The organism is Paenibacillus rhizosphaerae (assembly GCF_014192015.1).
Classification (GTDB): domain Bacteria; phylum Bacillota; class Bacilli; order Paenibacillales; family Paenibacillaceae; genus Paenibacillus_AQ; species Paenibacillus_AQ rhizosphaerae.
In genome coordinates this window covers 977,467-1,208,152 of record NZ_JACHXJ010000002.1, presented here as the reverse complement: position 1 = coordinate 1,208,152, position 230,686 = coordinate 977,467, and the positions used below count along the sequence as shown (strand labels likewise).

Annotated in this window: 206 protein-coding genes and 3 pseudogenes (2 of these 209 running past the window's edge); 66 read left to right on the top strand and 143 right to left on the bottom strand. The window is 51.5% G+C overall.

The window, feature by feature from the left end; all coding sequences use genetic code 11:
- The 4 genes from FHS19_RS14120 to FHS19_RS14110 all read left to right on the top strand — a co-directional run.
- Positions 1 to 1,168 carry the 3' portion of an MFS transporter gene (locus FHS19_RS14120; protein WP_183582414.1) on the top strand. 59 nt of this gene lie to the left of the window's left edge, so only the last 1,168 of its 1,227 coding nucleotides appear in the window; the start codon falls outside the window, past its left edge; it ends in the stop codon at positions 1,166 to 1,168.
- Between the two features lie 203 nt (positions 1,169 to 1,371).
- A complete protein-coding gene (locus tag FHS19_RS35630; RefSeq protein WP_376771903.1) occupies positions 1,372 to 1,878 on the top strand; it encodes a CBO0543 family protein in 507 nt (168 codons plus the stop codon).
- Positions 1,879 to 1,900: 22 nt separating this feature from the next.
- Complete coding sequence (locus FHS19_RS14115; protein ID WP_183582413.1) at positions 1,901 to 2,692, top strand: hypothetical protein; 792 nt, start codon at positions 1,901 to 1,903, stop codon at positions 2,690 to 2,692.
- 4 nt (positions 2,693 to 2,696) lie between these two features.
- Complete coding sequence (locus tag FHS19_RS14110; protein ID WP_312887223.1) at positions 2,697 to 3,158, top strand: hypothetical protein; 462 nt, start codon at positions 2,697 to 2,699, stop codon at positions 3,156 to 3,158.
- 83 nt (positions 3,159 to 3,241) lie between these two features.
- Here FHS19_RS14110 and FHS19_RS14105 read toward each other — a convergent pair whose 3' ends face one another.
- Positions 3,242 to 4,633, bottom strand: coding sequence for a family 4 glycosyl hydrolase (locus FHS19_RS14105; RefSeq protein WP_183582411.1), 1,392 nt, complete (start codon positions 4,631 to 4,633; stop codon positions 3,242 to 3,244).
- A gap of 173 nt (positions 4,634 to 4,806) precedes the next feature.
- On the opposite strand from FHS19_RS14105, the gene FHS19_RS14100 reads away from it, so the two are divergent.
- On the top strand, positions 4,807 to 5,649 hold the full coding sequence (locus FHS19_RS14100; protein WP_183582410.1) for an AraC family transcriptional regulator: 843 nt from the start codon (positions 4,807 to 4,809) through the stop codon (positions 5,647 to 5,649).
- Between the two features lie 155 nt (positions 5,650 to 5,804).
- On the opposite strand, the gene FHS19_RS14095 is transcribed toward FHS19_RS14100, so the two are convergent.
- The 4 genes from FHS19_RS14095 to FHS19_RS14080 form a co-directional block, all read right to left on the bottom strand.
- Positions 5,805 to 6,242, bottom strand: coding sequence for a VOC family protein (locus FHS19_RS14095; protein WP_183582409.1), 438 nt, complete (start codon positions 6,240 to 6,242; stop codon positions 5,805 to 5,807).
- Between the two features lie 141 nt (positions 6,243 to 6,383).
- Complete coding sequence (locus FHS19_RS14090; protein ID WP_183582408.1) at positions 6,384 to 6,989, bottom strand: TetR/AcrR family transcriptional regulator; 606 nt, start codon at positions 6,987 to 6,989, stop codon at positions 6,384 to 6,386.
- A gap of 521 nt (positions 6,990 to 7,510) precedes the next feature.
- A complete protein-coding gene (locus FHS19_RS14085; RefSeq protein ID WP_183582407.1) occupies positions 7,511 to 7,951 on the bottom strand; it encodes an AAA family ATPase in 441 nt (146 codons plus the stop codon).
- A 94-nt stretch (positions 7,952 to 8,045) separates the two neighbouring features.
- On the bottom strand, positions 8,046 to 8,414 hold the full coding sequence (locus tag FHS19_RS14080; protein WP_376771875.1) for an NAD(P)H-dependent oxidoreductase: 369 nt from the start codon (positions 8,412 to 8,414) through the stop codon (positions 8,046 to 8,048).
- 157 nt (positions 8,415 to 8,571) lie between these two features.
- Here FHS19_RS14080 and FHS19_RS14075 point away from each other — a divergent pair, with 157 nt between their 5' ends.
- On the top strand, positions 8,572 to 9,081 hold the full coding sequence (locus FHS19_RS14075; RefSeq protein WP_183582405.1) for an RrF2 family transcriptional regulator: 510 nt from the start codon (positions 8,572 to 8,574) through the stop codon (positions 9,079 to 9,081).
- Between the two features lie 123 nt (positions 9,082 to 9,204).
- Here FHS19_RS14075 and FHS19_RS14070 read toward each other — a convergent pair whose 3' ends face one another.
- From FHS19_RS14070 to FHS19_RS14060, 3 genes are all read right to left on the bottom strand, one after another.
- The gene (locus tag FHS19_RS14070; RefSeq protein WP_183582404.1) at positions 9,205 to 9,576 is read right to left on the bottom strand and encodes an iron chaperone; all 372 of its coding nucleotides are present in this window, start codon (positions 9,574 to 9,576) and stop codon (positions 9,205 to 9,207) included.
- 198 nt (positions 9,577 to 9,774) lie between these two features.
- Positions 9,775 to 10,083: a hypothetical protein gene (locus FHS19_RS14065; RefSeq protein ID WP_183582403.1), complete on the bottom strand. Its 309-nt coding sequence runs from the start codon at positions 10,081 to 10,083 to the stop codon at positions 9,775 to 9,777.
- A 687-nt stretch (positions 10,084 to 10,770) separates the two neighbouring features.
- A complete protein-coding gene (locus FHS19_RS14060) occupies positions 10,771 to 11,802 on the bottom strand; it encodes an aldo/keto reductase (RefSeq protein WP_183582402.1) in 1,032 nt (343 codons plus the stop codon).
- A gap of 176 nt (positions 11,803 to 11,978) precedes the next feature.
- Between FHS19_RS14060 and FHS19_RS14055 the strand changes: the two genes are divergently transcribed.
- Together FHS19_RS14055 and FHS19_RS14050 are read left to right on the top strand one after the other, a co-directional pair.
- The gene (locus FHS19_RS14055) at positions 11,979 to 12,572 is read left to right on the top strand and encodes a TetR/AcrR family transcriptional regulator (protein ID WP_246426569.1); all 594 of its coding nucleotides are present in this window, start codon (positions 11,979 to 11,981) and stop codon (positions 12,570 to 12,572) included.
- Positions 12,573 to 12,691: 119 nt separating this feature from the next.
- A complete protein-coding gene (locus FHS19_RS14050) occupies positions 12,692 to 13,165 on the top strand; it encodes a DinB family protein (protein WP_183582401.1) in 474 nt (157 codons plus the stop codon).
- Positions 13,166 to 13,382: 217 nt separating this feature from the next.
- Here the strand turns inward: FHS19_RS14050 and FHS19_RS14045 are convergent, their stop codons facing one another.
- Both FHS19_RS14045 and FHS19_RS14040 read right to left on the bottom strand, forming a co-directional pair.
- A complete protein-coding gene (locus tag FHS19_RS14045) occupies positions 13,383 to 13,847 on the bottom strand; it encodes a DUF8821 family protein (protein WP_183582400.1) in 465 nt (154 codons plus the stop codon).
- A gap of 79 nt (positions 13,848 to 13,926) precedes the next feature.
- Positions 13,927 to 14,406 (bottom strand): GyrI-like domain-containing protein, encoded by a 480-nt coding sequence (locus tag FHS19_RS14040; RefSeq protein WP_183582399.1) that lies wholly within the window; start codon positions 14,404 to 14,406, stop codon positions 13,927 to 13,929.
- Positions 14,407 to 14,517: 111 nt separating this feature from the next.
- On the opposite strand from FHS19_RS14040, the gene FHS19_RS14035 reads away from it, so the two are divergent.
- Positions 14,518 to 15,480, top strand: coding sequence for a helix-turn-helix transcriptional regulator (locus FHS19_RS14035; RefSeq protein ID WP_183582398.1), 963 nt, complete (start codon positions 14,518 to 14,520; stop codon positions 15,478 to 15,480).
- Between the two features lie 44 nt (positions 15,481 to 15,524).
- Here FHS19_RS14035 and FHS19_RS14030 read toward each other — a convergent pair whose 3' ends face one another.
- Positions 15,525 to 15,974, bottom strand: coding sequence for a MarR family winged helix-turn-helix transcriptional regulator (locus FHS19_RS14030; RefSeq protein ID WP_246426568.1), 450 nt, complete (start codon positions 15,972 to 15,974; stop codon positions 15,525 to 15,527).
- Between the two features lie 109 nt (positions 15,975 to 16,083).
- Here FHS19_RS14030 and FHS19_RS14025 point away from each other — a divergent pair, with 109 nt between their 5' ends.
- Positions 16,084 to 17,352 (top strand): FAD-dependent oxidoreductase, encoded by a 1,269-nt coding sequence (locus FHS19_RS14025; protein ID WP_183582396.1) that lies wholly within the window; start codon positions 16,084 to 16,086, stop codon positions 17,350 to 17,352.
- Between the two features lie 14 nt (positions 17,353 to 17,366).
- On the opposite strand, the gene ppsA is transcribed toward FHS19_RS14025, so the two are convergent.
- Together ppsA and FHS19_RS14015 are read right to left on the bottom strand one after the other, a co-directional pair.
- A complete protein-coding gene (gene ppsA / locus FHS19_RS14020) occupies positions 17,367 to 19,964 on the bottom strand; it encodes a phosphoenolpyruvate synthase (RefSeq protein ID WP_183582395.1) in 2,598 nt (865 codons plus the stop codon).
- 288 nt (positions 19,965 to 20,252) lie between these two features.
- Positions 20,253 to 20,735, bottom strand: a complete 483-nt coding sequence (locus tag FHS19_RS14015; protein WP_221223979.1) for a DinB family protein — start codon at positions 20,733 to 20,735, stop codon at positions 20,253 to 20,255.
- Positions 20,736 to 20,966: 231 nt separating this feature from the next.
- Between FHS19_RS14015 and FHS19_RS14010 the strand changes: the two genes are divergently transcribed.
- Positions 20,967 to 21,707, top strand: a complete 741-nt coding sequence (locus FHS19_RS14010) for an EcsC family protein (RefSeq protein WP_183582393.1) — start codon at positions 20,967 to 20,969, stop codon at positions 21,705 to 21,707.
- A 38-nt stretch (positions 21,708 to 21,745) separates the two neighbouring features.
- On the opposite strand, the gene FHS19_RS14005 is transcribed toward FHS19_RS14010, so the two are convergent.
- The 6 genes from FHS19_RS14005 to FHS19_RS13980 all read right to left on the bottom strand — a co-directional run bounded on the left by FHS19_RS14005 (position 21,746) and on the right by FHS19_RS13980 (position 28,472).
- Positions 21,746 to 23,266, bottom strand: a complete 1,521-nt coding sequence (locus FHS19_RS14005; RefSeq protein ID WP_183582392.1) for an ABC transporter substrate-binding protein — start codon at positions 23,264 to 23,266, stop codon at positions 21,746 to 21,748.
- 112 nt (positions 23,267 to 23,378) lie between these two features.
- Positions 23,379 to 24,596 carry an MFS transporter gene (locus FHS19_RS14000; RefSeq protein ID WP_183582391.1) on the bottom strand — a complete coding sequence of 406 codons (1,218 nt, stop codon included), beginning with the start codon at positions 24,594 to 24,596 and terminating at the stop codon, positions 23,379 to 23,381.
- Positions 24,596 to 25,726 carry a Gfo/Idh/MocA family protein gene (locus FHS19_RS13995; RefSeq protein WP_183582390.1) on the bottom strand — a complete coding sequence of 377 codons (1,131 nt, stop codon included), beginning with the start codon at positions 25,724 to 25,726 and terminating at the stop codon, positions 24,596 to 24,598. The genes FHS19_RS14000 and FHS19_RS13995 overlap by 1 nt, the downstream gene beginning before the upstream one ends.
- A gap of 22 nt (positions 25,727 to 25,748) precedes the next feature.
- Complete coding sequence (locus FHS19_RS13990; RefSeq protein WP_183582389.1) at positions 25,749 to 26,540, bottom strand: sugar phosphate isomerase/epimerase family protein; 792 nt, start codon at positions 26,538 to 26,540, stop codon at positions 25,749 to 25,751.
- A 101-nt stretch (positions 26,541 to 26,641) separates the two neighbouring features.
- Positions 26,642 to 27,523, bottom strand: a complete 882-nt coding sequence (locus FHS19_RS13985) for a carbohydrate ABC transporter permease (protein WP_183582388.1) — start codon at positions 27,521 to 27,523, stop codon at positions 26,642 to 26,644.
- A 16-nt stretch (positions 27,524 to 27,539) separates the two neighbouring features.
- On the bottom strand, positions 27,540 to 28,472 hold the full coding sequence (locus tag FHS19_RS13980; protein ID WP_246426567.1) for an ABC transporter permease: 933 nt from the start codon (positions 28,470 to 28,472) through the stop codon (positions 27,540 to 27,542).
- 393 nt (positions 28,473 to 28,865) lie between these two features.
- Here FHS19_RS13980 and FHS19_RS13975 point away from each other — a divergent pair, with 393 nt between their 5' ends.
- A complete protein-coding gene (locus FHS19_RS13975) occupies positions 28,866 to 29,993 on the top strand; it encodes an ROK family transcriptional regulator (RefSeq protein WP_183582387.1) in 1,128 nt (375 codons plus the stop codon).
- 151 nt (positions 29,994 to 30,144) lie between these two features.
- Here FHS19_RS13975 and FHS19_RS13970 read toward each other — a convergent pair whose 3' ends face one another.
- The 3 genes from FHS19_RS13970 to FHS19_RS13960 all read right to left on the bottom strand — a co-directional run bounded on the left by FHS19_RS13970 (position 30,145) and on the right by FHS19_RS13960 (position 33,177).
- On the bottom strand, positions 30,145 to 31,326 hold the full coding sequence (locus tag FHS19_RS13970; protein WP_183582386.1) for a Gfo/Idh/MocA family protein: 1,182 nt from the start codon (positions 31,324 to 31,326) through the stop codon (positions 30,145 to 30,147).
- A gap of 30 nt (positions 31,327 to 31,356) precedes the next feature.
- The gene (locus FHS19_RS13965) at positions 31,357 to 32,178 is read right to left on the bottom strand and encodes a sugar phosphate isomerase/epimerase family protein (protein WP_183582385.1); all 822 of its coding nucleotides are present in this window, start codon (positions 32,176 to 32,178) and stop codon (positions 31,357 to 31,359) included.
- A gap of 120 nt (positions 32,179 to 32,298) precedes the next feature.
- Positions 32,299 to 33,177, bottom strand: coding sequence for a helix-turn-helix transcriptional regulator (locus FHS19_RS13960; RefSeq protein ID WP_183582384.1), 879 nt, complete (start codon positions 33,175 to 33,177; stop codon positions 32,299 to 32,301).
- A gap of 676 nt (positions 33,178 to 33,853) precedes the next feature.
- Here FHS19_RS13960 and FHS19_RS13955 point away from each other — a divergent pair.
- Together FHS19_RS13955 and nspC are read left to right on the top strand one after the other, a co-directional pair.
- The gene (locus tag FHS19_RS13955) at positions 33,854 to 35,092 is read left to right on the top strand and encodes a saccharopine dehydrogenase family protein (protein ID WP_116230109.1); all 1,239 of its coding nucleotides are present in this window, start codon (positions 33,854 to 33,856) and stop codon (positions 35,090 to 35,092) included.
- A 1-nt stretch (position 35,093) separates the two neighbouring features.
- Complete coding sequence (gene nspC / locus FHS19_RS13950; RefSeq protein WP_183582961.1) at positions 35,094 to 36,221, top strand: carboxynorspermidine decarboxylase; 1,128 nt, start codon at positions 35,094 to 35,096, stop codon at positions 36,219 to 36,221.
- 100 nt (positions 36,222 to 36,321) lie between these two features.
- Here nspC and FHS19_RS13945 read toward each other — a convergent pair whose 3' ends face one another.
- The gene (locus FHS19_RS13945; RefSeq protein WP_183582383.1) at positions 36,322 to 38,919 is read right to left on the bottom strand and encodes a glycoside hydrolase family 38 N-terminal domain-containing protein; all 2,598 of its coding nucleotides are present in this window, start codon (positions 38,917 to 38,919) and stop codon (positions 36,322 to 36,324) included.
- A gap of 170 nt (positions 38,920 to 39,089) precedes the next feature.
- On the opposite strand from FHS19_RS13945, the gene FHS19_RS13940 reads away from it, so the two are divergent.
- Complete coding sequence (locus FHS19_RS13940; protein WP_183582382.1) at positions 39,090 to 39,989, top strand: helix-turn-helix transcriptional regulator; 900 nt, start codon at positions 39,090 to 39,092, stop codon at positions 39,987 to 39,989.
- Positions 39,990 to 40,214: 225 nt separating this feature from the next.
- On the top strand, positions 40,215 to 41,363 hold the full coding sequence (gene dgoD / locus FHS19_RS13935; RefSeq protein WP_183582381.1) for a galactonate dehydratase: 1,149 nt from the start codon (positions 40,215 to 40,217) through the stop codon (positions 41,361 to 41,363).
- Between the two features lie 197 nt (positions 41,364 to 41,560).
- Here the strand turns inward: dgoD and FHS19_RS13930 are convergent, their stop codons facing one another.
- A complete protein-coding gene (locus FHS19_RS13930; RefSeq protein ID WP_183582380.1) occupies positions 41,561 to 41,701 on the bottom strand; it encodes a hypothetical protein in 141 nt (46 codons plus the stop codon).
- A gap of 199 nt (positions 41,702 to 41,900) precedes the next feature.
- On the opposite strand from FHS19_RS13930, the gene FHS19_RS13925 reads away from it, so the two are divergent.
- On the top strand, positions 41,901 to 43,076 hold the full coding sequence (locus FHS19_RS13925) for a serine hydrolase domain-containing protein (protein ID WP_183582379.1): 1,176 nt from the start codon (positions 41,901 to 41,903) through the stop codon (positions 43,074 to 43,076).
- 87 nt (positions 43,077 to 43,163) lie between these two features.
- Here the strand turns inward: FHS19_RS13925 and FHS19_RS13920 are convergent, their stop codons facing one another.
- A complete protein-coding gene (locus tag FHS19_RS13920; protein WP_183582378.1) occupies positions 43,164 to 44,150 on the bottom strand; it encodes a hypothetical protein in 987 nt (328 codons plus the stop codon).
- 412 nt (positions 44,151 to 44,562) lie between these two features.
- On the opposite strand from FHS19_RS13920, the gene FHS19_RS13915 reads away from it, so the two are divergent.
- A complete protein-coding gene (locus FHS19_RS13915; protein WP_183582377.1) occupies positions 44,563 to 46,143 on the top strand; it encodes an MFS transporter in 1,581 nt (526 codons plus the stop codon).
- Between the two features lie 135 nt (positions 46,144 to 46,278).
- Here the strand turns inward: FHS19_RS13915 and FHS19_RS13910 are convergent.
- A pseudogene (locus FHS19_RS13910) lies at positions 46,279 to 46,521 on the bottom strand (GNAT family N-acetyltransferase); the annotation flags it as partial.
- 13 nt (positions 46,522 to 46,534) lie between these two features.
- On the bottom strand, positions 46,535 to 47,113 hold the full coding sequence (locus FHS19_RS13905) for a TetR/AcrR family transcriptional regulator (protein WP_183582375.1): 579 nt from the start codon (positions 47,111 to 47,113) through the stop codon (positions 46,535 to 46,537).
- Positions 47,114 to 47,273: 160 nt separating this feature from the next.
- Here FHS19_RS13905 and FHS19_RS13900 point away from each other — a divergent pair, with 160 nt between their 5' ends.
- On the top strand, positions 47,274 to 48,167 hold the full coding sequence (locus FHS19_RS13900; protein WP_183582374.1) for a ketopantoate reductase family protein: 894 nt from the start codon (positions 47,274 to 47,276) through the stop codon (positions 48,165 to 48,167).
- Positions 48,168 to 48,305: 138 nt separating this feature from the next.
- On the opposite strand, the gene FHS19_RS13895 is transcribed toward FHS19_RS13900, so the two are convergent.
- The 13 genes from FHS19_RS13895 to FHS19_RS13835 all read right to left on the bottom strand — a co-directional run bounded on the left by FHS19_RS13895 (position 48,306) and on the right by FHS19_RS13835 (position 63,665).
- A complete protein-coding gene (locus FHS19_RS13895) occupies positions 48,306 to 49,031 on the bottom strand; it encodes a YwiC-like family protein (protein WP_183582373.1) in 726 nt (241 codons plus the stop codon).
- 57 nt (positions 49,032 to 49,088) lie between these two features.
- Positions 49,089 to 50,105 carry a GTP 3',8-cyclase MoaA gene (gene moaA, locus FHS19_RS13890; protein ID WP_183582372.1) on the bottom strand — a complete coding sequence of 339 codons (1,017 nt, stop codon included), beginning with the start codon at positions 50,103 to 50,105 and terminating at the stop codon, positions 49,089 to 49,091.
- Positions 50,106 to 50,158: 53 nt separating this feature from the next.
- On the bottom strand, positions 50,159 to 51,712 hold the full coding sequence (locus FHS19_RS13885) for a nitrate/nitrite transporter (RefSeq protein WP_183582371.1): 1,554 nt from the start codon (positions 51,710 to 51,712) through the stop codon (positions 50,159 to 50,161).
- Positions 51,713 to 51,873: 161 nt separating this feature from the next.
- Positions 51,874 to 52,521 carry a response regulator transcription factor gene (locus FHS19_RS13880; protein ID WP_183582370.1) on the bottom strand — a complete coding sequence of 216 codons (648 nt, stop codon included), beginning with the start codon at positions 52,519 to 52,521 and terminating at the stop codon, positions 51,874 to 51,876.
- Positions 52,518 to 53,597 carry a sensor histidine kinase gene (locus FHS19_RS13875; protein WP_183582369.1) on the bottom strand — a complete coding sequence of 360 codons (1,080 nt, stop codon included), beginning with the start codon at positions 53,595 to 53,597 and terminating at the stop codon, positions 52,518 to 52,520. Before FHS19_RS13875 ends, FHS19_RS13880 begins: the two co-directional genes overlap by 4 nt.
- The gene (locus FHS19_RS13870) at positions 53,594 to 54,058 is read right to left on the bottom strand and encodes a GAF domain-containing protein (RefSeq protein ID WP_183582960.1); all 465 of its coding nucleotides are present in this window, start codon (positions 54,056 to 54,058) and stop codon (positions 53,594 to 53,596) included. The genes FHS19_RS13875 and FHS19_RS13870 overlap by 4 nt, the downstream gene beginning before the upstream one ends.
- A gap of 49 nt (positions 54,059 to 54,107) precedes the next feature.
- Positions 54,108 to 54,794 (bottom strand): respiratory nitrate reductase subunit gamma, encoded by a 687-nt coding sequence (gene narI / locus FHS19_RS13865; RefSeq protein ID WP_183582959.1) that lies wholly within the window; start codon positions 54,792 to 54,794, stop codon positions 54,108 to 54,110.
- The gene (narJ, locus tag FHS19_RS13860; protein ID WP_183582368.1) at positions 54,787 to 55,365 is read right to left on the bottom strand and encodes a nitrate reductase molybdenum cofactor assembly chaperone; all 579 of its coding nucleotides are present in this window, start codon (positions 55,363 to 55,365) and stop codon (positions 54,787 to 54,789) included. The genes narI and narJ overlap by 8 nt, the downstream gene beginning before the upstream one ends.
- On the bottom strand, positions 55,358 to 56,893 hold the full coding sequence (gene narH, locus FHS19_RS13855; RefSeq protein ID WP_183582367.1) for a nitrate reductase subunit beta: 1,536 nt from the start codon (positions 56,891 to 56,893) through the stop codon (positions 55,358 to 55,360). Before narH ends, narJ begins: the two co-directional genes overlap by 8 nt.
- Positions 56,883 to 60,557, bottom strand: a complete 3,675-nt coding sequence (locus FHS19_RS13850) for a nitrate reductase subunit alpha (protein WP_183582366.1) — start codon at positions 60,555 to 60,557, stop codon at positions 56,883 to 56,885. Before FHS19_RS13850 ends, narH begins: the two co-directional genes overlap by 11 nt.
- Positions 60,558 to 61,178: 621 nt before the next feature.
- Positions 61,179 to 61,880 (bottom strand): iron-sulfur cluster repair di-iron protein, encoded by a 702-nt coding sequence (ric, locus tag FHS19_RS13845; protein ID WP_183582365.1) that lies wholly within the window; start codon positions 61,878 to 61,880, stop codon positions 61,179 to 61,181.
- A gap of 219 nt (positions 61,881 to 62,099) precedes the next feature.
- Complete coding sequence (locus FHS19_RS13840; RefSeq protein WP_183582364.1) at positions 62,100 to 62,753, bottom strand: glycosyltransferase; 654 nt, start codon at positions 62,751 to 62,753, stop codon at positions 62,100 to 62,102.
- A 117-nt stretch (positions 62,754 to 62,870) separates the two neighbouring features.
- Entirely contained in the window at positions 62,871 to 63,665 is a 795-nt protein-coding gene (locus FHS19_RS13835; protein WP_183582363.1) for an SDR family oxidoreductase, read from the bottom strand.
- 173 nt (positions 63,666 to 63,838) lie between these two features.
- On the opposite strand from FHS19_RS13835, the gene FHS19_RS13830 reads away from it, so the two are divergent.
- Positions 63,839 to 64,714 carry a LysR family transcriptional regulator gene (locus tag FHS19_RS13830; protein WP_183582362.1) on the top strand — a complete coding sequence of 292 codons (876 nt, stop codon included), beginning with the start codon at positions 63,839 to 63,841 and terminating at the stop codon, positions 64,712 to 64,714.
- A 69-nt stretch (positions 64,715 to 64,783) separates the two neighbouring features.
- Here FHS19_RS13830 and FHS19_RS13825 read toward each other — a convergent pair whose 3' ends face one another.
- The 4 genes from FHS19_RS13825 to FHS19_RS13810 all read right to left on the bottom strand — a co-directional run bounded on the left by FHS19_RS13825 (position 64,784) and on the right by FHS19_RS13810 (position 68,133).
- Entirely contained in the window at positions 64,784 to 65,113 is a 330-nt protein-coding gene (locus FHS19_RS13825; protein ID WP_183582361.1) for an antibiotic biosynthesis monooxygenase family protein, read from the bottom strand.
- A 39-nt stretch (positions 65,114 to 65,152) separates the two neighbouring features.
- Complete coding sequence (locus tag FHS19_RS13820; protein WP_183582360.1) at positions 65,153 to 66,034, bottom strand: oxidoreductase; 882 nt, start codon at positions 66,032 to 66,034, stop codon at positions 65,153 to 65,155.
- 469 nt (positions 66,035 to 66,503) lie between these two features.
- The gene (locus FHS19_RS13815) at positions 66,504 to 67,067 is read right to left on the bottom strand and encodes a TetR/AcrR family transcriptional regulator (protein WP_183582359.1); all 564 of its coding nucleotides are present in this window, start codon (positions 67,065 to 67,067) and stop codon (positions 66,504 to 66,506) included.
- A 154-nt stretch (positions 67,068 to 67,221) separates the two neighbouring features.
- Complete coding sequence (locus FHS19_RS13810; protein ID WP_183582358.1) at positions 67,222 to 68,133, bottom strand: SDR family oxidoreductase; 912 nt, start codon at positions 68,131 to 68,133, stop codon at positions 67,222 to 67,224.
- Positions 68,134 to 68,396: 263 nt separating this feature from the next.
- On the opposite strand from FHS19_RS13810, the gene FHS19_RS13805 reads away from it, so the two are divergent.
- From FHS19_RS13805 to FHS19_RS13795, 3 genes are all read left to right on the top strand, one after another.
- Positions 68,397 to 68,927 carry a PadR family transcriptional regulator gene (locus FHS19_RS13805; RefSeq protein WP_183582357.1) on the top strand — a complete coding sequence of 177 codons (531 nt, stop codon included), beginning with the start codon at positions 68,397 to 68,399 and terminating at the stop codon, positions 68,925 to 68,927.
- Positions 68,924 to 69,712, top strand: coding sequence for a CPBP family intramembrane glutamic endopeptidase (locus FHS19_RS13800; RefSeq protein ID WP_183582356.1), 789 nt, complete (start codon positions 68,924 to 68,926; stop codon positions 69,710 to 69,712). Before FHS19_RS13805 ends, FHS19_RS13800 begins: the two co-directional genes overlap by 4 nt.
- Before the next feature lie 277 nt (positions 69,713 to 69,989).
- Positions 69,990 to 70,493, top strand: coding sequence for a DinB family protein (locus tag FHS19_RS13795; protein ID WP_183582355.1), 504 nt, complete (start codon positions 69,990 to 69,992; stop codon positions 70,491 to 70,493).
- Between the two features lie 98 nt (positions 70,494 to 70,591).
- Here FHS19_RS13795 and FHS19_RS13790 read toward each other — a convergent pair whose 3' ends face one another.
- From FHS19_RS13790 to comA, 8 genes are all read right to left on the bottom strand, one after another.
- Positions 70,592 to 70,918, bottom strand: coding sequence for a branched-chain amino acid transport AzlD family protein (locus tag FHS19_RS13790; protein WP_183582354.1), 327 nt, complete (start codon positions 70,916 to 70,918; stop codon positions 70,592 to 70,594).
- Complete coding sequence (locus tag FHS19_RS13785; protein WP_183582353.1) at positions 70,909 to 71,640, bottom strand: AzlC family ABC transporter permease; 732 nt, start codon at positions 71,638 to 71,640, stop codon at positions 70,909 to 70,911. The genes FHS19_RS13790 and FHS19_RS13785 overlap by 10 nt, the downstream gene beginning before the upstream one ends.
- Before the next feature lie 268 nt (positions 71,641 to 71,908).
- Positions 71,909 to 72,325: a RidA family protein gene (locus FHS19_RS13780; protein WP_183582352.1), complete on the bottom strand. Its 417-nt coding sequence runs from the start codon at positions 72,323 to 72,325 to the stop codon at positions 71,909 to 71,911.
- 74 nt (positions 72,326 to 72,399) lie between these two features.
- Positions 72,400 to 73,371 carry a helix-turn-helix transcriptional regulator gene (locus FHS19_RS13775; RefSeq protein ID WP_183582351.1) on the bottom strand — a complete coding sequence of 324 codons (972 nt, stop codon included), beginning with the start codon at positions 73,369 to 73,371 and terminating at the stop codon, positions 72,400 to 72,402.
- Positions 73,372 to 73,534: 163 nt separating this feature from the next.
- Positions 73,535 to 73,831, bottom strand: coding sequence for a putative quinol monooxygenase (locus tag FHS19_RS13770; RefSeq protein ID WP_183582350.1), 297 nt, complete (start codon positions 73,829 to 73,831; stop codon positions 73,535 to 73,537).
- 388 nt (positions 73,832 to 74,219) lie between these two features.
- Positions 74,220 to 76,475, bottom strand: coding sequence for an ATP-binding cassette domain-containing protein (locus tag FHS19_RS13765; RefSeq protein ID WP_183582349.1), 2,256 nt, complete (start codon positions 76,473 to 76,475; stop codon positions 74,220 to 74,222).
- A gap of 167 nt (positions 76,476 to 76,642) precedes the next feature.
- Entirely contained in the window at positions 76,643 to 77,623 is a 981-nt protein-coding gene (locus tag FHS19_RS13760; RefSeq protein WP_183582348.1) for an aldo/keto reductase, read from the bottom strand.
- Between the two features lie 254 nt (positions 77,624 to 77,877).
- Positions 77,878 to 78,744 (bottom strand): phosphosulfolactate synthase, encoded by an 867-nt coding sequence (gene comA, locus FHS19_RS13755; RefSeq protein ID WP_183582347.1) that lies wholly within the window; start codon positions 78,742 to 78,744, stop codon positions 77,878 to 77,880.
- 880 nt (positions 78,745 to 79,624) lie between these two features.
- Here comA and FHS19_RS13750 point away from each other — a divergent pair.
- The 8 genes from FHS19_RS13750 (at position 79,625) to FHS19_RS13715 (ending at position 86,865) form a co-directional block, all read left to right on the top strand.
- Positions 79,625 to 80,629 (top strand): LacI family DNA-binding transcriptional regulator, encoded by a 1,005-nt coding sequence (locus FHS19_RS13750; protein ID WP_183582346.1) that lies wholly within the window; start codon positions 79,625 to 79,627, stop codon positions 80,627 to 80,629.
- Positions 80,630 to 80,663: 34 nt separating this feature from the next.
- The gene (locus FHS19_RS13745; protein ID WP_183582345.1) at positions 80,664 to 81,488 is read left to right on the top strand and encodes an ABC transporter permease; all 825 of its coding nucleotides are present in this window, start codon (positions 80,664 to 80,666) and stop codon (positions 81,486 to 81,488) included.
- 33 nt (positions 81,489 to 81,521) lie between these two features.
- Positions 81,522 to 82,547: an ABC transporter ATP-binding protein gene (locus tag FHS19_RS13740; RefSeq protein WP_183582344.1), complete on the top strand. Its 1,026-nt coding sequence runs from the start codon at positions 81,522 to 81,524 to the stop codon at positions 82,545 to 82,547.
- A gap of 54 nt (positions 82,548 to 82,601) precedes the next feature.
- The gene (locus FHS19_RS13735; RefSeq protein WP_183582343.1) at positions 82,602 to 83,765 is read left to right on the top strand and encodes an extracellular solute-binding protein; all 1,164 of its coding nucleotides are present in this window, start codon (positions 82,602 to 82,604) and stop codon (positions 83,763 to 83,765) included.
- Positions 83,762 to 84,607, top strand: a complete 846-nt coding sequence (locus FHS19_RS13730) for an ABC transporter permease (protein WP_183582342.1) — start codon at positions 83,762 to 83,764, stop codon at positions 84,605 to 84,607. Before FHS19_RS13735 ends, FHS19_RS13730 begins: the two co-directional genes overlap by 4 nt.
- 95 nt (positions 84,608 to 84,702) lie before the next feature.
- Positions 84,703 to 85,074, top strand: a complete 372-nt coding sequence (locus FHS19_RS13725) for a hypothetical protein (RefSeq protein ID WP_246426566.1) — start codon at positions 84,703 to 84,705, stop codon at positions 85,072 to 85,074.
- Positions 85,071 to 86,144, top strand: a complete 1,074-nt coding sequence (locus FHS19_RS13720; protein WP_183582340.1) for a CehA/McbA family metallohydrolase — start codon at positions 85,071 to 85,073, stop codon at positions 86,142 to 86,144. Before FHS19_RS13725 ends, FHS19_RS13720 begins: the two co-directional genes overlap by 4 nt.
- Positions 86,086 to 86,865 carry a glycerophosphodiester phosphodiesterase gene (locus FHS19_RS13715; protein ID WP_183582339.1) on the top strand — a complete coding sequence of 260 codons (780 nt, stop codon included), beginning with the start codon at positions 86,086 to 86,088 and terminating at the stop codon, positions 86,863 to 86,865. The genes FHS19_RS13720 and FHS19_RS13715 overlap by 59 nt, the downstream gene beginning before the upstream one ends.
- A 67-nt stretch (positions 86,866 to 86,932) precedes the next feature.
- Here the strand turns inward: FHS19_RS13715 and FHS19_RS13710 are convergent, their stop codons facing one another.
- The 13 genes from FHS19_RS13710 to FHS19_RS13660 form a co-directional block, all read right to left on the bottom strand.
- On the bottom strand, positions 86,933 to 87,832 hold the full coding sequence (locus FHS19_RS13710) for an SDR family oxidoreductase (protein WP_183582338.1): 900 nt from the start codon (positions 87,830 to 87,832) through the stop codon (positions 86,933 to 86,935).
- Between the two features lie 184 nt (positions 87,833 to 88,016).
- On the bottom strand, positions 88,017 to 89,219 hold the full coding sequence (locus FHS19_RS13705) for a macrolide family glycosyltransferase (RefSeq protein ID WP_183582337.1): 1,203 nt from the start codon (positions 89,217 to 89,219) through the stop codon (positions 88,017 to 88,019).
- Between the two features lie 176 nt (positions 89,220 to 89,395).
- Positions 89,396 to 90,568: a cation:proton antiporter gene (locus FHS19_RS13700; RefSeq protein ID WP_183582958.1), complete on the bottom strand. Its 1,173-nt coding sequence runs from the start codon at positions 90,566 to 90,568 to the stop codon at positions 89,396 to 89,398.
- 247 nt (positions 90,569 to 90,815) lie between these two features.
- On the bottom strand, positions 90,816 to 91,298 hold the full coding sequence (locus tag FHS19_RS13695) for an anthrone oxygenase family protein (RefSeq protein WP_183582336.1): 483 nt from the start codon (positions 91,296 to 91,298) through the stop codon (positions 90,816 to 90,818).
- Between the two features lie 48 nt (positions 91,299 to 91,346).
- Positions 91,347 to 92,168, bottom strand: a complete 822-nt coding sequence (locus FHS19_RS13690) for an NAD(P)H-binding protein (protein WP_183582335.1) — start codon at positions 92,166 to 92,168, stop codon at positions 91,347 to 91,349.
- Between the two features lie 66 nt (positions 92,169 to 92,234).
- Positions 92,235 to 92,591, bottom strand: coding sequence for a MarR family winged helix-turn-helix transcriptional regulator (locus FHS19_RS13685; protein ID WP_246426565.1), 357 nt, complete (start codon positions 92,589 to 92,591; stop codon positions 92,235 to 92,237).
- Between the two features lie 252 nt (positions 92,592 to 92,843).
- On the bottom strand, positions 92,844 to 92,972 hold the full coding sequence (locus tag FHS19_RS34565; protein WP_219845392.1) for a DUF6254 family protein: 129 nt from the start codon (positions 92,970 to 92,972) through the stop codon (positions 92,844 to 92,846).
- 132 nt (positions 92,973 to 93,104) lie between these two features.
- On the bottom strand, positions 93,105 to 93,455 hold the full coding sequence (locus tag FHS19_RS13680; protein WP_183582333.1) for an MmcQ/YjbR family DNA-binding protein: 351 nt from the start codon (positions 93,453 to 93,455) through the stop codon (positions 93,105 to 93,107).
- 234 nt (positions 93,456 to 93,689) lie between these two features.
- Positions 93,690 to 93,890, bottom strand: coding sequence for a hypothetical protein (locus FHS19_RS34865; protein WP_246426564.1), 201 nt, complete (start codon positions 93,888 to 93,890; stop codon positions 93,690 to 93,692).
- 22 nt (positions 93,891 to 93,912) lie between these two features.
- A complete protein-coding gene (locus FHS19_RS34860) occupies positions 93,913 to 94,182 on the bottom strand; it encodes a serine hydrolase (protein WP_246426563.1) in 270 nt (89 codons plus the stop codon).
- 34 nt (positions 94,183 to 94,216) lie between these two features.
- Entirely contained in the window at positions 94,217 to 95,185 is a 969-nt protein-coding gene (locus tag FHS19_RS13670; protein WP_183582332.1) for a DUF418 domain-containing protein, read from the bottom strand.
- Positions 95,186 to 95,463: 278 nt separating this feature from the next.
- Positions 95,464 to 95,646, bottom strand: a complete 183-nt coding sequence (locus FHS19_RS13665; protein WP_183582331.1) for a DUF2524 domain-containing protein — start codon at positions 95,644 to 95,646, stop codon at positions 95,464 to 95,466.
- Positions 95,647 to 95,761: 115 nt separating this feature from the next.
- A complete protein-coding gene (locus tag FHS19_RS13660) occupies positions 95,762 to 97,780 on the bottom strand; it encodes a beta-galactosidase (RefSeq protein WP_183582330.1) in 2,019 nt (672 codons plus the stop codon).
- A gap of 136 nt (positions 97,781 to 97,916) precedes the next feature.
- On the opposite strand from FHS19_RS13660, the gene FHS19_RS13655 reads away from it, so the two are divergent.
- Entirely contained in the window at positions 97,917 to 98,756 is an 840-nt protein-coding gene (locus FHS19_RS13655) for a helix-turn-helix transcriptional regulator (protein ID WP_183582329.1), read from the top strand.
- 188 nt (positions 98,757 to 98,944) lie between these two features.
- On the opposite strand, the gene FHS19_RS13650 is transcribed toward FHS19_RS13655, so the two are convergent.
- The 12 genes from FHS19_RS13650 to FHS19_RS13595 all read right to left on the bottom strand — a co-directional run bounded on the left by FHS19_RS13650 (position 98,945) and on the right by FHS19_RS13595 (position 114,795).
- Positions 98,945 to 99,913 carry an NAD(P)-dependent alcohol dehydrogenase gene (locus FHS19_RS13650; RefSeq protein WP_183582328.1) on the bottom strand — a complete coding sequence of 323 codons (969 nt, stop codon included), beginning with the start codon at positions 99,911 to 99,913 and terminating at the stop codon, positions 98,945 to 98,947.
- Positions 99,910 to 100,587, bottom strand: a complete 678-nt coding sequence (locus FHS19_RS13645) for a hypothetical protein (RefSeq protein ID WP_183582327.1) — start codon at positions 100,585 to 100,587, stop codon at positions 99,910 to 99,912. Before FHS19_RS13645 ends, FHS19_RS13650 begins: the two co-directional genes overlap by 4 nt.
- A 363-nt stretch (positions 100,588 to 100,950) precedes the next feature.
- Positions 100,951 to 103,668, bottom strand: coding sequence for a winged helix-turn-helix domain-containing protein (locus FHS19_RS13640; protein WP_183582326.1), 2,718 nt, complete (start codon positions 103,666 to 103,668; stop codon positions 100,951 to 100,953).
- Positions 103,669 to 103,885: 217 nt separating this feature from the next.
- Positions 103,886 to 104,413 carry a YEATS-associated helix-containing protein gene (locus FHS19_RS13635; protein WP_183582325.1) on the bottom strand — a complete coding sequence of 176 codons (528 nt, stop codon included), beginning with the start codon at positions 104,411 to 104,413 and terminating at the stop codon, positions 103,886 to 103,888.
- A gap of 58 nt (positions 104,414 to 104,471) precedes the next feature.
- On the bottom strand, positions 104,472 to 105,917 hold the full coding sequence (locus tag FHS19_RS13630) for a hypothetical protein (RefSeq protein ID WP_183582324.1): 1,446 nt from the start codon (positions 105,915 to 105,917) through the stop codon (positions 104,472 to 104,474).
- A gap of 6 nt (positions 105,918 to 105,923) precedes the next feature.
- Positions 105,924 to 107,366, bottom strand: a complete 1,443-nt coding sequence (locus FHS19_RS13625) for a hypothetical protein (RefSeq protein WP_183582323.1) — start codon at positions 107,364 to 107,366, stop codon at positions 105,924 to 105,926.
- Positions 107,367 to 107,580: 214 nt separating this feature from the next.
- Positions 107,581 to 108,231 (bottom strand): response regulator transcription factor, encoded by a 651-nt coding sequence (locus FHS19_RS13620; RefSeq protein WP_183582957.1) that lies wholly within the window; start codon positions 108,229 to 108,231, stop codon positions 107,581 to 107,583.
- On the bottom strand, positions 108,231 to 111,347 hold the full coding sequence (locus FHS19_RS13615; RefSeq protein ID WP_246426641.1) for an ATP-binding protein: 3,117 nt from the start codon (positions 111,345 to 111,347) through the stop codon (positions 108,231 to 108,233). The genes FHS19_RS13620 and FHS19_RS13615 overlap by 1 nt, the downstream gene beginning before the upstream one ends.
- Before the next feature lie 38 nt (positions 111,348 to 111,385).
- The gene (locus FHS19_RS13610; RefSeq protein WP_183582322.1) at positions 111,386 to 112,015 is read right to left on the bottom strand and encodes a hypothetical protein; all 630 of its coding nucleotides are present in this window, start codon (positions 112,013 to 112,015) and stop codon (positions 111,386 to 111,388) included.
- Positions 112,016 to 112,206: 191 nt separating this feature from the next.
- Positions 112,207 to 112,662: an NUDIX hydrolase gene (locus FHS19_RS13605; protein WP_183582321.1), complete on the bottom strand. Its 456-nt coding sequence runs from the start codon at positions 112,660 to 112,662 to the stop codon at positions 112,207 to 112,209.
- A 210-nt stretch (positions 112,663 to 112,872) separates the two neighbouring features.
- Positions 112,873 to 114,267, bottom strand: a complete 1,395-nt coding sequence (locus FHS19_RS13600; protein ID WP_183582320.1) for a protoporphyrinogen oxidase — start codon at positions 114,265 to 114,267, stop codon at positions 112,873 to 112,875.
- Positions 114,268 to 114,414: 147 nt separating this feature from the next.
- The gene (locus FHS19_RS13595) at positions 114,415 to 114,795 is read right to left on the bottom strand and encodes a potassium channel family protein (RefSeq protein WP_183582319.1); all 381 of its coding nucleotides are present in this window, start codon (positions 114,793 to 114,795) and stop codon (positions 114,415 to 114,417) included.
- A 233-nt stretch (positions 114,796 to 115,028) separates the two neighbouring features.
- Between FHS19_RS13595 and FHS19_RS13590 the strand changes: the two genes are divergently transcribed.
- Positions 115,029 to 115,598 carry an LOG family protein gene (locus FHS19_RS13590; RefSeq protein ID WP_183582318.1) on the top strand — a complete coding sequence of 190 codons (570 nt, stop codon included), beginning with the start codon at positions 115,029 to 115,031 and terminating at the stop codon, positions 115,596 to 115,598.
- Positions 115,599 to 115,699: 101 nt separating this feature from the next.
- Here FHS19_RS13590 and FHS19_RS13585 read toward each other — a convergent pair whose 3' ends face one another.
- Entirely contained in the window at positions 115,700 to 118,096 is a 2,397-nt protein-coding gene (locus FHS19_RS13585) for a YcdB/YcdC domain-containing protein (RefSeq protein ID WP_183582317.1), read from the bottom strand.
- 228 nt (positions 118,097 to 118,324) lie between these two features.
- Here FHS19_RS13585 and FHS19_RS13580 point away from each other — a divergent pair, with 228 nt between their 5' ends.
- Positions 118,325 to 118,525, top strand: coding sequence for a hypothetical protein (locus FHS19_RS13580; protein ID WP_183582316.1), 201 nt, complete (start codon positions 118,325 to 118,327; stop codon positions 118,523 to 118,525).
- Positions 118,526 to 118,558: 33 nt separating this feature from the next.
- Here the strand turns inward: FHS19_RS13580 and FHS19_RS13575 are convergent, their stop codons facing one another.
- On the bottom strand, positions 118,559 to 119,323 hold the full coding sequence (locus FHS19_RS13575; protein WP_183582315.1) for an SDR family oxidoreductase: 765 nt from the start codon (positions 119,321 to 119,323) through the stop codon (positions 118,559 to 118,561).
- 145 nt (positions 119,324 to 119,468) lie between these two features.
- Between FHS19_RS13575 and FHS19_RS13570 the strand changes: the two genes are divergently transcribed.
- Together FHS19_RS13570 and FHS19_RS13565 are read left to right on the top strand one after the other, a co-directional pair.
- Positions 119,469 to 120,017: a TetR/AcrR family transcriptional regulator gene (locus FHS19_RS13570; RefSeq protein WP_183582314.1), complete on the top strand. Its 549-nt coding sequence runs from the start codon at positions 119,469 to 119,471 to the stop codon at positions 120,015 to 120,017.
- 366 nt (positions 120,018 to 120,383) lie between these two features.
- The gene (locus tag FHS19_RS13565) at positions 120,384 to 121,565 is read left to right on the top strand and encodes an MGDG synthase family glycosyltransferase (protein WP_183582313.1); all 1,182 of its coding nucleotides are present in this window, start codon (positions 120,384 to 120,386) and stop codon (positions 121,563 to 121,565) included.
- Between the two features lie 222 nt (positions 121,566 to 121,787).
- Here the strand turns inward: FHS19_RS13565 and mnmH are convergent, their stop codons facing one another.
- The 5 genes from mnmH to FHS19_RS13540 form a co-directional block, all read right to left on the bottom strand.
- Positions 121,788 to 122,882 (bottom strand): tRNA 2-selenouridine(34) synthase MnmH, encoded by a 1,095-nt coding sequence (gene mnmH, locus FHS19_RS13560; RefSeq protein ID WP_183582312.1) that lies wholly within the window; start codon positions 122,880 to 122,882, stop codon positions 121,788 to 121,790.
- An 11-nt stretch (positions 122,883 to 122,893) separates the two neighbouring features.
- The gene (selD, locus tag FHS19_RS13555) at positions 122,894 to 123,943 is read right to left on the bottom strand and encodes a selenide, water dikinase SelD (RefSeq protein WP_376771902.1); all 1,050 of its coding nucleotides are present in this window, start codon (positions 123,941 to 123,943) and stop codon (positions 122,894 to 122,896) included.
- 224 nt (positions 123,944 to 124,167) lie between these two features.
- Positions 124,168 to 125,193, bottom strand: coding sequence for a M15 family metallopeptidase (locus FHS19_RS13550; protein ID WP_183582310.1), 1,026 nt, complete (start codon positions 125,191 to 125,193; stop codon positions 124,168 to 124,170).
- A 180-nt stretch (positions 125,194 to 125,373) separates the two neighbouring features.
- Entirely contained in the window at positions 125,374 to 125,916 is a 543-nt protein-coding gene (locus FHS19_RS13545; protein WP_183582309.1) for an NADPH-dependent FMN reductase, read from the bottom strand.
- Positions 125,917 to 125,943: 27 nt separating this feature from the next.
- Positions 125,944 to 126,309 carry a globin domain-containing protein gene (locus tag FHS19_RS13540; RefSeq protein ID WP_376771901.1) on the bottom strand — a complete coding sequence of 122 codons (366 nt, stop codon included), beginning with the start codon at positions 126,307 to 126,309 and terminating at the stop codon, positions 125,944 to 125,946.
- A 454-nt stretch (positions 126,310 to 126,763) separates the two neighbouring features.
- On the opposite strand from FHS19_RS13540, the gene FHS19_RS13535 reads away from it, so the two are divergent.
- The 5 genes from FHS19_RS13535 to FHS19_RS13515 all read left to right on the top strand — a co-directional run bounded on the left by FHS19_RS13535 (position 126,764) and on the right by FHS19_RS13515 (position 137,448).
- A complete protein-coding gene (locus tag FHS19_RS13535) occupies positions 126,764 to 127,834 on the top strand; it encodes an Mrp/NBP35 family ATP-binding protein (protein WP_183582308.1) in 1,071 nt (356 codons plus the stop codon).
- Positions 127,835 to 127,856: 22 nt separating this feature from the next.
- On the top strand, positions 127,857 to 128,096 hold the full coding sequence (locus FHS19_RS13530; protein WP_076171713.1) for a ferredoxin family protein: 240 nt from the start codon (positions 127,857 to 127,859) through the stop codon (positions 128,094 to 128,096).
- Between the two features lie 115 nt (positions 128,097 to 128,211).
- Positions 128,212 to 128,847, top strand: a complete 636-nt coding sequence (locus tag FHS19_RS13525) for a helix-turn-helix transcriptional regulator (RefSeq protein ID WP_183582307.1) — start codon at positions 128,212 to 128,214, stop codon at positions 128,845 to 128,847.
- Between the two features lie 457 nt (positions 128,848 to 129,304).
- On the top strand, positions 129,305 to 135,775 hold the full coding sequence (locus FHS19_RS13520) for a CLIPPER-2 domain-containing protein (protein WP_246426562.1): 6,471 nt from the start codon (positions 129,305 to 129,307) through the stop codon (positions 135,773 to 135,775).
- Complete coding sequence (locus tag FHS19_RS13515; RefSeq protein ID WP_183582306.1) at positions 135,772 to 137,448, top strand: DUF11 domain-containing protein; 1,677 nt, start codon at positions 135,772 to 135,774, stop codon at positions 137,446 to 137,448. Before FHS19_RS13520 ends, FHS19_RS13515 begins: the two co-directional genes overlap by 4 nt.
- Before the next feature lie 155 nt (positions 137,449 to 137,603).
- Here the strand turns inward: FHS19_RS13515 and FHS19_RS13510 are convergent, their stop codons facing one another.
- From FHS19_RS13510 to FHS19_RS13500, 3 genes are all read right to left on the bottom strand, one after another.
- Positions 137,604 to 138,476 carry a sugar phosphate isomerase/epimerase family protein gene (locus FHS19_RS13510; RefSeq protein ID WP_183582305.1) on the bottom strand — a complete coding sequence of 291 codons (873 nt, stop codon included), beginning with the start codon at positions 138,474 to 138,476 and terminating at the stop codon, positions 137,604 to 137,606.
- Between the two features lie 63 nt (positions 138,477 to 138,539).
- On the bottom strand, positions 138,540 to 139,397 hold the full coding sequence (locus tag FHS19_RS13505) for a sugar phosphate isomerase/epimerase family protein (RefSeq protein ID WP_076171703.1): 858 nt from the start codon (positions 139,395 to 139,397) through the stop codon (positions 138,540 to 138,542).
- Entirely contained in the window at positions 139,394 to 140,452 is a 1,059-nt protein-coding gene (locus FHS19_RS13500) for a Gfo/Idh/MocA family protein (protein WP_183582304.1), read from the bottom strand. The genes FHS19_RS13505 and FHS19_RS13500 overlap by 4 nt, the downstream gene beginning before the upstream one ends.
- Before the next feature lie 224 nt (positions 140,453 to 140,676).
- On the opposite strand from FHS19_RS13500, the gene FHS19_RS13495 reads away from it, so the two are divergent.
- Both FHS19_RS13495 and FHS19_RS13490 read left to right on the top strand, forming a co-directional pair.
- The gene (locus FHS19_RS13495) at positions 140,677 to 141,552 is read left to right on the top strand and encodes an AraC family transcriptional regulator (RefSeq protein ID WP_076171697.1); all 876 of its coding nucleotides are present in this window, start codon (positions 140,677 to 140,679) and stop codon (positions 141,550 to 141,552) included.
- Positions 141,553 to 141,782: 230 nt separating this feature from the next.
- Positions 141,783 to 142,103 carry a DUF4190 domain-containing protein gene (locus tag FHS19_RS13490; protein ID WP_076171824.1) on the top strand — a complete coding sequence of 107 codons (321 nt, stop codon included), beginning with the start codon at positions 141,783 to 141,785 and terminating at the stop codon, positions 142,101 to 142,103.
- Positions 142,104 to 142,235: 132 nt separating this feature from the next.
- On the opposite strand, the gene FHS19_RS13485 is transcribed toward FHS19_RS13490, so the two are convergent.
- The 7 genes from FHS19_RS13485 to deoR form a co-directional block, all read right to left on the bottom strand.
- Positions 142,236 to 142,676, bottom strand: coding sequence for a MarR family winged helix-turn-helix transcriptional regulator (locus FHS19_RS13485; protein ID WP_183582303.1), 441 nt, complete (start codon positions 142,674 to 142,676; stop codon positions 142,236 to 142,238).
- A 143-nt stretch (positions 142,677 to 142,819) separates the two neighbouring features.
- Positions 142,820 to 144,121 (bottom strand): pyrimidine-nucleoside phosphorylase, encoded by a 1,302-nt coding sequence (locus FHS19_RS13480; RefSeq protein WP_183582302.1) that lies wholly within the window; start codon positions 144,119 to 144,121, stop codon positions 142,820 to 142,822.
- Between the two features lie 63 nt (positions 144,122 to 144,184).
- Positions 144,185 to 144,892 (bottom strand): purine-nucleoside phosphorylase, encoded by a 708-nt coding sequence (gene deoD / locus FHS19_RS13475; RefSeq protein WP_183582301.1) that lies wholly within the window; start codon positions 144,890 to 144,892, stop codon positions 144,185 to 144,187.
- Between the two features lie 49 nt (positions 144,893 to 144,941).
- A complete protein-coding gene (gene deoB / locus FHS19_RS13470) occupies positions 144,942 to 146,123 on the bottom strand; it encodes a phosphopentomutase (protein WP_183582300.1) in 1,182 nt (393 codons plus the stop codon).
- A 47-nt stretch (positions 146,124 to 146,170) separates the two neighbouring features.
- Entirely contained in the window at positions 146,171 to 147,349 is a 1,179-nt protein-coding gene (locus tag FHS19_RS13465) for a NupC/NupG family nucleoside CNT transporter (protein ID WP_183582299.1), read from the bottom strand.
- Positions 147,350 to 147,513: 164 nt separating this feature from the next.
- The gene (gene deoC / locus FHS19_RS13460) at positions 147,514 to 148,182 is read right to left on the bottom strand and encodes a deoxyribose-phosphate aldolase (RefSeq protein ID WP_183582298.1); all 669 of its coding nucleotides are present in this window, start codon (positions 148,180 to 148,182) and stop codon (positions 147,514 to 147,516) included.
- Positions 148,183 to 148,419: 237 nt separating this feature from the next.
- On the bottom strand, positions 148,420 to 149,355 hold the full coding sequence (gene deoR / locus FHS19_RS13455) for a DNA-binding transcriptional repressor DeoR (RefSeq protein WP_183582953.1): 936 nt from the start codon (positions 149,353 to 149,355) through the stop codon (positions 148,420 to 148,422).
- Between the two features lie 283 nt (positions 149,356 to 149,638).
- On the opposite strand from deoR, the gene coaA reads away from it, so the two are divergent.
- Positions 149,639 to 150,559: a type I pantothenate kinase gene (gene coaA, locus FHS19_RS13450; protein ID WP_183582297.1), complete on the top strand. Its 921-nt coding sequence runs from the start codon at positions 149,639 to 149,641 to the stop codon at positions 150,557 to 150,559.
- Here coaA and FHS19_RS13445 read toward each other — a convergent pair.
- From FHS19_RS13445 to FHS19_RS13425, 5 genes are all read right to left on the bottom strand, one after another.
- On the bottom strand, positions 150,545 to 152,725 hold the full coding sequence (locus FHS19_RS13445; RefSeq protein ID WP_221223915.1) for an MMPL family transporter: 2,181 nt from the start codon (positions 152,723 to 152,725) through the stop codon (positions 150,545 to 150,547). The genes coaA and FHS19_RS13445 overlap by 15 nt on opposite strands.
- 40 nt (positions 152,726 to 152,765) lie before the next feature.
- Positions 152,766 to 153,908: an NAD(P)/FAD-dependent oxidoreductase gene (locus FHS19_RS13440; RefSeq protein WP_246426561.1), complete on the bottom strand. Its 1,143-nt coding sequence runs from the start codon at positions 153,906 to 153,908 to the stop codon at positions 152,766 to 152,768.
- A gap of 142 nt (positions 153,909 to 154,050) precedes the next feature.
- Positions 154,051 to 154,785, bottom strand: a complete 735-nt coding sequence (locus tag FHS19_RS13435) for an SAM-dependent methyltransferase (protein WP_183582950.1) — start codon at positions 154,783 to 154,785, stop codon at positions 154,051 to 154,053.
- The gene (locus FHS19_RS13430; RefSeq protein ID WP_183582949.1) at positions 154,772 to 155,932 is read right to left on the bottom strand and encodes a type III polyketide synthase; all 1,161 of its coding nucleotides are present in this window, start codon (positions 155,930 to 155,932) and stop codon (positions 154,772 to 154,774) included. The genes FHS19_RS13435 and FHS19_RS13430 overlap by 14 nt, the downstream gene beginning before the upstream one ends.
- A 317-nt stretch (positions 155,933 to 156,249) precedes the next feature.
- The gene (locus FHS19_RS13425) at positions 156,250 to 157,944 is read right to left on the bottom strand and encodes a M3 family oligoendopeptidase (RefSeq protein WP_183582296.1); all 1,695 of its coding nucleotides are present in this window, start codon (positions 157,942 to 157,944) and stop codon (positions 156,250 to 156,252) included.
- Positions 157,945 to 158,279: 335 nt separating this feature from the next.
- On the opposite strand from FHS19_RS13425, the gene FHS19_RS13420 reads away from it, so the two are divergent.
- Complete coding sequence (locus FHS19_RS13420; protein WP_183582295.1) at positions 158,280 to 158,519, top strand: helix-turn-helix domain-containing protein; 240 nt, start codon at positions 158,280 to 158,282, stop codon at positions 158,517 to 158,519.
- Positions 158,520 to 158,547: 28 nt separating this feature from the next.
- Positions 158,548 to 159,063, top strand: a complete 516-nt coding sequence (gene def / locus FHS19_RS13415; protein WP_183582294.1) for a peptide deformylase — start codon at positions 158,548 to 158,550, stop codon at positions 159,061 to 159,063.
- 138 nt (positions 159,064 to 159,201) lie between these two features.
- Here the strand turns inward: def and FHS19_RS13410 are convergent, their stop codons facing one another.
- The 5 genes from FHS19_RS13410 to FHS19_RS13390 form a co-directional block, all read right to left on the bottom strand.
- A complete protein-coding gene (locus FHS19_RS13410; protein WP_183582293.1) occupies positions 159,202 to 160,110 on the bottom strand; it encodes an aldo/keto reductase in 909 nt (302 codons plus the stop codon).
- Between the two features lie 26 nt (positions 160,111 to 160,136).
- Positions 160,137 to 161,390, bottom strand: a complete 1,254-nt coding sequence (locus FHS19_RS13405; RefSeq protein WP_183582292.1) for a DUF445 domain-containing protein — start codon at positions 161,388 to 161,390, stop codon at positions 160,137 to 160,139.
- Between the two features lie 204 nt (positions 161,391 to 161,594).
- Positions 161,595 to 162,047 carry a signal peptidase II gene (lspA, locus tag FHS19_RS13400; protein ID WP_221223914.1) on the bottom strand — a complete coding sequence of 151 codons (453 nt, stop codon included), beginning with the start codon at positions 162,045 to 162,047 and terminating at the stop codon, positions 161,595 to 161,597.
- A gap of 202 nt (positions 162,048 to 162,249) precedes the next feature.
- Positions 162,250 to 162,918, bottom strand: coding sequence for a sporulation-specific diadenylate cyclase CdaS (cdaS, locus tag FHS19_RS13395; RefSeq protein WP_183582291.1), 669 nt, complete (start codon positions 162,916 to 162,918; stop codon positions 162,250 to 162,252).
- Positions 162,919 to 162,974: 56 nt separating this feature from the next.
- Positions 162,975 to 163,247 carry a hypothetical protein gene (locus FHS19_RS13390; RefSeq protein ID WP_183582290.1) on the bottom strand — a complete coding sequence of 91 codons (273 nt, stop codon included), beginning with the start codon at positions 163,245 to 163,247 and terminating at the stop codon, positions 162,975 to 162,977.
- A 159-nt stretch (positions 163,248 to 163,406) separates the two neighbouring features.
- Here FHS19_RS13390 and FHS19_RS13385 point away from each other — a divergent pair, with 159 nt between their 5' ends.
- The 3 genes from FHS19_RS13385 (at position 163,407) to FHS19_RS13375 (ending at position 167,055) form a co-directional block, all read left to right on the top strand.
- Positions 163,407 to 164,639 (top strand): aminopeptidase, encoded by a 1,233-nt coding sequence (locus tag FHS19_RS13385; RefSeq protein ID WP_183582289.1) that lies wholly within the window; start codon positions 163,407 to 163,409, stop codon positions 164,637 to 164,639.
- A gap of 182 nt (positions 164,640 to 164,821) precedes the next feature.
- On the top strand, positions 164,822 to 166,051 hold the full coding sequence (locus FHS19_RS13380; RefSeq protein ID WP_183582288.1) for an aminopeptidase: 1,230 nt from the start codon (positions 164,822 to 164,824) through the stop codon (positions 166,049 to 166,051).
- A gap of 239 nt (positions 166,052 to 166,290) precedes the next feature.
- A complete protein-coding gene (locus tag FHS19_RS13375; RefSeq protein WP_221223913.1) occupies positions 166,291 to 167,055 on the top strand; it encodes an SDR family NAD(P)-dependent oxidoreductase in 765 nt (254 codons plus the stop codon).
- 242 nt (positions 167,056 to 167,297) lie between these two features.
- Here FHS19_RS13375 and FHS19_RS13370 read toward each other — a convergent pair whose 3' ends face one another.
- Genes FHS19_RS13370 through FHS19_RS13360 form a run of 3 tightly spaced genes read right to left on the bottom strand, consistent with a single transcriptional unit; the run spans position 167,298 to position 169,881 of the window.
- Complete coding sequence (locus FHS19_RS13370) at positions 167,298 to 168,197, bottom strand: hypothetical protein (RefSeq protein ID WP_183582287.1); 900 nt, start codon at positions 168,195 to 168,197, stop codon at positions 167,298 to 167,300.
- Positions 168,198 to 168,222: 25 nt separating this feature from the next.
- A complete protein-coding gene (locus FHS19_RS13365) occupies positions 168,223 to 168,921 on the bottom strand; it encodes an AlkZ-related protein (RefSeq protein WP_183582286.1) in 699 nt (232 codons plus the stop codon).
- A 21-nt stretch (positions 168,922 to 168,942) separates the two neighbouring features.
- A complete protein-coding gene (locus FHS19_RS13360; protein WP_183582285.1) occupies positions 168,943 to 169,881 on the bottom strand; it encodes a helix-turn-helix transcriptional regulator in 939 nt (312 codons plus the stop codon).
- Between the two features lie 291 nt (positions 169,882 to 170,172).
- Here FHS19_RS13360 and FHS19_RS13355 point away from each other — a divergent pair, with 291 nt between their 5' ends.
- Complete coding sequence (locus FHS19_RS13355) at positions 170,173 to 170,661, top strand: zinc ribbon domain-containing protein (RefSeq protein ID WP_183582284.1); 489 nt, start codon at positions 170,173 to 170,175, stop codon at positions 170,659 to 170,661.
- Positions 170,662 to 170,759: 98 nt separating this feature from the next.
- Here FHS19_RS13355 and FHS19_RS13350 read toward each other — a convergent pair whose 3' ends face one another.
- Both FHS19_RS13350 and FHS19_RS13345 read right to left on the bottom strand, forming a co-directional pair.
- On the bottom strand, positions 170,760 to 171,764 hold the full coding sequence (locus tag FHS19_RS13350) for an aldose 1-epimerase (RefSeq protein ID WP_183582283.1): 1,005 nt from the start codon (positions 171,762 to 171,764) through the stop codon (positions 170,760 to 170,762).
- Positions 171,765 to 171,823: 59 nt separating this feature from the next.
- Positions 171,824 to 174,106: a histidine kinase gene (locus FHS19_RS13345; protein WP_183582282.1), complete on the bottom strand. Its 2,283-nt coding sequence runs from the start codon at positions 174,104 to 174,106 to the stop codon at positions 171,824 to 171,826.
- 281 nt (positions 174,107 to 174,387) lie between these two features.
- On the opposite strand from FHS19_RS13345, the gene FHS19_RS13340 reads away from it, so the two are divergent.
- The gene (locus FHS19_RS13340; RefSeq protein WP_145024472.1) at positions 174,388 to 174,975 is read left to right on the top strand and encodes an RNA polymerase sigma factor; all 588 of its coding nucleotides are present in this window, start codon (positions 174,388 to 174,390) and stop codon (positions 174,973 to 174,975) included.
- Positions 174,956 to 175,762, top strand: a complete 807-nt coding sequence (locus FHS19_RS13335) for a DUF4367 domain-containing protein (RefSeq protein WP_183582281.1) — start codon at positions 174,956 to 174,958, stop codon at positions 175,760 to 175,762. Before FHS19_RS13340 ends, FHS19_RS13335 begins: the two co-directional genes overlap by 20 nt.
- Before the next feature lie 80 nt (positions 175,763 to 175,842).
- On the opposite strand, the gene FHS19_RS13330 is transcribed toward FHS19_RS13335, so the two are convergent.
- The 6 genes from FHS19_RS13330 to FHS19_RS13305 all read right to left on the bottom strand — a co-directional run bounded on the left by FHS19_RS13330 (position 175,843) and on the right by FHS19_RS13305 (position 182,231).
- Entirely contained in the window at positions 175,843 to 176,358 is a 516-nt protein-coding gene (locus tag FHS19_RS13330) for a hypothetical protein (RefSeq protein ID WP_183582280.1), read from the bottom strand.
- A gap of 179 nt (positions 176,359 to 176,537) precedes the next feature.
- On the bottom strand, positions 176,538 to 177,503 hold the full coding sequence (locus FHS19_RS13325) for an ABC transporter ATP-binding protein (protein ID WP_183582279.1): 966 nt from the start codon (positions 177,501 to 177,503) through the stop codon (positions 176,538 to 176,540).
- Positions 177,496 to 178,479, bottom strand: a complete 984-nt coding sequence (locus FHS19_RS13320; protein WP_183582278.1) for an ABC transporter ATP-binding protein — start codon at positions 178,477 to 178,479, stop codon at positions 177,496 to 177,498. The genes FHS19_RS13325 and FHS19_RS13320 overlap by 8 nt, the downstream gene beginning before the upstream one ends.
- Before the next feature lie 14 nt (positions 178,480 to 178,493).
- Complete coding sequence (opp4C, locus tag FHS19_RS13315) at positions 178,494 to 179,423, bottom strand: oligopeptide ABC transporter permease (RefSeq protein WP_183582277.1); 930 nt, start codon at positions 179,421 to 179,423, stop codon at positions 178,494 to 178,496.
- Between the two features lie 15 nt (positions 179,424 to 179,438).
- A complete protein-coding gene (locus FHS19_RS13310) occupies positions 179,439 to 180,395 on the bottom strand; it encodes an ABC transporter permease (RefSeq protein ID WP_183582946.1) in 957 nt (318 codons plus the stop codon).
- 81 nt (positions 180,396 to 180,476) lie between these two features.
- Entirely contained in the window at positions 180,477 to 182,231 is a 1,755-nt protein-coding gene (locus FHS19_RS13305) for an ABC transporter substrate-binding protein (protein WP_183582945.1), read from the bottom strand.
- A 287-nt stretch (positions 182,232 to 182,518) separates the two neighbouring features.
- Between FHS19_RS13305 and FHS19_RS13300 the strand changes: the two genes are divergently transcribed.
- On the top strand, positions 182,519 to 182,971 hold the full coding sequence (locus tag FHS19_RS13300; RefSeq protein WP_183582276.1) for an SRPBCC family protein: 453 nt from the start codon (positions 182,519 to 182,521) through the stop codon (positions 182,969 to 182,971).
- 156 nt (positions 182,972 to 183,127) lie between these two features.
- Here the strand turns inward: FHS19_RS13300 and FHS19_RS13295 are convergent, their stop codons facing one another.
- The 4 genes from FHS19_RS13295 to FHS19_RS13280 all read right to left on the bottom strand — a co-directional run bounded on the left by FHS19_RS13295 (position 183,128) and on the right by FHS19_RS13280 (position 187,003).
- Complete coding sequence (locus FHS19_RS13295; protein ID WP_246426560.1) at positions 183,128 to 184,045, bottom strand: ArsR/SmtB family transcription factor; 918 nt, start codon at positions 184,043 to 184,045, stop codon at positions 183,128 to 183,130.
- A gap of 286 nt (positions 184,046 to 184,331) precedes the next feature.
- A complete protein-coding gene (locus FHS19_RS13290) occupies positions 184,332 to 185,639 on the bottom strand; it encodes a hemolysin family protein (RefSeq protein ID WP_183582275.1) in 1,308 nt (435 codons plus the stop codon).
- A 347-nt stretch (positions 185,640 to 185,986) separates the two neighbouring features.
- Positions 185,987 to 186,511: a spore coat protein GerQ gene (gene gerQ / locus FHS19_RS13285; RefSeq protein WP_183582274.1), complete on the bottom strand. Its 525-nt coding sequence runs from the start codon at positions 186,509 to 186,511 to the stop codon at positions 185,987 to 185,989.
- Positions 186,512 to 186,577: 66 nt separating this feature from the next.
- Positions 186,578 to 187,003, bottom strand: a complete 426-nt coding sequence (locus tag FHS19_RS13280; RefSeq protein WP_204797523.1) for a cell wall hydrolase — start codon at positions 187,001 to 187,003, stop codon at positions 186,578 to 186,580.
- A 244-nt stretch (positions 187,004 to 187,247) separates the two neighbouring features.
- Here FHS19_RS13280 and FHS19_RS13275 point away from each other — a divergent pair, with 244 nt between their 5' ends.
- The 3 genes from FHS19_RS13275 to FHS19_RS13265 all read left to right on the top strand — a co-directional run bounded on the left by FHS19_RS13275 (position 187,248) and on the right by FHS19_RS13265 (position 190,529).
- The gene (locus FHS19_RS13275; protein ID WP_246426559.1) at positions 187,248 to 188,189 is read left to right on the top strand and encodes a carbohydrate ABC transporter permease; all 942 of its coding nucleotides are present in this window, start codon (positions 187,248 to 187,250) and stop codon (positions 188,187 to 188,189) included.
- On the top strand, positions 188,186 to 189,010 hold the full coding sequence (locus FHS19_RS13270; protein WP_183582271.1) for a carbohydrate ABC transporter permease: 825 nt from the start codon (positions 188,186 to 188,188) through the stop codon (positions 189,008 to 189,010). Before FHS19_RS13275 ends, FHS19_RS13270 begins: the two co-directional genes overlap by 4 nt.
- Before the next feature lie 139 nt (positions 189,011 to 189,149).
- Entirely contained in the window at positions 189,150 to 190,529 is a 1,380-nt protein-coding gene (locus tag FHS19_RS13265; RefSeq protein WP_183582270.1) for an ABC transporter substrate-binding protein, read from the top strand.
- A gap of 154 nt (positions 190,530 to 190,683) precedes the next feature.
- Here FHS19_RS13265 and FHS19_RS13260 read toward each other — a convergent pair whose 3' ends face one another.
- From FHS19_RS13260 to FHS19_RS13220, 9 genes are all read right to left on the bottom strand, one after another.
- Positions 190,684 to 191,139: an SRPBCC family protein gene (locus tag FHS19_RS13260; RefSeq protein WP_183582269.1), complete on the bottom strand. Its 456-nt coding sequence runs from the start codon at positions 191,137 to 191,139 to the stop codon at positions 190,684 to 190,686.
- A gap of 169 nt (positions 191,140 to 191,308) precedes the next feature.
- Complete coding sequence (locus FHS19_RS13255) at positions 191,309 to 192,412, bottom strand: hypothetical protein (RefSeq protein ID WP_183582268.1); 1,104 nt, start codon at positions 192,410 to 192,412, stop codon at positions 191,309 to 191,311.
- An 89-nt stretch (positions 192,413 to 192,501) separates the two neighbouring features.
- Positions 192,502 to 194,310, bottom strand: a complete 1,809-nt coding sequence (locus FHS19_RS13250; RefSeq protein ID WP_183582267.1) for a glycoside hydrolase family protein — start codon at positions 194,308 to 194,310, stop codon at positions 192,502 to 192,504.
- A gap of 219 nt (positions 194,311 to 194,529) precedes the next feature.
- The gene (locus tag FHS19_RS13245; protein ID WP_183582266.1) at positions 194,530 to 195,279 is read right to left on the bottom strand and encodes an SDR family NAD(P)-dependent oxidoreductase; all 750 of its coding nucleotides are present in this window, start codon (positions 195,277 to 195,279) and stop codon (positions 194,530 to 194,532) included.
- A 174-nt stretch (positions 195,280 to 195,453) separates the two neighbouring features.
- On the bottom strand, positions 195,454 to 195,885 hold the full coding sequence (locus tag FHS19_RS13240; RefSeq protein WP_152398039.1) for a DUF2500 domain-containing protein: 432 nt from the start codon (positions 195,883 to 195,885) through the stop codon (positions 195,454 to 195,456).
- 108 nt (positions 195,886 to 195,993) lie between these two features.
- A complete protein-coding gene (locus FHS19_RS13235; RefSeq protein WP_183582265.1) occupies positions 195,994 to 197,265 on the bottom strand; it encodes a WD40/YVTN/BNR-like repeat-containing protein in 1,272 nt (423 codons plus the stop codon).
- Between the two features lie 175 nt (positions 197,266 to 197,440).
- Entirely contained in the window at positions 197,441 to 198,043 is a 603-nt protein-coding gene (locus FHS19_RS13230) for a nitroreductase family protein (RefSeq protein ID WP_183582264.1), read from the bottom strand.
- A gap of 504 nt (positions 198,044 to 198,547) precedes the next feature.
- On the bottom strand, positions 198,548 to 199,222 hold the full coding sequence (locus tag FHS19_RS13225; RefSeq protein WP_183582263.1) for an SOS response-associated peptidase: 675 nt from the start codon (positions 199,220 to 199,222) through the stop codon (positions 198,548 to 198,550).
- 233 nt (positions 199,223 to 199,455) lie between these two features.
- Entirely contained in the window at positions 199,456 to 200,742 is a 1,287-nt protein-coding gene (locus FHS19_RS13220; RefSeq protein WP_183582262.1) for an adenylosuccinate synthase, read from the bottom strand.
- A gap of 107 nt (positions 200,743 to 200,849) precedes the next feature.
- Here FHS19_RS13220 and FHS19_RS13215 point away from each other — a divergent pair, with 107 nt between their 5' ends.
- Complete coding sequence (locus FHS19_RS13215; RefSeq protein ID WP_183582261.1) at positions 200,850 to 201,755, top strand: LysR family transcriptional regulator; 906 nt, start codon at positions 200,850 to 200,852, stop codon at positions 201,753 to 201,755.
- A 38-nt stretch (positions 201,756 to 201,793) separates the two neighbouring features.
- Here FHS19_RS13215 and FHS19_RS13210 read toward each other — a convergent pair whose 3' ends face one another.
- The gene (locus FHS19_RS13210; RefSeq protein WP_246426558.1) at positions 201,794 to 202,408 is read right to left on the bottom strand and encodes an NADPH-dependent F420 reductase; all 615 of its coding nucleotides are present in this window, start codon (positions 202,406 to 202,408) and stop codon (positions 201,794 to 201,796) included.
- Between the two features lie 164 nt (positions 202,409 to 202,572).
- On the opposite strand from FHS19_RS13210, the gene FHS19_RS13205 reads away from it, so the two are divergent.
- Positions 202,573 to 203,514 carry a copper amine oxidase N-terminal domain-containing protein gene (locus tag FHS19_RS13205; protein WP_183582259.1) on the top strand — a complete coding sequence of 314 codons (942 nt, stop codon included), beginning with the start codon at positions 202,573 to 202,575 and terminating at the stop codon, positions 203,512 to 203,514.
- Positions 203,515 to 203,784: 270 nt separating this feature from the next.
- Here the strand turns inward: FHS19_RS13205 and FHS19_RS13200 are convergent, their stop codons facing one another.
- Positions 203,785 to 204,360 carry a TetR/AcrR family transcriptional regulator gene (locus FHS19_RS13200; RefSeq protein WP_183582258.1) on the bottom strand — a complete coding sequence of 192 codons (576 nt, stop codon included), beginning with the start codon at positions 204,358 to 204,360 and terminating at the stop codon, positions 203,785 to 203,787.
- A 284-nt stretch (positions 204,361 to 204,644) separates the two neighbouring features.
- Here FHS19_RS13200 and FHS19_RS13195 point away from each other — a divergent pair, with 284 nt between their 5' ends.
- A complete protein-coding gene (locus FHS19_RS13195; protein WP_183582257.1) occupies positions 204,645 to 205,649 on the top strand; it encodes a tetratricopeptide repeat protein in 1,005 nt (334 codons plus the stop codon).
- Between the two features lie 68 nt (positions 205,650 to 205,717).
- Complete coding sequence (locus FHS19_RS13190; protein ID WP_183582256.1) at positions 205,718 to 206,254, top strand: DUF1697 domain-containing protein; 537 nt, start codon at positions 205,718 to 205,720, stop codon at positions 206,252 to 206,254.
- Between the two features lie 164 nt (positions 206,255 to 206,418).
- Here the strand turns inward: FHS19_RS13190 and FHS19_RS13185 are convergent, their stop codons facing one another.
- From FHS19_RS13185 to FHS19_RS13175, 3 genes are all read right to left on the bottom strand, one after another.
- Positions 206,419 to 207,252, bottom strand: a complete 834-nt coding sequence (locus FHS19_RS13185; protein ID WP_183582255.1) for a carbohydrate ABC transporter permease — start codon at positions 207,250 to 207,252, stop codon at positions 206,419 to 206,421.
- A 15-nt stretch (positions 207,253 to 207,267) separates the two neighbouring features.
- Complete coding sequence (locus FHS19_RS13180) at positions 207,268 to 208,161, bottom strand: carbohydrate ABC transporter permease (protein ID WP_183582254.1); 894 nt, start codon at positions 208,159 to 208,161, stop codon at positions 207,268 to 207,270.
- A 94-nt stretch (positions 208,162 to 208,255) separates the two neighbouring features.
- A complete protein-coding gene (locus tag FHS19_RS13175; RefSeq protein WP_183582253.1) occupies positions 208,256 to 209,695 on the bottom strand; it encodes an ABC transporter substrate-binding protein in 1,440 nt (479 codons plus the stop codon).
- A gap of 387 nt (positions 209,696 to 210,082) precedes the next feature.
- Between FHS19_RS13175 and FHS19_RS13170 the strand changes: the two genes are divergently transcribed.
- Complete coding sequence (locus FHS19_RS13170; RefSeq protein ID WP_183582252.1) at positions 210,083 to 213,346, top strand: FIMAH domain-containing protein; 3,264 nt, start codon at positions 210,083 to 210,085, stop codon at positions 213,344 to 213,346.
- A gap of 153 nt (positions 213,347 to 213,499) precedes the next feature.
- Here the strand turns inward: FHS19_RS13170 and FHS19_RS13165 are convergent, their stop codons facing one another.
- Positions 213,500 to 213,847, bottom strand: a complete 348-nt coding sequence (locus tag FHS19_RS13165) for a hypothetical protein (RefSeq protein ID WP_183582251.1) — start codon at positions 213,845 to 213,847, stop codon at positions 213,500 to 213,502.
- Between the two features lie 168 nt (positions 213,848 to 214,015).
- Between FHS19_RS13165 and FHS19_RS13160 the strand changes: the two genes are divergently transcribed.
- The 3 genes from FHS19_RS13160 to FHS19_RS13150 all read left to right on the top strand — a co-directional run bounded on the left by FHS19_RS13160 (position 214,016) and on the right by FHS19_RS13150 (position 219,895).
- Positions 214,016 to 214,990, top strand: a complete 975-nt coding sequence (locus FHS19_RS13160) for a helix-turn-helix transcriptional regulator (RefSeq protein ID WP_183582250.1) — start codon at positions 214,016 to 214,018, stop codon at positions 214,988 to 214,990.
- 313 nt (positions 214,991 to 215,303) lie between these two features.
- Positions 215,304 to 215,690 (top strand): GyrI-like domain-containing protein, encoded by a 387-nt coding sequence (locus FHS19_RS35495; protein WP_312887215.1) that lies wholly within the window; start codon positions 215,304 to 215,306, stop codon positions 215,688 to 215,690.
- 389 nt (positions 215,691 to 216,079) lie between these two features.
- Positions 216,080 to 219,895: a S8 family serine peptidase gene (locus tag FHS19_RS13150; RefSeq protein ID WP_183582249.1), complete on the top strand. Its 3,816-nt coding sequence runs from the start codon at positions 216,080 to 216,082 to the stop codon at positions 219,893 to 219,895.
- A gap of 96 nt (positions 219,896 to 219,991) precedes the next feature.
- Here the strand turns inward: FHS19_RS13150 and FHS19_RS13145 are convergent, their stop codons facing one another.
- The 7 genes from FHS19_RS13145 to aroC all read right to left on the bottom strand — a co-directional run bounded on the left by FHS19_RS13145 (position 219,992) and on the right by aroC (position 228,185).
- Positions 219,992 to 220,975 (bottom strand): phosphotransferase family protein, encoded by a 984-nt coding sequence (locus tag FHS19_RS13145; protein WP_183582248.1) that lies wholly within the window; start codon positions 220,973 to 220,975, stop codon positions 219,992 to 219,994.
- 400 nt (positions 220,976 to 221,375) lie between these two features.
- Positions 221,376 to 222,968, bottom strand: coding sequence for an amidohydrolase (locus FHS19_RS13140; protein WP_183582247.1), 1,593 nt, complete (start codon positions 222,966 to 222,968; stop codon positions 221,376 to 221,378).
- Positions 222,969 to 223,089: 121 nt separating this feature from the next.
- On the bottom strand, positions 223,090 to 224,043 hold the full coding sequence (gene mraY, locus FHS19_RS13135; protein WP_183582246.1) for a phospho-N-acetylmuramoyl-pentapeptide-transferase: 954 nt from the start codon (positions 224,041 to 224,043) through the stop codon (positions 223,090 to 223,092).
- A gap of 164 nt (positions 224,044 to 224,207) precedes the next feature.
- Entirely contained in the window at positions 224,208 to 225,476 is a 1,269-nt protein-coding gene (locus tag FHS19_RS13130; protein ID WP_183582245.1) for an ATP-binding protein, read from the bottom strand.
- A 99-nt stretch (positions 225,477 to 225,575) separates the two neighbouring features.
- The gene (locus FHS19_RS35490; RefSeq protein ID WP_312887214.1) at positions 225,576 to 226,274 is read right to left on the bottom strand and encodes a CD3324 family protein; all 699 of its coding nucleotides are present in this window, start codon (positions 226,272 to 226,274) and stop codon (positions 225,576 to 225,578) included.
- Between the two features lie 11 nt (positions 226,275 to 226,285).
- Positions 226,286 to 226,990 (bottom strand): hypothetical protein, encoded by a 705-nt coding sequence (locus FHS19_RS13120; RefSeq protein WP_183582244.1) that lies wholly within the window; start codon positions 226,988 to 226,990, stop codon positions 226,286 to 226,288.
- Positions 226,991 to 227,129: 139 nt separating this feature from the next.
- On the bottom strand, positions 227,130 to 228,185 hold the full coding sequence (gene aroC, locus FHS19_RS13115) for a chorismate synthase (protein ID WP_183582243.1): 1,056 nt from the start codon (positions 228,183 to 228,185) through the stop codon (positions 227,130 to 227,132).
- A gap of 198 nt (positions 228,186 to 228,383) precedes the next feature.
- Here aroC and FHS19_RS13110 point away from each other — a divergent pair, with 198 nt between their 5' ends.
- Positions 228,384 to 229,271, top strand: a complete 888-nt coding sequence (locus FHS19_RS13110; protein WP_246426636.1) for a LysR family transcriptional regulator — start codon at positions 228,384 to 228,386, stop codon at positions 229,269 to 229,271.
- A 37-nt stretch (positions 229,272 to 229,308) separates the two neighbouring features.
- Here the strand turns inward: FHS19_RS13110 and FHS19_RS13105 are convergent.
- Positions 229,309 to 229,561, bottom strand: a pseudogene (locus FHS19_RS13105) (helix-turn-helix domain-containing protein); the annotation flags it as partial.
- Between FHS19_RS13105 and FHS19_RS13100 the strand changes: the two are divergent.
- A pseudogene (locus tag FHS19_RS13100) lies at positions 229,562 to 230,295 on the top strand (EamA family transporter); the annotation flags it as partial.
- A gap of 110 nt (positions 230,296 to 230,405) precedes the next feature.
- Here the strand turns inward: FHS19_RS13100 and FHS19_RS13095 are convergent.
- Positions 230,406 to 230,686: the final stretch of a carbohydrate ABC transporter permease gene (locus FHS19_RS13095; RefSeq protein ID WP_183582241.1), read on the bottom strand. It continues 553 nt past the right edge of the window; only the last 281 of its 834 coding nucleotides appear in the window; the start codon falls outside the window, past its right edge — the gene reads right to left on this strand; it ends in the stop codon at positions 230,406 to 230,408.

Here is a 230,686-nt window from a genome sequence, read left to right as displayed (position 1 = left end):
ACGGATTTTCTCGGCCAGCGCGTTTCAAATTCTGTCCGTCGTCATTGGCTGGCAGATGTACGCACTGACGGACAGCGCCTTTCAGCTCGGCTTTGTCGGCCTGGCCCAGTTCGTGCCTATGCTGCTGCTGACGCTGCCGGCCGGGCAGACGGCGGATCGCTATGATCGCCGTACCATCGTCTATCTTTGCCAACTCATGGAGTGCGCTGTCGTCGTCTTACTCGTCATCAGCAGCTTGGAGGGCTGGATCACCTCCATCCATTTGTTGATCGCCGCTGCCATTCTCGGCGCCTGTCGTACCTTCGAAGGCCCGGCTTCCGCCGCCCTTGTGCCGGATATCGTTGACCGTGAGCAGCTGCCGCAGGCAGCCGCCTGGTCCGCCTCGGGGATGCAAACGGCGATGATCGTCGGGCCTTCGCTCGGGGGCCTACTCGTGATCTGGGGCATCTCTACCGCCTACATAACAACGCTGGTCGCGCTCCTTATATCCGTCGTACTGATTTTCTTCGTTAAGACCGTTCATTTCGTGAAAAAGCTGGATTCCGTCGGCATCGAAACCTTCTTCAGCGGTCTCCGGTTCGTATTCGCCCGTAAAATCATCCTGGGCACCATCTCGCTCGATCTGTTCGCCGTTCTGCTCGGCGGCGCGACGGCATTGCTGCCGATCTTTGCCGACGAAATCCTGAAGACCGGTTCGACCGGACTCGGCCTGCTTCGCTCCGCACCAGCCGTCGGGGCGATCGTCGTTTCGCTGATTCTTACGCGTATTTCGATTGAGAAAGCCATTGGCAAAACGCTGTTTGCCTCACTCGTGGTGTTTGCCTTGGCGACCATCCTGTTTGGTATCTCCCGCAACATCTGGCTTTCGCTCTTTGCGTTGTTTCTCACTGGCGCTGCCGACGTCGTCAGCGTCGTGATCCGTTCGACGCTTGTACAGGTGAACACGCCGCAAGACATGCAGGGCCGGGTCAATGCCGTGAACTCACTGTTCATCGGCACTTCCAATCAGCTCGGCGAATTTGAATCCGGTACGATGGCCGGGTTAGTCGGAGCCGTGCCGGCGACCATCATCGGCGGCGTTGGCACCCTAGCCGTTGCCGTAATCTGGATGTATTGGCTTTTCCCTGTTCTTCGGAACCTGAAGACGTACTCGACGGAAGAAGGGTAGGAACTGGAGTTCTTTGGGGAGCGAACGTTATTCATGCTTGCTTCATCCCATCTCACTAGATCTAACCCCCCATTCGTTTGTCTAACAGAAATGGATCCCAATGGTTTCACCGTTGATAAATCGGATAAGTCCTTGGCACCATCGCCAAGGGCTTTTTTATCTCTTCAGTGAATGGGGTTTATTATCGTCTTAATCATCCCATAATGCTAATCAGGCACATAACGGCGCCGCATCAAAATGGGAAGTGGTCAATAAACATGGTCTATGTATTTGTATTTTTTTTAATCCTGGACATTGTATCTTTTTTCGTCCCAAAAAACTTAAGCAGGATCGAGATTTACGCTACTTCCTTTTTTGCCTACGCATTCGGTCTTACAACGGATGTGGTATTCGACCTGCATTATAATCTCTATGGTTATCTTTCTCCTGGCTTCCAGTGGCCGTCAATGCTGGCGATTATCATGTATTTCCCATCCGTCAGCTTTCTGTTCTTGAATTTTTTCCCTTTTCATAAGAGAATGCGGTTCAAAATGATATACATTTTTGTATGGTCAGTATTTTCTGTCAGCTTTGAATGGCTAACCTTGCAGACTGACTTTTTTTATTACAACGGTTGGAAGCTGTGGTATTCAGCTGTGTTATATCCCTTTATATTCTTAATTCTTGTTTGTAATCTGAAACTCGTGAGGAAGCAATCAGCAAATCGTTAAGTGTGTTTATGGAGGATCGTTCGTGGATAATTACAGAAATGTCGAAAACGGCTTCCGCCGCTACAAAGCCCATATTTCCATTGCCGGCACCACCCAGTTTCATATCCGCAATCCGTATGTCATTGCTTGGTGGTCTGCGGCTTTTCCGGGTTTTGGGCACCTCCTGTTAAGCAAATATTTACGTGGGCTCTCCTTGTTTATCTGGGAAGTGATTGTCAATTCCAACGCAAAAATCAACCTGGCCATGGTACATTCGTTTTGCGGAAATATTGAGGCAGCAAAAGAGGTACTCGAACCCAGGTGGATGCTCATGTATATTCCGGTCTATCTGTTCGGCATTTGGGACAGCTACCGGACATCGGTCGATATGAACAAAGTTTATTTGCTCGCCGAAAAAGAAGGTGCGCCTTTTAACTCGTTTGCTATCGGAGCGATGGAGATCAATTATTTGGACAAACGACAACCCGCCATGTCGGTCATCTGGTCCTTATTTATGCCAGGACTTGGGCAGCTGCACATCCATCGCCTGCTCACTGCGTTTTTCGCACTTACTTGGACGATCCTATTTATATATTTCTCCAAGCTTCTTTTGTCTGTCCATTACCTGTTTCTCGGTCAAATCACCGAATCAACGGCCGTGCTTGACATCCAATGGCTGCTGTTTATGCCCTCCATGTGGGGATTTGCAGCGTATGATTCGTATATCAATACCGTGGAAAACAACAAGCTTTTTAACAACGAGCAAAAGGAATTCCTAATCAATCATTACCAAGACCGCTCTTTTCATGTCAAAAAGGGAAAAGTGGAGGTGTAAGCCGGTGGTACAGATCTTTTCGACGTTTGAGCATTCCACCAATTTAGAGTTAGCGCTAACGGTCTTGGAAAAAAACGGAATACATAAAGAGAACATCTTCGCTGTACCGTTAACGAACCGCAAAACGGAGCGGCGATTGTTTGACAGCATTCACAACGCGGACGGCATTTCATTGATCAGCACAGGAGCAGCGCTTGGAACGGCGTTTGCCGTCGTTGGAGCCAGTGTCGGTTTTAAGCTGGCTTGGGGGCCGATATTCTGCGGCTTGATCGGCACGTCAGTTGGTTTTATCCTTGGGGTGTGCATCGACTTGTTCTATTACAAAGTCATTAAAAAGCAGCAGCGTCTGTTACGGGGGAAAAATTCGGAAGTCATCCTCTTAATTGAGTGCGAGGAAGAGCAAGCTGATACGGTGGAAGATATTTTATGGCATCATTATGCGTTCGGAACAGCACGGATCGTTTAAGAAAATACAAAAAAGCCGCAACGATGCGGCTTTTTTCGCTTATATACCGACGCTTCATGACTCCGAATCTGGTCAAGACTCGTTTAATCTTGGTACCAAGCATCAGGGATCATCTCTCGCTCAAGTGCCAGCAGTTCTTTGATGATCCGGTCTGCATCGCTGATCGAGTTCACGAGCGGATCCGTCAGCATCGCTCTTCTCAGCTTCTCATAGCTCTGCTCCACGACGGCTTCCGCCGTGAGCTCATGCGTATCCAGCACAAGCTCCTGCATGCCCCGAATTCCCCGCGGCATCTCGCCTACATGGACCGGCTTCGCCCCGTCCATGCTCACGTCGCACAGCAGCTCCAGGAAGGAGTCGTCGCTCATATTCGTGACCGCGCCGCCATTAAGCGTATTGATGAAGAACCGTTTCCCCAAGTTGCCCACCATATTTTCGATAATATCCGTCGCGTGATCCGGGCCGAAGGTACTCATGTAATCGGCAATCGGAACATTCCCTGCAAGGAAGTCGTCTACCTGCCGCCACATCTCGTCATGACGCTGATACCGATCCTCCGTCTCCCAAATAGATAACGGCGGAATGGCATCCGGCGTCTTGCCGTGACCTTGCCAATAACGGACGTATTCCTTGGTATGGGCTGTGCAGGTAGGAATATATCCGAAAATATCGTACAGCTCATACGTAATAGCGTCGTTATGTAGCGCCTTTGCCCCACGGTCTCCGCCGTTGTTCTCCTCGCCAGCCGCTTTGCGCATCGCCTCCGCGATCGTGGGCATGACATTTTTCCCTTCGAATTCCGCTTTCAGCAGCCACGTGAAATGATTGACGCCGGCAACGCGGAAGTCGAATTTCCGGTCGATCTCCTCGCTGTACTCGCTTCTGCCCCCGATAATTCCCGCCCGTACTGCATAATAGGCCTTTTTATGCGGCATATGGTGGCTGTCGCACAGCGCGAACGATTTGAGATTCGGCGCATAGCGGTGTAACGCGATACCATGCACGGTAGACGGGTTGATATAGTTGATCACCCAAGCGTCGGGGCACAGCTCTTCAATGTCTCTGGCACATTCCATAATAACCGGCAGCTCCCGCATCGCCCGAAATATCCCGCCGGGTCCGATCGTATCCCCAGAGCACATGCGAATGCCGTATTTTAATGATACTTGGCAGTCGATGCCCCGATATTTGACCGATTGCTCTGCAAAGCTGAGTACGACAAAGTCAGCCCCCGGAAGCACCTGTCTTCGGTCCGTCGAGCCCTCCACCTTCAAAGATACGTTGTTCTCCTGGGCCACCATCTCCGCAAGTTTTACCATTTTCGAGAGTCGTTCCTCGTCCGTATCCACCAAAGCAAGCGTTCCCTGATTCAAGTATGGGGAATGGACCATCTGCCAAATCGACTGGCGACCGAAAAATAGACTGCCGGCCCCGATGACGACAACCTTAGGCTGCTGCATATTCACACCGTTCACAAATAACCCTCCTCCTATGATATAAGTCCATTATAGGAGGATGGCCGGAAAACGGAATGTGAGATAGTTTCAAGTGCATGTCATAAAGTATTATTATTAACAACTCTTTAATCCTTTGATATACTAAGTTATATCCCAGGAATGTCATACGGTAAAGGAGTCCGAGCCACCTGATGAATGCAAACATGAGTATACTCAATGAACTTTCGGAGTATGTCACGCTGGGCATAAGCTCCTATTTAGAACAAGCTCACGATAAGGATTGGACCGAACACAAGTCTCATCCCGATTACGATCTGTGGTTCATTCAATCGGGCTCCGTCAAGGTGACGATCGGCGGTTCCGAACATACGGCAGGTCCGGGAGATGCGGTATTTTTTTATCCCGATATGCCCTATATCGCTTCGACGACCGGGGACGGCTGCCGATTCATCTATGTACACTTCAATTTCGGGATCCGTGAACAACAGCGAATACTAGGCGAGTTCCAACTCCCAGGTATCGTTCCAAGCGGACTGATCCGGGAGGAAGCGGCGTTGTTCACCCATGCCTATCGACGGTTGAAACAGGGCAACGGCACACCGGGGAACCAGCTTTACTTAAAAGCCTGCCTCCTCGCCGTCATCGCCAAGATCCTTGAGCTTCACGGGCAAGGCGTCTATGCCGGCACGTTCCTGAACGGCGGGAAACCGGGAAAGACCGAAGGAAGCCTAAATGTACTGCAGGACGTGTTCCAGTATGTGGATGCAAATCTGCACCGTTCTATTCGGATGACTGAGCTCGCTGCGCTTGTTGGCGTCTCCGAAAAGTACTTTATCTCCTATTTCAAGAAAACTGTAGGCATCACGCCGGGACAGTACATTTCCCAAATCAAAATGAACCGGGCAAGAGATTATCTCTACGCCAAAAAATACACGATCCAACAGATCGCAGGCTTCCTCGGGTATCCGGATCCGTTTACCTTTTCAAAGGCCTTCAAAAAATATTACAATGTGCCTCCTTCAAAATTCGAGTAACCCTGGTTCTCTGCGCGTTCAACCTTCCATACGCCTGAGACGCGATTTCCCTCCTTGGTTCGTTGGTGCCTGATTCATTCGATTAGATGGATTCATGTATCGATCCCATACAAAAAGCCGCTTCGTTGCGGCTTTAAGATCTGTTCCCCATATATTCATTTAACCTTCTCTGCCAACTCCAAAATGATTCCTTCCGGCCCACGAACATAGCACAACTTGTAACTTTGTTCATATTGCTGAATCTCACTAAAGGTTTCCATGCCCTTCTGCTTCAATTTGGCTACGATGGCTTCAATGTCTTCAACCTCAATGGCGATATGCCGGATACCGGGCGTGTTGGCATGAGTCTGCTGAATTTCATTTTCATCTGACGGATGATCATATTTGACCAGCTCGATCCAGGCTTGGCTGTCTGACGCTCCCAAAGCTATGCAGGCTGTTTTTGCGCCACGAAGCCCGACAACCCGATCCAACAGCTCGCCTTCCATCTCCCATTCGGCCCGCACCTCAAAGCCTATATCGAGAAAAAACGCTTTGGCAGCAGAGAGATCATTTACGTTTATACCCACATGATCTATCTTTTGGACTTTCATTCCACACCACTCCTTATTCCCATGAATAATGCTGCGGATCGCACTTGAAAGACTCTAATCAGCTCAACCTATATTACCATATAGAACACACTGCAATTTCTTTTCCTTTGCTATGTTGAGTTTGATGAACTATCTTGTTGTTCATTTATTGATATCGTGTGCGCACAGCTCCTGAAGATGGCGGACGATGATTCGTTCAACGGTTTCCGGGGCGTAGATCTCCGGCCGAAGCAATGCGAGGATTGTTAAGCCTTCGATGACCGAGGCCAATCTAAAGGTTTCGAGCTCCATGTCCATCGATGAGGGAAGAAGTTCTGCCTTAGCCAGAAGATCGAGAACGGTTTTCGCCAGGTGGTGTAGCCCGTCCGTGAGCTCGTCCTTTTTATTTTGTAACGCCGGGCTCGTGAGGGAACGGATGGCGAATACCCACCAGACGCTGGCTGCCGTTCGTTTGTCCGAATCCATAGGGAGGAGTTCTAAAAGCACTTCCAGTGCAGCTTTCATCGGAATACGGCTTATCTCTATCCCTTTTGCTCTGTCGGCTCCTCTCGTCAAATAATAATCCACGATAAATAGAAGCAGCTCATCCTGCGTTGAAAAATAATGCCGCAAGGCCCCAGGCGACACCCCTGCCGCAGCGGCGACGGCGCGGATTGACGCATGCTCGATCCCTTCTGTTTCAATAATTCTCCATGCCGATTCGGCAATCCGTTTTCTTTTTTGGTCATGGTCCACAATTTTCGGCACGGATCAACGCCCCTTGATTTATTTTAACACACTGTATTATTATAAAAAGCACAGTGTGTTATTTAGTTTTTTTAGTTATACCGCGTTCGTAGTTACCAAGTCAAGGAAGCTGGACATTTGCGGGAGGGGATTTCGATGCAAGACCAACCTAATGGATTTCGTTTTCAATTGATCTGTTATAGCTGCAAAAGGGCATTTAATGTCTTCGAGGGCACTCCAGCTTATGACCGCGCGAAACGAAACCGAAATGGAATGGATTACTGCGAGGATTGCAAAAGCCGGATCGAGCTCGAAGCGAGGCTGCAGCTCGGAAGACGACTGTTGACCGGAAAGGATTAGAAACCACAGCACAGCACCACAAAAGTGCTTACTGCGTTCACTCCCCGCCATCAAGCCGCATGGTTATCGGCTAGTAAAATCAGCCTGGATACAACCTGCCGGTGAGGGCTTAGCCGATACCTTTCAAAACAGTTTTTCACAAATAAAAAACCGTGCTGCTAACGGCGCACGGTAAGGTTGTCTCACAAAGATAATTTTCGGATCTCAAACCGATCGTTCCGTGACTTGACTATATACAGCTCATTAAACCCCTCATGATAAGACGGCACCTGCAGTTTCTTCAAAGTACTTTTTATTCCGATCTCAGGCACCTTTTGTTTCCCTTCCCTCTTGTTGTTACGCTCATGGGACAACTCGTAATCGGGTTCGAAATAGTAACCAATGACCTGATAATGATGTCTTTTCACGAAATCGATGTATTTTTTTCGATCCTCCACTGTAGGATTCGTATTGTCTACTACAAAAGATTGCATGGTTCGGACGGATGCTTCTAGAAAAACGTTCTCCCGGTGTCTTGTTCTTAACATATCAAGGTTGATTCTCATATGAGTTGCAAAGAACTTTTCCTTGTAAAATGTCGATTTTCCGGAAGCCTGGATCCCAATAAAAATGACGCATTCCATGACGTTTTCCTTCCTGGCTAATGATGGTTAGTCGTAGGTCAGATCCAACTTGATCTATATCGTATCCCTTTTCACGAACCTTAATACGAGTCCCTTATCGAGTCATGCGGTCAGGTATACGGCGTACGAAACGTTCGGCCGCCTGAACGGCTTCCTGTCGGGCCTGCTCCAGAACTGTCTCTTTCGGTAAAACAGCGTTCCCCTGCGCCCGAATGATCTCGTAGCTGTCAAATCCCATAAAAGTAAACATCGACCGAAGATATTGATGGGAATACTCCACTTCCGTGTACCAGTTGTTATTGGTGTATTTCGATCCGCTTCCCTGAATAACGAGGACGTTCCGCCCGTCCTTGAGCAAGCCTACGGATCCCGAATGGGTATACGTGTCGAGCACCTTCAAGGTCACCGAGGAGGTGGATTCCACATCCGGATGGGCATTCAGAACCAGCATTTTATTCATCATGATGTATCCTCTCCTACTCATTTATAATTGTCGATAACAATAATCATCGATTAATCATGTCGACATTATACCGTTGTCAATCGCCTAGCGTTTGACATCAAAAATATTTGCTTTTAACATAGTGGTTAGTGAAATTTTCGGGAGGCAGGTGGCTTGTATGCAGTATAGTATCGGGGTCGAATATGCTTTGCATTGCCTCGTATATTTGATTGATCTCCCCGTCGACAGTCCGATCGGGATCAAGGAACTTTCCGCCTACCAGGGGCTGTCGGAGACGTATCTGTCCAAAATTTTCGGAAAGCTGTCCAAGGCGGGCATTGTGGACTCGGTACCAGGAGTCAAGGGCGGCTACAAATTGGCCAAAACCCCGGATGCAATAACTTTCTGGGACGTCGTGTCGGCCGTCGAAGGAGATCAGCCCATTTTTCAATGCCAGAACATTAAGGATAAAAATTATTTTTACCGGAGCAAGAAAGATAACGATACATGCGCTTCCTGTATCCCTTCGGATTGCTTGATCAATAACGTCATGCTGGATGCGGAGGAGAAAATGCGGGATTCTTTGCGAAGCCGGACACTGCAGTGGATGAACGAGGAACTGGAGCGAACCTTGCCCAAGGAAACCCGGGAAGATGCCCGTGCCTATTTTAAGAAAAATAAAGATTAAGTAGGCAGCGAATGAATCAGCCCGGTTTCTGCAGATGGATTAAAAATAAAAAAGCCGCATTGCTGCGGCTTTTTTAACTAAAGTATGTTCTTGTAATCTTGCGGTTTGCACCTTATGAATAGGCTATGCCCGCCAAAACGTTGTGCAGTCTGCCTTATCCAAAATGTTAAATTTGATCATTTTCTCAAGTAAGGAATAATCAACAGGACGATCCCACCGGATCCGTACCAACTCCTTGGTGTGATCATAGCCAGCTTGTCCAATTTCATTTGAAAAATGGAGAATCCCCGCCCTTTCAGGTGCAACAGCCAAATGATGTTTGGCAACACTGAAGCCAATAATAAATGTGCCGTGATCGGTAAACATGGGCTGATTCCACGCAATCTTTGGCATTAAATTTGGGAACGTCTTCGTGATCCAATCCAGTATTTCTTCCAATCGGGCACGATGCTCGGGGGTATCCATCCGAGTTAAATATTCCCTGAAAACTTCCATACAGTCCCCTCCTATATTTACGGTGTAGATACCGTTGAGCTGTCTACGTTCACGAGTAGTCCTTCACTGCAAATTTCCGCCTAGACGCAAACGCCTCGCTGGAAATCTGGAACGGGTTCGTGTTTGATCATCTTCTGTACGAACGGAAAAAGCCGCGGCATGCGGCTTTAAGTTTGTATATTTTCCTTCAGCTGTCCATTAGCCTTCCACAATATCCGCCCGCAAATCACCTGCAATTTCGATCATAAGGGGCACGACGTCTTGATGAGAGACGGCTACATACAATTCCCCCATATAGTGCCTAAAAGGAATGAGGGCATCTCCATGTTCCCACATAAAAAAATCCCCTTCGATCGACATGTTGCTCTCCTCGCCTTTGACAGTCAGCACCGTCTGATAAGTAAAATCAGCCTTGGATGCAAAGTATGCCCGGCACTCTTCCACTGAAATGTCTTGATCACTGGAATCCGGCTGCATCGATCTCGTAATTCGAAAGCGTTGATTCATAAATATCCTCCAAAAGTAAATGACCTTCTTGTATCCTCCCCTACCTTAATGGTTAAGCGGATCACTGTCAATGGAGGTTCGAAGGCTATCCGCCTTCTATTGAACCGCGGAGAACCTGCGGGAGATGTTCCTGTATTTCGTAGGTGAGATGCCTTTTTTAGCCGTAAATTGCTTGATCAAGTAAGTGTCATACTCAAATCCCGCTCATCCTCCCTGACGTCATGAGAATTAGAGTATAGTAGGAAACGTGGGATGGGAGCGAGGTAAAGGGCCTGACCCTCTGCCCATCATTCTTACTCTCGGTTGGCCCGACAGTTACCTTCGTTACGAAAAGATCATTCCTCTGCTTACGGATCCAGCCAGCCGCGACGGTAACCCTGAGGACTCATTTGATGTGAACGGATCAGGCAAAGCTGTCCGAGGAAGAACTGAAATATAAGAACAACGCGTTGGAATGGATCGCTCACGAGGCAGACATCTTGTCACCCCCCCAAGAGTGGGCTGCCGCAACTTAAATATAACCCGCTGGACTTCGCTGCCCCGTGGCGGACATTTTACCGCATTGGAAGAGCCCGAGCTCTTGGCACAGGATATTCGTGCCTTCTACAATCCTTTTAGAGTAAAAACGAATCATTAATATTCATTTAGACCCAATACGTGCATACAATCTTCTTCTCCAATGACTCTTCAGGGCATGTGTCGTCTGCGCCGTTCGGCACTCATCCACTCTGGAGTCCAGGTTTGCTCTTTGTCATCGATCCGTTTGCCCGGCGGAACAATGGCATCAATCGCATCCAGCACATCCGGACCGAGCCTCAACTCTGCACCGGAAATATAGGCTTTTAATTGCTCTGAAGTGCGTGGTCCCCATAGAGTTGATGTGACGGATGGATGACTTTGGGTAAAAGCTATTGCCATATCCGCTAGCAAAATCCCCGCTTCATTTGCCAGCTGCTGCAGCTTTTCAATAATCATAAACTTATATTCATTTTCAGCTAGCTCAGGATCTAGCGTATCTGCATATCCTTTTAATGCGGCGGCGCGCGAATCGTTTTGTGCAGCTTGACCAGCCTTGTATTTTCCAGTTAGTAAGCCACCAGATAAGGGACTGTACACAAATAGAGAAAGGTCATATTGTTGTGCGACTTCAGCAAGTTCAAATTCCATTCGCCGATTGATCAGAGAATATGGGGTTTGCTCACTTACAAATCGCTGAATATGATATCGATCACTAATGGCTTGGGCCTGAACCATTTGCCAACCCAAGTGGTTTGAAGTGCCGATATGATGAATTTTCCCTTCTTTAACTAAATCGTTCAACGTTAATAGAATCTCCTCATAAGCAACAAATTCAAAAGGAAGATGAAGTTGATAAAGGTCTATGTATTCGGTCTGCAAACGTAATAGACTTTGTTCAACAGCAGTTCGTATCCAACGACGAGATGCACCACTATGATTTAATTCTTGAGCAGCCTCCGCACCAAATTTAGAAGCTAATATGACATTATGCCGCCTGTTCTGAAGTGCTTTTCCGATAATGCGTTCTGATTCCCCATTTCCGTATCTGTTAGATGTATCAATCAGATTGATGCCAAAGTCCAAGGCTTCATCAATCATTTTTATGCTCTCTTCTTCGCTTGCCCTTGCTCCAAAACTGGATCCGCCTAATGCAAACGCGCTGACTTTTGTACCCGTCTTTCCAAGATATCTATATTCCATGGTTTTCCTCCTTTAATGTAAAGCCCAAAGCTAATGAACACGTGTTGATTAAGGCTATGGAAGCAATTATAATCAAGCATAACGAGGGGATCAATGCACATAAAAGGCCAAGTGTTGATTAATAGATACAACGTCAAAAGTGTTGATAAACATTTCATAATAGGTGGGGGATACCATTGATCGCAAATAGTACGGATTTGAGAGTGACCCGCAGTCGCATGTTAATGGAGGATGCATTGTTGTATATTTTAGAGAACAAAGGTATTAAAGCGCTGACCGTTAAAAGCCTTTGTGAAACAGCAGGAATTAATCGAGGCACTTTTTATTTGCACTATAAAGATATTTTTCATCTGATTGAGGAAACAGCGTTTATTCAAGAATTATTGAGTGTATTCGAACCTCTCAACCTTCAGGAGTTGAGGCACTTTCCTGATCATGAAGAAGCTTATCCGCCTATTACCAAAGCCTTTCAATACATGCATAAGCATGCCAGCTTTTTTAAAGCACTATTCCATTCGGCAGCTCCAGCAGAATTAAAAGAACGGCTTCAGTATTTAGTAGGCACACGTTTGTATGAAAATCTGAAACGAGATCAAGCTGATAATTCCGAAAGCCTATTTACTGATTATGCCATTGCTTATTTGGGAAATGCACAATTTGGAATGATACAACATTGGTTTACGACGGATCGTTCCATTCCTCCCGAAGATATAGCGAGAATGTTGACCAGATATATACGAAATATACCATGTCTTGATAACAACGGTTGAAATTGTAAGTTATACAATGTTCTTAATCGTTCCAATGGTATTTACCTAAAACCAAGAACATCTTAACCTATTAGTTGTTTATAATATATGAAGTTTACTTAAAGATTGGAGGAATTCAATTGGAGGACATCATTAAGGAATATGCCTCAGGATACGAAATGCTGCGTGAGGCCATCGAAGGATTAACGGAGGAGGGGCTTCGTTACAAGCCTGCACCGGACAAATGGAGCATTCATCAAATTCTCATACACGTGGCAGATTCAGAGATGTCTTCTACATCTCGACTTAAAAAAGTGTTGGCGGAGGATGAGCCGACCCTGATTTCATTTGACCAGGACGCATGGGCGAATAACTTAGGTTATGATTTATTGGACCGCGAGCAGTATCTGCTACTGTTCAAGCTGCTGCGCCTCAGTATGCAGACCATTCTAGACAATCTGACCAGTGAACAAACCGAGCGAGTTGGAGTATATGTCGACCAGGCGCGATTCAACTTTAAGCAATTATTGGTATTTCGAGTCGAACATGTCCGTGGTCACCTTGCTCAAATTGAAAGGGTAAAGAAGGCCTATCGCGAGAGCCAAGGATCTTGATTAACCAGGTGGCTTTTCTTGATGTGGCATTCATTTATAACGATTCTGGCGCCCTGGACTTTTCGGAAGATTGGCTGGAGGGCTTTATTCAAAAATTTCGTTCATACCATGTTATGTAAATCGCCTCCGCTTGACCAATCCGGTATCTATTTCATCCGATGTTCATGTAAATTAAAATACAAAAAAGCCGCAGCTTTGCGGCTTTTTCATAAGTAGTTTAATACTCCTTCTTTATGACAAAAAACGAGCCCCGGATCGTTCCGGCCAATTTAGACTTCTGCCGGGCAAACTTAAATTTCCCTTCCAGCTCCTTCGGTTCCTCCATCCCGTCCGAAAGCTTAAAACCAACGGCCCGCTTCTTCGGGTCATCCACCGTATACATCACATTGAGCCCCAGACCATCTTCATAAAAGACGTAGGTGAATTGAATGTTTTCGACTTGAAAACGTGATGTTTCCAAAGGCTTGGCTGCAAACTCGAGATCACGTTCTTCTTTCAAAATCCGGTTCACATAATCAAGGGTCTCCTGACTTTCGCTGGCAGGTACGACCGTAAATTCGTGCTTATACTTGTTCATGAAGTAACGGGCCTCATTCGCACGCAGCCCAGCAAGCGCCTCCGCTACGGGAGAAGACTCAACACCAACGGTAGACACGTCTTTAAAATCAACGATATACGACATTTCCATCCCTCCAAAAAGTTTTGCGAGGCGTTACACCTAAGCTACGGGCAAAACTCGCCTCGGTTACGTCACGATCTACTTACTTCTTAACAACAGGAATCCACATTTCGCCGAATACGACGCCGTCTCGCTGCCCCATCTCAACCGATGCATTCGGTCCTCCAACATAAGCAAAATCTTTCGCAGCCGGCAGCACTTGACCAAAGGCAACGCCAGCAAGCTGATTGCTCAGTTCATCGGACGTCGCCGCTTCCCCTTTAACTACGAGGTATTCCCCCTGAGGGAATTGAATCATTCTTGTCGCCTCTGGCAGCGATGCATCCGTCATAACGCCGGCATAGTACATCATCTTGTTGTTCACCGCTTCGTTCACGGCAAAAATGTAATCATTTGCGGCGATGGATTTTAACGTGTCCAGCCTTCCGTCTTCTTCGACGGCCGACCAGAAGTCCGCCTTTTCCTTGTTGATGCCGGCGAAGTCTGTGTAATCGCTCTTCAGTTCCGTTCCAATCCCCAAAACGATAAAGCTGTCCTTTTCTTCCAACGTAAATTGTGTCATATTGGATTACCTTCCTTTTTTAAAATTTGTTCAAATGATTTGTGTTTTCACTTGATGGGTTTATAATAACTTTAAATCATGTCAAAAAGTGATACTGTTTAGGAGACTCCGATGAAAAAAGTTGAACGGATTAATATCATCATGCGGTACATCAACAACCGCGCCCACTTTACCATTTCTGAAATCATGCAGGAATTTAACATCTCCCGATCGACGGCGATCCGGGATATCCGGGAAATTGAAGCCATGGGGATGCCGCTTGTTGCTGAAGTAGGCAGGGACGGAGGGTATTTCGTCATGAACAACTCGATCCTGCCCACGGTCCGCTTTACCGATACCGAAATTAAAGCCTTGTTCATCGCCTTCATGGCCACCAGAAATCAGCAACTCCCTTATTTGAAGAGCCGCCAGTCGCTGGCCGAAAAATTGCTTGGTCTGATTTCGACAAACCAGCAGGATGACCTTGTCCTTTTGAATCAAATCTTACTGTTTGAAGGGACCAACCCCAACAACCCCGACCTGCTCGACCTGTCGGACCTCCCCCATCCGATGCTGGAAAAGCTCATCCAAATCCTTCTCATGAACAGCTATTTATTGGTCAGCTTCCAAGAAGGGAAGGAAAACAAATCCTGTCCCATTTATCTCCTGCACCTCTATCGGGAGAAAAGCGTGTGGCTGATCGAAGGATTTGATTTGAAGGCAGAAAAGAGGAGGATTATTCCTGTTGATGATCTGACCAATGTAGAGCCATACCCTTTGAAAAAAAGAATAAGTAAAAAAAAGATCCAGGAACAGCTGCGTAAGCAAGATGAGGTCATCAACCTGGTGCTAGAACTGGGGCCAAAAGCAATTGCGCAGTTCAGGAAATACCATCCTATCAAAGTGTCCCTTTCCTATACGAATCCTTACCAAACGACAGCTATATTAAGGACCTATATTCATGTTGATAAATCCGAAGAAATAACCGAATTAACCAATTGGCTGTTGTTCCTGGGGGGAGATGTCAAGGTCAGGGAGATGCCAAGAGAAGTCTTGGAGGTGATCCAGGAAAGAATGGGCTTGTACCTTCCGTAAACTGACCTGGTAAAACCCAAATCTTTTCAGTCTGGCATGAAGAATTATCGTTTTTCAGTAAATTTCTTTAACACACGATTGCACTGTCTAATAAACTCAATGATGAACTCAAGTTCCTTATCATCATAATTAGATAGCAGTTGATTCATTTCCGCTGCAAATGAACTGAAGAGCGGGATGATGTTCTTTTCCGCATTTTCTTGGTTCATGCAAATGTTGACCCTTCTCTTGTCTTCCGGATCTTGTTCACGAAAAATGTAGCCTACCTTTTCCAGCCTGTCCAAAACGCCCGTAACCGCCCCCGTTGTCAATCCAGTCAATGTAGCAAGCTGACCGGCCGTAAGGGGTTGGTTCTTCATAATGACATCCAAGCATTTGTGATCCGTGGAATTGATTCCTAACTTTGCAGCAATGGCTTGGTGAAACAGGATCGTTGCCGTACTGTTATTCCTTAATTCTTCAGTAAGAATATTGATGTTTTTGCTTGTTGACATAAAAATCATCCTCTTTTATATTTATCTTATCTCGTGAGATAAAATGTTTTTGCTGCTTACATTGTATCAATAAAATTGCTGATAAGCAAATGAAAAGAGGCTGATGAATATGTCCCGAATTTCAGTAGCGATTGCTGGCGCCGGGTTAAGCGGATTGTGTTTGGCCCATTCGTTACTTCGCGCCGGGTTCGATGTCTATGTGTACGAAAGTGATCCGGAACCGTTTGCCCGCCGCCAAGGATATCGGGTCACGCTAGACGAGTACGGGATAACAGGTCTTCAAAAGTGTCTTCCGCCGCGTTTATTCGATTTGTTTTTGGCCACCACATCGCCCACTGATGAAGATTCTTACTTTCGAGTTACAAATCAGGACCTTGGAGAGGTCTTCAAGCTCACATTCAAAGGGGATCGGAGCGGTACCGATTTACGAACGCCGCGTCAAACCGATCGCCAAACCCTGCGTACGATTATGCTCGAAGGGCTGCAGGATCGGATTCATTATGGAAAAAAGGCCGTTCGAGCCGATGCGGCGGCGGATGGCGCCACCCTTCACTTTTCTGACGGTAGTTATACACAGGCTTCACTCGTCATTGGTGCCGATGGTGTAAATTCGGCATTACGGAAACAGCTGCTGCCCGACTGTGACCCGGAGGATGCGAACAGCTGGGGAATTTATGGCCGCACGCCTCTTCTCCATAACGGGCAGTCCATCGTTCCTGCTCCACTGAAAACGAGCGGCGTATACGCCATTGGAAAAGCGGGTAACGGCTTTTTCTTTACGACGATGAACTTCCGTGAAGCCCCGCAAGCGGCTTTTTCTCGATTTGGAGCAGAGCAATTACCTCCTATTTCTGACGATTATGTCATGTGGGCTCTTCTCCTGCCAAAAGAACGGTTTCCGGTATCTCAAGAGAAACTTGATACCGAGATACTGCATCGCTTTGCGCTAGAGTCTGCCCTGGACTTTCATCCCTTGCTGCGGCGGTTCGTGAACCAAGCCGACGCAGATTACACCATGCTGGTCAAATTAAAAGCGGCCAGGAAGCCGTCTTCCTGGCCGGTATCCCCAATCACTTTAATGGGCGATGCGGTACATGCCATGCCACCCACTGGATCTCATGGAGGCAACACAGCCCTACGAGATGCAGCTCTTCTCGCTGAAAAACTTAAAGCGGCAGTATCCCGAGGTGAATCTTTAGAGGAAGCCATTGCATCTTATCAAGCGGAGATGAGCCAGTATGCATTTCGTGAGGTTGAAGCCGCCAAGGGGATGCTGAAGCGCTTCTCCATTCATAATTCATTCATGAGCTGGGCCATGTTACGTGCAGTGCCCTGGATTCGTTCCTTTAAAAACAAGCCGTTAACAGCAACAGAATAACTCGACAACGCCAGCTATTCCAATATTTCCATGTACCCTTCAGTTCCATTCACACGAATTCGCTGTCCGTCTTTGATGAGTTTGGTCGCATGATCTACCCCGACAACGGCCGGCAGGCCATATTCACGCGCGATCACGGCTCCATGAGTCATCAGGCCGCCTACTTCCGTGACCAAACCTTTGATGGATACAAACAAAGGTGTCCAGCTTGGATCCGTAAAAGCGGTGACCAAGATATCTCCTTCTTCCAGAGCAGCATCTTCCATGTTTAAAATGACACGGGCACGTCCCTCGATCACACCGGAAGAAACCGGCAGACCTAAAATCGCATCGGCCGGGAGATTTCCCCGTTTGTACGAACCTGTAAACATTTCACCATCAGACGTGATGACACGCGGCGGGGTCAGTTTTTCATATAATTTGTACTCGCCTTTTCGTTTGCTGATGGTCCGATCATCCCGTATATTGGTGCGAACGGCTTCGTGAAGCTCTTCAAAAGTAAGGTAGTATATATCTTCGATATCATGGATCACGCCGGCTTGCACGAGTCGTTTTGCTTCTTTCAGTAAAGCCTGCTTATATACGAAATATCGACTGACCCAGCCATATTTAGGGTACTCCCGATACCCGATGAAATTCCGGACGAGATCGATCATCCGTTTCGTTTCTTTGGCTTTTTGATCGCCATCCGGCAACTGTCTTAACCGATTTAACAATTCTTGTTCTTTGGCCAAAGCTTCCTGGCGACCTTGCTCGAATTTCCGACGGCTTTCATGAAGCTCAAAGTTTTTGATATTGCTCAGGATCAATGGGACCAGCGTAATCGGTTTTTCGCTCCAACGGGTACGCGTGATGTCAATTTCTCCAGCACACCGCATGCCGTATTTGCTGAGGTAATCAGTGATAGCTGCTTTGGCTTCCCTTCCACCATCAAATTCTAACAGTTCATCCAGAAAGTTATCTTCTGTTACATGCTGCAAATAATCAATCACTTCCGGATAAGGGCGAATCACATCCGCGACATCCAGCAGCGCCAAGCCCATTTCCGAAGTAATATTGTTTGGCACGGATTGAGAAAGCGTGTCGGCTGCATTTTTTTCGCCTAACCACTTGTTCATATGTTCATTGATCCAAAATGTAGCATTTATAGCAGACATAAACACAGCCGTACTTTGCGGATCAAATAAAATCTTCCTTAATTCCTGGATGTCTTCGAGGATGAAATCAAACAATTCTGCCCCGGATTTGGTTTGGATCTTTTGTTTTAAAGCTGTTATGGAGGCTTGATTCCGCTGGATCAAATCAGAAACGATAGCCGGATCGTTCTCGAACGGTGTCGGCTTATCCGAGTTACTTTTGACAGGGACGGGTGCTGTTTGATCATTTGGCAACAATTTTATAAAATCTCGCTCTATGATGGTCTTGATTGCACCTATGAAGAGCGGATCGGATTCCAGGGTTTTTAATAAAGCTTCCCGGCCGGCAGTGGTAGTCAGCCTAGGTGCAATATCAACGAACAACCTCCCGCCGGCGGTACGCATTGGTGCAGGAGTAATTAACAAGTAAAAAGACAATCCCAACGGTTTTATAGGGTCTGTCATCATTTGTTGATGTCCAACAGATAGATAGATGTGATTATCTTGATCATTCGCTTCAGGGATCGGATATAGCGTCGTGATTGGCCGGCTCTGTACAATATAAAACGTATTGTCAGCCAAGCACCATTCAATGTCTTGCGGCTGGCCGAAATAAGCTTCGATCTGTCTTCCGATACGTGCCAGCTGTACAATGTGTTTATCGGTAAGGGTTTGAGCCTTTTGCTGTCCCGGATTGATTTGGCGTGTTTCGGTTCCGCCTTCTTTTCGTCCATAGATTGCCAATGTTTTGGCTGCTATCCTTTTTTCAATAATTTCCTCGTCCTGCACTTTATAATGATCGGCGGATACCAAGCCGGAGACCAGCGCTTCCCCAAGCCCGAAACTGGCATCGATGGACAGCTGCTTCCGGTTCCCGCTCAGTGGATCAGCGGTAAACAAAATTCCGGAAGCCTGCGGGAATACCATTTTTTGTACGATAACGGATAAATATACTTGACGGTGATCAAATCCGTTTTGCATACGGTAAATGACAGCACGATCCGTAAATAAGGAGGCCCAGCATTTGCGGATATGCTCCAAAATGGCTTCTGTTCCGACGATATTTAAATAAGTATCCTGCTGACCCGCAAAAGAGGCGTGCGGCAAATCTTCAGCAGTTGCACTGGAACGAACAGCATAAGCGTGTTCTTCACCAAATAAGGAGAGATAATGAGTCACTGCCTCCACGATATCGGATGGTATGTCTGCATCCGTAATGGTTTGCCGAATCTTCCTGCTGATCTCACCGATTTGATCTCGATCATCTGCGCTTAGCAAGGACAGCTGATGGAGCAATGCATCGTATGTTTCATTTTGGGCGATCGCTTGTTGATATCCCGCTGTTGTAACGCAAAATCCTTCCGGTACTTGTATGCCTGCAATCTTTGATAATTCTCCTAAATGGAGCCCTTTTCCGCCAACGAGAAAAAGCTGCGATTTTTCGATTTCCTGAAACCCGAGAATCAATGAACTCATTCGACCATCTCCCTACCCATCAGATTGATAAAAAAACCTTTGACAAGAGCTCAACTGGCATGTTATATTTAAAATGCAAGATAAGATACTTATGACTTTATAACATAAGTCAGTCGTGATCTGATTATATCATCACGTCTTTTTTTGTGCAATAAGAAAGAACCTGGGAATCTGTCCAGGTTCTTTTTTTGATTTCAACATTCCAATCTGAGGGTTGATATCGTCATTCAAGGCGTTCCACCGCGTTCCATTGCCTTTCGTTCACTCGGACTCGTCTCTGAATTTCCGTTATTGTTCGTCCGCGCTGGGTCCGTACATCCCAGGAACGGATATTTCGAGCAGTCGCAGATAGACCGTCAACTGTCCCCGATGATGATACACATGATTGAACATCAGCGTGCGGGCCATGTCGATCCGTGGCGCTTCCAAGATGGTTTCTCCTTTGCTGACGAGCTTCCAGGTATTCCTTAGCCCGACTTCTCCCCATTCCCGAAGCTTGCTCTCGGCAAGAGACACGCTCCATTCCAGTACTTCGAGCAATTCTTGCCGGGTGGTCGGCTCCGGCAGCGGAACGACCGGAACTTCGCTGACCGCCTCGTTCAGCAATAGAGCCAGCCCCCCTTGAACTCCCGCAGCATGCAGAGCGAGCTGTCCTAGAGACATCGACCTGGGGTGCGGCCGCCAAGAAAGTTTGTCCTCAGGCAACCTTTCAAGAAGCAAGCGTGTCGATTCGGCTTCCCTTTTTAATTCTCGGATCCAATCTTCAATCATGTTCACGGTGATCTCCTCCTCTGGCCAACGCCATTTATCACCTTCATCCTATAACGCCATGCGTGGGAAGGTTTCTTCAGGATTGCGGAAATCGTGACTGTCGGGGGCCTGACGAACCTCTTTGCGATGCTGGACTTTAGTCGAGGTCAGATACGTGCTGCGGTCGGGTCCGAATCACAGCGTTATCCGTTACAATATAATAAAGCAAGTACTTGGAAGGAGCGATGGATCATGAATTACGAGCATAAAGTACAAAGGGAAGTGGCCGATTGGGAACATAAAATGTTCAAACCGCCGGGATGGATGGAAAAAACATCGAAAACCATCAGCAATCGTATCAACCATTTCATTCCCGCGAAGGTGCAAAGTGTCATAACGACCACCATACGATCGATCGTGCGCACGGCTTTGTTCGGTGCGGAATATACGCCTAGCCGTCCGGTGCAAAGCACTCTAACTCTGGAATCTGCCGATCAAGAGGCAAAAGAATTGTTTGCCCTGTACCAAAAAATTGCGGTTGCCGAAGGTGCTGGAACGGGAGCTGGCGGCATCATCCTTGGCATGGTAGATTTTCCGGCTCTTATTGCGATCAAGATGAAATTTTTGTTCGAGCTGGCGCATGTTTACGGTTATGACACGAAGCACTTCTCCGAGCGGGTATTTATTCTCAAGATATTTCAAATGACATTTTCAGGGGTGGATAACCGCGCCAGGCTGCTCGAATCCGTCAAACATTGGCATATGGAAAAGGAACAATGGCTATCCGACGCCGAGCACTCCCGTAATATGGACTGGGAGACTTTTCAGATCGAGTATCGCGATGCGATCGATTTCCGGAAAATGCTGCAAATGATGCCAGGGATCGGCGCGATCGCAGGGGCCTGGGCGAATTACACCATTCTTGAGGAGCTGCGCGAATCCGCCATGAACGCTTACCGTCTGCGCAGACTGCACGATGATTTCGAGGTTTGATCGTATTGACTTCTATTTTCTTGGTACAGAGAGGTCCTTCACTTGTTGCTTGCAGCCCATGCGTCCAGCTGCCTTTGTTTTTCAGCGATCACTTTATCGATTCCGGCTGATTTTAATGCTGCATTGAATTTCGGCAAGTTGACATCCGGATCCAGAGTCCCTGTCTCAAGCGCCTTGGAATATTGCTGAACGACATTCTGGATCGCGGCCAATTCGGTTTTGACCGGCTCCGAGTTATAGGTGAATCCGAGCGCTGCAGACTTCTCCGCGCTTTGGTTAAACGCCTCCATTTGCTTCCATATATCGGGACTGTCCGTCGACCACGGATAAGACAGCAGCTGATTTCCGAACATCCAGCCTTGTCTCATGTTGTAGCCGCTGTTCGTTGCATCCACACCTTCCGGAAAGTCAATCGTCCCGTCTTCCTTCACCTGATAATGTTTGCCTTCGATCCCCCAATCCAGCAAATTGATGATTTGTTTGTCCGAGTAGAGCAAATTCAGAAACATCATCGACCGCTCGGGATTTTTGGATTTGGCCGCAATGGCAAGCATCGCGTTCATAATCGTCAGCGTATTCATTTTGGGCGGCGCGAGTGCGACTTCCGTCAGCTCTTTGCCAGCCCATGCTCCCGTTTGCGTCGTAATCCCCGGTTTGCCCTTATTCGGTGTCGCGAACCCGATGTTTGCCTTGATATAATCCCGGCCGGTTTGCGAGGTCGTTGCTATGTCCTTGGGGATGTATCCAGCTAGAAACCATTTGTGAATCAACCCGATGAACTTCGCATATTCCTCGCTCTCATACAAATTGACGACCTTCAGCTGATTCGGATCTGTAAGCACACCGATCATGTCACCCAATGGATCAATCGTCGTTTGCAGCAGTGGATAGGCAATGGAACCTCCGCCCGACGCTTTACCCAGCATATTGGCTTCCGGATGCTTCTTTTTAACGCTTGCAAAAATCGGCTCCAAATCCTCTACCGTCTTCACTTGGCTGACGTCAATATTGCTTTCTTTTAACCAATCCGTTCGCATCAGAATAGTCGGATAAGCTGCAAAATCCCGGATCGTTGGAACGCCATATATTTTGCCGTCAATTTTTGCCGCAGCCAGTACGTCCGGATCGAAGGCTGCCAGAATATCCTGGCCGTGGGACTGAAGCAGGTCGTCGATGGGCAGCAGCTTCTTTTGCGCGACTTCCGAAATATACTGGTCCTCCCCTGTAAACACCAGATCGATTTTCTCATTGCCGGAGAACATCAACACTTTTTGCTGCGTCCACGCAGCTGCCTCGATGCGTTTCAGCTTGACGGTTGCATTGATTTTTTCTTTCGTGATCTTGCTGATTTCCTGCTCTACAAGACCAAGATCACGCTGATCCGGTCCCCAAAAAGCGATGGTGATCTCGTAAGGGGCAAGCTTACCGTCACCAGACCCTTCCTGCGTTGACGCCGACGGCTCCTTGTCACCGTTTGAAGAGGAGCTTGAACATCCGCTTAAAACGACGGTAACAGCCAGCACGAAGAACAACAAGGAATGAACCGACTTTCTCCACATACGCACCAGACCTCCCAGGATCTTCAATATGGAATCTCGACGCTTGTAGCTGAAGTGCAGCAGAAAGGGTAACGAATGCCGCTGTACAGCGGCATTCGTCCGATCCCGATCTTCATGATGCCGCCAACTCGGACTGCTTGCGGTATTTCATCCACATGAACGTAAAACCGACGACCCCTGCCACAGATATGATCGCGCAAATCGAATACATCGTTTGGGGACCCAAATAATCGAACATCCAGCCGCCGAACAGACCTGCGATAATGCCGGAAATGCCACCCCACGTTAGGGCATAAATGGCCTGCCCGGTCGCTCTGTACTCAGCGGGTATTAAAAGTGCGGTCAGACTGGTTCCGATATAATAGTAGCCACCGAACGTAATACAGTGCAGCACTTGGATAAAGATGACCTGGAGCGGGCCGCCGGCAACCGACATCAACAACCAGCGGATGACGAACAGGAAACTTACGATGACAAGCCCTCCCAGCATCATCCTTGCCGACTTTTTCAGGAATCGGTCAAACAGCAGAAACACTGGAATTTCAAAGATTGCCGACAGAAACACCGACCAGCCGATCAATTCGTTGGAGCCTCCCAGGTTGGAAATGTACAGCGTGACGAACGTTTGGTTGATCGAGTTGGGAACCGAAATGAGGATGCCCAGGATAACGAATACAAAGAACAGCTTGCTCGACAGCATGACTTTCCAATAGCTTTGTCTTTCGGTCTTCGGCTTGGAAGTCACTCTGCCCTGAGGTAATCCAATGGTAAATGCGAGTGAGATCAGCATCATGATCCCGTACAACATCCAAAGATTCACCAGCCCCATCCAGCTGAGAACCGGACCGGCCAACGCGGCGATGATCGCCCATCCCAGCGATCCCCATAGGCGAAATGCGCCAAACTTGTAGTTCGTGTTCTCAATGGCATTCAGAATCAGACTGTTGCTCTGTGAGAACGTGGGACTGTTGAAGAAAAAGAAGATCAGCATGAAGGCGAAAATGATGGCATATTCACGTAGCTGAAACACCACGATCGTCGATAGCAAATTCCCGGTCAGAAGAAAAATGAGAATGCGTTTCACATTCTGCAGCCGGTCGCTCCAATAACCCCAGAATGGATTGGCGAAGATGGAAATGAAGGGTCCACCGGCCATCACCATGCCTATTTCCACTTTGCTGAGTCCAATGTTTTGAAAATACAAGGGAAAGAATGAAGTCAAAATCGCAATCGTGCCATACAGGAAAAAGTTGAAACGTTTCAGTGCCGACAACGAACCGGAGGAATGGCCGGCCGCCGGATGGACCTCCCTCTTCTTTAAGGGCAGCATTAGAGCTGGATCGCTTTCGACAGGGATTGTTCGATGATCTCGTCGCTACTTACTTCCCGCCCAAGCCGGTCGGATAAATAAATGCCTTCGCTAATCAGCATCGTCTGCGAAGCGATGTGAGCCGTTGGAAGCAGCTCCACTCTTCCCTGCAGCGCGGCGACCCAGTGATGCTGTGAGGATTGGTATGCGTCATAATTCGGCTTCAAATGATTCCAGCGGCCGTCCATCTCATCCAGGTTGACGCTGCCGTTAACGTCCATATCGCAAATCGTCGTGTGAAAACTGAACGGAGCCAAAATTTGCTGATCTGAATAGGCCGGCAGCTTGATGCCCCCTTTATCCCCAACCACAGAGCAGCCTTCGATGCTTCCAAGGTGAATGCTCCACGCTTCAATAATATCGAGCGTAGCGCCGCCTTCGAATTTAATGAAACCCAGCCCCAGCTCCTCCACGTCAAAAACCGCCTGCCCGGAACGCCCGGCATCCACATCCATTTCCCGGTAGCCTTTGCCCGAAATCCGCTCCACTTTCGGTGTGCCAAGCAGGTACAGCATTTGCGCGATATGGTAGACCCCCATGTCAATCAGGGCTCCGCCGGCAGCGATTTGTTTGTTCAGAAAAGCCGGTGTGCCGTATCCGTCGATGTAAGGGCGTCCTCTCCGACGATGGCCGGTAGCCCTGGCATGATACAGCTTGCCGAGCATGCCCCCGTCGATCAGCGCTTTTGCAGCCTTGGTTTCTTTTCGATACAAGGTGCCCAGCTGAATATGCAGTTTCTTGCCGTAATCTTCTGACGCTTCGAGCATGGACACTCCGTCCCGGTAAGTCCCGGCGATCGGTTTCTCGCAGTATACGTCCTTGCCTGCCTCAAAAGCGGCAATCGTCACGGGGGCATGCAAATTGTTGTGCAGGCAGACATCAACGGCTTCGATGTCGTCGCGCTTCAGCATTTCTCTGAAATCGGTATATACGTGAGGAATCTGGAACTCATGCGCGACCTTGAGGGCTTCCTGTTCATTAATGTCGCAAATGGACACGATCTGCACATCCTCCATATTCGCGTAATTTCTCAGGTGAGCTTTGCCGATCAAACCTGCTCCAATTAAGCCAATGCGGACGGTTCTTCCCATTTGGATCATCCCTTCGGTTTTTTTAATTTAAACGGCTCAACATCCGCTTCACGGAAGCGATCGCCCATTCCATCTCTGCGTATTGATTGTCCGGCGCGTTGTACTCGATGCCCCAGTATCCGTCATATCCGGCATCCATCAGTGCCTTCACCATTTGTTCGCCCTTTGGTGATCCTGTCGTTTTGCCGTCAAAATGCGTATGATAAACCCACGGCGCCACCAACGTGTCGCCAATGTCTTCATCCGTATCCCAGCGGCCCATATGGAGCAATATGCCAAAGTTCGGGTGATTGACCGCCTCGGCCACTCTTTTTAAGTACTTTGGATCTTTGGAGGTTCCCATATGATTTTCAGGTCCGACGATGAGTCCAAGGTCAGCCGCTCTCCGGCTCAACGCTTCAAACTTGTTCACAACATATTCGAACTGCTCTTCCGACCCGGGCGCCGAGCTTTGATCTCCAGCATCGATGCGAATGGTCCGCGCGCCAAGCTTCTCCGCAATGGATAGATAGGCGACAGCGTTTTCATAAAGCCTGTTGCGCTTGTCGCGATCCTCATCCCATAAATGCGCCCCATCCACCGCGATGTTGATAACCGTCATTTCTTTCTCCCGTATCGCTTCGGCCAGACGTTGAATGTAAGCTTCATCAGGCAAGGAAAAAATGTCGTCCTTAACCCCTTCAAAGGTTCCGTTCCACAAATCAACGGTATCGAGATGGTATCTGTACTTGGAAGATTCCAGGTATCCGAACGTATCCATCTTCCCTTCCCGGATCATATTGAAGAAAGAAAAACCGCCAATACTGATTTTCAATGGATTAGCCTCCCTGATTTGGTTTCTTGTTTATTTATTACCACGCCCTGCAACCTCTGGCAGCCCTTCATTCATCACCTCCTTAACATGCTGCAGGGACATCATCCTTTGACCGCCCCGACGGTCAGCCCTTTAACGAAAAATCTCTGAAAGAACGGATACGTTAACACAATCGGCAGCGCGCCGATGACGGCAATAGCCAGGCGGACGCCCTGGGTCGGGATGGAACTGCCGTCCACCCTTGAAGAATAGTCTACGTTATCAAGCAAATATTGTACGTTCAGCAAAATGGTATTCAGAAGCACCTGTATGCTGTACAGCCTGGAGTCCGAAATGTAAATGAGTCCGTTAAACCAATCGTTCCAGTAGTTAATCACCTGAAATAATCCGACCGTTGCCAGCACGGGAAGAGACAGCGGCAGTGCCATCTGCACAAATATTCGAAATTCACCCGCTCCATCCATGTTCGCCGACTCGAGTACCGCTTCCGGAACCGATACGGTAAAAAACGTCCGCAGCAAAATTACATAGAAGGCACTGACCAGAAGCCCCGGAACGATCAGCGCAAGCAGGGTATTGGTGATATGGAAAACATTCGAGTAAATTAAATAGGTCGGAACAAGTCCCCCGTTGAAGAGCATCGTGAAGAAGACGATAAATGATAAGAAATTGCGCAGCGGTAAATCCCTCTTCGATAGCGGATAAGCGAGCAATGTCATCAGGACCAGACTGGCCAGTGTCCCTAAAATAGTCACAGCGATGGAAATGCCATAAGAATTAAGGATCTCCCCCGATTTTTGAAAAATGAACAGATAGCTATCCAGACTCCATTCACTAGGAAAAAACGAGTAACCTTCCCGGATGATCGCATCCTCATCGGTGAACGAGGCCAGGATCAGCAGCAGAAACGGAACCAGGCAAAACGCGACAATCAACCAAAAAATAAAATGGATGATGACTTGTTCAATCCGTGTTCTTCTCAAGGACTCCGCCTCCTTATTAGAACAATGAGTTGTCGGGGTTGATCTTCTTTACAACAAAATTGGAAATGAGGATCAGCGCGAAGCCAATCACGGATTGGTAGAAACCTGCGGCGGAAGCCATTCCGATGTCCCCGCTTTTGAGCAGCGCCCGATATACGTATGTATCCAGCACATTGGTTGTTGGAAGCAGCGGCCCGGAGTCAAGCGTCACTTGGTAGAACAGACCGAAGTCTGCGTAGAATATCCGCCCGATCTGCATCAGGGTCATGATGGTGATGACGGGAGTAAGAGACGGCAGGGTGATGTGAAAAATTTGCTTGAACTTCCCTGCCCCATCCAATGTGGCGGCTTCGTAATACTCTTGGTCGATGCCGACAATGGCGGCAAAGTAAATGATGCACAAATAGCCGATGCTGTGCCACAGCTTGACGATGGTGAGGATGACCGGCCAATATTTCGGTTCCGTATACCACATGACGGGATCCAGGCCGAGAAGAGGCAGGACCGATTTGTTCATGAAGCCCGTTTCCATGCTCAATAATGAAAAAACCAGGTAACCGACAATGACCGTAGAGATGAGATAGGGCAGCAGAATTGCACTTTGGTAAAAGCGCTTTAAAAAACGATGTTTGACTTCAGCCAGCAAAATGGCCAGCGCAACGGCGAAGACAAGATTGAGGATGATGAATACAACGTTGTAGAGGATGGTATTCCGGGTGATGATGTAGGCCTCGGACGTCTTGAAGAGATACTCGAAGTTTCGAAGACCAATCCAATCCCCGCCGAAGACCCCTTTGGAGAAGTCGATTTCCTTAAAGGCGATGACGATGCCAAACATGGGAATGTAGTTGTTGATGAGCAAGTAGACGATGCCGGGGAGAATCATCAGGTACAGGATTTTATATTTTTTGGCCTTTTTGAGTGCTGCTCGGTCCAACCAGGATGTCATAGTAATTCCCCTCCTCGGAATAAATGACTGCTGCATGCCTAGCGGGATTCCTCAAAGATCGAACTCCATCATCTCCCTTTTCGATTAATTTTTCCACCGGACAAATTAATTAACGAAAAAAATTCTGGTCCCTTAGGGGCACGTTTGTGATCATTATAGGGACGCTTTTACGGCCCTGTCAATGTGTATTTTTAATTTATTTTCTATTCCTTCCGCCGCCCTGCTTTGACTGGGACTCGTTGACAGCACCATGGGCATTTTCTATAATCGCATTGACACAAGAATAGGCTACACTCCCGTTCCTATGCCTCTTTCAGCCCAACCGCCAGGGATCAGCACGCCTGTCCCGACGAGGACTCGGCCAATCATAACTTCCGAAAGTAGGAGAATGCGATGACGAATAAAGTAGGAAACCAGCAAATGCTGCGGGAGATCAACGTTTCGACACTGCTGCATATGATTTTTGAGCATGGACCGATATCCCGTGTCGAATTATCGCGCAAAACTAAGCTGAGCCCGACGACCGTATCCGTGTTGATCGAGGAGCTCATCCGTGAACAGCTCGTGCACGAGACCGGTATGGCCGGTAAAGGGGTCGGGCGAAAAATGACCCTGCTGAATATTCGCGCTGACGGCGGGTATGTCATTGGCGTCGATATTTCGAGTTCGCCGGCGCATGGCGTGCTGCTCGACTTAAACGGTCAGCTGGTTGCCAGCCAAAGCCTGGAATCGGTGCGCGGCCAGGACCAAATTCGAACTTCGCTGGTTAAACAGCTGCAGCAATTCATCCATGAGCAGCGGATTCCCCACGAGCTCATCAGACGCATCGGCATCTCCCTGCCAGGGAGACTCGATGAGACGCAAAGCATCGTCATTTCATCTAAATATTTGCAGCTGGAACAGTTCCCTATGCGTCAAGTGTTGGAGCAAGAACTCTCGATTCCGGTACTGCTGACGAATGATTTGGACGCCGCCGGATTTGCCGAACGATTTAGCGGAGCCGCCAAAAATGATCATACCATTATTTTTCTGTTGATCGGTCAAGGTACAGGAGCTGGGCTTGTCCTGAACGGGGAGATTTATCACGGCTCCAGCGGAGCGGCCGGACGAACCACTCACCTCTCTCCGTATTGCACGCCCATCCTTGCGGAGAGACTTCGCAGGAACCATCCGGAAGAGTTCGGATCCATGTCGCCGGAAGCAACGGTTCAAGCCTTTATGGACCTGGTTCTCGCCGGCGTGCAGCCTTTCAGTGACCAAGGGGAGCTCATTATCCGTGATATTGCCGATTATTGCGGAAAAATGCTGGAAATGCTCAACCCGCAAAAAATGATCCTGGGCGGCTGGATTACCGACAATTCCGCATTTTTCAACCGTCTCGTAGATGCGATTCACGAAGCCGATCACTCCCCCTATGGGGACACACCGATCGTCGTATTCCACTGGAAAAAGTACGGGTCTGCCTTGGGGGCGGCGATGCTTGGACTGCATGAAATCTTCAAGAAGAAAACGGTACAATAACTTTATGCTGGCGCTCCTTTACAGCAATATATGTTCATGCCCAGCGCTACCGGACATGAACATATATTTGTCGATGGATCTATCATGAACTCTGCCCCGCCGACTGCAGCTGCTTATAACGCGTATCAGGTTCGCCCTGCAAAAGGTTTGCTTATTGGGAAAATGACTGCGTCATATCCGTATCCAAATCTTTGGACACGGACTTTTGAAACTTGGAGGTCGAGATGAGCTCCCGAAGCAGCTCCTCGTATTGATCCGCGTCAAATGGAACGGCTACCATTTGCTTGGAGAACGATGAGAGCATGATTCCGTTGGCGATGGTAACCGACCGGATCCCTTCCGTTCCTTCCGCAATCAGCTCGCCCTCCCCTGTGCTTATTTTTTGGATGAATTTTTCTGTGACCACCTTATGCCCTGTTGCCACATTTGTATTGACTTCGATTTCCTCCTCCTCCCACTCCACGTTCCCGAACCCGTCCTGCGTTTCGCGCAGATGCTTCAGCATGGATATGCGATTGCGGTAGATCCGAAGCTTATTGTTTTCGTAGAGAAGTTTTCCGTTCTCCCCAACGATCTCCAGACGATTCACGCCCGGTGACTCGGCAGTCGTCACGATAAAATGCCCGATCATGCCGTTATCATGTTCGAAATAGGCGGTGACTTCGTCTTCCACTTCAATATGGTGATACTTGCCGATATGAGCATGACCGCTGATTCTTGCCGGAATTCCGAAAACCCATTGATAGAAATCGAGATTGTGCGGGCATTGATTGGTCAGGATGCCGCCTCCCTCCCCCGCCCAGGTCGCCCGCCAATCACCGCTGTCATAATAAGACTGTGACCGGAACCAGGCGGTATTGATCCAAGTGGCTCTCGTTAGCTGCCCTAGTTCACCGCTGCCAACCATTTCCTTGATTTTTTTGTAATAGGGAAGCGTCCGTTCCTGGAACATCATGCCGAACACCAGATCCGGAAACTTCTTCTTGGCCTCGGTATAAGCATCGATGGTGAGCTTGGCGTCATTGACGTGAACGGCCAAAGGTTTCTCGCAGAGCACATGGATTCCGCGCTCGAACGCATCGTTCGCAATAGCCGGATGGCTGTAATGCGGTACCGCTATAATGACGGCCTCAAGCCCGGATTGCTCGAACAGCTCCAAATGGCTGTAATAGGCCTTTGTGCCGCATTCGGCAGCAAACCTGTCCGCCCGCTCTTGGATCACATCACACACGCCAACCAACTCAACTTGCTCCATCGACTTTATATTATGGATATGAGTCCTTCCGATGTTTCCCAAACCGATCAATCCGAGCTTCACCTTCTGCACGCTCATGCGTATTTCCCCTCTCGTTTGTGTATTCGATTACGACCAGGCCAGGCCTTCCTTTAACAGCAGCCTTTTTAAGGCTTGTGCCGCAATTTTAAACCGCTCGGGTCCTTCTTGTTCCGGGAATGCACGGTGCAGATGGGGCTCGATGGATAAAAATCCGGAAAAGCTTCTCTCCTTCAGTGCTTTCACAAACGCTGGAAACTCGCCGTCTCCTTCTCCTGCCGGGACAAACATGCGCGACTGTTGGTCCGCATCCTTGATATGTACATATTCGAGGTAAGTCGACAGCTGCGGGTATGCCTCTCTCATCGGCATAACTCGGTTCATGACAAAATTGCCAGGATCAAAGGCAAGTCTCAGGCATGGAGAGTCGCAATGCTGCAGAATGTTCAAGCAGCGTTCAACGGTATCTCCGTATACACCGCTTTCATTTTCCATCAGCAGTGTAAGATGTTCCTCCTCAGCTTTTCCGGTCAGCATCTTCATCCGGGAGAGCACTTCGCCTCGGTAATTCTCCGGCTCTTCATTTTCGGGGATGTAATAAGAAAATACACGGATATAGCGGGCATCCAATTGTTTGGCGATATCCGATGCACGCTTTAATTTCTCAAGCTCAGGGGTAAAAGGGTCCTGAATCGGGTATTTGCCTATCGGCGAGCCAATGGACGACACACGAACGCCTTTTTTATACAATGCAGATTTCAATCGGACCAATTCATCATCGGTCAATTCCAATACATTTTTACCATACACGCTCCGGAGCTCCAAATACGAAATGCCTTCGGATACGAGCACGTCGAGCTGTTCCTCCAAACGATCGGAGATTTCATCGGCAAATCCGGTCAGTACCAGCATTGTGCATCACCTCTCCTTAAATTCGCGGCGATCAGGATTACCTGTCGATATGGAATAGTTTAGCAGGCGGCGAGAAGCTGAAGGTACTTTCCAGTTGACCAGGTTGGTATCCTAAATGTTCTAAAATTGACTCTTTATTAAGCGTCTGTACTGCGTCGGTGTTTTGCCCTCCCACTGCTTGAACACCTTGCTGAAATGGGAATGATTTTTAAAGCCCGTTTCGTAACAAATATCCGTCACCGATTTCTCAGGGTCGAGCAAAAACAGGATTTTGGCCTGGTTGATCCGTCTTTTGTAAATGTAATGAAATATCGTCATCCCTGTAATTTCTTGAAAAATGCGCACCAAATAATACTTGTTGATATGCAGCTTCTCTTGCAACTGATCGAGACGAACATCGGTCATATAATGTTGTTCGATATAGGACAACGCGTTCTGAACGTGCTGCTCTTTTTCGGACGGGAAACCGGCTTCTTCTTTCACCGGCTTCATCAGCACTTGGCATATGAAAAAAAGCACGTCCAGACATAAGACCCGAAACCGCTCATGGGAGACGGCATCCGGCGCGGAATACAAGCGGTCCAATTTACGCAGCATTTCTTCGAATTCATTCTGCTCCTCGATGCTGAGCTGAACTTTGTAGTTCCGAAGTCTTTCGAAAGGCTGCAGGGGATTGATCGAGAATACATGTTCAGTTGCAGCGCGGAAGTATCCGGGATCAAAATTCAGAAGCGTCCGCACATAGGGATGCCCTTCAAAGCTCTTAGGCATATGCAGAGTCAAACCATGCATCACGATGAGCGTACCTGGTTTGAGAACATGAATTCTGTCGCCGATCAAATAATGTCCTTTGCCCTCGTGGAAATAAAAGATTTCATAGTGATCATGGGATTGAAAATTTCCTGCCGTTACCGGAACGCTTTTTAAATACTCGTATTTCAGCAGATAAGCCGGCTCCACATCGCTGCCTCCGATCCAAGGAACGTCATTTGATGCCACAGGATTTCTCCATCTGTACACCTTATAAATTTTGCATTGGCACCACCATAATAACACTTATTAAGCGTAAGAGATGGTTCTGATTTGCTCAGGATAAACACTCATACACATCGTTCAGAGCTTGTCCAGCTGAAAACGATCTGATTTGTTTTAAATTTCCTCTTGCTCAATAATGCCTATCCTGCTATTATGGAGAAGCGTAAATTTTGGAAAGCGAAATATTCGGATATATTAGGATCTTTCCAAGCAGATAAACTTTGACCACTTCCTCTCGGAAGTTAAGGCCATACGGACAGCCGGGTCAAATGCCGACTGGCAACTTTCGTTGCCTTATTGATTGAGTTAAAAGCTCAAATTTTATAAGTTGGTAACTTTATAACCAGTGCTGACGCACACAACTTGTGAAACGGTCAATAAGAGTGGTAAAAGTAATTATTTGCTATATAGACTCTGATCCTAACAAAGTATATTTGAATATTAAGAGCCCTTCCATGAAACGTTGCGTTTTATGGCTGACTGATAAGCACACTAGGGGTTTGTCCGGTCATGCTTATTGGAATTTCTTATTATTTGACTATATCAAGCAAGTGTGATGCGCATAAGGCGTGTTTAACTTGCTTTTTTTGTTGCCGTTTTTACAGAAAAAATTGAATTGGATGAGGAGATTGATTGAAAAATGGGAAAAGCACTAATCATCGGCGCCGGTGGCGTAGCATCTGTAGCAGTTCATAAATGCGTTCAAAACAGCGATGTCTTCGAAGAAATCTGCATTGCCAGCCGTACCAAGTCCAAATGCGATGAACTGAAAGCAAAACTTGATGGCGGCAAAACCAAAATTACGACCGCACAGGTCGATGCCAACAACGTGGATGAGCTGATCGCTCTGATCAACGAAGTGAAGCCGGATATCGTTATGAACCTGGCCCTTCCTTACCAGGATTTGACGATCATGGATGCCTGCCTGGCAACCAAAACACACTACATGGATACGGCAAACTATGAGCCGGAAGATACGGCGAAATTTGAATATAAATGGCAGTGGGAGTACCGTGAACGCTTCGAAAAAGCAGGAATCACAGCTCTGCTCGGCAGCGGATTCGACCCAGGCGTCACCGGCGTATTCTCGGCATATGCGCTGAAGCACTATTTCGACGAAATTGAATACATCGATATTCTGGATTGCAACGGCGGAGATCACGGCTATCCTTTCGCCACCAACTTCAACCCTGAGATCAACATCCGTGAAGTTTCCGCCAACGGCCGCTATTGGGAAAACGGGGAATGGATCGAAACGAAACCGATGGAAATCAAACGCGAGTATAACTTCGCTGAAGTCGGCCAAAAGGATATGTATCTGCTGTACCATGAAGAGCTTGAATCCCTTGCGCAGAACATCCCTGGACTGAAGCGCATCCGCTTCTTCATGACGTTCGGCCAAAGCTACCTGATGCACCTGAAGGCGCTTGAAAACGTAGGAATGACCTCCATCGAACCGATCGAATTCGAAGGAAAACAAATCATTCCGCTTCAATTCCTTAAAGCTGTGCTTCCGGACCCGGCTTCCCTCGGACCTCGTACGGTGGGCAAGACCAATATCGGCTGTATCTTCAAAGGGAAAAAAGACGGCCAAGACAAAACGTACTATGTTTACAACGTTTGCGACCACCAAGAGTGCTATAAAGAAGTGGGCTCCCAAGCCATCTCCTATACAACCGGCGTTCCTGCCATGATCGGCGCAGCGATGGTCCTCACCGGCAAATGGAACAAACCGGGCGTGTACAATGTGGAAGAGTTCGATCCGGATCCATTCATGGAAGAGCTGAACAAGTGGGGACTCCCATGGGTAGAAGACTTTAATCCGGTACTGGTTGATGCCCTGCCTGAAGAAGCAAGAGAGCCGGAGCTTGTTCGTTAAGATGCGGTTCGAGGAGTTACCTACACCCTGTTTTGTAGTCAGTGAAGAACTCATTGAGAAAAACCTGAACATATTGAACGGTGTCATGCAGCGTACGGGAGCCAAGATCGTGCTCGCGCAAAAGGCTTTTTCCATGACCAAGATGTACCCGCTCATTGGAAAATACTTAAGCGGTACGACCGCCAGCGGTTTATTCGAGGCACGGCTGGGCCATGAGGAAATGGGCAAAGAAAATCATGTCTTTGCCCCTGCTTACCGTGAAGATGAGATCGACGAAATTGTTTCCATTTGCGACCATATCATTTTCAACTCCTTCTCCCAGCTGGAAAAGTATAAGGATAAAGCTCTTGCAGCCGGCAGAAAAATCGGCCTTCGTATCAATCCGGAATGTTCGACGCAAGTGGGACATGAAATCTACGATCCTTGTTCCCCAGGATCAAGGTTCGGCGTGAAGCGGGAGGATTTTCAGCCGGAACTGCTTGAAGGCGTTACGGGACTGCATTTCCACACCCTGTGCCAACAGAACTCGGACGATCTGGAAACCACGCTGAATGCGGTTGAGGAGAAATTTGGAACATGGCTGCCGCAAATGGAATGGATCAATTTTGGCGGCGGCCACCATATCACGAGAGACGACTACGATATTCCGAGACTTGAGGCTTGTATTACACGAATGCAAAATAAATACGGCTTGGAAGTCTACCTCGAACCCGGAGAAGCCATCGCACTGAATGCGGGCTATATGGTCACCTCCGTGCTGGATATCCATCGTAACGGCATCGAGATCGCGATCGTAGACACCTCGGCCACCTGTCATATGCCGGATGTGCTGGAAATGCCTTACCGTCCACCGCTGATCGGTTCGGGCGAAGCCGGTGAGAAGCCGTACACCTATCGGCTCGGCGGTCCGACCTGCCTTACTGGCGACGTCATTGGAGACTATTCCTTCGATCAGCCACTTAAGAGCGGCGACAGACTGGTATTCGAAGACATGGCGATCTATTCCATGGTCAAAACGAATACCTTCAACGGCATGCCGCTGCCGGCCATCGCCGTGCAGGAGAAAGACGGCAACTGCCGTATCGTGCGCGAGTTCGGCTATCAGGATTTCAAAATGAGACTCGCTTGATGAATAAGCAAAGCCTTAACCCTGAAACAAGGGTTAAGGCTTTTTGGTTTAAGTGTCTTTTTTGTTTGAGGATGATATACCTTCATGCCTTACTACTGTCTTACTTAAGAATAACCTTCAAAAAAGCTAATTCCCCTGGCTGCATCATCAATTGTACGTCCTTCCCACTGATAGGAACCGATCGAACCACTTCCTCCAGCGGATTGACCAAGCAGGCTGCCTCAACTTCTTTATCCATTACACTAAAGGTATACTCGGACGGCTCGGGTCCGGCGTTTCGCAGAGTCAGAATCAATCCATCTCCATCCATAGCCGGTTTCACGTATTGCAGGACGACCGTCCCGATTGACTGGCTAAACCACTGCCCTTCTTCCTCCCTCTCACACATCACCGCCGCGTTAATGGCTATAGGATCCGCTGCAGCAATGCCCGCACGATACGCCTCAACAGGATCAAACTGTCCAAACGGACTTAATTCATAATGTAACACGATATTACCAGGTTGACTGGCCCAGAAGTTGGTGTCCCAATAATTGTTCATAGCCCATGCAAGCAGCAGCGGATTTTCCTGACGGTCGATCTGCTTACTCTCTTGGCCGAAATGAAAATCGCCGATTTGAACGAGCGGCGCATCGGGACAAGCTAAGGTGACCCCCTTCTGCTGATCATAGATGGATACCGTTTGGTCGACGGTCACCCAATCCCGGCAAGCGTTGCCAAGCTGTTCCCGATCAAGTTCGACCAGCAAACCGGCTGTATCATAATGGGCGCGCCAGCCTTGATCCATCCACAGCGGGAAGGCAAAATAGATGGACTCGGGCGTTCTGATATCCTCTTTATTCATGGACGCAGAAAGGCGGATCCGGGGATGGATGGCAGAAAGAGTAATCCGTTGTTCCAGGCGGGAAACGCCCGGCGCCTCAAGCTGCATGACGAATGTAACCGAATCATTGGCCTGTTCGACTGAATAAGCTTGCATCCGGTTGGCGCCGGCACGCTTTGATTTCCATTCATGATTCCAGACGGAAATGCTGCGATTCCCTTTGTCAACATCACGCGGGAACAAGGTGCTTCGATGCTCAGGGTTGTGACGCCCGTCAATCGTCTCCTGTACAAACTCGAATAACGTCCATGGACTATTTTCGTCGAGCATTGGCCAATGGTGAGTCTTATCGAATAACTGTATGATTCGTCCGGTAACCGGGTTGTATGCCATGCGGTAAAATGGCGTTTCGATCAAGCCATCCGTGACCGAAATGCTGGTTGACGAGGGGGCCTGCCGAGCTTCTAACTGTGCAAACGGGATCTTCTTCCACGAAAATGGCGCCATCTCTACCGTTCCATACGATTTATAGCTCTGAACCTCCTGTGTGTACGGCAAGAAGTCCATCACGCGCGAAGCGGCTAAATGACGGCCGCTGCCGAGGTAGTATTCAGGCACTTTGACCTCCGCATGCTGCGTCTCACTTGATGTGTTGACCAGCATCACGCCGCCTGGCTCATGGGATTGTAAGGGGTTCCCTGCAATCGCTTCCATTTGTTTGGCATACACATAGGCAGACAGGTCTGCCGATTTGTACGCCGTCCCCCTCTTGTGCTGCTGCATCGAAATCGAAAGCGGATGGTCAGGGAGGTTGACTGAGCCCCAAGAACCCCATGTGTGCTCATCATATAGCATCGCCTGCTCCAATGCCTCGGTTTTCGCTTTCGTATATTGCAGGTTTGGTGCTCCTTGGATCGCTTCAAGAAAATCAGCCTTCTTCAAGCTTTGCTTCGTATGGCGAACGATCTTGGTTTCTTTTGCTGAACTTCCCGCACCGAAATTCCAGTAGTCCGTCCAATCGCCCGAATGAGACTGGATTTGTTCCTCCGGCATCCGGCGAACCCGTTCAAGGAGCATTTCCGGAGTCGCGAAAATCACCTTCTGGTCATGTCCTTCTGCATTATATCTGCGGATAAGCGACAGCAGGTTCGGATCCGGGCAGTTATTGTCGTAAAGCGGCGGATTGGTCGCCGTTAAGTATACGAATTCGTATGGATAGCCCTCTCCCTCCAGACGATCGATATATTCCCTAATCCCTTGCGCCATCAGCTGGGTATCATCCTGACTCGTGTGGAAAAATTGGCTGAACAGAGAATAATGCTCGCCCAGGAACGTCAGCAGCTGCCGGTTGTCAGGGGTTCTCCAGTTAAATACGGCCGGTCGAGGCAGCGGTATCCCCCCGAAATGCACGTTAATCCCTGTGATATAAAATTCGATTCCCGCATCGAGCAAAACCTGGCTGAGCGGCCATGGCTGCCCGTTGACATCATGATTTATCGCCGTTTTGATGGAAATGCCAAATCGCTCTCTCAGCTCGCGAACCGGCTTAAGCATTCGTACAAGCTGATCCGTATGTACAAGCGGCGTCGTATGCATGGGAAGTGCAGCGATACTGATCTGTCCATTTTGCAGCAATCTGAGGAAATCGGAAATTTGATCGGAAGCGGCTGTCTCCAGCCATTGCATTACCGGATAGGTGGCCTCGCAGGTCCAACGGAATTTTGAATCCTCGGGCTCATGTTCCGATTGAAGACACAGCTTGATTGCTTCATCAATATAGTCTTTCTGCAGCTCCAGCAGCAACGGCTGGGGGTGCGTGTAGCCAATATCCAGGTGACTATGGTGCAAACACAATATTTCTTTGATTTTTGCCATTCCTGTCACGCTCCTATGACTTTTATGCATTCGTCAACCTTCATCTTTAGGTCTAAAATGATGGAATCTTTTAAAAATTGTATCAAGTTCTTTGGGCTGCGTATTTACAGAAACGTATATCTTTTATACAATCGTCATGCCTATTTACGGAGAAAAGGAGATCGTCTGTAATGGATTTTGCCAATCTTCATCCTTACGTCTACCATGCCTGCGTATATCCATTTTCCAAAGGCCAGAACAGCCTATCGCGTATTTGCTACGCTTCATCGCTTTATCTGATCAGCGAAGGCAAGGGCATGATTCGCTTTCGGGGAGCAGACCACCCGGTCGTTCCCGGTTCGCTTGTTTATATGCCGCCTGGCCTGCTTCATGACTGGTATGCAGATCTGGAAGAGCCGATGGTTCATTATTGCTGTTATTTCGATTGGAGGCTCATCGATCGCCGAGAAGCCTTTTTGACACCGAACATGATTTGTTTCGACACCTCTCAATTACAGCCATCGTTAATTGGGCCATCATTTCCTGTGCCGATTCCCGAATTGATGACGGTGGGTAAGCTGCAAATTTGGATGGATGGGTTTGAGACTTTTTTTATAAACAATGAATACACAAACGAGCGAACATATTATCGCGGGCTGAAGATTCAGTCCCATTTCCAGCAGTTCATGGAGTACTTTCTCACCTTCGCCCTTCAGGAGCACCATATCCCCGATCCACGAATGCTTCATCTTTTAGAACGGCTGGATCATGATTTGATGACCGGTAACGTCAAGCCGCTGGAGGTGTATATTCGGGAACTCCACATCAGCCGGGGCTATTTTTTTGAAAAATTTCATCAGGCTACCGGCCTATCCCCGATACAATATATGAATCATTTCCGGGTTAACCGCGCCAAGGATGATCTGCGGTTCTCCCATCTAAGTATCACGGAAATTTCCGAGAAATACGGCTTCTCGTCGGTTCATTATTTCTCTAAGCTATTCAAGCAGTTAACGGGAACTCCGCCAAAAGAGTACCGTGCAGCACATATCAGCGAGGGCTTTAAGCAGGCGGAAGTTTTTGCACCCTAGTCAGACGAATCATCGTACCACTCCCTTTTTTTCAAATTGTTAGATTAAAAAAAGACCGCTTTTGCGGACTTTTTAGTATACTCTTTTTATACAACGAAGTTCATCGCAGCGTAAAAAGTAAGTTGAGGCCCATACAGGAAAGACATAATGCGAGGTGAGATGATCTGATCAAGAAAAGCAAAGCGTTTCTGCGGCTCATAAAAATATGAATAAGGTGGGTTAAGAATGAAAATCACAGGTTACGAATTATTCCTAGTTCCCCCACGCTGGTTATTTTTAAAAGTCGAAACGGATGAGGGCATTGCAGGTTGGGGAGAGCCTGTTATTGAAGGGAAAGCGGCAACGGTAAAAACGGCGGTCGAGGAGTTAATGACTTATTTAATCGGTAAGGACCCTTTACGGATTGAAGATCATTGGAATGTGATGTACCGTGCTGGATTTTACCGAGGCGGCCCGATCCTGATGAGTGCGATTGCTGGCATAGACCAGGCCCTTTGGGATATTAAAGGAAAGTTTTACAATGCACCTGTCTATCAGTTGATCGGCGGCGCTTGCCGAGACTCGATGAAAGTGTATTCTTGGATTGGCGGGGATCGCCCGAGTGAAACGGCACAAATGGCGTTGGAATGTGTCAAAAAAGGTTTTCAAGCGGTAAAAATGAATGCAACCGAAGAGTTACAATACATCGACACCTTTGACAAGGTTGAGAAAGTGCTGGAAAACGTAGCGGCGATTCGAACCGCCGTTGGTAACAGCATCGGAATCGGCATCGATTTTCACGGCCGTGTACATAAACCAATGGCAAAAGTACTGGCCAAAGAGCTTGAAGTGTTTCGACCCATGTTTTTAGAGGAACCTGTGTTACCGGAAAATAACGAGGCATTAAAAGAGATCGCATCGTTAACCTCCACTCCTATTGCGACGGGAGAGCGGATGTTCTCAAGATGGGATTTCAAGCATCTGCTATCCGGCGGATACGTGGACATTATTCAGCCTGATTTATCCCACGCCGGCGGCATCACGGAATGCAAGAAAATCATCAGCATGGCGGAAGCCTACGATATCGCGGCTGCCCCGCATTGTCCGCTGGGTCCGATTGCACTGGCCGCCTGCTTACAGGTCGATGCCACCGCCCACAATGCCTTCATCCAGGAGCAGAGCTTAGGCATCCACTACAATCAAGGAAATGATCTGCTTGATTATTTGATGGATCCTACTGTTTTCCATTATGAAAACGGTTACGTTAACATTCCGAACGGTCCGGGATTAGGGATCGAGATCAATGAAGACAAGGTGCGCGAAATGGCGAAAATCGGCCATCAATGGCAAAATCCGTTATGGCGCCACAAGGACGGAAGCGTAGCCGAATGGTAGTTATGCACGATTTAGCGAATCTAGATGCATAAGAAAAACGTATATCGACGTACCTTCAAAGAAGACAGACCGCGTCTAAAGGAGGGTTTTCTTGCGAGATCAGGAAGCAGAAGCTCTGAAACTTATACTTTCTGATCTCTTAAAGAAAAAAAACGGCTCCGGTTAACGGTAGCCGTTTTTTTACGGTGCTGCTTCAATCAGCGGTTCTTTCCATTCTTCTTCCCTGGGTTCATCGGTTTATTTCCCCCGGTTTCAGCCAGTTTCTCTCCGAATTGATCCAGCCGTTCTGGCGAAGATGCAGGGCCGTCGTTTTTCGGCTTGTTGTTTCTTCCAGTCATGACGCTCACCTCCATCCATAACATGAGCGCCTGACCTTGTTTTCATACCCTGGGGGTATTATTTCTCTTTGATCACTATTTTAGACGGATGCTTTCGGCACTATACAACCGCTCCAAAAGCGCTTAATATTTTCAATAGCGCATTGTTTAAATCCGCAACCGGTGCAGTGAACTTATTCGAGAAGGAGTCATAAGAAGCATGCTGGAGCCAAACATCACGAACCTATTGAAAAATACGCTGAGAGCAAGTATTGCCAACCAGGAGATCGCCGGCGCGAACTTCATGGTGCTCAAGGACGGGAACGAAGTTTTTTACCATGAAGACGGATTAGCTGACCTCGAGTCGGGACGTCTTATGACAAGGGATTCGATTTTTCGGTTATATTCAATGACGAAGCCGGTGACTTCCACCTCCATCATGATCCTGTTGGAACGTGGGGCTATCGATTTGTTCGATCCTGTGAGCCGTTACATCACCGGTTTCAAAGACCAACGGGTTGAGAAAAACGGCGAACTGGTTCCGGCCGGCCGGGAAGTCACCATTCACGATTTACTGAACATGACCTCCGGATTGGTATACGGTGGAACCAACCAAGGCGGACAGCAAACGGATGCATTGTTCCAGGAGCTCGGCAGCCGGTTAAACGGTGAACACCCCATGAGCACACTGGAGTTCGCGAACCGCCTGGGACAGATCCCGCTATCGTTCGAGCCGGGCTCGTACTGGCAGTACGGAACGTCTGCCGACGTTCTTGGCGCAGTTGTAGAAGCGGTGAGCGGCATGCGGTACGGGCAATTTTTGAAAAAGGAAATATTCGAGCCGCTGGGCATGAAGGATACCGGATTCTGGCTGCCTGAAGAAAAAAGGGACCGCCTTGTAAAAACTTATCAGGAAGATGGCGAAGGCGGCTTAAAGCTGTATACGCACAGTCACCTTGGCATCGCTCATCAGATGGACCGTGATCCGGCATTCGAGTCCGGTGGAGCCGGCCTTTCATCCACGATTGACGATGCTGCCAAGTTCACGACGATGCTGATGAATCAAGGCAGCTTCAACGGAGTTCAACTGTTAAAGCCCAGAACGGTTCAATATATGACCTCGGCGGCTTTAACCGAGTGGCAGCAAAAAGGCTTCGATACGTGGCATACAATGCGCGGCCACAGCTACGGCAACCAAATGCGCATCATGACCGACCCCGGAAAAGCCGGATTTATCGGCAGCTCGGGCGAATACGGCTGGGACGGCTGGCTTGGGGCTCACTTCAGCAACAGCCCACGGGACGGACTGACGATCCTGTTTATGATCCAGAAAAAAGATGCCGGCACGATGGCGATTACGCGCAAGCTGCGTAATATCGTGTTCAGCACCTTGTAATGGACAAACCAAAAGAACCGCACGGGAGGAGTGCTCCGCGTGCGGTTCTTTTGGTTATACGAAGAATAGTTATAAGTTCAGTTCCTTTCAGAAAGCGCTGAAATCATTAAAATAGTGCACGCCGTCATGAGCCGTATCGCCTGATTCGGTTCTTCGGTTCGTGCTGAACCATAGTTTATCTCCGTTCGCCACTCCGACCCCCTCGATCTCAAACAGATCAGGAAATGCTGAAGACGTCACACGGAACGACAGATTAGGATCTGCTTGGATGGTACCCGAAGCTGAAGAAACATTACGATAAACGAGCACAATGCTGACGTTTTTATATGTCATTGGAACATATATGGTGTTGTTATAATAACCGAAGCCTTGGAAAGCATACGAAGTTATATTGGATATCGTGCTGCCGTTGACCTTGGCATCTTCAATATTCAAAGAGAAGCTATTCGTTACATTGATCGTTCCACTGGTTGCGTTTAGCGGCAGCGAACCTCTGTACAAAGTTCGTCCGGATTTAAATAAAAAGTTTATATTGCTCGCGTCTTTGCTCGTAATTTTCACACCTGACATGGCCTTGTCTGCACCATCGTATTTAATGGTGTAATTACCTACTTTGTAGTAAGTCGTTCCTACATATTTCAGTTTCACGAGACTCATGCTGCCCGCGTTCATGGTAACGACAAACATATAATAATTGCCGTCGTTGGAGCTGAGAACGACATCGTTGGCATGACCGAGATAGGTGGCGTAAGTCGATCCGTTATCCCCGTTGGTCATGAGCGTTGTGGTACCGTCACTCATTTTGGTGCGATAAATGACCGCCTTATTGTTGTCGCTGTTGACTTTTACAGAATAGACGTAGGTTGATCCCACGGCAAATCCCTGAGCAGCGTAACAATCATTGGCATTGCCCAGCGTGGTGACAGTGGAATACGTGTTGTAATATGCTGCACTGGCTGCAACGGGCATCAACATGGATGCACAGAGCAGAATAGCGATAAATAAGGTATAACGCCTACTGCCTCTCCAGGTCTGGATCATCGCCTCCATCCTTTCAGTAAACCTACTCTCCATACATGGACACCTCCATACATTTTTTATGCTGTCTAAATATGAAAGGAATAAGTTTCTTAACTGCCAACCTCCACATGATTGGAATTACGATAACGGCAAGGAATGGTTCGTTCTATTGTAGTTTAACCTGAATCCCTACTTAATCAAGTCATTATAGACCTAAATTAGGTTGGTCTAGGGCCTAATCCTTCTGTCCCCCGTATGTAGTGATGCCCGTAACATGAACGATATCTCGGATCCGTCTCATTGCCGGCTGTCAGATGAAATTTCCCCTTGAACCTTACGCGGCGTCATGTCCTAAGATTCAATTGCCGGCAAAAAGATAAAAAAGGAGATCGAAGATGATGAAACGGAACAACATCAACACAGCACATCATTTATTAAGTATGCATGGGCGAGGAGCTGGATTAACATGAGAAGCGCATCGTACAGCAATGAGCTGACAGCCGGTCTAAAGGAATGGATCGGACTTGCCGTACTGGCTCTGCCCGCCCTGCTGGTCTCGATTGATCTCTCTGTGATGATTCTCGCGCTGCCGCATATCAGCGCCGACCTTGGCGCAGACAGCGCTCAGCAATTATGGATTATCGACATCTACGGGTTTATGCTCTCCGGATTTCTAATCACGATGGGCTCGCTGGGGGACCAGATCGGCCGCAGGAAGCTGCTGATGATCGGCGGAATATCTTTTGCGGCAGCTTCCTTATTAGCCGCCTTTGCTCCAAACGCCTGGACTCTGATTGCAGCGCGTGCGCTGCTCGGAATCGCCGGGGCAACGGTCGCGCCATCTACCTTAGCTTTAATCAGCAGCATGTTCCGCAATCCCAAGCAGCGCTCTCTCGCCATTGGCATATGGATGATGTGCTCCATGGGCGGCATGGCCCTTGGGCCGGTCTTTGGCGGTATGCTGTTAACCCACTTTTGGTGGGGCTCGGTATTCCTGCTTTCCTTGCCAATCATGCTGATCTTAGTCCTCACCGGACCGGCTCTGCTGCCGGAATATCGTCATCCCCAAACCGGCCCGCTTGATTTAACAAGTGTTTTGTTGTCGCTGCTTGCTATTTTGCCGGTAATCTACGGACTTAAACAAATAGCCAAGCATGGACTGCAAACGATACCCATACTGCTTGTCATCGCCGGTGCCGCCTTTGGCGCGGTTTTTGTTGCGAGGCAGAAGAGGTTGACTAACCCATTACTGGATCTGCGTCTATTTGCGAACCGGGGGTTCAGCTCTGCGCTGGGAGGCATGTTCGGCGTTACATTTACGGGAGCAACGATGCTCTATATCGGGCAGTATCTGCAGTTTGTAAAGGAGTTGCCGCCGCTGGAAGCAGGATTATTTATGCTCCCCGGAGCTGTTGCCTCCATGACCGGGATGTTACTGTCGCCGCTTGCCGCACGCCTGGTTCGTCCGGCTCACCTGATCAGTGGAGGACTATTGATCTCCGCGACTGGGTGTCTATTCCTCACCCAGGTGGGCAGTGAATCCGGACTTCCTTATCTTGTCATCGGGTATATGCTGTTCAACTTGGGTGCTGCTCCATTACCCAGCCTGTCCAGTGATCTGGTGATCGGCTCGGTCTCGCCGGCCAAGGCAGGATCGGCAGCCGCCTTGCTGCAAACTAGCGGAGAATTTGCGTTCGCGCTGGGTATTGCCGTTTTGGGCAGCATCGGCACGGTCGTATACCGCAGCCAGGTGACAAGCTCGATCCCTGCGCACCTCCCGGAATCCTCCGCACAACTCTCCCGCGACAGTTTGACCGGGGCGATCGAGACAGCGAAAAGTCTCGCTGCGGAAGCCGGTACATCGCTCGTCGATAGGGCTAGCCAAGCTTTTATGAGCGGGTTTCACGCTATTGCAGCAGCAAGTGGAGTCATCATGCTTGGTATCATCGTTTTGGTCGCAATCCAGTTCCGTCACTTGCGGCCGATTGGGGAAAAGCAGCCGGACCAAGCAGAACGTATTCCAGAAACAGAGCATTCCCTGCTCTAATGAATAATGATCTAGAATAGCCTTGGCCATTAGGCCAAGGTTATTGCATACGTGTGGGAGGATAAAAAATCAATGATATTGGCCGCCGTTTTGGGCGGTTATAACAGGAAGTTCAAAGCAAAACTATAGCTCAATTTATATAGCCAGCGTTTTAACCATAATAAAATCCGTTTGTTCTTCGTCACCCATATAAAAAGGGTGCGAACCGGTTGGAACGAAACCTAATTTTTTGTAAAAATGAAGGGCGTTCTCGTTCTTTTCCCAGACTCCGAGCCACACCCTCGTTTTGTTGTGAATTTTGGCGATTTCCATCGCGTTATGAATTAAATATTGGCCAAGCCCTTTTCTTTGAAATGGGCTGCGAATATAAATCCGCATTGTTTTTATTGTATTAAGGCACTTTCGGCAGACCCAGACCGTTCATGACATAAGGACGTACAATTTCCACAAGTAAATCGGTCTGGTCCTTCTCCCCCACCGTTAACCAGGAATGTGCAGCGCCATAGATTGCAGAGCCAGTCATCGCAGAGATGATTTTCGTATAGCGGTCTTCCACGGGATGAATATTTCCTTTCAGTAAGATGTTTTCAATGGTTTGCTGCAGCATCTTCTTGATTTTTTCATCGACGAGCGTGGCAATCGGTTTGGAATCCATTCTGCATATCCGATAAAAATCCACAATGTAGTTGTAAGTCATCACGATCAGCTCGTCACAGATCTCCTCCGTAAACTCGCGTGCATTCAGCACCTGATCAGAAATTCTCTCGCGAAAGGCCTGTTCTGTGAATTCATCCAGCAAAGCATATTTGTCTTCATAATGCGCATAGAACGTCGCGCGGTTTATCGTTGCTCGCTGTGCGATATCGTTAATCGTAATGGAATCAAAATCTTTCTTTTGCAACAGCTCCCTGAATGCTTCCTTTATGAACTGACGTGTTCGCAATACCCTCGGATCCTGCTGATTTACCATATCAAGCCTCCTATGTAAACATCAATGTTCCCAATGTGTTGCTTATGCAACTTTCCGCTTCATCTGCCGATTGAAACCATAAGCTTACCATACTATTATTCTACCCAACAGATGTTGCTTAAGCAATCTGCGACTAATTTACAGAAGGGATAGATCATTGTTGAATACTACACAAAAAAGACTTTTAATATTTGGCGCAGGTGTGGTTGGCAGCGTATACGCACTCCGATTTGCCCAATCGGGATTTGATGTCACACTGTTAGCTCGGGGAAAAAGGCTGGACGCCCTTCAAAAGAACGGGCTGCGTTATAACGATCAAGGCATGATACAACAAATGTCGATCAAGACGATCGGGAAGCTTGAGAACGACGATATTTACGATTTTATCTTTGTTCCGGTACGGTATGATCAAGCCGAAACCGCCCTATCTGCGATCAAAAATAACAAAAGCCAAACGATCGTCACTTTGACCAACACCATCGACTATGAATCCTGGGTTGAAATCGTGGGTGACCGGCTGCTACCCGGATTTCCCGGAGCAGGCGGAGACATGAAGGAGGATGTTTTATACGCCCAATTTGGTTCAGAAAAACATCAAGGGACCATTTTTGGTGAAATGAATGGACAGACGAGCGAAAGAGTCAAAGAGCTGGCCGAAGTTCTGGAATCGGCGGGTTTGCATTACGAGATCCAACGTGACATATATGCATTCCATGTTTCGCATGCCGCGGTGGCCGTGGGCAACAAGCATTTCTATACGGACGACGGCGTGGTCGATCTGGAGACGGCAAGAAGCGTAAGCACGCTCAGCAAAATCGCAGCTGAAATTAAACAAAATCTTCGTTTGGTCGAGCGAGCCGGAATCCCTGTCGTTCCGACCGAAACGAAGTCCATGGGGGAATTGTCGGAACAAGAACTTATCGCGATGTACCGCCAGATGCTGAGCAATGATTTTATCATTGATGTCATGCTCGGGGATCATACCGTCAGTCAGAGAGCGGAAATCATGTTACTGGATAAGATGTTTCATGAAAAGCTGTCTTTGGGGCAATAACATCAGGCCGGCTAGCCTGGCTACAGCCAGCAGCATGTAAAAAACAGCGGCAGTCCAGGACTTTCGAGTCCTGGGCTGCCACTGTTAATACCCCATAGGCGTGTTTGATGTATTACGTTTTCGGATGCCTTTTTTTGCTTACAGCAGCATCAGCGTTAGGAACACGAATTGCACGGAACCGACAATTTCCATGATCCCTACTCTCATTGGCTTTAACGGTTTGCCGGAGTAAATCCATGTCTTGACCAGCGGATAAACAAAAGGCACGCACATCCAGGGGCTGAGCGTAAACAGCGGCAGGACCAGTGCGATAATATGATAAACTTTGGCGTACAGGGTCCACCTTTTATTTTTCCGCTCACGAAATACGGATTTAACGAAAAAAACGGTTCCCATAAAGTACAGGAAGTTGAACAGCAGAACCTCCGCCAGTTCCCTGCCCCATGTTCCGCCGCCCAGCAGATAAGCCGCCGCGCCGGCGGTGCAGAACAGAAGGATCGCGCATACATCGTTCAGCATCGCCCGCTCGGACTTTCGCCGTACATGCCAGATGTTTACGGTGATTAGCAGGATAAGTACCGGAGCAAACCAGAAGAGCCATAACTCCTGAAGCAGCACCGGAATGAGGCACAGGAGGGCCGCCGCGGCATAACCGGCCCCCCATTGGAGCCACCAGGTTCGCTTGGTCGTTTTTTTCAAAGCCTGCAGCAGCGGATAGGATGACAGATACAGGAACAGCCAGGCCAGGAACAAGGGGAGATGCAGAAGAACGGGTTTAGCCGCCATCATGCCGATGATAAAAGGAATGCTGACCATCGCCCAGCCCCCGTGCTCCCGTGGAATGACCATGCTTATTTTTTTCATACACCTTCGGCTCCTTTTTCCATGGCTGGCTGTTCACGACTTTTTAGTCCAGGACGATCAGCCGCCGATATAAGACATACCCATCTTTTTCCGGCTCATCGCCGTTTGTTCCGTTCGTTCTTCCGAATACCGGTCTTCCCTCTTCTCCCACACGGCGCAGATGGCTGCAAGCAGCTGTTCATCCGATGCACCGGAACGCAGCATGCTTCGCAGATCGAACCCTTGGGAGGCAAACAGGCAGGAGTACATTTTACCGTCCGAAGATAATCGGACCCGTGTGCAGGAAGAACAGAAAGCTTCCGACACGGATGAGATAAAGCAGACCTCGCTGTCCCCGTCTCTGTAGCGGTACCGTTTGGACACTTCCCCAGGATATCGCGGAGAGATCGGCGCTAGTACGGCATCTCCCCCCAGCTGCTCGAAAATGTCCCGCTTCGTCATGACCTGCTGCATGCGCCAGCCATTGTCGTTTCCCACGTCCATGAATTCGATGAAGCAGAGCGTGATGCCGAGTTGTTTGAAAAAATCCGCCATCGGGACAATCTCCTGATCGTTGAGGCCTTTCTGCACGACCATATTCACCCTAACCTCGATTCCGATGCTGCGAGCCCGTTCCATGTTCGCGATAATGGCAGACGGCCGAATGCCCCTTCCGTTGATACGGCCGAAGCGTTCGGGATCGAGCGCATCCAGGCTTACATTCACCCGGCGAAGTCCGGCCTGATAGAGGCTCTCTGCCTGCCCCCCAAGCAGAAGCCCGTTCGTCGTCAGGCCGATATCATCAATCCCCGGAATCGCACCAAGCATACGAATGAGTTCAGGAAGTCCACGCCGCAGCAGGGGCTCGCCGCCGGTCAGGCGGATCTTTCGCACGCCAAGCGATGCGTATAACTCGGCTACCCGTGTGATTTCATCAAATGACAGCAGCTGCTCCTTGGGCATGAATGCATAATCATCCCCGAAGATCTCCTTCGGCATACAGTACGTGCAGCGGAAATTGCATCGGTCCGTCACAGAAATCCGCAGGTCGCGCATCGGTCTGCCCAACTGATCCAGCTGCGGGTTCAACGCCATGTTCCCTTCCTCCTTCGTATAGCCGTCGTGCCGTGCGTGCTGCTTGCTCGCCATTACCCCTGCAGCTGAGGACTGGTCTTTAGCTTGGGGCTCCCTCCGCCGTGACGGTTGTCTGCAGTCTTGTTCGTAATATCGCTGAACGTTCCGACATAATGGATGACATCACCGGCGTCATCTTTAATGGCATTAATGGTTAACAGCTCTAAATATTCCTCGCCGTTCTTCCGGCGGTTCCAGATCTCCCCCTGCCAGCTTCCCTGCTCCTTGATTTCCGCCCACATCCTGCTGTAGAATTCTCCGGATTGGCGGCCGGACTTCAGGATACTCGGATTTTTGCCGATCACTTCCTCCTCCGTGTAGCCCGTCAGCCTCGTGAATGCCGGGTTCACGGCATGGATCTTTCCGCTCAGGTCTGTAACGAGAATGCCTTGCCCTGTGGAATTGAACACCTCCGAGGAAACGCCCAGTTTATCCTGATAATACATCCATACGACGATGACAAGGCTGGCGAGCGCAACCTGGGAGAGCGCCATGAAACCGATCGAATACTGCCCGGTCACCGAATGAATGAAGGAAAGCATCAGCGGCGGGAAGAATCCGCCAAGGCCGCCCATCATCGACACGATTCCGTTCACGATTCCCGCCTGCTTGTTGAAATACAGCGGCACCAGTTTAAAAATAATCCCGTTTCCAAGTCCTGCGCCTACTGCGATCGTTAGACATCCTACGGTATAGAGGCCGATCGAAGGAGAGAACGCCAAGATGATGGCTGCAATCGTAAGACCGACGAATACGCCCATCAACAGGAACAACGGCTTAAAACGGTCCGCCAGCCACCCGCCCACCGGGCGAAGGAAGGTCGCCACCACGATGAAGCCGGCCGTCCGCATCCCTGCATCCACCTTCGCCAGGTCAAAATTCGAAACCAGGAAGTTGGGAAGGTATACCGTAAACGCAACGAACGAACCGAATGTAATGAAATAGAACAGCGAAAAATACCACAGCTTGTCGTTTTTATACACGCCTTTGATCTGTTCCATGAGCGGTGTTTTGACCTTCGTCTCTTTACGGTCACCCAGGAATACGTTCAGCACCGCGAACGCGAGCAGCAGAATTAAATACAACTGGACGGTACGTGCCCACCCCATTTGCGTGGCAATGACAGGTGCGGCAAAGGTGGTAATGGCTGTACCGACATTGCCCATTCCGTAAATACCATTGACCAAGCCCAGCTTTTCTTTCGAATAATATTTAGGGAGCGAGGTGACACCGACCGAGAACACGGCTCCGCCAACACCCAGGAACAGGCCCCCGATCACGAGATGCGTAAAGGATGTAGCCGTACTGATAAAATAGACCGGGAACAGCAGCAGAATAAAGCTTGCGATAAAAACGATCCGTGCACCCAGGATGTTGGCGTAGTATCCCAGCGGCAAACGGAGCACCGAGCCCAGCACCACCGGGATCGCGGTCAGGATCGCCAGCCGGTCCGCCGGTATGGATATGTCCTCCCGAATGAACGGCAGCAATGCGGAAATGATGACCCATACCATAAATCCAAGCACCAAATTCATCGTTTGCAGCGGCAGCTGCGCTTTTTTGATCATTTCAACCACCTTTTCTGAACGTGATGAATGGCTGACTTCATTGATCCCCATGCCTTATTCTACGTGATGATATTCACAAAGATAATAGGGAAGTTCCCTGAATTCGTCAGGGGAACTTCCCTATATCCTGTGGCTGGAATACCCGATATTCTTTTGAGATGCTAGAAGTCCAGCAGTTTTTTCTTTAGCGCATACTCCACCAGCTCCGGGCGGCTTTTCAGGTTCAGCTTCTCCATAATTTTGGCCTTATGAGCCTCCACCGTTTTGACGGAGACATACAGCTTCTCCGCAATCTCTTTGTTGCCGTAGCCTTTGGCGATGAGCGGCAAAATCTCGATTTCCCGTTGGGACAGGCTGTTAAACGGATCGTTGTCCGCGCTTTCGCTGTCCTTTTTAATATACTCCCGAACCAGGGAGGTGGCCATTTGAGGATGGATGTAGGTTCCTCCCTTATGTACCATCCGGATGGCCGAGACCAGCTCTTCATCAGGCGCGTTTTTGAGCACGTAGCCGGAAGCGCCGTTCTTCAGCACATGGAACAAATAGTCGTCGTCATCGTACATGGTGAGGATCAATATTTTCGTATTCGGAAAATCTTTGCTGATCTTGCCCGTAGCAATCAGGCCGCTCTCGCCCGGAGGCATGCTGAGGTCCATCAGAAGCACGTCCGGTTGATGCTTGGCCACCATGGCGTAAGCCTCCATGCCGTCAGCGGCCGTCGCGACGACTTCCATATCCTCCTGGTAGTTGAGTATCATGGAAAAGCCGCTCCGGACCACCGCGTGATCATCCGCTATGACAATTTTCATCGTGTATCGTTCTCCCTCTCGTTATCCTCTGAACACGGAATGCGCAGCTCAACTGTCGTCCCTCCGCCGATAGCCGAATACAGCATGAACTGGCCGCCGACAAGCTCGGCGCGCTCACGCATCCCGTATAAGCCTAGACCCGTGCCCTTGGCTTCATTATCATTCATATTGAACCCGATCCCATCGTCCTTGACGGTCAGCTGCAGAACCCCCTCCTCTTCGCATATCCGGACATGCACCTCGTCGGTGCCGGCGTATTTCAGCGCGTTCAGGACGGCTTCCTGGCATACGCGGTAGACGACAGTCTCGATCTCGCTGCCGTAACGGGCGGCGGACAGTTCCGCCGAGAAATCGACGAGCAGGCCGTAGTTTTTCTCGATCCATTTGAAATGCGAGCGGAATGCCGCTTCCAGCCCCAGATCATCGAGCGAGGCCGGCCGCAGCTCCACCGACAAATGGCGGATGTCGTCCAGCAGCCGCGTTAGGGACACTTCGGTCTGCTGCAGCTTCTTCAGCACATCTTCGCCAACCTCCATATATTTGACCACGCGCAGGTCCACCAGCGAGCTGAGCAGCTCCTGGGCGACGCTGTCGTGCAGTTCACGCGATATCCGCTTTCGCTCGTCTTCCTGCGCTTTGATGACGTATTTCAGCAGATTCGAGCGCTGGAGCATCTCCTGCGTCTTCTGCTGTTTGGTCAGGTCCAACAGCATGAGCACGCGGATTCCCCGCTCCTCGTCGATCGTATGATAGCTGGCTGCATAAGGGACGACGCCTTCGCCCCTGGTTTGGAGATATACTTGGAACGAGGAAAAATCCCCTTTTGGATAGTCTAAATAGCATTTGGAGCACGAAATCTGGTCCTTCTCGTCCGTGTAGCCCTTGCAGGCCTGGCAGAAGGAATCGTCGACGCCGGACTGCATCCGTTCAATCACGTCGATGTCCAGAATGTTCTCTGCGGCCGGGTTCATGGCGACGACGCTGCCTTTTTCATCGATAAAAAAGATTGCCTCCATACTGTTCGCATACATCTTCTTCAACAGATCATTTAAATGTTCATCCGTCATCCGAATCAAGGCTGCCCCACCTCCCCCGCATGAAAAGCGCCAAATTCCTTGCCCAGCCCTTCCTTGAACCGATCGAAGGCTGCTTGGGTCAGGCGGTTCTCCTCACGGTAGCCCACCAGCAAGACGCCATGAACGCGCGCTGCTTCCCACAGCGGGATCGCTCCCAGGCTCTTCAGCTGCTCCGCCACGATGATCGGATAATTAAACAAATCGCGGGACTCGATATCGGTGTTTACGTTTTGGATCAGCATCGGCTTGCCGGTTTTGAATACGATGCCCGCAATGCCTTTCCCTGAATGCAGGACAATCCGCTTATAGCGATCGTTCATGTTGCCGGCGGCATATTGCCAGGTCAATACGAATCGGTCCTCAGCCGGCTGAACCAGAGCCAGGGACACGAAATCGAATTGAAACCGGTCCCGGAGCGTTTCGATTTCCGCTTGGTAATAATAGTTCGGCTGATTCTTCATGGCCATAGCTCCCTTGATGTAGAAAAGAAGGCTGTTCGCCTTCTTTCGTCTACGATTCATAATTGCGGTGCTTCCTATAAAGGATATATCTTCTGCCCACATAATTCAACGGAACGCTCCATACGTGCACGAGCCGGGTAAACGGCCATAACGCGAAAATCCCGAATCCGGCCAGAATATGAATCTTGAACGACAGCGGCACATTTACCATCAGCGCCGCATCCGGCCGCAGTATAAACAAATCCCGGAACCAGATCGAGATGCTCTCCCGGTAGTTGAACTCCCGCTGGACGGCGTTTGTCACCAGCGTGCTGTACATGCCCATGAACACGATGAACAGCAGCAGCACATTGACAATCATGTCCGACGCGGAGCTGAGCCGGCGGACATGACGGATCGTGAACCGGCGCGAGGTCAGCAGGATCATGCCGCCCAAGGTCAACAGGCCAAAAGCGCTCCCGATATATACCGCGCCGATATGGTACATATGGTCGTTGACTCCCGCCGCTTCCATCCACGATTGGGGAATGGCCAGGCCGACGACATGGCCCCCGATCACGGGGAGGATGCCCAGATGGAACATCAGGCTGCCCAGCTTCAGCTTCTTTTTCTCGATGAACTCGCTGGACTTGGCCGTCCAGTTGAACTGGTCGGTACGGTACCGGTAAATATGTCCGACGACAAACACCGCCAGGCACACATAGGGGAAGATGACCCATAGAAACTGATTAATCATGCTCAAGCGCCTCCGTCTCCTGCTGAATGCATGCTTTAAACGTTTCGCGCAGGCCTCGGATCAGGTGAGCGTACGGGCTGCCGGACTTCTCCAGCGCCTTCAGCAGATGGTAGGTGCCGTCCTCCATGACCGCGAGCATGAGATCCAGGCTCTCCGCCGCTTCCTTTTCATGCCCCTGCCAGTTGGCGGCGTAGACGAATTCGCACATGAGCGGCAGGTAATCGGACAGCTCGGAGCCGGCGATATCGAGGCCGTAGAGCTGATACGTTTCCTTGAGCTTGGCCAGCATTTGGCCCCTGTCCCGGCTGTCCTCAAATTTATGAAAAGTCATGTACAAGGTCGTTTTTTTCTGAAAATCGAACGTCTGAACGTACATCTCCTCGATCTGCTCCATGCTGTATTCATGCATCAGGTCCCAAAAGGTTCGGACTGAAGTATAGGCCGGGTGTTTGGAGTCCAGCGACTCCTCCAGCACGGACGGGTGGAAATCCAGCTTCTCCGGGTAGGTCAGCATCTGCGCGAAAAATCCAAATACGGTTTGATCGTTCTGCAGCTTTTCAAGATTAATCACGCCAGATCCCCCCATAGAAGTTTTCTTCGTACAGTTCCTTACCGGTCTTGCCCTGCGGGCTTGCCGGTCCGCAGCCGCTGCAGCCCAGGCTGAAGCCTTCGAGGCCTTGGGAGCGGTACACGTCCATGTGGCTTTCTTTGTGGGATGTCGGCACCACGAACCGGTCATCGTATTTGGCAATGGCAAGCAGCCGGTACATCTGTTTCATTTGACCTGCCGTCAGGCCGACCCGCGCCAGCCGCGCTTCGTCGAATTCGGCGCCGGACGACTGCGCCCGCATGTAGGAGCGCATCATCGCCATCTTCTGCAGAGCTTCCTTCACCGTTGTCGTATCCCCCGCCGTCAGCAGGTTGGCGAGATACTGGATCGGCGTGCGCATCTCCTCGATCGCCGGGAAGATCATATCCGGATTTTCGATCGAATCCCTGCCTTCGAAGTAGTTCATGATCGGGCTGAGCGGCGGCACGTACCATACCATCGGCAGCGTCCGGTACTCCGGATGAAGCGGGAAAGCCAGCTTGTATTCGATCGCGAGCTTATAGACCGGCGAGTTTTGAGCCGCCTCGATCCATTCCTCGGACACCCCGTCTTTACGCGCCTGCTCGATCACCGCCGGATCATGCGGATCAAGGAACAGGCCGCATTGCGCCCGGTACAGGTCCTTTTCATCCGGTGTGGAGGCCGCTTCCTGCACACGGTCGGCGTCATACAGCATTACACCCAAGTATCGGATGCGGCCGGTGCAGGTCTCCGAGCATACCGTCGGCAGACCTGCTTCGATTCTCGGAAAACAAAAGGTGCATTTCTCGGCTTTGTTTGTTTTCCAGTTAAAATACACCTTTTTGTAAGGACAGCCGGTCATGCAGTAGCGCCAGCCGCGGCACGCTTCCTGGTCCACGAGCACGATGCCGTCCTCGTCCCGCTTGTACATTGCGCCCGAAGGGCAGGAGGCCACACAGCTCGGATTGAGGCAGTGCTCGCACAGGCGGGGCAAATACATCATGAACGTCTGTTCGAAGTTGAACTTGATCTCTTCCTCGATCTTTTCGATATTCGGATCCTTCGGGCCCGTCACATGGGCGCCCGCAAGGTCGTCTTCCCAGTTCGGGCCCCATTCCAGGTTCATCGTTTCGCCGGTCACCGCTGATTTCGGGCGGGCCACCGGCTGATGCTTCTTCTCCCTGCTATGGGTCAGATGTTCATAGTTGTAGGTCCAGGGCTCATAGTAATCTTTCATTTCCGGCATATCGGGATTGTAAAATATTTTGCCGAGGGCGATTTTGGACAGCTTGCTGCCGGATTTCAGCTGCAGCTTGCCCTTTTTCAGCGTCCACCCTCCCTTGTATTTCTCCTGGTCCTCCCAGCGGATCGGATAGCCGACGCCCGGCTTCGTTTCCACGTTATTGAACCACATATATTCCGCGCCCGGACGATTCGTCCAGGTGCTCTTGCAGGTGACGCTGCACGTATGGCAGCCGATGCATTTATCCAAATTCATGACCATGGCGACTTGCGCTTTAATCTTCAAGCCAATCCACCTCTTTCATTTTGCGGACAGCCACGTACACATCCCGCTGGTTGCCGATCGGTCCGTAGTAGTTAAATCCATAGCTGAGCTGGGCGTAGCCTCCAACCATCTGCGTCGGCTTCACGTGGATTCTCGTCGGTGCGTTGTGACTGCCGCCGCGGTCCTTCGTGATTTCCGAGCCCGGCACATTGATGTGTTTATCCTGTGCGTGGTACATGTACATTGTGCCTTTCGGCATCCGATGGCTGACGACGGCGCGGGCGGTAACGACGCCGTTGCGGTTGTAGACTTCCAGCCAATCGTTATCCTGGATGTCGTTCGCCGCCGCATCGTCATTGTTGATCCATACCGTCGGCCCTCCGCGGAACAGCGTCAGCATGTGCAGATTATCCTGGTATGTGCTGTGGATGTTCCATTTGCCGTGCGGTGTCAGATAGCGGAGCACGAGTGTATCTTTGCCTCCGGTAATCTGCTTGTCGCGCGGTCCGAACACCATCGGCGGCAGCGTCGGCTTATACACCGGCAGCGCTTCGCCGAATTGCAGAAAGATTTCGTGATCGATATAGAAATGCTGTCTGCCGGTCAGCGTCCGGAAAGGCACATGCCGCTCGATGTTCGTCGTGAACGGCGAGTATCTTCTTCCCATTTTGTTCGAGCCGCTGAACACCGGCGTCGGGATGACTTCCCGCGGCTGGGCCGTAATGCTCTGGAACGTGATGCGCTCCGCCGCGCGGTCCGCGGATATGTCTTTCAGGCTTACGCCGGTGTCATTCTCCGCCGACTCCCAGGCGCGCTGCGACACTTTGCCGTTCGTCGCTGAAGAGATATGGAGGATGGCGTCCGCTGCATTTCTGGCGGTATGAAGCTTCGGCATGCCGTTTTTGATCGTATCGTCGTCATAGCTTCCGTTCATGCGCTTCAGCTCTTCATACTCCTCGGCCACCGAAAAGCTGACGCCGTGCGCCCCGACTTTGCCTGTTGCCAGGCTCGGGCCGAGCGTCACGAATTTATCGTAAATTTTCGTATAATCGCGTTCCACCACCGTCAGAATCGGCATCGTTTTGCCTGGAACTGCTTCGATCTCACCCTTGCGCCAATCGAGCACTTTGCCGTAAGGCTGGGCGATCTCGCTGATCGAGTCATGCCCCAGCGGGCTGGTTACAAGATCCTTGTATACGCCGGGCAGATGCGTCTTCGCCATCTCCGAAAAGACTCCAGCGATCGTCCGATAAATATCCCAGTCCGAGCGCGATTCCCACAGCGGATCCACCGCCGGATTAAACGGATGGACGAAAGGATGCATGTCGGTGGAGGACAAGTCGGTTTTCTCGTACCAGGTTGCTGCCGGCAGCACCACGTCGGCATACATCGGCGTCGAGGTCATCCGGAAGTCGAGCGCGACCAGCAGGTCCAGCTTGCCTTCCACGTCTTCGCGCCACACCATTTCCTCCGGCTTCTCCTCTTCGTTCGGCGTCGAGAGCAGGCTGTCCGAAGCACCAAGCAAATGCTTCATGAAGTACTCCTGCCCTTTGGCAGAGCTTGAAATGAGGTTCGAGCGCCATACGAACAGCGATCTCGGGAAGTTCTCCGGCGCGTCGGGATCTTCGGCCGCAAACTGGGTATCACCGGAAACAATTTGCGTTAGGGCATGCTTCACAATTTCCTCGTTGCTCGTTTTGCCTTGGCTGGCCGCTTCTTCCGCGAACGCCAGGCTGTTCTTGTTGAACTGCGGGTAGGACGGCAGCCAGCCGAGTCTGGCGGCAAGGACGTTATAATCCGCCGGATGCTGATATCGGATATCCCCGCCCGTAGGCGATTTCAGGGAATCGGCACCCATTTCTTCGTATTTCCACTGGTCAGTCGCAAAATAAAAGAACGACGTCGCATTTTGCTGCCGCGGCGGCCCCTGCCAGTCTTTGGCGAACGCAATCGTAGACCAGCCCTCGATCGGGCGGCATTTTTCCTGGCCGACGTAATGCGCCCAGCCGCCGCCGTTCACGCCTTGGGATGCCGTCAAAATAACCAGGTTCAGAATCGAGCGGTAGATCGTATCGCTGTTGAACCAGTGGTTGATCCCCGCGCCCATGATGATCATGGAACGGCCGCCGGTGTCCAGCGCGTTTTGCGTGAATTCTCTGGCAATCTGCACGACGATCGACGCCTTCACGCCGGTAATTTTCTCCTGCCAGGCCGGGGTGTAGAAGGAATCCGCATCGTCGTATCCGCCTGCATGCTTCTCACTATCCGCTCGTTCGATGCCGTATTGGCTTAACATCAGGTCGTATACCGTTGCCACGAGGCGTTCGGTTCCGTCGGCGAGCTGAATCTTTTTCGCAGAAATTTGGCGTTCGAACGTACCGTTCGCATTATTGTCGAAGAACGGGAAGCAAATCGTCTGCCGCCCCGCTCCCAGGGATTCTACGGAAAGCGCCGGCGCAATGACCGATCCGTCCTCGCGTTCCAGGATCAGGTTCCATTTCTTGCCCTGCTCCCAGCGCTGTCCCATCGTGCCGTTCGGGACCGTGATTTCATTTCGGTTTTCATCGAAAATCACCGGCTTCCACTCGGCATGCGGTGTCGTATCGCCCAGATCGCTCGCACGCAGGAATCGTCCGGCCTTATATCCGCCCTCATGCTCATCCAATAGAAGAAGAAACGGCATGTCTGTATATTGCTTGGCGTAATTCAGGAACATCGGCTCCTGACGATCTTGGTAGAATTCTTTCAAAATGACATGTGTCATCGCCTGGGCGACCGCCGCATCCGTCCCCGGATTCGGAGCCAGCCAGTTGTCCGCGAACTTGACGTTTTCCGCATAATCCGGCGCTACCGATACGACCTTCGTGCCTTTGTAGCGTACTTCCGTCATGAAGTGGGCATCCGGCGTCCGCGTTAAGGGGACGTTCGAGCCCCACATGATCAGGTAGCCGGCATTGTACCAATCGCTGGATTCCGGCACGTCGGTTTGCTCGCCCCAAATTTGCGGGGAAGCCGGCGGCAAATCGGCGTACCAGTCGTAAAAGCTCAGCATTTCGCCTCCGAGCAGGGAAATGAATCTCGCCCCTGACGCGTAGCTGATCATCGACATTGCGGGAATCGGGGTGAAGCCGGCAATGCGGTCCGGACCGTATTTGCGGATCGTATAGATCAGCTGCGCGGAGATCAGCTTGGTCGCATCCGCCCAGGATACCCGTACATGACCGCCCTTGCCGCGCGTTTTTTTATAAGCTCTCGATTTTTCGGGATCTTCCACGATGCTGGCCCAGGCTGCGATCGGGTCACCATGCTGGCTAAGGGCTTCATTCCACATATGCCACAGCTTGCCGCGCATATATGGATATTTCACGCGGAGCGGGCTGTATTCGTACCAGGAGAACGAAGCTCCGCGCGGACAGCCGCGCGGTTCGAATTCCGGCATATCGGGTCCGCAGGACGGATAATCGATCTGCTGATTTTCCCAGGTGATGATGCCGTTTTTCACAAACACCTTCCAGCTGCAGGAGCCGGTGCAGTTTACGCCGTGTGTCGTCCGCACGACTTTGTCATGGGACCAGCGCTTGCGGTACATGTCCTCCCAATCCCGGCTTTTCTCTTCAAGAACGGACCAGTTGTCCGAGTAGCTTTCCAATCGTTTGAAGAACTTCAGTCCCTTCTTCCGTTTCATAGGACGGTTCAACTCCTTTACGTGAATGACCATGATCGGGGAATCAATGTGTCGTCCATTCGATGCTTTAATTATGAGAGCCTGCTGCTGCGGTTGCTATCAGGGAAACTCCTATATCGTGGCGAAAAATCCCTTGGTTGGTGGGTGGAGGGGGGCTGGAACTTGCTTTTTGCGGAGAACTAAGGCTATTAAAAACTCAGGAGGTACCTTCTACTATTGCACATGGGGTGGGGATGGATTCCGGGTTCCAGCCGCTGTTGAATCCGTGTTCCCTGGATTAGATAAGGATGTAGGAACACGGATTCAAAGGCGGCACGTCAACTTTCCACCCCGAATCCATTCCCTTTTTGGTGATACAGTTACGAAAGCGAAAACCTTTCCACGCCATTCAGACCCATCTACGGCTACTTCGTGCAGTTCTTTAATCGAGCGTCTGCCTGTTGTTTTCCGCCTTCGATCCCCCTCAACCATGAGTCTTCTGCCCTACCCTTATTTCCGTTATTCTGAGAAAGCTTGAGTCCCGGTCTTTCATACGAATTTCCGCAATACTCCCTTTCCTCCCTACACGAAAAAGCCCCCTCTTCACCTCGTGAAGAAAGGGGCCTCGAAACCACCGTTATCCTAGCTGCACCGCTCGCGAATCCGCTCGAACAGCACGTTATTTTCCAAGTGGATGTGCTCGAAGGTGTCCTTTTCCAGCAGTCCAAGCCGCTGGTAGACGAGCCTATACGTGCCGCAGGCATCTGCCGGGAGGGCGAAATCGCTGGTCACTTCCCGCAGCTCTTTCAACAGATTTCCAGCCTGCACATGTTCCTGCTCCAGCCCGGACAGCTGCGGCCGAAGTTCCTCTGAATTCTGCGAATTCGGATTCGCCATGAATTTCAGGATCTGCGGGAATACGTTGTGATCCTCGTCCTCCGTATGCTCCTGCAGTTCACTTTTCAAATCCGTGAATAATTGCTGCACCCGCAGCAGCTCCGGATGACGTTCTCCATGGACGCGGGCCAGCTTTGTGACGTATGGCGTTAACGCGGGAAGTTCTTCGCGCAAAAAAGCGTGATGCTTGTTCTGAATGTATTCGATCAGCTCCGGTTCCGCCAGATCTCCAGGCCGGCTGTCCTGATACTCCGCCATTTTCGTTTCCAGATTCCGTATCTGATCCAAAACCGTACTTGAATCAAGCTTCCGTTTGGCTGCCGCTTCCTCCAGCGGAATCCTGCCTCCGCAGCAAAAATCGATGCGTAATGCGCGGAACAGATCAGCCGACTGCGGTACGGCCGTGACGATGTCGGCAACGTGCGTTTGAAGGGTTAATTGACTCATTGAAAGGACCTCCTGTAGTGGATTCATTCCCATAGCTTGAAGCAGATCTCCATTTACAAACCCAGTATAAGGAATTTGCGAATCCAACCATGTGATTCCAGTCATACCAAAAGCAAACGAAATGTGAAAACATTCACGGTAGAAAAAAAGCTTTTCACCCCTCTTCTCCTTCGGGAGGGATGAAAAGCTAATCTGCTTCGCGTTGTCTAACGCGTTTGTTCAAAATTTATTTGAAAACTGTTTGACAATGCCTTCTGTCAGGATATCCGCTAAACGAATCATATGGATCTCGTTTTTGTCGGTTGCCGCGATATCCGCTTTCCAGTCTCCCTTGAGACAATTAAGGACAATTTCCGTGATCAACTGAAGGTGCGTATACAACATATCTTGCAGCACTTTAAACTGCCAATTCGGATTCGCTGAGCTTAAAAATTTGGCGATATCGTCGGCGTTTCGATGCCAATCCGCCTCTAACTTTTGCACATCCGCCTGATTACCTGCTATGGCCGCCGCTACAATTTTCCCTGCAATCAGAATATGTTCTCTCAGAATCTCAGCCAGCTTATTGCCGGCGGCTTCCCCGTAATAAGGTTTGATCACATTGCCGATGTCCTGCTGGTTCCGCAGGAGCCGGTCCAATACGTCCTGCTGATCCGGACGGTTCGAAATGGCGCTGACAATATAACTTCTTGTCCAGATGGTATGGTCGATCCACACTTTTTGCATATCGGTTTTCAGCTGCACCATTTTGGGGCTAATACAAATCGTATTCTTCTTCCCGTCCACCATGGCTTGCGCAGGTGCTGCGATCTGAATCATGCTGAATATAAGCATCAACGTTATAAGCAAAGCCTTAAGCCGTTTGTTTTTCACTTTCATCTGCTCCTATATACGTTTGGAATACGTCAGGCTGTCTTAATATGGATAAAAAATACCTGATTTTATACAGAGGAGCAGCTCATTTCTAATTACTTCATTTCTTCCTTCAAACTAGACAGTAGGGACGGTTCCTCCGTCAATGACATATTCAGCGCCCGTAATTGAGGCGGCACGTTCTGACGCCAGAAAAGCGACAAGTTCGCCAACCTCTTCCGGCAGTCCTGGTCGCCCAAGGGGAATTCCTCCCAAGGCATCCATGACCGATTGGAGCGCACTTTCGAAGCTGCCTGTTACCTGTGCGATATTCTCCATCATTGCGTCTGCTGCAGCCGTTTGAATAAAGCCGGGAGCAACACGGTTTACACGGATGCCTTGTGGAGAACATTGTTTGGAAAGGCTCTTGCTGTAATTGCTTAACGCGGCCTTGGCAGCTGCGTAAGGAATCGTAGATTCAACCAGGGGCAATACCCGCTGGATGGATGAGATATGGATGATGACCCCCTTCCTTTGTTCGAGCATCAACGGGAGCAGTCCCCGGTCCAGGCGTACAGCAGCTAGAAGGTTCAAGTTTAAAGCTTCGAGCCAATGCTCGTCACTTGCCGCAAGAAAACCTCCCGGAGGTGTGCTGCTCCCCCCAACGTTATTGACGACGATATCGATCGTACCAAACCGCTTTTTTACGGCTTCGATGACCTTCATCGTTCCTTCATTTGAGGATAAATCGGCTTCCACGAACAGTTCCGGATCAGCCAGGTCCACCGGTACGGATCGCGCCGTTGTCATCACCGCTGCGCCGGCCGATGCAAATCTTTTTGCGATAGCTTCCCCCATCCCTTTTGTACCGCCGGTTACCAGCACCTTTTTGCCTTGATATTCTGTCATTGGGTTTGCGTAAGTTACAGCCATTATGTTTCCTCCTGAGCATGAATAATGTAGTTCGTTAGAAATCAAGAACGCCGCTTGTTACAAAGAACGTTCCCATGTGAACAACCTTATTGTAAGCTTGACGGACCCTAGCGTCTAATTTATAGTTTTCATTAAATTTATGAATATAATTTATATAAGGTAGGGGTGCCCGCATGGAGCTTACACAACTCGAATACTTTTTAACCGTTGCCCGGCTGCAGCATATGACGATGGCTTCGAAGGCATTAAACATTACGCAACCGGCGTTAAGCCACGCGATTTCCAAGCTGGAAACCGAATTGGGAGTTCCCCTTTTCGAGCGAAATGGCCGCAATGTTGAATTAAACCGCTATGGAAAAATGTTCGGCAGATGGGTTGAATCAGCCTTGAACAACATCCAAAACGGCATACAGGAAATTGAGGAGTGGTCTAACCCCGAAACCGGTATCATTCATATCTCCTATTTGAATATTTTGGGTGTGGATTTGATTCCTTCTTTGGTTCGGGATTACCAGGTTCGTCATCCCCGGGTCCGTTTTGAACTGTACCAAGGCGATCATGGAGACATCGAAGAATATTTGGATAAGGGTGCGGCCGACATCATGATTACTTCGAGGGAAACGACGCTCGACAAGCATGAGTGGATGGTGATTCGAAAATTACCGCTGTTCATCGTTGTCTCCGCAAAACATCCTTTGGCAAGCCGTTCCAGCTTAAGCTTGTTTGAATTATCCGGTGAGCCTTTTGTGGGACTCAAACGAAATTGTGGTCTTAAAGCGACCATCACCTCCCGATTTCAGCATACGAATTTTGAACTGGCCTCCACATATGACGCCGAAGATTTGATTACCGTCGCCGGATTTATTAAGGCGGGTCTGGGCGTGTCGGTGCTTCCGCAAACATTAGGACTGATGTTAGACGGGCTGGTATGGATCCCCATAAAGGAGGAAGGCTGGGAATGGGAAGTCGGGCTAAAATGGAGAAAAGACCGGTACTTATCGCCCGCGGCCAAGAGGTTTATTGAGTATATTGATACGGCATCCAAGTGAAGGACGGCCTTAACTGGATCCAAAAAAAAAGATACCGCGATTTACACACGGTATCTTTCCGATCCTCTCTTATTCGCTCGCCGCTTCAAATGCTTTGACGATTTCATACATCCCCGGCTCAAACTTCGCGATCTTCAAAGCTTCCTGCAAATACGGAAGTGGCCTAGGGTCATTCCGCATATCTTGATAATCCTCTGCGCTTCTCCATTGGGAATACATCGTTACCTTCGTTCCATCCGTACCTCGATGGAGAATACATGTTATAAATCCCGGGGCGTACCGGACGGAAACATTCGTTGCGTCGGTCAGCAGTTCGATCAGCCGTTCCTGGTTTGCCGGATCAACGGTAAATACATTAATCAGTGTCAGAACCTCGTTACTCATTGACATTTGAGTCATGATGTCAACTCCTTGTTGTTATAAGTGGATCTGCTAATATCATGACTCCGGAAGCTCTTGAATCATACGCGAAACTTCCGGATCCAATTCTTGTGCCTGATAGTCCGTGGACACGCTAAGTTTCTCCCAACGCTTAGTCTCTTCCAATTTCCCCTTATCCACCGCGTTCGCGATTGCAACGGCATCGCTTCCGAGCAGTAAGCGGAGCGGCGGGTTATCCTCATGCACAATGGAAATAATCGCTTGCGCAGCTTTATCCGGATCACCATTCTCCTTGCCGGTAGTCTCGCGAGCATGCTTCAAATGATTGCCGACCGTGTCCATATAATCGTCGAGAGGCTCAATATGCTTCATTGAGGAACCTGCCCAATCGGTACGAAAACCGCCCGGCTCGATGAGCGTAACCTTTAACCCAAGCGGTCCAACTTCTTTGGAAAGGACCTCAGAGAAGCCCTCTACCGCCCATTTTGCCGTTTGGTACGGTCCTAAACCGGGCGCGCCGATGCGGCCGCCGATCGAGGAGAACTGGACAATATGTCCATGACCCTGCTCTCTCAGGTGCGGCAGCGCTGCTTTGGTTACGTTAATGACACCCCAAAGATTCGTTTCCAATTGAGCGCGGAAGTCTTCCATCGGAGTTTGTTCAATGGAAGAGATATTGCCGTAACCCGCATTATTGACAAGAACATCCAGACGCCCGAACGTCTCAAAGGCGGCTTGCACCGCAGCCTCAGCCTGCTCGAACCGGGTTACATCCAGCTGAACGATATGCACTTGGCTGCCATAGCGTGACGCAAGATCGGCGATTTGTTCTGTATTGCGGGCCGTTGCAACCAGCTGATCTCCTTTTGCCAGAACCGCTTCTGCAAGACTGCGTCCAAATCCCCGGGAACTACCTGTTATCAGCCAAACTTTACTCATATTAAAAATGCCTCCTCAACATTGGTTTGGAATATTTGTTCCAAAGTAAATATAACTCCGTCATTACGCTAAGTCAAGAGTTTTTGGAATGTATATTCCATTTTGACTGATTTGACTTTATTAACAATCCGGAAGTTAGATGACTGAGACTGTTCCGTAAATAGGCCTAAAAGTAGAATATTAAGCAGTAATAATCAACAAACCTCTCTATACTTTATAAATCCCCCATCCATAATAGAAATTTTAATCATCCATAGAATTCAAATAAATTAGAATAAATATTCCATAAGTATATACATCTTAACTGTCAGAGGTTTATATATTGGAATTTATATTCTGATTTTCAGGGATTACCAGATGAGGGGAGCTGAGGAGCTAAATTTTGATATAAAAAATATTCATCGGGTAGAGGAACCGGGACAACAAAAAAAAGCCTTTAAAAGGACCCAAGGTGTCCAAAAGGCTGTTTCTACACAAGTATAGCTTTCCAAGAGGCTTCCAGCACTTGCTGAACTTGGACCTCGTCTAACGGATATTTTTGAATATAGTACCCTTTCAGGATGGAAGAAATGATCCCATGGATGAGCTGATGGCATAGATGGGGGTCCATTTCTTTGATGATCCCCTGCTTCTGGCCCTCGACAATCAAGGAAGTGACCACGTCGCTCGAATGGAGGGCATCTCCCATGTTCCGCAGCTCCGGTGAAATATACGGGGAAAAGGAAAAGCTGTCGATAAACAAAAACTCTTTGGGTGAATCGATGCCAAACTTCAACCTGTTCAACTGCAGGCATTTAAATCGCTCATAAAGGCTCGCTTCCGGGTTATAACCCTGTAGGAGGTACTCCCCCATATGTGTTCGCGCTTCTTTGTAAACCGCATTCACCAATTCTTCTTTATTGGCAAAATAGTTATATACCGTGCCGGAACCTACATTGGCTTTCTTAAAAATTTTAGAAAAGGTCACCGACTGGAGCCCCTCTTCATGGATCAAATCCAGTGTGGCCGCCATAATGTCCTGCTTCTTGCTCATGTATTCCACCTCTTGAAATAACATTAGTATGGGCTTGTGGGGGATGTCAAGTTTACGTTTCCACCTCAATCATGATCGTATATCATGAAATGCACAAAGTGCCGCAATGATGCGGCACTTTAAGCGTGTGCTTTAGGCATCAAACCTGCAGCGACTAACGATATCCAGAGGCATCTGCGGGTTTGCCCGCCTCCTGGATTTCTACAAGATACCGCCAGCAGTCTGGCTGCGACCCGTCAAGATCAGTGAAACCGTAAACCTTTGCGAGCTGACCGCTTGACAAGGATTTACCGTTCCATCGGGCAGCTTCCGGATCTCCGGCTAATGCTGCAGCCGCACGGCCTACATAACGCGGAGATTCCGATATGATGAAATGGGGTTCCTTTTCGGTGGCATCACGCCAGTTTTCTTCCTTCACACCGAAATGATCCAGCATGATTTCAGAACGCATCCATCCCGGCGTCATGGCCACCGCGGTACACTGATAAGGTGCGAGTTCATGCGCAAGAGACTGTGCCATACGAATGACAGATGTCTTGACCAAATCATAGAACATCGATATGCGGTAATTTTTTTGATTGTACTCGGCGGTACCGTCCGTCATTTCGATCACCAGACCGTTCTTATTTCTGATCAACAACGGCAGGGCAAAGTGGCTTGTAATCAAATGCGTGTCTATGCCAAGGCGAAGCATGCGAAATCCACGTTCGAGAGAGTGATCCCATACAGGCACATTCCAGTCTGCCAAATTTTCAGCTCCCCATACATCATTAACAAGGATGTCCAATCTCCCCTTATCTTTCTCAATACGGGCAATGAGAGACTGGACCTGTCCAGGTTGGAGATGATCGACTTGAACTGCTATTCCTTGTCCTCCCGCGGCACGGACCAGTTCTGCTGTTTCCTCAATCGTTTCAGGACGGTTATATTCGGACCGTTGTTGGCGCGTCGTTCTTCCTGTGACGTATACGGTGGCCCCCGCTGCTCCTAATTCGACAGCTATGCCTCTGCCGGCGCCTCGCGTTGCTCCAGCGACCAAAGCCACTTTTCCATGTAAAGGTTTCATGTTTTGATATCTCCTTTCGTTGATCTACTATCCATGATAGGTTCTAAATACGTCAAAATTCGTCGTATTTTTTGCACTAGAGTCATCCTATAGATGGATTTGTTTGTTTCTGCTCGCTGCTTATCTTACAACGCTTCCCTAATTGCTTATCCCTTTTTCATTTTCCAAAAATTTCTTGAATATGTATTGACTTCCCCTCACTGAACTCGTATGATTTGTATCAAATAGATATATCAAATCGATACATTAATGGGGTGAGCGCGTTGCTTGAATACATCATCTTAGGGCTGCTGATGGAAGGAGACATGAGCGGCTATGACATGAAGAAAACGATCGATCATTCCGTCGGCATTTTTTATAAAGCCAGCTACGGGAGCCTCTATCCCGCTCTCAAGCGGCTGACGGAGAAACAGTGGGTATCCATGACCGAAGAACCCGGAAACAGTAAGAAGAAGAAAATATATTCCCTGATGCCGGAGGGCAATGAGAATTTTATGGTTTGGCTGGCTGGACCACTGGAGATGAGCCGCAATGAGTTTCTGCTAAAAATCTTTTTCTTTGATTATCTGAATGAAGACACCCGGACTGCCCTTTTGGAGGAATATGAATTTAAATTGAATCGGGAGATTGGCCGCCTTCAGGCTGTTGAGCAGATTGTAGCCGGCGAACTGGCTGAAATTCCGAATCCTCAAAACTACTATTACCGCGTGTCTGCCCTCTCGTACGGAATGCTTTTTTTTAATATGGAGAAACAATTCGTAGATAACATTAAAAAGGGAGCTGAACTGCCATGACAGCATCAACCAAATCAAGCCATGAACGAACCTCGTTTTCGCAAAAACGTCCTGTTATCAGTGTGATTCTTATCGAGCTACTGCTTCTGATCGCAGTCTTCATAGCCGGGGCATACGCCACCCTTAATGAGTTAAGCTACACGACACCCGTTCTGCTCTCATTCATCCCGATCTCGATCGTGCTCATCATTTATATCACTATAAAGAGAAAGTGGCGCCACTATGGCTTCCGCTCTCTACTCACTATTACAAAACGCAGCTGGATCTACTACCTTCCCCAACTTGCCGTGCTTATCGTGGTCGCCTTTAACGGCTTCAAGGCTTTTACGCTTCAGGATCTGCTGTTCTTCCTCTTCTTTACGCTGCTGGTTGCTTTTGTCGAAGAGACGATATATCGCGGACTCATCCTGCAAATTCTCCTCAGAAGCAAGGGCATTATGGCTGCCGTCATCACCTCCAGCATCCTATTCTCGGTCACCCATGTGCTGAATATGCTCTCCGGACAGAGCGCCGCCGATACAATCATGCAGCTTGCATATGCCCTCCTAACAGGTGCCGCTCTGGCTCTACTGATGGTCAAGAACGGAAACATCATCCCATTAATCCTGTTTCATTTCATACATAATCTGATGCAGTTTCTGGGGAATGAAGGTCGCGGCACTTCCGCATGGGATTACGTCGTCATCTTGATTTTGCTCGCACAGTGCATCTGGTTGATCCCAGATTTGAGGAAAAAGCCTTCTTTACTGCAGCACGCCTCCGATCAACCTGAGCATACCTATTAATCTTCGAAACTATACATCGCTCAAGTCAAGTTTTGATGGATTTGTCTCATTCCATAGCACCCCTTTGTAATTCGTTATATCGAGATTACAACAACTTCCCTGACAGCTTTCTTGTCAGGGAAGTTTCCGGCAGCTTTTTGTCCTTTTTGGCTAACGTTGTATAGTTTTTATCTTCTTGCACGTTTCCACCGTCATCCGATACTGAACGATAGAGACAAACCTTTCCACTCGATCGGGTTTATTGTATGCTTGCCTTATAAGGGAGGGGTGTGAAATTATGATGAAACAACTAATCGTCGGGGACGCCTTGCAGGAACTGACCACAACGCGGCGCGTCCTGGAGCGATTGCCCGACGAGCGTATGTCGTGGAAGCCGCATGTGAAATCGATGGCCCTCGGCGGACTGGCCACGCATCTGATCAACCTGCTGAACTGGCAAGTCGCGATTTTTATTTACCCGGAACTCGATCTTTCGACCGTGCCGGTTCGGCGGGAACCGTTGGCAAGTCGCGAAGACATCCTGAACGAATTCGACGCCAACATCGTTAAGCTGGAAAAGCTGTTAGCCGAATGCGACGAGAAAATGCTTGGCGAGGAATGGACCTTGCGAAACGGTGACCATATCATCCTGCGCCAACCGCGGGCCATCGCGCTCCGCACCTTCGGACTAAGCCACATGGTACACCATCGGGCGCAGCTCGGAGTTTATTTGAGGCTTCTCGACGTTCCGGTGCCGGGCCTCTATGGTCCCTCGGCTGACGAGGGAAAACAAATGAACTAAGACACACAGAAAAGTCGCAGAGCATCGGCATAACCGCCGGTACTCTGCGACTTTTCTAAACGAACGTTTTCCACCATTTTCAATTCCGCGTCATCCGCTTACAGCACAAACCGGAGTACCATTAAGGATAGAATGCCTACTACAACCGTTCCTAGTAAACTTCGCGTCAGGATCGCCGTCGTAAAGGTAGGGATGGCGGCCAAAATTTCAATGTAGTGCTGTAAAATATGGACCTTTCCGTCCGTCGTGAACAGCTCCTGCGCGATTAATGCCGCCATAACGGCAACAGGTACGTAATTGAGCCAGTGCATGGTCCACTCGGGCAATTGCATACGGCTCAGTAACACGAGCGGAAGAACGCGCGGAAGAAGCGTGACAACGGATGCCCCCATGATTGCCAGCAGGATGTCCCATCTTATTTCCATTTTTCCACCACCATTCCAATGGCAGCTGCCACAATTGTTGCAGCAATGACCGCCACGCTCCCGGAAACAAAGGAGCCTGCTCCGAGCACGATCAGGACCGCACAGACGGCTACGATGAGATCTCTCCGGATGATTTTTCTGCTGATCATCTGGAGGACGAGCAGCCCGATAAACATGGCGGTCAGCGCAAAATCGAGGCCGTATTTCTCAGGATCGGTAATCCACTTCCCGAAAAACGCACCCGCTATAGTGGCGATGATCCAATTCAAATATGCGGTAATATTGAGGCCATGCATCCACTTTTCGCTGAGAGAGCTGCGATTCATCGCCTTGTTCATGGCGACCCCGAAGGTTTCATCCGTAAGCAGCGCACCGACGAACATCGTCTTGCATGCGGACAGGTGGCGGAAATAAGGCGACATGGCTGCGCTCAGCAGCAAATGGCGCAAATTCACGATAAATACCGTAAGGATGATGGCTGCCGCCGATCCATGTGCCGCAATCAGGCCCGCCATTATAAATTGAGCCGAACCGGCATAGATCAAGGTGGACATCAAGGTGATTTCGAGTACGGATAGACCGGAGGTTTTACCTACGACGCCTGCGGCGAATCCAATGCTTAAGTAGCCCAGCAGTGTGGGTATGCAGTCTCTGATCCCCTGCAGCAAGCTGTCTTCTTTCACTTCGATTTCTTGTTGATTGAGTTGAACATTCTCAGACACGTCTTTTATCCTCTATTCTTTTCTGTGGTGTTCGTTGTGGAGCCCGAAAATAAAATAACGATGCGTCTCTACACGTGGATTACAGCCCGTTCTTTTCGTGCGTTATACTATACTTTTTGTACATTATATCATACAAAACCTCTGGTGCGCTGTACAAAACTTAGTTGGAATCAAAATAAATTCAGACCCAGCAGCCCAAGCAAATAAAAAAAACCGGCCCATTCGTACATAGTACGACATGGAGCCGGTGGCTTGAATCAATAGCTGCTTAATCATTATCCTCAATGACTGCAATACCGTCAATTTCAAGGAGAACCGATGGGCGGGCAAATTCCGAAACAAATAGAACCGTGACCAGAGGAGGATGTTCTAATTCACCCGCTACCTCCAGAAAAGCTTTGTAGCCAATTCGGGGATCGCTGCCGCTGACTAAATAAATATTAAGTTTAACCAAATTGGCGAAACTTGCATTTTCAGATGCTAGAATCGTTGCGATATTATGCAGCGCCTGCTTGGTCTGCACTTCCAAATCACCGGGTCCAACAAGTTCGCCTGTCGAATTAACGGCATTTTGCCCACCGATATAAATCGTTTTTGCCTTACCGCTTACGGTAATCGCTTGACTGAATGCTTTGGATTGAAACATCCCCTCTGGGTTTTTATGATCCATTCTGAATGTAGACATTCATCTTCCTCCTTCAAGATTCGTGTTTTACATTCATTATAGGCATCTTCACTGACAGTTCCCGTCAGTGAAGCTCAATTTCCATCATCCGCATACAGTTCGGCAACTTGACCGGCCATTGCTTTGATTTGATCTTTCAACAAGATTGGCTCCAGCACCCGGATACTCGTTCCAAAGGTAAGCAGATATCTCGGAAGATGTTTGTTCATCGTTGGGACATCGATGAGGAACCGCGCTTCGGCATAGGTACGTTCCGTCAAATAGTGATGCATGTGCCAATGGCTGCATATCGCATCCAGGCTCTTCGTATCTCCTTCAATACGGATCAACACCATCGGTCCTTCCGCTTCCCGTTCCTTGTGCGATTGTTCGCGGAAATAGTCCTCTGTGGAGAAATTTTCCGGCGTGGTAAAAAAGGCTTCGGTCCGGAATACGTTCTCGATCCGGTCCACACGGAAAGTACGTATTTCCGAAGATTGGTGGCAGTATGCGATGAGATACCATTCGTTTCTGCGTAAGGTCAATCCATAGGGATCGATATTCCGCTCTTTTGCCATATGAGAGTTTTCTTTACGGTAAGAGATATGAAGCGTCTGTCCGTCCAGAATGGCCTGTTCCAATTGCCGGAGCATAGAAACGATGCCCGGATGGGACGCGGAAGAGATTACACTAAAGCCGCTCGTTAGTCGCTGCAGATCCAGCATCTGTTCTTCATTCAAACTGTGTTCGATTTTGTCCAGCGCATTCTCGAGTTCATCCGTATACGGATACCCGACCCCCTTCGCGAACTTCGATGCGTCAATGATCGCCTTCAGTTCTACTGCCCGAAAAAATAAAGGCGTTTCCCTGAAGGTTTTCAGTATATAGAACCCTCCGTCATGCCCTGAATCTGCAACGATCGGAACGCCGCTGGCGCTTAATGCATCGATATAGCGGTAGACCGTCCGAACGCTGATCTCCAATTGATCCGCTATTTGCGCGGCGGTCAGCTTTTTTCTGGATTTAAGCATCCAAAGGATGGACAGCATGTTATCCCATTTTGCCAAGATGAGGTACTCCTTCCAAACCGTATTCTTCAAAAAGTATACCGTTGAAATGAGTGCGGAGGAAGTCTCTTTATAAGGGACTTCACTGAATGAAATTTTAACAGATAACAAAAAATCCCCAACCTCCACATTGGAGATTAGGGATTGATTCACTTCGCTTTCGTTAAGCCTGCACAGGCTCGCCCTGAAAAACTTTCAACTCCATTGGAGAAGCCAGCAGAGTTTTGGCCGTCTGTACGAATGCCTGGAAATGGTCGCTGCTGTTGTGCACCTGAACGGCTCCAAAATCCTTCCAAATCTCCACCATTGTATAATAGTGCTCTTGCTCCACGAATTTGAACAATTCATAGCTGATATTACCCTCTTCCGCTCTGGTAGCAACAAGCAGGCTATCGGCTTCCTTCAAAAAGCGTTCCTCTTGCTCCGGCAAGATGTCAAGTTTGGCATGGACGATGATCATGATGTGTACTTCCTTCCTTGATGTTTTATAGTGCGTATTCAGGATAGGCTTATATTATTGCTGCAATCGGGTAAGCATATCCTTTAAATTTACCATTTCCTCATCGTAAATATTTTTTATTCTTCTGAACTTCCAAGTTTTTTTCTTCTACTCGAACCGCTGCACCCTAGCTCGAATAAAGGGAGCAGTATGTACGATCAAAATTGCCGGCCAGCAAATCTTGATCAAGCCGTCGCAGAATAACTTTGATTTTATCCCGAAAACAAATTTATCAGGAGACCCTGTCTCCGGGCTTAATACTCTCTTATATCTGATATAAGCCGCGATTTACGCGGCCTTATCAGAAGATAGGATTGGTTTTTTACGTTTCCGTTTGTTTATTGGGTGATTATCTCAAGTATTTTCCCGTGATCGACTGCTCCGCATGGATGATCTCCTTAGGCGTGCCTTCGAATACCACCTGTCCGCCCTTGCTGCCCCCGTCCGGTCCCATATCGATAATCCAGTCCGCTTGGCTGATGACTTCCAGGTTATGCTCAATGACGATCACCGTATTTCCGGCATCCACCAGGCGGTTCATGATCCCGAGCAGGTGACCGATATCCGACATATGCAGGCCGGTCGTCGGCTCGTCCATCACGTAGATGCTTCCTTTCTTATGCAGCTCGCTAGCCAGCTTGATACGCTGGCATTCCCCGCCAGAGAGCGTGCTGAGCGGCTGGCCGAGGGTGATGTAGTTCAGTCCCACATCGTTCATGGCCTGAAGTTTGCGGACAACCTCTTTGATCTGGAAAAATTCCAAAGCCTGCTCCACCGTCATCTCCAGTACTTCGGCTATAGACTTGCCATTCAGCTTGTACGCAAGCACTTCTTCTTTAAATCGTTTCCCACCACAAACCTCGCATGGCAGCTTTACGCTCTCGAGGAAGGAGAGGTCCATGTACACAACGCCCAGCCCTTGGCAATTCTCGCAGGCCCCCTTGGAGTTGAAGCTGAATAAGCTTGGACTTACCTTGTTCGCGGAAGCAAACGCCTTGCGCACATCATCCAATATGCCCGTGTAGGTCGCGGGATTCGAGCGTGTCGACACGCCGATTGCCGATTGATCGATGACGATGGCGTCCGGATGCTGACTGAGGAATACGTCGTTAATCAAGGTGCTTTTCCCAGAGCCGGCGACGCCGGTCACGACGTTCAGCACGCCGGTCGGAATATCGACGTTTACGTTCTGCAAATTATGCAGATTGGCATCTCGGATCGACAGCTTTCCGGAAGGCTGCCTGCAATCTTGCTTCAGCTGGAGCTGACGCTTCATATGTGTACCCGTCAATGTGCCGGATTCCAGCAGACCAGGGTAGCTTCCTTCATAGACGATGGTTCCTCCGCGGCTGCCGGCATGGGGACCGACGTCGACGATATGATCCGCCACCTTGATAACGTCGGGATCATGCTCAACCACCAGCACCGTGTTGCCTTTATCGCGCAGCTTCTGAAGCAGTTCATTTAACCGGTGCACATCGCGGGGGTGGAGTCCGACACTGGGTTCATCGAAAATATAAGTGACATCCACCAGGCTCCCGCTCAAGTGCTTCACCATTTTGACGCGCTGCGACTCGCCGCCGGATAAGGTATCCGTCTCGCGGTCCAGCGTCAAATAGTCGAGACCGATATCCACCAGATGCTGCAGCCGTTCCGTTAGCGACTTAACCATCGGGGCCGCTGAGGCATCGTCAATCTCCCGAATTACGCGGATGAGATGTCCGACTTCCATGGAAGATAACTCCGCAATGTTGTGTCCGTTAATTTTGCAGCCCAGCGCCGCTTGGCTAAGTCTTGCGCCATGGCAGCTGGAGCAAGGCCCCTCGGTGATGTACGGAGCAACGGTTTGCTGTGTTCGTTCGGATTTTGTCTTGACGTCCTGTTTGATGTATTTGTTGGTGAACTTCTCGATCACGCCTTCAACGGTAATATTGGTTGCCTTACCGGCGAAATCCATTTTCACTTTCCTCGCCTTGCCATACAGCAGCTGCTCCAGATTTTCATCCGAATAGTCGCTGAGCTTCATTTCCGGATCAAAGGAACCCGACTGGATAAGCATGTTCCATTCCCATCCGTCCACCGTATAGCCCGGCAGCATAATGGCCCCTTCCCGGAGCGATTTGGACATATCCACCGCTTTGCTCATGTCGACACCGAGGCTGCGGCCGATTCCGTTACATTCGGGACACATGCCTTGCGGATCGTTAAACGAGAACATGTTCGCTCCGCCAACATAAGGCCGGCCCACTCTGGAAAAGAGCAGCCGGAGAATGGGAGAAATATCGGTAATGGTGCCCATCGTGGAGTGGGATCCTCCGCCCAGCCGCTTCTGATCGACAATGACAGCCATGCTCAGGTTTTCGATTGCATCCGCATCCGGCTGCGGATATTTGGGCAGGAACGTTCGCACGAACATACTGAAGTTCTCATTCAGCAATCGCGTAGATTCTGCGGCAATCGTATCGAAGACGATCGATGACTTGCCGGATCCGGATACCCCGGTGAAGATCGAAATTTTTCGCTTGGGTATTTGCAGGGAAACGTTTTTGAGATTGTTTTCCCTCGCAGCCGAGATGACGATATATTCCTGATTCGATTCGCTCATGGCTAACATCCTTCCGTTCGTGATCGTTTCTATTTATTCCATTCGTATTGTACCATTCATCGTCTAAAGAAAGTCTATGATTCATGCAAAAGATATCTTAGCAGATGGAACAATCCGGAGATCCATACAAAGAAAAGGCAGCTCAACGAGTGAGCTGCCTTTACGTTTTACTGTGCTCCAACGACCGGATGCGGAACATATGGCTCTTCCAGAAATGCAATCTCTTCCGGAGTTAATTTGACGGATAGCGCACCTACAGCATCTTCGACCTGGCCGATTTTCGTCGCCCCTATGATTGGTGCAGCTACCGATTCCTTTTGCAGCAGCCATGCAAGGGCGATATGGATACGGGGTACACCGCGTTTCTCTGCAATCGAAGCTACTCGTTCAACGACCAGCCGGTCTACATCCGCAGTCGCATCGTACTTGGATTTTTGGATTTGATCGGTCTCCGATCTGTGCGTCGTTTCCGACCAATCACGGATCAATCTTCCTGATGCTAATGGACTGTAAGGGGTCACCGCTATTTTTTGATCCTTACACAGCGGCATCATCTCCCGTTCCTCTTCACGATAAATAAGGTTCAGGTGATTTTGCATAGAGACAAAACGAGTCCATCCATGCTTCTCCGCCGTATGCAGCGCTTTTTGAAACTGCCACGCATACATGGCGGAAGCACCGATATATCTGGCCTTTCCGGCCTTCACTACATCATGCAGGGCTTCCATGGTTTCTTCGATCGGCGTGTTGTAATCCCAGCGGTGGATGATGTAGAGATCCACATAGTCGGTCCCTAGTCTTTTCAGGCTTTTATCAATTTCGCTCATAATCGCCTTCCGGGAAAGTCCCCCGCCGTTGGGACCTTGATGCATGCGTCCCCAGACCTTCGTGGCGAGGACAATCTCGTCCCGATTCGCATAATCCTTTAAAGCGCGTCCAGTGATCTCTTCGCTGGTTCCCCCGGAATAGACATTCGCTGTATCAAAAAAGTTGATCCCAAGCTCAAGCGCCCTTTTTATGACCGGGCGGCTTCGCTCCTCATCAAGCACCCATTGATGCCCTCCCGGCTGCACTTCGCCAAAGCTCATACATCCAAGGCATATCCGCGAGACATCCATACCCGTATTACCGAGCTTGATGTAATCCATATCTCAGGCCTCCGTTTCGGATTGTTATGTAAGCGCTAATCGTCGACTTCCATTATTATTCCCATGAACGAACATGCAATTGATAAATATACGCGATTTGTTTATTACTGAACAAATTTATTAATATTGTTCATTATTCGTTAAAATGAGCAGTGGGTCAATAGGAACAGAATCGTTTTGCTGATCATGAATCACACCACATGGAGTTTTGGCACGTAAAAAAATAAGCCGCGATTTACGCGGCATCATTTAACTTAAATCATATAACAAAATTCTTCCGGCGCTTTCTCCTTGAGTCCGAACTCAAACGTGTCTTGGCGAAGTCCGCGCCGGAGTGTCTCGAGGGCCATCACTTCGGTCGGAGCGATATTTCCCAAGTGAACATTGGAACCGAATTTGTGCAGGAGCATGGCCTGTTGGTTTTTAAGGGGCGCCTCCCAAATCAGTGTCCGGTGATCCGGGACGAATTTGAGGATGTCGTCAATCACATCTTCCCTGCATTCCCCGTGTTTGTCAAAAATACCGACGCTGACCCCCGACTCGCGGGCTTCGACCGTAACAAATTCGGCGCCTGCAGCCAGGTCCAATTCCACGGTATCTGCAAGAATAGCGGCATCAATCAAGGAACCGGACAGCTTCTTGCCAAATTCGGAAAAAACCCGTAGTCCGCGCTTCTTTCCTTCCCGGATCAGCTCCGTACGTTTTTGGCGGGACAGTTCGATCGTACCGTCGGATACTTCAAGCGCATTAAAACCAAGACTGCACACGGTATCAAAGAACGCAGGCACGATATCCTGCTGAACGGCAATTTCCAGCAAGGTGCCGCCTGTCATCACGGATATGCCGTGCTGTTTGGCCAGGTCGATTTTATACAGGAGCATATCCGTCCTATACAGCGGGGCCGTTCCAAATCCAAACTTGATGCAGTCAATGTAAGGCGATGCGGTTTCGATCACATCTGCGAACGTATTTCTGCCGAGGCCTTTATCGATGACCATCGTCAACCCCCGGTCCGGATCCCGAGAGACGGCTGCGTCTTTCTTTTCCTTATTGGAATCGTCGCGGGTCCCGCTCGGGTCACGTAACTCCCTGGGCCACACTGCACGCATGGAGTTGTTCATGTTGGATCTCCCTCAATTCTTTTTGGTTTGTCGTTTGAATCCCATGACATGCATATCATATGCGGAGGGGGCATGACACGTGCCCAGGTCCGGGTGATCATTCCTCTACGAATGCTTCGGAGAATTCGGCGGTTAGCTCCCAAACAAAAAAAGAGGGCTTTCCCTCCTATTCCCGCGGACGGTATTCCTCTTCTGTAGGCAGCCGGTAACCGTTCGCGCCCGGATTGATCGTTACAGCCCATTTTATTTTATAAAAATCGGCTTCATGCCTCGTCCATCCATAGAGCGTCAAATATCCGTTTCCGGACGGCCGCAAAAATACCCATAGCCCGCGCTTCCTTAAGCTTTCGGACTATGGGTACGTTAATAGTGAATACTAGGGAATACCTCTGAATCTTATTGTACGAGCCGGTTGATTAAAGTCTATGTATGAAAGCCTACGATATAACCCAATGAACTCAGACTCTCTCCCCCTCTCTTCTCTGTTTACATGTGTACAGCCATCACATTCCTCTCCATCTTTTCTTCATCTTCCTGCTAACCGTCATGATTATTTTCAAAAAAAATTTTACGTATGCTTTACAATCGGACATTTTACAAAACTCATGGTTATCCAACTGAGATCGTTCTGTCCGGACCGAAATGAGTTCAAGCATTCATGTATTGAGCCTTGAAGAGTTTCGGGCACGAGACTGCCCATTGCGGATTTAAAGCTGAAGGAAGCAGTTCTAATGTGATTTTCCCTAAATATGGATTATTAAAGGGCTTTCATCGAGATTGGCTTTTATAATGATCGTCAATTCGTTTCATACGCGGCTTACATTCCCGAGTTAATCTTGGAATGTGGGAACGGTCTCACATTCAGAAAGCGGGGTTAGATATGAGTCATACGATCAGGGAAATTGCTCAGTTGGCCGGGGTCTCCAAGTCAACCGTGTCCAGAGTTATTTCGGGAAAAGGTTATATCCACCCGGAAACAAGGGACGCGGTACTCAAAGTCATTGAAGAACTGCAATACAAACCGAACGCTGTAGCCAGGGCCATGGTATCCCAGCGGACGCACAACATCGGAGTCCTGATTTACCGCAAGGAGTACCCGATTGCCTCCCATCCGTTTTACGGCAAAATTGTGGATGCCATTCTGGCGACCGCAGCGCGCATGAACTATTCCGTCTTTGTGACGACGGATCATGAGATGTCGCTTCGATCCGCCGATTTCATGCTGGAGAAACGCGTGGACGGACTCATTCTGATCAGCCGGCTGCAGCAAAATGTGATCGATTATATTCACAACTTCGGCATTCCTTACGTCATGGTGAACGGCTCCACCGATGTCGACAATGTGGTACATGTCGTCAACCGGGATCAGGACGGAGGCATGATGGCAGCCGAATATTTGACCGGTCTGGGGCACAGGCAAATCTTCGTGCTGGCCGGGCCGCAGACCCACCGGAGCCATTATTTAAGGTTACATGGCTTTCGCGATTATTTGCATAGTATTGGATCTCCTCTCGATCCGTCATCGCTCGCCTACCCGCAGGCCTCTACTTTTGATCAAGGATACGAAATGATGCGGCAGCACTGGCCTGATTTCAAGGCAGGAGGCTATACAGCCCTCTTTGCGACGAATGACATGATAGCGCTCGGCGCGATGAAGTTTCTGATCGAGCAATCGGTCCGCATTCCGGACCAAGTGGCTGTCATCGGTTTTGATGGCATCGACGTCGCCTCCATTTATACGCCTTCCCTAACGACGATCAGGGTGGACACCGAAGCGATGGGCAGAACCGCCTGCACCATCCTGGACAAGCTGATCGACCAGCAGCCGGTTAACGAGTTGGATATCGAGCTGGTACCTGAACTGATTATTCGTCAATCTACGTAAATCCATATCAGTCAAAACGAAAGGAGTCTGATCCATGCGCTGGTATTTCAAAGCCATCGGACCAAAGAAAATCTTTGAATTTGTCGCACTTGCCGTGTTTGTCATCTTCTTTATGGGGCCACTGCTCAACTTGGCGATTCTGGCCTTCACAGGTAAATGGAATTATCCCGATCTGCTTCCCTCCGTTTGGTCGCTGAAATGGTGGACCTTCGTCTTTCAGCAGCAGGACATCGCCAAATCCATCGGGCTTTCCTTTGTTATCGCGGCGCTTGTGACGGCCATATCGATCGTGCTCTGCATCCCGGCGGCGTACGCATTTGCGCGGATCCGTTTTCCGCTAAGCCGTTTTTTCCTGTTCTCCTTCCTTCTCACCCATGCTTTCCCCAAAATGGGCCTATACGTCTCGATCGCCGTGCTGTTCTACAAGTTTGGCCTGATGAACACGCTGGCGGGGGTCATCCTGATCCACATTATTAATGTGCTGATGTTCATGACCTGGATTCCGACCTCCGCGTTTCGGAACGTTCATACGGCGCAGGAAGAATCCGCGAGAGATGTCGGCGCCAGCCCGTTCCGCGTGTTCCGGAGCATTACGCTGCCGATGGCCCTGCCCGGGATCCTGGTGGCTTCGATCTTCACCTTTTTGAATTCCCTCGATGAAGCGCAGGGCACCTTTCTGGTCGGTATTCCTGATTTCAAAACGATGCCGATCGTGATGTATTCGATCATCAGCGATTATCCGGCGTATGCCGGCGCGGTTTTCTCCATCATTTTAACGGCGCCTTCCATTATTCTGCTGGTCGCTGCCCAGCGTTTTGTCAGTGCGGACGTGCTGGCGAGCGGTTTCCAGATCAAATAAATAGATCGCGATAGATGCATAAAGGAGGTCCCTATGAACATTCAATTATCGATTCAAAACCTGTCCAAACGCTATAAAACCGGCGATGGCGTATCGGATATCTCGCTGGACGTGAAGAAAGGAGAGCTGATCACCCTGCTTGGGCCTTCCGGATGCGGCAAGACCACGGTGCTGCGCAGCATCGGCGGTTTTCTGGAGCCGGACGCAGGAGACATCTTGATCGAGGGAAAGAGCGTGGTCAAGGTCCCGCCGGAAAAACGGCCCACCTCCATGGTATTTCAAGGCTACAATTTGTGGCCGCATATGTCCGTCCACGATAACCTCGCGTTTGGCCTTAAAATCCGCAAAATCAAAAAGAGGGACAGGGAAAAAGCGATTCAGGACGTCCTGGAGCTGGTTCGTCTTCCAGGCGCCGGGAGCAAATTCCCGGCACAGCTGTCCGGAGGCCAGCAGCAGCGGATTGCCGTTGCCAGGTCGCTCCTGCTGAATCCCGCCGTCTTGCTGCTCGATGAGCCTTTCTCGGCGCTGGATGCGAAGCTTCGGCACGAGATGCGCGAGGAACTGCGGGAAATCCAGGCCAATACCGGCCTGACCATGGTTTTTGTTACCCACGATCAGGAAGAGGCGTTATCGATTTCGGACCGGATTGTCGTCATGAATCACGGCAACATTGAACAGATCGCATCCCCTCAGGAGATCTACGATATGCCGAAATCGCTCTATGTAGCTCAGTTCATCGGGAAAATGAACTTCGTAAAGGGGGTGATTGACGCAGATCAAATTACGGTTGGTTCTCTCCGTTTCCCGAATCCCTCCCGTCTCTCGGGCGATGTCACGGTCGCCGTAAGGCCGGAAGATATTATTCTGGATCAGGCCGGCGGCAGCGGTCTGCCGGGCATCGTCAAGCAAATCATGATCCTCGGGCATTATGCCGAAGTTTCCGTCGATTTGCAAGGTTATGGCACTATCCGTGCCTTCCAGGCGCGCGATCAAATCAAAGAACTGTCTAACGGGCAGTCCCTGTCCGTTCAGTTTGCTAAGGTAATCGCTTATCCGTAAGGCAAGGCAAAACCGGATCAACCAACTTTACAACTTTTAGGAGGGTTTACTTCCATGTTGAATAAGAAATCGGCATTTGCATTTGTTACTTCCTTTGTCCTCGCTGCTTCCCTGCTGTCCGGCTGCGGCAGCAGCAAGGACAGCGGCACGAGTTCAGCTGCTGAAGGTACAGATACGTCAAGCAAACAGGTCGAATTTTCGTTTTATTATTCCGGATCACAGAACGTGGACGATTTGTGGAAAAATTTGATTCCGATGTTCGAAGAAAAGAATCCCGATATCAAGGTTAAAGCCGTATACGTGCCGTCGGGTACAGGAGCGCAGCCGACCTACGACCGCATCCTTGCCGCGAAACAATCCGGCAAAGGCTCGGGTGATATTGACCTCTTTGAAGATGGCCTGGGCGTGGTGACCAAAGGGCAAAAAGACGATTTATGGGACAATTTAAGTACGGACCATATTCCCAATTTGAACAACGTGGACCAAAATACACTGAACGATGTGTCTAACCTCGCGATCCCTTACCGTTCCTCGGCGGTCGTCCTTGCCTATAACAGCGAAACCGTCAAAGATGTGCCGAAAACGCTGGACGACGTATATGAATGGATCCGCAGCCATCCGGAGCGGTTTGCCTACAACGATCCGTCAACCGGCGGTGCAGGAAGCTCCTTCGTCACGACCAGCATTTACAATTTTTTGCCCGAAGATGCGATTCATAATACGGATCCCAGCATTGAAAGCCAATGGGATCAAGGATTCTCCCTCTTAAAGGATCTGGGCAAATACATGTATGGCAAAGGCATCTATCCGAAGAAAAACCAAGGCACGCTTGATCTGCTGACGAGCGGCGAAGTCGACATGATTCCGGCCTGGTCCGACATGGTGCTGGATCAGCTGGACAAAGGACAGCTTCCGGAAACGACAAAAATCACGCAAATCACGCCTGGATTTAACGGCGGGCCGACTTACTTGATGGTTCCGAAGTTATCCGAGAAGAAGGACGCCGTGTACAAATTCCTGGATTTTGTGCTGTCGCCTGAAGCCCAGAATGTGGTCGTCGATAAAATGCACGGCTTCCCGGGCATCAAGCTGACGAACATGTCGCAGGAAGTTCAGGATTCCTTTAAAGGCGCTTCCGAAGGATTCCGTTCGTTCAACATCGGCGATCTGGACAAAGACATCAACAAACGCTGGCAAAGCGAAGTGGCTGCACAATGAGCAAATCCATAAAAAGAGGGATCCTGGGCATTTCCATGGTCCTTCCTTCCTTTCTCGTGCTGGTGCTGATTGTCGTCATCCCGATCATTAGTTCGCTTCGGGAAAGCTTGAAGAATGAGAACGGCGGGTATGATTTATCCAATTACGCCTATTTGTTCACGGACAAATTGATGCGCTCCAACATTATTTTCACCTTGGAAATTACCATTGTTTCCTCCATCCTGGTGTTGCTTATCAGCTATTCGCTGGCTGTGTACATGCGGTTCAACAACGGCTTCGCGGTACGATGGATCCGGCGCACCTACATGATACCGATCTTCATCCCCTCGGTCATTGCGACGTACGGCCTGATTCAGCTTCTCGGCAACCATGGATGGATGGCAAGGATTTTGTATCATCTGGGTACGGACAGCTTTCCAAGGATTATATTTGACATGAAGGGCATTATCCTCGCGAATCTTTGGTTTAATATTCCGTTTACGACGATGCTGCTGGGTTCGGCCTTGTCGGGCGTCCCTGATGCCGTCATTGAAAGCGCGAAGGATGTAGGTGCCGGACGCCTGAGAATTTTTTTCCGGCTTATTCTGCCGCTGACGTTTAAGACGCTGCTCGTCGCTCTCACCTTCGTATTTATGGGTGTGATCGGTTCCTTCACCGCCCCCTTCCTGATTGGACCCAATGCGCCGCAGATGCTGGGCGTGTCCATGGAGCAAATTTTCAGCGTGTTTCAGGACCGTCAATTGGCAGCGGCCACAGCTTTCTTCACCTTCCTGCTTTGCTCTTTTGTCGGATATTTCTATATCCGCTCCATGATCAAAGAAGAAAGCGTGCGTTCATCATGAATACTTTACTCATTAATGTACAGGGAGCTGTCACACCAGAGTGCTCCAAAACGCATATCGCTTACCGTTTTTTTCTGGAAAATTCCGGGGGCCGCATGAAAATCGATTTTTCCTATAGTCCAAAAAACCTGCAGGATGGCGTCAAGGCTAGAACGCTGATTGAGCAGGGCCTTGATCGATATGTCGAGGATGAACTCAGGGAACAGGCCAAGTCCAACTGGGAGTCCTATCTTCCGCTCAAAAATTTGATCACGCTGTCCGTTGACGATCCGACCGGTCACCGTGGGGCTGCCCACCGCCATGATCCGGAGCAGCATCTGCTTCTTTCCGGGCTTGAATCGTCTCCCGGACTAAGTAAAGGGACGCTGCAGGCCGGCATGTGGACGGTTACCCTAAGCCTGCATGCCGTCGTGACGGACGATTGCCGTTACTCGCTGCAAATCTGGCATGAGGAGGAACATGGATGAACTGGATGGCTTGTGAGCTTCATACCCATACCTTCCACAGTGACGGCAGTCAGAGCCTGGAAGAACTGGCCGCAGGCGCAAAAGCGCTTGGTTTTGACTGCATCGCCCTGACGGACCACAACACGATGTCCGGCTTATGGAATAAAGAGTCGGTTGAGCGGCAGACGGGCATGCACATTATTCAGGGCATGGAATGGACCACCTTCTTCGGACATATGGTGACGCTTGGCGTGAAGGACTATATTGATTGGCGTCCGGTAGGTCCTGGTGATATTCACGCTGGACTCACCCGCGTCCACGATCAAGGCGGTATCGCCGGCATGGCCCACCCTTTTCGCCCCGGCAGTCCCATGTGCACCGGCTGTTATTGGGAATTCGAGCTTAGTGACTGGAATGATCTTGATTATATCGAAGTGTGGTCCACGACCTTTGCTCCGCTGAAAAATAACAACGCCCGCGCATTTCGCCTCTGGACCGACAAGCTGAACGAAGGCTTCCGAATCGCGGCAACTTCCGGCCGGGATTGGCACCGCCAGGAACTGACGGATGAACCGCTGTCCGTCACTTATCTGCTTATGGAGGAACATAAAGGCTCGATCACCGATAAGGCTGTAGCCGCGCTTTCCGCAGGAAGAGCCTCCGTTACCCTGGGGCCGCGGCTCGATCTAGGTATCAAAGTAGACAACAGACTTTACGGCATCGGGGATGCCATCCCGCAGGGGACCACACCGGATCACACCATCGAAGTGCAGGCAGCTGCCGATTTCGAAACCCGGAAAGAGCATTGGGAGCTGCCCGAACAAATCTATACCTTGCGCTTTCAAAGCAATCTTGGTATGGTATCGGAACTCCCCTATGCTGCAGATAGCAAGGGCTGCAATTTGACGCTTGCGCGCAAAGGATTGCGGTGGGTGCGTGCCGAGCTGTGGGGAACGATCCGCGGGATCCACACGATGATTGCTTTTACCAACCCCATTTTTTTTGATGAACCGGGAGGTGCGATAACGCGCAATGACAGCACAATTTCCACTGATTACGGCTCACAGCGGCTGTATGGATACGCTCGATAATACGTTGTTCTCGATCGAGACCGGCATCCGGCTTGGCGCCGACATCATTGAAGAAGATGTCCGGGTTACCCGGGACGGTATCGCGGTGCTTGCCCATGACGATGAATGGCAGACGGCGGAGGACGGCAGGCTCATTCGTATTTCGGAAATGAGTATGGCAGAATTGCAGGAGCTGGTGCTCAGCGTAAACTACGCCGGGAAATCCGGTACAATGACCATCGCTAGGCTGGATGAGATGCTGGATAGAGTCCGGGCTGCCGGTATCTCGGCGAATCTGGATCTCAAAACCGATGACAGCGTCGCAGCGGCCGCAGCGCTCGTCCATCAATACAAGATGGCGGACCAAGTCTTGCTGTCGGGATGCGGACCCGCCCGGGCCATGCTTGTGCAGCAAACGCATCCGGAGTTTAGGAAGCTGCTGAATGTCGACACGGATCTTTTTTTAACCCAGGATTATAGGGATGCGGTCCGTCGCTCCTGTGAGGATGCAGCCGCCGCGGCTTGCATCGGCCTCAACGTTCCGTACCAGCTGGTCAAAGAGGAACTCTTGGAACAGGCTGCAGCCCGCTCGCTTCCGGTTTTCGTGTGGACCGTGAATGAGGAGACCCTGATGGAACGATTCGCACGTATGGGAGTCGCCTCCATAACGACGCGGAACGTCGATGCTTTGGTCCGGCTCAAGGGAAATCTGCATACGGAAACAACAAAGGCCCCGGAATAATTCCGGGACCTTTTGCTGCATTTGCCGCTTCATCAGCAACGGATTCATGGGAGTCTTGCCTCAGCCATCAGGTGACAACCGACCCCATGTTCACAAACATGATTTGACCCGAGATTGCAGATGCATCGTCAGACGCGAGCAGGACATAGGTCGGCGCCAGTTCAAACGGCTGCCCGGGCCTGCCCATCGGTGTATCAGTGCCGAACGTGGTCGTCTCTTCCGCAGTAAATGCGGTTGGAATCAATGGTGTCCAGGTAGGACCGGGTGCTACGGCATTCACCCGAATACGCTGCTTGGACAGCGACAACGACAGAGACCGGGTTAATGAAACGATGGCGCCTTTCGTCGCGGTATAGTCAATCATATTCGCCATGCCCGAAAATGCTGTGTCCGAAGTCGTATTGATGATGGAGCTCCCCGGATGAAGATGAGGCAAAGCTGCTTGGATCATCTCAAAGAAAGAAATGATATTGGTATGGAACGTGTCCAGCAGTTGATCCCGGCTGATGTCCAAAATGCTGTTCCGGTGGTATTGAACGCCGTGATTGTTCACAAGGATGTCCAGTTTACCGAAAGTTCCTAGTGCAGCTTCCACTGCCTTAACGCAAGCCCCCTCTACCCTTAAATCCACTGCCAGCGTTTCGCATCTGCGGCCCAGCTGCTGAACGTAATATTTGGTTTCGGCCGCATCTTGATGCTCGTTTAGATAAGGGATAAATACATCCGCACCCTGTTTGGCAAATGCGACTGCAACGGCCCGGCCAATGCCGCTGTCGCCTCCCGTCACAATCGCCACCTTATTCTGCAGCCGTCCATTTCCTATATAGTCAGGATTATCGAAGATCGGCCGGGGATTCATCACATACTCATATCCTGGCCTCCGGTTCTGGTGCTGTGGAGGAAAAACGATCGGAACTTCTGTGCACTGCTGTTCCTTACCGATGTAAGGATAGACGGGAAATGGCATGGTCCAACCTCCTGCGGAACATTAGATACGCCAATATATTCCTGATCCAATGGAAAAATGATTATGCGTCTGTGATCCAGAGATGCCACGTTCAAATCCAATCCGAGGAAGTCATTATCCGAATAAATCTGCGATTCCGATTCATCTTCTCTTGCCGAATGATCTTGCCGCTGTTGTTCCGGTTTTAGATCCAATGCTGATCCCTAAATTCGAAAATATCGTCTACCGCTTGCGGATAACCACCAGATTTGCGCAAAGATTCACCCATACTTGCGGCGGCTTCCTTGAAAGAAGCACGGCTTAATACCAGATCCGCCGCTTCCCGCAGCTGATGGGTCGTCAAGCTCTGCATGTCTAACGTAATGCCCGCACCGATCCGGGCGACTTGTCCCGCGATGACCGGCTGGTCCGCGCTGAGCGGGAGAACAATGAGCGGAACCCCGTAGTAAAGACCTTCATGGGCGCTGTTCATCCCGCCATGTGTAATAAATAGCTGGGCGTACTGCAGCACTTCCGTTTGCGGAACGTAACTTTTTACGATGAAGTGATCCGGAATGTCTCCTAAATCGGATAGCGCAGTTTTATTCCCGATCGACATGACGACCGGGTGATCCGTATTTCCAAATGCCTGTAAACAAAGCTTATAGAAATCCGGTGCTTGGTTCATGACGGTGCCCAGCGAAATGTAAATGGGGTTTTTCCCCTGAATGGCAGTAAGGTCAAAGTCTTCTTCCACGGATCGCGAAGTGATGGATGGACCAACAAATTTATACGACGGGTCAAAAGTATCCCCATCCGGTTGGAATTCCCTTGCTGTATAGACAATCGTAAGCGGAGCAGGATTACAAAACGCCTCATAAGGAGAATGGATCTCTGCACCATATTTTTGCTGGATCATTGTCGTCAGGCTTTGATACTTATCGTTGATCGGTTTAGTGATGTCTTCAGGGACGCTGATGAAAGATTGTTCCATCATATGGTCGAAAGACTGTTTGGACTCTGCAAAAGTGCTGCATGAGCTGATGGCGGGAAGTTTAAGCATATCAGCCAGCAAACGTCCGCAGCCGAACATGGAGTCGTGGATGATGTAGTCAAAATGCTCTCCTTGGATCTGTTCAAGAACGCTGGGGATGACGACATCAGCCGTCAGCAAGAGACCGTTGACCCTTTCCAGCAAATAGTTTCTTCCACCGGAGATAAAGGCTTTGATGAATTTCTGATCGTCAATTGTTCGTACGTCCGCCCCCGCTTTCTCCAATCTCTCCCGAAAAGCTTCAATACAAAAGTACACCACTTCTTCTCCACGCGAGGTCAGCTCCTGCACAACGCCAATCGTCGGATTGATATGCCCTTCCGATCCCGAATTCATAAATAGAACTCGTGCCATATTCAATACTCCTTTCCGTATTCGCTGTCTTCGAAATGCGACATATCTCATTTCCCTATTTTAACACTTCCCAAAGGTTCCCTGTCTCATCTACGTTGCTTAAACGCCGTAATAGCCAGGGTTCATACTCGATCGTCAAGAAAGGCGAACGGTTCAACGGATTCAGAGGCGGGTATTTACTTTTCCCTTCTTTGAAGTTTATCTCCAGCGTCCTCCCTACCCGAAAATAACATCTTCAACAACGGCGGTGTGATGAGTGTCGTCAACACCACGACAATGACTACGGATGTGAAATATTTCTGCATCAGCAATCCGGACTCCAGACCCGCTGCCGCGATAATGAGGGCTACCTCCCCGCGCGATATCATGCCGGCCCCGATCGCCAGCGATGAGCGTCCGTTAAATCCGGTGAGCTTGGCACCCAGCCCGCCGCCAAGCAGCTTGGTCAGAATGGCCACGACCGTAATGACGCCCATGAACAGCAGTTGATTAGCAACACCTTCAAACGTAATGTTGAGACCAATGCTGACAAAAAACACCGGAACGAAGATGGAATAGGCCACCGGCTCCAGACGATCCTCCACATCGTGCTTGAAGGGAGTCTGGGAAATGGCAATGCCCGCCGCAAAAGCGCCAATAATGGCGGCTACACCCATAAGATCGGCAAAATACGATAAGGCAAAGCATACGATAAGCGCTCCGCTGATGACGGACTCGGTAACCCGCAGCGGCGCAAAAAGCTTCAGAAACCAAGGCACGGCCAGCCAACCGACAACGATGGCGACGACAAAGAACAGCAGCTTTTTGCCGATAAGCAGGCCAAGGGATATGTCGTGTCCGGTACCAAGCAAGCTCATCATAATAGCCAGCATGACAACGACGATGACATCATCCACAACCGCTGCGCCCAGGATCGTTGTGCCTTCCTTTGTGTTCAGCCGATCCATCTCTTTCAGGGTTTGAACGGAAATACTAACGGAGGTGGCACACAGCAGCAATCCTAAAAAGAGTCCCTCGTTATTGCTGAGGCCGAAGAAGGAAGCTGCACCATAACCGCCGACAAACGGAAGGATAATCCCTCCAACCGCTACAGCAAACGCCGACTTCCAATTTTTTCGCAGCTGATCCAAATCGGTTTCCAGACCGGCCATAAACATCAGCAGCAGTACGCCGATTTCAGAGAAAATGGATATAAATTCATTCGGATGAATCCAGCCAAGCACAGCGGGGCCGACAAGAATACCTGCCAGGAGCTTTCCCAGAACGGCAGGCTGACCGATCCTGACGAATAAATCGCCAAGCAGCTTAGTAGCGAGCAAAATAATAGCCAGGTATAGCATAATTTCCAACATTTAAGTGCCTCCTTCGAGTATGAATATATTGTGACCAGCCGTGAATTCAGCCATCCATATCCGGAAAAAGGCACAAAAAGAGCCCGTCAACGACAGGGCTCTCCTATAAGAACGCAGAAAGAGCCTGTCGTGACAGGCTCCTCCGGTGTTCCGATGTATGAATTTCTTATATTATACATGAATTGAGGCATTTATGCAATTTGTTCGCCAAACTGAATGATCTGTCTTTTTACCCTTAACAGGTTCACCATTTACGAATAGCGATCATAAAGGAAATCAGTGCCGCGATGGAGGAGATCGTCCTTACATGATTCCAGGGTACCCAGCCGGCTATATACTCGCTCCATACTTGCGGTCCCTCGGCAGCCCCCGGGCTCACAGCGGCTAAAGAATTATTAAGCGGCACATTAAAGACGGCCGTTACCAGAAACACTCCGATAAAAATAAACAAGCTGCCAATGATTACATAGGCCGCGCTATGGGTGCCTGATTTAAAGAACGAAGCAACTCCCAAAACGACGCTTAGAATGGTGGTCCCCATAAAGACCAGCATAAATAACGATTGCAGTATCGTCGAATTGATCGACTGCATGGCAGATATGCTCTGATCCGCAGGAAGGCGGGAAAGCGACGTCATCACGAATGCCGAAAATGTGAAAAATACGCCGGCCAGCAATCCGGATCCTAACGTAGACGCAAAGGTCAGATAATATAGAAAATTCACCACAGATATGTCCTCCTAGGATTTGATGGACCGCTATGTTAAACGATTGTTTTAATTCCAAGCTCCGGCTCTGGCCGCCAGCTGTGCATAGTTGAAGAAATCCCTTGGCTTCCTTCCTAATAATTGCTCCACGCCATCTGCCGGAATCTCGTTTCGGCCATCCAGCACGGTGGAAAACAAATAGGACAGCAGCGTGACATACTCACCAGCTACTTGTTGTTGTGCAAGCATGGATAGGAATTGTTCGAAAGTAAGCTCGAGATACCGAATATTCCGCTGACAGGCTTTCGCGATCAAGGACGTAGCTTCCGCAAAAGTTACCGCCTGCGGACCCGTCAATTCATACCGCTGTCCGATATGCCGGTCATCGGTCAAAGCCGAGACGGCTGCATCTGCAATATCGTCAGCATCAATGAACGGTTCTCTCACGCTTCCTGCCGGCAGTGCTACCACTCCCGCTTTTACCATGTCATACAGGAAGCTCTCGCTGAAATTCTGGCAAAACCAGCTGCAGCGGAGAATCGTCCAGTCCGCGCCGGAATGCTGCATTGCAAGTTCACTCCGCTGAGCTTCCTCCTCACCTCTGCCGGACAAAAGAACCAACCGGCGCACACCGGTTTCTACGGCCAATCTCGCGAACGAACCGATCGCTTGAGCAGCACCCGGAACGGCCAAATCCGGATAATAGGTAATATACGCTGCCCTCGTCCCTTGCAGTACCGGCTCCCATGTGGACGAATCGTTCCAATCAAAGGGCAGCTCAGCGGAACGCGAGCCGGAACGGACCGGTATTCCCTTTTGCAGCAGCTTCTCCGATACCCGACGCCCTGTTTTCCCCGTACTGCCAACGATTAGAATTGGCTGATTCATCATATCTCCTCCAATTTAAATTTAGTTGCACAAGCAAATATTGTGCGGTTGAATAACCGAATGTTCATGTCATTCGGCATTTTCCAAGCGGTTGCTTACTTCATTCAGTTGAAGGGAGAGTTCATCGTCCTGACTGTTTAATACCGTGTTATATCGCTGCCTCAGCTTTTGCCAACATTCGTGGATTTGACTTTCCAGATCTCTTCCCCGGTCTGTTGCGTAAATCAAGGACATTCTGCCTTCCTGTCGGCTGCTGAGCAGTCCTTTAGCTTGAAGGCTCTCGATGAGCCGCGTAATGGTGGAAGGCTTAAGATGGAGGCTTTGGCCGATTTCTTTCTGGGAGATGCCGTCCTTCTCCAGCACTGTCAGCATCAAAAACGCAGAGGTTGGGTTAAGTCCGCTCGGTGCAAACTCATCTTCGGCCATCTTGGTAATAATCCTGCTGAGACGATTGGCTGTGAAATATAAGCATTCTTTAAAATAAGTGTCCAACATGTCGCTGCCTCGATTCAAAGTTCAAATTAATGTTTGCACAAACAAATATAATACATTTTTTTCAGCTTGTAAAGACTGGAAATCAGAAATAACTTGCAAATTTTGAGCTGTGACCCGCTAGCCTTATTGCCTATCGTGATAAAAAGAAGACTGCCGGACATTTGCCGTACAGTCTCCTCTTCCTTACTTCGCAGTATGCTCCTCATCATATTCGCTGGACAATTCTTTCAGCGATTTGATTTTGCCATGGGGATGCTGTTCTTGCTTGCGTGACTTCCAGGCTGCTTCATTTCTTCTTTTCTGGTGAGCCATGACAGATATCCTCCTCTGGAAAGTGAGTTGTATACCACTTCCTTATGTTGTCATTCCAGGACCCTGTTCATACGTAAAAAAGGATCCGCCTCTATCCCGGTATAGCTCCTCACGACGTTCAGGCAGCGCGTTTCATGGTTTAGCCTTCCTCAATCGGATCTTGGGCTTCGTCAATTCGTAGCTGTGCTTAACCATCTCATGGATATCATCATCCTGGAGGTCCCCATCCAAGATCACCGTATTCCAGTGCTCCTTATTCATGTGATACGCTGGCGTCACTTCTTGGAACACACTGCGCAAAAAATCCGCCCGGCTCGGTTCGCATTTCAAATTCACGCACAAGTGATCATTGTGATGGAAAATCAGCGCAAAGCTTTTTTTGTTCCCTTTATGCCGGATTACGGTCCATTCTGCTCCAAACGGGTGGTCTTGATAACAGGCCGGATAGGACAGACAGTATTCAATGATTTCGTCGATCGTCATTGGTTTCCCTCACTGCTTGATTATTTTACAATTCGACATGATTACTTATTATAATCCAGCCCCATAGGTTTTTCATTTTTTTGTGAAGAGTAGAAGCAATCCGTAGATAAAATAAAGGATGCTCGCCGTTACGACGTTATATAGAAAAACAGGAATAGAAGTCGGCGCCCATACTTTAATGAATGCCCAAGGTAATCCTCCAAGCAGGATGGTCGGCAGCATGCATATAACTAACTACAAGAACGGCAGCAACCATACAAATATGAATGAGCAGCACAAGTCCATCACACCTTGTCCAATTGATGTTGTGTAACTCGTGTTCATATTGGCGAGAATCGCCACACCCAGTTGTTGATCCGGCTGCAAAATAAAATACGACGTAAATGACGGATTCTCACCGGCATAAAAAATAACCGTTTCCTTGCTTTTGTTCATGACAGCCCATCCGGTTGCATCATCAGTAATTTATCGTTGCGTATTCAAAAGAACTTCCCGGCTTTCGGTCCAGCGCCTGGCCCTGCAATGTTTTTACCGTCAGTTCAAGCGCGTTGTCCGCTTTGCTTTCAGGGATCCGGGTGATCGTATTGGAGGCGATGCCGCTGGTATGATGCAGCAGTTGATTAATCGTTATCTTTTGCGGCTCTCCGTGATAAATGAACTCTAACCATGGGATGTATTTTTGTACGTCGTCCATCCGATGCAGCAGCCCTTCCTTCTCCAGCTGCAAAATCGCTAAACCTCATGAATCCATTGCGATTTACTCATTTTCTTATGGGTATCCTTTTACCGTAAGTCAGCAGCCGCCATATCCATTCCATAGGCCCCATTCTAAACCGTTTAAGCCACAGGAAACTGAGCGGAACCTGAACGGCGTAGATGCAAAGTGCGATGAGGGTCGTATCCGTTACACTGACCTTCTGCTTCAGATCGAACAAGAATAGAATCAACACAATGATTGCCGTTTGGCCAAGATAGTTCGTTAATGCGGTTCGGCCGAAAGCAGCCAACGGTTTCAGCAACTGCTGAATGCGCCGGTTCCGGAACAAAAGCAGAAAAGTCGAGACATAGAAGGCTGCCATGACCAATCCTGATATATTCGCTCCTTCTTCATACCAGCTCGTCGGGAATGTTATGTATTGCAGGTAAATCGACCCCGGAGTCAGTGCGAGGCAGACCCATGCCGTCAGCCGTAATTGGGGCACAAATTCGTTAATTCTCGTAAAAAATCCGATTTGTCCGAGTAAAAGCCCCAGCAAAAACATCGCTAGCGTTACGGCATACTCGCCCAGAACGAGACTCAGCCCAAGTGCGGCTAGCATAGCAGCAAAATTAAAAGCAGGCTTTCGGTTATAAAATGGGATCAATAGAAAGCCGATGACAGCATAAACATGCAGTGCTTCTCCCGGTTGAAAAATAAAGTGGACCGCACCAAAGCCCAGCAGCGCGACAAGCCGCCTTATGAACAGAACGACCGCTTTGTCCCCCCTCGCCTTCGCCCGTGTAATGAAAATATAAAATCCGGTTCCGAACAATAACGAGAAGATCACATAAAACCGCTGCTCCACCGCATAATCGTAAAATCGGCTCAACCCCCAATCAATCGTTCCTCTTGAGGGGAACCCCGCCTCCATGATGCTCGTTATATTCACAAGTAAAATGCCCAAGAGTGCGAAGCCCCTTAAGGCATCCAGCACCGCTATTCTGTTTTTGGTCCGCTCATCCTGATTCATCCTCCATCACTCCTCATCTTGCTGTCTTCCGCCGCACCTCGCTAATGTAAGCTAAATTGAAAGTGATTTGAATAGAGAAAGCCTTACATATGCCTTACACTTTAGTAAGGGAATCATTTCCTCATGCGAAAAAACGATCATCCCTAATAGGAACGACCGTCTTTACTCACGGCAATGCCGGGTGCCGAAAACGATGTATTTCCAAAAGCTTATACCATGAAAAAGCACCCCGCGACTCGGTATAGGTACATACCGGGTTTAGGGGTGCTGCTGCCAAACTAATGATTAATGTCACATTTGTTCATAATAAATGCAATCTGATTCTCGAGGCGGTTAATGTCTTCCTGCGTCTTGGGGTCTTCCTTGCCCAAACCCCGGAGCGAGGAGAGCTCCTGCTTGAGCTGATGCAAATCCTCTCCTGCATTCCTGCAGTCATAGTTACTTTCCAGGTTTTCGAGCATATGCTTTTCCTCCATTTTCTCTTGGATTTACTTCCCTATTATGGAGGATTCACCCGAAATTATTCAGAAGGAGGTTTTGCGAAGAAATTGGCTATGTTCCTTTACGAATCACACTCTAGATCCCTGGGTTTAAAAGCACATGCACGGCGTATGGTTCCAAGAGAATGCGGCCTTCAATGGTCTGCTTGCTCAGGGCATCAACATACGTGCCCCCCAGTTCTACATCGACGGACTCGCTGCGATGATTCAGCAGCATCAGGTAGCCTTTACCATCCTTCTCTCTTTCGACTGCCTCTATTCCATCATATGTTTCGGGTAAGGATGGGACTGCGCCCTCCCTATCCAGAACCAGCTTCATCAAGCCCTCCATCGCCTGGTCATCCAGGTCGCATCCGACGTAATAAACCTTCCCCTTACCATAGGTGTGAACAGTAACTGCCGGTGTTCCGCTGTAATAATGGCTCTGATAATCCGCGAGGCTCTCAGCCCCATCCAACTTCAGCACATCGCACCACATCGAAGCGGTGCCGTCCCCGAACTCTCCGTTCACAGCTACAGTCCGGCCGAAATTAACCGAGTCATACTCTTCCAGTTCTATGCCTGCCATTGTCCGGAACAAGCCCGGCAGCGTCAAAGTCGTCATGCGGTTGTTCCAGGTACGTGTTCCGGATCGGAACGTGATGAGCAGCGAACCGCCGCCTGTCACATATGCCTCACACTTGTCTGCGATCTCTTCCGTCATCAAATTGAATGCCGGCATCATAACAAGCTTGTAAGGCGTAAAGTCAGTTTCCACGCGGACCACGTCAACACCGACATGCTGCCCGGCAACTGCATTGTAATAGGCTGCAAGCAGGGATTCATAATTAAAGTTCCGGTTATGCGGCTGAGCGCGGTGGCTCCACACTTGATCGTAGCTTTTAACCAGAGCGACGGTATTGTTATTGGCTGCCCCTACAAACAGGGGTGACAGTTCTTTGAGTTCCTGTCCGATCGCGGTGATCTCCCGGTACCGTCTTCGGCCGACGCCGTCATGATCAAGAATGCCGTGCCAATACTGTTCGATCCCGAACGTGCAGGCCCGCCAGCGAAAATAGACCATGGCATCCGCTCCATGCGCTATAGCCTGATAGGTCCATAACCGCAGCTGGCCCGGCTCGGGCGTATCGCCCAACGAGTGCCAGCCGCACGGACCGCTCTGCTGTTCCATCATCCAGTAGTTTTGATTTTTGATGCCACGCATCAGATCATGGGCCATGGCGACGGTCAGAGGCGATGACTTGCCCCACATGTTATTCGGATAGTTATCCCAAGAGATAAAGTCAAGATCCTTGCCTAAGTCGAAGTAATCGATCTCGCTGAAATGACCCATCAAGTTATGGGTGATCGGCAGGGAGCTGCATGCACGAATCTCTTCGATTTGAAGCCGCTGATAGGCGGCGGTCGAATCGGAGTAGAATCGGCGGTAATCGAGCTGCATGCCCGGATTATGGTTATACGGGGTCGACATCCATCCGCCGGAACCGCCCTGGCTGAAGCCGTCGCTTGCGGCATACGTGGGAAGCATAATTTCTTCCCAGCTGCGGTAGGTATGGCTCCAGAACACGGTTCCCCATTCTTCGTTCAGCTTGTCGACGGTACCGTACTTTTCACGGAGCCATATCCGAAAGGCATGCAGATCGCTCTGGCAGTAGCACGGACCACCAAATTCATTATCGATTTGCCAAGCAACGATGTGCTCATTGTCTTTGTAATGCTCCGCCATGACCCTGGCAATGCTTGCGGAATACTTCTGATACACCGGATGATTAACACAATAATGCCTCCGTGTACCAAATCCTTTGGTCAGGCCGTGCATGTCGACCGGGTACATGTCCGGATATTTATCCATTAGCCACTTGGGAGCCGCTGCCGTCGGTGTTCCCAAAATGATCTTGATCCCTTCCCGGGCCAGTACTTCTATGGCATGGTCGAGCCACGTAAAGTCGTACCGTCCTTCTTCCGGCTCCAGTTTAGCCCAAGCGAATTCCGCCAGCCGGACGATGTTGATATTCGCTTCCCGCATCATTCGGGCATCGGTGGCCCATCGTTCTTCAGGCCAATGTTCGGGGTAATAATCCACGCCGAAATACATGGGTAACTCCTCCAATATGTATCATTATTTTGCTTGATCATGTCTTATAAAACCCATTATATTATTAAACATATGGAGCTTAAATCGTAAGATTTTGATACTGACGTATAACGATTATGCTAAAGGGGGTTGGGTTATGAGAATCAATTATTTTATTCCGAGCCCGCGCTTCACGAACTTCAATTGTTACCCCGAATCGTTTGGCCACTATGCAGATGAGCCGTCACACAGCGAAAACCGGATGCACGGACTCTCCACTTATAATTGGCATATCGTCCGCGGCGGGAAAGGTTACATTCAGGTTGGTGAAACTGTGTTGGAGCTTGGTCAAGGTACCGGTTTTCTTTGCGGCCCCGGTGTACCACAGCGGTATTATGCCGATCAAGACGAGCCTTGGGATATCCGATGGGTACATTTTACGGCTCCTGGTCTTAGCCCGCTCCTTCAAGGCAGAGGTGAACGGGAGGCATGGATATTTTCTTGGGAAGGTGCGGACCGGCTTGATTCATTATGGTCGGATCTCCTGGCCACCGGCATTCGCCCGCTGCAGGATGGCGAGGCGCGGCTGTCCGCGATGCTGTACGAAATGCTTGCCGAGTTTATCATGTACGTAGATAACTCGGAAGAACGGACACAGCCGGGGATGCGTACCAAGCTGTTGGAGACGGCCCAGTGGATTCGCGCCCACAGTCATCAGCCCCTTTCGCTCGAGCAAATGGCGAGTCAGGCTGAGTACAGTCCCTCCCATTTCAGCAGGCAGTTTCACGGTTTATTCGGCAAGACGCCAATCGGGTTTTTGAACGAATGCCGAATTCTTCAATCCAAATCCCTGTTGATTTCAACCGGATGGACCGTGAAAAAGATCGCGGAGACGGTCGGCTTTGCCAGCAGTACGTACTTTATTCAGCGATTCCGCAAACATGAAGGCATGACACCCGAGCGGTTTCGGGAACTCCGGGGCGTTGAAATCAAGTGATGAGTTTCTCTGAATCGCTGTATAGAAACCACAAAAAAACCGCGTGCTGCGCGGTTTTTGCGGTTTATTAGAGTAAGATTGCCGATATCTGAAGGTATTGAAATGAATCAAATAATATGGATTAATGTCGGCGGCGTGGGACTGTGTCCATAATGCGCTTTAAGTCTTCTTTGCAGCTGACGGGCGTCTCAATCCTCATAGACGGTTAGAACTACGTTGCCTTTCTTGTGGCCCTGCTCAGCATAGGCATGTGCCTCGGCGGCTTGCTCCAGCCGGTAACGACGGTCGATAACCGCCCGGAGCTGCCCCGCTTCGATCCGTTCCTTCAGAAAAGCCAAGTCTTCCGCGTTTTCCTTCATATTTCCCCCGATTACTTTCTTCCTGCTCGTCAAGCTGGTCCACAACCCGCGAAGGATCAGCACCGGGTTCACATGATAAGCCCGAAGGTAGACACCGTTCGGTGTCAGAAGCTTGACGCATGCTTTAAAGGGACTTTTCCCCACCGTATCGAAAATGATATCGTAAGCCGGGCCCCCAGTCGGTAGCTGCTGTTTTGTATAATCCAAAACCCGATCGGCGCCAATCGATGTCACCAGTTCAACATTCGAAGCGCTGCATACTCCGGTAACTTCTGCTTCAAAATACTTTGCCAGCTGCACGGCATACGTCCCGACGCTGCCTGATGCACCGTATACGAGTACGCGCATGCCGCTTCTTAGTTTCCCTGCTCTCAGAAACTGGAGCGCAGTGAGGGAGCCAACCGGGACGGCAGCCGCCTCCTCGAACGTCATGTTCTCCGGCTTGAGTGCCACGCATCCCTCCTCAGGGAGGCATTTGTATTCCGCATATGCACCAAAGCTGTTGCCACAGGCAGCGTAAACGGCATCCCCTGGCTTGAACCGGGTAACGCTTGAGCCTGTGGATTCGACAACACCAGCCATTTCGAATCCGAGTATGCGGATGCGCTTCGGTCTCCACAATCCGTTGAACAGTCTTGCCAGAAAAGGGTCTGCCTTGCGTAATCGCCAATCCCCCGCTGCAGCGGTGGTTGCGTAGACCTTAATTAATATGTCGCCGGCTTTAGGGGCCGGCTTGGTCACTTCCTTGTGCTGGAGTACATTTGGTGCTCCGTATTGTTCATATACGATGGCTCTCATTTTTTCTCCCCCCTGTATCGTTTCGGACTCGTCGCTGCGCTGCTTTCTATATTCCGGTCAGACCAGACCGCATATCCCATACCCGCGAGAGCGAGTCCCATCGGCACTGCCAGTACCCGATCCAGCGGGTGCGGAAGCAGTGATGAAGCCAGGGTCGACACCGCGGCGCAAGCCAGCAGAACGGCCGTCCAGCGCGGGATGATCCCAGCGCGGAACGTAGCTATGCCAAGCAGCAAACCGCCGAGCACATACAATCCCCCTCCTACATGTGCTACTCCAGGCAGGAGCCCAAGGTTGGACACGGATGGTGATCCGGTAAAGATCCCTAGATATCCCTCCACGAAATCCGGTGCATCCGCAGCTATAACCGGTAAAACAAAAGCTTCTACAAAGGTAAAGGCCGCTGTAGCCGCCCAAAAAAGACCAAACAGAAGAAAACCGGCCAATCCGGTCCACCCTGCCGCATGGACTTGCCTGGCATAAATGCCGGTTATGCCGAGCAGGCCGAGCAGAGACATCGCGAGAGTCAAGTAATGGACGATTGCCCAGGCGCTGGTGGTGACGGATGATGGGATTTCTGGCGGATGAACCGCCTGAATGACGATAAAAAGAATGCCCGCCAGGACAGCGGATAAACCGCTCCAGCGAATGACGCGATTAGCTGTTATTTTCATATGATGGTCTCCTTTTTGTTATTATTCTTGCCGACGAAAAGCAGCGTTCTGTTCACCCAGATTTATTTAAAGAAAGCGTTCTTGTGCCGTATGGATCTCTGATGAAGATGCCGGCTGTGGCTCTACCCGGAAGACTGAAAACCAGCCGCACAGGTTTTCCATCCATTTCATCTCGTGGTCAGTCTCCTTTCATTGTGCCGCTCCGTTCTTAAATTGAAGATATAAGATCATGTGGTGAGACGGCATCACCAGATGTGGTGATTTTTCAAATGGTCACCCTACGTTCATTCGAAGTAAGCGCAAAAAAAAAGCCCCGGGCCTGGGCTTATTCCTTCTTCCAGGTCCGGAGCTATACAGAATTCGCTATGTCACGTCATCAAGCTCTTCGGCGCGCCTCACCGCTGCCCGGCGGTTGTTCACCTCAAGCTTGTCATAGATGTTTTTGGTATGCGTTCGCAGCGTATTCAGCGACACATGGAGCTCACGCGCGATTTCAGGCCCGCTCAAATCGGTTTTGAGCAGACGCAGCACGTCCCGCTCCCTTTCGCTCAGCAGCTCGCCCACCGCTTTTTTCGCAGCCGGTCCGCCCTCACCCTTGCCGAAGGATCGCAGAAGAAGCCGGACATAGTTTGGACATATCCCTCTAGTCAATGCCGCTTCCAATAAGGCTGCCATCGATTGGCCCTCGTCTGCAAAAATCCGGACGTATCTTTCCGGCTCTGCCAGTGTCAGGGCAAGCTCCAGCGGCGCAAGTGCGGAGGAAATGTTACTTTGGCTATGATGAGCAAGAGCCTGAAGCATCAAAATTTCGATTCGGCTTCCCGTCCTTCCGCTGTCTGCCGCTGCTTGAGACAGGCGTTCCAGGAATTCCAACGTTTCCTGAATATGTGTATGGTTGCATGGATGCCGGTACAGAAGTACCCGGGCCAAGGTTATATGCTCGAATTCGCGCAGATAGTGCAGGTCATCCGAAGTCGAGAGACCCTGCTCGTGTACCCACTCGGCTGCTTCGTTCCATCTGTTCAGCGCCAGCCACACCCGTACTTTCAAGGCCGCCACCGGACGCACGTTTGGAAAAAAATCACCGACATACTGCTGCTCGGCTTCATGGAGCATCTCGAGCGCGCCGTTCAAGTCTCCTTGAGACTGCCGTATGCGTGCCATGGCGGCACGCCAGCGATACGGATACTGAGGTAATCCCAAATGCTCGCCCTGCTCCTGGCTTCTGAGCAGGTACTGAATGGCGGCATCCAAGTCACCCTGCTCCCTGCAAAGCTCACTAATTCCGACATACATGTCCGCCGTACCCCGCATTTCAGGGGTACCCATCTCCGCAGCAAGCTGCAATCCATTCTGAAACGTATGCATAGCCTGATGCAGGCGCCCCTGCGCTATGCTAATATCGGCAAGTGCGATAGAGCCCCCAATGGCGTCAGAGATGTTCCCTGCCCGCCGGACATTCGCCATTCCTTCACTGAACATCCGGTACGCTTCCTGAAGATCGCCGCTCGTCCAGGACGCGAGCCCCAGGAGCGCGGCTGCCGCGCCGCGCCGGAGATAATCGTCCGCCGGAACGAGTTCAAGCACCCTCTTCGAGTATTGGATGGCGGCGGGTATATCCCCCCTGGCCTGGGCATAAGCGGCGCGGTATCCGGCAATGGTCCCCGGAAGGCGGCGAAATTCCTCCTCATCTACGTAAATCATACCGGTCGCTGGATACTCCGGTTTCCTATCCGTTGAGGAGTCCTCCAGCCACCGTTCAGCATCGTTCAGCCTTTCCTCTGCTCCTTCGGTCTGACCGACGGCCAGCAGCGCCCACGCATACTCAACGCTGAGAACGGGCCTGCGGCGAACCATTTCCCCGGGCAGCGCCTGAATCCACCCGAGCACCGCGGCCTCCTGCCTGCTCATGCGAATGGCCGGCCAAGCCTGTTCGATCAGGTCCGCCGCTCGCGGGAAGTCTTCGGCGGCCAGCGCGTGCCCTATCGCTTCGGCGTAGGAGCCGTGCCGTCCGTACCAATCACTCGCACGCCGATGCAGTTCAGGAATGAGATCAGGCTGATCTGTCCTTAAATGTATGGACAGAACTTCACCAAAGAGATGGTGATAACGATACCACTGCCGCCTATCATCCAGGGGAACGATAAAGAAGCTGCCCTGCTCCAGCGATTGAAGACGAGCTGCCCCTTCCTTCTGGCCGGTAACGGCATCGCACAGCGGGCCATGCAGCCGGTCCAGAATCGAAGTCTGAAGCAGGAAATTGCGGACATCGGCCGGCTGACGCTGCAGAACCTCCTCGACCAGATAGTCGACGATGTACCGGTTGTCTCCGGCGAAGGAACGGATAAAAGCGGGAATATCATTTCGTCCCTGCATCGAGAGAGCCGCGAGCTGGAGCCCCGCGATCCAACCCTCGGTACGATGATCCAGCGCGGCAATATCCTGTACTGACAGCCGCAGCTCCATCACCTGATTGAGGAACTCTGCTGCTTCGCCTGCAGTAAAGCGCAGGTCGGCGTCGCGCAATTCGGTTAAATGGCCGCCGGCACGAAGCCGGCTGAGGGAAAGCTGCGGGTTTTCCCGGGTCGCGATAACCAGGTGCATTTGCGGCGGTAGGTGCTCGATCAGAAACGTGAGGGTATGATCCATCTCCCTGTCTCCTACAGCATGGTAATCGTCCAGTACAAGGACGAATTCAAACGGCATTGTTGAAATTTCATTGAGCAGCATCGTGAGCATCGTTTCGGGCTCAGGTTGCGGTTGGCATTGAATTGCACGCATCACGGCTTCTCCGCAATGCTGCTCTATAGTCTGCAAAGCAGCGACCAGGAGTGTAAGAAGACGCAGACTATCCTTATCCCTTTCGTCTAAAGAAATCCATGCGACGGGCCGTTCACAACCGGCAGCCCATTCGCTGATCAGCGTCGTCTTACCAAATCCGGCGGAAGCAGAGATCAAGGTCAGCTTGCGGCCCAGTCCCGCCTTCAGCCGCTCAACCAGGTGCGGCCTAGCGACGAGCCTCGTTCGTGGCTGCGGAATATACAGTTTAGCAGATAAAACAGGAAGTTCCGGAATACTCATGGATATAATCCCTCATGTAACCCATTTTTGCTCACATCAATCCGCATTCGTGATAGCCCCATTCTATGATTTATACCCATCATGATATCTTTAACCGGATGTTTTCACCACTAAAAAGTTCAACGGACGAGGAGCAGCCTTAAACATGAACATTAAAAAGGAGTAAATAAAAAGAGCGCCGCAACATTTGCCAGCACTCTTCTATCACTTAATGATTTTACCCTTGCTTATCATTGTTTAAGTTAATCGTTGAATTATCATTCAGCTTAATGATCCGGGATGAAATGCTGCCTATGATTCGTGCGGAAAACGTGCTTTCGATCAGGCACACCCCGATGAATATAAATATTTGCGGTACCTGCGTACTGATCACGTTCTGCAATTGGATGAAATTCAGCAGCAGCGGTACGGAAAAGGAAGCAATGTTTCCGCAGAACACCGCGGTGACCAGCAGGTAGAACGACTTGTTGTCCCTAAAGTGCATCCCCGTGTCGGTATCTGTATTTTTGACCAGCAGAAAGCTGGTTATACCGCCCACAGACCCGCACAGCGTCATGGTCAGAAAATAAATCTCCCCTTCCGACAGCGCCTGAAAAAAGACGAGGCGTGCCAAATACCACAAGATCAGCAGCAATGCCACAAGACAGCCGACCTTAAACGCCGCATCGAGATTGATCAGCCACAGCGGTTCCTTCGTTGGCTGGGGAGCAGCCGTCTCTTGGGAAGACGGCTGCTGAACGGCCATGGAGGCTGATTCCAGCTTTGAGGATGAAACTATGGGAGCATGTATCGGAGTGGATGGATCATCCATTGGGGGTATCCACAATTAAACCAATGATTTTCGGAATTCCGCTCGTATCGCGAACTTCGAAACCGTCCTGAAGCTGGGTCGTCATCGAGCTGTAGTTGGAACCGGAAGCGGACGCCGACTCGAAGTTGAACGGGCCGATACCGAACGTTGCTTTGGCGGACCATTGGGTTTGCGTCGTCGTGTTGGTCCAGTCTTTGGAGGAGAATCTCAAGTAAGGCGCGTATCCAAGCACGACTCCTTTAACGACCATGTTCATGAGTCCGGATTCACCCCAGAGCTTTTTGCCTGCAAACACGCTGCCCTGCGGCCAATGGGTATAGTCCTTATACGTGGACAACAGCCCTTCGAAGAACCAGTCCCCCGGGTTGATATTCACGGTAATCACATCCTGGTATGTGATCAGAATATCGAAGGAATATTCCTCTTTAAACTGTGTGGATCCGGAATCATTGGTGCTTCCGCCAAGCCAGAACCAGTCGATAGGAATGCCCACGTTGGCACTGAATTTCCACGAGCTGTCCCTTTCGGTCTGCTGCTGATCGTTTAAAGCGATTTGTACGTTTGCCTGTTCTGCGAACAGCGGACCTCCGTTCCTCGTAGCGACGTTATTTTGCTTGATCAGCCATTGCCGAACATCTTTAAGCTCGCTCGTTTTAAATCGGGGAACACTGGCTGTCGTATCGTTCTCCTTGATTGTCATTTGGAACTGTGCCGTTTTTTGCAGCTCATCCGCGGAATGAGGCTCGAAAGGATCGGCCAGCGCGACCGCCTCGGTTGCGTCCGCCAGCTCCTGGTAGCCTGGACCGAATTTTTGCAGCAGCAGGGCGTTCAGTTGTTCGGTCATTCCGCCGAGCAGGGCGCCGTATGTCGTTTGCAGCGACTCTACCTTTGCCTTATAATCTTCGGTCCCCATTTGCTGGGTACGGAAGTTGGCCCAGGTCGGATCCGGCGGGTTGGTAAAATACACGCTGCATGCTTTTCCTGTTGAATCGAGCTCCGCACATACTTCGTTCAGCCAATCCGAATAGATGCCTTGGTTGATTTTGGAAACGTCGCTGCTGAGAAGCGCGATTTTCGACCGGAGATCTTCGATTTGCGTATCGAGCGGATCGGTTGATCCCCCGCCGGAAGACGAGCCCCCGCTTCCCGAATCGCCGCTGCCGGCAGGGATGATATCCCGGACCCATTGCTGGTAAACATCAAACAGCTTGTTGTTGAACGCACCGTTCCACGTTAATCCCCAGGAAGGGATCGTATTGCCTACATTATAGGCGTCCGTCAGTGCGACAACTTCAGTTTCGCTGCCAAGGTTGGAGTCCACCCGTCCGGCCGCCGCTATGAAATTTTTCGGATCACTACCCGGCAGATGACCGGATATCGCTTGAACGAATAATTGCCAAAAACGTGCCTGGTCTTGCGCCACTGCATTATTGCTCATCGCCATTTATACCTCCCCAAACAGTTTGGATAAGCCCTCAAATTCGTTTTCCTCGTTGCCTTGAAAATTATCGTCAACCGGATTCGGATCCTCCTGAACATTTTCCTCGTTTTGATTGATTTCTCCGTTCTCGTTCATGTTCTCTATGCCTTGTTCCATCGCCTGGACATCGCTTGCCGGCGGCAGCTGCTCGTTATTAATGAAGTCGAGTCCCTGCTCATTGTTGAAATTTTCCGGCTGCGCATTGTCGATATTGTCTACAAACGACCCGTTCTCCTCGAGAGCTTTCGGATCGCTGGATTCCTTGATTTCCTCTTTGGTGCTGTCGAGCTTCTTCTCGACTTCCGGCTTATTCGGTTCGTTCGGCTTTTTGATTTTTTCTACGAACTCCGATATGGCCTTAAACCGCTTAGGCACAGAGGCGATGAAATCCACGACGAACACTGCAGCCATAAAATAACCGAGATATTTCATCGCTTTATCTACAACGGACAGCTGTACGGATGGCGGAGTCGGACACGATTTTCGATTTCCGTCATGGCTGCCGGAAGACCCTTCCGGGGGCTTGCCGATCCGTCCGAATATACTTTCCTTCTTCTCGGTGCCGTCGCTGTTGGAATACGTAATCGTACCGAAAAATTCGTTGCCGACGTATGCATCTTTATCGTCTTTGGCTGCCCGGGTAACCTGGCTGAATGTCAGCTGACCCGAGTGATTGACCGTAAAGTCATCCTTCGTCCAGCTGAGTACGCCGTCCTTGTAGGTGACCTTATTCAAATCTTTATCCAGCATATCGCTGCCGATCGAGATCCCGTCGAGACTGTCGTATATGATGACCACGGGTCCCGTATCCATTTTGCCGTCGGACGTTGTCATGACTGTATTGCCGTAAATGCCGGTCCAGAACTTTAGATCGACGTTTCGCATTGCTTTAAAGGAAGCGTTGACCTGCTTCGCCGTACATTGATACCCATGCTGGGCCAAGAATTGATCCGGCGCCGACGTATCGGTATCCGTTGCCTTTTGCATGGCGTCCTGCCAGCCGGCCAGAAGTGCGATCTTCGCCAGGATGTCCTGGACGAAACGGTCGGACTCCGCATTCGGTTCGCTTTCCTTCAAATGATCTTCGTAAAAATCGGTTTGGGTCAGCTCCAGCACATAAACTGAAGTGGTTTCATAACCTTTTTGAGCCAAAAAGTTATTGATGATTTTGAGCTTTTCCTTATAAACGGTCTCTTTGTCGCTGCCTGTCGGCGGATTCGCGTCGATTTTTGATTTGATATTGGCCAAGAGCGAAGTCCATTGCTGCTTCAGCACCTGGTTGACCTGCAGATCGGAAACGAACAGCATCGCGTCCGCCTGCATTTTCAGCTTATCCGGATCCGTCGTATTCGGATCAAAGATTGAACCTGCGTCCGTTCCGTTTGAATTGGCGTTCACCGTCGTCACTTTTAAATTCCTCCTTCGATTCGGTTGTTCTCTCAACGCCTCCATCATAACGGGCTTTCCATCGTGTCGATAAGTGACTGAAGTGTACATTTTGTCATATGACCGGGACATGACGAAAGTAACTGTTCGGGATCCCGGGTCACCGGTATACTTAATGGAAATTAAAAAACACCGCTTCCTTTTCAGAGGAAACGGTGTTGCTGAGAAGTTACATTTAGTTCACAGCCTCCAGGGCATGCTTCAGCAGCAGGATCGCCTTGGTCCGGTCGTTCGTACCGATTTTCTCGTAGATCACGCTGATGTAGTTTTTCACCGTTCCTTCGGTGATGAACAGCGTATCGGCAATTTCCCGGTTGTTCTTATGGGCGGTAATCAGTTTGGCAATCTCGAGTTCGCGGGGTGTCAGTCCGTAATCGATCATAGGCTGCCGGGGGGCAGCTGCTGAGCGCATCCGGGCGGCAAACTTGGCGGCCAGCTTGGATGGCAGCATCAGCTCGCCCCGAACCGCCTCTTTCAACGAGTTGATTAATTTGTCGGATGAAAAGTCTTTGAGCAGGTAGCCGGTCGCTCCGCTCGCAAGACCCTCTATTATATAATCTTCGTTGGTAAACGTCGTTAAGATCAGAACAATCGTACCCGGGCTTGACTCCTTAATTAGCCGGGTCGCCGTAATCCCGTCCATCACCGGCATTTCGATGTCCATTAATACGAGCTGCGGTTTCAAACTTATAGCCAGCTCATAGGCGGATTGACCATTGTCAGTCGTCGCTACAACTTCTAAATCGGATTCCAAAGAGAGTATGGTTTCTAGGCCTTCCCGCACAAGCGTCTGGTCTTCTGCGATAAGTATCGTTAGTTTTGACATCATTGATCCTCCCTTCTACTTGGCAGTGTGAGCACCAATAAGCAGCCTGCACCTTCATTGGTGCCGATCCGAAAGGTACCGCCCCTTCGCCGGATCGTTTGCCGCATCATGGTCAGTCCGAAACCAAGCCGATCTGCTGCATATGGCAAGCCGTTATTCTCCAATGTGAACCGGACCGATCCGCCCTCTTCCACCAGCCCAAACCGAAAATGCGTACACCGGCCATGCCTGATGCCGTTCGTGATTCCTTCCTGCAGCGCATGGCGGATCAGCTTTTCCGCTTCCGGCTCCAGACGGCCATCCGTGATTTCAATGATATGCTCCAGCTTCACCTCAGCGTATTTTTCCGAATCTTCTATGATCTGCAGCAGGGAATCGTGGAACGAGGATGTGGCTGCTGCTTCCTCGCCCAGCATATGTACCGATTTCCTCATTTCATGAAGCCCTTTGCGAACCAATTCTGACGCTAGATTTAACTTGTCTACCGATTCGGGGGTGCGCATGGACAACATTTTCAGCCCGGCTTGAAGCTGAACGATGCTCGCCGTAAGAATATGCCCCACATGATCGTGAATTTCACCGGCAATCCGGTTGCGCTCGGCGAGGACCGAGACTTCGGACATCGCTCTTGCCCGCTCCTCAAGCGAATGCTCCAGCTCAATGGTTCTTGCCTCCACTTCGCGCTCCAGGGTTTGGTTCCAGCGAACCAGCTGCAGATGCAATTCCAGCCTGGCGAGCAGTTCCTGTTTGTCGACCGGCTTCACAAGATAATCGTTGCCGCCATGCTCAAAACCTGCAACGAGGTCGGTCATTTGACTCTTGGCGCTGAGGAAAATCACCGGCAGCTCCCCGGAATTGTATTGCCGGCGTATCTCTTGACCCACCTGAAGCCCCGACACAAACGGCATCATCACATCCAGCAAAGCGATGTCCGGCTTGTAGCCGTTCCGGATCCATTCCACGGCTTCCTGACCGCTTCCCGTTGACTTAAGCGCATATTTACCGCCGAGAAACTGCAGCAGCACCTGAATGTTGATTGGGTCGTCATCGACGATAAGCACGGAAGGCAGATGAGCCTGGACTTCCGCGGAATCCCCAGTGGTCCGGATCAAGCTCCAATCCGTATGCCGATCCCGTGATGACACGGTATCCTGTGGGGGGAGCCCAGCTACCGGCTGCATCGGCGGCATTTGCTGCATCGCCAGCGGAAGCGTAAAGCTGAACGTCGAGCCTTCGCCCAACTTGGACGCCACTTCAATCTCTCCTTCATGCAGTTCGATCAGCTTCTTCGTAATGGATAGCCCAATACCGGTTCCTCCCTGCTGAGGACGGTTCATGGGTTGGATCTGCTCAAATGATTCAAAAATGCGGGACAAGTCCGACTCAGCGATGCCGATTCCCGAGTCTTTGATTTGAATTTTGGCTTGACCGTGCGACTTGCGTCCCGTGATCGTAACGGCTCCGGATTCCGTATAAGCAATGGCATTGCCGATCAAGTTATGCAATATTTGTTGGAGCCTGTTCTCGTCCGCCGTTACATACAGATCGTCCGGCAGCTTATTTTCCATTTGGAGTCCCTTATTTACAGCCAAAGGCTTGAGGACTTGAAGGGTTAGGTCGACGGCAAGCCGTAAATCCACCGTCACTTTAACCAAAGTGATCTCCTGGTGCTTGAGCTTGGAAAAATCCAGGATGTCGTTCACCAGATGGGCCAGCCGTTGTCCGCTGATTTTCATGAGCCGCAGCAGCTCGATCACGGGAAGTGGGAGCTTGCCGGAGCTTCCGTCGATCAGCGAATCCGCCAGTCCGATGATGCCATGCAGCGGTGTCCGGAGTTCATGGGATGTTTTGGCCAAAAATTCATCTTTCAGCTTATCCAGCGTTAGCAAGCGCTCCGATAAGCTTTCGACCTGATAAAAAGCTCGGGAAAATCTTTTGGAAATAAGCAAAGATTGCATAAAAACAAAGCTAAGTACGCCAAATTGCAGCAGTGCCGGGGTATCCAAAATGCCTTTCCGGTTCAGCGTATCATTCAGTGCCGTCACGAAAATCAAGCTAAACCCGAGGATGAGCAGCAAAGACCCTTCCTGACGCTGACGGGCGATCCGGTAAGAAGCATAAATGGCATATAGCACGAGGCCGATTGAATACACCTCAAAGGGCAGCAGCGAATAATCGTAAATCCGTATGTCCGTGATCAGCACAAGCAAAGTCAAGATGAGGGTGAACATTTGGGTAACGCGCCGAACGGAGCGCGACAAATATTGAGGAAACAAATAATAAATAAATGAGATCAGGAAAAACTCGCCCACGTAAACCGTTAAATAGGAAGCTTTAGCGAACCATTCCCACGAAAAACCCGGAAGGATCTCCAAAATGTATCTCGAACCGACCAGCATCGTTCTAAAGGCGATGCACATGCAGAACAACCCGAAATACAGCGGGGTTACATCTTTTCGCCTGAATCCATACAAGAACAGATGGTAGACTCCCATGACAAGCAGTGCCCCGATGACCAGACTGTCCTGAACCAGTTCGCCGGATCTCTCCTTCTGAAGCTGCCTGGCGTCCCCGAGCTCGAGAGAATTGTTGATTCCTCCCTTGGGATACGTGAAATTGGACACCTGGATCAGCAGCGTCAAGCTCCCCTCCGGGCTGGGTTCAACCGGTACGACGATGGTGGCTCCATACTTGGGAGAAGTGTTTTCAGGCGTCGTTCCGGGTTGACCGGATGAAGCCTCCAGCTTGTCATTCACCCATAAGGCATAAGATGAATAGACATTCCGCAGTTTAATGGCCACATTGTCCGAGGGGTGAAGTCCGCGAACAACCATACGATACGTGGCGTAACCGTCCGGTGGAAGCCGTGTTCCGTCTAGCCTGTGATTCGTCCAATAGCCGGGGACTTCCACATATCCGCTGACCTCCGGAGACGTTGTGCTCTGCAAATCGGCCGGCCAGAGAAGCTGCCTCCAATAAAATTCCCATGTCCCGTTCAGTTCGATGGACCCATCGCTTCTAAAGTCCCATCCGGATAGCTGCACTTCGCCGTTCTTCACAGACAGCGAAGACGAGGCGAAAGTTACCGCCGGATTCCAGGCTGCAGTGAAGACCATCACAAAAAAGACGGCAGCCCTGATGCGGCCTCGCCAACTCATGCACGAAACGAAGAGGCGTCCAAGTAAATTTCTTCGCCGAGTTTGGCGTCTCCAAGCAATGACAAACGATGCCTCGATGTGAAATCCCTAGGTTCGTAACTGTTAGGCGCTTTGGTGGAGGACAGCAGATTGAGCTGGATATACGTTTCAGCTAACAATTTGCTGCAAAAGAAGTCGCGGAAGGAAGAGGTGATCCCGAACTTTCCTTCGATGATTTCCCAATACATTCTCTTCTTGTCAGGAAAAACAGCGCCATGCACTTCTTCGATGAAGCGATCGAGCAAATCCTGCATTTCCGGTGTACGATCAGCTTGAAGCTGCCGGATCGCAAAAATAGAGTCATAATGGTTCCCGACGTCCGTAGACAGGCGGTCGCGAAGCTTAACGAGCTGGGGACCGGATTTTTTCACATGCAGCCATGTATCCTCCAGATTATCCAGTGACGTGGATTCCCACAGCAGCGCTTCACCGTCCGGGTCTCTAACCACCATCGCCACGTGCGACCATGGGCAATGCTCCAGCTCTTCGATCCGCTGACTTCCTTTGGCGACGCCGTGCGCCAGCAGAATATCCCCCGTCTGCAGCTTAGGTTCAATTTCTTGATAAGTAACCGTTAACAATTTCATCCAGACCCCCTGCCGGTATATGAAATACCTAATTTTTCCCTTCCATGTTTATAGTAAACCCAGCCCGGCGATTGTCAATAACTTGATAGAACGTACCGTTTACGATTTCCCCAGGAAGCTGCACAGAGGCTGTGACCAACAGCAAAAAAGCCGCCTGCCATAGAGGCGACTTCGTTGTCTGGAGATTCATTTTATGGAAATTCCAGGATATGCCGCTCAGCATCACGGATCACGCGCGCCATATTCGCGGTCATCATGCGATCGGCTTGATCGATACCAATATATTCGTAACCATCCACCTCCGGCTTCGGCTGGCCGCTGTATCGGTCAATAAACGTTGAGGTGCAGACCATTTCCTCGATCGGAGGGAGAGATTCCATTTCCCATAAGAATAGATGAAGGTTTTTGGCTCGGTTATACGGGAACACGCCTAAATCCATGATTTGGTCCGGTTGAATGCTAAGGCCGCTTTCTTCCCGGACCTCCCGGCACGCGGTCTGCTCAGGTGTCTCTCCCTCCTCCGGCATCCCTTTTGGCAAATCGTAAAACGTATTGCCCGTGGAATGACAGGCGAGGAATACGGTGCGGTTCGTTATGATAACTCCGACGGACGTTGCCGGCATATCCACATGTTCCTTTCTTGGCATGGGTCATTTCTTATCCATACGATGCTTCCAAAATAAATATCTATTCTGACCGTTTCTAAGTGTTTATTACTGAGGTGAAGAGCAATGTTAATGCTGAGTTTTGTTCACTTGGCGGGGAACCTTGATGCATGCCTTTCGCTAAAACAGCCGCCCTTTTGGGCGGCTGTTCGCGCATGCTCGCTGTATTTGCTTTTTGAACGTTTTTCGTGCCTACAGCTTTGAAGCGATTTTATAGGCCGTTTGCTCGCCGTTAGCGATACAATCGGGAATGCCGACGCCGTAATAGGAACAGCCGGCCAGAAAAATGTTCGGGAACCGCTCGGCCATTTTCTGCTCCAGCTCCTTGACGACGCTGTGGTGCTTGATATGATAATTCGGCATTACATTATGCCACTTCGTGACCTCGTAGGTGACCGGTTCGCCGGTAATCCCCAGGCTCTTACGTATATCTTCCAGCGCTACGTGCAGCAGCTCACCCTCGTTCAACTGAACCAGCTCATCGTAGCGTGGATTGCTGCTTTTATAAAAGAGTCTGACAAGCAGCTTACGTTCATGTGAGGTATGCTCCCATTTCCGGCTTGTCCATGTGCAGGCATTGCACGTAATGTCGCTGCCTTCGGCTGTAATAAAGCCGGTGCCGTCTGCAGGCAGCTCGGCATCCGGAAGATCGAAACCGACGTATACGCTGATCATGGAGCTGTTCTTCAGCTGGTCGAACTCCTGGTCCAACACCGGATCCGCCAGCAGCTGCTGCGCCGCATAATGCATCGTGCCGAGCACAACATAGTCGGCATCAATCACGCGGCCGTCTGCCAGCGTCACAAGATAACGGCTTCCAGCCTTGGCTACGGATTCGGCCCGGACCCCCTTCACGATCTCCGTTCCGGTCAGCTGCTGCTCTAAGGCATCAATCAACGCCGAAACGCCATGTTGGAAGGACATAAATTTTTTTTCGCCGCCGCTTTGAAATTTTGCGCGATTTTCGGACAACCCCTTGATCAGGCTTCCGTATTCGTTTTTATAATCGATCAGGTACGGCAGCGTTGATGCGATCGTCAAATCGCTCAGTTTGCCTGAGTAAACGCCTGACAAGACGGGCGCGATCTGCTTCTCCACGAACTCCTTTCCAAGAAAGGCTTCCAAAAACGCACCGACCGAATCATTTTTCGTGAAATGCTCATTGGGAGTATACAGGTCCTTCAGAGCTTCCACTTTGCCCTCTGCGGATACCAGCTCGGTCGTGGCAAGCGATTCGATGCTGGTCGGAATCCCAAAGACGGCATCCTTCGGAATCTGCTTCAGCCTGCCGTCCGTATAGATGTAGGAAATACCCGTTGCATTATAAACGACCTGATCCGCCAGGTTCAGCTCCTGAATCAGCGGAGCCACATTCGTTTTCCGGGTCACAATCGAATCGGCACCAGATTCCATCGTAAAACCGCCGTCGTATACGGTCCGCATTTTTCCGCCCAGCGTCTGTTCCGCTTCAACGAGAATGATGTTCGTCGGCTCCGTCTGCCCGCTGTATTGATTTAAAGTTCGGCGCAAATAATACGCGGCTGACAATCCCGTGATTCCCCCGCCGATAATGACGACTGTTTTCAAGACGCTTCACTCCTGCTTCCAAGATGACTGCATGTTCAACCTTCCCGTAAATTATAACATAGTGCTTCTTACCCGGACTTCCTCATTCGTGACGTTAATCGTACAAAAAAACCGCGGCATCCCGCGGATATGTTCGCCTGCTTCATATTATTTATGCTTGGCCTTCTTCTTAAAACGGTCACGTTCCGTATCAATATCGCCATCCTTTTGATTGCTCTGAACGACCCCGTAAGCGACATAACTGAGCAGCCCCATAAAGACGCCGGTGCCCACAACGATATAAATCATCGTAAAAATTTTGCCGAATCCCGTCTTGGGTATGAAGTTTGGATGACCTACCGTACTCAGCGTCGTGATACAGAAATATAGTGCGTCTATGAAGCTTAAGTTTTCTTCCGTAGCATAAAAAATCGTGCCGGAAACAAGCAGCAGAACAATCAAGACAAAGAAAACCTGGAAATTTTTCAGTTTAAACGCATGAAACAGCCCGGTCAACAGCCGTTTCAAGGTGAGGACAAAGGATATCATTGTGGTTCCGCCTCGTCATAGATATTGGTAAATGAGTTCCGCGCTCGGATGGTGATCTCCCTTAATATTCCCCTTTTTCCATCCAATAAACCGTGAAGTAAACATGAACTTCGGGTTAGCGGTTTTTACTTTGGCTTAACCTAACCTAGGAGATTTTCGCGACCATGGGTCCGGAAAATCATTTATAATGAAAAGACCTAAAAAGAGAAGCCTCATATGAAGGGAGTTATGATATGAAACATTTGGCTGTGTATTGCGGATCAAGTTACGGTGCGTCGCCGGCGTATCGGGAAGCGGCAGTCGAGCTGGGAAAAGAAATGGTTCGCCGCGGGTTAACCCTGGTTTATGGGGGATCCAGCGTAGGGCTCATGGGTGTACTGGCCGATACGGTGATCGCCGAAGGCGGGCAGACTATCGGCGTCATCCCACAAGTGCTGGTTGACCGGGAAATTTCTCATCAAGGGTTGACCGAGCTTCACGTGGTTGGCTCGATGCATGACCGGAAGTTTAAAATGGCGGAGCTCGCCGACGCTTTTCTCGCGCTTCCGGGCGGACCGGGCACGATGGAGGAGTTTTTCGAGGCGTTCACGTGGGCGCAGATCGGCATTCACCGCAAGCCCATTGGCATGCTGAATGTGAATCGTTATTACGATCCGATGATCTCCCTGTTTGAGCATATGGTACGGGAACAGTTCATGCAGCCGCAGTACCAATCCATGGCCATCATTGAGCCAAATGTGTCTGTATTGCTGGACATGATGAGTAAATATGAAGCTCCTGCCGTCAAAAGTTACGGCAAATAAGCCTTAACATACAGACAGCCGCAGTCGGGAGACTGCGGCTGCTGTTCAAGCGGCTGCCCGGGTAATGGCCAACCCTGGGCACCGTCACGTACAATGACTGGTTATCTTTGGTTAAGCGGGGTATCCACTTTACCTTGAAGATGTGCCAAGCGGACCATAATGGTCGCCGCTTCAGCCTTAGTGACCGGCTTCGCCGGGTCGAATTTGCCCCCTGCAGCGTCCATCAGACCGAGCTTCAGCACGAGCGCAACGGCGCCTTTGTCCTGGATGGCATTCGCGTCGGAGAGGGCCAATGCCTGTGCATCCTGCTGAAAGAATTTGGACAGACGGTTGTAATGCAAAGCTGTGGTCAGGCTGGTAGCCACCGCTTCACGGGTCAGCTTCTGCTCCGGATGCAGCTCCGGGGATTTCACGTCTCTCAGCCAGCCTTTATCCGAGAACAGCTGTACCGCTTGTGCGATTGGACTGTCTGCCGGAACGTCGGTAAAGATCGGTTGATACTGGCCTCCATAATAGCCTTGATCCGGATAAACCCCTTTCGCCATCATTTGGATCCAGTCCCCCAAAGTCAACTCCGCGTCGGGATGAAGCAAGCCGTCCTCACCAGGCGACAGCACACGGTATTCGAGCAGCGTCGCCAGATCTTTGCTTGCCGCGTGGTTTGCCGCATCGCTCGGAAGCGCAGCGCCCTTGTCCTTGTTCGAAACGGGCAGCAGATTAGAAGCCTCGGTTTTGCCTGTAACCCCATCGATATACCCTACGTTCCGGTCTCCATTCAACGTAGGAACATACGCCAATCGAACGGTCGGTTCCACGTATGTGTTATCCACTGGGTAGCCGCCGCTGCTGATGTACCGCAGCTCCACGCTGAGATCGTCCAGAAGGCGCTGCTGTGCGTCTTTCGCATCAACTTTTGCTGTCAGGGTATCCAAAGCTTTAATATCTTTATCCGACAGGTAGGTGTCCGCATTGTAGCTCAGCAGCTTGCCGCTGCCGTCGATGGAGACGTTCACAGTCATTCCGTTAACAGGCAAGTCCTTGTAGAAACGCTGGAACACGAATTGATATACCGTCTTCGATGCCGTATTCAACGTTTTGGCGTCTGACAGTTTCAGAGCTTCGGCGGCATTCGGATAATGGGCAAGAACCAGCTCAATGGCTTTCGCTTGTGCCTGGACTTCCGTTACGGACGGAGCGGCGGTTTTGGCCGGTTCGGCATTCAGATACTGGAATTCATGGTAGCTCAGCAGCTGCCCTGTGTCCGCGTCAACGGATGCATTCTTGCTGTCATCGCCGAATATCCCGGCAGTTCTTTTGTTCCAGTTCAGGCTCCAAACTTGCTTACCGCTGGGGCCCCAATAATCGCTTAGATTTGATTGGAATTGGTAATCCGAACCCGGGGCAATACCTTGAAGCCGCTGCAGCGCTTCGTCCGCAGTCAGCTGCCCGCCTTTGTTCGGGGAGAATACTTTACCGGAAGCCTTTAAAGCGGTATAGCTGACTGCTTGGCTTGCGCCTTCCAGATCCTTTCCAAAAATGGTGTCGATCCGCTTCCCGGAATTGGCATCGACCGGCTCCAAAGTCCGGTCAGGAACATAACCGAGCTTCCATTCCCGGTTGGCTGACGTATCGTACAGCGAGGTGGAGGGTATGTACGCTAGCGTTACGGACAAGCCCTGCTCAAGTCTCTTCTCCGCATCTTCCTTGCTGATGGTGGCTTTGGCCGCTGGATAATCCCCCTGGTAAGTATTGCGGTTAAAGCGGACGATATTTCCGTTGCCATCCACGTCCAGACTCACAGACTCGTTGTCGGTAGGAATCCCATTGACGTCAACCGTGTAAGAAAATGAATACTGAACCGGTCCGAACAAAGCCTTGCTGGACGAATAGAGATACTGGTTTGACGGTTTCATCGTGCCTGCTTTAATGGAAGGAGCCGCTTTGGGTATAAACGCCTCGGCGATTTTCTGAGCCTCCTGCTCGGAAACCGCCGGCGGGTAATAGGCTGTGTTGGAATCGTCTAACGGGTACATGTATGGATAACTATAACTAAGGATATCTCCAGTAATCGCATCCACTTCGGTACTGAAGCCCATCGAGCTGTTTCCCTTCTGTATCGTCCAATTCAGCACCCAAACCTTCTTCGTATTGGTCGGGTACACATTCTGTTCACCATAGGTCACGCCACCCAGCTTTGCATCCTTGAGCACCGGGAACAAATCCCTTACCCGCGATTCCGCTTGGGCTTTCGTAATTTTGGCATCGGCCGGATTAAGTCCCTTGGAGGCTGCGGAGCCGCTGTCCTGGGACGCTGAAACAACGGATTCCTTCACGACGGTAGTCCCGCTGACCGTATCCGCAGACACCAGTAAGGGCACCTGCAGCAGGCTGAGTCCAAGCGTGCCTGCAAGCACTTTCTTCGCCACGGATGCGTTCCTTAAGCTCCTCTCCTTTGCCTGTTTTTTTGGCATGCCCGCGGCATGTTGTTGTTCGTCCATCCTTCTTCCTCCCTATTATTCCAATATAAACCATTTCGATTATAACATGGGACGTTAGCGAATTGGCCTTCAATTTGGATTTTATAGGAAAAAATTCGTTTTGCTGCATCTTGTGCAAAGCTGAAAGACCGTTTATGCTATAATCAGTTGAACGCCGGAAGCTTTGATTTGCCATGAAGTCAGACACCGGTTTCCGGGCGAACATCATGACAATGGAGGAATGGACAGATGAAAAGAATGAAGACGATCGATGCCGGAAAACCGCAAAAGGTTTCCAGCGATCCGGTACTCGGGGGGCGTAAATCCTGGAGCCGCAAACCAATGACACAGGTAATCAGCAATAAGAAAGCAGAACAGCGCCGATCGTGGTGCCGAAAAGGCACGGACGACGGCGCTTTTTTAATGAGAAGTCAGAAAGTATGCGTCTAGCGGATGGAACAAGCCATCCGGGACAAAACGGTATTAATACGCCGTCCAGCCGGCATCCGCTGTAATGACCGTACCGTTCACAAAGCTGGAATCGTCCGAGGCGAGGAACAAAGCGACCTTCGCGATTTCATCCGGCTTGCCGGTTCTTGGATTCACGCCCATACCGGCCATCGCTTGCTGCACGCCAAGCGAATTCATGTCCATATTAGGCGTGTCGGACATAATGTTGGTTTCCACACCGCCCGGGGCGATCGCGTTGCAGCGAATGCCGAGCTTCGCATACTGGTAGCCAACATTCTTGGTTAAACCAATCACGGCATGCTTAGACGCCGTATAAGCTGCCCCTGCCCGGGACCCAAACAATCCCCCGACGGATGCTGTATTGACGATGACGCCTTTTCCCTGCTTGACCATAATCGGAAGCGCTTTGCGGATCGCCCGCATCGGGCCTGTCGCATTTACGGCGAAGACACGCTCCCACAGTTCGTCGGTCACTTCGGCTGCCGCAACCATTTTATCCATAATTCCCGCATTGTTGACCAGAACGTCCAGTGATCCGAACTGGTTCACTGCGGTATCGATCATGTTCTGCACGTCTTCTTCCTTGGCAACATTCGCGATGACCCCCACCGCGGTACCGCCTTGCTGCTGAATTTCCGCAACGACTTGGTCAAGAGAGGCCTGGGAGATATCAGCGAGAACCAGTTTGGCGCCTTCCTTGGCGAATAAAAGAGCCATTTCCTTTCCCATTCCTGATCCGGCACCTGTAATAACCGTTACTTTGTCTTGTAGCTTCATGACCAACCTACCTCCAACCTTTAAATTAGACAACACATTGTCTATAATCATTATAGCGCCCGTCCGATTTGGCAATCAAACGTCAATCTGGCCGAAAATGTCTATTTTACAGCGTTTTCAATATCATCTGGAGGATATTAGACATATGAACAAACGAGTCACCTACACCCAACACTATCTGTCCGAGGCTTTAATTAGCCTTATGGCGGAAAAGGACTACGCTTCGATCACCATTCGCAACATTGTGGAAAAAGCGGGCGTGAACCGTTCGACCTTCTATCTTCATTATTACGACAAGGATGACCTGCTGAACCAAACCGCATCCGGCATTCTTACGGCGCTTCGCAGCGCGATGCGTAATCCTTCCTATTCCCATGAGTCGGCCAGAAAGGATTATGAAGAATCCGGGAAACCGATATCTTCAGCCGTGACCTTGTTTGAACATATCCGTCAGCATGCTGCATTTTACACCATCATGATGAATGTCAAGGATTTCCCTGTCCAGCTGGACCAGGTGATTAAGAGCGAACTGCTCGCTTTCACCACGGACGCACTCCAGGCTTCCTTCTCCTCCGGGGGGATGATGGGGCTCATCTACTATTGGCTGAACCATCAAATGCAAGAGACGGCCGAGGAGATGGCCCTATGGCTTACGCGCGCCGCGCTGTATCCGCTGAATCGGCCGGAGGTGTAGTCGCCGCAGCGACTATTTTCCCCTTCTGCACCCTTCTCGATGAATGCTTGCCAAGCATGATCACAAACCTATGAATCCAGTTTCTATATTTCATTTGCAGGGCAGCCGTGACTCTCAGACGTCTAATGAATATGATATCACCGGTCAACGGCAGTCAAGTGGATTGTGAGCAGCGTCCCCGACTTAAGTCCAGCTTGAGACTGGTCCACGGGCCGTTTTGTTTGAACACATGAAAGCATACACTGTTACTATAGCAGGTTCATTACATAAGCTTACCCACTTATAACATAAAGCAAACTTATTATAGAAACGGGAGACCGCTCTCTCGCGGAGCCCGAAATTAATCTAGGTAGAAGGTGAACAATCGTGCAAAAGAAGCGTGTACTCATATTATCCGAGGGATTCGGCAGCGGTCATACCCAAGCGGGTTATGCGCTGGCTGCCGGCATGAAGGAAATTCAACCCAATGTGCATACCAAAGTCATCGAGCTTGGCTCTTTTCTGAATCCGACCGTAGCTCCATGGATCTTGTCGGCCTACCGTCTCACGGTAAGCACCAATCCGGCCCTTGTCGGCATGCTCTATCGAAAACAGCATGACAAACCGTTAAAGCGTCTGACCGCTTTGGCGCTCCATAAATTGTTCTACAATCATACAGCAGATGTGATTCGTCAGCTGAGACCCGACCTTATCGTCTGCACCCATCCGATCCCCAGCGCGATCATCGGCCGGCTGAAGGCATCCGGACTGGACGTTCCGCTCTGCACGGTCATTACCGATTACGATGCTCACGGCTCCTGGATGAATCGCCAGGTGGATCAGTTCCTCGTATCGACGGAATCCGTCCGCCGGATTTTATTGAAACGCGGGGTTCATCCAAACAGCGTGAACGTGACCGGTATCCCGGTCCATCCAACGTTTTGGACGAAGGAAGATAAAGCGGCGGTAAGGCGGAAGCTGAAGCTGAAAAACATGCCTACGGTCTTCATCATGGGCGGCGGCTGGGGGTTAGTTGCCAACAAAGAGCTGTTCTACCAGCTCGCCCAGTGGAAGGACCGCGTGCAGCTCGTGTTCTGTGTCGGGAACAACCAGAAGCTGTTATCCAAATTAAAGAGCTCGCCTGCATTCTCGCATCCGAATATCGTTGTGATCGGTCAGACGAAGGAAGTCAGCAAATGGATGGATGCCTCCGACCTGCTCATCACCAAGCCGGGCGGGATGACCTGCACCGAAGCGATGGCAAAAGGGCTGCCCATGCTGTTCTGTGAGTCCATTCCGGGCCAAGAGGAGAAAAACTGTGAATATTTTGTCAGCGGCGGCTATGGGGAAGTCCTGAGCCCGCTTGTTCTGAACCGGTGGCTGCATGCCATCAGCACCGGCGGTGCGGCTGCCGCACCGCATGGCTTCCGGATGAGCCCGTACCCTTCCGCTTCACGCGAGGTTTACCGTCCGGAACGGTGCGCGGAGGAGCTCGTAGAACTGCTGAACGCACGCACGGCGGGCGCAAGACCGGCGGAGCTGCGGCGCAGTCTCTGGGCCAGCATGTAACGCTGATCCGTGGTTATGAACATAAGAAAAACGTCTATCGACGTACCTTCAAAGAAGACAGACCGCGTTTAGCTGAAGTTTTTCTTGCGAGATCAGGAAGCAGAAGCTCCGAAACTTATACTTTCTGATCTCTTATACAAAGAAGGAATGCGCTCTGAGCGCATTCCTTCTTTTTGCATCATGAGGGTGAACCAATTCCCTGGCCCTTCCCATTCCTAAATTTTATACGGACTGATGCTTTTTCTCGCGTACATTTTCCGCCGATGCCTGGACTTGCGCCTGGTCTCTCTGTATCCGTTCTTCGACCAGCTGTACCGCTTGCTCAACTGACCCGATGGCAAGTGCCGGTTCCTGATTGAAAGCTTCGCCGTAAGCCTCGGTGGTATGCGCATATCTCGGATCGTAATAGTATTCCAGCAGCAATCTCACGGCTGCCCCGTAGTTTCCCTGCTGCATGCTGAATTCGATTTCCTGGGCGATCGGCGTATGAATCCGCGACTTGATCTTCGAAAAAGCAAGCAGACTTTCCGCAGGATACTCCTCAGGGCAGTAATCATCCAAAATGTGCTTCACCCGCAGCTCAACCGGAGCCTCGAGCACGATATGCCGCCCCTGCTCTTTCTTCTGGACCAGAAATTCAGGCAGGACCACCTTTCCGATCCGCTTGCTCTCCGCTTCAAGCAGAATGTACGGAGAGTCCTGATATCGGATCAGGGATTCCACCAGCAGGGCATCGAAGGTCTTTTGGTTGCTGCTCTTCAGGCCAATTTCGCCAAATATGGAACCGCGGTGCCCGGCCATCCCTTCAAGATCAACGACCGGGTAGCCCTTCTCCTGCAGTTCCCGGAGAATCAAGGTTTTGCCCGTACCCGTGTTGCCATGGATCACGTATACGTCCGGAGCAAAGTCCATGCTCTGAAGCGTGTCGACCACCCATTTCCGGTAAGTCCGGTAGCCGCCCTCAAGCCGGTACACATGAATGCCCATCAGGGACAGCACCGTTGCCGTCGTTCGGCTCCGCATGCCGCCGCGCCAGCAGAATACCGCCTTATTCCCTTGAATGTCAGCAAATTGCTTTACGAAGGAAGGCAGCTTCGCGGACACAATCTCGAGGCCCCGCTCCTTCGCAGCCTGGGTGCTGACCTGTTTATACAGCGTGCCGATCTCCGCCCGCTCCTCATCGTTGAAGAAAGGAATGTTAATGCTTCCCGGTATCGTTGATTCCGCATACTCGGACGGGGACCTGACATCGATGACGGTGATTTCATTTTTTGCTCTCAGTTCATTAAGCTTCTCGATCTGTATATCCTGAAACATGATACAGCTCCTTACTCAATCACAATTTGCCCGCTATGATTCGCGGTAACTTCACCTATAAGTTTCGCTTCCACTCCGGCATCCACCAGCTCTTGAAGCAGACGCTCCGCTTCATCCGGCCCTACAGATATGAGCAAGCCGCCGGAGGTGACCGCATCGCACAAAATGTACCGGTCCGTCTCGTCCATCGCTTCCGGGAAAATCACATGGTCCTGCACATGCGCATAGTTGTTCTTAGATCCGCCTGGAATCAGTCCCTGCTCCGCAAGCTCACGAACCCGCGGCAGGACAGGTACATCCTGTTTGCGGATTCGGATTTCCACCCCGCTGCCTTTGGCCATCTCCAGCGAGTGGCCCATTAAGCCAAACCCTGTCACATCGGTGCAGGCATGGACATCATAAGCTTCCATGATTTCTGCCGCTTTTTTGTTCAGCGTTGACATCACTTCCGTCACCCGCCGGATTTCTTCCGGAGTGAGCTGATCTTTCTTGATCGAAGTGGTCATAATGCCCACGCCGATCGGCTTGGTCAGGATGAGCTTGTCTCCGGGCTGCGCTCCCGCGTTGCTTCTTACTTTATCAGGATGCACCAGTCCAGTGACCGATAAACCGAATTTCGGCTCTTTGTCGTCGATTGAATGTCCCCCAACGAGCGTTGCGCCCGCTTCCTTGACTTTGTCCCCCGCTCCGCGAAGGATTTCGGTCAGCACGCGTTTATCCAGCGTGGATATCGGAAAGGCGACGATATTGAGCACCGTCAGCGGTTTTCCGCCCATTGCATAAATATCGCTTAACGCATTCGCCGCGGCAATTTGACCAAAAGAATAAGGATCGTCCACGATCGGCGTGAAGAAATCAAGCGTCTGTACAAGCGCCAAATCGTCGTTCAGCTTGTAGACGCCGGCGTCATCGCTCGTATCGAGCCCGACCAGCAGATTCGGATCATGCGCTGCGGGCGGCAGGCCGCGCAGCACCTGACTCAGATCGGCAGGGCCGATTTTGCAGCCGCATCCGCCCTTGCTGGAATAAGACGTTAATTTAATATTCAAATCGGAATCCATAATCATGACACAACCCTTCTATAGTAATCATTGGCATCCGCCTGATATTGTGTAAACCCGCAAATTCAATCGTACACACCGCTGAAAAAAAACGCAAATGAGCCTTGCCATGGTGCCGATACAGTCTCAATTTGAGAAAACCCAACAAAGAACAGCAGAATGTCATGATCCGAAGCTTACAATGTGCTTCCTTCATAACTTTCTGCTGTTTATTGCAGCCTGTCTTATTTGGATACCGGAACCGCGCTTCCAAAATACTGCTCAAGCGTGATATCCTTCTTCGTCACGTCTTCGGCAATGTCTCTGCCGACGTAGCGGATATGCCACGGCTCGTATTTGTAGCCGGTAATCGATTCTTTTCCTTCCGGATAACGGATAATAAAGCCATATTCGTAAGCATGGTCAGCCAGCCAATTCGCTTCCTTCGTGCCTGCAAAGCAGCTCTCCGCGGCGCATTTGCCGTCGGTTCCCGACACGTCGATGCTCAGACCGGTTTGATGCTCACTGTGGCCCGGTCGCGCGCTGTAGGTATCTGCCGCTTTGACGCCGTCCCGATCCACATAGTTGTTATACAAAGTCGTCTGGCGGGATTCGGAGCGGTAGCCCGATACACCGGCCAAGTAAACGCCGTCCTGCTTGGCCGCGTCAAACAGCTCTTTCAGAGCGTCTGCGGCCACTTTACGCATTTTGCGCTTATCTATTTTTTCTGAAAACGTGAAAGCTACATCCGGATAGACGAGATCCGGCGGAACGTAACCTTCCGGCAAACGATACGTTTTATTGACGAGTACCGTATCGCTCGTCGGATTGGATACGACATGCTCAACGTCGTACGTATTGACAAATTCACTGTTGTCCGATGTTCCGCCAGCTGATTCGCCCGATCCATTCCCTGAATCCTGGCCTGAATCGTCCCCGGTCGCAGCGGAATCCTTACCATCATCCGCTTGTCCGGCATCCTGACCGGTTGTGCCACCTCCGGCGCCTTCCGAGACATCATTGCCGTCACCGATTGTGCCTTCCGTATCCGATGTGCTGCCGTTATCCGTTGTCGTATCTCCGTCTCCGCTTGTGCCTTCCGGATCTACTGTGCTGCCGTTATCGCTTTGATCTCCGCCGCCCTGCTGGGCGAGCGCCGGAGGATTCTGTACGGTCGCCTCATCCTTTGCTGTTCCTCTGCTGTTCGCAAAATAGATCAGCGCGCCGCCGACAATGATGACTGCGACGATCAAAGTTGCCCATTTACGCATGCGTTCACCTCAAATAATACCGCGTGATTCAAGACCACGGCTTTCTATCAATCTATAAATCTATCATGCCCGGATCTATTATACGACATATTGGAGGAAGTTACGACAAAAAAAGCCCCGATCTTTTCGATCAGGACTCATCCATCGTTAAAACTATGTATGCTCCTTGGGGGACACGGCTTATTCAGAACCCTTCAGCCGTTTTTGCATAAAGACAAGCTCGTGGGCCAGCCGCTCAATCCGTTCCAACACGTTCGGATCCGTAATCTCTTTATACTCATTAAAATGATCATCATGGACATAGACATAGCCCGGTGCCACATAAGAACGGAAAAATCCAGCGATTGGCTTCAGCTGGTTCTCAATCACCAGATAATGCTGGTACGTCCCGCCTGTGGCGACGAATCCTACGACCTTTTGCTGCAGCGCCGTGACCGGAATCAGGTCGAACAAGTTTTTCAGCACGCCGGACATCGATGCCTGATAGATTGGCGTGCCAATCAAACAAAAATCGCTGGAAATGACGGCATCGATCACTTTTTTCGTGTCGCCTGTATATGCCGATGGATCGCGTCCGTCACAGAACTGCACGTCGTATTTTTTCATATCGAGCAGTTCCGTCTCTACATCGGGATACTGCTTCTTGACCTCTTCGAGCACCTTGTTCACCACAAGGGCTGTCTTGCTGCCTATGATCGCGCCAGATATTCCAACCAGCTTCATGATGTTAACTCCTTTTCAGTAATTTCCTTAATATTCGACTTCACCTTCATCCGTATTGACGAAAAAGAACGCGGTCATCGCTAGCCGCTCCATCATTTGCTGGCGCAGCATGTCATCCTCAATAACCTCTTCCATGGCCTGCTGCATGCAGCCGATCCAGGCTTCCGCGCGTTTTGGCGTGATGGCAAACGGAAGATGCCTTGCCCTCATGCGGGGATGGCCCATCTGCATCGTGTATAACTGCGGTCCTCCGAAATACTGGGTCAAAAACATTTCCTGCTTCTTCATGACAGGCAATATATTCTCCGGAAACAGCGGAGCAAGCAGCGGATGCTCCACCACTTTGGGGTAAAAGGCTTCCACAAGCGCCTTCATTGTGTCTGCGCCGCCCATTTGCTCATAAAAAGACGTCGGGTGAGCTTCCCGGTTGCCCTGATCCGCTTGTTGTCCGGGTTCCTGATTCATATTCGAGTTCAACGGGGAATTGAACCTCCCTTCACGGGTGTAAGCCCCTTAATTAGTAAACATAAACGTATACTAATTATTATAATTGAGCGTTCCCTTTGTCAATACTTGTTCCGTAAATATTCTTTACTTTGTATACATATATGTTGACTATATTACCCGTGTGAACTACAATTACTCTGATAATAGTACATACCTGTTCTGTAATGGGAAAACACGAAGGGAACAGACCGTAAAAGGTCACGAAATCGCCGGTTTTGTCCACAGAAGGTCTGTACTGCTGTTTTGGGCCATACTGTAATAGGGATAGAATGAACTATAAAGAAACGAAGTTTCATACACGAGTTCAATCTATATAGATAGAGAATGAAGGTGATCAACCATGACCAAAGACGACTTGGTCGCTGCTCTGACCCACTTGAAAGACAACGAGCATGAGCGCCCCCTTACTGAGCTTGGCTTGATCCGGGATATTACAATCAATAAGGATCATGCGGCTTTATCGGTGCTCCTGGACCCCGACATGTCTACAATCAAAGAGAGCATCGAGAAACAGATTGTCAGCGCCTTGAAGGGGATCGGCATCTCGGACGTGCATATCCGGTTTAAAGCCATTTCAAATGAAGAAAAAAATGATATTATAGCAATTAAGCTGAATAAATCGGTACGTCGTGCACCAACGCTGATGAACTCCCCTCTCGTCGCCGCCGATTCGGGCGTGACGTTCATCGCGATCGCCAGCGGCAAAGGCGGGGTCGGCAAATCCACGGTGACCGTCAACCTGGCTACGGCACTGGCCAAGCAGGGTAAACGCGTAGGGATCATCGATGCGGATGTCTATGGTTACAGTATTCCGGAAATGATGGGAATTCATGATCTTCCGAAGAAGCATAATAACCGAATCGTACCGGTGGAACGGCACGGAATCAAGGTTATTTCGACCGGATTTTTCGTACAAGGCAACAAGCCCGTCGTCTGGCGGGGACCGATGCTGGGCAAGATGCTCAGCACGTTCCTCAATGAAGTGGAATGGGGTCCGCTCGATTTCATCGTGCTGGACCTTCCGCCGGGTACAGGTGACATTGCCCTGGATGTTCACAATAAAATTCCGCAGTGCTCGGAAATTTTGGTGACCACGCCCCACCCTACTGCCAATCATGTTGCTGCGAGGGCTGGTGAAATGGCGGTTCAGACCAACCATCCGATCCTCGGAGTCATCGAGAACATGTCTTACTTTACCGACCCCTCCGGTCAGCGGCATGATCTGTTCGGCACAGGCGGCGGAGCCGCTCTCGCGGAGCAGCTCAACACCAAACTGCTGGCCGAGATCCCGCTTTCTGCGCCCGGCCAGTCGGCGGACCCGGAGAAGTCCCCGGCCGTATTTGGAGATGACAGCGAGCAATGGCGTATTTTTATGAGTTTGGCTCAGAGAATTATTAACCATGATATTTAATTAATTTGAAAGGGTGAAACAAATGTCTTATGTAATTACTTCGGCCTGCATAGACGAAAAAGCGGCCGATTGTGTGGATGTATGTCCTGTCGATTGTATCGAGGAAGGTCCGGATCAATATTTTATTGACTCGGATATTTGCATCGAATGCGGTGCTTGCGAAGTTGCCTGCCCGGTAGGTGCGGTATATTATGATACTGATCTTCCGGAAGAAGAAAAACATATGATTCAAAAAGCGGAAAACTTCTACAAATCCAAATAATTGACGATTTGCGATTGGTTCAGCCTGTTGATTTCCAAATCGACAGGCTGTTTATACTTTGAAATCATTTTTTAAATGAACGTATGGCCCGGATCAGTGAATAGGCGGTGTTAACATGAATCAACAGCTGGATATTTCAACCAGGGACAAAATACTGCAAATGCTGAAAACCAAAGGCGAACTCAGTGCAAAGGAAATTACGGAGTTTATTGGGATCACCAGCATGGCGGTCAGACGCCATATCAACACGCTCGAAAAAGAAGGCTTGATCGAATCGAAAACGATTCGGCAGCCGATGGGAAGGCCTTCGGCGATCTATCGTCTGACAGAGCAGGCTGAAGACTTTTTTCCCAACAAGTATCATTCGCTTACGCTGGATCTTCTCGGGGAACTCGAGCAGGATTCGGGGACGGAAATGGTGAACCACCTGTTTGACCTCCGGGGCGAATCGCTGCTGAAAAACCATTCCGGTAAAATGGAAGGCAAGAACTTTGCCGAAAAAGTCGAGCAGCTGGCCGAAATTCAAAACGATAACGGCTATATGGTCGAGCTTCAAAAAAACAATGAAGATGAGTATACCTTATTCGAGCATAATTGTCCGATATCGCAAATTGCGAAAAAATACAATCATGCGTGTGCCTGCGAGCTGAAGCTGTTCGAATCGCTGCTCGGGGCCGAGGTATCCCGCGACGAGTGTCTCGCCATGGGCGACCGAAAATGTGTCTATAAGATCCGCAAAGCCCACCGATGATCCGCAAGGTCTACCACAAACCTCTCATTTGGAATGAGACCGCTGTGTGGTGGAGCAGCCCTGCGGATCTTTTTTATGCGATCGGAATGATAAGTTTTTTATTTTCATCCCCGTAATTTCACATACCCCCGGTTCAATCTTCATAACTTGAATTGTGCCATTCTGTTATTCAGGTCCTTTCTTTCGTCTCTTCCGGATTTGACACAAAGGGGGTAATCATATTCCTCTAATCGTTAGAGCAACTTTCAATGCTACGGGAGCGATCACGTTTACCGGGAATACCCTCGGGCTCAGCCGATCGGATACGACAGGCGTTCCGGGAACGCTCGACAGTATTGGCGCGTTTGCGACGACTAACACAAGTTCTGTTTTTGGAAGCTATCCGGCAGGAACGACGAACGCTTTTCAGAGCAACAGATCCTCGGCCATCCTGACCCTCCCATCTGGCAGTACGGTCTTGTATGCCGAGCTCGTCTGGGGCGGGTCCTATATCATTTCCGGGAGCATTAACCTCAGCAGCTTTATCAATAATCCGGTCACGTTCATTACCCCTGCAGGAGCCAATACGGTCACGCCGGATTCCGCTACCGCCAATTCGATAGATTTTGGGAACGGAGTCACGGCATATGTTCGGTCAGCCAACGTGACATCACTGGTTCAGCAAGGAGGTGCGGGAACTTATACGACCGGCGGCGTTGTGGGAACCATCGTCATAGCGAACGATCCTACAGGAAATCATGCCGGATGGACACTGGGCGTCATTTACCAGAATCCCTCCCTCCCCTTCCGGAACATGTCGATCCGTGCGGGCGCCGTCCTGGTTCAGGCCAACTCCGACCCGGTTACGACGACACTGACGGGATTTGCTACCCCGGTTTCTGGTGCGCTCGGTGGCAGAGCGCTGTTCAGCGCCCAGGAAGGCGATGCCAACCGGACCGGTGACCAGGCATTGTTCGGTCCGACATCCAACACGGCTTCCGCGCTGTCAGGTCCTAACAACTTTGCCAACAACTTTTTTGCTTCCCAGATCAACAACGATGCCGGCCAATTGAATACGACCGGGACGTTCGGGACTCGCAATCAGACCAACGGAGCGCCCGGAAACAATATCATCGGGGGCCGTCAAGGCTGGGATATTACGAATGTCGACGTCTCCTCCCGGCTTGTTAACAATCAGTCTTCGGCGGTACTGATCCTCACCACCTCAGGAGATGCCTATGCGGTCAATGCGAATGCGATTCAGGTGGACATCAATGCCCCGACCATCACTGTAGCCAAGAGCTCCAGTACGACAACAGCCGTTGTCGGCGATGTCATCACGTATACCGTAACGGTAAGCAATACAGGCACCGCCAATGCCAACAGCGTGGTCCTTTCGGATGTGCTGCCGGCGGGTCTAAGCTTTGTCAGCGGCAGCGTAACGGTTGGGGGCATCCCCCGCCCGACCTACGATATTGTTGCAGGAGCACCGCTAGGAACATTGAACTTTGGTACTTCAGCAACAGTCACATATCGAGCAACGGTAACGGCACAGTCATCCTCCAACCAGTTAGTCAACACAGCGAACGCCTCCTTCTCTTTCCAGAGCGTCGCCGGCGGGTCGACGATTACCGGCGTAATCCCATCGAATGCGGTCACGGTTACCGTCGTGTCGCCGGCCCTTACGCTGACCAAAAGCTCCAACCGGACCAATGCGACGGTAGGCTCAACCGTCACATACACCATTTTGGTGGCCAATTCCGGAAATATCGCAGCGAACGTTACGCTCGCCGACAACATCCCGACAGGCAGCTCTTTCGTTACCGGGACGTTCACGGTTAACGGAACCGTCATTGCGGGAGCGAATCCGGCGGCAGGCGTCGCGATCGGCAGTATTGGAGCGGGATCATCATCGACGGTAACATTTCGGGTACAGGTGAACTCACTGCCCTCTCCACCGCAGTTTGTCGACCAGGCGGTGGCTGCCTACACGTTCACGCCTTCCGCAGGAAGAACGATATCGGGTTCCGCATCCTCCAACACACTCACGCTCCCCGTAACCCTGCCGAGTATTACGGTTACGAAGAGCGCTAACTTCTCAGATATCGCTGTAGGCGAGACGTTAACCTATACGTCTGTAGTCACTAATAACGGTACAGAAGCCGTGACGAATGCCGTATTCACAGATGCAATTCCTTCCGGTGCCGCCTTCGTTCCCGGCAGTGTAACCATTGGCGGCACAACGGTGCCGTCGGCCAATCCTGCCAGCGGTGTGACCCTGGGAATCCTCGCAGCAGGAAGCTCCGTTACGGTGACTTTTCAGGTGGCCGTTCAATCTGTTCCTGCATCCGGGTCCTTATCAAACCAATCGACCGTGTCGTACAGCTCGGGTGCTTTTCAAGGGACGTCGGTGTCGAACACGTTGACGACCCTCGTCTATCAACCGGTCATCACGGTTGCCAAGAGCGCCTCGACCTCGAGCGCTACGGTCGGCGACACCGTTACGTACTCGCTTTTGGTCCGGAACAGCGGGAACCGGGCAGCCCAGGTTACACTCACCGATAACATTCCTTCAGGAACGAGCTTCGTAGCAAACTCGGTTACGGTTGGAGGAACAGCTGTGCCGGGAGCCACTCCAACCGGAGGAATTAACGCAGGGACCGTCGCAGCCGGGGGCTCCGTTACCGTCACCTTCCAGGTGATGCTGAACTCGCTCCCTTCTCCGCCTTCGCTTATCAATACGGCGGCGGCAAGTTATACCTACCGGCTGCCAAGCGGGCGCAGCCTGTCAGGATCGGCAGCGTCAAACACCCTGACGATTCCGGCCTCAGCGCCAAACGTGACGGTGGTCAAGAGCGCCAGCACGTCGGCAGCCACCGTATCGGATGTCATTACTTACACCATCACAGCGACCAACAACGGTACCGGACCATTGAGCAATGTAATCATATCCGATCCGATACCCGAGGGGACATCGCTGATCAGCGGGAGCGTGACAGTAGGCGGCACCCCGGTTCCCAGCGGAAATCCCGCGAGCGGTGTGTCCGTCGGATCTTTGGGGGCAGGGGCTTCTGCGGTCGTAACGTTCCAAGTCCGCGTTAATTCCCTGGCCGGTACAGGGCAGCTGAGCAACCGGGCCAGCGTTGCGTTTACGTCCGGTACTTTTGGCGGAACCTCTCTGTCCAATACGTTGGTTATCCCCGTCTTCTTGGCGGCCATCAACATCGTTAAATCGGCCAGTACGCTAAACGCCACGGTCGGAGACACGTTTGCCTATCAGTTTCAAGTGAGCAATACCGGTAACACGGCTGCAGCGGTCACGCTGACCGATAACATTCCGCCCGGCTCTGTATTTATTGAAAACAGCGTGCTCATCAACGGTAATCCCATTCCAGGAGCTAGCCCCTTGACCGGGATTCCTCTGGGTTCTCTGGCGGCAAATACTGCGGTAACGGTCAGCTTTGTTGTTACGGTTACTTCCCTGCCCGCTTCAAGACAGCTTACAGATCAGGCGGCGGCATCCTTTACCTATACATTACCGGGCGGCAGGCAAGTTACGGGATCTGCTGTGTCCAATACAGTCACGATTCCTGTTGCGCTCCCGAACGTTAGCGTCGTCAAGACCGCTTCGAGGGCGAATGTTGTCGCAGGGGACATCCTGACTTTTTCAAGCACGGTCACGAATAATGGAGCGTCAAATGTCAACAGCGTCAACCTGATCGACAACATCCCTTCAAACGCTTCGTTTATTCCTCAAAGCGTAATTGTTAACGGTACCTCGCGCCCGTCAGCAGTTCCGTCCGAGGGTATTTCAATCGGTACCCTGACCCCTGGTTCTGCGGCTACCGTAACTTTTGAGGTGAGGATAACCATGCCGATTCCATCGCAAATCAACAACCAGTCAACTGTAAGCTTTACATCTGGCACGTTCTCAGGAACCGCGTCTTCGAACATTACGACGACGCCTGTCATTCAACCGGAAATCGCAGTAACCAAAAGTGCCAATACGAGCAATGCCACCGTCGGTGATTCCGTTACTTACACAGTAACGGTCAGTAATAGCGGAAACCTCGGAGCAGCCGTTACGCTGACAGATACGATTCCGGCTTCAACTACGTTTTCTCCCAACAGCGTCATCGTAAACGGCTTTCCAATACCAGGTGCATCCCCGGCAGCCGGTATCGATCTAGGGACACTCGCTCCCGGGGCAAGCACGGTCGTGACCTTTGTCGTGGTGATCAACTCGCTGCCTAGTCCGCAATTCATCACGAACCAAGCGACCGCCGCTTTCACGTATACGCCGCCTGATGGCCGGACGCTGACCGGCTCGGCATCATCCAACACCGTTACGATTCCCGTATCCGCGCCGAACGTGAGCGTGGTCAAAACGACGACCACGACTTCGACGACCGTCGGGGATACCATCGTCTATTCCGTGGCGGTCACCAATCAAGGGATCGCAACGATCAATAACGTCCAGTTTACCGACAGTATTCCGGAGGGCACGTCATTCGTGACCGGCAGTGTGACGATTAATGGTGCGCCTGCTCCCACGGCGAATCCATCCGCCGGCATCGCGCTCGGCCCGATCGACCCCGGCATCACCGTCACGGTGAATTTCAGCATCACCGTAAATTCCGTGCCCGGTAACGGGGACATAAGCAATCTAGCAACCGTTACGTTTACGTCAGGAGCATTCTCGGGCCTTGCCAACTCGAATAGTGTGACCACTCCGGTATTCAACGCCGTGCCAACGGTGGCCAAGACGGCAAGTACCGCAAACGCCACAGTCGGCGATACCGTTACGTATACGTTCTCGATCGGAAACGCGGGAAATTATCCCGCTCAAATCACGTTAACGGACAATATCCCGTCAGGGACCATTTTCGTCGCGAATAGTGTTCTGGTTAACGGGACGCCGATTCCGGGGGCAAGTCCTGACACCGGCATACCTGCTGGCGTCGTCAATCCGGGACAGACGGCGACAGCCGTATTTTCGGTTAATATTACTTCGCTGCCATCCCCGCAGCAGCTCGTAAACCAAGGCACCGTTTCAGGCACTTTCATTCTTCCGGACGGCCGGTCCTTTACCCGGACGGCTGTATCCAATATATTGATCATCCCAGTATCCGCTCCCAACGTCGCAGTCGTCAAAAGCACGCCGTCAACCGCGCTGACGGTCGGCGATACGGCGACTTACACGACCACAATCACGAACAACGGAATCGAAACCGTCAGCAGCGTCCTGTTCACCGACCCGATCCCGCCAGGCGCCGCCTTAGTGCCCGGTTCCGTCACGGTCGACGGTGTACCCCGGCCTGCAGCCAATCCAGCCACAGGCATCATCATCGGTACGATTGCCCCGGGGGCTACGGTTACCGTGTCCTTTAACATCACCGTGACCTCCCTGCCAACGCCTGCGCAGCTCGCAAATACGTCTTCGGTCAGCTTTACGTCGGGTACCTTCTCCGGGGTCACCTTCTCCAATACCGTGACTACCCCGGTATTTGAGCCGATTTTCACCGCGCAGAAAACCGCCAACACGGCCAATGCAACCGTCGGCGATACGGTCGTATTTACCGTTAGCATGAACAATGCAGGCAATTTCGGCGCGGCCGTCACCTTAACGGATACACTTCCTGCCGGAACGACTTTTGTGCCAAACAGCGTAATTCTCAACGGCCAACCGATGCCGGGAGCCGATCCGGCCGCGGGAATTCCCCTTGGCGTTGTCGTCACAGGTGCCGTCGTCACGTTCTCAGCAGTCATAGATGCGGTACCGCCAACCCAACAGCTGACCAATCAAGCGACTGCAGCCTTTACCTTCACGCTGCCGGATTCCCGGGCCATCAACGGTTCATTTGCCTCCAATACACTGTCGATTCCGGTATCCGCGCCAAATGTCGCTGTCGTCAAAACTTCCGGTGCTGCTGAAGCTTCGGTGGGCACGGTGGTTCCTTATACCGTCACAGTGACCAACAATGGTATTGAAAATGTCACCAATGCGGTCTTCTCGGACGTGATCGCCGCAGGGAGCCAGTTTGTACCGGGCAGCGTAACGGTTAACGGAACTTCCCAGCCGTCTGCCAATCCGGCGGCCGGCATTCAGCTGGGTACGATCGCCCCTGGTGCCGTGGTAACCGTGACGTTTAACGTAACCGTCCTATCCATCCCTGACGACGGAAACCTGACCAACCAATCGTCCGTAACGTTTAACTCCGGCGCATTCACCGGCACCGCGTTCTCCAACATAACGACCGTTCCTGTCTATCAGGCCATTATCAACGCCAACAAAACGGCCGATACGACAAACGCGACGGTTGGAGATACGATCGTCTATACGGTAACGCTGACGAATACAGGCAACATCGCGGCGACAGGAATACTAATCGACCCTGTTCCTACCGGAGCCGTATTTGTTCCCAACAGCATACAGGTTAACGGTGTTCCGCTGCCCGGTGCGGACCCCTCAACCGGGTTCTCCATCGGCACGATCAATCCTGGCCAGACCGTCCATGTGACCGTAACTATGGAAGTGACCGTAGATACCCTGCCGAACCCGCAGCAGCTCGTGAACCAGGCAACCGTGAACTTCTCCTTTACGCGTCCGGACGGCGTGGTCGTTACCGGAACTTCCCTATCCAACGTGCTGACCATTCCGGTTTCGTCACCTGACGTTTCCGTCGTCAAAAGCACGCCTTCCATTGACGCGGTCGTCGGAGACATTATTACGTACACCATTGCCGTCACTAATAACGGAATCGAAGCCGTCAGCAGCGTCGTGCTTGTTGACCCGGTACCGACAGGCTCGGTGTTTGTCCCGGGCAGTGTTACGGTCGCCGGAACGCCTAGACCGACCGCCAATCCGAATACCGGCATTACAGTCGGCACCATCGGGGCAGGAGACACTGTGATCGTGACATTCCAGGTACAGGTGACAACTCTATGAAGTCCGGGCTGACATCTGACTTTATTTTAAAAAATCAAACCATGGTCCGCTTTAGCGTTGGTGAAACCGAGTCGGTCGCTTACTCCAATACGGTCGATACCCCATGGATCGGCCCATTGCTGAAGTTCAGCAAGTTTGTCCAAAATAGCGTCGTATCGCTGAATCAAATGGTGACCTACAGCTTTTCAATACGCAATGATGGCAATCGCGAAGCCGGCTTGATATTGTACGATCCGCTGCCAGCCGGGCTGTCGTTTATTCCGAACAGTGTCTTGAAAAACGGCGCCCCCGTCCCGGGGGCTCAACCCGGTACAGGTATCGATCTCGGCATGCTGGGGCCCAATGCTTCGGTGTATGTAGTTTTTCAGGCTATCGTGGTGGCGATCCCCCCATCGCTGCAAATCACCAATGAAGGACGGGCTGAATATGCGTTCCAATCCCTGGGCGGAAGAACCGTCCGCGGCTCCATCGCCTCCAATCCGGTGACGCTGTCTGTACTACCCTCTTCCGTGTCGCTCATCGCCGAGGTCAGCACCTTCCAGACGTTTATCGGGGATACACTGATCTACGAACTGCTGGTGATGAATCAAGGGAGTGTACCGCTATCCAATGCGGTGATCTTCATTACGCTCCCACCGGGATTAACTTTCGTACAGGGCAGTGTCGTCATCAATGACGTCCTGTACCCGGACGTGCAGCCCGAAAATGGTATTCCCGTCGGGACGATCGCTCCCGGTGCTTCCATCCGTATCAGGGTCAGCTTAAGAGTTGGTACGGTGGAAACCGGTTCTTTGCTCATCCAAAGCTACATGAAGTACTACATTGACGGGATTGAGTATAAGGCCTTGGCCAATGAGCTTCAAGTCAACGTAATCGACCCTGACGTCATTCTCATCAAGAAGGCAAACAGAATACAGGCAACCATCGGCTGTGTTATCGGCTACGAATGTACGGTGCAAAATTCCAGCAGCCATGCGGTAGATGCAACGCTCCAAGATGCATTTCCCCAGGGCTTATCCCTGGTTCCACGCAGCGTCCGGTTAAATGGTCAGAACATGGAAGGAACACCATTGATGGATGGCCTTTTTCTGGGTACCCTTTCTCCGGGGCAACGGGTAAGCGTTACTTATGATGCAAGGGTTGAACCGTTTATACCGTCTGCTGCCCCGCTGCGAGTTCCGAACGAAGCAGCCGTATCTTACGCCTTCCACCTTCCCGACGGCCGGACCGTCCGCCAGCGCACCTCACCCGAAACGGCCATGGTTGAACTGCTGGCCCCCAGCCTGACCGCAGCGGCTCAGGCAGCCCATTACGTATTGGAGCCCGGGGATGAACTGCTGGTTACCGTTAAACTGTATAACAGCGGAAGCTTAGGCGCGTCCGTGGTTCTCATCGGCTGGATACCGGATCCCGGCCTTTTACAGGCGGGCACCGTGATCGTAAACGGTAAAGCGGTTCATCCTTCCCAGGATGTCCTATTGGGCGCCGTGGACCCTGGCGGTTCGCTGACATTCAGGTATACAGCCAAGGTTCCCGACCCGGTGGACGGACAGCTTGAGGAAATTAACGGATACTTTCTGTTCCGGACCTTAGCGGAAGTCGACGGATGCGTTTATGAAAAGGAATGGGTATCCGAGACGATCAGCATTGCCGTCAACACAGAAGATGAATAAAGCGCAGACCCGTGCAGGCAGCCAATCAGAAGACGCCAAATGAATGAAACGATCCATATGCAAAAAAACAGCGAATGCCGATCCTATCGATCGCATTCGCTGTTTTTGTTGTTCATTCATTTTCGAGGCTTTGACCGTTCATGCCAAGCGGCTGCTTATCCCCGGAACTGCTTCAAAAATTGCACCGCTTTGGAAATATCCGCTTCCGGATCTTCCCCGACCTCGCGCTCGATGGTCAGGTATCCTTGATAGCCGATATCTTTCAGCGCCTGCAAGTAGCTCTGCCAGTTCACGCTGCCTTCGCCCAGCGGCACTTCGCGGAAATACTGCCCTTCCCCCGGAACAAAGGTATTGTTCTCGTTGGCCGGCGGCTCAAAGCCGAGTGTCTCATAGATGTAATAGGCAGGTACTTCTTTTAAGCGGATACCGTCTTTGGCGTGGGTATGTACGATGTAATCCTTCAGGTTGTACACCCCTTCTGCCGGATCATCGCCGGTTACCATGACCATGTTTGCCGGGTCAAAGTTGACGGATACGCCTTTCGAGCCAAGCCCGTCGAGGAAATCCTTCAGTCGTGCGGAAGGCTCCGGACCCGTTTCAATCGCAAAGAAGGCGTTCATGCTGGTGGCATAAGAAGCCAGTTCCTCGCATGCATCATGCATCGTCTGGTAGATTTCGCTGCTCTTGTCTTCCGGCACAAGTCCGATATGCGTCGTCACGACGCTGGTTCCGAGCTCTACCGCCAGATCGAGAATTCGCTTGGACTTCTCGATTTTCTCCGCATTAACCGTCTTATCCTGGAATCCGTATCCGCCGAGGTCGCCCACCAGCGCCGAAATTTCCAATCCCAGGGACTCGATATAGCTTTTCAGTTCCTTGCGCTGCGCCGCAGACAGGTTAGCCGGGTCCATTTCGCCGCTCACGGCATAGATCTGCACGCCGTCCGCTCTTACCTTCTTCGCCTTGGCCAGCCCTTCCCGGACCCCGACCCGGAAGCTGTCGACGATGACGCCGATTTTATTGTTCATTCCAGTCACCTCTCCCTTGTATATGCTGAATCATTTAAAAGATTGGCTGCTTTGATTTTCGGCTTAAACCTCGTTCCAGAAACGCTTGACGTTCTCCAAGCCGATTTTGGTTCCCTGAAAGCTGTCTTCCATTCCTTCAAACTCGATCGAGAAGTAACCGTCAAAACCGGATTCTTTGATGATTCGAATCGATTCGCGCAGGTTGATGTCTCCGTGTCCCGCAATGGCGCCTCTCAGGAAATTCCCGCTGGCGGTGCGGAACCACCCGTCACCCGGATTAAGGGCGGCAGGCCGGAGGTAAAAGTCCTTGATGTGCACCATCGAAGCATAGGGAATGTTATTCTTAACGGCGGCCACCGGATCCTCATCCGCGCACATGAAATTGCCCACGTCCAGCGTCGTCCGGAAGTTCGGCCGGTCCACGGCTTGAACCAGCGTCTGTACGCGGTCGCTTGCCTGGATATAATAGCCGTGGTTTTCTACGCTTGTCGTAATGCCATACTGCGCCGCATAATCGGCAATTTCGCGGCATGCCTCCGCCAGACGTCCAACCTCCTGGTTAAACTGTTTGATAGACGTGTCTTGGCGGCTGGCTACGTCATGGCGCATCAGCTTCACGCCGAGGCGTGCCGCGATGTCTACTTCCCCTTTGACGCGTTCGATTTCCTTGCGGTAAGCCTCCTCGGTGTCCACAGCGAAGTTGGCGCCGATCGCATAGTTGGATACGTCGATTCCGACTTCCTTCGCCTTGGCCACGATCTGATCCACCAGCTCCGGATTCCCGGTCAAGGTGTATCCGATCGGAACGATTTCCACGTGCTCTCCGCCCATTTCGGCGATTTTCTCGATCGCGCCCAGAACCGTGATTTCACCCGATTGAATCGGACGGTACAGGCTGTATGTGCTTACTCCGATTTTCATAGCTGAATTTCGACTCCCTTCTCAGAGGATTCGTAAATCCCGTTCAGAATCTTCATCATTTCCACGCCGTCGTCGACTGTGGCGATCGGCTCCGTGCCGTTTTTAATATTTTCGATGAAATGATTGATTTCGTTCTGGAATGCGGCCGCAAAGTTAAAGCCTTTGTTGTCCACCTGCGGCTGGATGTTCAGGATTGTATCGTTTTTCTCCGTGACGATGACCAGAGCCGGATCGATTTCGAAGCCGCCGTTCGTGCCAAACAGCTTGATCGCTGCTTCATCCTGCTTCGCATGCAGGGAAAAGCTGACGTCCACGAGCAGCGATGCTCCGTTCTCAAAACGGATCAGGGCGTTCGCCATATCTTCCACGGTGTTTTTGCTGGCGTCATAGTCGGCCGCTTTGTAAAAAGAATAGTTCTTCACGTGGCTGCGGTTCCCCAGCTTGTGATATACGTTGCCGGATACCGATTTTACCTTCGGCTTGCCCATCATATACCAGCATAGGTCGATCGCATGCACGCCAATGTCGATCAGCGGCCCGCCGCCGGAACGCTCCTTGTCGGCGAACCAGCCGCCCGGATTGCCCACGCGGCGCAGAAGCGAAGCTTTGGCGTAGTACAGCTCACCGATTTCGCCGCTCTCCATAAAGCTCTGCAGCACGGCGACGTTCGGGTCAAAACGGCGCACGTAGCCCACTTGGAACACCTTTCCGCCGGCATGCGCAGCTTCCTGGATCTGAAGCGCTTCCTCAACCGTTCTGCACAGCGGCTTTTCCACCAGGACATGCTTGCCCGCTTTGGCTGCCGCTATGCTGATTTCGGCATGCTGGTTGTTCCATGTGCAGATACTCACGGCATCGATCTCCGGATCAGCCAGCAGTTCATGATAGTCGGTATATGTTTTCTGAGCTCCGTATTTCTGGGCAGCGGCCTTGGCTCTTTCCCCGTTCAAGTCACAGATCGCGACGATCTCCGCCTCCGGATTGTTTTGATACGAGTTCAAATGGGATTCCGAAATGGACCCTGCTCCGATTACAGCTACTCTTACTTTATCCATGCGTTTTCAACTCTCCTTTTGGTTCTCGCATTTGGCTTCCAAATGTAGATTGAACCCGGTCTGCGCGTGAATACCACCCATAAAAAGGCAAGCACGATCAGGCGGTCACGGTGCAAAAAAATGAGTTCAACCTGTATATAATGAATTATAATAAGAACAGGCAGAACTGCCATGAAGAGCTATGCTAATAATTTATCTTATTGTGCGATTTTGAGGTGACTTGGATGGATAGACCCCTTGCTCTGCTGGAGCCGATGGATATGCCCGACCGTTTTTTTCCGATGAAGATCCATTATTGTACCGCCAAGGAATACGGGAAAACGCTGTTTACCCATCATTGGCACAATCATATGGAGTTTCTGTATTTCACCAAAGGCTCCGCGCTCATCGAGCTGAACTCGGTTCCTTATGAAGTTCAAGCGGGTGAGATGGTGGTCGTGAACAGCAACGACCTGCATTACGGGGTGTGCCTGTCCGATGATTTGGTCTATTATGCGATGATCGTCGATATCAAGCTGCTGCAGAGCCAGACGCCGGACGCCGTCGAAACGAAGTTTATTACGCCGATTACGCAGAACCAGATTATGTTCGCAAGCAAAATTTCCGGTGATCCGGAAATCACCGAGTGCGCCACGTCCCTGATCCGGGAAATGGACGAACGGGAACTCGGCTATGAGCTGTCGATCAAATCCTATTTGTATCGTCTGCTCGCCATACTGCTGCGCCGCTACGGCAAAGATACGCTTTCTCCGGAAGAAAGTCTGTACAGGCTGAAAAATTTAGAGCGGTTTACCCCTATTTTTCAATATATTGAGGAGCACTACCAAGAAGAACTGTCCGTCGATCTGCTGGCCGGGCTGGCCGGGCTCAGCCGTTTTCATTTCAGCCGCCTGTTCAAGGAGCTTACGGCGCGGACGGTGACCGAATATGTCAATACGCTTAGGATCAACAAATCCGAATACCTGCTGCGCAACTCCAGAATGAACATTTCGGAGATCGCCCTGTCTTCCGGTTTTAAGGACATCTATTATTTCAGCCGGGCCTTCAAAAAATACAAGCATGTATCCCCCTCGGAGCTCCGGAAGAGCTTCAGCGTATAGAAAGCACCGGTTTCATGAACGGTTCTTCTGTTCGGATAAAGCAGGAAAAGGTGCGTCAAATCTGGGAATTTCGACCGAAAAAATATCGACAAAAAGGGCCGGCTAAGTGATAATAGACATGTTAAGCAGAATATATAAACATAAAGCATTCTGCCAAATGCAGGAGGAGGAAATCACAGTTGGATCCACATTCACCAGACCCGTATCAAAATTTTCAGCCGCAGCCGCCAATGACGCCGCCCAAGACGAACGGCAAAGCCATTGCCTCAATGGTGCTCGGCATCCTAAGCGTAATGATCTTGTACATAGGATTTATCCTGGGGATTCTGGCAATCATTTTTGCCGCCCTTTCTTTTAAGGAACTCAAACGGGGGTATGAACAAGGAAAAGGCATGGCGATTGCCGGACTGGTGTGCGGCATTATCGGCGTGCTCCTATGGGGCCTGATTCTGCTCTTCGTCGTGCTCGCGGTCGCGTTCTTTGGATCGGATATCGACTCGTCCACTTTGTATGACGTGATGTCCACCGTACCAAGAGTGAAAACGGCATAATCCCGTCCAAACGGGTACAAAAAAGGAATGAGGCATCCCGCAGCCCATTCCTTTTTTCTGTATTAAAATTGGTACGGTTTCTGTGCAGCAGGACGTTCCATGACAATGATCTGCCTTCCTCAGCCAGCTGATTCATGACAATCCCTTCGTTTCCGCCACCGCATTGGCGGACATAAGCTTTAATTTGCGGATCATCTCATCGGTCTCCTCGGAGGTCAGGCCGCTGGAAATGATCTCCGTCCACGCCTTCAGCTTCGACTTGATAAACTTCCGCTTCTCCAGCCCTTTTTCGGTCAGGGTCACCAAATACGCCCGGCTGTCCTGCGGATCCCGCGTCCGCTTGACATAACCGAGCTCCTCCAGCCTGCTGATCGCGCGGGCCGTCGCCGCCTTGTTGATAAACAGGTTGGCCGACAGCTTCTCCTGCGATACCCCGTCCTCGATATACAAGTTGACCAGGAAAATATACTCCGACGAATTAATGTCATGCTCCTTCAATTCCCGGTTCAAATAGATTTGAAACTGGCGGTGCAGCACCGATATCCACCTGGAAACACTGCCTGTCTCCTCCAATACTCTTCACCTCGAAATAATTGTTTACTAATCAACTACATATGCTGAATTATACCTGGATTTACCGGCTTGGTCAATAAACCCGAAGCAATATAAAAAAAAGCCTGGAACTTCTGCGAGTTCCAGGCTCCAGCCTGAGGGGCCTACTCTGTGATGATGCCGTATACCAAGGTTGGGGCTTCAGCATGATCGGAGATCCGGATATTGTCGTAAATCTTGCCGATCACGTCGTCCACGTTTTCGCGGTTCGCATGGATCGTGACGAGCGACTCACCCTTCTTCACGGAATCCCCGATCTTCTTGTTCAGCATCAGGCCAACGGCCAGATCGATCTCGGATTCCTTCGTCGCACGGCCGGCACCCAGCCACATGGCTGCCGTTCCGATCTCGTCGGCGACGATCTCGGCGACCACGCCGTCTTCCTTCGCCGGTACTTCGATCTGGAACTTGGCCTGCGGAAGATTCTCCGGATGGTCGACGACATCCGGGTTGCCGCCCTGGTTCTTGATGAACTCCTTGAATTTCTCCAGCGCTTTGCCGTTCTGGATGACTTCCTTCAGCTTCTCTTCGGCTTCTTCCAGAGAGCTGGCTTTGTTCGCCAGGAACACCATTTGGCGGCCCAAGGCGAGGCAGAGCTCTTCGAGGTCCTTCGGCCCTTTGCCCTGCAGCGTATCAATGGCTTCCTTTACTTCCAGCGCATTGCCGATCGCGAAGCCCAGTGGCTGGCTCATGTCGGAGATCACGGCCATCGTCTTGCGGCCGACGTTGTTGCCAATGCTGACCATCGCGTGAGCCAGTTCCTTGGCGTCGTCGACCGTTTTCATGAAAGCGCCGGCGCCCGTCTTCACGTCGAGCACGATGGCGTCTGAGCCTGCGGCTATTTTTTTGCTCATGATCGAGGAAGCGATCAGCGGGATCGAGTTGACCGTGCCGGTCACGTCGCGCAGCGCGTACAGCTTCTTGTCGGCCGGCGTCAGGTTGCCGGTCTGCCCGATCACGGCGATTTTGTCTTGGTTCACCAGGCGCACGAATTCTTCGCGGTCGATCTCCACGTGGAAGCCTTCAATCGCCTCCAGCTTGTCGATCGTGCCGCCGGTATGGCCCAAGCCGCGGCCCGACATTTTGGCCACCGGAATGTCCAGTGCCGCCACGAGCGGTGCCAGCACCAGCGTCGTCGTATCGCCCACACCGCCGGTGGAGTGTTTGTCGACCTTGACGCCTTCGATGGCGGACAGGTCAATCGTGTCGCCGGAGTTCACCATAGACATAGTGAGATCGGCGCGCTCGCGCTGCGTCATGTTCTGGAAAAATACGGCCATGGCCCATGCGCTCATTTGGTAATCGGGAATATCGCCTTTGGTATATCCCTCAATAATGAAATTAATCTCTTCCGTGGACAGCTCGCCACCGTCCCGTTTTTTCTCAATCAAGTCAACCATTCTCATCGGATGTCTGCCTCGCTTTCCATGGGTTTGTTAGTCTGTGAATGGGATGAAAGAATGCTGCGATTACAGTCCGATCGCCGTTTCCAAAGCCACTTCCATCATGTCGTTAAACGTGGTTTGGCGCTCCTCGGCACTCGTTTCTTCACCCGTCAGGAGGTGGTCGCTAACGGTCAGCAGGGTCAATGCATTGACGCCAAACTTGGCAGCGAGCGTATACAGGGCTGTCGTTTCCATCTCAACCGCCAGGACGCCGTGCTCCATCAGCTTCTCGACGATCGATTTATCGTCGCGGTAGAAGATGTCGGAGCTGAATACGTTGCCCACATGCAGCTTCAAGCCCTTCTCGATCCCTTTATCGTAAGCGGATTTCAGGAGGTTGAAGCTGGCGATCGGCGAAAAATCGTATCCTCCGAATTGATGGCGGTTGGCGCCGGAATCGGTGCAGGAAGCCTGCGCAAGGATGACGTCACGCACATGCACATGCTCCTGCATGCTGCCGCAGGTGCCAACGCGCATCATATTTTTGACGCCGTACTCGCGGATCAGTTCATTGACGTAAATGCTGATCGACGGAATTCCCATGCCGGTTCCCTGCACGGAAATGCGCTGCCCTTTGTACGTGCCTGTAAAACCGAGCATGCCTCTCACTTCGTTGTAGCATTGCACATCCTGCAAATACGTTTCCGCGATGAATTTGGCGCGCAGCGGATCCCCCGGTAAAAGGATCGTTTCTGCAATTTCTCCTGCCTTGGCTCCAATATGAGTGCTCATTTCTTTTCCTCCCCATAGGTCATGGATTCATGTATATTGTAATATCGTGCTACTTCAGGTCTCCCAGGAAGCTGGTTCCGTATTTCGGCATCGGGACGCCAAAGTTCTCGGCCACGGTCGCCCCGAGATCGGCAAACGTCTTCCGCAGCGGAAGCTCACTGCCACCATTGGCGAAGCGCGGCGAGTACACCAGCAGCGGCACGTATTCACGCGTATGATCGGTGCCGCGGTATGTCGGATCGTTGCCGTGATCGGCTGTGATGATCAGAAGATCGTCATCCGTCATTTTGGCAAACATTTCAGGCAGACGCGCATCGTATTCTTCCAGGGCTTGCCCGTATCCTTGCGGGTCGCGGCGGTGGCCGTACAGCGCATCAAAGTCTACCAGGTTCAGGAAGCTGAGTCCTGTAAAGTTCTCGTCCATGACACCGATGATCTTGTCCATGCCGTCCATGTTGGACGTGGTGCGGATCGCCTTGGTCACGCCTTCCCCGTCGTAAATGTCGGAAATTTTGCCGATCGCGATGACGTCGAAATTCGCATCCTTCAGCTCGTTCATCACGGTACGGTCAAACGGCTTCAGCGCATAGTCGTGGCGGTTGGCGGTACGCTTGAAGGATCCGGGCTCGCCCACGAACGGACGGGCAATGATCCGGCCCAGCATGTAAGGATCGTCCAACGTAATTTCCCGGCAGAACTCGCAAATTTCATAGAGTTCTTTCAACGGAACGATCTCTTCGTGAGCCGCGATTTGAAGCACGGAATCGGCGGAGGTGTAGATGATGAGCGCTCCCGTCTTCATATGTTCTTCCCCGAGCTCGTCGATAATTTCAGTGCCGCTCGCCGGCTTGTTGCCGATGACTTTGCGGCCAGTCTTCTCTTCGATCCGCTGAATCAATTCGTCAGGGAAGCCATCCGGGAACACCCGGAACGGCGTGTCGATGTACAGCCCCATGATCTCCCAGTGGCCGGTCATCGTGTCTTTTCCCGCGGATTTTTCCTGCATTTTTGTATAATACGCAAGCGGCTTGTCCGCTTTGGCAATCCCTTCGATTTCACGAATGTTGGACAAGCCGAGCTTGCCCATATTCGGCATGTTCAGGCCGCCGCGCTCACGGGCAATATGCCCGAAGGTATCGACGTCAAAGTCGTCGAACTGGGCGGCATCCGGCGCTTCGCCGATCCCCACGGAGTCCATAACAATCAGGTGGATACGTTTAAAGTTTGGCATAAATTACAATCACTCCTTCATCCTAGAGTATACATGATGCAGGGCTTTTACAGAAACAATCCGGCGATGGTCGCGGACAGGACGCTGACCAGCGTTGCCCCGTACAGCAGCTTCAAGCCGAAACGTGCGACGACGTTACCCTGCTTCTCATGGAGGCCTTTAACCGCGCCGGCGATAATGCCGATGGACGAGAAGTTCGCAAAGGAAACGAGGAACACGGACACGATGCCCGTGGTGCGTGCGGACAATGCGGTATGCTTGCCGAGTTCCAGCATGGCAACAAACTCGTTGGACACCATTTTGGTGGCCATGATACTTCCCGCTTCCACCGCTTCCTTCCATGGAACACCCATAACAAAGGCAAACGGAGCAAAGATATAGCCCAGCAGTTCCTGGAACGAAATACCGAAGATGCCGTCAAAGATGCCGTTGATCAGGGCGATCAGGGCGACGAAACCGATCAGCATTGCCGCAACCGTAATGGCGACCTTGAAGCCGTCCATAATGTATTCGCCCAGCATCTCGAAGAAGGACTGCTTCTCTTCTTCCTGGACGACAAGTTCATCTTCTTCCTTGGTGACCTTGTACGGATTCAAAATCGAGGCGATAATAAACCCGCCGAACAGGTTCAGCACCAGCGCGGTAACCACGTATTTCGGGTCGATCATCGTCATGTAGGCACCGACGATCGACATCGACACGGTGGACATGGCCGAGGCGCACAGCGTATACAGCCGGTGCTTCGGCAGAAGACCGATCTGCTTTTTCACGGAGATGAACACTTCGGACTGTCCCAGGATCGCGGAAGCGACCGCGTTATACGACTCCAGCTTGCCCATGCCGTTCACCTTGCTCAGCACGAGGCCGATGTACCGGATGATAAAAGGCAGGATGCGAAAATACTGCAGGATGCCGATCAGTGCCGAAATGAATATGATCGGCAGCAGTACGCCGAGGAAAAACGGCGCTTGTCCTTCGTTGGCGATGCCGCCGAACACGAAGTTGACCCCTTCGCCCGCATAAACCAGCAGCTTTTCGAAAATGCCGGAAAAGCCTTTGATCAGCACGGTACCGACCACAGTGTTAAGCAGAACGTACCCCAGAATAACCTGGAGAATGATCATGATCACCAGCGGACGGTAGCGGATCTTCCGCTTGTCGTTGCTGGCCACGAAAGACAGGGCGAAAACAACAAGTAACCCTAGTACCGCAATCAAATATTTCATAGCTGTCTCCCCAGTTGAAATTTTTATGAAACCAAATCTATTAAGCGCTTACAGGCTTGGTATGAATAGAAAACGGAAGCTTCCCGCCCGGTTTACAATATTCCGATGTGTACCGCTTCCGTTATTTCATGCTGGACTTCATGCAGCGCCGTCTCTCTTCCTTTTTAATAGGAAGCTGAAGATTGGCCGCCCTCCATAATTTTTACGCCTGAGCTTGCACCGATACGGGTTGCGCCCGCTTCGATCATTTTGTTCATATCTTCGAGACTGCGTACGCCGCCGGATGCTTTGACGCCGATATTCGGACCTACCGTTTGGCGCATCAAGCGAACGTCTTCCGGAGTAGCCCCGCCTGTGGAGAAGCCCGTCGAAGTTTTTACGAAATCGGCACCCGCCTTAACCGACAAACGGCTAGCGCGTTCCTTCTCTTCGTCCGTCAGCAGGCATGTTTCAATAATGACCTTGACTAGAGCTTTGCCGGCAGCCGCATCAACGACCGCTTTAATGTCTGCTTCCACGAGATCGTCCTCGCCGTCCTTCAGCGCGCCGATATTGATGACCATGTCGACTTCCGTCGCGCCGCCAGCGATCGCATCCTTCGCTTCAAACGCTTTGACGGCCGAAGTTGTGGCCCCCAGAGGAAATCCGATAACGGTACATACCTTTACTTTGGAATCCTTCAGCTGTTCTGCAGCGAATTTGACCCAAGTCGGATTTACGCATACCGATGCGAATTCATACTTCTTCGCTTCTTCAATCAGTTTGCTGATCTCGGCCCGGGTGGCATCTGCCTTAAGCAGGGTATGATCGATCATTCCCGCCAAATTTGTCATTCTGATCCACTCCTTGATTCATGATGGGTTATTCTTTTATTTATCCAATTCCTAGAAATTGAAAAGCTTTTCTTTCAAGCTGCACGACTATCATAACACCGGCCTGAACATATGTAAATATATCGTGAAATTATGTTCACAATTCGTTCTCCTCACTCGGTAATGTGCGCAAAAAAAATCCGCCCTATGTAATCCGGACGGAATTCACAAAAGCAAACCATATGAAATAGATGATTTCTAAGAGATCAGCGCCTGTGCCGTAAACTGATCTGTAATCAAAATGTTCGCGTATTTGCCGGCGAGCGCCGCCTGAATGGCCTCCACTTTACGTTCTCCCCCGGCAACCAGAATGGACTTTTCCTTTTTTCGAAGCTCGTGAAGGTCGATCCCGACCGTCCGGTTATTGATCTCCTCACTGCAAATCTCGCCCGTTTCATCAAAAAAACGTGAACAGATATCTCCGGCACCGGACTTTTTCAGCAGATCCTGCTCCTGCTCGTTAAAATATCCCAGCCTGAAGAGCAGTGCGTCTTCCTTAACCGTACCGACCGTGAACACGGCAATGTTCGCCTGTTTGCCAAGCTCGATGATGCGGCTGATATGCCGGTCTTCTTCCACGATCCGTTTCAGCTCGATGTTGTCGAAGATGACCGGGAGCGGCAGGTATCTCGCTACGGTCTGAAAAGCCTCCGCAAACAGGTTCACCGTCTCCGCCGCATAAGTGTTGACGTGGGAATGGCTGACGCCGCCCTTCAGCTGCACGACTTCCACGCCTTTTACCTGCTTGGGCGCAAGCTGAAGCGCGACCGCATGCATTGTGGTCCCCCAAGTAACCCCGATAATATCTTTGTCCTGGACAATCTCGTGAAGAAATTCGGCTGCCTTTTTACTGATATGCTTTTTGATTTCTTCGTACTGGTTTAACGGGGAATAACAGACCTGTACCGTATCCAAGCCGTATTTGCGCTTCAGTTTCCGGCCCAGTACGTTTAAATCCTCGCCAGGGTCGACAATTTCGATCCGTACGTATCCTTGTTCCTTGGCATGCTGAAGCAGTCTCGATACCGTCGGCCTGGAAACGCCCAGCCGCTCGGCGATATCCTGCTGGCTGTAATCGGACTGGTAATACAGTCTGGCTGCCTCAATTGCTAATCTTTGTCTTTCAATGTCCATCGTCTTCAGCTCACTTGTCCCGCTCTCGCATGATTTGGCTTGCACTGATTCTATTATACCTCTTGTTCCCGAAAGCCCAAACCCTTTTGTCGATTCATCGGTTTTTGAGGCATCCATTTTTAACCCCAAGGTTTATTTAAGCGGCTTAACATGCTATAATTCAGTTCGCATTAGTAACGCGCAGTGTCACAGTTTATTTTGGACCCACTTCCCATTTACATACTCTTGAAACGACAGGAGCTGGTTTGGCATGGCCCTACTTTGTTTAGAAAGCGAGTGTACCATGAACACATACTCCCCTTACTATACATTTGACCGTAAAGACTGGAAGGCGGCACAAGAAGACTCGCCACTTCCACTGACGGAAGAGGAATTTGAGCGTCTCAAAGGCTTGAACGAGAAAATTTCGCTGCAGGAAGTGCGTGACATATATCTTCCGCTGACCCGCCTCATCCATTTGTATGTAAGTGCTTTCCAGCAGCTTCAAGAAAAGATGAACACATTCACCGGCATCCGAGCTCCCAAGTCGCCTTATATTATCGGGATCGCCGGCAGCGTAGCCGTAGGCAAAAGCACGACCGCACGCCTGCTGCAGACGTTGCTGTCCAGATGGCAGGAGCATCCGCGCGTGGATCTGGTTACGACGGACGGTTTTTTGTACCCGAACCGCGTCTTAGAGGAAAAAGGCATCATGAATAAAAAGGGCTTTCCGGAGAGCTACGACATCAAAAAGCTGATGCAGTTTATCAGTAGCGTCAAATCCGGTCAGCCTGCGCTGAAGGCCCCGGTCTATTCGCACCTGGCCTATGATATTCTAGCGGACGAGGAGCAGCTGATCGACCAGCCGGACATCCTCATTCTGGAAGGTATTAACGTCCTTCAGGTCAATACGGAGGCGCCGGTCTTTATCAGCGACTTCTTTGATTTCTCGATCTACATCGACGCCGAGGAGCAGGATATCCGCAGCTGGTATATCGAGCGTTACCAACTGCTGCGCGATACCGCCTTCCAAGATCCAAGGTCCTACTTCCACAAATTTGCCGGTCTCTCCGAAGAGGAAGCGGTGCAGAATGCGTCGGAAATCTGGAGAACGATCAATCTGAAAAATTTACTGGAGAACATTCTGCCTACGAAGGCGCGTGCCAAGCTGATCTTAAAAAAAGGGCCGGATCATCTGATCCAGCAGGTGTTACTCCGTAAATAACCAGCGGCGAAGCGGATGCGGCAGCCACCAATTGACATGCCCCATCAGCTTCATTAACGCTGGAACGAGCATAAAGCGGATCAGCGTCGCGTCGATCAGGATCGCCGCAGCGATACCGAATCCGAGCTGCCTGACTCCTTCCACGTCCCCTGCGGTAAACGGCAAAGTGACGGCGATCATGATGGCTGCCGCTGAGGTGATCACTTTCCCCGTGGAGGAGAGTCCCGCAGCTATCGCCTTTTCCGCATTTCCCGTGCGATGGTACACCTCGGTCATTCGGGACAGAAGGAAAACGCCGTAATCCATACTGACCCCGAACACCAACCCGAAGATAAAGACCGGGATCATGACAGCGATGCTGCCTGATCCGGCTCCCAGCATCCCTTCTTGAAAAAAGTACACCAGCACGCCGAACGACGCGGTAAGGCTGAGCATGTTCATCAGCAGTGCTTTAAGCGGAATGATGATCGAACGAAAACCTGCGAACAGCACGGCAAAATTGGTTATAGCCATCCAGAGAAGCACCGAAGGAATCCTGGCCTTGATTTCATCGCTCACTTCCTGCCTGTACTTGGCCTCTCCCCCAAGCAATATCCGAATATTCCTCTCATTCTGTCCCTGAATTTCCCATTTTTCCAGCCATGCCTCGGTCTGCTTGGCATCCATGCCTGGCTGAAGCGTCACTGACATCAGCAGCGTACCCTCACGAACGAGCGGTTGGCTCGTATTCTGCGGCAGCTGCTGGAGCATTTTAGAGCTTAACGGGACCCCAGGCTGATCATTAAGCGTTGGGATATAGGAAAAAATGGAGTCGACCTGAAGCACATCCCGGTCCATCTTCAACCTCTGCCACAGCCCGTAAGCTGCCCTCCATTCCTCTGCAGATAAGGTATATCCGCGTCCCAGCACCACAAGCGGGATTACCGATGTAAAGGGGGCGTTGAAACGGAAATCCACCAGCTCCGCACCGAGCCGCGACGGATAGCTTGACGGCAGGGAGGATGCATCAGGAACGGAGGTCTGCAGGTAGCGAATCGGCAGGATGCTGGTCAGCAGAAGCGCCGCGGAAACCAGCATCATCCGGACAGGCCGCCGCATGACGTAGCGGGTCCACCGCTGCATCAATCCGGGCCTGGTATCTGCTGCTACTGCGGAATTCCGCCGAATCGGGATCACGGGTGAACATAGCGTTAAAAAGGCCGGCACAAGTGTTAAGTTCACCAGGGCCGATACAAAAACGACGACCATTGCACCGATGGCGACCGACCGGAACATCGGCATCCGGATGAAAGTAATGGCGATCAATCCCAGGATCACACAGGCGGCCGAATAGATCACAGCCCTGCCCGCCTGCCTAAGGGTGACGGACAGCGCCAGCTCTAAGCGGCCGCTTGACGCTCCCCACTCCTCACGGAAGCGGCTGACCAGAATCAGCCCAAAATCGATGCCGAGCGCCAGGCCGACCATGGGAATGACGTTCAGCACAAAATTGGACAGTTCCAGCTGCAAGCCGCTCCCAAGCCAATAAAGGATGCCCATCGAAACGCCCACGGCCGTACACCCTGCAGCGATCGGGATTAGGGCATAGATCCACCCGCCAAACGCGTAGAACAGGATCAGAAAAGCCAGCGGCAGACCGATCAGCTCCGCTCTTTTCAAATCATGCATACTCGCCCGGTTGACATCGTCCTGTACGACAGGTTTGCCGGTCAGCGTGATTTTCACACCAGGCCATTCGGGCAAGGCTGTCCGAATGGCGTCAAGCACCGTCCCGGCAGTCTGATCCCGGGTGTTCAAGCCCAAAAGGGCATAGGCAGCTTGGTTGTCCATCATCCGCTCATGATCCAGCGGCGAAATGACGGTCAGGTTGCCGTCCATCCGCCGGAGCTGCTCCAATACCGCCCGGATTCCCGCTTCAAACATAACACGGGACGCTCCGGGTTCCCGCTGGAAGACGATAACGGCCGGATCACGGGGGATATGGTATACTTCCGACAGGATCCGCTCGACCTGTGTGGAAGTCCCCTCCGTACGCAGCCCATGATCCTTCAAGAGGGAAGGCAGTGATATCGCGGCCGAACCGCAGATGACGAGCAGCGCAGTCCAGCATGCCAGCACCCACGCAGGATATCGGAGAACAAGTCCGGTTATAAAACGGTAAATCACCCGATTCCCTCCTCCTGTCGGCATGCGGTCTGCAGTCTGCTCAGGACAAGGTGTTCTTCAGCCGCGTCGCTTTGACCAATGAATCGGCGACCGGTGGAAACAGCCGGGCAAAGCCTGACAGAATCCTTCCGGCGGCGGGCCGGCCGCTGATCGCCTGCAAGTAACGCCCTTTTCGCAAAATACCGCTGAATTCACGGTGTACGGCTTCGGTATACAGCCGCTCCCAGTCCGGCATGCTCAGCTCACCCCGCAAATAGCGGTCGGCAAAAGAGGCGCACAGAATGCCGGATCGTAAGGCGGCACTCATCCCGTCTCCGAAAAGTGGCGGAATCATAGCGCAGGCATCTCCGGCATGCGGAATCATCCGCCAAGGCTGTGGCCGGCGGGACAAATATACCGGCGCGGTCGAGATCATCGTCCCGTCGGTCGGCGTTCCTTCCGACAATCGGCGGGCAAGGATGGGATTGCCGCTTGCCGCAAAATCCAGCAGCTCCTTCATCTTCACACCCGCGCCTTTCAACCGGTCCCGCCGCAGAAGTGCTGCTACATTATAAGTTCCCGCTTCCACCGGGGCGATCCCGATATAGCCTCCCGGAACCAGATAGAGTTCCACGGCTTCCGTCCCTGTGAGCCCGGTCATATGCGTTTTTATCCCGATGTAGGCATGTCCGTCCTGCCCTGTTTCTTCATAATCGATCAAATCCGGCCGGCGGTGGCAGCCCCATGCAGCGATGACCGCCCTCGCCTCCAGCGTATCGCAAAGTCCGCCAGTCCGGGTTCCGACGATATATCCGCCGCCATCCTCACGGGCATGAATGCTTGTGACCGTTGTCGCGTCCTGTATCTCTACACCGGCCTCCCTTGCAGCCCGATGCAGGCCGGCATCCAGCGTATACCGGCTGATGCCCCAGCCTGTGCCGGGAAGCGCTGCCTCCAGCGCCTGTCCATGCCTCAGCACCAGGCGGGCCCGGTGAATCGGATTTGGCTCCATTCGCTCGACAGCCTCCGCTACACCAAGACTGGCCAGCGTCTCCCTCGCCTCCGGAGACAGAAATTCCCCGCACGGCTTATGACGGGGAAAATATTGACGGTCTATGAGCACGGTCTTCCACCCTTGGGCGGACAGCCGGATAGCTAAACTGCAGCCGGCAAGGCCAGCTCCGATCACGACCGCGTCCGGCATGGGAATCATCTCCTTTCGCTGTCTTATAGAATTGTTCAACAAGTCCACTTTTGATCTAGGTTCATCCAATTCAAGTGTTTTGAAAAAACACACATCGGAAGCATAAAATTCGGTGCTGAAACCGACCTTTTTGAACACGCACTTATACTTTTCCCGTTTTATGGACAACGGCCACATAACGAAATAACGGCTTCCAGCTGTACAACAAGTCCGCTTTCCCCTCCTGCTCCTGCAGCCGCTCCCTTAGCTTGATCCAATCGGAGGATTTGAAGCCCTTCGCAACCGACAACGGACCATCATGCCGTATATACCGGTTGCCTGAAACCAGATGTGCCACGACCCAAACGGCGGACCACGAAACCCAGTGCCGGTGAATATCGCTGATCACGACACCCAGACGGGATGCCCTCAGCATCTGCCCCACCACTTCGGGGAGCCGTACGTCGTCAAAGTGGTGGAGGAATTGAGAAGACATGACGATGTCGGCGCTGTTTTCTGGAAGGTCAAACAAATCGCAGCGTCTAACCGTAATATTCGGGACTTGCTTGTACAGGTTTCTTGCCTCCTCGCAGGCTTCTTCCGTAATATCCACCAATGTAATCCGGACATCGACCCCGTTTCGGGCAGCCCAACGCAATATGCGGCGGTTTACGTCTCCCGATCCGGCGCCAATATCCAGCACCGATACCTTGTCCGGTCTGCCGAATTGATGCCACAACTGCTTGAACCCATACAGGGATGGAGACGAAGCACCAAAGATCCGGTTCAGCCGCCGCAAATGGCGCAGCGCTTCAAGCAGCTCGTCGCCGCCCTTGCTGAAGTCGTCCATGTATTCCTCTTCCACCGCCCGCCGGTTTAAACGCTTAATGGCCGGCATACTCATAACTCGACTCCCGTTTCATGACGACTGAAGGAACATACGTAAATCGAAGGAGCTCTGCAGTCAAGCCTGGCCCAAACGCCAGGGCCACTCCGGACCGTTCGCCTTCGCCTTGTTCTCTCAAACGCTCCCTCATTCCTTTTAGTACGAAGAGCAGCGTCGCCGATGATAAATTCCCGAAGTCCCGCAGCACGTTCCGACTGAATTCAGTCTGGCTGTCGTCCAGTCCGAACAAATCCTGGACGGCATCTACGATGCCCCGGCCTCCCGGATGAATCGCCCATAATGGCGGAAGTGCCTCTCCGCCCAGCAGCCGATCCACTTCATCCTGCAGGAACGCCCGAAGCAGCTTGGGAATGTTGGGGGAGAGAAATAAATCAAAGCCGGTGTCCCCGACCTCCCAAATCATCTCGTCTGCAGAGTCCGGAAGAAGCACAGAGTGCCCTCCGCCGAGCTGGAACCCTCCCTGCTGATCGGCTTGGCCGGAGCTGACGATACATGCCGAAGCCCCGTCCCCAAAAAATGAAGCACCGAACAAGGCTTCACGGGATCCCGACGGCTGCAAATGGATGGTGCACAGTTCGACGCAAACGATGAGCACCGCTGCGGCCGGGCTCGCGGATACGATTTGCTGTGCTAACTGGATGGCTCTCAAACCAGCGGCGCAACCTTGAAAGGTGAGCGGGATCCGCTGAATCCGCGGTGACAGTTCAAGCCGGTGAATCAAAAAGGTGTCTAATCCGGGAAGAAATTGACCGGTACAGCTTACCGTCAGGATGTGGGTGATACCGGAAGACTTCATCCCCGCATCACGCAGGGCTTCTTCCGCCGCCTTCTCTGCCAAAGGAACCGATTCTCTCCGGTACACCTCCATCCGCTTTGATGTCGCAGGAGCAGCCTGCTGCTTGTCCGTGGACAGGTATGTGCACTGATCGGCAGGTTTGAGGAAATCCTCCTCACAGGTGTACCTGACCTGGACTCCGCATTGCTTGAATATTCTTTTCGCCCACCTTAGAGCGTGGGGATCTTCCCTTAACGAAGCTTCGATTTTGGCAAATACGTCATCCTGGCAAAGGCGGTGAGGCGGAAGCGCCGTACCAATGCCCTGAATCAATGCCCTGCCTTCACCATGGTCACTGATCATCGTCAAAAGATCACCTCCATTCATTCATTTACGTCGCACTTACGCACATAAGCCTTAGAACAAGTATATTCACCGTAATAACGCATATGCTCCGTTAGGACAAATACCTGCTTGCCTGCTTCATGTGGTTTAAAAACCGGATGCGTCGCCTTGTACATAAACCTCCGGCATATAGTGAGAACCCCCGCCTGCTACTGATGCTTACCCGATTCCGGTCGGCGGAAAACGTATGCAGCAAAAATACGGCATATGTAAAAAGCAGGCATGGGGCCAGTCCCCATGCCTGCTTTTTACATTTTTATTGTTAATCACTCGTATTAGAGCGCTTTGTCGTTCACGCTGTTCAACCAGCCTTCAATGACGCCGATCACCGAAGCGACGGTGCCGTCTTTAAACGGCGACTGCAGCCCGGCCAGCTCCACAAGGCCCGTAAAGGAGCGGGTTCCTCCCGCCTGGCACAGTCTCAGGTAATCCGCCCAAGCCGCTTCGCGGTCCTCGTTCATCTTCTTCCAGAACTGGAACGCGCAAATTTGCGCCAAAGTATAATCGATGTAATAGAACGGGTTCTGGAAGATATGCCCCTGTTTGTGCCAGAAGCCACCCCGTTCCAGGTATTCGTTGTCCGGGTACTGCCGGTGCGGCAAATACTTCTTCTCGATTTCGCGCCAAGCGCGTTTGCGTTCCTCCGGCGTCGCATCCGGATTCTCATACACGAAGTGCTGGAACTCGTCGACGGATACCCCATACGGAATGAAGAGAAGCGCACTGGACAGATGGTCAAAATGGTATTTCTCCGTGTCTTCCTTAAAGAAGTTTTCCATCCACGGCCAAGTGAAGAACTCCATGCTCATGGAATGGATTTCGGCCGATTCATACGTAGGCCACAGGTATTCCGGCACTTGATGATGGCGGCTGGAGTAGACCTGGAAGGCGTGGCCGGCTTCGTGCGTGAGCACGTCGATATCTCCGGAAGTGCCGTTGAAATTAGAGAAAATGAACGGCGATTCGTATTTGCTGATAAACGTGCAGTATCCGCCGCTTTGCTTGCCCTTTTTGCTGACGAGATCCATCAGCTCCCGGTCTACCATGAATTTGAAAAATTCGTCGGTTTCCGGAGACAGCTCCGCGTACATCTTCTTCCCTTGCTCCAGAATCCAGTCCGCATCCCCTTTCGGCGTCGCGTTCCCGGTCTTGAAGCTGAAATTGTCGTCATAGATCCGCAGGGAATCGACGCCGATCCGCTCGCGCTGGCGTTCCTTCAGCTTCTGGGCTACGGGTACGATGTGTTCCAGCACTTGCTTCCGGAAGTTGGCCACCATGTCGGCATCATAATCTGTACGGTTCATGCGGATGTAGGCAAGCTCCACGTAATTTTTATATCCGAGCTTTTGGGCCATCCGAGTCCGGGTCTTCACCATCTCATCGTAGATCCGGTCAAAATCCTGCTCATGCTCCGCCATGAAGGAATATCTCGCTTCCGACGCTCTCCGGCGCAAGTCGCGGTCCGGCGACAGCTCAAACGGCAGCAGCTGGGACAGCGTCCGCTCCTCGCCTTCAAACGGAATCTTCGCGGAGGCGATCAGCTGGCTGTACTCGGTGGCTAGCTTGTTATTGAGCTGCATGTCCTCAATGATATCCGGATGGAAGGACTTGAGCGCCAGCTCGGCAAGCTTGAACAGCTGCGTTCCCCACTTGGCTTCAAGTTCACTTCTAAATTTGGACTCGACCAGCGCCTTGTAATAATCGGTTATGTATTCTTGATAAACCGGACTCGCTTCATCGATGTATTCTTGTTCGGCCTTATAAAATTCATCGTTCGTATCGATGGAATGGCGAATGACGGCAATCTCTGCCATGCTATCGAATTCGCTGCGCAGCTTGTTGATATCGGACATGGCCTTGTCCTGCTCTTCAAAGGAAGCCGCCTGCTCGAACTGCTGGATCAGTTGTTTAAACCGTTGTTCAATTTCATTCACGTCTGGCCGCTTGTATTCGTACTCGCTGAACTTCATGCATCACGCATCCCTTCTTGATTGGCTTTCGTTACCATTATACTAGAGAATCAGGCTTAGACAACAGATACGTCAAAAAAAATTTAATGTTCGTGAAAGCACTTCCCGTCAGTCAAAATTCTACAATTCCCTCTACATGGAATGGCTATATTTTACAGGGGAATCGGATAGCAAGGTTCCGAGGATTACAACTTAATGACCGCCCATTTTGTTTATATCCCGGTTCTTCCCTTTTGCCAACGGTCGTGTTATATTAGTTCTTACCTAAAAAATTTAGGTAACACCTAAATAGTCGAATATACATATATTGAACATACAAAGGTGGTTAGAAAGCGATGCTCATATGGATGCTTCGCCAAGTGATGGCAGAACGCGGAATATGGACGGGAGCCGCACTGGCCCGTGTATTGAAAGACAAAGCCGGCTACGAGCTGTCTCCCCCCTCGATCAGCGCCCTGCTGAACGGCAACCCGAAGCAGATGAAAGCCGATACGATGGATGCGCTGTGCACGGCTCTCGATTGTACTCCTAGCGACTTATGGCATCACACCCCATCGAGCGTTAGAGGGGCATAGACGTTTATTGGAACTGGAGGTAACAAGCATGTCGGAAAAAGAAATTCTTCCCTTCGGAGATCCGATTCTCCGCAAAACAGCCAAACCCGTGACGGAAATCACGCCGAGAATCCACAAGCTGCTGGATGATATGGCGGACACCCTGTATGCGGAAGAAGGCAGAGCCGGCCTGGCCGCACCGCAGATCGGCATTCTCCGCAGGGTGATCGTCATGGACTGCGGGGATGGGCTCATTGAGCTGATCAATCCGGTGCTGCTGGAGCACGCCGGAGAGCAGCTCGGACCGGAAGCCTGCTTATCCTACCCCGGGTATACGGGCATCGTGAAGCGGGCGAAATACGTAAAGATCAGTACGTTAACCCGTGAAGGCAAAACGGTCGTGATGGAGGCAGAGGATTATTTGGCGCGCTGTATCCAGCATGAAATGGATCATCTCGACGGTATTTTGTACATCGATCATATCCAAAACGGCGAGCTGTTTGTCAATCGGACGGAACGCCGAGCAGATTTGATGGCCGCCTTAAAGCTGACTCAGAACGTATAAGCTTGCAGTTTTAAGCCCTTATTGATGCTCAATTGAGTCTCTTTACAAGTCTCTATATATGAAAAGGAGCTGTCCGAAGGTCATTCACGACCAGGGGACGGCTCCTTTTTATAAAGAAAAATAATGCAAAAATTGGAATTAACGGTGCGCTGTATACTGATTATCCTTACTAAAGCTGCGGATCTGTTCGATTTCTTCGTTAGTGAGCGCCGGAGCGTCTCCAGCCGCAGTATTGTGGACCAGCTGTTCCAGGGAGCTTGCCCCTGCGATGGCCGTCGCCACTACCGGATTCGCCAAGGCGTACCGGATCGCGGTCTGCCCCATACTCCGTTCCTTCTTGACAAGGCGCTGCATGTGCTCGCGGATCTGTATCAGTTCGTCAGGACTGTAATCCAGATACCCCTTTGCCACCTTCGCTCCTCCCTGCTCGGTCAACACACCGGAAGCCACCGGACCGCGGGCGATGACACTGATATGGTTATCGGCCAGTAATGGCAGCACCTCTTCCTCCGGTCGGCGGTCCAGAATGCTGTACTGGCTCATGACGCTGACGATCCCGGAACGCTTTACGTATTCTCGGATCACGTTCGGACGGATCGACGAGATGCCGTAATAGCGAATCACGCCTTCCTGCTTCAGCTCTTCAAACGCTTCGATGGTCTCGTCAATCGGGTCATCCAGGGTACCGCCATGGAGCTGGTACAGATCGATATAATCGGTTTGGAGGCGGCGAAGGCTTTCCTTTACCGCAGAGCGGATATACGCTTTGGATGGGTCCCATACCCAGCCCTCTTTACCGGGAATTCTCCGGTTTCCTACCTTCGTTGCCAGAACAACGTCCTGCCGGCGTCCGCGGATCGCCTTACCGACAATTTCTTCATTTCTGCCGCTGTCGTAGAGATCTGCAGTATCCAAAAAATTCACGCCACGCTCCAGTGCCGTGTGCACGATTCGCTCAGCATGCGCCTCGTCGGTTCCCAAGGACATGCAGCCCAGCCCGATCTCGCTGATGTTCAGTTCCGATGTTCCCAGTTGGTTCTTTTTCATTATCCTCACCTGTTCCTTCCCCTGAATTACCCGTTTAGAATCAACAAATGAATGGCGCTCAGCACGATACCGATCACGAATCCGCAAATCGCACCGTTTACCCGGATCCACTGCAGGTCGCTGCCGACCTTCTCCTCCAGCATGTTGACGAGCGTCCGATCGTCCAGCTTGTCCAGATTTTCCCGAACCAGCACGCCGATCCGGTAATAATTGGATTCCACCAGCTGAACGATCATTGCCAGAATTCCTTGTTCCCACCGGTGGGTTAACTCTTCCTTGGATTGCAATAAATCATGGCACCAGCGGAACAGACGGATCCATATACGCCCGCCGCGCTCCCGTTCGGCTTCCAGCCACTGCAGCATACGTTCACGCAAATGGTTCAGCTGGCCGGCAATCCATGCTTCCGCGTTCTCCGAGCTCAGCTTGTCATCCAGCCAGCTCTTTACGCGGCTTTCCGTTTCCGGACTGTCCGCCACTTGGGCCAAACGCTCCCGAATACCTTTGACAATCCGTTCCCGGTATGGACTTTCCGGATTCGCCACTTCAAGCAATGCCGAGAGGATCAGCTTTTTCAGAATCGCTCCCATTTTCTCCTCGTTCATAAAGCCCAGCATGGCCTGCACGGCAAATCCCTTCATTCCTCCAAGCTGAAGCTCGTCCAGTTTGGCATGTGCGAGCTTGCCGAGCATCATTTCGTTGTCCGGGTTGTTCACCCATTCTGCGGCATACAGCAGTCCGTAGTCCAATACCTTCTCGTCCAACTGATGCGCTTCCGTCTCTTTGACTGCACGGTTTAACAATTCGGTTATGTTCCGGCTATGAATGTACCGAAGCACCAGGTCCCGGATGTGTGGGGCCGCTTTCTCCAACGGCAGTTCAAGAACGGCCTGCTCCAGCGAAGACAGGAGCTTCATGCGGTTCTCTTTCCGCCGGATCAGCTTGAACAACCCGTTCGATACGGATTGGAACAGCTTCATCTGCCGAAGCCTGGACGTGATGCTTTCCTTGTTCAGAAGCTCGGTTTCCATTGCGGAAATGAGCGAATTGACGATTTTGTTGCGGTTTTTGAGCAGCAGTGACGTGTGTGGGATCGGAATCCCCATCGGATGGCGGAACAAGGCGGTGACCGCAAACCAGTCGGCAAATCCGCCGACGAGTCCGGCTTCAAAGCCTCCCAGCAGCAGCTTAACCCACGAATTTTGCGGAAGGAAAAGCATTACGAGAAAGCCCGCGCCCATAACAGCCAGGGAATACCCGGCCAAATATCTGGATTTCAATCTGCATACCCCCATATGTACGTATACCATGATGGCGTCGATTCGACTTGCTTCAATGACCGATCACGCTATCAAACTATTAACCATATTGTAGCCCTTTTGTTTCTTTTACAGCCGAAAAACCCGGACTCGCGAAAAACTCCCGGCTTCCCGGGAGTCTGCAGTCTGCACATGATTATTCCAGATGGTCCGGCTAACAGGACATCAAGAATAAGATTGCTTAGGCTCGCGGCGGAAGATCACGGACAGGATAATGGCCACGATGCCGATATTAATCGCAATATCCGCGATATTCATGATGCCTGTCATGCGGCCGAGGACGATAAAATCGGTAACCTTGCCGAACAGCACCCGGTCGATCGCATTGCCGATCGCCCCGCCGACGAGAAAGCCCGTGGCGAGTTCCATCCAGGTCCCTTTAAGCACGCCTTTGGTCCGGTAATAGATAATGACGGCCGTAACAAACACCGCAAACACGACAAATAATTTACCGTAGCCCTGGAACGAGCTGAACGCGGCTCCGGAATTTTGGTAGTACTCAAAATGAACGTACGGGTCAAGAAAAGGCCGCGATCCACCGACCACCATGGATGAGCGGACCCAGAGCTTGCTCAGTTGGTCGATCGCAATGACGATCAGCGATATGATGTAAAACAAAATAATGATGCACCTCTTTCCCTCTGTGTCCGTAGTCTCCTTTTCCCTTGATCAGCGATATCAACAAGACGGGCAAAGACGCCGATGGCGATCCTTTCAAAGGGTGACATGAACATGCCTGTACGTCCATTATGCGTCAGATCGCTCTACGTACACAAGTTTCACTCTCCTCCAGCAGCTGCTGGCTTCCACGAACCTTGCTTCAATCCCCTCCAGGGACCGCCATATCCGGGCTGAACACCAGCCGCGAATCCATTTCCCCCGGGCGTACCGGGTACAGCGTTCCGTTCAGCGCAAAGGATACCCTGCCCGTCTCCTCTGAAACGACAAGGATCAGCGCATCGCATATTTCCGACAATCCCATTGCAGCCCGGTGACGGGTTCCAAGTTTCCCTTCGCGCAGCACTTTGGAAACCGGGAGCACATTGCCTGCGGAGACGATTTGGTTCTTGTCGACCAGCACCGCTCCGTCGTGCAGCGGTCCCCCCGGATAAAAAATCGATTCCAGCAGGGTATGCGACACGTCCGCGCCGACCGGTATGCCGGAGTGCACCAGCGACGGGAGCGCATCGTTTCTTTTGACGACGATGAGCGCCCCGTGATTCCGCTCCGACAGATGCTGCAGCGCCGTGGACAATGCTACGTAGCGATCTGTATAAGGCGACAGATAGGCATTCAAATAATAGGATGCGGCCGTCATCTGCATGTCGGTAAAGACGCTGTGTATCTGCTCAAACTCGTTCAGAATGCAGCATTCCTTCTGATCGATCGTCTCCAGCATGTTCTCGATATCCGCCTTAATAGTGGACAGGCTCTTTTTCAGATGGACCTGTATCGTTTCAGACAAACCCAGCTCATCTTCATTATTCACGTCGGCTCACCTTTCCTTATGGCATAAAATATAGACTGCTCCGTCCAGCCTTCCGCTTATTCGGAGCCTTCCATCGTATCCATCGCCGCATCGAGCAGCGCATCAAACAGGTCGTCGTCCTCTTCCAGCCGCGCATCGGCCTGAAGCATTTCCTCTTCTATGCCCGATTCGCCCGCATAGTTCAGGCTGTAATCCCAATCGTTGCCTTTCTTGCTGAAGAAGGTAACCTCGTACTTGGACTTATGCCCTTCCAAAGTAAAAATGGTGTGCCCCACGTAATGCCGTTCCTCGTCCAGCTTCATCTCGGCTTCGATAATTGTAAAGTCCATGAATCCATTGCTCCTTCAAAGTGGTGTATTTGATTCTATAGTATACCATGGAGGCGGCCGTTTCCATCAAACGGCAGACCTTATGTTTTCATTATGCGGAACAATTTAGTACAATACTACTTGTGTCAGTTGATAACCAGTATCTGGAGGGATGAATCCATGACCGATTTCATCAGTCAATTAAACAAATATGCCGATCTTGCCGTACGTGTAGGCGTCAACGTCCAGAAGGGCCAAACGCTGGTCGTCAACGCATCGATCCAGTCGGCGGAATTTGTCCGCTTAATCGTGGAAAAAGCGTATGATGCGGGCGCCAAGCTCGTCAAAGTCAATTGGAGCGACGAAATCGTTACCCGTCTGCAGTATGAACGGGCCGACGATGAAGTCTTCGCGATTGCACCGAAATGGTTTGCAGGGGAAATGATCGAGCTCGTGGAAAACGGGGCTGCGGTGCTGCACGTGATTGCCGAGAATCCGGATTTGCTGAAGGGAATCAAGCAGGAACGGATCGCCATGAACCAAAAAACACGCGGCCAGGCAATGGCTCCCTACCGCGCTTACCAGCAGGCGGACAAGTTCAGCTGGTCGATCGTGGCCGTCCCTTCGCCGGAATGGGCTGCAAAGGTGTTTCCTGACGCTCCCGAAGCTGAGCAGGTACAGAAGCTGTGGGAAGCTATTTTCCATACGGTGCGCATCGATCAGGAGGACCCGGTCGGCGCCTGGAAACAGCATCTCGCCACGCTGGAGGACAAATCGAACGTCCTGAATGCCAAAAAATATAAAAAGCTCCACTATATCGCGCCGGGAACCGACCTGACCATCGAGCTTCCTGAAGGGCATATTTGGGCAGCCGGCGAGAGCATCAACGAGAAGGGACACAGCTTCGTCGCCAATATGCCGACCGAGGAAGTGTTCACCGCGCCGCTGAAGACAGGCGTAAACGGCACGGTTCGCAGCACCAAGCCGCTGAGCTACGGAGGCAACATCATCGACAACTTCTCCATTACATTTGAGAATGGCCGGATCGTAAGCGTCAGCGCCGAACAGGGACAGGAAACGCTGGAGCATCTCGTCGAAATGGACGAAGGCGCGCACTACCTGGGCGAGGTCGCACTTGTTCCGCATCAATCACCGATTTCCGAGTCGAACATTTTGTACTTCAATACGCTTTTTGACGAAAACGCCTCCAACCATCTGGCCATCGGCAGCGCCTACGCTTTCTGTCTTGAAGGCGGCAAGGACATGAGTCAGGAGCAGCTTGCTGAGCGCGGTCTGAACACAAGCGTGACCCATGTTGACTTTATGATCGGCTCGGGCGAAATGGATATTTTCGGTGTAAACGCCGACGGGGCGGAAGAGCCTGTATTTAAAAACGGAAACTGGGCATTTTAAGGACTGACTCCAATCGGTCCATTAATGCTGTAAATCCTTGTTCTGCATACGATGAAATATTGGAGCCGCAAGAGCCTTCCTGAAGCGATGACAGGAGGGCTCTTTTGTAGCCAGGTGTTTTATTTATCCAGTGGTTAATTTATAATGGGGAAGAACTGAATACATACGTGGAGGTAGAGCCTATGCTCTCTTTTGAAGACAAATTAAACAATTATGCCGAGCTTGCCGTCAAAATCGGCGCAAATGTGCAGCCCGGACAAACGCTGGTTGTGAACGCAACGATCGACGCCGCCCCGCTCGTTCGCCTGATCGTCCGCAAGGCGTACGAGATCGGTGCCAAGCTCGTCAAAGTCAACTATACCGACGAGGCGGTCACCCGGCTCCGGTACGATCTGGCACCCGCGGAATCTTTCCTTGAAGCCCCGACTTGGTACGCTGGGGAAATGACCGAGCTGGCTGAGAACGGAGCTGCTTTCCTGACCGTTCTCTCGTCCAGTCCGGACCTGCTCAAAGGAGTAGAGCCTGGAAAAATCTCCGATTATCAGCGCACCTACGGCCAGGCGATGGCGAAATACCGCCAGTATCAGCAGGCGGATAAAATGAGCTGGACGGGCGTTGCCTTCCCTTCCCCGGATTGGGCTGCGAAGGTTTTCCCGGATGCGCCGAAGGATCAGCAGGTCGACAAGCTGTGGGACGCCATCTTCCATGCGTGCCGCGCGGACCGCGAGGATCCGATCGCCGCTTGGGAAGAGCATATCGATACGCTGCAGAAAAAATCGGATGAGCTGAACGCCAAGAAGTATCAAAAGCTGCATTTTACGGCACCGGGCACGGATCTGACGATCGAGCTTCCCGAAGGTCATATTTGGGCTCAGGCGGGCAGCGTCAATGAGCAGGGAACGACATTCGTCGCCAACATTCCGACCGAAGAGGTGTTTACCGCCCCGCTTAAAACCGGCGTGAACGGAACCGTGAGCAGCACCAAACCGCTCAGCTACGGCGGCAACATCATTGACCGCTTCACACTGACATTCGAAAACGGACGTATCGTAGAATACAAAGCGGAAGAAGGCCAAGATACGCTCGCACGCCTGATCGAGATGGACGAAGGCTCCCACTACCTTGGCGAGGTGGCCCTAGTTCCGTTCCAGTCTCCGATTTCGCAAAGCAACATTCTGTATTACACGACATTGTATGATGAGAATGCTTCCTGTCACCTGGCGATCGGCAGCTCTTACGCCTTCAATCTCCAGGGTGGCAAGACGATGTCCCAGGAAGAGCTCGAATCCCATGGCATGAATCAGAGCATTACACACGTCGACTTCATGATGGGTTCTCCCGAGATGAACATTACCGGAATTACACATGAAGGCAAAGAAGAGCCGGTGTTTGTCAACGGCAACTGGGCTTAATTTTCTGGCAGCACCCTGACGGTCCCATGACCGACGGGGTGTTTTTTAGATTGTAGAATTATTAATGGTCAGCGAAGGTGTGCCATTCGATAATCGCAAGCAAACCTTCCGTGAAACGTGGTCTGTATGCCCCTTCCCACCTCACGTTCTGGTAAAAAGCCATAGATTCTATTTGACGCTCATGGATACCGGTGGTACGATTTTGTACGAATTCACCTACCATGGAGAGGAGCAGTTTGATGATATCTATAGATCTTACAGGGAAAACCGCCCTGGTCACCGGCGCCTCCGGCCAGCTTGGGCGAGTCATGGCCCGTACGCTGGCCCGTGCCGGGGCCGATGTGGCCGTCCATTACCGCGGCAATGAGCAAAAAGCACTGGAGCTGAAGCAGGAAATCGAGGCGCTGGGCCGGCGCTGCATCGCCATTCAAGCCGACATCACCGATGCCGCATCGGTGACAGCGATGAGAGACCGCCTGCTGGGTGAGTGGCAGGTGATTGACATCGTTGTCGCAAACGCTGTCATTCAATATGAATGGACCAGCGTGCTGAACCAGCCGGTCGAGGATTACCGGGGCCAGTTCGAATCCTGCGTGCTGCAGAACGTCCTTTTGGCCAAAGCCTTCATCCCGGCCATGATCGAGCGCAAGCAAGGGCGGATGATCGGCATCAACACCGAGTGCTCCATGCAGAACTTCCCAGGCCAATCCGCTTACGTTGCCGGCAAGCGCGGCATGGACGGCGTCTACCGCGTGCTCGCGAAGGAGGTCGGCGAGCATAACATCACGGTCAATCAGGTCGCTCCCGGGTGGACCATTAGCGACCGCGACCGAGAGAATAACACCGAGGTTAGCGAAGGGTATTCGAGCAGCGTTCCTCTCAAGCGCCGAGGCACCGACCAGGAGATCGCCAATGCGGTACTGTTCCTGGCTTCCGACTTGTCAAGCTTTATCACCGGGGCGTACATTCCGGTGAACGGCGGCAACGTTATGCCGGCCATTTAGATGCTACATATGATAACTTGCCAGAAAATTTTACAGGGATACGGCAATCCTACCAGGAATGCCGCATACGGCCGACCCTGTCGGAACAAGCGGCCCCGACTCCATCCATGAATCTCAATCAGACGCAGAGTCAGGCTATATCAGCAATAAAAGGACAGCGAGATGCTGTCCTTTTGCTTGTTAAGCCATAACATTTGGCAAGTTCACTGGCTGTTCTTCAGCTGTTCTTCCATATGACATTACTACAGCCTGTCGTACGCCCGCAGCGTGATCAGCCGGTTGACCGAGATCAGCCCCCGCCATTCCGCTCCATTGCCCGGACTGATGGACGGGAAAGACACCTTCCATCCGCCATCCGCCTCCTGCTGTTCTTCCAAGTCATCCAGATGGCGCTCGATATCCGCCGGGGAGATCAGCTCCGCGGCGTAGCTGGCCGGAACCGGCGCCCAGTCCAGCACCTTGTGGACATAGCCTTCCGCGCGGGGGTCAAGCTCGATGACGCCCGGCTGCCGGAGCCAGCGATTCAGCTCCTCCTGCATCGCTGAGGCCCTTCTTCGATCGGGAGCGTATTGCAAAAAGGTGATGCATTGGTGCAGGTCGTGATAATCCGTCTGATCGGCCTGGGGAATCCGGCTCCAGGCAAATTCCGCGCTTCGCGTGAACCATTCTTCTTCCTTGAAATCGTTCACGGCCGTCTGCTTGTAGAGCAAACCGAGAATATTTCCGGTTGGATTCAACGATGCCTGCTGGTCGTCCTCCGTGATCCACCAAGGGGCATGCGGGGCGTCATTGACGGACAGAAGCGCCCGGGGGAAGCCGCCTGTGGCCGGGACGGTGACCGATTTAAGATATGACGCGATCCCCGCGATGATATCCGCATCAAACCGGTTCGCCTCGTCCATGATCCAGAGCGCCTGCTCTACCGCCACAGGCTGGCTTGCAGATGTACGCATATCAGGCTCCAGGGCGTTCCCGAACCCGCCGTCAGGGTTCTGATAGGCCTTAAGCGCAGCAATAACCGCATCCGCGGTTCCTCCATCGAATCTCATTTCATAACGCCGCCGGTCCAGCAGCCGCGCGTTGGCAAGCACGAACGCTCTGGCTTTTTCCATGCGGTCTGCTCTTCCTTCCTTTGCTTCCATCAACATACTCCTCCTTTAATTCGGATTACCGGATGCCAAACCATTTCTGCAAAAACGCGGCTGCTTCCGGCGTGCATGCTTCTTCCATGTTCAACTTCAGTTCAGACTTCGCCTGCTCCCTCGTTCCCCGGTATCGCTCGATATCATACAGAAGCATCCAATCCTCAGTCGTCTGGTAGGAAGTGCTGCTCCAGCCGTTTTTCTCTCCGAGCAGATTCCGCTTCTCCTTGACACCGGAAATGACGATGGCGAGCTGCCCCTGAAGCTCCGCCAGCGCTTGGTCGAACTCCTTTTTCCGGTCCGGCGATTTCATGCCTGCACGGGCCCGCAGCTCACGTGTCTCGATCCCTTCATCGTCCCGAATCAGCTGGTACAGCTCCCATGCCGGCTTGGAGAGCAAGCCGTCCCGGTAACGCTTATCGGGATCCCCTTCATTACCAAGCAGCCGCTGAACCAACGGAAACCAATCCGCCGATATCAGCACCGCCTTCTTTTTGATGAACTTGCCGTAAGCCGCCGTCCCGTCGCCGGGAAACCGGGCGCGCCACAGCCAGGGATCCCGTTCGGTTCCCGTATGCCAATGCTCCTTGGGCGTGACCCCGTCCAGAGACGGATGTCCCGGAATTAAGCCGGCCAGCGGCAGGATGCCGACACGGGCGATCAAATCACAAGCGTCCTCATACCATTCGATGGATAACGGTTTTTCTTCATATTCCTTGAGCACTTGATCATCTCCTCCAACATCTTATGTATGGTCTGATTCATAGGCGGCCAGCAGGCGCGCAGCCTTGGTGCAAACCTCCCGGCGAAGAGCCTCGGGCTCAAGCACCTCCGCCTCCGTGCCGAGCGAGTAAAAGAGCTGCACCGCCCAGTGCCACTCCGACACCGGCAGATGAAAATCCGCCAGCCACTCTTCGTTTCCGATGGCTCTGATCCTCTCGCCGACATGCTCGTCCCGCTCGACCTGAAGCATACCGCGGTAGGTCAGCTTCGCCCGGATATGAACCGTTTGGGGATCCGACTTTCCTTGATGACGGCCGCCATCGCTTACACCAGCTTCAGGCGGGTCTTCCGGACGAAGCTCCGACATCCGGTCGATCCGGAAGATCCGCTGCTCCCCATGGGCTTGCGAGTAGGCATCGCAGTACCAAAACCCGTTGGCGGCGTAAATCCTCAGCGGATGGATCAGCAGTCTGCGCCGGTGGTTCATCGATTGGTAGAACACCGATACCCACTGATTGCGGGAGGCATAATCCAGCAGTTCGTTCAAGTGCGGCACGGTATATTTACGCTTGGGCACCTCTACTTCCAGGCGATCCAGCATTGGATGGACCGTCTCCGCGGTTTCCCGGGGCAGGATGGCCTTGATCTTGTCCAGCACGGTCCACCGTTCCGAGTTGAACGGCGTGTCTGCGTAACGGGTCAGCCCTTCCAGCGCGAACAGCAGGCAGAGGGCTTCGCGGGAATTGAGCTGCAGTGGCGGCAGCTGATATCCCTCCATCAGATAATAGCCGCCTTGGGGGCCGCTCACCGCGGCAAGCGGGATGCCCATTTCAGAGAGCGCCTGCATATCCCGCAAAATGGTCCTGCGCGACACTTCAAGCTTGGCGGCGAGCCCTGCGGCTGTCTGATTGCCCTGCTGAAGCGCGATGAGTATCGCCATCAGGCGGTCCATACGGTTCATGTTTTTCACCTCTTCACGCTGCAGAATCATTGTATCAGCCTATCGGTGACAACTTGGATGTCACCAATGTTTGGCCGATTTTCTTTTTTAACATGATGCAGAAGTTGTCGAATGACGCGGTTTAGGGCGCTGGCGGGACTTTCCCTTCCGCCCCGGCTCAGTTATAATGCATTGGGAAGAGCCATACAATAGCATAAACGCGAGTCAAACGACTGGACAGGATATGAAGAACCGCTGTGACCGACGCGGAGGCTTCATCAGAACACGGAAGCAAGGAGGAGAAAACCCGTCATGTCCAACTTTTTCAACAAAATCAAGCAGGGCGTTTCGGATGCCGGCAAGAAGGCACAGAACACGGTCGAGTCCACGACCCTGAAGTTCCAGGCAGCGGCGAAGGAAAAGGAAATCGAAAAAAATTATACGGAAATCGGACGTATCGTTCACCAGTCCATGGAGAAACCGGAAAGCACGATCCCCAGCGGGGAGATTCAGAAATACCGGGAAGCGATTTTTGCCCTGGAAAAAGAGGTGGAAGAGCTCCAGCGGAAAATCCAGCACCTGCAAAACCTGAAGGAATGCGGATGCGGCAAAATGCTTCCCGCGGATGCGACCTACTGCCCGTTCTGCGGCCAGCAGTTCCATACGGTGGTCGTTCATCCGGCAGCCGGCGCAAGCTCGATTCCCAAAAGCGCCTACTGCACCAAATGCGGAGAGCCGGCCTCATTTACGGATCATTTCTGCCGCAGCTGCGGCCATAAGCTTCTGCACGAAGAATCATAAATGCGTAAACCAGAGAACGCCGTATCCCACACTGCAGCAGGGACACGGCGTTTGGTCGTTCATTTCAGGCGCGGGGCAGGAAGCCCCGGCCGCGCTGCTTAGCTTCTTGTCAGCGCATACAGAAAGCTTGTCTCTTCCCACTTCTCGCCCGGGTTCAAGCCGAACAATCCCATCTCCTCCGCGGGAATGTTCTTAATATTCGGAGCGTTGACGAGATTGATCTGAGGCTCAGGGCAGAAAAATTTGCCGCCGGCGAACTGGTTCCAAACCATCCAGTGCTTATAGCTGGTACCTACATCATAAATCAGAACGTCCCCGGTGCGTGTATCCGTGAGTTCCATCCGGTTGCGTCCGTCTTGCGGCACAGCTGTATAATGGAAGTCCATTTCGGTGAAGTAAGGGTACACGCCTTCCCCTTTGAGCTGTTCCTCTTCCGGAGACAGCGGCTGGAAGGCACCCGTCGGCAGCATCCGGTCATCCAGCTCGCGGCGCTCACCGACCGTAATTTTAACCCGGTAATCCTTGGCTTCGCTTCCCGGTACAAACGGGGCATTGACCGCCGTATGGAACGCCAGCAGCACAGGCATTTTTTCTTTGCCGTCATTGGTGATCGTGACCTGCTGCCGCAGCCCTTCCCGGTTCAGGGAGTACCGCAGCGTAATCGTGAAATCGAAGGGCAGGTACTTTTTATATAAATGCCCTTCCCCGACATGCTGGGACACGACGACTGCGCTTTCATAATCGTCGCTGGTTATGTAATCCACGGTCCATGGGATCGTATGAATGTATCCATGCAGTTGGTTGCCCGTGGCTTCTTCATTAATCGGAAACTGGTAGACTTTGCCTTCCCATTCGAATCTGCCGCCGTCGTAGCGGTTGGGCGGAAACAGTACCGGAATGCCATAAACACCCGGATTCGCCTTAAAGTCTTCCATTTCACCGGCTTCCGGTTCCCGCAAATACTTGAAGTTTTGCTCCGTGTCCCGGAACAAAATCAGATTGGCGCCGATCTCAGGCAGCACCGCCGCCTCGTATTTTCCATGCTTCAGCCAGACGGCCTTTTCCCCTTGAAACTCGCCTTCAAATGCCGCAAATTGTGTCAACTTGTTCTCCTCCTGTTCATAATTAAAAGGAATGTTCTTCTAATATACCATTTGTGGCATTATACGAGAAGCACATCGATCCGGCTGGCCCCATGAATCATTCGTTTGAGCATTATCCGGCGGGCAAATCTATTGACCCCCCCTCCTTCTGGGCGTCCTAGGATCAACTGCGTGGCATGGATTTGTTCAGCCTGTCCCAGCACTTTGGCCGGCAGTCCTTTCCACCCGTCCGTTTCAAGAATGCCGAAATGCCCCTGCAGGCTTTCGGTCAGCCCCTGCCATCGCCCCAGGTCGCAATCCTGGCCTTCCATGCGGACGCAAGTCACGTGAAGCGCTGCCTTGAGCCGGTAGGCGATCCGAAATCCGCGCCGTATGAGGCGCTCGGCAGAGGTTCCGGGGAGGATGCACACAAAGATGACTTCCTCCTTTCTCCATGGTCCGCGAAGGGACATATTCCGCTGCCAGGACTCCAGCCGCTCGTCCACATCGTCGGCCAGTTCCCGGAGGGCTAACTCCCTCAGCGCGATCAGGTTCCCTGTGCGGAAAAAGGAACCCAGCGCCTGATCGACCTTGTCCGCTGCATAAATTTTCCCATCCCTCATCCGCTCCTGCAGTGATTGCGGTGTAACGTCAATCAGCTCCACCTCATCGGCCATCGACAGCAGCGTGTCCGGAACCGTCTCGGAGACCCGGATGCCGGCGATGCGCTCGACGGCATCGTTGAGGCTCTCCAGATGCTGAACATTCAAGGTTGTTATTACCGAAATCCCATTCTCCAGCAGCAGCAAAGTATCTTCATACCGTTTGCGAAAACGGCTGCCTGGCATGTTGGTGTGAGGCAGCTCATCGACGAGCACGAGCTCCGGACTTCTTGCCAGCAGCGCCTCTGTATCCATTTCCCGCAGCGTAGTCCCTTTATAGGAAACCTCCTTCGGTAGGATAACAGGCAAACTGCCGACCTGCGCCGCCGTCTCCGCGCGGCCATGCGTCTCAAGCCACCCGATAACCACATCCGTTCCCTTGGCCAATATGTCATTCCCCTCGCGAAGCATGGTGTACGTTTTGCCCACGCCGGGTGCCGCGCCGATATAAATTTTAAACCGGCCGCGCTGGATTCGCCTCACCTTCTCATTCAATTCCTCTCCGCTGAGGCGGTGATAGCCTTCGACCTTCTTGTTCAGTTTAAGTCGGGCAGGCAGAATCCGCGGTTCCCCTTGCGCCGTACGGTCGGCCACCCAGAATACATCAATGCCATGCGCATGCTTCAAAATCCCGTTCGTCACCGAGCCCTGCCACAGCTCCTGCCAGCGGCTTTTTCGGGAATGCCCCAGCACGATCCGGGTCACCTTTTGATCAAAGGCATACCGGATCAGCGACTTGGCAAACCGTCTTGGAGACGACAATGGCAGCTCTTCCAGCTTGGCATCCGTTTTGTCCGCCATTTTGTGCAAGGAACGCTTAAATGCTTCTTCCTCGCGCGACAGTGACGGCTTGGGCCGCGTAAAAACAACGACAAGCAGTTCGCCGTTCAGACGCTTCGCAATTTGCTGCCCGCGCCGTACATAAATGGAGCCGTTCCAATGGTATTGCGCAGCCACCAGGATACGCTCCGAAGCACCGGATGGACCGCTGATCCCCTCATGCTCGCGGAACTTCTCCAGCGATTGGTTCACATCTTCGGCCATCAAGCGCAGCGCAAGCTCCCGAAGGAGGGCCAAATCCTTGCGGGTAAAGGACGCCCCGTCCCGGCGGCTCCGCAGATGGCCTTCGTTTAACCGGGAGATGAGCGTTTCCGGAGAAACGTCGATCAGCCGAACCTCGTCGGCCATACCCAGAGTCGTTAGCGGAACGGTTTCCCTGACCTCTACCCCGGTCCATTTGCGGGCAAGTTCATGAATGCCTTCAATTTCATACACATTAACGGTCGTGATGACGCTGATGCCGTTATTCAGCAGAAACTGGATATCTTCCAGCCGGGTTCGATGCTCGGCGTGCTTGCGGTTTCGGTGAGCCAATCCATCTACAAGAACAACTTCGGGGTTTCGGCTTACAATGCCCGGCAGATTCAAATCCTTGTATTCCGTCTCTCCTTCATGCCAGTGGATGCTCGGCACCCTTTCCAGGTCTGCGAGCTGCTTCTTCGTTTCCGCACGCTGCAGCGTGGATACCGCGCATATGACGACGTCAATCCCCTGGGATTTCAGGGTCTGACCCTCACGGAGCATGTGATAGGTTTTCCCGGAACCGGTGACCGCCCCGATGATGATTTTGAGCCGCCCCCGCCGCAGTCTATGGATTTCTTCGAGAATTTCTTCAGGCGATTTGCGTCTGTAATCCCCCATGGCCCCTGCCCCTTCCGCACATTGTTGATATGTGCTGAATCTTACCTGTTCGCAGCCTTATTTGTAAAATCGTTCACCGCCGTTTTTGGCACACCCTATGCTGAAATCGTCCGATCTGGCGTCTTTTTCGAAAAAAAAAGGGGCTATATCAGCCTGATTCACGCTGTTCCTACCTTGTCCTTTTTACATGAAGGAATAGGCTAAACTGGACATATCATGTAAAATGGGAAAGATGAGATAAAACAGACGAGAGACGGGCGAATGGGAAAGAGGGGAAAACCATGCCGAACATGATCCGGCTTCTTGTGTCTACGGATTACAACGATCTCAGCCGGGATTTACAGGAAGAAATCTATTATGAGTACTATGATTATGCCTACGGCATGATCATGTATATCGTGAAAAACCATTCCGTGGTGGAAGATATTATCCAGGATGCTTTCATTAAAATTATCAAGAGCAAACCCGTGTTTGAGAATGAAGCCAAGCTGAAGGCCTGGCTTAAGGTCGTTACACGTAACACGACCATAAATTATTTGCGAAAAAATAAAAAATACCGTAACCAAGTCGATGTCGAAGGTGTCTTTATGTATAAAGAAGAGATTGCGCAGCCGACGGTGTCGATCGAAAATACGATAGAAACGAAGTTTATGGAAGAATCGATTGTCCAGTATTTAAGGGAACTGAAACCGGAATACCGGGTTCTGGTCGAGTATCGCTGGCGAAAGGGCTTGTCGTACCGGGAAATCGCCGATCTGCTTGAAGTTACCGAGGATGCCGTCAAACAACGTCTGTACCGGGCACGCGAAAGTATCAAGAAAATGCTCTTTAAGGAGTGGGGGGTAAAGGATGAAAAGCGAAAAATTTGAAGAATGGTTTGATTCCGCCTTCGAGAAGGCAGCCTCTTCAACTTCCTTGACGTCCGAAGATAGCAAGAAGGCATCATGGAATAAGGTTCAGGCCCGGCTTAACGAAGTGAACCGTTCCCACAGACGTAAACGGCACCTGCAGCTTGGCGGCGTGGTAGCCGCATCTTTTGTGGCCGGCGCGGTCATTTTCAGTTCCACAGCCGTGACGAAGGCGATTTCTCCACTGATTGACTCTATCGTCGACTTGGGTGATGGCGTTAAGAATGTGGTCTTCCAAGACGAGCAGTCTGCAGAAGGCATTGCGAAAACCCCTCCCCCGCCAAATTATCTGGACGGGGAGCCGGAACCGCCGCCAGGGGATGGAAAAATCATTTCTTCGGAACAGGGTGTACCAACAACGCGCCCGCTCAGCGAAGTGCAGAAAGAGTTGAGCTTTACCATTCCGGATTTTAGCGGCCGTATTCCCGAGCGTTATCATTTCAAGGAATCCACCGTTATAGCAAAGGATCTGGAAACAAAGAAATATAACGAGATTACCATGCTTTATACTGGGCCAAAGGAAGACGATAATCTGTTTATTACCGTGAGCCGGATTCTCCCGAATTCAAGCACAGGCTACTTCACGAACGGAGAGCCTGTCAAGATCAAGCTCAAAAACGGTTATGAAGCCTATTACACCGAAAGCAACATGAATTCGCTGATCATGAAATATAATAAGGTGCAGCTGAACATCGTGGCGACGGCCAGTAAAGAGGAAATTCTCAACTTGGTCGAAACTCTTCCTTAATAATAGATTTATCGGCATATCCATATTCAACGTTGATCACAAAGTGACCGCCTGCGGGCGGTCACTTTGTATTTGTTATCCTATTTGGCCAACACTTGTTGGGAATACGTGGTGGTCTGTTCGAAAGCAGATCCTTGATATACGGTATGATAGGCTTTGGCGCGGTAATAATATCCCGTGGCCACGGTACCGTTGTAATCCCCGGATACATAACTGTTTCCAGTGTTCAAGAACGGTCTCGTTTCCATATCGACCCATGCGGATCCGGTCCAGCGCTGCAGGGTCAGATCGACACCGATCTTGTCAACGCTCTGTTTGGCGTAAGTACTGGCCTTCAAAGCAACGGTTTTGCTGTTCACGAGGGAGGCCGAGGCGTAGCAGTTGTTCAAGTATGTGAAGGACGCAAAGCTCATGATGAAAGGTTCAGGCGGTGGAGGAGTTGTCAAAGCTCCCGGTTCTTTCACGGCGGCTGCGGAAATGTCCGCATCATCGGCTCCGGCTGGTTCGGCACCCGCCCCGGTCGCGAGAAGCATACTGAGTACGGTAGTGGCGGCAATAATGGCTAGCAGTTTGTGGTTGATCCATTTCTTCGTCATGACTCTCACCTTTCCTTTAGGAAATATTGAATTACACTACTATTAACGGCGCCCTCCTTTCATAGGTTTCATCATTTTTTCATCATTTTCTTTGCTTTTTTCTCACATTTTCATTAAAAGCACTAAAAAACCCCCGTTTCGATCGAAACGGGGGTTTCCCTTCCCCTAACAAGGGGCAGTTACACTAGATGACAGGCCACGAAATGACCGCCGCCTGCATCGCGGAACTCCGGCACCTCTTCTTTGCAGCGGGCCACGGCAAACGGGCAGCGCGTATGGAACTTGCAGCCCGAAGGCGGATTGGAAGGGCTCGGAATGTCGCCCTTAAGCACGATGCGCTCCCGCTTCAGCTTGGGAATCGGTATCGGCACGGCCGACAGCAGCGCCTTCGTATAGGGATGCAGCGGATTTTTAAACAGCTCATCCCGGGTCGCCGTCTCGACCATGGAGCCCAGGTACATGACGCCGATCCGCGTGCATAAATGCTCCACGACACTCAGGTCGTGGGAAATGAACAAGTATGCCAGTCCGCGGGTTTCCTGCAGCTTGCGGAACAGGTTGATGATTTGCGCTTGAATGGATACATCCAGCGCGGAAACGGGCTCATCGGCAATAATGAGATCCGGATTGAGCACCAGTGCCCGGGCTATTCCGATCCGCTGCCGCTGCCCGCCCGAAAACTCATGCGGAAACCGGTCGATATGATAGGAGGACAATCCGCAGGATTGAAGTACCTCCAATACCCGGTCGCGAATCTCCGCTTTCGGCACCAAGCCGTGATCCAGCAGCGCTTCGCCGATGGCGTCTCCGACGCGGATCCGCGGGTTCAGGGAACTGTACGGATCCTGAAAAATCAGCTGCATGCTCGGCCGGAGCTTGCGCAGCTCCTCGGGAGGGAGGTCGTAGATATTAATGCCCTTGAACTTGACCTCCCCTGACGTCTTCTCGATCAGGCGGATGGCTGTGCGGCCAACCGTGCTTTTGCCGCTGCCGGACTCGCCGACCAACCCGAACGTTTCGCCCGGCCGGATCGTAATGCTGATATCATCTACGGCCTTCACGTGACCGACGGTGCGGTTCAGCAGACCTTTATGGATCGGAAAATATTTTTTCAAATGGCTGATTTCAAGCAATGCATCAGACATGAACGACCGCCTCCTCGTACAGCCAGCAAGCGGCTTTTTGCTGATCCGCGACTCCCTTAAGCACCGGCTGCTTGGTTCTGCAAATGTCCATGCAGTGCGCACAGCGGTCGTGGAAATAGCATGAATCGGTCAGATCCAGCGGATTCGGCACCTGCCCCGGGATTGAATAGAGCTCATCCTGACGCTGATTAATGATCGGCTTGGACTTCAGCAGCCCCTGCGTGTACGGATGCTTCGGCGACTCAAACAGCTTCACCACTTCGCCTTCTTCCACGACTTTACCGGCATACATAACAACGACGTAATCCGCCATTTCGGCCACGACGCCCAGATCGTGGGTAATCAGCATCATGGACATGTTCGACTTCTTCTTGAACTCGCGCAGCATATCCAGAATTTGAGCCTGAATGGTGACGTCCAGTGCCGTCGTCGGCTCATCGGCGATCAGCAGCTTCGGACCGCACGAAATCGCAATCGCGATCATGATCCGCTGCAGCATGCCGCCGCTCAGTTCATGCGGATAGGAATCGGCGATTTGCTCCGCCCGTGAGATCCCCACCTGCTCGATCAGCTCGATCGCACGGGCGCGGGCTTCCTTCTTGCTCAGCTTCTGATGTACAATAAGCGGCTCCATAATCTGCTGTCCAATTTTCAGAACCGGGTTCAGCGAAGACATCGGCTCCTGAAAGATCATGGAGATGTCATTCCCGCGGATCGTACGCAGCTCGTTTTTGCTGAGCTTCAGCAGGTCCCGGCCGTCAAACTCGATACTTCCGCCGACCACTTTGCCTCCCGGTTCCTCAATCAGACCCATGATGGACATGGCGGTTACGCTTTTACCGCAGCCCGATTCGCCGACGACGCATACCGTTTCGCCTTCCCGGACGCGCAGACTGACGTCATTTACGGCTTTAACTACGTTTTTGTCGCTGAAGAAATGCGTGCGCAGATGGTCGATTTTAATGAGATCTTTCATAGAACGCTGTTCACCTACCTCTTCTGTTTGGGATCCAGCACATCCCGGAGTCCGTCTCCAAATATATTGATGGCAATTACCGTGATAAAAATAGAGAATCCTGGAGGAATCCACAGCCATGGATGCTCCTGAAAATCGATCAGATTGTTCGCCGCGTCGATCATATTCCCCCATGTCGGCGTCGGCGGCATGACGCCTAGGCCGAAGAAGCTGAGCACCGACTCGCTGAGGATCGATCCACCGATATTGAGCGTCGCAATAACGATCAGGAGCGGAACGATATTCGGCAGCAGGTGGTTGAACAGCTTGCGGCGGTCGCGCAGACCGAGCACCACGGCGGCCTGCATGAATTCACGCTCGCGAAGGCTGAGCATCTGCCCCCGGACCATCCGGGCAAGCCCCGGCCAGTTGACGAGACCGAGCATCAGCATAACGATATACATCCGGTAATTCGTCGGCACCTTCCACTCCGACAGCAGCGCGCCGAAAATAAACAGCAGCGGCAGTCCCGGAATGGTCAGGAGCAAGTCGGCGATCCGCATAATGATTTGGTCCACGATCCCCCGGTAGTAACCGGCGATCGCGCCAAGCAGCGCGCCGATAAACACGGATAGAAACATGGATGCCAGACCTACCGTCAAGGAAATGCGTCCGGCCTGGAGCACCCGCGTAAGCACGTCACGGCCCAAGGCATCGGTTCCGAGCCAGTGCTTCATGCTCGGCGCTTTGTTCATCACGTTCATATGAATCTTGTTATCGGCATAAGGCGAAAATACGGGTCCCAGGAAACAAGCGATAAACATGATGACCACGACGGCAAGTCCGAAAATCGCCAGCTTGTTACGCAGCAGCCTCCGCATCGACTGTTTGAATAAGGAGGAAGACTTCGGCGTCGTTTTTGCTGCCGGAACGGCATCGGTGACTGGTGTGCTATGGATAGCCATTTGCGTCTCCCCTCCCTAATGCAGCCGCACGCGCGGATCGGCAATGTGATAGAGCACATCCGAGAGCAGCGTGCCGATGACCGTCAGAATCGCCAGCAGCATCGTGAAGCCCATGAGCAGCGGATAATCCCGCAGGCTGAAGGACTGCATATACAGCTGGCCGATCCCCGGCCAGTTAAAGATTTTTTCGATAATAATCGATCCACCGAACAGGGCCGGCAGTTCAAAGCCAACCAGGGTGATAGCCGGCAGCAGCGCATTGCGCAGAGCGTGCCTGAACAGAACCTTGTCCTCTTTCAACCCTTTCGCCCGGGCCGTGCGGATATAATCCTGTTTGATGACGTCGATCATATTGCTGCGGAAATAGCGCGTCAGCGAGCCGACGCCGAGCAGCGTCATAACGATCACAGGCAGCGTCATGTGATGAATGACTTCCTTAATATAAGCCCAGCCGGTCGCGTTGCTTCCCGTCGTTAACATTCCGCCCGGCGGGAGCCATTTCAGATCGACGGCCAGAATCTTGATCAGGAACAAGCCGATAAAGAAGGAAGGGATCGACATGGCGGCAAAAATGGCCACCATCACGATCGTATCGAACCAGGAATACTGCTTATAAGCGGAAACAACTCCGATAATCACGGCGATGACCCAGGTCAAAAACGTGGATATGACCGCCAACAGGAAGGAGTTCCAAATATACTGGTTGAACAGCTTCAGCACCGGCTGCTGCTGCGCCAGCGAGAAACCGAAATCTCCGTGAAATACGTTGTTCATCCATATGCCGTACCGTTCCAGCAGCGGCTTGCTCAGTCCGTAAATCTCCCTTAACTCTGCTTTACGCTCCGGGCTCAGCTTGATGTTGCTGCTGATGAAGTCCCCTGGAGTCAGCGCGTAGAGGCTGAAGATCAAAAAGGATGCCGCAAACAGGATGACGATCATGTAAATGATACGCTTCGTCAAATAAGTGCCCATCATTCGCCTCCTAATTACATGGTCCCCCGCCGCTGAAGCGGCTGCTTCGCGGTCGGGGGACTCCATTGTGGGTCCTTCTGATTATTGTACCGGCTTCAGCGACCAGTCAGGCAAGCTGTTGGCAAGTCCGACGAACGGGCTGACCTTCAGGTTCTCGATGCGGCCGTTGTACCCGTACACCGTCTTCTTGTAGTTCGTGAAGATGACCGGCAGCTCGTCATTCAGCAGCTGGAACAGCTCTTTGTAGATGGCCTTGCGCTCTTCGATGTCGGAAGTCGCGAGCGCTTTGTCATAGAGCTCTTTGACCTTCGGATTGTCGTAGGCTTTGATTTCCCCGTCAATAAACTGCATGACGCCGTCCGACGGATCCTGCAGCAGTGGAGTCGAGAAGGATACGAGATCGTAATCTCCGCTCTCCACTTTGGACACGAGGGAGTTGAAGTCGGCGAACACTTCCGGCTGGAAGTCGACGCCGATCGCCTGGAAGTTCTCTTTAGCCACCGGAATAAAGATATCCGTCTGCTTGCTCTTCGAGCCCAGGTAGTGGATCGTCAGCTTCTTGCCGTCTTTCTCACGGATACCGCCGGCGCCCACTTTCCAGCCGGCTTCGTCCAGCAGCTGCTTGGCTTTTTCCGTATCGAATTTGTACGGGTTAACGCCGTCTTCGGTGTAAGCCCAGGAGATCGGCGGAGCCGGAATGTTGGCTACGGCCCCGGCACCTTCGTTGGCGTCCACGTAAATGCTTTGACGGTCAAGGCCGTAAGCAATCGCTTGGCGCACTTTCTTATCCTTCAACGCTTCGTGTTCCAGGTTGACCTGCAGGTAACCGTAGTTGCTGGCCGTGTAAGGCAAAATGTTCGTGAAGCCGAGAGATTTCAGCTTCTCGATATTCTCGGTTGTGGCCGGGAACGAGGTATAGTCGATCTCTCCCGTCTCCAAGTACTGCCAAGCGTCGCCTTCGGACGTTTTATAAATGAAGTGCTCGGTCTTCGGTTTGCCTTTATAGTAATTCTCATTGGCGACAAAACGGACTTCCTGGCCCGGAATGAATTTTTCCAGCTTGTATGGGCCGTTGCCGACCGGTGTCTGATGCAGATTTTTGATATAGCTCAGGTCGCCGAATTTATAATCCTTGCCGTAGTATGCCTTGGACAAAATGTTCGAGCCGAGCATAACGAGCGCCGTAGCGTTCGGTTTATCCAGCGTGACCGAAATCGTCTGCGGGTCGATGACCTTGATGCCGGAAATGCTCTTCGCCTTGCCGTCTTTGTAATCCTGCGCTCCCTGGATCGCGATCGTGCTCGGAATGATCGAGTCGCCGTCATAGGACGGATCGAACAGGATCGTCCACGTAAAGGCCACATCGTCAGCCGTCATTGGTGAACCGTCGCTGAATTTCAGATCCTTCCGAAGATGATATGTTATTGTCTTCTGGTCTTCGGAAATGTCCCATTTCTCCGCCAGGTCCGGGACCGGCAAACCCTGATCGTCCACCGTCACCAGCGAACCGAACAATAGAGAGTTTACGTTGCCATCATATCCGCTCTGGGTAAAATAAGGCGTGAACGCGCCGCTCGGATCGGTCAGCGCCACGATAATCGTGTCTGTACGCTGCTTGGCCACATCGGGCAGTTTGGACAAGTCGGCTGCCGTATAAGGCTCGGTCAGTGCAGATGTTCCTCCGGCATCGGACGAGGCCGTTGTGTCTTTCGCGCCCTGCTCCGTTTGAGCCGTTCCGCTGGATGAACCCCCGTTATCACTATTGTTCGAGCATGCCGTAACCAGCAGTGATCCAACGATCAACAGCGAAGTTAGCAAGTACACTCCTTTTTTCATCATCATAACCTCCCGTTTTTGCTCACCATTCCGATGAATTAAGTATGATTTATATTTGTAGATGATATCGTTATTATAGAAACCAATTCGAGTTCTGTAAATAGAGAACTAAAAGTTTTTTTCTGAAAGTTTGTCATATGCGTTTTCTGTAAGGCCAGCAGCCCGTTTCAGCGGAAGGCAACGGCCCCTTTTTGTTCCTGGTTCGGCATGACTTCGACCGCCAAAATATGCTAGGATAGGGTAAATCATAGATTCATTGACGACTGGCCAAAGGAGACTTCATTACAGTGACCATTAAACATGAAATATTCATTGAGAAAGAGCTGGATCTGGTATGGAGGGCTTGGACGGAAGAAGACCGCGTCAAGGCGTGGCTGGCTCCTGCAGCACGGATTGAACCATGGGAAGGCGGCCGGTACGAACTGTACCCTAACCCGAATGATCAAACGCCGACCGGATGCAAATTGCTCAAATATGAGAAGCCGCGGGTACTCCAGTTTGAGTGGAAAGGACCTGAAGTTTTTGCGGAGACGATGAATCTGGACGGGGATTTAACGATGGTGCAGGTGAATTTCAAACAGATGGAAGACCTTACCCGCCTCAGCGTGATGCATATCGGATGGAAAAATACGCCGCAAGGCATGGCTGCAAGGCAGTGGCATGTCCGTACGTGGCTTCAGCTGCTGGACGAGCTCAAAGCCGCAATCGAGTCCGAAGAACATATGCTCAGCCGGCCGTAAATGGTTAGCGTACAAATAGCCTGGTTCCGTATCATTTACGGCCAGGCTATTTTTAATCATTATATCTGCTCGCATCGCTCTCTGGGATCTGCTGCCTAAGCTTCCAGTCGGGTATTAGGTCCCTACTGCTCTGCAGTTCCAATTGATAGCAAAGTTTCAGCCTTCTTCTATGTACCCGAGCAGCCGATCCTGCATCTGATGGATGGCCCGTTTTCTCAGGCTGTATTCGGTCAGGTTCTCCCCTTCAAAATGGGCGTAGATCAACCCTGCGGTGCGCAGCTTCGAGATGTGGTCATGCGTGATGCCCTTGGACAGCTGGACATGACTGACGATTTCTGTGAACGTCCGCGGTCCTCCATGCAGGAAGCGCAAAATTTTAAGCCGGCTTTTTTCGCCGAGGCTGCGGATCATCCGCAGGTCATGGGTCGGAATATAATCATCGTCTCCCAAATAAATGCGGGAATTATAATGGCAGTAAATTTTTCGGCCATAATGGGTCACCATGTTGACCGGTTGAAAATGATACTGCGGAATGAGCACCAGCTCGTCCGCGCTGTCTACCGGTTTGAACAGCATGCCGTTGGTCGTCTCGTCGACAAAATCCGCCCGGTCCGCGTCCGCCAGCTGCTGCAGCCGCTCCTCTTTCTCCCGGTCAAGCGCCTGCAGAATGGCCGGATCCACGTTCCGGAAGTACTGCTCGTACCATTGCTCAAACATCAATCTCGTCCGGGCTAGAAAAACTTCCAAATCTTCGTCCGGAAACTCATTGCCGTTCGCAGTGAACAGCTGGACCACGTCCTGAATCGTCAGCTTCTCCAGCCAGTCCAGGAATCCCTCGACTCCCCTGCCCTCCGGAACGAGGAGGCCCAGCAGGTAAGCAAAGCTCCACCAGTCGCCATTCACGAGCATCTCGTCCAGCATGGCGGCAAATTCCGGCTTGAGCTGTTTCTTGGTGGCCGTTGCCCACGAAGGGGACAGATCGATCTTTTTGTAGGACGCCCGGCAAATATAGGTATGAAGGCTGTTCATAAATTCATGTACGGGCTCGAATTTGATGTCAATGCGGTAATCCAATCCTCGGTTCCCCCTCTCAAATTAGTAATCATTATAACGTGAATGCTTCCTGATGTTCCACTCCTTTAACGAATCACCGTGCGAGAGTCAAAACGGCATTCGATCGAATTGCTGCCTTTTCAGCTCATAATGAAACGCAATATAAGGATTCCTTATCGATTTACTAAGAAAAATTGAAGGTCTAACCCGTGAATATAAAGAGCACAGCGCTGCAGCACTGTGCCCTTCAGAAAGCACCCGCCAATCCGCGGACTGCTCCCGTGAACTTCCCCTATATGTTATAACTCTACGCGCCCGCTTCCTCTGCCATGACCTCCGGCTTCAGGAGCTTAATCCTTGAAATGCGCTTATTATCCGTTTCTTCCACTATGAAAATGTGGCCGTCCAGTTCTGCCGACAGTCCTCGCTGCGGAGGAATCGCCTCGATGCGTGAGTACAGCCAGCCGCCGATCGTATCGTAATCGGTTGTATCCAGCTCCAGACCAAAGCGTTCGTTAATTTCTTCAATCAGCATCAATCCGTCAATCGAATATTCGTCGTCGCGGATTTTCTCGATTCCCGGACGCTCCTCGTCGAATTCGTCCTGAATTTCTCCGACGATCTCTTCCATAATGTCTTCCAGGGTAACCAGCCCGGATGTGCCTCCATATTCGTCGATCAGGATGGCGATCTGGGTTCTGCCCCGCTGCATCAGTTTCAGCAATGCGCTGATCTGGATGGATTCGGGCACAGTCAGGATCGGACGTATCAAAGTATTGTATTCAAGCGTTGTGGAATGTAATAAGTCTTTAATGTGCAGGAAGCCGATGATATGGTCCTTATCCCCGTCACAGACAGGGTACCGGGTCCGCATGCCTTCATAAGCGATCTCGAGATTCTCCTCCCGGGACAGCTGTGTATTCAGACAGATCATCTCCGTCCGGGGAATCATGATTTCCCGTCCGGTCGTTTCCGCAAATTCGAATATGTTGTCAACGAGTGCCATTTCCGTATTGTCAATGAGTCCGTTTTTGTTGCTTTCTTTCATCAAAATGCGGATTTCTTCCTCCGTATGCGCCGAGTCCGACTCGGAAGCCGGGGCGACACGGAACACCCGCAGCAGGCTGCCTGCCAATCCGTTTAATACCCAAATGAACGGGTACATCAATTTGTTGAAATATATCATGATGGCCGACGACATCAGCACGACCGATTCCGCCTTGCGGATGGCCATCGTCTTCGGCGCCAGTTCTCCAAGCACGATATGGAGAATCGTAATGAGCAGGAATGCAATGACGACCGCAATGCCGTGTACGGCTGCTTCTCCAAACCCAAGCGAATGAAGCAAAGGCCTGAGCAGCGTCGCGACCGCCGGTTCGCCGAGCCATCCAAGCCCCAGCGAAGCGAGCGTAATGCCCAGCTGGCAAGCGGACAAATAAGCGTCCAAATTGTTGACGATCTTGCGGGCATACACCGCGCCTTTTCGTCCTTCTTCCACCAAAGTCTCTACCCGGCTGCTCCGGACCTTGACCATGGCAAATTCAACCGATACAAAAAAACCGTTTAATAATACGAGTATAAAAACCCATATCAAACTCGGTAAGGGGTCTCCCAATCTGCTTCCTATTCACCGTCATCCTTGACCGGCAAATAGGTACACCTCCTTCGTAATTTAAAATGGTGAACCACCGTTATCCTCTGCTGCGAATAGGCCGTCAACTTCCCAATGGATTCATCTCCCTTCAAATAAACGAAAACTATAGCTCAATATTTACACTATACTTAATTATATAATTATACACTACACAGTCAAACGGCAAGGTATGACTGCATCATTCAGGGACGGCCTGATATTCCAAGCAATCGAGCGGTTGCCAGGCTAAAAGAGCCGTCCCTTGTCAATTCAGACACCAGGGACGGCTTTTTCGTCATTTGTTATGGGATTTATGGGCGAAATGCAGTTTAACGGGTTGTCGGCGGGTTGCCGATAACACCTGGATATTGATAGATCAGCGGCTCGTCGAACGTGATGTAGTCCAGGTTGATCGTCAGCAAAATAATTCTTTTGCCTGTCGAACGTTCGCTGATGATGATGTGGTCACGGCCTGCGGCCTCAATGACGCCGGTGAATATTTTTGCATTCCACTGCGAGTTGTTTTCGTATGTCATGTAAAAGGTGCCCGTTTTGCCCAAATTCAGGCGAAGTATGTTCTCAACGTACGATTGCTCAAATTGCTGGGAAGGCGGCGCCTGGATCACGGCTCCGGTTTGGGTTATCGGGCTGCCGCTGGTTAAAGGCGGCGGCACGGTTCCCGTAGTTCCGTGCTGTCCCATCATCCCCTGTTGCCCCATCATCCCCTGCTGGCCCATCATCCCCTGCTGGCCCATCGGGCCCATCATTCCGTGCTGGCCCATCGGACCCATGCCGGAGACGCCGGGATAACCTCCTCCAGAATACGTAACAGGTCGGAACGGTTGCTGTATCATTGTGTTTTGCATCCTCCTTTATATATGGCAAATTGGAAAACCATGTCCCATGTGCTGCTTGAAGGTCTATCCATAGACTCGTGGGCAATCCGCGGCGGTTGGGCTGAAGAAGCAGTGGGATTTAAAACGTCCGGTGTTCTGCTGATTGTACCAGGTCGGCGGGCATCCCCCCGTCGGTCGGAAAAACCACAGCGCATTGGATGCCGGCCAGGTTCTTTCGCCATTAATTGACCGCCTTGCGAGCCTGATGTCGGCGTCTCTTGCTCTTTGATAGAAGTACCCTTTTTGCGTGGCCTCAAACCCGCCGGGACTTTGAAACACCATATCCTGAATACTGCGGATATTGTTGAAATCCAGGCAATTGCCGAGCACCCGGTTCACCCCGACGTTGCCGACCATCAACATGCCCAGGTCTCCTTCGGATTCCGCTTCCGCTCTCATAAGCCGTGCCAGCAGCCTGGTTTGCTCCGAATTGGTTTTGATGACAGCCAAAGGTCCATCCTCCTTGCTTCGATGTTTTCCTCTACAGTGTATGTGCATCCGCCCAGTTGGTGACCAGAAAAATTGCGATTCTTGTCCTTTCCTGCAGCTGATTTACAAGCATTTGACAAAGTTGTCCGTTTATCGGAAAAGCTTTACATTCGTCTGATTTCCCGTTAACAACGCCTCACTATACTGGGTAAGGAAAGTCCACATCCTTATAAAGTGAGGTCGAACCAGGCTGATGGAAAAAGACATGACGTTACCAAATCCTCCCCGATCCCGCTCCCATGCCGGGGCCATCCCGTTGAATTCCCTGCGCGTTTCCCGCTGGAAGGAACGCCTGCTGGCTTATTGCTTCCTGGCTCCTTCCCTTATCGTTTTCGGCATCTTCCTGTTTTACCCCCTGGGTAAATCCGTCTACCTGAGCTTGTTTTTGACGGATCCGCAGGGCCGGATTGCCGAATTCGTCGGAGTCGACAATTTCACGGCCGTGCTGAGCTCGGACCAGTTCTATAACAGCCTGTGGGTAACCGTAAAATACATCCTGTTAACTGTGCCGACCGGCGCCGCGGCCGCCCTGCTGCTTGCCGCCTTGTCCCATCAGAAGCTTAGAGGCATGAAGATCTTCCGTTTTATCTTTTCATTGCCGATGGCCGTCTCGGTTGGAACAGGCTCTGTCATCTGGATGATTCTGTACCACCCGACCCTCAGCATTCTGAATTACGGGCTTAGCTTTCTCGGCATTCCGGCGATCCAATGGCTGACCGACCCCAAGTGGGCCTTGCCTTCGATCGCGATCATGACCGTCTGGCTGAACCTTGGCTTCAACTACATTGTGCTGCTGAGCGGCCTGCAGGGCGTTCCGGACGACCTGTACGAAAGCGCCAAGATCGACGGCTCCGGATCGTTACGGACGTTCTTCCGGATCTCGCTGCCGCTGATCTCTCCATCCCTTTTCTTCGTCGGGGTCGTGTCGATCATCAGCGCGTTCCAATCCTTTGCTCAGATCAACATTTTGACCAAAGGCGGCCCGATGAACAGCACCGATGTGCTCGTGTACAACATTTATCAGGATGCGTTCATCAACTACCGCTTCGGCAGCGGCAGTGCGCAGGCGCTGATCCTGTTTGTCTTGATCACAGCGCTGACGATCCTGCAGTTTAAATTCGGTGAAAAGAAGGTGCATTACCAATGACCCTTAGCAGAATCCAGCAGCCGGTGCTCTACCTTCTGTTGATCCTGGCGTCTCTGGCAATCTTGTTTCCTCTGCTGTACACGCTGTCGTCGGCCTTCATGAGCAGCGCTGAATCGGCGGCGTACCCGCCCAGGCTGCTTCCTTCGGGACTGCACTTCGCCAACTTCGTTCAGGTGTTCCAGACCATTCCGGTGGCCCGGTTCATCGGCAACAGCTTCGTCGTTGCCACGGCCATCATGCTCGGCCAGCTGATTACGGCCAGCCTGGCGGCGTATGCTTTCGCATTCTTGCGCTTTCCCGGCAAGGCGCTGCTGTTCTCCCTGTTTCTGTCGACGATGATGATTCCGTGGGAAGTCACGATGATTCCCAATTATTTGACGGTCCGCAGCTGGCATTGGGTCGATACGTATCAAGGCTTGATCGTCCCATTTATCGCATCGGCGTTCGGCACGTTTCTGCTCAGACAGTACTTTTTGCAGCTGCCTAAAGAACTGTTCGAGGCGGCGAAAATCGACGGCTGCGGCCATCTCCGTATCTTTTCCCGATTGGTGCTGCCTTTGTCGGCGCCGGCCCTGGCAACCCTTGCCGTCTATTCCTTTTTGACGAATTGGAGCAATTATTTGTGGCCCCTGCTCATTACGAACAAGGAAAGCATGCGGACCGTACAGATCGGCATTGGCATGCTGCAGTTTGAGGAGGTCACTGCCTGGAACGTCGTCATGGCCGGCATCGTCGTGCTTCTGCTGCCCTCCCTCCTGCTCCTGATCATCGGTCTGAAGCCGTTGGTACGGGGAATTACGGCAGGTGCGCTTAAAGGTTAATGACAGTAGACAAACGTCTATCCACGCATATTCAGTCCATTACACTAACCGGGTCGTTGTTATAAGGCGGCTGGAGTTCCGGCCGGCTTGTAATTTCCGATATAAATTAACGATTTCAAAAAGGGAGAGATTGTTGAAGATGAAACCATTCGGCAAGAAATCACTCGCCATGATGCTTCTATCCTGCATGATGCTGATTACGGCAGCATGCGGAACATCCAGCGGCGGCCAAGTTACCGGGGAGGATACGGCCAATGCCGCGGCTTCCGATTCCGGCGGCAGCAGTCCGGTAAAAGTGGTCTGGTGGCATTCCATGAGCGGGGATGTGGGAAAAGCGGCGCAGCAGCTGGTGGATGAATTTAACGCGTCTCATAAAGATATCGTCGTTCAGGCGGAGTACCAGGGGACGTACGACGAGAGCATGAACAAGCTCAAAGCTTCGCTCGGCTCGGACAGCGGTCCTACCTTGATTCAGGTGTACGAGATCGGAAGCCGCTTCATGATCGACACCAAGGCGATTACACCCGTGCAGCAGTTCATTGATGCGGACCAATACGACATCTCCAGCCTCGAACCGAACATTCTGAACTATTACAAATTTGACGACAAGCTGTACTCCATGCCGTTTAACACGTCCAACCCAATACTGTACTACAACAAGGACGCGTTCAAAGCAGCCGGACTGGATCCAGAGAAGCCGCCGGCCACGTTCGCCGAAGTGGCAGACGCGGCGAAGAAGCTGACCAAGCAGGGACAAGCCGGCGGCTCTTTCGCGATCTACGGCTGGTTTATGGAGCAGCTGCTGGCCAATCAGGGCGCAGAGCTCCTGAACAACGGCAACGGCAGAACGAGCATGGCCACCGCTTCGCAGCTGAACAGCGACCCGGCTGTCAAGACGCTCGATTGGTGGAAGCAAATGGTGGACGACAAGTCGCTCTTGAACCTCGGTCGCAAGACGGATGATACGTCCAAGGCCTTTGCCGCCGGACAAATCGCCATGACGCTCGACTCCACGGCTTCGCTGCGCAGCATCGTCAAGGCTGCCGGGGATAAGTTCGAAGTCGGTACCGCCTTCCTGCCGAAGCCGGATGCCGCTACGAAAGGCGGAGTCATTGTCGGCGGGGCTAGCAACTGGATCCTGAACAATCGGCCGGAAGCCGAACAAAAAGCGGCCTGGGAGTTCATCAAATTTCTGGCCGAGCCGAAATCTCAAGCGGAATGGCATATCAATACCGGCTACTTCCCGATTACGACCAAAGCTTATGACGAACAGAACGTGAAAGACAACATGAAGCAGTATCCGCAGTTCCAGACGGCCGTAGACCAGCTGCATCAAACCGAGCCAAGCCTCGCTACCCAGGGCGCGGTGATGGGCGTGTTCCCCGAAGCGCGCCAGCTGACGGAAACAGCGATCGAGGAAGTGCTTAACAACAAGAAAACGTCCAAGCAGGCCTTGGATGATGCCGCCAAGGAAATTACGAGCAAGATCGAGGAATATAACAAAACGGTGGGCCATTAAGACCCACCATTAGCGTGAATCCTTAGCATGACCCCTCTCATAGGGGCGAAGACAGTTCTTATAGCAGCAACAAACAGGAAAAGCCGGAAGTCCTCATTCGAGAACTCCGGCTTTCGTTTTGCCTTTGACAAGAAAAACATGGTCTGCGACCCCGTTAAAGGGTGATCGGCGGCAGTGTCTGACCTGTTTCCAAAAAGGTTTTGAGATTGCTGAGAATCGCCGGCCAGCCGTTGTTGTACCCTTCAAAGGTTCGTTCTTCATCAACAAAGTCGCTGTCCAGCAAATTCTCATGCCGGAGGATCAGCTTCACGACCGAACCCATGGGCTGCAGCTCAAAGTTGACGACGCCAGGACTGTTCCGGGGCGAGTTGTCCCCCTTATAGGTCCAAGTAAAAGACAGCTGTCTGGGCGCATCGCAGGTCAGCACCTCGCCATAATCGGTCACCTCGCCGCCCCGTAGATAGTTCACGGCTGAGCCGACCGTCCACTCGGATTCCACCCGTGTTCCGAAAAAGTATTTCTCGGTCAGATCGCCATCCGTCAACGCTTGCCAAAGGTTCTCGGGAGCCGCAGCGATATAGGTGACATAAACAAAGGAGCGCTTGTCCATTCGGTTCATTTCCTCCCTCTTCTTATGGATTTCAGAGCTTGCATCATCATAGACAGCAGGCTTTGGCAAGTCAAGTAAAGTCGCTGTGGGATAGCCGTATACCCAAAAGCCCCGTTTCCAATGATTTGGAAACAGGGCTTTCATATGATCCGAATACGCGGATCCGTGATTAATCGCCAACGACCGACGAGTTCGTTAAGGCATCCACTTCGGCCGAGATTTCCCCGGCCAAACGGCGGATGGCCTCCCGGTCGACCGCCTGGTCATAAATTCGCAGAACAGGCTCCTGAACTTCTCTGACGGTGGCCAGCAGGGCGATCGCTTCCTTCATCGAGCGGGAGTAGCGGCCGCGAATTTCGGCGATCTGATCCTCAAACCGTTCGTCGGTTCCCGCCGTAATCGCCAGTTCGTAAACATCGAGGATTTCGTCGCCTTCACGGCTCGGAAAGTGCTCATGGGGCGCCGTGCTGTCAAAGATCGCCAGGCTCTGCTGCGGAAAAATAATCATGTCCAGGCTGTTCGGATCAAAGCCGCAATGATAGATTTCCGTGTCGACGCCTCTCTCCTCCGCCGCTTTGGCAAGACGTTTGAACAGCGTCGACTTGCCGGAACCCGGACGGCCTTTGACGAAGACGCGCTTCTCCAGGCCATCCGTTAAATTCAGAACGTAATCGACAGCCCCTTCCCAGGTAGCCGCGCCAAGGAAGCGGTGAACGGCATGGGCGCGTCTTGGCCGGATCGGAACAAGATGTTCTTCTGCCCACTCCTCGGCAAGCCGGTCCATGACGGCCCGGTCCAGATTCTGGATATAGAAGGCTTCCCATTCATCATGGATCCGCAGCGTTTTCTGGAACGTATCGTAGGCTTTGCTGTAAAGCGCGCTCGTTTGCCGTTCAGCTTCCTCAATTTCGCCGGCATGCTCGTTCAGCAGCTCCGCGGAAATCGCTTCCTCCAGATCGATCATGCGGATTTCGGTTCCTTCGAGAACCGGATCGGCGCTCCAGGCGTTTCCGTCGACAACGCCGATGCCGATATCCTTCAGGATCAGGCCTTCCAGCCAGTCTCGGTTCAACGGATGATGAATATAGTGAAGGCTCCAGCCCTTTTGGCTCCATGCTTCCGCAAGCTCCGAGAGAAATGCCGAGACCGCCGTCCCTGCCCGGCCCTGCAGTACGAAGACCGTATCCAAGCCGCTCAGTACCGAATCAAACAGCGTATATAAACCGTCCGCCGTATTTCCCCTCGCAAAATAATGCTTCACTTGAACCGCCATACGGGTCAACACTCCTTTGTCGTCCGAAAATGTTTACATCCTATGTTATGCATGGCGGCAGATCTGTGTGAATGCCCAGGGAAAACGGGTTAAGGTTTCGCGGTTCTCCAGTAGTCGTAAGCGTGAACGACGTTTCCGGTATAGGACGGCGAGTCGGCCAGCAGCCCAGGCAGCTTGGCGAGTTCTTCCTCCATATAGGCGGATCCTTCTTCGGCAAAATTAATATGGTTCCCTTCCCCGCTGTCCTTCATTTCGACAGAGATGAGAATCGGCTTGCCAAGCTCATTGGCAAAGGCGATCTCTTCCTTGGAAACGGCTGCGATTCCGTTCGAACCACCCGCGGTATCGCGGAATGCCATCAGAGATACAAAGTCCATCTTGTCGATCATCCACTTGCTGATGGATTCCTCCGTACCGGGAACCTTGTATTTGTCCAGCCAAACGGCTAAATCCATGCTGGCCTGCAGATTCGAATCCTTTTTGATTTCCTGGACAAAAGCGGTCAAATTGCCTGTCCACTCCTCCAGGACATGGTCCGGATCCTTTCTCCATTCCGGCAGCACGTACGGCTCGATATCCAGATGAATGCCATGGAAACGCTCGTCCCCAGCCACTTCCTGGTTATATTTCTTCACATAATTCACCAGTTTCATCATCTTAGGCCGGTTCTCCGTCAGTGCCCAAATCGGGTGACCGCCCATGGCGTGTACTTCAATGCCAGCCGCCGAGGCTTCCTTCACAAACGAACGATACGCCTCGACCGGCTGCTGAAGATCCAGGCGGACAAACAGCCAGTTCAGCTTCTTCTCCTTGGCAAATTCGATAATTTCCTGGCCGTGTTCCATGACCTGATTGGCTTCCCATATGTAGGTGCCGCGCACCTGCTTATCCCTGTCAACCGGATCGGGGTCAGGCACCTGGCCGTCCGACGGTGTTTCAGGTTCCGGATCTGGACTAGGTGCGGGATCCGGTTCTGGTGCGGGCTCAGGATTAGTGCCTCCCGGTTCTTCACCGTCCGGCATGTTCTCCCAGTTGCGGAAGTCGTGAATCGCGATGCCACCATACGAAGTATAGGATTCCAGCGCGCCGGACAGCGATTTCAGCGATTGGTCCATTTCGCTTTTGCCGCTACCGTAGAAGGACGTATGTTCCTCACCGGGCATTTGCTTCGTATTGACGGCCACGAGGACCTTGGTGCCGAGCCGCTGGGCGGATTCCATCTCGTCGCTGGCCAGTTCCACGATGCCGTGTTCCGATTCCACCGTATTGCGGTAAGCCAGAACGGTCACATGGTCAAACGACTTCATAAACCATTCGGTCAGCTTCTCGTCGCCCTGGTCCGGGACGGTATACCCGTCAAACCAGAACGGGAGATCGATCCCGAGGTCCAGCTTGGAGCTTGAAGCGTGGGCCGCATCCAGGAATGCTTGTATATTATTGATCCAGGTCCCGATGACCCCTTCCGGGTCGGTGCCCCATTCCGGAAGAACATAAGGTTCGATGTCCAGATGGATGCCGTCGAACTGGGCGTCAGACGCTTCAGCGTTGTTATAATCGTTTACCCAATCCACCAGGCCCACAAGCCGGTCACGGTGCTTGGTCTGTGCCCAACCCGGGTCTCCCCCGAGCGCATGTACGGCAATGTTGTCAGCATGAGCATTTTGTATGAAAGCTTCATATCGGCTTGCCGGCATGTCTCGATTAATCTGTAAGTAAATCAAGTTGATTCCTTGGTTTTGGGCAAAGTCAAGCAGGTCCTTCCCGCCATCCTCGATCAGCTCCGTCTGCCATACCCAAGTGGCTTTGACCGGTTCGGATGGGGACGAAAACCCCATCAGCAGCCAAGCCGAAAGGCACATCAGCGCGGTCAGCAGAATTCGAGAACTTTTGACAATCATAATTTCCCTCCATTCCTATAGATCTCTAATAGAACGGAGTAATTATAGCATTGATGTCAAAAAAAGAGATGAGCCCAAGTCCTTATTAGGCTGGGCTCACCTCCTGCAGCAGGTTTCTCGACTGCATAGAAGGAACTAAATCCCGCAGGTAATTTATTCCTTTTACTTGGCTATAGAGAAAATCTGGAAAGGATTAGTACCTTTTGATTAGTCGAAAAGTTACGGTTCATATATCATTTTGCGGGTCATGCCCCCATCGACTACGAGGTGGGTCCCGGTTACAAATGAATTGTCCGGATCCGCCAAATATAGACAAGCCCGGGCGATATCATCCGGTTTACCTACGCGTCCCGCCGGATGCTGACTGTGGTCCTCCTCCCGCAGGGCGGAGTAGTCACCCGTTTCGATCCATCCCGGGCTGATGCAATTGACACGGATCCCGTCCGGCCCAAGTGAGACGGCCATCGCATGCGTCAAGGCCACAATCGCCCCTTTGGAGGCGGCATACGCCTCGGAATTCGGCTCCGACATGAGTGAACGGGTCGACGCCAAGTTCACGACGGAACCGGGAATCCCCCTCTCCTTCATGATCCGGGCCGCTTCCCTGGTCGCCAGGAAACAGCTGCGTGCATTGGTGTTCAGCACGTCATCCCATTCCTCCACCGTCAGATCGTATGGTGACTTCCAGCGGGACACGCCGGCATTGTTAATCACGACGTCGAGCCGCCCGTATTCGTCCACCGCCGTCTGCATCAGTCCTTTGATATCCGCTTCGCTTCGCACGTCGCACGGGCAGAACACGGCTTGTCCCCCGTCCTGGCGGATGGAGGCCGCAGCTGCCGCGCCTTTCTCCTCATGATGATCGCCCAGGACGACCAGCGCTCCATGCCGGGCAAAAGCCCGGGCGACCCCTTCTCCGATTCCCTGCGCCGCCCCGGTCACCACGACGACTTTTCCTTCGAATGACATGACCATTCCTCCTTTAGATCTAATCTCGATGTCTCTATTTAACCTTAACGCAGCCGGGGAATCAAGAAACGTCCGTGCTGCACGCAGCCCGTGCAAGCCAGAAAAAAAAGCGCCTCTGGCAGAGCGATCTGCCGAAGACGCATGAATTCCATTCTTTGGATTCGTGTTCCGAAACTAGGGGTTCATCCTCCGGAAAGCGCCCGGGGTGCCTTCTTCTCCGGATACGCGCATGTAGCGCTGAAATCCCAGGTATCTCGTTCCCTGGAAGGTAAGACGGCCGGCGTCGCCCTCGGCGCATAAACCGTACTGTTCGCCGCTGACCGTAAACTCCATCCGGTCGCCGCTCTCCACTTCGAAAGTAAGGTAATAGGTCGTTTTCGTATAGCTGGATAGATGGTCATTGGTATCTTGATGTTGATGATGGCTGACCTGACTGCGTTTGCTGACAATCCGGGAATCCACGGTGAGCACGGGCTGCTTGTTGTTGCGCCCCCACTGCAGAATTCCTTTTCCAGCAGACAGTAGAATAATTCCGATAACAACGACAAAAAAGATCGGCATGACCTTTCCGAAGAAATCGAACATCCAGAAAGACGTATCTCCCATGCTCTTCCCCCTTCCATCCACCAGCTTCAAGCTTCACAGTGACACGCATAGCATGGTCATTAACAGTATATGCGTCCATTTGAAGAACTTGATGCCAAACTTACGGGATCAGAGCACTTTCCATGTAATTCCCCCATCAATCGTCTGAAGGAGCAGTGATCGCATTTCGTCATTCTTCTCAACGAGCATCCAGCCGACTCGCTGCGAGCTGAACTGAAGCTTACCGACCTCGGGATATTCCTTCAATATACCGGTCAGCACGCGGCTAGCAGGCAGAGGCAACCACGTCTTCCCTTGGTCTTCGGTATGATACATTAGATTTCCGACCAGGGCCCAGCCTTGCGTAGAATTAATAAATGAAGGGCGAAGCGACTGGTTTACCCCCTTATTCCAACCCAGGTTAAAAGGGGCGAACGTCCAGGTCTGGCCTTGGTTCGTCGTGAAAAAGCCATTGTATTTAGCCGAATCTCCGACCTGGCAGCCGACCGGAATCCAGCCTTCCGTATTGGACGCATCGAAAAATTCCGGGCTTGACGGGATAAATCCGCTGCAGGATGCCAGCTTGTCCCGGTTAAAAAACGCCGGTCCTTCACTCCACTCGCTGCCTCCATCCTGTGTACGGTACAGCTTCGGCACCCCCAGCTCCTGAATCATCGTAAAGCCTTTAGACGGGCTGGTGAAGGTCATGCCCATCGCATAACCGAGCGGTGGAATGGCTCCCTGCGTCGACGTCTGCATGCTGCTGATATAATTATGCATCACCATTTTCCATTTGGCTCCGCCGTCTACGGTTTTATACAGCGTTTTATCCTGTTTGCCCGTCGATGATTCCGCGGTTAGCATAATCCAGCCGACGTGATCGGATTCGAAAAAGATCGAGGTCACCTTGTTCTTGTCCGGGATGGAGGCTACTTTCCAGGAACCCCCTCCGTCCAACGTATGCAGCACGATCGTCTCCGACGTGCCGGATGCGCTGCGGACCAGCCAGCCGTTCATCCGGTCTTTGAAATACAAGTCTCTTCCATATTTTAAATTGTCGGGAAATTGTACATTGGAAGCCGGCGAGATGTTGACCCACGTTTTTCCGTTGTCATCCGTGAGGTACATCCGCAGCTCATTTCGCGTCAGTCCCCACGCGATGCCCGTCGTCCCGCTGAGAAGCTGGAAGTCCGTCAAGCGGGTCTGTATTTGATATTGGGACGAATCGTCCGCAGCGGACTTGGCTGATTCTGTCGGGACCACGGTCAGCGTTTGTCCCAGCTCCGCAGGCTCGGGATTCGGGACAGGCACGGACGCGGGTTCTTCCTTCTCTGATGTGCAGGCAGAGAGCAATAAACAGAACAGGAGGCCTATGCCCGTCCATTGTTTCCACCGTTTCATTCACATTCCTCCTTCGCTGAGGACCCTTACACTCAAGTCATCTTCTAAAATAAATATTATAACATAAAGCGGTGCTCACGCCAGTCGGGCACGACTGGTATGCAATGGCACATAAAAACACCCGGCATCCTGATGAAGGACACCGGGTGTTGTTTACTGGTACAAGCGCAATGGATCAGCGAACTACCTTCACGCGTTCCGCGATCGGCTGGAACTCCTTGTCTCCCGCTGGCGCCGTCGGTTTGCCGAAAGGCATTTGGGCGATCAGCTTCCAGGATTCGGGAAGGTTCCATTCTCCGCGGACACGCTCGTCGATCAGCGGGTTGTAATGCTGAAGCGAAGCGCCGAAACCTTCAAGCTCCAGCGCCGTCCATACGATCAGCTGCACCATTCCCGAGGTCTGATTCGACCAAATCGGGAAGTTTTCGCTGTAGGCTGCGAATTGGTCCTGAAATTTACGGACGACGTCCATGTCTTCATAGAACAACACGGTGCCGTAGCCGCTGCGGAACGAACCGATCTTTTGCTCGGTCGATTTGAAAGCCTCCGGATTGTTGACGATCTCGCGCAAAATATCTTCCGTAATATCCCACAAGCGGTCATGGTTGGACCCCAGCAGAACTACCACACGGGAGGTTTGGGAATTGAACGAGGAAGGCGCATGCTTGACCGCGTCCTCCACGATTTCCTGAATGCGCTCGTCGGTGGTCACATTCTGTTTGCTGATGGTATAGATGGAACGTCTTCTTTTCAGTGCCTCGATAAAATCCTTGGACATCGCTCTTTCTTACCTCCATGTTAAATATCTGGCGACAATGTGCCTGGACCAAGGAAAATGTACATTGGCCGTTACCGGTTAACTTTCCCAACCTGCTTTTGTAATATGCGAACCAGCTGGGATGGTTTGCATAAAAAAAGACAGGCCCCTTCCGCTTAACACCACGAAAAATACCTGCCCTTTAGTTACACGTTGTTCCGTGCTTCGGTTTCAATGGTACGCTTCATGACCTCTGCCCCCGGTCGACCCGGATCTGAATTTCCACTGCCTGCGGATTATCCTCATGTTGTTCTTTGGTGCGCGGAGACATGATACGTCCACCTTTTCGTTGACTTAGATCCTAGTCGAATTCTAGGAGATGCATACCGGGGTTGTCAATTTGCCGGCCGCCCGGCGGTAAACTAAAAAAATCCTTGCAGCGGATTCAGCACGAAAAGACGTTGGACCCCCTCCCGCTGCTCTGCCGCAAGGATTTTTCGTAAGCGGTGATCAACCGCTTTAAATTTATCGTTTCACCCAGGCCCGCTCCAAGTTCATTTCCTGGATGCATTCCTCTGTGTCGTGCGTGTCGTTGTCAATGAGCGGCGTGACTGCATACGCATGCATCTCTTCGGCTGAATGCGTACGCAGAATCGGATCCAGCACGTCCAGATCCATCGTCCTTTCATCCAGCCATCGTTCCATGTCCCCTGGTGACAGAATCGCCGGCATCCGGGTGTCGAATTCACCGATCAGCGGATTGGCATCCGTCATGACCAAGGTACAGGTGCGCAGCGGCTCTCCACGCGTATCCCGCCAAATTTCGTACAGACCGGCCACCCCGAACATGCCGCGGTTTTTCATCACTACACGGACAGGATAAGACTTTTTGCCTTCCCTCTTCCAGTAGTAAAATCCGTTGCAGGGGATCACGCAGCGCTGCTTGTCCACCATTTTCCGGTAACTGGGGTTCTGGTGCACATTCCGAAGGTCGGCATTGATCGCGTCTTTTCCCCAATAAGGGATAAAGCCCCAGCGGAATTCATCCAGGATCCGCGCCCCGTCCTGCTGGAGCACCACCGGCGTATGCTGCGTCGGGCTAATGTTGTAGCGGTTTTTATAGTAGTACATCACCCGTTCGATTTGAAAATGCTCCTGAACCTCCGGCAGCTCGGCGGCCATGGAAAAACGTTGACACATGAAGCATCAGCCTCCCTTTACCCCGTATTGTTTGCCACTGGAGGGAAATTATTCATATGCCAACCGCTTGCACAACAAAAAAACGGCCCCTTCGCGGAGGGAACCGTTCTGACGCTTGGTTACTCGGAAAACACTGCCGGAATTTACGTCAGGTCCACGCGTGGCAGCAGATGATCCGCGGCTGCCCGGAAGCTTTCGGACTGAAGCGGATCGATCGGCGAATCGATCAAGCTCTAAAGATGACGTATGATCAGTTGATCCCGTTTGGGCCCCACGGACACGTATTTTACTTTCACCCGTGCGGTCACTTCGATCACCTCGATATATCGCTTCGCCGCCTCAGGCAGCTCTTCATAGGAACGAATGCCGGTAATGTCACAGTTCCAGCCCTTGTGATGCTGCAGAACCGGCTTGGCTTCATCCAGCTTCGCGCTTACTGGAAACCGGTCGGTCACCGTCCCGTCTGCAAGCTGATACCCGATACATACAGGGATTTGGTCCAGGTAACCGAGCACGTCCAGATTCGTTAACGCGATCTCGGTGGCTCCTTGAATCATACAGCCGTAGCGGGTGGCCACCGCATCGAACCAGCCCACGCGTCTCGGACGTCCGGTTAGTACGCCGTATTCGCCTGCATCGCCACCGCGCCGGCGCAGCTCTTCCGCTTCTTCGCCCGCCAGCTCGGTCACGAACGGGCCGGCACCGACGCAGCTCGAATACGCTTTGACCACAGTCACCACCTGGGATATCGCATACGGCGGCAGGCCGGCGCCAACCGGCGCGAATCCCGCCAACGTCGAGGAGGACGTGGAGAACGGGTAAATGCCGTGATCGGGGTCCCGCAGCGCTCCCAGCTGTCCTTCCAACAAAATGCCTTCCCCGTTGCGGTATGCCTCGTTCAGCATTTGAGCCGTATCGCACACGAACGGACGAATCTTCTCGCCCTGCTCCAGTAATGCAGGCATTAGATCCTCCGGAGAAAGAGGCTGATGACCATAAAGATGTGCCAGCAGAACATTTTTGGCTTCCAGCATCTGTTCCAGCCGGCGCCGAAGTCTTTCTTTATTGTACAGATCGGCCACCTGTACGCCGAGCTTGGCGTATTTATCAGCGTAAAACGGAGCAATCCCCTGCTTCGTCGAGCCAAAGCTGCGTGCCCCCAAGCGCTCCTCCTCCAGCTCATCCAGCAGCCGGTGAATCGGCAGGACGACCTGTGCCCGGTCCGATATGGCCAGTTTCGGTTCGGGGACGCCTCTTGCCAGTAAAGCTTCCCGTTCGTTCATAAGTACGTTCACATCCAGCGCCGTCCCAGTTCCAATCACGTTCGTTACATGCGGATAAAACACGCCGGAAGGCAGCATATGCAGTCCGAATTTCCCGTATTCGTTAATAATCGTGTGCCCGGCATTGCTTCCGCCCTGATATCTCACCACGTAAGATGATTTGGCTGCCAGCACGTCCGTCATCTTTCCCTTTCCTTCATCGCCCCAGTTGGCTCCAACAATCGCTGTTACGGTCAATGGTTTGGCCTCCTCTTGTTTTCCTTTACACGGATCATTATAATTGGGGTTGATCGCATAAGTAAAATTGATATTAATAATGATCTATATAAATTGAGGTAATGACAATGAACATTCAAATGGAATGGTACCGTGTATTTTACTGGACGGCCAAGCTCGGCAGTTTGACGAAGGCGGCGGAGCAGCTGCATATTACCCAGCCTGCGGTCAGTCATACGTTAAAGCAATTGGAAGGTGCTCTTGGCGGGGTTATTTTTTTCCGGACAGCCAAAGGAGTCACGTTAACCGCAGAAGGCGAAGTGTTGTACGGCTACGTGGAACAAGCCATGCAGATGCTTGACGTCGGGGAGAAGAAGATGGCCGAGATGCAAAATCTGCTGCTCGGGGAAATCCATATCGGAGCGAGCGACACTTTGTGCAAGCATTACCTGCTTCCCTTCCTCGAGCAGTTTCACCAGGAATATCCGGACATACGGGTCCATGTCACGAACCGGACGACACCGGAGACGATCGCATTGTTAAAAGAGGGAAAAATCGACTTCGGGATCGTAAACCTGCCTGCGGAGGATCCCAAAATCGATTTTTGGCCAAGCGCACCCCAGCAGGACTGCCTTGTCGGGCATCCGAAGTATGCGGAACTGGCACGGCAGCCGCTGCCTTTGGCGGAGCTTCACCGGTACCCCCTGCTGCTTCTGGAGCCGGGTGGAAGTACGCGCCGATTTCTCGACAGCTATGCCGCGGCGCACGGCACCACCCTTCATCCGGAATTCGAGCTTGGCAGCCTTGATCTCTTGGTACAGTTTGCCCAGAGCGGATTTGGGCTCACCTTCATTACGCGCCAATTCATCACTGAAGAGATAGGCTCTGGCAAGCTGGTGGAAATCCCATTGACACCTCCGATTCCACTTCGGCACATCGGGATTGCGACGCTCAGAAACGTTCCTCTTTCGGCTGCATCGAAGCGGTTTATCGGCTTTTTATCGCAGCTGAAAACCGAAATACAGCCTGAGTAACCGGTCCCGAATGAGAAATGACGGACCCGCTCCCAGGTTTAAGCATCCATAGATTCCCTCTGGAGCAAGCGAAAGCTGAAATCGCGTCCGAACCGGGGCGACAGCGCCTGCCACAGCTTGCCGATCCCGGCCTCAATCCATGCCATGTTTCCGGAATCGCCGACATCCACCGGATCCAAACCGATGTCGCGGGACAACCGGGCAACCGTATCCTTTGCTTCGTCATCCTCCCCGCTGATAAAAACTGTGGCATTGCCCTCCTCGTATCGGGGCTGGGCAAGCACTTCCCAAGGAAGGGTATGGAAAGCCCGGACAATCTTCGCCTCCTGCGCCAGCCTACGCACCTCCTGATCCGCGGACTGCCCGTCGAAACGGTTGGTGCAATTGATCAAAATTTTTCCGGCTAGAGTTCCGGCTTCCGCCAGTACCCTTTCCACTTCGTCCACCATCACGGCCAGCAGGATGACTTCGCCCAAAGCAGCCGCTTCCCGCACGGTTCCCGCCTGTGCCTGAGGCCCGGCCTCCTGAAGTAGAGCTTGAATTCTCTCATGATGCGGATCCCGAGTGCCGAACATCACCTCATGCCCCTCCGCAGCCCATTTTTTCCCGAGCGTTCCACCCATGTGGCCCGTTCCGATCACACCGATTTTCATCGTCATTCTCCTTTGCGATGGATATATCGAGGGGGTGCATGCCCCTCTCTCAAGCATTCTAATCGCTGGAGTCGTCTCCAGCGCAAGTCATGACATCAACATTTTTAATCCGGGTAACCTCTTCCCCTATTCAGACGTCTTAGATAAAAAGGAGTGAACTTTGTATGAAAAAGATTATTGGGGCGATCACTGCCGCATGCTTGCTCATGTCTGGCTCGTCCGTCTATGCGGCTGTTCCGGATAAGGTATATATGGAAAATGTTGAAGTTCCGAATGCAGCACCTGTGCTGAAAGACGGGCGGGTGCTGGTCCCCTTGCGTACCTTAGCCAATTCCATCCATGCATCGGTCTCCTGGGATGCCAAAACCCAGACAGCGACCGTCCACAAATGGTCGGAGAGGGTTGTGATCTCGCTCGGTAAAAACGCAGCTATGGTGAAGCAAGGAGATTGGTCGACCAAAATCAAGCTGGATGTGCCTATGCAAAACATTCATAATCAAATGTATGTACCGCTGCGTTTGTGGAGCGAATGGCTGGGTTACCGTTTGGAGATAAAAGGCACGTCGGTATCGTTACAGTCTCCGCTGAATCCGATGCAGCTGGCTGTGCTGAATTCAGGTGACCTGGCCGACGCCCGCCGGATGATGCTCGATATGAACAGTCGCCTGCATTATGAGCATGAAGCCTTGAGCAGCGAGCATACTTCCGAAGGGTTCAGTACCATCTTTCTGTTCCCTCAAGGGGTGGGCACCCGGTATTACGTCATTTCCGACAACCTGGTATCTCGGATCGAGCTCAAAGGTGGGATGCAGATCGTCACCTGGCAGGCGCATATCTCGCCGGGCGTGAGACCAGTAGAAGAGCTGTTTGCGCAGCAGAAATTTACGGACGCAACCGGACCGTTACCCTGGAAGAATACTACCTATTTTTATTACCGTGAAGGCAGCATTGTGAACATCAATACGTATACAGCGGGACGTCTGGATCCGGATGGAAAGCTGAACAAGCTGGCATATAAGCTGACGCAAGACGGGGAGATTCGGGAGCAGTCTGGATCTCTTATACTTAAGCTGCCTGATGAGGTCCGGACCGATGTGAAGAAATGATTGCTGTATTTCGCTTCCTGTAGGTATTTATGCGCGGTATATAAGTGCAAAAAGTGCACCTAACTCAGCCATTCAACCGAATTTCTGCTCGATTGGACGGGTTTAAGTGCACTTTTGCTTTGAGTTTCCCAAAAATAGGGGTTTCGTTATACGCCCTTCAGGATTCATTCGGTAACGCTCGCTGGGTAGATATAAATCGGGCTGGTGTTCCGTATATGGGATCGTCTCGAAGCCGGTGTCAGCGGGCAGTCTCAAGCCGCCTTTTCAACGCTACCTCCTCCCCACTTCCACAACAGACAATATAACCTCTGCCATCTGTTCCTCGGACAAAGTCTGCGGCTCCCGCGCCCACTGAATGGCCGAACCAAAAATAGCCCAACTAACGGCCCTTGCCCGTGCTTTAAGCTGCAATGGATCATCAAGCGGATAACCAGGATCATTCCTCATCAACCCTGAGATATAACGGGTTAATTCTTCATGGATGGTCTCCTCCAAAATCGAAACCGGTACCCTGCTGGATGGCTGCCGGTGGCTATATTTACCCTCAAAGCACAGAAGAACAGCAATAATGATCTTTCGGGCAGTCTCGCGGTTCCACGATGAATTCGGCGGAACGGCATTCATCAGCAGCTTGCTGAAGTTGTCCCGGATGACATGATCCAGGAGCATATATTTATCCGTGTAATGGATGTAAAACGTCCCCCGGCTCACATTCGCCCGCTCTGTGATGTCCTGCACGCTCATGGCGGAAAATCCCTTTTCCCGGATCATCTCGACGAACCCTTCCCGAAGCAGCAGACGTGTGCGCTCGATTCTGCGATCACCGTGTCGATCGGTATTTGCCATATCCATCCCTCCCTTTCGGCTGGATTTATACCATTCTTAGCAGCCGAATGTTGAACAATTTTTCCTCAATGTCCAAAACTGAACACTGGCCGTGTTTTGTACATGGTTCTGTCCGCTGTACCGATTTAAAATGATCTTATCTCAAGGACCGAGCCTAGTAAAGAAAGTGATATTTTCGTACGGATCTGCATTGCAACGAGGGAGAATATGCTACTTAGAATTGACTCCGTTGCACAGCAGGATTATCGAAGAAATCTGAGCTCGGCAGCAAAGGGAGTGATCTGATGGAAAAATATGCAGCGGACACAAAAATTGAAGCAAAAAGCGAGCTGAGCGGTAGATTCGATTCTTCTTTAAAAGAGCTTGTCAGTCTCACCCAGATTTACTTTTGGAACGGACGCTCCAAGGAGGCGCTGCACATCCTGAATCAGCTTCTCCCGATAACCGGCATCCGTGATGTGCAGCACCTGCGTCTTCCGATTTTGCTGCAGCTTGGCAAAATACAAGCCAATGAATATGTCTACACCAACGGCGATCCGGAACCTATGTTTTCCGTATTGAATGAAGCCCGGCGTCTCGCTGAGCAATCCAAAGACCGAAAAAGCCTGGCCGATGCGCTGAGTTCCCTGGGTACTGCCCACTATTTTGCTGAACTGAATGCTAGCCCAACGATCGAGAGCACTAGCGGACAATATAAAAAGGCTTTGAATTATCATGAGCAGGCATTGCAGCTTAGGGTCGAGCTTCAGGACAACCGCGGCATAAGCGAATCGTATTTTCAAATCGGTACCGTGCATGAACGCTGGCAAAAGAAGGAGATGGCCCTGAATTATTACGCTCAGGCAGCCCGAATCGCTGAGGAGCATCATTTTCCGTTAGAGCAAAGTGAGCCTGCACGACATTTTGCTTTCCATGCGTTTCAATCCGGAGACCTGGACGAAGCTTTAAAATTTGCACAGCACGCTTTATCCCTGCGGGAAACCGCAGGGTTCAAGCCCCATCTGCCGCTGGATCATCTGCTGCTGAGCGACATTTACCTGAAACGCGGCCAGATCGAAACGGCTCGGCAGCATGCCGAAACCGCCACCCGCTTGGGAGAGGAGATGGGATATCTAAGAGCCGTTTCTTCCTCCTGCCTCACCCTCGGCGATATTGAACTCACACAACAAAGGGTTGATGCCGCCCGTACTTATTACGAAAGGGCTCTCCGCTTAGGGCATGAACTCAAGCTCCCGCTGGCCGTTCACAGAGCAGAAGAAAGGCTGAAACAATTGAGCAATCGCACGTGATTCTCTAAGCTGAGTTCCAGTAAATGTATGTTATACTGGATTAAAAAACGAAACGGGGCGGCCGATGGATGACGGTATATATCGCACTGCTGCGGGGCATTAACGTTGGCGGACACAATCTGGTGAAAATGACCGAGCTCAAGAAAATGTTCGAGAACATGGGCTTCCACCATGTCAAAACGTATATTCAAAGCGGGAACGTCTTGTTTAAAAGCGATGAAGAACCGCATAGACTGAAGTCCAAAATTGAGCAGTTTCTGGAAAAGGCGATCGGCAAGCCGGTATCGGTCGCCCTGAAATCCGCGGAGGACATGCAGCAGATCATCGCAAGATGTCCATTTGATGCCTCTGCTGTGGTCGAAGGCGAAAGCATCCACGTCTCCCTGCTCACCGAGCAGCCCTCCCAGGAAGGGCTGGACAAGCTGGCGGCCTTTGATAAAGGCGGGGACGACTACCATATCGACGTCGATGTCGTCTACCTGATGCTCCGGCAAAGCATACGGGATTCCAAGCTCGCCGCGAATTTGTCCAAGCTGGGCGTTCCGGCTACAGCTAGAAACTGGAACACGATGAACAAGCTGAATGAGCTGGCCAAAACGTTGTAACGGCTAATTGCCCGGCTGCTGGAAATCTATTCATTGGAAGTACCCCGCTTCACCAAAAAAGCAGGCAAAGGAACGTTCCCGTTCCACTGCCTGCTTTTTCACATCTATTAGCATAGACCCTGCAAGTAGACGCGAACCAAATACATCTAATACAAACGCAGGGTTTACCCCTTTGTCCCGCCCTGCAGCCCGAAGCCTTTGGACATAAACTGCTGCGACAAAATATACAGCACGACCGAAGGGAGCGCATAGAGGACGGAGAAAGCCGCCAGCTTGCCGTAATCCGCCATGCCGTATTGGCCAAAGAACTGATACAGCTTGAGCGACGCCGGAAAATTTTCCGGAGACTGAAGCAGAATGTACGGGACGAAGAAATTGCCCCAGCTCCCCGAGAACGTAAAGATGGCCACGGTGCAGATCCCGGGGATCATGAGCGGGGCCACCACCTTGCGAATTCCGGTAAATACCGATGCGCCGTCGACCCATGCGGCCTCCTCCATATCGTTCGGCACGGAATCCATGAAGTTTTTCAGCATCCAAATGCCGTACGGCATCGAGGAAGCGACATAGAACAGAATGACGCCGAAGATGTTGTTGTACAGCTTCAGGCTGAGAAACAGCTGATACACGGGAACCATGACCGCCGTAATCGGCAGCGAAGTCATGAACAGAATGGTCAGCATAAACGGCTTCTTGTACTTCATTTGATACCGGGACAGCGGATAGGCGGCTAGGAGTCCGAGAATGACGACGATGACGGCTTGGCCGAGCGACATCACAAGACCGATCAGAAAGGCGCGCTGATTCTCGCCGTTCGTCATCACGTCGCCGTAATTGGCCCCCGTGAACCGGGTTGGCATTTTCAGCGACTGCAGCGCATTGGAATCGACGGACGCGACCAGCACCCACAGCAGCGGGAGCAGAAAGCAGATCCCGATGACGGTAAGGATCAAATACGGCAGTATACGGTAGATGAGTTTGCGTTGTTTCGCGTTCATACGAATTCTCCTTGTTTATTGCTCTTTCATTGAGCGGATGTAAAACAGGCTCAGCACGATGCCCAGCAGGAGGAGCAGCAGCGATATGGCTGTGCCGTACCCGAGCTGGTAATTGACGAAGGCCTGGTTGTACATAAAAATCGGCAGCGTCGTCGTCGACGTTCCCGGTCCCCCGCCCGTCATCGCATAAATCAGGCCAAAGACGCCAAGTGTCTGCAGCGTGACGAGCATCATATTGGTCAGAATGGTGTCCTTTATGTAAGGGATGGTGATACGGCACAAGATTTGCAGCCGGGAGGCCCCGTCTACGACAGCCGCTTCTTCGATCTCCGTCGGTACGTCGTCGAGCGCAGCTTGAAACACCAGCATGGAAAAGGCGGTGCCGTGCCAAATGTTCGCCAAAATGACGGTCAGCATCGGTACGGTATAGAGCCAGGTCACGTCAGAGATACCGACGAAGGAAAGAATGGCATTCAGCGTCCCTTCATCGCCGAAAAAGCTGTATAAGCAGAGCGCACAGACGATTTCCGGGGTGACCCATCCAGCCAGTACGATCGTGCCGATGACCCGGCGGAACAGCCGGTTTTTGTGTTTCATCAAGAGCGCGATGATAAATCCGAGCACCTGCTGGCCGATGACAGCCGAGCCGATCAGGAAGATCAGCGTGTTCCAAATACTCACCCGGACCGTGGGATCATGGAACATGCGGATATAGTTATCGATGCCGACGAATTTCAGTTCCTTGGCCGCTTCCCCCGTCAACGCCAGGTTGGTGAACGAATAAAAAAACGTCAGCAGGATCGGATAAATGAAAAACACGAGCATGATCGCGATTGAAGGAAGCAGGAAGTAGAGCCAAGTATATGACTTTCTTTTTTTGTATACCGAAGGTACGGTCAAACTGCTCATCCAGGTTACGTCTCCTTCCCCTAAGCTGAAAATAAAACCGCTTGCCCACGCGCTCTTCCCGCCGGAAGCCGCAGCATGAGCAAGCTTTGATCCTTTACTTCTCTACGATATGATCCTCACCGACAATCCGGGTTACATCCTGCGCGTATTTCTTTGCCGCATCCGCAGGAGAGGTACCGGTGGCGACGCTTTCGACCATCGTCTGGATCTGTGTGGACACTTCCGGATATTTGTCCTGCGCCGGTCTGAACTCGGCGTGCTGCAGGTATTCGGTCGCGATGCCGTTAAACGGCTGCGCCGTATATTCGGGATCCTTGGCGACGTCCGCACGGACGGTAATGTTGCCGGAAGCGATGACCAGCTTTTTCGTATTGTCCTTGTTCAAAGCGTACTTAATGAAGTCCCACGCCTCGTCTTTATGCTGCGCGTTGCTCGGGATGGACAGCGCCCATCCGCCGGCGAGCGTGATGGAACCCGGATCCTGGCCTTTGCTGGTCGGCATCGGGGCAAAGCCCAGCACGTCTTTATACTCCGGCCAAGGGGCAGCTCCGGTATCAAAGTAGTTGCCGGTAATCCACGATCCGTCGAGCGAAATCGCCAGCTTGCCTTTCGGCAAATATTCGCGGGACGCGGTATTACCCGCCTGGCCGTTCAGCACTTTGGACAGCGGCGGCCCCAGCTTCTCCTTGTTGACCGTCTGGATGAAAGTCAATGCGTCGATGATGCCCTGGCTCTTGATGATCCACTTGCTGGTATCGTTGTCATAAAGGCGTTCCCCGGTGCCGTACAGCAGCATTTCGTACGTTTGCATCGAGGTGGCTTCCCCTGTCGCCTTGCCCATGTTCATCCAGATCGGCACGACATCCTTCGTTTTCTCTTTGATCGTCCGGGCCGCGTTCAGCACGTCGTCCCACGTTTTTGGCTGCCAATCTTCGGGAAGTCCTGCCTGCTTAAAAATGTCCTTGTTGTACCACAGTCCCCGTGAATCGGTGTTGTATGGGACCCCATACACCTTGCCGTCACTGGCCGTAACCCCTTTTTTCATCGCTTCGATAAAGGAGCCGTTCGTCCAGTCCTCCCATTCCTTGACCTTATCATCCAACGGTTCCAGGTATCCGGCACTGGCATCGGAGTTGAGGATAAATGTATCCTCCGTAACGATATCCGGTGCGGTATCCTTGGACTTCAGCGCCAGAGCGACTTTGGCAAAATAGTCGCCCTCGGACGCCTGGATCGGCGTCGGCTTGATTTCCACATCCTTGTTCGGATACGATTCGGACAGCTCTTTCAGCCATTTGTAGAACGTGCCCTTCTCCCCGATTCCGTCGTCCCGGTAAGTGATGGATATCGTCGTTTTCGTCTTGGCGGTTCCTTCGCCGGATGAATCCGTATTGCCGGTGGTCGTAGTCGTATCCGTCCCCGGTTCCGCCGTCTTCGTGCTGCCACTGCCGCTGGAGCAGCCTGCCATCGCCACCGTTAACGCGCATAAGAGCGCCGTGGATCCGAGCAGCCATTTCTTTTTCCCTTTGACCATGCTTGCCCCTCCTTTTTGATGTAAAGCCTTGGGATTGCTGCCTTGAAGCCTTTGAGTAAAGCGCTTTACTATGTATGTGTATTAGCATTTCAGGTTTTCATAACAACATATTTTGGGGATGGCCGGACAGAAGCCCTGCTCATCAAGGGCACTGGCGGTTCCCTTCCATCTCTGCTTTCAACAAACCAATCCGCCGCTGCATCAACAAATTCAACACCATTCCCCACTTCCGCGTATTGCATACCCGCTGCACGAATCATTGATTGCTACCCATTGTAAGCGCTAACTATAATGGGCATGAATTTTAATTGACATTTCAAAAAGAAGAGGAGGAAAAGCGGAATTTCACGGGAAAAGCATCCCCATTCATATTAGAGGAGGCTGCAAATGAAGCGTTATCTGGTACTCTTGTTATGCTTGGTTTGGGCTTTATCGATGTACCCGCTGCAATCGCCGACGGCACAGGCAGATAACTCCCTGCTCCCGGCCTTTCCGGGCGCTGAAGGGTTCGGTTATACGGCGGCGGGCGGCCGCGGCGGGGAGGTTTATCATGTCACGAGCTACGAGCTCACAGGCCCTGGCACCTTTCACGATGCGCTGATGACGGCCGGCGATACGCCGCGCACGATCGTTTTTGACGTCTCCGGCGAAATTACGATCCCTCAGATCGTCGTGAAGGAAAAATCGCATATCACGATCGCCGGGCAGACGGCATCCGGGGATGGAGTAACCATCCGGGGAAACAATATCCGGTTCATCGATTCCCACGACATCGTCATCCGCTATTTGCGTTTTCGCATGGGCGACTTAAGCTTTAACGACGATACGATGTATTTTGAAGACTGCCAGAATGTGATCATCGACCACTCCAGTTTTTCGTGGGGTACGGACGAGGTTTTATCCATCAAGAGCAAGAACTACGAAAACCCGCTGTCCCAAAATATAACTGTCCAATGGTCCGTCATCTCCGAAGGCCTGCTCACCCACTCGATGGGCGGCTTGATCGAGATGAATACGATCACGATGCACCACAACCTCTATGCCCACAATAACGACCGGAACCCGAAAACGAAGGGCCAAATCGACTTCGTGAATAACATCGTCTACAATTGGGGCGACTTCCCGTATGTGGCGGGCGGCGAATCCGGGACCAAAGGCTATGGCAACGTGGTCGGGAATTATTTTATCGCCGGCAAAAACTCGGCCGCTCCCGAATATGCTGTCGTTCGCGGTAATGAGAATTATCAGGTGTACCTCGATAACAACCGGATCGACAGCAACAAAGACGGCGTGCTGAACGGCAAGGACGCCGGAACCGGCATCATCGAGGCGGAGAGGCCGAGCGTTGTCGTATCTGAACGTTTTGAGTACCCGCTGGTTCATACGGAGGCCCCGGAACAAGCCTATGATCATATCTTGCATTACGCCGGCTCGTCCCTAGTCAGGGATGCGGTAGATACACGCGTGATCAACAGCGTCCGCAATCAGACGGGCGTGATCATCGGAGACGAGGATGATGTGACAGGGTTCCCTCCTTTGAAGAAAGGTCCTGCACCTGCCGATGCCGATCGGGACGGCATGCCCGATGAATGGGAACTCGTCCATGATCTGAATCCGGCTGACCCGGCAGACCGAAACGGGGATATTGACGGGGATGGCTATACGAACCTGGAAGCCTATTTGAACGAACTGGCGGCTCCCGGCTTCCCTGCCGGCTATCCGATGACGCCTCCCGCATGGTCCGGCCCGCCGTTTATCCCGCCGGCTGAACCGGCAGAACCTGATCCAGATCCGGTACCTGCGCCGAACCTGGACGGTAAGACGGTCCGAAATGTCATCATCAACGACAACAGCAACAGCGGCAGCGCCAATGCGGCGAACTGGTCGGTTCAGGATGATCTCCAGCCTGGAGACATCGTATTCGGCGACCGGATGACCGGCAGCAGCAGCAAGATTTACAAATTCGAGTCCGTGCCTGAGCATTTGAAGGGCATGGAATGGATCCGCTCAGCCGTAGGCTCCAGAAGCTCGACGAGCAGCGATCTGGTCTCCTTCTATTTGGCGTCGGACGCTGATGTGTATGTCGCGTACGATTCGAGGATTACGACGGAGCCCGATTGGCTGACCGCAAACTACGAGAATACGGAAGAGAGGATCATAGACAGCCAGCCGGTGGAGTATAAGCTCTACAAAAAGCGTTACCCCGCAGGCTCTCGTGTCGTTATGGGAGCCAATAATAACACGTCGAAATGCCCTTATTTCGTGATTTTGAAACCGGCAAATCCGGATACCGAGCCGCCTGCGGGCGCCCCGTCCGGTCTGGCAGGCGAGGCGGCAGGCGGTGCCAGCGTGTCGCTGCATTGGACTCCCGTAAGCGGATCGAGTGCGTATCTCCTCTACCGCTCCTCATCCAAGGATCCGGTGACCAGAGCGGTTGCAAGCACCCCTGCGGCTGGCTACGAAGATACCACTGTTGAACAGGGAGTCACTTATACTTACAACGTATCGGCATTAAATGCCGGCGGCGAATCACCACTGTCCGAAGCCGTGGAAGTGCTTAATTTCGACGCTTCGCAGCCGGCGCCTTCGGCTCCGTCCGATCTTCGCATCACGGCAGCGAGAAGCCTGTCCGTTGAGCTGGAATGGAAGCCGGTGGCGGGCGCGGTGAGCTACAGCGTCTACAGAGCCGGAACGGACGGCAATTACAGTAAAATTGGCATTACTACTTCTGCCGCCTACACGGATAAAGAGGTAAGCCCTTCTACCGGCTATACCTACAAAGTGACGGCGACTGGAATTGGCGGCGAGTCCGCGGCGTCGGGCGTCGCCGCAGCAACGACAACGGCCCCAGTCCTTCTGCCCGAAGTTCCTGCCGGGCTGGCTGCCGGATCGGCTTCGGCTTCGGCGTTCGAAATCAGCTGGAAGACAGCGGCCGGCGCGGAAAGCTATAACATCTACAGAAAAGCGGATGACGAGGAGTCTTTTGCCAAAATTGACAGCTTAACTTCGACCCATTACATCGATGACGGCATCAGCGTAAGCACTACGGGTTATACCTACAAGGTTTCTGCCGTCAACGAAATGGGCGAGACGGACCTGACGGAGGGGCTGCGGATCGAGATGCCCGCACCGGCAGCCCCTTCCGAGCTCACGGTGGGCCTGGTGGGCGATACTTTTGTCGGACTCCTATGGACGTCCCAAGGCGGCGAGACTCAAACCAACGTGTACAGGGAAGGAGGCGGCGAGGTCGTTAACCTCGGGTACGCCAAGGTTCATACGTATTACGACCGAACGGCTGAGCCGGGCGTGGAATACACCTATTACATCAAGGCGGAGAACGCCGCCGGAGAATCCGATGCGTCCAACCGTGTGACGGTCACGCCAGGGTTGATGACGGAGCTGGAGAACTATACGGAGCAGTTCAAGGCGACCGGTGACTTAAGCGGCCCCCTCGCCTCGCAGCTGACCAATAGCCTGAAGCAAGTAAAGCATCATTGGGAACAGGGCTCCAAGAAGCAGGCGGCATCCTTTTTAGAAAAGTACTTGGAGCAGCTCGGCAAAGAGAATATGCAGGAATATCTTTCACCCGAGGCTTCATTCACTTTAAGCTATTATGCTACATCCTTCCTTGAACGGCTTGAAAAGAAGTAACGTCTGTTGAAGTCGTAATCGGCCGGCTGCGAACGATAACGAAATGGATCACCAATACAGCCTCTCTTCGGAGAGGCTGTTTGGCTTGGAGTGAGAAACCACACGGGATTAATGAAAAAACTGCCCTTACCCGGGCAGTTCCCCAGTTTGAAATTATATTTTATCCACATGCAGCAGCTTGATTTGCTTGACCTCGTACGTATTCTCCAGCCTTTCTTCCGGAATGACGCGCAGACGGACCAGACTGGATATTTTCGACCCGTCCGCTTTGGACATCAGCCGCCATAAATCCGGGTCCGGCAGCGCTTCGTACAGCTTCTGGTCGTCGTATTCCTTGCGGGTTTGAGCTACCAGCTTGACCTTATAGGCACCAATCTCCAGCTGCTCGGCCTGCTGCTTCTCACAAAAGGCGGTAATTTCTTCGCGAAGCTGCTTCAGCTCCTGCTCCGTTTCTCTCTGCCGCTGCTTCAGCAGGTAATACCTGTCTACGATCTTGTCCATCTTCCCACTCCCTTCTACCTACACCATATGTACGTTGAAGCCGTTTTAGGATGGATTTTGCATCGCGGACGTGCCCATGGTACTGTGGGAATAACGTACATATATGGAACGGAGAAATATCCCATCTTTTTGTATTCTTACTACTAAAATGGAAGGCTGGCTCCACATATGCCCAAACTGGATTACATGCTGTCTCTGCTATGGCTATTGCGGTCGAGGGGTAAAATGACAGCGGAACAATTGGCCGAATCGCTGGAAATCAGCGTCCGCACCGTCTACCGTTACATCGACCTCCTATGCCAGAGCGGCGTTCCGGTCGTCGCGGAGCCCGGTCATGGGGGCGGATTCACGCTTCCGGACTCCTTCCGGGAATCGCCGCTGTTTTTTGACACCAAGGAGCTGAAAGCGATGGCTCACAGTGCGCGGATCGCTTCCCAGGCAGGATATCCGTTTGCGGACGCTCTGGAACATGCGCTCGATAAGATCAGCCACCGGCTGAATGAAGAGCAAGGAGAAGAATTAAGGCGCCATCAGGCCGGACTGGAAGCCGTCCCCTATTTAACCGTCCGGGAGATTAAGCGGTTACTTTCCGACCTTGAAGAAGCGGCGGCCCATTCCCGTGTGTGCTGCATTCAATATGCCAACACGACCGGAGATTCTGACCGGATGCGCCGCATCCACCCATACCGCCTGGCTTACCGGACGAACCGGTGGTATGTCGCCGCTTACTGCGAGCTGCGGGGTTCCGTCCGAATGTTTCGCGTCGACCGGATTGAGCAGCTGGAGGTAACGGAAGAAACGTTTGAGAGGCCGGAGGATTTTACGTTTACTGAGCTGGCCAGGGATACCTTGGCCGGTCATTCGAAAGCGGACACGTCCTGGGTTACGGTGCGTATTGGCGGTGATTCGGATGTTTTGGAGTCCATCGGGAATCAATATTTCGTGCAGCCGTTTCTGACCGAACACGAAGACCGGGAAATTCGGTTTGACATGCCGTCCTCCGTGATGATGACCTATATGCCCCACCTTCTTCTTTCCTTCGGTACGCTGGTATCCGTGCTGGAATCATCCCTGCTGGGTGAACGGATCGCCGAACTCGCGCACGAAATCGCCGAACATCATACAAGCCCTAAACTTCCCTGACAATCTAGCTGTCAGGGAAGTTGTCGTATGATGCAGCTATCCTGACAGGAAAGAAAGGAGTTTAACCTATGAAATTGGATAATCGCAAGCTGGATTTGGCCAAAGCGAACCCCTCGTATTATTCCGCCCCTCAAGTCCCGCAAAAGTGCTATTTTGATGAGATTCCTTATCTATCGATCGACGGCGAAGGCGATCCAAACGGTCCGAGGTTTGCCGAAGCGACCGAAGCGCTCTACACCGTCGCTTATGGCGTGAAAGGTATGAGTAAGCAGGAGGATCAGGATTTTACCGTTCCCAAGCTCGAAGGGCTCTGGTGGGTCCGTTCCGGCTCCGGACAGGACGCCATGAACGTTTCCAGGGAGGAGTGGATGTGGAAACTGCTCATCCGGATGCCGGACTATGTATCGGCCGAACGATTCGAAGAAGCCCGAATGCTGGCAGTGAACAAGAAAAAGCACCTAACCCCCATTCGTCTCGTGAGTTGGAACGTATATTTGAAGGCGATTGCGTGCAGATGCTGCATGTCGGTCCATTCAGCACCGAGCCGGAAACCGTTCGGCAGATTTTCGAGTATATCGAAGCCCAGCGCCTAACGGCAAACGGACGGCATCACGAAATTTATTTGTCGGATCCGCGCAGAACACCTCCTCATAGAATGAAAACGATCCTGCGTCATCCTGTCATCCAACGCAAAAAATGATCGTAGCCCCGGCCCCCTGAGGGACTTTCCCATCCTCTTGGCCTCCCGTCTCATGGGAGTTCAAGAGGATTTTTGTCTTTCGACCTTTCGCATTTCCCTCTGTCTTTAGTCCTACGATGAAGAATCTATAAACCTATCTAACCGATGGGATATGGAGAAAATATTCTTTATGCCAGAGAAAGCGCCGTTTTGGAGCATTTCGACACCTCTTCTCGACAGCAAACGCCTCCCCTGCCCAAAGTACCTATCAACCTTTTGTCTCATCCCAATAGAATGCAAAAATTGTAAAATGAAAATGTATTTTACTAGTGTTCAATTAGTTATGCGCAAAGGAGGATCGTTTTTTTTCGGCATGATTTCCTATCTCATTCGATAAAGGAGGACATCTTTTGAAAAAAGGTTCATCGACCATCCGTACTTATTCGACGTTGTTGTTAAGTGCCTTGCTGGCCATTGGTGTCGCCTATCCGAACTCCAGTGTGTCGGCGGCTGCCGCACCCGATCTTCGTTCGGCCGATCATTCGGCCATTCATCTGGATTCTTCCCTGCGCCAAGGGGACTGGAAGCTCAATCCTCCGGCACAAGGCGCTTCATCCCCTGTTCAAAGCCTGGCGGCTGCGGCACCGGATGAGCCCCAAAACTTCGTTGATCCTTCGGACAGCAGCGAACCGGTAACGGTCATCGTTCAGCTGAAGAACGATCCGCTCAAGGTCTTCGAGGCCAATCCGGCGGCAAAGGCTCGTTCATCCCTCGGCAGCTACAGCAGCATTTTGAATCAGGAGCACAGCGCCTTTAAATCGGCAGCCTTATCGAAAACCGGAGCCAAATTCAAACGGGAATTTTCCAAAGTTTTTAACGGTTATTCCGTTACGCTCCCGGCGAATGAAGTGGATAAGCTGCTGACACTGCCGAACGTCAAAGCGGTCTTCCCGAATGAGGAAATGCACGCCCTGCCGGTTGCGGACGGGCATGAAGTAACGCCGAACATGGATGAAAGCGCTCCGCTGATCGGTGCGGAGGACATGTGGGATTCGGGATATGACGGAGAAGGCGTTAAGGTCGGCGTCATTGATACCGGTATCGACTACAATCATCCGAGCTTAAAGGACGCCTACAAAGGCGGATATGACTTTGTCGACAACGATGCCGATCCGATGGAAACGCTCCCGGATCCAAGCAAGCCGCTCGACAGCAATGGCAACACCTATGATACGTATCATGGAACGCACGTCTCCGGAACCGTTGCCGGACGAGGCAACCCTGAGCACCCCGACGCGGGCACGGGCTGGGTCCGCGGCGTAGCGCCGGGATCGGATCTGTACGTATACCGCGTTCTCGGTCCATACGGCAGCGGCTCGACCGAAAACGTCATTGCCGGGATTGAAAAGGCGGTCAGCGACGGAATGGACGTCATCAACCTGTCGCTGGGCTCCAACATGAACAACTCGTATACGCCGGATGCCATCGCGGCGGACAACGCGGCGCTGGCGGGAGTCACCGTCGTCATCTCCAACGGTAACGAGGGCCCGGATGCGGAAACGGTCGGCAGTCCGGCCGCAGCACAGCTCGTCATTTCCGTAGGCGCTTCGACACCGCCGCTCCAAACGCCGATTTTCACATCCGACACTATCGGCATTACGTATGCTCAGCTGGCGGCGACATCGCCGAAGCTGGAAACGGAAGGCGCGGACTTGGAGCTTGTGGACGCCGGCCTCGGCCGTACTGACGATTACGCCAACATTGACGTCAAGGGCAAAACGGCGTTTGTGCAGCGCGGGGAAATCTCCTTCGCTGAAAAAGCGCAAAACGCGGCCGCAAACGGCGCCGTGGCTGTCATCATTTACAATAACGTGCCTGGCGAAATCGGCGGGGCAACGCTGAACGGCGCCGAAGACGTCGTGCCGGCGTACACGATCAGCCTGGATAGCGGCCAGAAGCTGAAGAACGAGATTGCCAAAGGCAATAACCACGTGACGTTCGGCTATAAAGCCGAAGTCGATCTGCTCGCAGATCTCAGTTCCAGAGGACCGGCGCTGCCGAACTATACGATCAAGCCGGACATTACCGCGCCTGGCGTGGGCATCAAGTCTTCCATTCCAGCTTTTGGCGGCGACTATACCAACGCTTATGAGGAACTGCAAGGAACAAGTATGGCCGCACCGCATGTGGCAGGTTCTGCTGCCCTCATGCTGGAGAAGACCCGCGAAGAAGGGCTTCAGCTGAAGCCGGACGACGTGAAGGCTCTGCTTACGAACAATGCGGTCCTGATCAAAGATCGGGATAACCGTGAATATGGCACCAACGAGCAAGGTGCTGGCCGCGTCGACCTGAAGAATTCTTCCGAAGCGGATGCCATCGTTAAGGTGGAAGAGACGCTTCCGGCTCAACTTCAGGACGATACCCACCAAATCTCGTACTCCGGCAGCATTTCTTTCGGTCTGCAGGGTGCAGGGGCGGACGTCACCCGCAAGCTGACGGTGGAAAACATCGAAAATACGGATCAGTCCTATTCGATTGAGGTCGCATGGAATCATGGCGGAGGACCAGTGCTGACGCCGGAAGCGAATTCGGTAAGCCTGTCCGCAGGCCAATCGACTGCCGATCTGAACGTATCCCTGAACATTCCAGAAGGAACCGCAGACGGCCTGTATGACGGTCAGCTGATCTTTACGCAAGCCGGAAACGGGCACGTCCTTCACGTACCGTTCAGTGTGTATGTCGGCGAAACCTACAACCTGGCCGATATTTCGAACGTGGAACTTGATCCGATTTACCTGTCCAGCACCAAAGAAGGCAAAGGATCAACCCTTTATTATGCACTCAATAAAAAATTGGTGGATTACGAATTCGACGTCTACCGTTTCGATGACGAAGGCAACGGCGAGTACGTAGGATATATCTATGACGGTGACTTCCAGAACAAGCTGGATCCGTTCTATTACTCCTATGAGTGGGACGGCAAGGTGGATATCTCTACCACACCAGGAAAGAAACGCGTGTACTTGGATCCGGAAGGCGTCTACGGCATCGTTCCGGTGACCGTGGAAGAAGGCGACAACACCGCCGAAGTGGTGACCGACTCGCTGTCGCAGTTCCTGGTCGACAACACTGCACCGGATGCGTCGGTGCCGGATGAGCTTGTAGTAAATCCGGATAAACCAAACGTCGGCGTCCTTCAAGGTACGATTAACGGAGATTTGCTGCTGGATTACTTCTATGACGGCACGAATCTGCAGGATTTGATCCATGTGAAGGCCGTCAACTCCGTAAAAGGCAAAGGTAGTGAATACCAGGGAACAATGGATGAGTACGGTAATTACACCGTAGAGGTTCCGCTTGAGAACGGTACGAACAACATCGACCTGTATATTTCTGACGATGCCGGTAACGGAACAACTCAACCGACGAAATCCTATAATTATAAATACAAGCCGGAAGAGACTCCAAGTACAGACGTAGAATTGTCAGCCAAACAAAGTAAGATCAAAACCGGTAAGCCATTTAACGTATCCGTTGAATTCAAAGGCAAACAAGCCGTCCAATTTATGACGGTTGAGGTAACTTACGATGCCAAATTAAAACTGAACAAGATTACGCCGTCTTCCAAGCAGGTTAAAATCCAAAATGATGGTACGGCAACCGATGCCGAATCATCTTTGGCGAAGAGCGGTAAAAAACGGGCCGTGTTCGGCATTGAATTCAACAAACCGATTAAGAGCGGTACCCTGGTGGACTTCTCCTTCACCGCTTCGGATGCAGGAACCTACGATTTTGAGATCAGCAGCGTCACGATGCTCGATTCGGATCAGCAGCCCGTTCTATCAGGAAAATTGAACGGTACCAGCATTGAAATCACTGGTGGCAAAAAACCTGGAAATGGCTCCAGTTCCGACGAAGCCCAAAACCTTGAGGACAGCTTAACAACAGATGAAGATCAAAGCCCGGACAGTTCTCAAAGCACGGGTGGAACCCAAAGCCCTGATCAAAATCCAGCTACGGATGAGAACCAGCCGGCTTCACCAGAATCCGATCCTTCTCAACAGCCGGATAACAGTCAACAGCCGGTGCAGCCTGATGATGAAGCACAACAGGGATCCAGCCCTGCCGTTGACGAGCCAAGCACTGGAGAAGCAAGCCAAACGCAAGATGCAAGCAGTAATGCAGCAGCCAGTGCTGATACCAATACTGATGCACAAGGAAAGTAAATAAATATTCGATTATTTGATTCGTTTTTGAAAAAGCACAGGCGCTCTTGGAGTAACTCTCCAAGAGCGCCTGTATTTTTTGCTGAGCTCGATATGTTACTTCCCCCCGCCCCGAACCGTTCCCGCAATCAATCGGCACAAATCATGTACCCGGTTCGGTGTCTCCTCCGTCGATTGGCTCAGCATATCGCATAAGGCGACCAGGTCCTCCAGACGGGACAGAAGCCTCCAATTCTTTTCCAGCACTATCCCCTCCGCTTCATATGCTTGAATAAAGTGCTGTTCAATCCACGAACCGTCCGCCTCATAACGCAGCATGTTGCCTAGATCCGCATGCCGGTTCCAGGCAAAGGCTTCCTCCCAGTCGAGCACGGCTGAAACGAAGTACCCCTCGGAACCTTTCTCCATCAGAAGATTTAAGCCGTTATAATCCGAATGCGCCAGCACGGGCTTTTCCTGACTGGCCGATAATAACGGTCCGTATCGTTTGCAAAATGCCCACAGCTGTTGGGTAAGCTCCTCTCCCAGCCAAGCTGCGCATGGACTATGGAAGATAACATCATCCATAAAGGTAAGAAACCGCTCGCCGCTCATGTTGAAAGGCTGCGTGATCATCAAATCGCTGCCGAAGAAACCGGAAGCTTCAAATGAAAATCCATGAATATGGGCGAGCGTTCTGCCGGCTGCGGCTGCTGCCGATGCTTTCTCCTCAGGCGCCCCATTCCGGAATATATCGCTCAGCAGGACACCCGGCTTCCATTCCAACACCGCCCAGGGTTTAGAATATCTGCTGCAGCTCGTATCGGCATACACAAATTCGGCCACCGGTACCCGTTCCCGAACGAGCCGGGTAAGGGCGATTTCTTTGCCGGCAATGTCCTTCCCCCGGCGAAACAATCTCAATACATATGGCCTGCCATCTCCCTCTACCTGAATTTTGTAATTGGAGTTGCTGAGCCCTACGCCTATTCGCCGGGAGAGTATAATCTTACGGTCATGAAAAGCAGGGCCTGCGATGTGATTCAGTTCTTCCAGACTCAGTTCCAGCGGCTGCTCCGTCCGCTCCCAACCTTCTTTCATCCATTCTCGCCTCCGGTAAGAACAAGGATATCCTTGATACTGGGTTATCGATGCCTTGCTCACGTGTCTGAGCCAACCTTTTAAAGCTTGAAGAACTTCATTTCACGCTTGAACTTTAAGTTAACATAATATAAGTTATGGTTTTTCGTAGCTCCTTTTTCCCAAGTGATCTGCTGTTAAGTACGTTGTTATGGTGTTTTAGCTCGGATGATCTAGGGTCGGTGTTATGACGGTTTTATTATTGTGAATTTTTCATATAGTGAAAGTTTGTAATTTAATCAACATTAATCTTTTAATCTGATTTAATTTAATCAGCTCCCATTTGATCAGATTGAGGCAGATCTTACAGGAAAATACACTTATTTTCCGCCTTCAACGGCCGATCTCCCCTCCCACCAGGCTATCCGTATACGATCGTTTCATCAACGACCGTCATCCGAACCTCATTATGCAAGATGGCCTCCGGCGGTTCGCCGAACGGGTCCCGTTCCAGAACAGTAAAATCAGCGGTGTATCCCGGCTGAATCCGTCCCCGATCTAGTTCATGGCCGGATGCATAGGCACTGCCTGTCGTATACAGCGATATCGCTTCATACATGCTGAGCCGTTCTTCGGGACCATACACGGTCCGCCGGGTATCCTCCGGCTTCATGCGGGTTACAGCAGCGTAAATGCCATGCAGAGGCGAAACGCTTTCGATCGGCGCATCCGATCCGCCGGCACAAGGAATCCCGCTACGAAGCAGCGTCTGCCAAGCGTATAAATGCAGCCCCTTCGCATCGCCAATCCGATCCAGCACCCATGGAAAATCAGAGGTGACAAAGCTCGGCTGAATGTCAACGATAGCAGGCAGCTCCTTCAGCTGCGCAAGCAGCTCGTCCCGTAAAATTTGCCCGTGAATCAGCCGGTCCCTCCTGCCGGCCGGGCATGGATGTGCGGCAAATGCCTGCAGCACCTTCTCCGCGGCCCCGTCGCCAATGGCATGCGCGGCAGTCGCAAGCCCGGCGGCCCTTGCCTTGGCCACCAGCCGGTTCAGCTCTTCATCCGAATGAACAGCGACGCCACTCGTCGCTGGATCATCTGCGTAGGGGCGGCTGAGCAGAGCCGTTCTGCCGCCCAGGGATCCGTCCGCGAACAGCTTCATCGCCCCATATTCGAGGAACTCGGACTCCGGCACAAGCTGCCTTCCTTTCTCGAGCCATTCATCAAGCGCGAGATGGTGGATAAGAAAATGCGTTCTGAATTTCTTTTGTCCCTCCATAATGACCTTTTGGAACGCTTGCAGTGTTCGGGTACAGCCTCCATAGTAGCTCAGATCTTCCGTATGGCAGCCGGTGATTCCCTGTCTCCAGCAGTCCTCAATGGCCATCGTCAGCGCAGTTTCCAGATCGTTCTGGGTCACGCCGGGCATCCGATTCAGGACGAAATCCTGGGCCTGCTCTTTAAAAATACCGTTTAAGGCTCCGTCACTGCCTCTTCCTGCGACTCCGCCGCTTGGCACCTCTGTGTCTTCATCCACGCCGGTCTCCCGCAGGGCCAGTGAATTGACGGCCAGCACGTGCCGGCAGACCCGCCGCAGCATCACCGGATGATTCGGGGCGGCCCGGTCCAGCTCCACCCTTGTCGGAAGAAGCTCTTCCTCCCACTCATTTTCGTTCCATCCTTCCCCGATGATCCACGTGCCTGGCGGAAGGCGCCGGGCTTGTCCAGCAATCTTCTCAAGCAGCTCGCCCCGGTTCTTCAGACCGGAAAGCTGCAGCTTGAGAAAGGTCTCCCCGTGGCCGATCAGATGAATATGACTGTCCACAAATCCCGGGAACATGGTGCTTCCCCCTAGATCGATCATTTCATCGATTCGGCCGTGAAATTTCTCTTGGAGTTCCCGTGTATCGCCAGCATCAAGGATGCGTCCTCCTTCGGTTATTACCGCTTCAACCGTCTTGTGTTCCTGTTCCATCGTGTAGATGGTTCCGTTCGTCCAGCACTTGGCCATGACGCTCCCTCCTCTATCGCTTCATTCCTACATCATCGATAAGATTGACTGCTACAAGAATAGCATAAAAAAAGCAGCCGGTCCCTTGACCGCTGCTTCCGCATTTAAATTAGCCTACCGCTCAATGCATGGCATATTTCCGGATCAGCCAGCAAATCAGCACGCAGGCCCACGAAATAAAACCGAAGATCATGACGATCTTGTTCTCGCTCCATCCGTATTTCAGGCTGAAATGGAAATGGATCGGGGCCATCCGGAACAGCCGCAGCTTCGTCCTTTTGTAATACCACACCTGCAAAATGACCGACAACTGCTCTGCTAGATAGATGAAGAACAGGATCGGTATCAATATTTCAACCTTTTCAATGACGGCCAAAATGGATAGCGACCCTCCGATCGCCATCGATCCCGTGTCCCCCATAAACGCCCTTGCCGGGTAGATGTTATAAAGGAAAAGTCCAAGCAGACAGCCGATCATCACCAGCGAAAATGTCTGCACCTCAGGTTTGTCCGAAATCAAAAAGAAGAAAAAATAAGTCGGAATCGCCACATTGATCAGCAGTCCGTCCAGTCCATCCGTAAAGTTGATCGCATTCGCAGAACCTACCACAAACAGCAGCATGATGGCTACATACACGTAAACGGGCAATTGCAGATGGTATCCTTGAAACAGCGCGATATCACTCGTTACACCAAACGAATGAAGCAATACATACAACAGGATTCCCGTAAAAGCAAATTGAAGCACCAGCTTCGTTCGTCCCGAGATGCCGCCCGGGTCTTGCCAGAAGGCCTTTTTGAAGTCATCAAGAAAGCCGACCGAGCTGAACAACAGAAACGCAGCGCATAGGAGCAGCATGAGCGATGCCGGTTGAAATTGCAGCGAAATGACGACTCCGATCAGCAGAATCAGTCCGGCCATGAGCGGCGTGCCGCGTTTGGCTTGATGGTCTGCCGGAAGCTCGGCACGGATCGGCTGCGTCAGCTTCAGCCTGCGCAAGGTCCAGATCAAAAATGGCGTCAGAACGGCAACCAAAAGAAAAGACAGGCCGGAAACAGCCATCATCCCATACATACGCTAACCCCTTCTCTTTGAAAAATATGATTTCCCTACTATATAAATAATTCAGATGGACAAGCAAACATTCCCCGAAGTCAAAATCTCTTAGACATGATCTTCCTTGTGCGCACTATCTATGGAAGCTATTGTACCTCGATATGTACTTTCTACGTCATCCGTTACTTACTATGAGCAGCGTCCTCTTTTTCGGTATACAGCGGCAATGTAATGATAAAAGTGGTTCCTTCGCCTACCTTGCTTTCAATCGAAATATGTCCGTTCATCTCGCGTATGATATTGAAAGTCACCATGGTTCCCAGCCCGGTGCCTTTTAACTTGGTGGAGTAATATGGGGATCCCAGCCTTTTGATCTGCTCTTTTGTCATGCCTACGCCTGTATCCGAGATATAGATTCTGGCCTTTTTGTCGCTTTCGTCCACAACGTATTTAATCGTTAATGTACCGCCGTCCGGCATCGCTTCAACCGCATTTTTGCACAAATTAATGATAGCTTGCCTTAACTTGGATTTGTCTCCATAAATGGTACCGGATGAATGAAATTCGGTGACCATTTTCACATTTTGTAAATTGGCATAGGAGCTCAGCACATGGGAGGTTTCCAAAAACTCATCATTCAGTGTAATCGGTTCCAGCTTCTGGTTTTGAGGTTTGGCTAATGACAAGTAATCGGATATGATCGATCCCGCCCGATCCAATTCCACAAGGGTAATGAGGGAAAATTCCTTTCGCTTCTGATCCGTTAAGGACGGCTCACCCAAAAGTTGGACAAAACCCCGCACAGTGGTGAGCGGATTTCGTACTTCGTGGGCAACCGATGCGGCGATTTCGCTGACGACCTTCAGCTTCTCGGCTTCGATCATCTCTTCTTGAATCTTGACGTCACGACGGACAGTTTCCAGTATGTAAACCAATATAACAGACATCACGCACTGCATCAGGACGATCGGTAAGGAAGGCACAAACGAATCCAGGAAGTACGATGGGTTGCCATCAAGCATATAATAAACATTTAAGACGGTGATGCGTAAAAAAAAGCAAAGACCAAGCACGATCAGCATCCGCTTCAATAAGCTCCCCCGGTTAAATACGGGAATCGCCAGGCATACCAGCACCAGTGTCGGCACTAGGGACAGCGTATAATAAACAATATGAATATCACCCAATACTTGACGATAGATAATTGCACTGGCGAATAACAGTAAGGCATTGTACAACCCGCCGTATAAAGAGCCCACCACAAGCGGTATCCCCCGCAAATCTAAAAAGGTATTAAACACTTTGATAGGAGATGACATCGTAATGATTAAAGGTACAAGAAACAACAAGAAATAGAGCACGGGTTTTTTCGATTTACACACAAAACGGTAGAACATGATAGGCAGTAATATGATAAAAACATTGAGTATTAAGTTGGATTCGATGTGCATTCCAAGTAGCCCCTTCAAATGTGGTAAATAACCATTCTCGGGGCCCAGGATAAATTCCTTCTCGTTGAATTGTAAATTTTTCCGCATTCGCGCTCATCATCATACGTGATCTATAAAAAACAGCGCGTGACCATAGTGCTTCATGAACCTTTTATAATCCGCCGATTCCTTTAAGACAATGATCGTCGAATAAGCATTGACCTTGCGTCGTTTTAGTCTGGCAAACAGTTCTTTCTGTTCGATACAGTAAAATTTGCCTCCTTCATATTCTATAAGGAGAGGCGGAAGATCCTTATCGTGATCATCCGCTTCATCCGAATCGTCTGCCTCCGGCTTTATTCCATCCATTTGGATCAGGCGCAAAGGAAACTTAACGACGCCAAAATAAGAATTGTTTTCGCCTATACAATCATGCAGACCCGGGGGCACCTGCCTTGTAAGCTGCAGGTAGCATTGAATCCATTCTTCCAGCAGCCCGTTATTCGAATATTGTACAGCTGAGTTTACAGTCGGAGCATAAGTGATATGCCTGTCATGTTTCTTCGAATAGATGATTTTCTTTATGGAATCCAGGGATAAGAAGTACTCGTCAGCAAGCTCCGATACCGTCATCCCATTGGCATATTTATTGCGGATCATCACATTTCGCCTCTGCAGCCGATCCCGGTAGCCGGATGTTTCTCCCCAGCCCTTTTTCTCCTCACCCTTCGGAATATACAGCAGTTTACCGGCTGCGTATTTTTGTATTTCTTTCAGGAGCTCCTCAGGTATGACCTCGCCGGCATTCTCATATTTCATACGATCACCCTTTATAAAGCGTAGATTCGATCCTGCAGCTGGCTGATGGATTTCATGATGGACGTGCATGATTCCTCGTCATCGATCGAAGCATGCCACCGCAGGACATCGATACCCTTATAATACGCCATACATAAAAATCTTTCTTTAAAGTCCGGGATGACGATGTTTCGTTTGGCGCAATATTCGAATAACAACTCAGGGATGTTTAAGTAGGGCTTATTTAAGTCCATAATGGCAAAATCCAGAAGGAAATCGCATATGCCGGATCGGCTCCAGTCCGGAAATCCGACCTCTGTTCTTCCATCGGTGATCATGATTTCAAAAAACGTATTATTGTTCACTAAATAACGTTTGCCCTCACAATAATCAATCCTGGCATCCATTTCATTCAAATATTTCTCGACAAAGCCACGATCCAGCAGCGTTGTGTCATAGAGTTCCTTCCAATGATACCAATATCCTTCCCTGTCTTCCGCAAAGGTGTCAACGAGAAACTCCCTGCAGGTGCTGTACTCCGTTTGACAATCTTCATTAAACTCACCGTAGCCTGCTATCCCCGCGATATCTGAGGCACTGATTTCTAATATTTTGTCAAAAAACAATTCGTAGCTTTTTGCAAACTGATGCGGGTTTAACTCATCCGCGAGAAATCCGCTGGGCGTCATGCTGACGGTATCGGAAAGCATGGACTTAATGATTTGGTCTTTACTCATGTCAGATCTCCTTTACATATCCAATGATTGACTTCTCAGTATCAGCTGCGCGCCTCTGATCTGTCGTCATCATACCATTAGGTCATGTAACGAAAATAGGCAATGAATAAGTTAAGTCAACGTTACCCTCGAATGAGGGCTAGTACAGCAGCGCTGCTTGTCTTTTATAGTGATCTTCGATCACCATGCAGGCCATGGCTTCGATTACGGGTACGACCCTTGGACAGATGCACGGATCATGCCTTCCGATCGTTGTGATTTCCCTTTCGTTACCATCCGTGTCCACAGTTCGCTGGGGTTTGGAGATCGACGAGGTCGGTTTCACGACAACCCGGAAAATGATGTCGGCACCCGTGCTGATTCCACCAATTACGCCACCGGCATGATTCGTGATGAACCCGTTCTCGTCCATCTGGTCGTTGTGTTCGCTTCCCAGCATGGAGGCCGCCCGGAAGCCGGTCCCGAACTCGATTCCTTTGATCGCGCCGATCGAAAGCATCGCTTTGGCCAGCTCAGCATCCAGCTTATCGAACACGGGCTCCCCAAGTCCTGCGGCAGCGCCGCTGATCCGGCATTCAACGATGCCGCCGCAGCTGTCGCCCTCTGCCGCAAGCTGTTCGATCCGCTCAATCATCTTAGCCGCCGCTTCGGGATCACAGGCGCGAACAGGATTCTGTTCGATGGCGCCTGGGTGGAATGCTTCACAGCGGATTCCGGCGATCTCTGTCGTATAGGCCATGACGGAGACTCCCCGCCGTTCCAGCAATTTTCGCGCAACCGCTCCGGCCGCGACCCGGGCCGCAGTTTCTCTGCCGGAAGCCCTCCCGCTGCCCCGGTAGTCCCGAATGCCATATTTCTGATCGTAAGAAAAGTCCGCATGCCCCGGGCGGTACATATGCTTGATGTCATCGTATGCGGATGGACGCATGTCCGTATTATTCAGCATAACGCTCAGCGGAGTTCCTGTCGTTCGGCCTTCAAATACACCGGATAAAATCCGGACCTTGTCATATTCTTTACGCGGTGTTGTGACCGAAGACTGTCCCGGCTTTCTGCGATCCATCTGAACTTGAATATCGTCCTCGTTCAGTTCAAGGCCTGGAGTGACGCCTTCGATAATGACGCCTATGGCTTCTCCATGCGATTCACCAAATGTCGTCATTTTAAACCGTTCCCCAAAAGTACTTCCCGGCATATAAATTCCCCCTCTATATAGATTGAACTAAAGTTTTGCATTGAACCTCCTGATATAACGGCCCAATACAGCCAATAGCAATTATTTCTTTAGTTCATAACATCATGAATTGTCCTTATGTACTAGATTAGAGGTATACTTGTAATAAATGAAATTGTAATTTTCGACTCTTGCCATAGAATGGATTGATGCCAATTGATGATTAACACGGAATGGTACCGAATTTTTCTTCATGCTTCGGAAACGTTGAATATGACGAAAGCCGCGCAGCGCTTAAATATGACACAGCCCTCCGTCAGTTATGCGATCAAGCAGCTGGAAGACGCTCTTGGAGTTAAGCTGTTCGACCGTTTATCCAAAGGCATCGTTTTAACAGAAGAAGGACATGCCTTGTACGATCAGGTCAAACAAGTATTCGATAAGTTGGATTACGCCGAACGTTACATGAAGCAGTTGGGACAGCTGAACGAAGGGCGATTGCGGATCGGTGCCAACGGGGCGATCATTCGCGATTATATCGTTCCTCGACTCGATATTTTCCGTTCCCTACACCCCAACATCCGGGTCCAAGTATCACAGCAAAAGACCGGTCAGATTTTGGAGCAATTACGGCAGGGCTTACTTGATCTGGGTTACGTTAATCTTCCGGTCAAGGATGAGGAGATTCAGGTCATCAATACCTTTGTCTCGCCGTATTGCGTGGTGGCGGGGAGACCCTTTGCCACTATGGCAAATTCCCCCTTGACCGCTGCACAATTGGCCGAGCTTCCCCTGTTAATGCTGTCCCAGGGAAGTGCAACCCGCTCCTATATCGAAGCCTGGTTTCAGTCCCAGGGCGTGGAAGCGGCGGCCGATTTCGAGCTGAACAGTTTGGATATGCTGGCTGAGTTTGCCGAGCGGGGTTATGGGGCGGCTATTTTGCCGAGAGCTTTTGTGATTTCAAAAATCGAAGAAGGCGCTTTAATGGAGCTGTCTATGGAAGTTCCGCTGCCGGACCGAAACGTAGGCGTAGCTGTCAGAAAGCATTCGTCCCCATCGCTCGCAGCGGAGGCCTTCTTGAACATACAAAGCAGCCGGTCTCTTTGACTGGCTGCCACCGCCGCGTTCCGATCATGAACGTGCATCCAACTTTGTAGGCCACCTCGGTAATGTTAGCATCGGCTTGCTGCAGGAGGACTACACTTTTCTGGAGTCTGTAATCGGTCACATAATTCAGCGGAGTCGTATTCAACATCCGTTTGAAATAGCGGCAGCATTCCGAGCGGCTCAATGTACCGGCCCTGGCAATATCCGTTCAGCGCGATTTTTTCAGCATAATGAATATCGATCCAGCTCAGCATCTGCTTCATCCGCTGATTTTTTATGGCTTCCACCTGGTTAAAGACCGCACGCAAATCGTTGGGGTGTGGAAAAACAGGCGGACGGCTTTGCGGCTCATCGTCTTTGGGTTAGTCGGCATGCTGTCGGTTCAATATACGTATATGGCATCGATTCAACATGGAAATGCCGCTGTGGCAACACTGCTGCAGTATTTGGCGCCCGTCATGATCATCCTCTATTTGATTGTGCGGAAGCAAATGGTCTGCACGCGAAAGGACTTGCTCACCGTGATCCTTGCTTTCGTGGGTTGTTTTTCTTATTAACCAACGGCTCCGTTTCGGAGTTTTCCGTGCCATACGCAGCCGTGGTTTGGGGTGTTCTATCAGGCGCGGCCCTGGCGTTCTACACTTTGTATGCCGTCCCGCTTTTGAAGCAATACAATTCCCTCGTTATCGTCGGTTGGGCGATGATCATCGGAGGTTTGGGATTAAGTGTGATCCATCCACCCTGGCACACCGACTTCACAAGCTTGACGACTGGCGCCTATTTGTACTTGGCCTTCGTGATCCTATTCGGCACCATGATCGCCTTTTGGTTTTACATCGAAAGCTTACAAAGCCTTTCACCTAAAGAAACAAGCCTTCTAGGCAGTTTGGAGCCGCTGGCAGCCGTGATCACTACCGTATTTTGGCTAAAAGAGCCTTTTGGTTTGTTCCAGTGGCTGGGTACGGCGTGTATCATCGGACTGATTTTGCTTCTCGCATGGAATAAGAAGTCATCATCCATCTAATATGAATTTTTCATCTATCGAAATTCTCATATGTAATGCAAAAGAAAAACCGGCAAATTTGCCGGTACTCTTGAGTCGTGCTGAAGCTATCGCATATTGCAGATACGGTTCTAACCTTTCACCGCACCGGCCGTCATGCCGTCGATGAAGTACTTTTGGAAGGCCACAAACAGGATAAAGATCGGCAGAATCGAAAAGAACGAGCCGACGATAAGCAGATCGTAGTTGTTGCCGTACGGCGTCAGCAGCGTCTTCAAACCGATCGGCAGCGTGTACTTGTGCGAATCGCTCAGCACCATAAACGGCCATAAAAAATTATTCCAGCTGTTCATGCCGTTCAGAATGGCCATCGCCGCAAAGGAAGGCTTCATGACCGGCAGGATCAGCCTGG

Coding starts and splice junctions, on each gene's coding strand:
- FHS19_RS13570 (WP_183582314.1), top strand. CDS start 119,469: ATGAACAAACGAGTCACCTACACCCAACACTATCTGTCCGAGGCTTTA.
- FHS19_RS13225 (WP_183582263.1), bottom strand. CDS start 199,222: ATGTGTCAACGTTTTTCCATGGCCGCCGAGCTGCCGGAGGTTCAGGAG.
- ppsA (WP_183582395.1), bottom strand. CDS start 19,964: ATGAGTTCATTGATTCTCGGGTTTCAGGAAATCGAAAAATCGCAGCTT.
- dgoD (WP_183582381.1), top strand. CDS start 40,215: ATGAAAATCACAGGTTACGAATTATTCCTAGTTCCCCCACGCTGGTTA.
- FHS19_RS13915 (WP_183582377.1), top strand. CDS start 44,563: ATGAGAAGCGCATCGTACAGCAATGAGCTGACAGCCGGTCTAAAGGAA.
- FHS19_RS13925 (WP_183582379.1), top strand. CDS start 41,901: ATGCTGGAGCCAAACATCACGAACCTATTGAAAAATACGCTGAGAGCA.
- FHS19_RS13310 (WP_183582946.1), bottom strand. CDS start 180,395: ATGGGCACTTATTTGACGAAGCGTATCATTTACATGATCGTCATCCTG.
- FHS19_RS13490 (WP_076171824.1), top strand. CDS start 141,783: ATGACGCCGCCCAAGACGAACGGCAAAGCCATTGCCTCAATGGTGCTC.
- FHS19_RS13165 (WP_183582251.1), bottom strand. CDS start 213,847: ATGGACAAGATCGTAGACAGGTATTACCTGCTGAAGCAGCGGCAGAGA.
- FHS19_RS13800 (WP_183582356.1), top strand. CDS start 68,924: ATGACAGCATCAACCAAATCAAGCCATGAACGAACCTCGTTTTCGCAA.
- FHS19_RS13975 (WP_183582387.1), top strand. CDS start 28,866: ATGACGAATAAAGTAGGAAACCAGCAAATGCTGCGGGAGATCAACGTT.
- FHS19_RS13535 (WP_183582308.1), top strand. CDS start 126,764: ATGACCAAAGACGACTTGGTCGCTGCTCTGACCCACTTGAAAGACAAC.
- FHS19_RS13770 (WP_183582350.1), bottom strand. CDS start 73,831: ATGATCATCGTCCATGCCAAACTTGACATCTTGCCGGAGCAAGAGGAA.
- FHS19_RS13260 (WP_183582269.1), bottom strand. CDS start 191,139: ATGGACAAGCGCTCCTTTGTTTATGTCACCTATATCGCTGCGGCTCCC.
- FHS19_RS14000 (WP_183582391.1), bottom strand. CDS start 24,596: ATGCTGCCCTTAAAGAAGAGGGAGGTCCATCCGGCGGCCGGCCATTCC.
- FHS19_RS13585 (WP_183582317.1), bottom strand. CDS start 118,096: ATGGACGAACAACAACATGCCGCGGGCATGCCAAAAAAACAGGCAAAG.
- FHS19_RS13885 (WP_183582371.1), bottom strand. CDS start 51,712: ATGATCAAAAAAGCGCAGCTGCCGCTGCAAACGATGAATTTGGTGCTT.
- FHS19_RS13265 (WP_183582270.1), top strand. CDS start 189,150: ATGAAACCATTCGGCAAGAAATCACTCGCCATGATGCTTCTATCCTGC.
- FHS19_RS13245 (WP_183582266.1), bottom strand. CDS start 195,279: ATGTCATTCGAAGGAAAAGTCGTCGTGGTGACCGGGGCGGCGCAGGGA.
- FHS19_RS14030 (WP_246426568.1), bottom strand. CDS start 15,974: ATGTCAACAAGCAAAAACATCAATATTCTTACTGAAGAATTAAGGAAT.
- narI (WP_183582959.1), bottom strand. CDS start 54,794: ATGATTAATCAGTTTCTATGGGTCATCTTCCCCTATGTGTGCCTGGCG.
- nspC (WP_183582961.1), top strand. CDS start 35,094: ATGCGGTTCGAGGAGTTACCTACACCCTGTTTTGTAGTCAGTGAAGAA.
- FHS19_RS13965 (WP_183582385.1), bottom strand. CDS start 32,178: ATGCTGGTACTGACCGGATTTGCCGATGAAATCTCCGATCGTTTGGAG.
- def (WP_183582294.1), top strand. CDS start 158,548: ATGTCGGAAAAAGAAATTCTTCCCTTCGGAGATCCGATTCTCCGCAAA.
- FHS19_RS13360 (WP_183582285.1), bottom strand. CDS start 169,881: ATGAACCGTATGGACCGCCTGATGGCGATACTCATCGCGCTTCAGCAG.
- FHS19_RS14100 (WP_183582410.1), top strand. CDS start 4,807: ATGAATGCAAACATGAGTATACTCAATGAACTTTCGGAGTATGTCACG.
- FHS19_RS13740 (WP_183582344.1), top strand. CDS start 81,522: ATGAACATTCAATTATCGATTCAAAACCTGTCCAAACGCTATAAAACC.
- FHS19_RS13590 (WP_183582318.1), top strand. CDS start 115,029: ATGAAACATTTGGCTGTGTATTGCGGATCAAGTTACGGTGCGTCGCCG.
- FHS19_RS13795 (WP_183582355.1), top strand. CDS start 69,990: ATGATGAAACAACTAATCGTCGGGGACGCCTTGCAGGAACTGACCACA.
- FHS19_RS13655 (WP_183582329.1), top strand. CDS start 97,917: ATGAGAATCAATTATTTTATTCCGAGCCCGCGCTTCACGAACTTCAAT.
- FHS19_RS13175 (WP_183582253.1), bottom strand. CDS start 209,695: ATGGTCAAAGGGAAAAAGAAATGGCTGCTCGGATCCACGGCGCTCTTA.
- FHS19_RS14085 (WP_183582407.1), bottom strand. CDS start 7,951: ATGGAATGCGTCATTTTTATTGGGATCCAGGCTTCCGGAAAATCGACA.
- FHS19_RS13830 (WP_183582362.1), top strand. CDS start 63,839: ATGGAGCTTACACAACTCGAATACTTTTTAACCGTTGCCCGGCTGCAG.
- FHS19_RS13510 (WP_183582305.1), bottom strand. CDS start 138,476: ATGAACAATAAAATCGGCGTCATCGTCGACAGCTTCCGGGTCGGGGTC.
- FHS19_RS13750 (WP_183582346.1), top strand. CDS start 79,625: ATGAGTCATACGATCAGGGAAATTGCTCAGTTGGCCGGGGTCTCCAAG.
- FHS19_RS14070 (WP_183582404.1), bottom strand. CDS start 9,576: ATGGAAGTTTTCAGGGAATATTTAACTCGGATGGATACCCCCGAGCAT.
- FHS19_RS13345 (WP_183582282.1), bottom strand. CDS start 174,106: ATGGGGGATTACAGACGCAAATCGCCTGAAGAAATTCTCGAAGAAATC.
- FHS19_RS13685 (WP_246426565.1), bottom strand. CDS start 92,591: ATGGCCGAAGATGAGTTTGCACCGAGCGGACTTAACCCAACCTCTGCG.
- FHS19_RS14010 (WP_183582393.1), top strand. CDS start 20,967: ATGAATTACGAGCATAAAGTACAAAGGGAAGTGGCCGATTGGGAACAT.
- gerQ (WP_183582274.1), bottom strand. CDS start 186,511: ATGATACAGCAACCGTTCCGACCTGTTACGTATTCTGGAGGAGGTTAT.
- FHS19_RS14095 (WP_183582409.1), bottom strand. CDS start 6,242: ATGAAAGTCCAAAAGATAGATCATGTGGGTATAAACGTAAATGATCTC.
- FHS19_RS13185 (WP_183582255.1), bottom strand. CDS start 207,252: ATGAACGCGAAACAACGCAAACTCATCTACCGTATACTGCCGTATTTG.
- FHS19_RS13170 (WP_183582252.1), top strand. CDS start 210,083: ATGAAGCGTTATCTGGTACTCTTGTTATGCTTGGTTTGGGCTTTATCG.
- FHS19_RS13500 (WP_183582304.1), bottom strand. CDS start 140,452: ATGGATAAAGTAAGAGTAGCTGTAATCGGAGCAGGGTCCATTTCGGAA.
- comA (WP_183582347.1), bottom strand. CDS start 78,744: ATGAACAACTCCATGCGTGCAGTGTGGCCCAGGGAGTTACGTGACCCG.
- FHS19_RS13385 (WP_183582289.1), top strand. CDS start 163,407: ATGACCGATTTCATCAGTCAATTAAACAAATATGCCGATCTTGCCGTA.
- FHS19_RS13850 (WP_183582366.1), bottom strand. CDS start 60,557: ATGAAACGGAAGAAGGGACTGAAGTTCTTCAAACGATTGGAAAGCTAC.
- FHS19_RS13435 (WP_183582950.1), bottom strand. CDS start 154,785: ATGCCGGCCATTAAGCGTTTAAACCGGCGGGCGGTGGAAGAGGAATAC.
- FHS19_RS13820 (WP_183582360.1), bottom strand. CDS start 66,034: ATGAGTAAAGTTTGGCTGATAACAGGTAGTTCCCGGGGATTTGGACGC.
- FHS19_RS13440 (WP_246426561.1), bottom strand. CDS start 153,908: ATGCCGGACGCGGTCGTGATCGGAGCTGGCCTTGCCGGCTGCAGTTTA.
- FHS19_RS13760 (WP_183582348.1), bottom strand. CDS start 77,623: ATGGATTACATCAAGCTCGGTAATACGGGTATGGATGTCTCGCGGATA.
- FHS19_RS34865 (WP_246426564.1), bottom strand. CDS start 93,890: ATGAACAAAAGCAAGGAAACGGTTATTTTTTATGCCGGTGAGAATCCG.
- FHS19_RS14060 (WP_183582402.1), bottom strand. CDS start 11,802: ATGGAATATAGATATCTTGGAAAGACGGGTACAAAAGTCAGCGCGTTT.
- FHS19_RS13250 (WP_183582267.1), bottom strand. CDS start 194,310: ATGATTGTCAAAAGTTCTCGAATTCTGCTGACCGCGCTGATGTGCCTT.
- opp4C (WP_183582277.1), bottom strand. CDS start 179,423: ATGGCTATCCATAGCACACCAGTCACCGATGCCGTTCCGGCAGCAAAA.
- FHS19_RS13140 (WP_183582247.1), bottom strand. CDS start 222,968: ATGGCCAAGTGCTGGACGAACGGAACCATCTACACGATGGAACAGGAA.
- FHS19_RS13190 (WP_183582256.1), top strand. CDS start 205,718: ATGACGGTATATATCGCACTGCTGCGGGGCATTAACGTTGGCGGACAC.
- FHS19_RS13920 (WP_183582378.1), bottom strand. CDS start 44,150: ATGGAGAGTAGGTTTACTGAAAGGATGGAGGCGATGATCCAGACCTGG.
- FHS19_RS13370 (WP_183582287.1), bottom strand. CDS start 168,197: ATGGAAGCAAAGGAAGGAAGAGCAGACCGCATGGAAAAAGCCAGAGCG.
- mnmH (WP_183582312.1), bottom strand. CDS start 122,882: ATGTTTCAGGATATACAGATCGAGAAGCTTAATGAACTGAGAGCAAAA.
- FHS19_RS13945 (WP_183582383.1), bottom strand. CDS start 38,919: ATGGCAAAAATCAAAGAAATATTGTGTTTGCACCATAGTCACCTGGAT.
- FHS19_RS13380 (WP_183582288.1), top strand. CDS start 164,822: ATGCTCTCTTTTGAAGACAAATTAAACAATTATGCCGAGCTTGCCGTC.
- FHS19_RS13210 (WP_246426558.1), bottom strand. CDS start 202,408: ATGAAAATCGGTGTGATCGGAACGGGCCACATGGGTGGAACGCTCGGG.
- FHS19_RS13705 (WP_183582337.1), bottom strand. CDS start 89,219: ATGGCACGAGTTCTATTTATGAATTCGGGATCGGAAGGGCATATCAAT.
- FHS19_RS13230 (WP_183582264.1), bottom strand. CDS start 198,043: ATGTCCAAGGATTTTATCGAGGCACTGAAAAGAAGACGTTCCATCTAT.
- FHS19_RS13270 (WP_183582271.1), top strand. CDS start 188,186: ATGACCCTTAGCAGAATCCAGCAGCCGGTGCTCTACCTTCTGTTGATC.
- FHS19_RS13905 (WP_183582375.1), bottom strand. CDS start 47,113: ATGGTAAATCAGCAGGATCCGAGGGTATTGCGAACACGTCAGTTCATA.
- FHS19_RS14065 (WP_183582403.1), bottom strand. CDS start 10,083: ATGAATCAACGCTTTCGAATTACGAGATCGATGCAGCCGGATTCCAGT.
- FHS19_RS13615 (WP_246426641.1), bottom strand. CDS start 111,347: ATGGTCTTCACTGCAGCCTGGAATCCGGCGGTAACTTTCGCCTCGTCT.
- FHS19_RS13715 (WP_183582339.1), top strand. CDS start 86,086: ATGACAGCACAATTTCCACTGATTACGGCTCACAGCGGCTGTATGGAT.
- FHS19_RS13725 (WP_246426566.1), top strand. CDS start 84,703: ATGAAAATCGATTTTTCCTATAGTCCAAAAAACCTGCAGGATGGCGTC.
- FHS19_RS13465 (WP_183582299.1), bottom strand. CDS start 147,349: ATGAAATATTTGATTGCGGTACTAGGGTTACTTGTTGTTTTCGCCCTG.
- FHS19_RS14025 (WP_183582396.1), top strand. CDS start 16,084: ATGTCCCGAATTTCAGTAGCGATTGCTGGCGCCGGGTTAAGCGGATTG.
- FHS19_RS34565 (WP_219845392.1), bottom strand. CDS start 92,972: ATGGCTCACCAGAAAAGAAGAAATGAAGCAGCCTGGAAGTCACGCAAG.
- FHS19_RS13575 (WP_183582315.1), bottom strand. CDS start 119,323: ATGAAGCTACAAGACAAAGTAACGGTTATTACAGGTGCCGGATCAGGA.
- FHS19_RS13970 (WP_183582386.1), bottom strand. CDS start 31,326: ATGAGCGTGCAGAAGGTGAAGCTCGGATTGATCGGTTTGGGAAACATC.
- FHS19_RS13815 (WP_183582359.1), bottom strand. CDS start 67,067: ATGAGCAAGAAGCAGGACATTATGGCGGCCACACTGGATTTGATCCAT.
- FHS19_RS13305 (WP_183582945.1), bottom strand. CDS start 182,231: ATGAAAAAAGGAGTGTACTTGCTAACTTCGCTGTTGATCGTTGGATCA.
- FHS19_RS13180 (WP_183582254.1), bottom strand. CDS start 208,161: ATGAGCAGTTTGACCGTACCTTCGGTATACAAAAAAAGAAAGTCATAT.
- FHS19_RS13645 (WP_183582327.1), bottom strand. CDS start 100,587: ATGAAAATAACAGCTAATCGCGTCATTCGCTGGAGCGGTTTATCCGCT.
- FHS19_RS13730 (WP_183582342.1), top strand. CDS start 83,762: ATGAGCAAATCCATAAAAAGAGGGATCCTGGGCATTTCCATGGTCCTT.
- FHS19_RS13340 (WP_145024472.1), top strand. CDS start 174,388: ATGCCGAACATGATCCGGCTTCTTGTGTCTACGGATTACAACGATCTC.
- FHS19_RS13835 (WP_183582363.1), bottom strand. CDS start 63,665: ATGGCTGTAACTTACGCAAACCCAATGACAGAATATCAAGGCAAAAAG.
- FHS19_RS13320 (WP_183582278.1), bottom strand. CDS start 178,479: ATGAAAGATCTCATTAAAATCGACCATCTGCGCACGCATTTCTTCAGC.
- FHS19_RS35490 (WP_312887214.1), bottom strand. CDS start 226,274: ATGAAATATGAGAATGCCGGCGAGGTCATACCTGAGGAGCTCCTGAAA.
- FHS19_RS13390 (WP_183582290.1), bottom strand. CDS start 163,247: ATGGACTTTACAATTATCGAAGCCGAGATGAAGCTGGACGAGGAACGG.
- FHS19_RS14080 (WP_376771875.1), bottom strand. CDS start 8,414: ATGATGAATAAAATGCTGGTTCTGAATGCCCATCCGGATGTGGAATCC.
- FHS19_RS13525 (WP_183582307.1), top strand. CDS start 128,212: ATGAATCAACAGCTGGATATTTCAACCAGGGACAAAATACTGCAAATG.
- FHS19_RS13680 (WP_183582333.1), bottom strand. CDS start 93,455: ATGACGATCGACGAAATCATTGAATACTGTCTGTCCTATCCGGCCTGT.
- coaA (WP_183582297.1), top strand. CDS start 149,639: ATGAACACATACTCCCCTTACTATACATTTGACCGTAAAGACTGGAAG.
- FHS19_RS13545 (WP_183582309.1), bottom strand. CDS start 125,916: ATGAAGCTGGTTGGAATATCTGGCGCGATCATAGGCAGCAAGACAGCC.
- FHS19_RS35630 (WP_376771903.1), top strand. CDS start 1,372: ATGCTAATCAGGCACATAACGGCGCCGCATCAAAATGGGAAGTGGTCA.
- FHS19_RS13530 (WP_076171713.1), top strand. CDS start 127,857: ATGTCTTATGTAATTACTTCGGCCTGCATAGACGAAAAAGCGGCCGAT.
- FHS19_RS14040 (WP_183582399.1), bottom strand. CDS start 14,406: ATGACACAATTTACGTTGGAAGAAAAGGACAGCTTTATCGTTTTGGGG.
- FHS19_RS13160 (WP_183582250.1), top strand. CDS start 214,016: ATGCCCAAACTGGATTACATGCTGTCTCTGCTATGGCTATTGCGGTCG.
- FHS19_RS14015 (WP_221223979.1), bottom strand. CDS start 20,735: ATGATTGAAGATTGGATCCGAGAATTAAAAAGGGAAGCCGAATCGACA.
- deoD (WP_183582301.1), bottom strand. CDS start 144,892: ATGAGCACTCATATTGGAGCCAAGGCAGGAGAAATTGCAGAAACGATC.
- FHS19_RS13480 (WP_183582302.1), bottom strand. CDS start 144,121: ATGAGAATGGTTGACTTGATTGAGAAAAAACGGGACGGTGGCGAGCTG.
- FHS19_RS13110 (WP_246426636.1), top strand. CDS start 228,384: ATGATTAACACGGAATGGTACCGAATTTTTCTTCATGCTTCGGAAACG.
- FHS19_RS13145 (WP_183582248.1), bottom strand. CDS start 220,975: ATGAAAGAAGGTTGGGAGCGGACGGAGCAGCCGCTGGAACTGAGTCTG.
- moaA (WP_183582372.1), bottom strand. CDS start 50,105: ATGGCGTTGAACCCGCAGCTGGATCAGTTGGGCAGACCGATGCGCGAC.
- FHS19_RS13940 (WP_183582382.1), top strand. CDS start 39,090: ATGGATTTTGCCAATCTTCATCCTTACGTCTACCATGCCTGCGTATAT.
- FHS19_RS13120 (WP_183582244.1), bottom strand. CDS start 226,990: ATGAGTAAAGACCAAATCATTAAGTCCATGCTTTCCGATACCGTCAGC.
- FHS19_RS13330 (WP_183582280.1), bottom strand. CDS start 176,358: ATGACGAAGAAATGGATCAACCACAAACTGCTAGCCATTATTGCCGCC.
- FHS19_RS13430 (WP_183582949.1), bottom strand. CDS start 155,932: ATGATCAGTGACCATGGTGAAGGCAGGGCATTGATTCAGGGCATTGGT.
- FHS19_RS13710 (WP_183582338.1), bottom strand. CDS start 87,832: ATGCCATTTCCCGTCTATCCTTACATCGGTAAGGAACAGCAGTGCACA.
- mraY (WP_183582246.1), bottom strand. CDS start 224,043: ATGTATGGGATGATGGCTGTTTCCGGCCTGTCTTTTCTTTTGGTTGCC.
- FHS19_RS13720 (WP_183582340.1), top strand. CDS start 85,071: ATGAACTGGATGGCTTGTGAGCTTCATACCCATACCTTCCACAGTGAC.
- FHS19_RS13215 (WP_183582261.1), top strand. CDS start 200,850: ATGAACATTCAAATGGAATGGTACCGTGTATTTTACTGGACGGCCAAG.
- FHS19_RS13620 (WP_183582957.1), bottom strand. CDS start 108,231: ATGTCAAAACTAACGATACTTATCGCAGAAGACCAGACGCTTGTGCGG.
- FHS19_RS13515 (WP_183582306.1), top strand. CDS start 135,772: ATGAAGTCCGGGCTGACATCTGACTTTATTTTAAAAAATCAAACCATG.
- deoR (WP_183582953.1), bottom strand. CDS start 149,355: ATGGACATTGAAAGACAAAGATTAGCAATTGAGGCAGCCAGACTGTAT.
- FHS19_RS13410 (WP_183582293.1), bottom strand. CDS start 160,110: ATGAAAAAGAACCAACTGGGAACATCGGAACTGAACATCAGCGAGATC.
- FHS19_RS13780 (WP_183582352.1), bottom strand. CDS start 72,325: ATGTCTACATTCAGAATGGATCATAAAAACCCAGAGGGGATGTTTCAA.
- FHS19_RS13275 (WP_246426559.1), top strand. CDS start 187,248: ATGACGTTACCAAATCCTCCCCGATCCCGCTCCCATGCCGGGGCCATC.
- FHS19_RS13765 (WP_183582349.1), bottom strand. CDS start 76,475: ATGAGCGAATCGAATCAGGAATATATCGTCATCTCGGCTGCGAGGGAA.
- FHS19_RS13735 (WP_183582343.1), top strand. CDS start 82,602: ATGTTGAATAAGAAATCGGCATTTGCATTTGTTACTTCCTTTGTCCTC.
- FHS19_RS13205 (WP_183582259.1), top strand. CDS start 202,573: ATGAAAAAGATTATTGGGGCGATCACTGCCGCATGCTTGCTCATGTCT.
- ric (WP_183582365.1), bottom strand. CDS start 61,880: ATGAGTCAATTAACCCTTCAAACGCACGTTGCCGACATCGTCACGGCC.
- FHS19_RS13825 (WP_183582361.1), bottom strand. CDS start 65,113: ATGACTCAAATGTCAATGAGTAACGAGGTTCTGACACTGATTAATGTA.
- FHS19_RS13640 (WP_183582326.1), bottom strand. CDS start 103,668: ATGAGTATTCCGGAACTTCCTGTTTTATCTGCTAAACTGTATATTCCG.
- FHS19_RS13955 (WP_116230109.1), top strand. CDS start 33,854: ATGGGAAAAGCACTAATCATCGGCGCCGGTGGCGTAGCATCTGTAGCA.
- FHS19_RS13420 (WP_183582295.1), top strand. CDS start 158,280: ATGCTCATATGGATGCTTCGCCAAGTGATGGCAGAACGCGGAATATGG.
- FHS19_RS13595 (WP_183582319.1), bottom strand. CDS start 114,795: ATGATATCCTTTGTCCTCACCTTGAAACGGCTGTTGACCGGGCTGTTT.
- FHS19_RS13650 (WP_183582328.1), bottom strand. CDS start 99,913: ATGAGAGCCATCGTATATGAACAATACGGAGCACCAAATGTACTCCAG.
- deoC (WP_183582298.1), bottom strand. CDS start 148,182: ATGACAAATTTGGCGGGAATGATCGATCATACCCTGCTTAAGGCAGAT.
- FHS19_RS13810 (WP_183582358.1), bottom strand. CDS start 68,133: ATGAAACCTTTACATGGAAAAGTGGCTTTGGTCGCTGGAGCAACGCGA.
- FHS19_RS13200 (WP_183582258.1), bottom strand. CDS start 204,360: ATGGCAAATACCGATCGACACGGTGATCGCAGAATCGAGCGCACACGT.
- FHS19_RS13375 (WP_221223913.1), top strand. CDS start 166,291: ATGATATCTATAGATCTTACAGGGAAAACCGCCCTGGTCACCGGCGCC.
- FHS19_RS13540 (WP_376771901.1), bottom strand. CDS start 126,309: ATGGGCGGCGCAGACACAATGAAGGCGCTTGTGGAAGCCTTTTACCCC.
- FHS19_RS13425 (WP_183582296.1), bottom strand. CDS start 157,944: ATGAAGTTCAGCGAGTACGAATACAAGCGGCCAGACGTGAATGAAATT.
- FHS19_RS13660 (WP_183582330.1), bottom strand. CDS start 97,780: ATGTATTTCGGCGTGGATTATTACCCCGAACATTGGCCTGAAGAACGA.
- FHS19_RS13995 (WP_183582390.1), bottom strand. CDS start 25,726: ATGGGAAGAACCGTCCGCATTGGCTTAATTGGAGCAGGTTTGATCGGC.
- FHS19_RS13870 (WP_183582960.1), bottom strand. CDS start 54,058: ATGAAGAATCAGCCGAACTATTATTACCAAGCGGAAATCGAAACGCTC.
- FHS19_RS13630 (WP_183582324.1), bottom strand. CDS start 105,917: ATGAGCAATAATGCAGTGGCGCAAGACCAGGCACGTTTTTGGCAATTA.
- FHS19_RS13580 (WP_183582316.1), top strand. CDS start 118,325: ATGAAAAGAATGAAGACGATCGATGCCGGAAAACCGCAAAAGGTTTCC.
- aroC (WP_183582243.1), bottom strand. CDS start 228,185: ATGCCGGGAAGTACTTTTGGGGAACGGTTTAAAATGACGACATTTGGT.
- FHS19_RS13255 (WP_183582268.1), bottom strand. CDS start 192,412: ATGGCGGTTCAAGTGAAGCATTATTTTGCGAGGGGAAATACGGCGGAC.
- FHS19_RS13895 (WP_183582373.1), bottom strand. CDS start 49,031: ATGAAAAAAATAAGCATGGTCATTCCACGGGAGCACGGGGGCTGGGCG.
- FHS19_RS14045 (WP_183582400.1), bottom strand. CDS start 13,847: ATGTCGTATATCGTTGATTTTAAAGACGTGTCTACCGTTGGTGTTGAG.
- FHS19_RS13930 (WP_183582380.1), bottom strand. CDS start 41,701: ATGACTGGAAGAAACAACAAGCCGAAAAACGACGGCCCTGCATCTTCG.
- FHS19_RS14005 (WP_183582392.1), bottom strand. CDS start 23,266: ATGTGGAGAAAGTCGGTTCATTCCTTGTTGTTCTTCGTGCTGGCTGTT.
- FHS19_RS13335 (WP_183582281.1), top strand. CDS start 174,956: ATGAAAAGCGAAAAATTTGAAGAATGGTTTGATTCCGCCTTCGAGAAG.
- FHS19_RS13690 (WP_183582335.1), bottom strand. CDS start 92,168: ATGATGAATCAGCCAATTCTAATCGTTGGCAGTACGGGGAAAACAGGG.
- FHS19_RS13745 (WP_183582345.1), top strand. CDS start 80,664: ATGCGCTGGTATTTCAAAGCCATCGGACCAAAGAAAATCTTTGAATTT.
- FHS19_RS13355 (WP_183582284.1), top strand. CDS start 170,173: ATGTCCAACTTTTTCAACAAAATCAAGCAGGGCGTTTCGGATGCCGGC.
- FHS19_RS13195 (WP_183582257.1), top strand. CDS start 204,645: ATGGAAAAATATGCAGCGGACACAAAAATTGAAGCAAAAAGCGAGCTG.
- FHS19_RS13980 (WP_246426567.1), bottom strand. CDS start 28,472: ATGACATCCTGGTTGGACCGAGCAGCACTCAAAAAGGCCAAAAAATAT.
- FHS19_RS13880 (WP_183582370.1), bottom strand. CDS start 52,521: ATGAAAATTGTCATAGCGGATGATCACGCGGTGGTCCGGAGCGGCTTT.
- FHS19_RS14035 (WP_183582398.1), top strand. CDS start 14,518: ATGAAAAAAGTTGAACGGATTAATATCATCATGCGGTACATCAACAAC.
- FHS19_RS13130 (WP_183582245.1), bottom strand. CDS start 225,476: ATGCACATCGAATCCAACTTAATACTCAATGTTTTTATCATATTACTG.
- FHS19_RS13605 (WP_183582321.1), bottom strand. CDS start 112,662: ATGCCAAGAAAGGAACATGTGGATATGCCGGCAACGTCCGTCGGAGTT.
- FHS19_RS13665 (WP_183582331.1), bottom strand. CDS start 95,646: ATGCTCGAAAACCTGGAAAGTAACTATGACTGCAGGAATGCAGGAGAG.
- FHS19_RS14075 (WP_183582405.1), top strand. CDS start 8,572: ATGCAGTATAGTATCGGGGTCGAATATGCTTTGCATTGCCTCGTATAT.
- FHS19_RS13235 (WP_183582265.1), bottom strand. CDS start 197,265: ATGAAACGGTGGAAACAATGGACGGGCATAGGCCTCCTGTTCTGTTTA.
- FHS19_RS13325 (WP_183582279.1), bottom strand. CDS start 177,503: ATGTCTGATGCATTGCTTGAAATCAGCCATTTGAAAAAATATTTTCCG.
- FHS19_RS13495 (WP_076171697.1), top strand. CDS start 140,677: ATGGATAGACCCCTTGCTCTGCTGGAGCCGATGGATATGCCCGACCGT.
- deoB (WP_183582300.1), bottom strand. CDS start 146,123: ATGCCAAACTTTAAACGTATCCACCTGATTGTTATGGACTCCGTGGGG.
- FHS19_RS13505 (WP_076171703.1), bottom strand. CDS start 139,397: ATGAAAATCGGAGTAAGCACATACAGCCTGTACCGTCCGATTCAATCG.
- FHS19_RS13670 (WP_183582332.1), bottom strand. CDS start 95,185: ATGAATCAGGATGAGCGGACCAAAAACAGAATAGCGGTGCTGGATGCC.
- FHS19_RS13610 (WP_183582322.1), bottom strand. CDS start 112,015: ATGAAATTGTTAACGGTTACTTATCAAGAAATTGAACCTAAGCTGCAG.
- FHS19_RS13240 (WP_152398039.1), bottom strand. CDS start 195,885: ATGGGAGATACGTCTTTCTGGATGTTCGATTTCTTCGGAAAGGTCATG.
- FHS19_RS13635 (WP_183582325.1), bottom strand. CDS start 104,413: ATGGCCGTTCAGCAGCCGTCTTCCCAAGAGACGGCTGCTCCCCAGCCA.
- FHS19_RS13550 (WP_183582310.1), bottom strand. CDS start 125,193: ATGCGTAAATGGGCAACTTTGATCGTCGCAGTCATCATTGTCGGCGGC.
- selD (WP_376771902.1), bottom strand. CDS start 123,943: ATGGATTCCGATTTGAATATTAAATTAACGTCTTATTCCAGCAAGGGC.
- FHS19_RS13790 (WP_183582354.1), bottom strand. CDS start 70,918: ATGGAAATAAGATGGGACATCCTGCTGGCAATCATGGGGGCATCCGTT.